This is a genomic window from Streptomyces ortus (assembly GCF_026341275.1).
Lineage (GTDB): Bacteria > Actinomycetota > Actinomycetes > Streptomycetales > Streptomycetaceae > Streptomyces > Streptomyces ortus.
In genome coordinates this window covers 2,710,886-2,939,874 of the sequence record NZ_JAIFZO010000002.1, presented here as the reverse complement: position 1 = coordinate 2,939,874, position 228,989 = coordinate 2,710,886, and the positions used below count along the sequence as shown (strand labels likewise).

The following is a 228,989-nucleotide window of genomic DNA, read 5'->3' as shown; positions in this document are numbered from 1 at the left end:
CCGTGCCCATGCCGGTACCGCCCGCACTTTTCGTGCCCATGTCGGTACCGCCCGCACTTCCCCTGCTCATGCCAGTACCACCCGTCGGTCGGCCACCGCGTACAGCACGTCCGCGAGGGCGTTGGCGATGACGACGAAGAAGCCGACCACCAGGACCATTCCGACGACCACGGGGAGGTCGACGACATCGACGGCATGGACCAGTTCCCTCCCGATGCCGGGAAGCCCGAAGAGCGTCTCGGTGAGGACCGCGCCGCCGACGGCCGATCCGACGTTGTTGGCGTTCAGGGCGATGACCGGAGCGAGAGCTCCGCGCAACGCGTGCCGTCCGATGACCGACCGTTCGCCGACGCCGTACGCGCGGAAGGTCCTGATGTGGTCCTCGGCCAGGGTCTCCAGCATCGACGACCTGGTCAGCCGGGCGAACGCGGCGGCCTCGATCAGCGCGAGGGAGATCCAGGGCAGCAACAGGTTCCACGCCCACTGTTCGGGGTCGTCGGTGAGGTTCACGTACTGCGGGAAGGGCAGCAGTTCCAGTTCGCCGCAGACGACGATCATCAGGACGAGGCCGATGACGAAGACGGGTGTGGCCACGCCGACAAGCGTGACGCCGGTCAGCACCCGCTCGGTGAGCCGTCCGCGCCGCCACGCGGAGAGCACGCCGGTGCCGACGCCGAGGATCAGCCAGATCACCATCGACCCGAACACGAGCGACAGGCTGACCGGCAGCTTCGTGAGGATCAGCTCGGTGACCTGCTGGTCGCTCTGGTACGACAGCCCGAGGCAGGGCGCCGGGCAGTGCTGTACCGCGGTGCCGGTGGAGTAGTCCTGGCCGGCGACGAGCCCTTCCAGGAAGTGCCAGTAGCGCACGTACAGCGGGTCGTCGAGGCGCAGTTGGTCCGCTACCTGCTGGACCTGGGCGGGCGAGCAGCGCGGACCGCAGGTGATCTGGGCGACGTTGCCGGGGGTGACGTAGAAGACGACGTAGATGATCACCGAGATGGCGAACAGGGTGATCAGGACGCCGACGACCCGACGCAGGACAAATCCGGTGAAGCCACTCATGAGCCACCACCCCTGTCTGCCGTGTCTCGCGTGCCGTGCCTGCCTGCCCTGTCTGCCGTGCCTGCCGTGCCTGCCCTGCCCGCCCTGTTCGCTTTGGCCGCTTTGGCCGCTTTGGCCGCCCTGTTCACTTTGGCCGCCCTGGCCTCACGTCGGCGGCCCGTCCCGACCGTCAGCCGTGAGGCCGCGCGCGGGTCGAGGGCCGTGCGCACCCCGTCGCCGAGGACTGTCAGCGCGAGAACGGTCACGAAGAGCGCGCCCGCCGGCAGCAGTAGGTACTGCGGCGCGGCCTGGTACCAGACGTCGGCGGCGGTGAGCATCTGCCCCCACGACGGTGTCGGCGGCTGCACGCCGACACCGAGGAAGGACAGGGCCGCCTCGACGCTGATGTTGGAGGGGATGAGGATCGCGGCGTACGTGATGACGGGCGCCGCGAGTCCCGGCAGCAGCTCGCGCCGGGCGATCCGCCAGGTGCCCCAGCCACTGAGCCGGGCGGCGGCGACGTGGTCCAGCCCCTTGACGGTGAGGGTCTGCGCGCGGACGATCTTCGCGATGTTGCCCCAGGCGATCAGTCCGATGACGCCCGCGACCAGGACGGGCCGCGGGAAACCCGACGGCACGATCGCGAGCAGCGCGAGGGACATGATCATCAGCGGCAGGGCGACGATGATGTCGGTGAACCGGCTCAGCAGCTGGTCGACCCAGCGGGTGCCGAGCGCCGCCGCGACACCGACCAGCACCCCGAGGGCGATCTGCACGACGGTCGCGGCCAGCGCGACACCCAGCGAGACGCGGGCGCCGTGGACCAGCCGTGCGAACAGGTCGCGGCCGGTCTGCGGCTCGACGCCGAGCCAGTGGTCACCGCTCATGCCCCCGAACGGTCCGACCGGTACACCACCGCGTGCGGAATCGATCAGATCCGGGTGGTACGTGGTCGGATCCTGACCCTCGATCGCGGTGAGCAGCGGCGCGGCGAGCGCGACCAGGACGAGCAGGGCGACGACGGCCGCCGCGACGAGGGCGGCGCGCCGTGCGCGCAGCCGCCGCCAGAACTGACGGGCCCCCGATGCCCCCGGCACAACGGAGAGGTCCGTCGCGCCGGGGGCCTGGGAGGCGAGGAGTATGTCGCTCACGGCGCTACTTCACCGAGACCTGCGAGATGTCCAGCACCCCGGTCCAGTCGCTGATCACGATGTTCTTGACGTCCTTGCCGTACAGCCGCTTGTAGACCGGGTGGAACAGCGGCACGGTCAGCGCCCGTTCGCCGATCTTCTTGTCGAGCGCGCCCCAGCGGGTGGCGGCCTCGTCGAGGTCGGTCAGCTTGTTGATCGCGTCGATCTCGGTGTTGACGGACTTGTCGTCGAGGAAGCCGGTGTTGAAGTTGGCGCCGTCCTCGACGATCTGCCGGCCGTCGAAGATCGGGGCCAGGAAGGGACCGCCCGAGGGCCAGTCGGCACCCCAGTGCGCCAGGAAGAAGCCGGGCTCGGTCCTGGCGTTGTGGATCTTGTCCTTGTAGTCGTTGTCCTCCAGGCCCTGGAGCTTGACGGTGATCCCGGCCTTCTTCAGGGCGTCCTGGATCGCGGTGGCGATCTCGGGGCTGGTCTCGAAGTCCTTGGCGTTGGAGTGGGTGAGTGTCACGGTCAGGCCCTTCGCGTGCCCGGCCTCCTTCAGCAGTTCCCTCGCCTTGTCCGCGTTGCCGGACTTCCCCGCCGGGAAGTGGTCGTAGGCGGTGTGGCCGAAGGACTTCTGGTCCGGCAGGTACGTCGTCGCGGCCTCGGCCAGCGAGGACCCGCCCGCCGCGTTGATCACGGAGGCGCGGTCGATGGCGTACGAGATCGCCTGGCGAACCTTCGGGTCGTCGAACGGCTTCACCTTCGGGTTGAAGGCGATGTAGTTCGTGTAGCCGAAGTGCCCGGTGCCGACCCGCGCGGCCAGTTCCTTGTCGCCGCTGACCTTGGCGAGTTCGGCGGGTCCGAGGTTCGTGTCGGTGGTCACGGCGGCGGCGTCCGCGCCCTGGGAGGAGGACAGCCGCTGGTTGATGACGGACGGGTCGAGCCCGGAGCGTACGTCGATCGTGTCGGGGTAGGCCTTGCGCTCGGCGTCCGTCGACGCGGACCAGTGCGTGTTGCGCTCCAGGGTCAGCCGCTCGCCGTCGTTCTCGTTCCTGACGACCTTGTACGGGCCGGACGAGACCGGGTGATCCTCGTACTTCGTACCGGTGTCCTTGGCCTTCGGGACGGGCGCGAACTGCGTCTGCGTGGCGAGGTACGGGAACTCGCCCTCGGGCTTGTTCAGACGGAAGACGATGGTCCGCTCGTCGGGCGTCTCGATGGAGTCGAGGCCCTTCTTGTCCTTGTAGGGGCCCTGATAGTCGGCCCCGCCGATCAGCCAGTCCCGCAGGTAGGGCGCGCCGCCGGAGAGTTCGGCCGCGAAGGAGCGCTCGATGCCGTACTTGATGTCGGCCGAGGTGATCACGCTGCCGTCCTCGTACCTGAGGCCCTTCTTCAGCGTGTACGTCCACACGGTCGCGTTCTTACTGGGTCGGCCGGTGTCCGTGGCGAGGTCGGGGACGACCTCGGCGCCCTCGGCCCCGTCCTCGCGGTTGCGCGTGGTGAGCGTACGGAAGACGAGCGAGGGGACGTTGCCGCCGCCGGAGGTGTAGAGGCGGGCGGGGTCGAAGTCCTGCTGGGGGTCGGAATTCAGGACCGTGAGGGTGCCGCCCTTGGCCGGCTTCGCGTCCGCGCCGCCGGATGTGGCCTTGGCATCGTTGTCCTCCGGCCCGCAGGCGACTGCACCCGCTGCCACGGCCAGGCTGACGGATACGGCGGCCAGACGGCGCGCTGTGACGGACGATTGGCGCATGGGAGGAAACCCCTCGGGAGAATTCGGCGAATACCGCGCGCGAACAGGGCGCGGCAGAAGGAAGTGATCGCGGAAATCGCCCCGAGGGCACGCCGGCACGAGAGCACAGCAATACGAGGGCACTCTTGAAAACACCAGGCACCGTGATTCCGGTGCCGGACGAGACAGGAAAAGAACGCCGACGCGCGCGCCAGGGGCGAGGGTCAGCGACAGTGAATGTCGGCCACGCAGAGCGCGGTCACGCCGAACAGCGCCAGCTCAAGGGCTGCGCGTACGGAGATGTGACGAGGCGACATGCGAGAAAATATGAACGAACTTCTCCCGCCTGTCAATGTGAGCCGCCCCTCTCCCGGCCACCGTCTCTCCGCGCCCGCTCAACTCGACGGGAAGGGCCAGGGGTTGGGCAGGCACTTGATCCCGTCGTGGTTCAGGAACTTGGTCTGCTGCTGCATGACGGGCGCGAGCCCGCCGTCGACACTGCAGCTCACATGCCCGTACCCGAGCCGGTGCCCCACCTCGTGATTGATCAGCATCTGCCGGTACGAGTACATCTTGTCGCCGAATGTCTCGGAGCCCTGGGCCCAGCGATACGCGTTGATCATCACGCGGTCGGTGGCGGCCGAGTCGCAGGAGACGTTGTCCACGGTGGTGTCGAGTCCCGACTTGGCGCACCAGAACGCGGTGGTGCCGGGACTGGCGAGCGTGATGACGAAGTCGGGCTTTCCGGAGGAAATGCGTTCGAAGGTACGGCCGCCGCCGTGCGCCCAACTCCGCTTGTCGTTCAGGGTTTTCTGCACGGCCTGCGCGAAGAGCTTTCCGTCGAGCCCGAGGGACTTCTCCACGTCGACGCGGTAGGTGAATTTCTGCCCGGGTCCCGGCGCCTTGTCGAAGCCGGTGATCGCGTCGAATTTCCCGCCGCCCTTGAGTTTGGCGTCCAGGGGGTATTTCGCCGTCATCTGCTGGGCGTACGTCAGCGTCGCCGCGCTCGGTTTGGTGGAGGGCGCGGGCCGTTTGTCGGTGCGTGACGCCGAGTCCTTGGCCTGCCGGTCGGCGCCGCCGGCCGCCTGCGGGCCCGCGTCGTCGTCCCTGCCGCCGTCGGCGACCTGGCCCGCCACGACGACGGCCAGCACGGTGGTGACGGCCGCGGCGGCGATGCCGGTGAAGGTGCGGCCCTTGCCGCCGTTGCCTCCCTTGCCTCCCTTGGCCTTGTCCGGCCCGGTGTCCGGCGTCTTCGGCCCCCGGGGCGGCGGCGTCCTGTGCTCGACCTCCGCGTCCGGGTCGGTGACGGGGGCGAAGGGGTCCGCGCGCAGCGCAGCCGCGGCGGGTGTGGCGGTGCGCGGCGCGAACTGGTCGTCGCCACCGCCCGCACCGCCCGCGCCGCCCACGCCGCTCTCGCCGAACGCGTCGACGTATGCCTGGCGCGGGCCGCTCGCGCCCGCGGCGCCCGGCCCGTACCGCTGCCCGGGGATCGGCGCGCCCTGGCCCGGGCCGCGCGGAGGCCCTTGCGGGGACGCCTGCGGTCCCCCGGCTCCGTACGTTCCCTGTGTTCCGGGCGTTCCCTGTGTTCCGGGCGTTCCCGGCGTTCCGCGCGTTCCCTGTGTTCCGTACCCGGTGGTCGTCCGGGGCGCGCCCCAGCCGCCGCCCGCCTCACGCTGCTCGGGGTGACCGCCGCGGACCGGGGGCGTGCCGTGGGTCGGGGGGCCGCCGGCGTTGCGCGGCGCGCCCTGCGCCGGACCGCCACCGGGCAACCGCGGGAAGCCGTGGGCGGGAGTGCCGTCCGGCAGCCGGGGAAATCCATGGGCAGGGGTGCCGTCGGGGAGCCGCGGGAACCCGTGCGCGGGAGTGCCGTCCGGCAGCCGCGGGCCTCCGCGGCCGGGCGGGCCTACGGGGCCCTGCCGGCTTCCGGGTTGCTGCTGGTTTCCGGGGCCCTGTGGAGTCCATCCTTCGGGCAGGCGGGGCACCCCCCGAGCGGGTGCCCCGGCCGTGGGTGGAGGTGTGGACTGCGGTCCGCCCGGCGGCCGTCGGCGTCCCGCCGCCGCTCCGGTGGTTCCCGTCTCCGGCCGGGCAGCCGGAACAGCGGGAGGGTCGGCGGTGTCGCCCTTGGGGGCGGGCCCGCGCCGGCTGTGACGTCCCACGTCCCGCTTCAGCTCCTCGCGCCGGTAGCACCGATAGCGCCGCTGTCGGTCAACTTGCCTGTGTCCGCGAGGAGTTCGCGGAAGGCCGTGGCCATGGTCTCCGGGTACTCCATCATCGCCACATGTCCCGCGTCAGGCAACGTCAGCAACCGCGAGTCCCTGAACGCACGCGCCGCGCGCTGAGCCATACGGTACGAGACGAGCTGGTCGCGGCCCCCGTAGACGAGCAGTGTAGGCGCGAGCACCCGCTCGGCCTGGCGCCACAGTCCGTGCTGGCCACCCAGCGTGTACGCGTTCACGATGCCTCGCGCCGAGCGCGCCATGACGTCCCAGAAGTACGGAAGGGCGAGCCGCCGCTCCATCTCCTCGACCGCGTTGCGAAATCCTTCCGGCGTCACCATGCCCGGATCCCCGTAACAGAGCGCGGTGACCCCCCGCACCCGCTGCTCGGCGGTCCATCCCTTGGTGAAGCTGGTGAACAGGGCCGCCACCCCGGGCAGGGCGAGCAGCGCCGTCGGGACCGCGCTGCGCTGCACCCGCAGTTCCGGAAGCGCGGGCGAGACGAGCGTGAGCGTGCGGACGAGATCGGGGCGTACGGCGGCCACGCGCGTCGAGACCGCGCCGCCCAGCGAGTTCCCGAAGAGGTGGACGGGTCCCCGCTCGGCCGCGTCGAGATAGCGGATGACCGCGCGGGCGTGTCCGGTCACCGAGTAGTCGCCGTCGTCCGGCGGCGGCGAGTCGCCGAAGCCCGGCAGATCGATGGCCTCGCTGTCCACGAGGCCGTCCAGGAGCGGCATGAGCGCGGACCAGTTCTGCGAGGAACCGCCGAGCCCGTGCACGTACAGCGCGGGCGGCAGTCCCTCGACGGCCGGCGGCCTCGAACGGACCGTCAGCGTGATCCCGGGGAGCCCGACCGTGCGCAGCCGCTCCCCCGCCGCCACCCTGACGGAACTGACCTTCGGCGCGACGGAGGTGGCCAGCACTGACGGCAGTTCGGTCGAAGACATGCGGCAATGTTACGAGACGATCACGCGCTGGATCATGTGTTCGCCGTCACAGGAATGGGCCCCGGCCCGGCCGGATCGCGTAGCGGCCCCATTCCGGGTCTCATAGGCTTCGTGAACGAGGGCACTCGTACCGGCGCAAGAACGCACACGCACCGCTCGGGAAGAGGACTCATGACTGTCGACCCCACCGACCTCACCGACCCCACCGACCCCACCGACCCCGAGGCTTTCGAGGACACGGACGACACCGGCGCGACCGAGGTCGACGTGGAGGCCCCCGAGGCCGATGCCGCCGAACAGCGGACGGATCTCGCACCCCGGCGGGACGACCCGCTGACGGACGCGGACCCGGACAGCGCCAGCGAGGCGGACCTCGCCGAACAGGCGAGAGTCGTGGAACTGGACGAGGACGACTATCGGTGAATCCGTCCCGGTACCGGTACCGGGATCGGGATCGGGATCGGGATCGGGATCGGGATCAGCGGCCCCGCGGGAATCCCGCGGGAATCCCGCGGAAACCCGTTGGCCCGCCATGACCCGCTATGGCGCGATCTGCACGGTTCACGGGCGTCCGGTCCGTGAAATTCTCCGCTCGCACCGCGCACACCACGGTTACCGAAAAGTACGATGGCCGCGCGGCGCTCACCGCATGTGGACGATTTTGGGAGGCGGCGTGACAGCCATCGAGCAGACAGAGGCGGCACGCCCGCGGGGCACACGCCTGCCGCGCCGTGCCCGACGCAACCAGCTCCTCGGCGCCGCCCAGGAAGTGTTCGTTGCGCAGGGATATCACTCGGCCGCGATGGACGACATCGCCGAACGCGCGGGCGTCAGCAAGCCGGTGCTCTACCAGCACTTCCCCGGCAAGCTGGACCTCTACCTCGCCCTGCTGGACCAGCACTGCGAGTCCCTGCTGCTCGCGGTACGGACAGCGCTGGCGTCCACCTCGGACAACAGCCTGCGCGTACGGGCCACCATGGACGCCTACTTCGCGTACGTGGAGGACGAGGGCGGCGCCTTCCGGCTGGTCTTCGAGTCGGACCTGACGAACGAGCCCGCGGTGCGCGAGCGGGTCGACAAGGTCACGTTCGAGTGCGCGGAGGCGATCTGCGAGGTGATCGCGGAGGACACCGGTCTGTCCAAGGCCGAGTCCATGCTGCTCGCGTCGGGGCTCGGCGGACTCGCCCAGGTGGTGGCCCGCTCGTGGCTGCACAGCGACCGCAGCGTGCCCCGCGAGCAGGCGGTGCAGCTGCTGACGTCGCTGGCGTGGCGGGGCATCGCCGGTTTCCCCCTGCACGGCGTCGAGCAACACTGACCGGGGCCGGTCCCGCGCACGCGCGTCGGTGGCGACCGCCACTTTGTTCCCACGAGGTGTTCGCTCCTGGCGTTCTCGGGCGGAGCGTGCGCGTCCCCTCACCGGGCTAATGTGTGCTGCGTACGGCGCGGAGATACGCGCACATCAGTGACCGTCGGAGGGACATAGCCGTGGAGGTCAAGATCGGCGTGCAGCACGCGCCCCGCGAGATCGTTCTGGAGAGCGGTCAGACCCCGGAAGAGGTCGAGCGCGCGGTGTCCGAGGCGCTGGCAGGCAAGTCGCAGCTGCTCAGCCTGGTGGACGACCACGGCCGCAAGGTCCTGGTACCGGCGGACCGCCTCGCCTACGTGGAGCTCGGCGAGCCGACGGCCCGCAAGGTGGGCTTCAGCGCGCTGTAGGGCGTAGGACGCAGGGCGCGCCGCAGAGCGTGGAAGAGGGGTCCGGAGGCCGTCGGCCACCGGGCCCCTTCGCCATGCGCGCCCTGTTCCGCGTCCACCGCGTCACCTGTCTGCGGCTCACCCCTACCTCCCGTCCGCGCTTCACAGATGGAGCACAACTCATCCACACGGGAGGGTTGCATTCCGCAGGTCACGGGTATGACGGGCTACGACCGAAGTGCACACAGCCGTGCGGAAGGGACCCCCTCATGTTCTTGGAAGCGCTCGGCTCGGCCATCCTCGGTCTGGCACTGGCCCTGGCGGCGGCGTACCGCCTGCCGCACCGCCTGCCGGTCCGCAGGATCGTCGTCCCGACGGGCGTCGCGGGCGGCCTTTTCGGAGCCTTTCTGACCCACACCGCGCTGGGTTCCGTCGGCTTCCTGCCGGTGATGCTGGGCGCGGCAGCCGTGGCCGCGGCCTCCGTCTCCCTGCTCCTACGCCCCGCGGGAAGACTCCGCCACCACCACTCGGCAACGGTCTGAAACCCGACGACTAACGACCGCGGGGAAGGGCGCACAGGCGCCTCGGTCAGGCCCCCGAAGGGGCGCGGGGAACGGCGCAAAGCTCTTACCGCCCGCACGTAAAAATCAAGGGCCCCAGGCAGGCCCCCCAAGGGGCGCGGGGAACTGCGCATCACCCCACAACCCGCACCCGCTCACCCAGACGCCCCCAGCCCCTCAACCCGCGCGGGGAACGGCGCACAGCCCTTACCGCCCGCCAGACGACCCCAGGGCCGGGGCCCCACGCAGGGGCCCTCAAGGGGCGCGGGGAACGGCGCACAAGGTCCCACGGGCAGCCGGACGAACACCAAGAGCCTCGCAGGCCCGAAGGGGCGCGGGGAACGGCGCAATCCGGCCCCGCCGGCCCGCAGCCCCGCATCACCCCCGCCCCGGAAGGGGCAACCGCTCAGGCGGCCAACCCCAGCGCCGCCATCCTCTTCGTGTGCGCTTCCGTGATCCGGGAGAACATCCGCCCCACCTCCGCGAGGTCGAACCCGTCCGCGACCCCGCCGACGAGCATCGTCGACAACGCGTCCCGGTCCGCGACCACCCGCTGGGACTGCGACAGCGCCTCCCCCATCAACCGCCGCGCCCACAGGGCGAGCCGCCCACCCACGCGCGGATCCGCGTCGATGGCGGCCCGCACCTTCTCGATGGCGAACGACGCATGCCCCGTGTCGTCCAGAACGGCCAGCACGAGCTGCCGCGTATCGGCGTCGAGCCGCGCCGCGACCTCCCGGTAGAAGTCACTGGCGATCGAGTCGCCGACGTACGCCTTCACGAGCCCTTCCAGCCAGTCCGACGGCGCGGTCTGCTTGTGGAACCCGTCGAGCGCGGCGACGAACGGCTCCATCGCCTGCGTCGGCTCCGCCCCGATCTCGGTCAGCCGGGCCCGCAACTGCTCGAAGTGGTGGAACTCGGCCGAGGCCATCTTCGCCAGCTCCGCCTTGTCCCCGAGCGTCGGCGCCAGTTTGGCGTCCTCCGCGAGCCGCTCGAACGCCGCCAGCTCCCCGTACGCGAGCGCGCCGATCAGGTCCACGACCGCGGCACGGTACTGGGGGTCCACGGAAGCCTGGGCCCAGTCCTGGGCGGCGACTCCGGTGGGTTCGGCGGGTGCGTCGGAAGATTTGGCTGGCGTCGTCATGAAGCGCACAATAGCCCGCTCGCCGCACGGCGTAAGGCCCTGGTCAATCAGTGTGACACCGGCTACGTGACCAAATCGGCCATCGCATATGCGCGGATCCGGGGTATGGTGGTAATGCGCTCGCTGAGTTGATCTACGTGACTCGGCGGATCCGCACGAATGAGGATGCCCGGTCGGTGGCCCGATCGGCTCCGACCCGACAGCCCTCCCAGCCCGTACGGCTCCATGCGTACGGCATCCGGAGGGAGACCCTCAGCGGTACGAACGCTTGAGCGTCGGCAGTGGTCCCATGCCACCCCGGCCGCTGGTCAATAGCGGCCGACGTCCCCGGCACGGTCCCCGACACGACCCCCGCGCTCGCCTCGCACCGCGTACACAGAAGAGGCAGCACCCTGACTACTTTCCGAGACCTCGGGATCCTTCCCGAGACTGCCGAGGCCCTTGAGGCCGTCGGCATCACGAAGCCCTTTCCCATCCAGGAGATGACGCTCCCCGTCGCCCTCGCGGGCAACGACGTCATCGGCCAGGCCAAGACCGGCACCGGCAAGACGCTGGGTTTCGGCCTCCCGCTCCTCGAGCGCGTGACCGTCCCCGCGGACGTCGAGGCGGGCCGGGCCCAGCCCGAGCAGCTCACCGACGCCCCGCAGGCCCTGGTCGTCGTCCCGACGCGCGAGCTCTGCACCCAGGTCACGAACGACCTGCTGACGGCCGGCAAGGTCCGTAACGTCCGCGTTCTCGCCATCTACGGCGGCCGGGCGTACGAGCCTCAGGTCGAGGCCCTGAAGAAGGGCATCGACGTCGTCGTCGGCACCCCGGGCCGGCTCCTCGACCTCGCGGGCCAGAAGAAGCTCAACCTCAAGCACGTGCGCGCCCTCGTCCTCGACGAGGCCGACGAGATGCTCGACCTGGGCTTCCTGCCCGACGTCGAGAAGATCATGAACATGCTGCCGGTACGCCGCCAGACGATGCTGTTCTCGGCCACCATGCCGGGCGCGGTCATCGGCCTCGCGCGCCGCTACATGTCGCAGCCCACACACATCCGCGCCTCCGAGCCGGACGACGTCGGCGCGACGGTCGCGAACACCAAGCAGCACATCTACCGCGCGCACAACATGGACAAGCCCGAGCTGGTCTCGCGGATACTGCAGGCCGACGGCCGTGGTCTCGCGATGGTCTTCTGCCGCACCAAGCGCACCGCGGCGGACCTCGCCGACCAGCTGCAGCAGCGCGGGTTCGCCTCCGGCGCGGTCCACGGCGACCTCGGCCAGGGCGCGCGCGAGCAGGCGCTGCGCGCGTTCCGCAACGGCAAGGTGGACGTGCTCGTCTGCACCGACGTGGCCGCGCGCGGCATCGACGTCGAGGGCGTCACGCACGTCATCAACTACCAGTCCCCCGAGGACGAGAAGACGTACCTGCACCGCATCGGCCGTACGGGCCGCGCGGGTGCCAAGGGCATCGCGATCACCCTCGTCGACTGGGACGACATCCCGCGCTGGCAGCTCATCAACAAGGCGCTGAACCTCGGCTTCAACGACCCGCCGGAGACGTACTCCACGTCCCCGCACCTCTTCGAGGAGCTGAAGATCCCGGCCGGCACCAAGGGTGTCCTGCCGCGTTCCGAGCGCACCCGTGCCGGTCTGTCGGCCGAGGTCGTCGAGGACCTCGGCGAGACCGGTGGGCGTGGCGCCCGCGGTGGCCGCGGTGGCCGCCCCGCGGCGGGTCCGGCCCCTGCCGCCGAGCGCGACCGGGACCGGGACCGCAGTCGCGACCGGGATCGTGATCGTGATCGTTCGGAGCGGACCCCGCGCCGCCGTCGCCGTACGCGCAACGGCGCGGCGCTCGACGCCGTGGAGTCGCAGAACACGGCGCAGACGGCAGTGCCGTCCGCACCGGAGACCGTGGCCGACAGCACCGAGCCGGGCCAGGCGACGGAGTCGCGCAGCGCGCGCCGGCGTCGCCGTACGCGTGCCGGTGCCGGGTCGGAGGCAGCCGCGAGCGCGGTCGCCACGGCCGAGGGCGCGGCCGTCGAGGTCCCGGAGCAGGCCGTCGTACCGGCTGCCGCACCGGACGTCGCGCCCGTCGCCGAGCCGGTGGCGGACACCGAGGCCAAGCCGCGCCGCCGTCGCACACGTCGTACGGCGGAGGCCGTGCAGCCCGAGGCCGCCGTCGTCGAGGAGGCCCCCGTGGCCGAGCCGACCGTCGTGCCCGACGCAGCCGAGGCCGCCGAAGCCGTGGTGACCAAGCCCCGCCGCCGCACCCGCAAGACCGCGGTCGCCGAGCCGGCCGTCACCCCCGTGGAAGCCGTCGCCGACCCGGTCGAGGTCGTCGAGGCCAAGCCGCGGCGCACCCGTAAGGCCACGGCCGCCAAGACCACGGCCGCCGCCGAGACGGCCCTGGACACGGCGGAGGCCGCTGAGGCCAAGCCGCGCCGCAGGACCCGTAAGGCGGCGGTGGCCACCGAGTCCGCCGAGGTCACCGCGGTCGCCGAGACCGGTATCCCGGCGCAGGCGACCGAGGAGCCCGAGGCCAAGCCGCGCCGCCGCACCCGCAAGGCCGCCGCGACCGCGACCGCTGCCGAGACCGCCGAGGCGGCTCCCGTCGCCCCGGCCGCCGCTCCGGTGGCCCCGGCGGAAGAGGCACCCGTCGCGGAGGCCAAGCCGCGCCGCCGTACGCGCAAGGCCGCTGCCGCCGCCGAGACCGCGGTGGACACCGCCGAGGGCACGACGGCCGAGGCACCGGCGGCCACGGTGACCAAGCCGCGCCGCACCCGCAAGGCCGTCGCGACCGTGGAAGCGGCTGCCGCACCCGCGGAGGCGGCGGAGAGCGCCGTGGACACGGCCGAGGCGACCGGGACGAAGCCCCGCCGCCGCACCCGCAAGGCCGCGGTCGCGGAGGCCGACATCCCGGCCCAGGCCACCGAGGCCGTGGCGGACACCGCCGAGGCTCCGGTCAAGCCGCGCCGCACACGCAAGACGGCGGCCAAGACAGCCGCCAAGGCGCCCGCCCCGGTGTCGGTGGCGGAGTCGGCCGAGGCCGAGGCCGCACCCGTGGCCGAGGCCAAGCCGCGCCGCCGTACGCGCAAGGCCGCTGCCGCCGCCGAGCCCACGGAGGGCTGAGTTCCGCATCCGACGGCACTCGACGGCCCGGTTCCCCTCGCGGGGGCCGGGCCGTCGGCGTTCCTCGGCACGCCCGGCGGCGGTCCGCGGCACGCGGGAATCCCGACGGGGTCGCGCACGCCCGGTGCCACCGCCCACTGTGCCGACCGCTGTGCCGCCCGGTATGCCGCCCGTGGGGTTGCCCGGATAGCCTCCTTCTCATGAGCAGGCCCTTCACCTTCGTCCCGCCCTCCGGGGCCCGCGCGTATCGCCTCGGCACCGCGCGCGGGGAGTTCGCCGTGATCGACGCGGGCAGCCCCGTGAAGGGAACCGTGCTGCTGCTGCCGGGGTTCACGGGGAGCAAGGAGGACTTCATCTCGCTGCACGAGCCGCTGGCGGCGGCCGGATACCGGACCGTCGCGGTGGACGGCCGGGGCCAGTACGAGTCACCGGGCCCGCGCGAGGACGAATCCCCTTACGCACAGGGCGAGTTGGCGCAGGACGTGCTCGCACAGCTCGACGCGCTCACCTCCAGCTCGGGTGGCTCCGGCAGCCGCGGCGACCGTTTCCACCTGCTGGGCCATTCGTTCGGCGGACAGGTCGCCCGCGCGGCCGTCCTGCTGGACCCGGCCCGCTTCCGGTCCCTCACCCTGGTGTCCTCCGGACCCGCGGAGATCTCCCCCAGCCAGCAGCAGCGGGTGAAGCTGCTGCGGGACGCGCTGACCGTGATGGACATGGCGCAGGTGTGGGAGGCGATCCGGGCGCTCGACCCGCCGGAGGATGCCGAGGGCGAGCTGGACGCCGGCCTGGACGACCAGCGGGACCTCAGGCGACGCTGGCTGGCCAACAGCCCGGCTCAGCTCGCCGCGGCGGGGCGGCAGCTGTGCGAGGAGCCCGACCGCGTGGCCGAGCTGGCGGCCCTGCGCCTGCCCGTGCACGTCCTGTCGGGCGAGAGCGACGACACCTGGCCGGTCCCGCTCCTCGACGACATGGCCGTACGCCTGGAGGCGCACCGCACGATCGTCCACGGAGCCGAGCACTCCCCCAACACGGACCGCCCGGCGGAGACGGCCGAGGCCCTGATCGCGTTCTGGGACGGGCTGGACCAGTAGGGCCCGTCGGGGCCCTGTAGTGAGCGCGGGGAACCGCGCCCCCTGACCCCCCGCGTGCCCGCCCTCCGCACGCCCGCCCCCACGGAGGCGTCAGTACTGCCCCTGCACGTGCTCCCAGAACCCGTCCCGCAGCGCCCGCCGCAGATCGGCCTGCCCGCGCAGCGAGTACTGCAACAGCCCCTCGGACTCCACGAGCAGCTCCTGGTCGACCGGCCCCGGCAGATACGGATGGCCGGGAAGCAGCTCCGCCAGCGCTTCCCGCCCCCGTGCGGCCAGCCACTTCGCGGCGATCTGCGCCCCCACGAACCGCACGTCCTCCCGGCTGGGCCGGGCCGCCGCCGAGGTCTCGTACGAGGTGGGGGTGCGCCGGGCCACGTACGGCTTGAAGAAGTCCAGGTCGAACGTGCGCTGGCTGTCGACCTCCCAGAGCAGCGGCTCCGCCTGGTTGCGGCCCTCGGGGGCCTCGATGCCCCAGAGGTGGACCCGGGCCCCGTATCCCTGGGCCGCCTCGACGGCCGAGACCAGGTCCTCGTCGCCCCCGATGAGGGCCGCGTCGCTGATGGCGCGGTGCCGGGCCAGTGACTCCAGGTCGGAACGGATCAGGGAGTCGACACCCTTCTGCTGGTTGTTGGCGTTGAGGTTGCCGAGCCGAACCTTGACGTCGGGCAGCTCGGCGATGGACTGCTGCTCGGCGGTGTGGATGCGGCGCCGCGCCCCGTCGTACCAGTAGACGCGCAGCAGCCTGCTGTCCGCGAAGATCGTGCGGGCCCGGTCGATGAGCGCGTCGATGAGTCCCTCGGCGTCCAGCTCGAAGGCCCGGCGGTCCTCAGTGCCCGCCACGAGCCGGCCCGCCGCCGCGTACAGGTACCCGGCGTCGACGAAGATCGCGTGGGTCGACGGCGTCTTCGCCACCTCGGCCAGCATGCGCTGGAGCAGCTCGTTCGAGCGGTCGATGCGCGCGCCGAGGTCGGCGAGATCGGTGGGGTCGTCGGCTGCCGCGAAGTCGTCATTCATATGCGCCTCATTGTCGCAGGACGTCACTGTGCGTACTCACGTGGTCCCGATACTCACAGGTAATTAGTCGTTCGAAAGTTTTCTTTAGCGTAGGGAATGTTCGTAACAAACATCCCGTTGACTCCAGTGGGAACGCGGGACACAGATGGTCCGCGCACCCACTCCAACCAGTAGTTCTCCTCCAGGAGGATGACCAGACGAAGGGAGAAGCCCTTGCGCTTCGAAATCATGCGACTCGACGACGTCGACGGCACGCCCGTGGACAGCACCGTCGTGGACGCCGCCTCCGTCAACCGGATCGTTCAGCAGGCCGCCGCCATCGGGCAGCGCCTCTGGATCCGCCCGGCCGACACCTCGGCCTCATAACAGCGGTTGTTCGACAGTCTGCACAGACAGTCTTCGAAACCCCCGTCCGGCACGATGCCGGGCGGGGGTTTCGCGTTCGGTCACGACTCCGCCGCACTTCAGCCCACGATCGAGCCGCACTTCAGCTGTTCTGGACGACCTGGGTGACGCCGTTGATGATCTGCTGCACCGCGATGGCGGAGAGCATCATGCCCGCCAGGCGTGTCACGAGCACGACACCGCCGTCCTTGATGACCCGGATGATCAGCAACGAGTACCGCATCACGACCCACAGCACGACGTGGATGGCGAGGATCGCCGTCCACACGGACACCTGGGTCGCCACGCTGTCGGCCTTCTGCACGGCGAGGATGACGGACACGATCGCGCCGGGGCCGGCCAGCAGCGGCATGCCGAGGGGTACGAGGGCGACGTTGACGTCCTTGGTCTGCTGGGGTTCGTCGTTCTTGCCCGTGAGCAGGTCGAGCGCGATGAGCAGGAGCAGCAGGCCGCCGGCGATCATCAGGGCGGGGACCGACACGTGCAGGTAGTCCAGGATCTGGTGCCCGAGCAGGCCGAAGACGGTGATGACGCCGCCGGCGACGCAGACGGCCTGGAAGGCCATGCGCCTCTGCACCTTGGCGGGGCGGCCGGAGGTCAGCGCGAGGAAGATCGGGGTGATCCCCGGGGGATCCATGATGACGAAGAGCGTGAGGAAGAGGGAGCCGAAGACGGCGAGGTCGAACATGAGCAGTATGGCCTTGCTGGGGTGTTGAGGGTGGGTGGGGTGAACGAGAGACTGCGCCGTTCCCCGCGCCCCCAGGGGCGAAGAGACAGCGCCGTTCCACGCGCCCCCGACGAAAAGACTGCGCCGTTCCCCGCGCCCCTGGGAGGAGGACAGCGGGTCGGTGTACAGCGGGTCGGGGTTACGTGGGGGTCGGGCCGCCCGTGCCCGGTACGGGGAACGCGCCCGTCGCGCGGCGGGTGATCTCGGCGTAGATCTCGGGGTCCGTCGTGTACTCGCCGAGTTCGCACGCCTTGCGGTGGCCGTGGTAGTCGCTCGAACCGGTCGTCAGCAGCCCCAGCTCGGCCGCGAGTCCGCGCAACCTGGCCCGGGTGGCCGCGTCGTGGTCCATGTGGTCGACCTCTATGCCGTCGAGCCCGGCCGCCGCCAGCTCGGCGATCGCGGACTCCGGTACGGTCCGGCCCCGCTTGGCGGCGGCGGGGTGGGCGAAGACGGTCACGCCGCCCGCGGCCTTGACCAGCCGGATCATCTCGAAGGGGTCGGACTCGTGCTTCTGGATGTGCGCCCGGCCGCCGTCGGCGAGCCACTCGCTCGTGAACGCGTCCGAGACGGTCTCCACCACGCCCAGCTCGACCAGGGCGGTGGCGATGTGCGGGCGGCCCACGGAGCCGCCGGAGGCGATCCGCTCCACGTGCTCCCAGGTGATGGGCACGCCCAGTTCGCGCAGGCTGCCGATCATCGCCTGGGCGCGGGGCACCCGGTCGTCACGTACCAGTTCGCGCTCGCGCAGCAGGTCCGGCTCGTCGGGGTCGAAGAGGTACGCCAGCATGTGCAGGCCGACACCGTCGAGGCGGCAGGACAGCTCGGCACCGGTCACGAGCGTCAGCCCGGCGGGCACAGCTGCGATGGCCTCCGCGTAGCCGCGGGTGGTGTCGTGGTCGGTCAGCGCGACGACGTCGAGACCGGCCGCGGCGGCGTTGCGGACCAGATCGGCCGGGGTGTCCGTACCGTCGGAGGCCTTGGAGTGGCAGTGCAGATCGATGCGCACGAACGGACTCCAGACCAGGACAGGACGAGGGACCCCTCAAGGATAACGGCCCCGGAATCCACCCCCCGTCACACCCACACCCCAGGGTCACCCCCTACACCCCCTCACCTCACCCCCCAGTGACCGGCGGAGCCTACGGTTCCAGAATCCGTGGTGACAGCGCCCCGCACGGCAGAAGGTCCGCCTCCGCGCCGGCGTCACGCAGATCCGTCAGCACCAGGTCGTCGTACATCAACATCCCCGACTGCTCCGGCCACACGACCGCCCACAGCCACAGCCCGAGCGCCTCACCCGCGAAGACGGCCCGGTCGCCGGGCACTCCGGGGACGTGCCAGAGCGGCGTCGGCCGTCCCGCGGCCAGCACCTTCGCGTGAGGGGGCTTGTCGACGTTCATGTACGGGCCCGGGTCGAGCCCCTCGATGCCCGCGTACCGCGCGCCCAGCCCCACGCCCAGTTCCTCCGCGACGAGGATCAGCTCCCCGAATCCGCCGAGCGGTCCCGGCCCCGAGCAGGCGACCGCCGTCGCGCGACCACCGCTGCGGTCGTCACCGGCGAACGCCGCACCGGTGAAGAGCCAGCCGACAGGCAGCGGCCACGGCATCCACACCGGCACGCGCGCACGGTGGACGACCACGCCGAGGGCTTCGACACTGGGCGGGATCACGGGCTGCAGCGGATGCACGATGCCGTGGACATCGCACTGCCAGGAGTCGGCAAAGAGGCCGGGAGCCCTGACCCGGCCACCACACTTCGGGCAACTGGGTTCGCCCCTCATAAGGCACAACGGTCCTCCCCGTCCTTCGTCGCGTCAAGGACGATCACCCGTCCGCCGCGCGCCCGTCACCTCCTCGCCGCGACCGACCGCCGGCCATCATTAGATGTAGCTTGCACTCATTAGCCGATCTAACTTATTATGTGTATACGCCAACCATCTACGGCCGTTCCTACATCCATCCCTACGGCCGTCCCTACGTCCGCCTCTCCGACCATCTCTCCGCGAGCGGCAAACAGCGTGAAGGAGCGCACATGAACAGCAGCACGGGAGGCCCCGCCGAAGGGGACACCTTCGACGCGGGGGCCACGAGCCTCCTGCGTCAGCCGAAGGCGGTCTGGGCGACCGCCGGGGCATCCGTCGTCGCCTTCATGGGCATCGGCCTCGTCGACCCGATCCTGCCGTCCATCGCCAAGGGCCTGGACGCCACCGCCGGCCAGGTCTCCCTGCTCTTCACCTCGTACTTCCTGATCACCGCGCTCGCGATGCTGGTCACGGGCTTCGTCTCCAGCCGTATCGGCGGCCGTCGCACCCTGCTGCTCGGCCTCGCGCTGGTCGTGGTCTTCGCCGGTCTGTCCGGCACCTCCGGCTCGGTCGGCGAACTCGTCGGCTTCCGGGCCGGCTGGGGGCTCGGCAACGCCCTCTTCGTCTCCACCGCCCTCGCCGTCATCGTCGGCGCGGCGGCCGGCGGCAGCGCGGCGGCGATCCTCCTGTACGAGTCGGCCCTGGGCCTCGGCATGGCCTGCGGGCCCCTGCTGGGCGCGCTGCTCGGTGACGCCAGCTGGCGCTACCCGTTCTTCGGCACCGCGGTCCTGATGGCGATCGGGTTCCTGTGCATCACGGCGTTCCTGAAGGAGCAGCCGAAGCCCGCGCGCAGGACAGGGCTGCTCGACCCGATCAAGGCCCTGGGCCACGGCGGCCTCGCCTCGGTGGCGGGCTCGGCGTTCTTCTACAACTACACGTTCTTCACCGTGCTGGCCTTCACGCCGTTCGTGCTGAACATGAGCCCGTACAGCAGCGGCGCGGTGTTCTTCGCCTGGGGTGTGCTGCTCGCGGTGTTCTCGGTGCTCGTGGCACCGCGCCTGCAGGCCCGGTACGGCTCGCTGAAGGTGCTCGGCGGCTCACTGCTGCTGCTCGCGGCCGACGTGCTCGTCCTCGGCTACGGCAGCCACACCACCGCCGTGGTCTGCACGATCCTCTCGGGTGCCTTCATCGGCGTGAACAACACCGTCTACACGGAGCTGGCCCTCGGCGTGTCGGACGCGCCGCGCCCGGTGGCGAGCGCCGGCTACAACTTCGTCCGCTGGTTCGCCGCGGCGGCGGCGCCGTTCTTCGCGCCGAGGATCGAGGAGTGGACCGACATCCACATCCCGTTCGTGGTCGCGGCGGTCACCGCGGCGCTGGGCGCGCTCGTGGTCCTCGTACGCCGGGACGCCCTGACGCACGAGGCGGAGGAACTGGAGGAACGGCACGCGGCGGAGGACGGTGTCACCGTCTTCGCCAACTGACGGCGAGGACGGAAGGGGCGGGCGAGAGCGGGCGGAGTGCGCGGAGGACGGGGTCGTTCGCGGTGTGACTTTGCCAACTCGGCGACTTCGCGCGCCTGTTGGAGATCAGTCCAGGGACACGGACTTGCGCACGGGATCGCGCAGGTCCGTTCCGCTTGTCAGCCACCGCTCCTGGAGCGCCCCCGCGCCATGGACCCGCTTCCACGCGGCCTCGTTCGGCGTCATGGGCAGCAGCGGCAGAAAACGTACGGGATCCAGGGGCGCGCCGAGTTCGAGATCTTCGACCAGGCCGCCCGGCTCGGCGACCAGGACGGAGGTGAAGGGGGCTCCCGGCCACAGCGGATCGCCCACGTCGAGCGAGGCGCCCGGCGCCACGACCAGGCCCTCGACCTGCGGGGACGCGGCCAGTACGGCGAGGGGGCGGAGCACCTTGTCGGTGTCGGCGCCGCCGGCCCGTACCGACAGGACGAGCTCGGCGCGAGGGCCCGCGACCGGGTCGGCGACGGCCGCCGTGGGGTCCGCCATCGGCTGGGCGGACATGCCGAGCGTCGCGTACCTGACGATCCCGGTGGGGGCCGCGGAGGAGGTGTCCAGGTCCGTGAAACGCAGCACCTCGATGCGGTCCGTACCCAGGAAGGTCACCGCGGCGCGCGCGTCCGGTTCGCCCAGCGCGGTACGCAGACGGGCTTCCACCAGAGCAAGAACATCAACCATGCGCCGAGCATAGAACTCGTCAGCAGCGGGCAAAGCGACGGCTTGACACTTCAGTCGGCTGATACTCTTGGCCGCTGGCCGGGGCAGCACGCAGAAGCGTCGCTCTCACGTCCCGGCCCACGTCTCGACGCATGAGACTCCCCTACGGGGGATGGACCTCCCCTACGGGGGACCGGCCGGAGGAGGTGGGGCTCCATGGATCGAAGTCGACCAGGCAGTACCACCCGCTCTTCCGGCTGCTGAGCTCCTTTCAGCTTCCCGAGCTCACGCTCTGCCGACCGCCACCTCTCGCGCTCGCGTCGTTTCCCGCGCTCACGTCATGGCCGGTCCGGTACACAACGGAAGAGCACTTCGTTTTCCCTGATCTGTCTGAATTTTTCTGATCTGTATCAGTAGCGAAGCCGCCACCGTGACGGTGCGGTGCTCCCCGCTTTGTGGACGTGCCAAACATCCGCAGTCAGGACGTCCCCATTCCGGGCAGTTCCAGCCGTCGTCGGCGGCCTTCGTTCGCGAAGGAGCCACCCATGTCGATGATCCACAACCTGCGCGCCGCGGTCCGCCCCTCGCTCCGCAAGGACGGCGGTACGTACGACACCACCCGTTCCGCCGCGGAGAGTTCGGCCGTCGTGGACTGCGCGGTCTACCGCGACGGCGTCCGCCTCCCGTCGGACGACAGCCTCACGCCGCGCATGGCGATCCGTCAGGTGCGGCGCGACGGAGGGTTCGCGTGGATCGGCCTGCACGAGCCCACCGAGGACGAGTTCTCGGGCGTGGCCGCCGAGTTCGGGCTGCACCCGCTCGCCGTCGAGGACGCCGTCCACGCCCACCAGCGGCCCAAGCTGGAGCGGTACGACGACACGCTGTTCGCCGTCTTCAAGACCATCCACTACGTCGAGCACGACGAACTCACCGCCACCAGCGAGGTCGTGGAGTCCGGCGAGGTGATGTGCTTCACCGGGCGGGACTTCTTCATCACCGTGCGGCACGGCGGGCAGGGCTCCCTGCGGGCGCTGCGGCACCGGCTGCAGGACGACCCGGAACTGCTCGCCAAAGGCCCCTCCGCCGTGCTGCACTCCATCGCCGACCATGTCGTGGACGGCTACATCGCGGTCGCCGACGCCATGCAGGACGACATCGACGACGTGGAGACCGAGGTGTTCTCGCCCGGCCGCAGGGGCGGGGTGTCCCGCGGTGTCGACTCGGCGCGGATCTACCAGCTCAAGCGTGAGGTACTGGAGTTCAAGCGTGCCGTGTCACCGCTGATGCGGCCCATGCAGCTGCTGAGCGAGCGGCCGATGCGGCTGGTCGACCCCGACATCCAGAAGTACTTCCGGGACGTCGCCGACCACCTGGCGCGGGTGCACGAGCAGGTCGTCGCCTTCGACGAGCTGCTCAACTCGATCCTCCAGGCCAACCTCGCGCAGGCGTCCGTCGCGCAGAACGAGGACATGCGCAAGATCACGTCCTGGGCGGCGATCGTGGCCGTGCCGACGATGGTGTGCGGGGTGTACGGCATGAACTTCGAGCACATGCCGGAGCTGCACTGGCGGTACGGATACCCCACGATCATGGGCCTCACGGTGGTGCTCTGCCTGGGCATCCACCGCACGCTCAAGCGCAACGGCTGGCTCTGAGCGCTCCGAGGGGCCTCACGAGGCGACGCTAGGGTGGCCCGCATGACGGATCAGGCTCTTGCCGAACAGGCCCTCGTCGAGGAGGCCACGAAGAAGTCCGGGCTCATCTGGGTGCGCGGGAGCGGTGTCCCGTCGCTCGACCCCCAGGACCAGGACCGGGCCCAGAGCCAGGCCCAGGACCAGAGCCAGGGCCCGGGCCGGGAGGCGCCGACGCGCGCGTTGTGGCACGTGTGGCACGACGGGGCGGTGTACGTGGTCGGCGACGGGCCCGGTGAGCAGCCGCTGCCCGGGCTCGTGGACGGCCGCGAGGCGGTCGTCACGGTCCGCAGCAAGGACAAGGGCGGGCGGCTGGTGTCCTGGACCGCGGCCGTGGCGGAGCTGGCTCCGGGGTCGGAGGAGTGGACGGTCGCCGTCGGCGAGCTGAAGGGGAAGCGGCTGAACGCGCCCGACGGTGAGGCGATGACGGAGCGGTGGGCTCGCGAGTGCCGGGTGGTCCGGCTCGCGCCGACGGGGTCGACCTCGCCTTCGCCCACGGGGTCGTTGGCGGCGGTGCCCGTGCGTACGTCGGCGACCACGCGGTTGCCTGTGCCGGCGGGGTTGCCGCGGCTGCTCTTCCGCCGGCTGCGGCGGAGCGGCTGAGCGCGGAGCGCTGCGCGGGCTTGCGGGGAAGTGAGGGCCGAGTGCCGGGTGCGGGTGTGCCGCGGTGGGCCGCGCAGTTCCCCGCGCCCCTAAAGCCGGGGCTGCGCCCCGAGCTTCAGGCCCTTGGGGGCGCGGGGAACGGCGCAATCGGCGCGCGCATCCCTGCGCCTCTCTCAGGACGTCGGGAGTTGTTGGCCGTAGTCGACCGTGTCCGCCTTGTCCGGGGGCTTCAGGGTGAAGTTCCGGCCCCAGTCCGTGAGGCGGATCGTGCCCGCGTCGCCGGCCCGGACCAGCATCAGCGGATACGGCTTGCCCTCCAGGGAGACGTCGATCCGGCCGCCGGAGCCCTTGTCACCGGTGAGGCGGATCGTGCGCACGCCGTTCAGCTCGTGATGGCCCTCCGTCGCCAGCTCACCCTGCAGGGACAGCAGGCCGTCCAGCAGCACGTCCTTGTCGGTGAACACGCTGAGCTGCTGGTACGCGGGGTCCCCCTTCGGGACCTTCACGTACATGCCGTCCAGCTTCCCCGCCGCGGCCGTGTCCGACGTACCGTCGTCGCTCTTGCCGTCCTGGTGGTTCCAGAAGTCCGCGTCGGCGTTGATGAAGAGGTGCCCGTCGACCCGCAGCAGGCGGAACGTCACACCGTCCGAGGTGACCGACCCCGTACCGCCGTCCTTCTTGAGCTGCATGTCCAGCTTGTAGGTGCGTTTGTTGCTGACCACGGCCCCGGACAGCCGTACCGTCCCCGCGGCCTCCGCGGCCGACTGCGTTCTGCTCTGGATCTTCGCGGGGGGAAGTTTCCCGACCCCGTTCGTCCCCGCGTCCGGATCCTCACCGCCGCACCCCGTCACCCCCGCGCCCGCCACGAAGAGCGCGCACACGGCCCTCGCCAACACGGCCTTACGGGTTCGTCCACGGGGAATCGCAGTCACAGGTGGCGCTGCCTCTCGTGCGGTTGTCCTCAACGGCGTACCGCAGCGTACCGGGGCCCGCTACGCCACTCGGAGTCAGTCCGTCCGCACCCCTCACCAGGGCGTATCCGACCGGGACGGGCTAGCCTGAAGCCCACCCGAGCGGACATGACACTCCATAACGCCCGGTCCGAAGCCCATGCACCCACGCCCGCGTATCGAAGCCCGTACGAAGAAGGAGGCGCCCGAATGGCGGCAGGCGCCCCCAGGATCTTCGTCTCGCATCTCTCCGGCATCGCCGTGTTCGACCCCAACGGCGACCAGGTGGGGCGCGTGCGCGACCTCGTCGCCATGCTGCGCGTGGGCCGGCGGCCCCCGCGGCTGCTCGGCCTCGTCGTCGAACTGTCCACCCGGCGCCGTATCTTCCTGCCCATGACCCGGGTGACGGGCATCGAGTCGGGCCAGGTCATCACCACCGGCGTGCTGAACGTCCGCCGGTTCGAGCAGCGCCCCACCGAGCGGCTCGTTCTCGGCGAGCTCCTCGACCGGCGGGTCACCCTCGTGGAGAGCGGCGAACCGCCCGAGACGGTCACCGTCCTGGACATCGCCATCCAGCAGCTGCCGGCCCGCCGCGACTGGGAGATCGACCGGGTCTTCGTCCGCAAGGGGCGGACCGGCGGCGCGTTCCGGCGGGCCAGGGGCGAGACGCTGACCGTCGAGTGGTCGGCCGTCACCGGGTTCTCCCTGGAGGAGCACGGACAGGGCGCCGAGAACCTGCTCGCCACCTTCGAGCAGCTGCGCCCCGCCGACCTCGCGAACGTCCTGCACCATCTGTCCGCGAAGCGCCGCGCCGAGGTCGCGGCGGCCCTGGACGACGACCGGCTCGCCGACGTCCTGGAGGAGCTTCCGGAGGACGACCAGATCGAGATCCTCGGCAAGCTCAAGGAGGAGCGCGCCGCGGACGTCCTGGAGGCCATGGACCCCGACGACGCGGCCGACCTGCTCGGCGAGCTGCCGGAGGAGGACAAGGAACGGCTGCTCGCGCTGATGCGGCCGGACGACGCGGCGGACGTACGGCGGCTGATGGCGTACGAGGAGCGCACCGCGGGCGGTCTGATGACGACCGAGCCGATCGTGCTGCGGCCCGACGCGACCGTCGCGGACGCCCTCGCCCGGGTTCGCAACGCCGACCTCTCCCCCGCGCTGGCCGCCCAGGTGTACGTGTGCCGCCCGCCGGACGAGACCCCGACCGGCAAGTACCTGGGGACGGTCCACTTCCAGCGGCTGCTGCGCGATCCGCCGTACACGCTGGTGGGTTCGATCATCGACGACGACCTGCGGCCGCTCGACCCGGAGGCCGTGCTGCCCGTCGTGGCCGGCTTCTTCGCGACGTACGACATGGTCGCGGCGCCCGTCGTCGACGAGAGCGGTTCGCTGCTCGGCGCGGTCACCGTGGACGACGTCCTCGACCACATGCTGCCCGGGGACTGGCGGGAGAAGGAGTTCCACCTGGACGAGGAAACCGCCGACGAGCCCGAGACCGATCGCGAGACCGGCCGTGACACCGACCGCGAGACGGACCGCGACGCGGAACACGGTGCCGTCGGCCGTGATGCCGCCGAGGAGGCCCCTGATGGCTCCTGAGCGCGAGGCCCGCGAACGGGCGGCCTCCGGGACGGGCGGCGCCGCGCGGCCCCGGCTGCGGCTCGACCAGCCGCAGCCGCCGCGGCGCAGATTCCTGCCCGAGTACGACCCGGAGGCCTTCGGACGGCTCTCCGAGCGGATCGCGCGGTTCCTGGGCACGGGACGGTTCATCGTCTGGATGACGTTCGTCATCATCCTGTGGGTGGTGTGGAACGTGTCCGCGCCGCCTGACCTGCGCTTCGACAACTACCCGTTCATCTTCCTCACCCTGATGCTCTCCCTGCAGGCCTCGTACGCCGCTCCGCTGATCCTCCTCGCGCAGAACCGGCAGGACGACCGCGACAAGGTCAACCTCGAACAGGACCGCAAGCAGAACGAGCGGTCGATCGCGGACACCGAGTATCTGACCCGGGAGATCGCCGCGCTGCGCGTGGGCCTCGGCGAGGTCGCCACCCGGGACTGGATCCGTTCCGAGCTGGAGGACCTGGTCAAGGAGCTGGAGGAGCGCCGCCGCGACGACCTCGGGGACGGGCGGGTCGACCGGCCCGGCGAGCGGCTCGGCGACCGGTTCGGCGACCGGTTCGGCGACCGGCATGGCGTATTCCCGGCAGAACATCCACGGGGACGTGACGTAGACGACCGGTGACGGGGCTTTCCGGCCCCCGGGCCGGGCGCCGTACCATCGACCCATGGCTACGGAAGACGCGGTGCGTGAAGCACTGTCGACGGTGAACGACCCCGAGATCCAGCGACCCATCACCGAGCTGGGGATGGTCAAATCGGTGGAGATCGGCGCGGACGGTTCGGTCGCGGTCGCGGTGTACCTGACGGTCTCCGGGTGCCCCATGCGCGACACCATCACGAAGAACGTGACCGAGGCGGTCTCGCGCGTCGAGGGCGTCACGCACGTCGACGTCACCCTGGACGTGATGAGCGACGAGCAGCGCAAGGACCTGGCGTCCGCGCTGCGCGGCGGCCAGGCCGAGCGCGAGGTGCCCTTCGCCAAGCCGGGCTCCCTCACGCGCGTGTACGCGGTCGCCTCCGGCAAGGGCGGCGTCGGCAAGTCGTCCGTGACGGTCAACCTCGCGGCGGCGATGGCCGCGGACGGGCTGAAGGTCGGCGTCGTGGACGCCGACATCTACGGCCACTCCGTGCCGCGCATGCTCGGCGCCGAGGGCCGTCCGACCCAGGTCGAGAACATGATCATGCCGCCGTCGGCGAACGGCGTGAAGGTCATCTCGATCGGCATGTTCACCCCCGGCAACGCGCCGGTCGTGTGGCGCGGCCCGATGCTCCACCGCGCGCTGCAGCAGTTCCTCGCGGACGTGTACTGGGGTGACCTGGACGTGCTGCTCCTGGACCTGCCGCCGGGTACGGGCGACATCGCGATCTCGGTCGCGCAGCTCGTCCCGAACGCGGAGATCCTGGTCGTGACGACTCCTCAGCAGGCCGCGGCGGAGGTCGCCGAGCGGGCCGGGTCGATCGCCGTGCAGACCCACCAGAAGATCGTCGGTGTGGTCGAGAACATGGCGGGCATGCCGTGTCCCCACTGCGACGAGATGGTCGACATCTTCGGTACGGGGGGCGGGCAGTCGGTGGCCGACGGGCTGACCCGCACGACGGGGGCCACCGTGCCGGTGCTCGGTTCGATCCCGATCGACGTGCGGCTGCGCGAGGGCGGGGACGACGGGAGGCCGGTCGTCCTGACGGACCCGGACTCGCCGGCGGGCGCGGCGCTGCGCGCGATCGCGGGCAAGCTGGGTGGGCGTCAGCGGGGTCTGTCGGGCATGTCCTTGGGCATCACCCCCCGGAACAAGTTCTAGCCCGTCCAGGACTTCTTCCCGCGCCGTTCCCCGCGCCCCTGAAAGAGGGGCTCCGCCCCGGTCTTTCGGCCTTTAGGGGCGCGGGGAACGGCGCGGGCGACCCCGGCAGGCCCGCACCTCAAGTCCCGGCCGCCTGAAGCCACCCGCAGCTCGTCGCCCGCCGCCTAGGCGTACGTGCTGATGTCCTTGATCATGGCGAAAGCCACCCCGTACGCGCTCATCCCCCGCCCGTACGCCCCCACATGAACCCCTTCCTGCGTGGAGCCCGCGAGGACCCAGCCGAACTCGGATTCTCTGTAGTGGAACGGCGTCGGTACCCCGTCCACGGGAAGGGACAGCGTCGACCAGTCGGGCCCGTCCAGGTCGTCCGCGAGGACCCACGCCGTCTCGGTCTGCTGGTCCAGCCAGTCGTCGCGCAGGGTGTGGTCCATCTGGCCGGGCCAGGTGAAGGACAGCAGCCCCACCCCGGCGAGCCAGGCCGCGGAGGACACCGAGGTGGCCTCCAGCAGCCCCGTACCGTCGGCACTGCGCCGTACGGGGTTGCCCGCGACGGTCACCACGACCGCGAATCGCTCCTTGTCCTCGGTGGACTCACTGCGCACCGACGGTTCGTCACCGTGCCCGATCGAGCCGTGTTCGATGGCTCCGTCGGCCGCGGCGCCGACCTGCATCAGCCAGCGCGGCCCCGTGAAGGCCTCGTCGAGGCCGTACCACGGGAAGGGCGCCAGCAGGTAGCCGTCGACCGTGCGCCGGGCGGAGGGGAGCTGTTGTCCACCCTCCGCTGCCGGCGCCTGCGCGCCTACCCGACTTGTCGTCTCCATCTGCCCGGACGCCTCCTCGCTCTCGTCGGACCGGGTGGCCCGCCCCCCTTCGGGCGTCCGTCCGGTCCGCACAACAACTAGGCAGGATAGTCACAGCTCGGCCGAAGCCCGGAAAACCGGTCGGCACATGGCTCACATACGCACCTGATCCGGCGTATCCCGAACGCATCCCGATCGGACGAAACCCAAGCGGGGTACGGGCGGAGGGACGGCGTTCGACTGAAAGTGAAGCGCGTGGCGGACGGCGGGCGCGCCGCCGGGGGGCCGGTCGTGGCAGAGCGACTCGGCCTCAGGTGGCGTCCGCGTCGAACGGCGGGCGCTCGTCAGGCGCCGACTTCTCGGGCTTCTTCGTCATGTCCACGGTGCCGCCGGTGGAGCCCGCCGACGAGGACGAGGCGGAAGAAGAGGTGGAGGAGGACGACGAGGACGACGAGTCGGAATCGCGGCCGTGCACGGCGTCCGTGACCTCGGCCATCTCCTTCTTCAGGTCGAAGCCGTTACGGATCTCCTTGAGCCCCAGCTCGTCGTTGTCCAGCTGCTTGCGGATGAACGTCTTGGGGTTGAGGTCCTCGAACTCGAAGTCCTTGAACTCCGGTCCCAGCTCCTCGCGGATGTCCGCCTTGGCGCTCTCCGAGAAGTCACGGATCTTACGGATGGTCCGCGTGACGTCCTGGATCATCTTCGGGAGCTTCTCCGGGCCGAAGACGAGCACGGCAAGGACAACGATCGTGACCAGTTCAAGCGGTCCTATGTCATTGAACACCTTGCAGCTCCTTGCGATGTCCTCGGCGCTCGGCAGGTCGTTCCGTGGTCCGGTCCGGGCCGGGTCCACGGTACCCGCCGTTCCTGTCCGACCGGTACTGCCCCGGGGTGTCAGTTCCCGTCGGCCGAGCCGAGGACGAGGGTGATCTTCCGCTCCTTGCCGTCCCGCTCCAGCGTGAGCTCCAGCCGGTCGCCGGGCCGGTGGGACCGCGTCTTGACGATCAGCTCCTCGCCGGAGTGCACCCGCTGCCCGTCGACCTCGGTGATGACGTCGCCGGTCTTGATGCCGGCCCGGGCGCCGGGGCCGCCCCGGGTGACCGCCGAGCCGCCGTCGTTACCCTTGGTGCCGACGCGGGCGCCGTCGCCGGAGTACTCCATGTCGAGCGTCACGCCGATCACCGGATGCGTGGCCCGGCCCGTGTTGATGAGCTCCTCGGCGACGCGCCTGCCCTGGTTGATGGGTATGGCGAAACCGAGGCCGATCGAACCGGACTGGCCGCCCTCCAGGTCGGAGCCGCTGTCGGCGGAGCGGATGGCGCTGTTGATGCCGATGACACGGGCCTTGGAGTCGACCAGGGGGCCGCCGGAGTTGCCGGGGTTTATCGGGGCGTCCGTCTGCAGCGCGTCCACGTACGAGATGTCGCTGCCGTCGCCCTCCTCGCCGCCCGCCGTGATGGGGCGCTCCTTGGCGCTGATGATGCCCGCGGTGACGGTGTTCTCCAGGTCGAAGGGCGCGCCGATGGCCACCACCGGGTCGCCGACCTGGACGTTGTCCGAGTTGCCGAGCGAGAGGGGCTTGAGACCGCTGACGTGGGCGACCTTGACCACGGCGAGGTCGTAGCCGCTGTCGTGACCCACGACCTCGGCCTTGGCGGTCTCGCCGCCGCTGAAGGTGACGGTGATCCCGCCGCTGCCGTCCGCCGGTTCCACGACGTGGTTGTTGGTGAGGATGTGGCCGCGCCGGTCGAGGACGAAGCCCGTGCCGGTGCCTTGCGCCTCCGAGCCGCTGACGTGCAGGGTCACCACGCTGGGCAGCGCGCTGGCCGCGATACCGGCCACGCTGTCCGGGGCCCGCCCCTTGGCCTCCACGCCGGCCTGCGGCAGCTCGACGTCGTCGATGCCTCCGGTCCGCTCCAGATAGGCGCCCACGGCCCCGCCGACGCCTCCGGAGACGAGGGCGAGCAGTGCGGCGCCGAGGACCAGCGCGCGGCCGGTCCGCCTGCGGCGCCTGCCCGGCGCCTCGGCGGCGGCCCCGTGCTGCTGGAAGGGCGCGGCGGCCCAGGGGTCGTAGTTCTGCCAGGGGTTGCCGTTCCCGACGGCGCCGTGCCCGGCCCCGACAGCCGCTCCCTCACCCCCCGCCACCGAGCCGGGCCCTCCCGAGGCACCCGCATGCGGCGCGGACACGGACGAGACGGTCGCGTCCGAACCGAACGCTCGCGGGCCGCCCGCGTCCGGCGCGGAGGATACGGTCGAGGGCTGGCCGGGGACGTGCGAGGCGGGCGCGGGCGGGCCCGCCGCTTGCGAGGCGGCCCCATGCGGGCCGGACGCTTCCGGGGCGGGGGTGTACGAGACGTCCGCAGGCGGCACGGACGCCTGCGGGGCCGACGAGACAGCCCCGTGCGGCGCGGACGCGCCGGAGGCGGCCTGCCCCGGAGCGTCCCGGGCCGCGGCCCGGTCCGGCGTCGTCCCCGGGTGCTGCACCGGTGGCGCCGGCGCCCAGGGGCCCGGGCCACCGTACGGCGGTGTGCTGTAGGGGTCCGGATCGTGCAGGGGCCTGGGCCGCTCACCGGGCGCGGGCGCACTCACGCCGTCGCCCGCACCGACAGCCGTCCCACCCGTACCCGTATCCGTGCTGCTACCCACCGGCTTCTCCAGTTCGAAGTCGCCGTCCATGTCTCCCCCGTGCGACCCGCTCGCGCCGTCCCCCGTGGGAACCGAGTCCGCCGGAGCGGGATCCGGCCCATGGGTCCGTGGCCGGCTCCACCACTTCGGCTTCGTGGGCTTCCCCTCGTCCATGCTCTCCCCACACCTGACCCGCGGCACGGCATGTCGGCGCTCGCCGCGTCGTCTCGACCTCCGCGCCCGGATTCCAGCGGTGGGCGCGGCCCATCCCTGGATTCAACCAGGTTCGCGGGCCGCCGCGCAGAGGGCCGGTTCAGCCCGAGGAGGAAGGAGCGGGTGAGGCGGACGGGTCGAAGGACGGCACGGCCGACAGCACAGACGCCTCGAACTCCGGTCCCGATGACCACGTGGTCAGCGTGACCTTCGGGGTCGGCGCGAACGGACGTATCAGAGGGGACATCGCGGCGGCGCCCACCACCACGGGGGCGGTCAGCGTGCGCATCGAGTGCGAGCCGGTGTTCTGCTCACCGGGCGAGGACAGTCCGGGCGCGGGCGTCGGGACGCCGGGCAGCAGCGGCGCGGACAGCTCGGTCTGCGCGCCCCCTTCGTTGCCGAAGGAACGCTGTCCCTGGGCGACCAGCGGTGCGAGCGAACGGCGGCGCTGCGACTCGGAACTCGTGGCGCCGGTCGTGCTCGTCGTGCGCATCGGGGTCACGTTGCTTCCGTTGCCCGAACTCCCGCGTGCGTCCACGGTGTCGGTCGGTACGCCGGTCGAGACCCCGCCGAGCGCGATCGCGGCGAGCGAGACGGCACCGGCCGCCGCCGCGGCGAAGCGCAGTCCCCGGGAGGCGGAGCGCTCGGCCTCGCGCTTGCCGATGTCATGGATGCGGAAGCCGCGCTCTTCCGAAGGGAGCGTCGTCGCATGGGGGCCGGAGGGCAGGTAGCCGAATGAGTCGGGCGTCATGTCGAAGACTCCGGACGCTCCGAACGCTCCCCGGCCCAGTCGCGAGCTGTCGCCGTCCGAGTCGCCTCCTCCGGGGAGTCCCTGCAGTCTGGCCAGGAAACTCTCGGACGGGGGCGGCGGGGCGACCTCCGCGAACACGTTCTTCAGTCGTCGCTGCTCGTCGGCCTCCGACTTGCACTTCGCGCAGGTGGCGAGGTGGGCCAGGACGCGCTCGCGCGCCTCATGGCCGAGTTCACCGTCCACCAGGGCGGAAAGTCGGTCGCCGAGGTGCTCCTCGGCCAGGGGTCCGTCGGCAGGATTCAGCCGTGATCCACTCACGCGTTCGTGCCCCCTCCTCCCAAAGCGGGCACACCGGTGACCGCGAAACCGCGGCGCTCGGCACGGGCCTCGGGAGAGCGGTGGGCGAGCGCCTTGCGGAGCTGGGAGCGACCGCGGTGGATGCGGCTGCGGACCGTACCGAGCTTGACGCCCAGGGTCGCGGCGATCTCCTCGTACGAAAGTCCCTCGATGTCGCACAGGACGACCGCGGCGCGGAACTCCGGCGCCAGGGTGTCGAGGGCCTGCTGGACGTCCGCGTCGAAGTGCGTGTCGTTGAAGACCTGCTGCGGGGAGGGCTCGCGGCTGGGCAGGCGCTCGGCCGCGTCGTCGCCGAGGGCGTCGAAACGGATGCGCTGCTTGCGGCGGACCATGTCCAGGAAGAGGTTGGTGGTGATGCGGTGGAGCCAGCCCTCGAAGGTGCCGGGCGTGTAGGTCGACAAGGAGCGGAAGACCCGCACGAAGACTTCCTGCGTCAGGTCCTCGGCGTCGTGCTGGTTGCCCGTCAGGCGGTACGCGAGCCGGTACACCCGGCCGCTGTGTGTGCTGACGATCTCCTCCCACGTGGGAGGGGTCCACGCCTGCGAGTCCGCGTCGGACGTGAAGGTCGCGGTCTGAGCGGAGTCAGCGATGCGGGATCGGTCAGCGGTGTTGTTCACGGATTTCGGCTCCCCCGACGATCTGAGCAGGCGCCGGAGCACCCCTCCTCGATCCGCAGGTTCAGCCGCACCTCCCCTGTCGGCTCTGGTGGTGTCCAGCGGAGCCCCTACCATATCCACCTCGCCCGTTAGCTCCGGATAAGCGGTTTTACGAGAAATTGATACGCACACATAAGGCTGCGTCAGCACTTGCCGGCCGTCCCGGTCCATCCGCCACCCCCGTGCAGTTCGCGGCCCTTGTTCCCCACCCTCTCTAAACGCCTGGTCCCATCTGCGGGTTCCCGGCGGCAACGGATACAGTCACGCCCAGGCAACCACGGGGACAGGAGAGGGCCATTACCGGCAACCGGCTGACGAGCTGGGCGTTCGCCGACGCCTTTGTCGCCGAGGACGAGACACTGCACTGGGCCCGGGAGCGGGCCCGGGAGGCAGGCCTGCGCTCGGTGTCGCCCGGCACGGGCGCCGCGCTGCGACTGCTCGCCGCCACCGTGGACGCGAAGGCGGTCGCGGAGATCGGTACCGGAACCGGAGTCTCCGGTATTCATCTGCTGCACGGCATGCGGCCGGACGGCGTACTGACGACGGTGGATCCCGAGCCGGAACATCAGCAGTTCGCGCGTCAGGCCTTCCGCGCGTCCGGCTTCGCCAGCAACCGGGCCCGCTTCATCCCGGGCCGCGCGCTGGACGTCCTGCCCCGGCTCGCGGACGCGGGCTACGACCTCGTCTTCTGCGACGGCGACCGGCTGGAGTGCCTCGACTACCTCGCTGAATCGTTGCGCCTGCTGCGGGTGGGCGGCCTCGTCGTCTTCGAAGGCGTGTTCGCGAACGGGCGCACGGTGGAGTCGGGCCCGCAGCCGACGGAGGTGCTGCGGCTGCGCGAACTGCTGCGCACGATCCGCGAGAGCCAGGAGCTGGTCCCCTCGCTATTGCCGGTGGGCGACGGCCTGCTGTGCGCGGTCAAGCGCTGACCCCGCCCCCGGCCCGCAAGCGCTGACCCCGTCCCCGCCGGCCCGCGAGCCGTGCAGCCCTCCGCGGCCCCAAAGCCCCCGCAGCCCCTGGCATCCCCGGGAAACACCACTGCCCCGGCATCGCGCTGATGCCGGGGCAGTGGAAGGGTATGGTCGCGTTCCGCGTCAGCCGACGACCTTCTTGAGGGCGTCGCCGAGCGCGTCAGCCTCGTCGGGGGTCAGCTCCACAACGAGCCGACCGCCGCCTTCGAGCGGAACGCGCATGACGATGCCCCGCCCCTCCTTTGTCACCTCGAGCGGGCCATCGCCCGTCCGCGGCTTCATGGCCGCCATGCTCGTTCCCCTTCCTGAAACCAGCTCATCGTCGCCGACGGCCCCCTAGAAGGGCACGCGTCCTCTCGTCGGACACGCGTCACCGGCATCGAACACATTGCTTCCAAGCCATTATCCCGCATCTCAGGACCCGATGACCAACATCAGTCGGCATCGCTTACGCAACGCGCTCGATCAAAACCACCCATTTCGGCGGTGTGACTGCGATACTGCGCCACTGCATGGACTTTCGGACACCGGAATTCTTTGACGCAGGTCACATGTACGAACCCCGCCGCCCTCCATGATCTCCGCCATGCTGTCCTCGGTAGCAGTGCGTACCGACGGGTACGACGGATCCGCGACACCTGAGGGGACCATCATGGCCGACACCGTGCTCTACGAGGTGAGCGACGGACTCGCGACGATCACGCTGAACCGCCCCGAGGCGATGAACGCGATGGACACCGCGACCAAGGTGGCCCTCCGCGAGGCGGCGCAGGCGGCAGCGGCGGACGAGTCCGTACGGGCCGTGCTGCTCACCGCCGCCGGCGACCGGGCGTTCTGTGTGGGCCAGGACCTCAAGGAGCATGTCGGCGGACTGCTGGCGGCACGCGAGTCGGGCGCGGGCGAGGGCGTCATGAGCACGGTCCAGGAGCACTACAACCCGATCGTGCGGGCCCTGACGGGCGCGGCGAAGCCGGTGGTGGCGGCCATCAACGGCGTCGCGGCCGGTGCGGGATTCGGATTCGCGCTCGCCGCGGACTACCGCATCGTGGCCGACACGGCCGCGTTCAACACGTCGTTCGCCGGGGTCGCGCTCACCGCCGACTCCGGGATCTCCTGGACGCTCCCCCGGGTCGTCGGGCCTTCCCGCGCCGCCGACCTGCTGCTCTTCCCGCGCAGCATCACGGCGCAGGAGGCGTACGAGCTGGGGATCGCCAATCGGATCGTGCCGTCCGCCGAGCTGGCCGCCGAGGCGGTGAAGGTCGCCCGCGCCCTGGCCGGGGGGCCGACCCTCGCGTACGCCGCGCTCAAGGAGTCCCTCGCGTTCGGGATCACGCACTCCTTGGACGAGACCTTGGAGAAGGAGGACGAGCTGCAGTCGCGGGCCGGGGCGTCCGAGGATCACCTGATCGCCGTACAGGCGTTCGTCAACAAGGAGAAGCCGAAGTACCTGGGGCGGTAGCCGCGGGCCGGGCACGGGACGCGCAGTCCGCCAAGTGGTCGTCGACCAGGCCGCACGCCTGCATCAGCGCGTAGGCCGTGGTGGGGCCCACGAAGCGGATGCCGCGCTTCTTGAGGGTCTTGGACAGGGCGGTCGACTCGTCGGTCACCGCCGGCACGTCGGACAGCGACTTCGGGGCCGGGCGCGTGGCCGGGTCGGGGGCGAAGGACCAGATCAGCTCGTCCAGTTCGCCCGGCGCCCAGTCGGCGAGCACGCGCGCGTTGGCGACCGTCGCCTCGATCTTGGCGCGGTTGCGGATGATCCCCGTATCGGCGAGGAGACGTTCCTTGTCGGCGTCCGTGAAGGCCGCCACGTCGGCGATCCGGAAGGCCGCGAAGGCGGCCCGGAAGCCCTCACGGCGACGCAGGATGGTGATCCACGACAGACCTGACTGGAAGGCCTCCAGGCACAGCCGCTCGTACAGCGCGTCGTCGCCGTGGACCGGGCGGCCCCACTCCTCGTCGTGGTACGCCACGTAGTCGTCCGCGGACAGCGCCCAGGGGCAGCGCAGGGCACCGTCGGCGCCCTTCAGGGCGTCGCTCACCGGTGGTCCTCCTCCGCGGGCTTCTCCAGGGAGGTGACCGGGGAGGCCGTCGCGGACGGAGCCGCGGGAGGGGCCGTGGCCGAGCGGGCGCCGGACAGCGCGGCCTCCAGGTCGGCGATACGGGCGTCCCGCTCGGCCAGTTCGGCGCCGAGGCGGTTCAGGGCGTCGTCCACGTCCACCATGCGGTAGCCGCGCAGGGTCAGCGGGAAGCGCAGTGCCTCCACGTCGCCGCGGTGCACGGGGCGGTCCGGCGGAAGCGGATCCCGCAGGCGCTCCGGCAGCGCGTCGGGGAGGGCGCCGCCGTCACCGCCTCCCACGACGGAGAGGGTCACCGCGCCGACCACGACGACGAGGGCGACGACCAGGAACAGGAACATGAACATCTCTGAGGTCCCCACGCTCTGATGCCGACGCGGGGCGCGTCGGCACGGAAAGTGTCAGGCACCGATCGTGCCATGCGACTCTGACCGTTAGGGTCGCAGGCGGCCCGACAGCGACAACCACGGGGAGAGGTCACAGGGGATGCTCAGGCTGGGCAGGCGCGAGTTCGACGCGCACGAGCCGGTGATCATGGCGATCGTGAACCGGACCCCGGACTCCTTCTACGACCAGGGAGCCACCTTCCGCGACGAGCCGGCGCTCGCGCGCGTGGAGCAGGCGGTGTCCGAGGGAGCCGCCATCATCGACATCGGCGGGGTCAAGGCCGGACCCGGCGAGGAGGTGACCGCCGAGGAGGAGGCACGGCGGACCGTCGGGTTCGTCGCCGAGGTGCGGCGCCGCTTCCCCGACGTGGTCATCAGCGTCGACACCTGGCGGCACGAGGTCGGCGAGGCCGTCTGCGAGGCCGGCGCGGACCTGCTGAACGACGCCTGGGGCGGGGTCGACCCGCGGCTCGCCGAGGTCGCCGGGCGGTACGGGGTGGGGATCGTGTGCACGCACGCGGGCGGTGCGCTGCCTCGTACGCGGCCTCATCGCGTCGCCTACGAGGACGTCATGGCGGACATTCTGCGGGTGACGGTGGGGCTGGCCGAGCGGGCGGTGTCCCTCGGGGTGCCCCGGGAATCCGTGATGATCGATCCCGGGCACGACTTCGGGAAGAACACGCGGCATTCCCTGGAGGCGACGCGGCGGCTCGGGGAGATGGTGTCCACGGGGTGGCCTGTGCTGGTGTCGTTGTCCAACAAGGACTTCGTGGGCGAGACGCTCGACCGGCCGGTCAAGGAGCGGGTGGTGGGGACGCTTGCGACGACCGCGGTGTCGGCGTGGTTGGGGGCGCGGGTGTATCGGGTGCATGAGGTTGCGGAGACGCGGCAGGTGCTCGACATGGTGGCGTCGATCGCGGGCCACCGTCCGCCGACGGTGGCCCGGCGGGGGCTGGCGTAGGGGGTTCCTCGCCCCCCTATCGCGCTTCGCGCTCGTCCTCAAACGCCGGACGGCCTGAAGTGATTCAGCCCGTCCGGCGTTTGAGGACCGGGGGTTCGGGGGCAGCGCCCCCGAGGCAGGAACCGCAGCCCCTCCTACCTCCCCGCTTCCTTTGACACCAGTGCCACCGCCTCGTCCACGTCGTCCGTGAGGTGGAACAGGAGGAGGTCCTTCTCCGAGGCCTTGCCCTGGGCGATCAGGGTGTTCTTGAGCCAGTCGACCAGCCCGCCCCAGTACTCCGTACCGAAGAGCACGATCGGGAAGCGGGTGACCTTCTGGGTCTGTACGAGGGTGAGCGCCTCGAAGAGCTCGTCGAGCGTGCCGAGCCCGCCCGGCAGCACCACGAACCCCTGCGCGTACTTGACGAACATCATCTTGCGGACGAAGAAGTACCGGAAGTTGAGACCGATGTCGACGTACTCGTTGAGCCCCTGCTCGAAGGGCAGCTCGATGCCGAGGCCGACGGAGATGCCCTTCGCCTCGCAGGCGCCCTTGTTGGCGGCCTCCATGGCCCCGGGCCCGCCACCGGTGATCACCGCGAAGCCCGCCTCGACCAGACCGCGGCCGAGCGCGACCCCGGTCGCGTACTCGGGAGAGTCCGCCGGGGTGCGCGCCGAGCCGAAGACGCTGATGGCGGGCGGGAGTTCGGCGAGCGTTCCGAAACCCTCGATGAACTCCGACTGGATGCGCAGCACGCGCCAGGGATCGGTGTGGACCCAGTCCGTCGGAGCGCGCTCGTCCAGCAGCCGCTGGTCCGTCGTGCTCGCCTGCACCTGCCCCCGCCTGCGCAGCACGGGGCCCAGCTGCTGCTCCTCCGGTGGCTGCTTGCTGCCCTCGGGGTTGCCGGTAGCCATGTCCGCTCCCTCCGCTTGCCGATCGTTCCACCTCAGCGTAGATCTACGCGGGTGACGGAGGGGGGACGCCGGCATGTCCGCCGTGGATCAGGCTGGCGGTCGGAGCGTCGGTCAGGCCGTGAGCCAGGCCCTCAGCCGCTCCTCCCCCGCCAGGATCTTGCCGGTTTCGACACGTTCGTCACGCTTGTGAGCCAAGTGCGGGTTGCCGGGGCCGTAGTTGACCGCCGGGATGCCGAGCGCGCTGAAGCGGGAGACGTCCGTCCAGCCGTACTTGGGCTGCGGGGTGCCTCCGACCGCCTCGATGAAGGCCGCCGCGGCCGGATGCGAGAGGCCGGGCAGCGCCGCCCCGCTGTGGTCGTCGACGACGAACTCGGCCACGCCGCAGTCGGCGAAGACCTCGCGGACGTGGGCCAGGGCCTCCTCCTCGCTGCGGTCGGGCGCGTAACGGAAGTTGACGCTCACCACGCACTCGTCGGGGATCACGTTGCCGGCCACGCCGCCCGAGATGCCGACGGCGTTCAGGCCCTCGCGGTATTCGAGGCCGTCGATGACCGGGTAGCGCGGCTCGTAGGAGGCGAGGCGGGCCAGGATCGGGGAGGCCGCGTGGATGGCGTTCGAGCCCATCCAGCCGCGCGCCGAGTGCGCCCGCTCCCCCGTGGTCCTCAGCAGCACCCGCAGGGTCCCCTGGCAGCCGCCCTCGACCTGCCCGTCGGAGGGCTCCAGGAGGACCGCGAAGTCGCCTTCAAGCCACTCAGGGTGCGCCTCGGCCACGTGCTTGAGGCCGTTCAGGTCGGCGGCGACCTCTTCGTTGTCGTAGAAGATGAAGGTGAGGTCGCGGTTGGGGTCCGGGACGGTGGCGGCGATCCGCAGCTGGACCGCGACGCCCGCCTTCATGTCGCAGGTGCCGCAGCCCCAGAGCACGCCGTCCTCGTCCAGGCGCGACGGCACGTTGTCCGCGATGGGCACGGTGTCGATGTGCCCGGCCAGGATCACCCGCTCGGCCCGGCCCAGATTCGTCCGCGCGACGACGTTGTTGCCGTACCGGTCGACCGTGAGGTGCGGCAGCGCGCGCAGGGCGGTCTCGACGGCGTCCGCGAGGGGCTTCTCCGTGCCGCTCTCCGACGGGAAGTCGACGAGCCGCGCGGTGAGCCGGGCGGCGTCCAGCGTGAGGTCAAGTGGGGTGTCGGCCATGCCGTCGACCCTAACGCGCCCGGTCCGCGCGGCCTCCCGGAAGGCCTGTCCCCGGGCTCACGGATCTCCGGAACCTCACACGGCCCCGACGGTACTCTCCAGTACCTTGTACGCGTGCCTGAGCCGTCCCCCACCTCCGTCGCTCCCGTACGCCGTGGCCGCTTCCTCCGTCTCGGATCGGCGCTCGTCGTCCTGCTCGGCGTCGCGGCCTATCTCACCGTGCAGTACCTGACCGGCGGGTCCGGAGTGCCCAAGTGCACGGTCGTCCCGGCCAAGGGCGACGGCAGATCGTACGAGTTCACGGCGGAGCAGGCGGTGAACGCGGCGACGATCTCGGCGGTCGGCCTCAATCGCGGGATGCCCGAGCGGGCCGTCACGATCGCCCTCGCGACGGCCCTCCAGGAGTCCGCCCTGCGCAACCTCGGCCACGGCGACCGGGATTCGCTGGGTCTCTTCCAGCAGCGGCCCTCGCAGGGCTGGGGCACCGAGCGGGAGATCCTGGATCCGGCGTACGCGGCGGGCGAGTTCTACGAGCATCTGGACAAGGTGCCCGACTACGCGCGGCTGCCGCTCACCGTCGCCGCGCAGCGCGTCCAGCGCAGCGGCTACCCGGAGGCGTACGCGAAGCACGAGCCGGACGCGACGCTCCTCGCGGCGGCCCTGACCGGTCGCGCCGCCGCCACGCTGACCTGCGAGGGCCGCCCGGACACCCGGCCCGGCGGCCCGGAGTCGGTACGCACCGCGCTGGTACGGGACTTCGGGCGCGGGGTCTTCGCGGAGGCGGGTGCCGCGGTGGCCGCGAGCCCTTCGGCCGACCCGGCGACCGGGCCTTCGAGCGGGTCTTCGGGCGATCCTTCGGGCGGCCCCTCGTCCACACCGTCGGCTTCGTCCGTGCCGTCCGCCGCGGTGAGCGGGTCCGGCGGCGGGCGCACCGTGATCGTGCCCGTGCCGGAGAGGGCGGCCACCGGGGGCGGGCAGCGGCAGCGGGGGTGGGCCCTCGCGCACTGGGCCGTCGCCAACTCGTCCGCGCTGCACGTCGAGCGGGTCTCGTACGCGGGCCGGGTGTGGACGGCCGGCAGTACCCGCAGCGAGTGGCGCACCGAGGATCCGGTCGCCCGGAACGCCGCGGACGAGGTTCGAATCGTCACCGGGCAGTAGTACGGACCCTCACCCGTTGGTGGCACTCCCGGCGTGCCAGGTCGACAGGTCACCGCAGTTTTCTGCGGCTCTTTCGCGCGCTTGTCCCGCACCTGCCGCGTGGGCGCCGAATCCCTTGTCAGCAAAGGGCTGTGGGGATTCGGCCGGCTTTCCGGCGAGGCCTTCTTTGCCCGGGTTTCTCCGCAGCCGATAATGCGACGCATTACCAACTCTTTACGTCGGGCCACCGCAACCTTCGCGGGCTTCGAGCGGTAGTCACTGCGTCCGAGCCCGGAACGATCAACATCCGGACACGGTCGAAGATTTCATCGTTCTCTCCCCGTCAAAGGAGCACCATGTCCCTCCCCCTGACCCGTCGGATCGCCCGTGTCGCGCTGCTCATCGCAGCGGGAGCGGCGCCCGTGGTCGGTGCGGCCGGCTCCGCGAGCGCGGCCGCACTGCCGGCCACCCCCGACCTCGGTGGCCTGAGCGCGCTGGACAACGCGGGCACCACCGTCGACGGTGCCACGCAGAACGCCACCGGGGCGGCCGGCGAAACGGGCAGCAAGGCCGTGAAGAAGGCCGTGCCGGCCGCGGGCAAGACGAGCGGCAAGGCCGTGAAGACCGCGACGCCCGCCGCGCAGAAGACCGCTGGGGACGTCGCCGGGACCACGGGTGACGTGCTCGGTGACACCGCGGGGTCGGCGGCCGGTGGCGGGCTGCCGACCGACGCGGTCTCGAAGGGCGGGCTGCCGACCGAGGGGCTGCCGCTGCAGGGGCTGCCGCTCGGCTGATCGGCCTGTCGCCGGCTCGGCCCGCGCGGGGAAGGGGCTCAGGGGATTCCCCTGGGCCCCTTCCCCTTTGCGCGTTCACCCGCTTCGGCGGTCGGTGGATCGGTGAACGGGTGGGTTGTCGGGTGCGGGTGCGCCGTGGCTGGGTGCGCAGTTCCCCGCGCCCCTGAACGGCGGCCCTCCGGGCGCCGATGAACACCACCCGGCCGCCGACCGGCGGACACTCGTCGGCCTGCGCCGCCGGCCGGGCCGCCCAGCCGCGTGCGTCGTCCCCCGGCGGCTGACGTCGAGCCACGGGTGGCGTCGAGCCGCTCGTGTCCTTACCCGCCGAGGGCGTCAAGCCGCTCGTGTCGTCACCCGCCGGAGCCGGGGGATGCCACGCCGTGCGCGCCCTCAGGCCGTGCACGGCGTCAAGCCGTGCGCGGCGCCAGGGCGTGTGTGGCGTCAAGCCGCGTGTGGTGTCAGGGCGTGGACGGCGCCACGCCATGCGCGGCGTCAAGCCATGCGCGCCGTCAGGCCATGCGTGGTGTCAGCCGGTTGTCAGGCGGGATGTTGCTGCTTGGATTCGTTCGTCCGTGGCTGTCAGGGCCACTCGGACGAAGCGGTCGCCCGCCGGGCCGTAGAAGTCGCCCGGGGCCACCAGGATGCCGAGGGCGGCCAGGTGGGCCACCGTGTCCCAGCAGGACTCGTCGCGGGTCGCCCAGAGGTACAGGCTCGCCTCGCTGTGCTCGATGCGGAAGCCGTGGCGGACCAGGGCGTCGCGCAGGGCCTCGCGGCGGGCCGCGTACCGCGCGCGCTGCTCCTGGACGTGGGTGTCGTCCGAGAGCGCGGCCACCGTGGCGGCCTGCGTGGGCGCGGACGTCATCATGCCGCCGTGCTTGCGGATCTGGAGCAGGTCGCCCAGGACCGCGGGGTCACCGGCGAGGAACGCCGACCGGTAGCCCGCGAGGTTCGACCGCTTCGACAGCGAGTGGACCGCGACGATCCCCTCGTACGAGCCGCCGCACACCTCGGGGTGCAGGACCGAGACGGGGTCGGCCTCCCAGCCCAGTTCGAGGTAGCACTCGTCGGAGAAGACGAGGATGCCGTGCTCGCGCGCCCAGGCGACGATCCGGGTGAGCTCCCGCTGCGAGAGCACCCGGCCCGTGGGGTTCGACGGGGAGTTGAGCCACAGCAGTTTCAGGCCGGTGGGGTCCAGGTCCGTCCCCGCGGCGGCAGCCGCGAACGTCTCCGTGTCGTACGCGACGTGGTCCGCGCGGGCGAGGCGGGCGCCGACCTCGTACGTCGGGTACGCCAGGCGCGGGTAGGCCACCTTGTCCCCCGGGCCGAGGCCCAGCTGGGTCGGCAGCCAGGCCACCAGTTCCTTGGAACCGACCACCGGCAGGACGTTGCGGTGGGTGAGGTCCCGGGCGCCCAGCCGTCGCGTGCACCAGCCCACCAGCGCGTCCCGCAGCTCCGGCGTGCCCCAGACCGTCGGATAGCCGGGCGAGTCGGCGGCCTCGACCAGAGCTTTCCGGATCAGCTCGGGCACCGGGTCGACCGGGGTGCCGACGGAGAGGTCGACGATGCCGTCCGGGTGAGTGGCGGCCTTCGCCTTGAAGGGCTCCAGCTTGTCCCAGGGGAAGGCGGGAAGCCGGTCGGAGACTGCGGACACGGGTTCTGGCTCACTTTCTGCACGGCACGGCACGGCAGACTCGGCGGTCCCGAGACACGGCGGTCCCGCACGGCGGCGGGCCGTACGGGACCGGAGCGGCGCCCGCGGCTGCTGCCGTGCGGCGCCGCCTGCGCACGGGCCGCCTACTGGTTCTGCGGCGGGAGCGCTGCGACGAAGGGGTGGTCGCGCTCGATGAGTCCCAGCTTGCTGGCACCACCGGGCGAGCCGAGCTCGTCGAAGAACTCGACGTTCGCCTTGTAGTAGTCCTTCCACTCCTCGGGAGTGTCGTCCTCGTAGAAGATCGCCTCGACCGGGCAGACCGGCTCACAGGCACCACAGTCGACGCATTCGTCCGGGTGGATGTACAAGGACCGCTGGCCCTCGTAGATGCAGTCGACCGGGCATTCCTCGATGCACGCCTTGTCCTTGACGTCGACACAAGGCTGCGCGATGACGTAGGTCACGCTGTCGTTCCTCCTCGATAGGGCGCTGGCGAGCCGTCTTCAGGCTCCGCCACCTGGCGCGCGGGAGCGCGGCGTCGTCGATGCCCGCACCTAGTATCTCCGTTCTTGGGCATGATCCGAACAGGAGGGTTGGACTGAGCTGTGGATTTCTCACCACACTTCCGGCTTGAGGTCCGTGTCACCCCCGCTGACGTGGGCAAACGCGTCTCGGTGCGACGGTTGCGCGAAGGGGCCCCCGAGGGTGAGAAGTTCACCGACACGGTCGGTGTTCTCACATCATGGGACGACGGTGTGCTGCTGATCACACGGCGGTCCGGGGAAAGCGTCCGCATTCCGGAAGCGACGCTGGTGGCGGGCAAGGTCGTCCCCTCCGCGCCGGCCCGCAGGCGGGGCCCCGCGGCCTCGTACGAGGAACTCGCGCGGATCGCCGCGCGGGCCTGGCGGCCGGTGGAGCGCGAACGGCTCGGCGGGTGGGAACTGCGGGCCGCGTCCGGCTTCACGCGACGCGCGAACTCGGTCCTGCCCCTGGGCGACCCGGGCGTGCCGCTGGACGAGGCGCTGTCGCGCGTACGGGAGTGGTACGCGGTCCGTGGGCTGCCCGCCTACGTACAGACCGCCACGGGCGCGGAGGGTACGCAGGAGCCGCTGTGCGCGGAGCTGGAGGCGCGGGGGTGGGTGCGTGAGGTGTCCGCGGAGCTGTGGACCGGCGCGCTGGCGCCGGTGGCGGACCTCCCGGATCCCGGCCCGGACCGGACGGTCACGTTGTCGCGCGAGGCGGACGAGGGGTGGCTGGGGCGCTATCAGCGCAAGGGCGTGAGCGAGGTGGCGCTGGAGGTACTGGGCAGCGGTCCCTCGGTGTGGTTCGCGACCGTGCCCGGCGGTGAGCCGGGGGTGCCGGCGGCGATCGGCCGTTGCGTGGTCGACGGCCGGTGGGCCGGGTTCGCCGCGGTGGAGGTGGACCCCGCGCTGCGCCGCCGGGGCCTGGCCACCACGGTGATGACGGCGCTGGCCCGCCGGGCCCTCGCGGAGGGCGCCTCGGCCGGCTGGCTCCAGGTGGAAACGGACAACGCGGGAGCCCGGTCCCTGTACACCCGCCTGGGCTTCACCCCCCACCACACCTACCACCACCACCGCGCACCCCAGCCCCCCGCCGAGGGCACGGGGAACGGCGCGACCAGCCACGACGCCGCCGCACCAGACAGCCGCCCCCCGCGACCAGGCCCCCTCAGGGGCGCGGGGAACTGCGCACCCCACCACAACGCCGCCGCACCCGACAACACGCCGCCACCACCCCCCACCAGGGGCGCGGGGAACTGCGCAACGAACCACGACGCTGCCGCACCCGCCCACCTCACGGCAGCCCCCCGAACCCCCCACCGAGAACCCCGCGGCGCGGACCGGTATCGATCGGCGTGAAAGGGCACGAAGCAGCTATGCGTCCACTCCATCCCCCCGAACCGGCGCGAAGCGCCGAGTGGCGGCGGCGGTTCGGCGAAGAGGCACGAGCCGAACGCCCCGACCTGTCGGCCCTGTGTCTGCTGGTGGGCGCCCAGGCGGACGGCGAGCTGACCGAGGCCGCGATGGACGCCGCCCAGATCGAGCTGGACCGGCTCGCCGGAGAGCTGCCGTTCCGGCCCGGCGGCCCCCGGTCCTGGGCCACCGCGCTCGCCGAACACCTCGGCGGCACCCTCGGCTTCCGCGGTACGCCCGGCGACTACCAGCGTCTGGAGTCGTCCCTGCTGGACAAGGTGCTGAAGCGCCGCCGCGGACTGCCCATCCTGTTGTCCGTGGTGTGGATGGAGGTCGCCAGAAGGGCCGGCGCGCCCGTCTACGGAGTCGCCCTGCCCGGTCACTTCGTCGTCGGCTTCGGACCGCCCGAGCAGCAGGTCCTGGTCGATCCCTTCGACGGTGGCCGCGTACTGACCGGCACCGACGCGGAACTGCTGGTGGCCGGTGCCACCGGCTCCCCCCTCGACCCGTCCATGCTCTCGCCCGCCGATCCGCTCGACGTCGTCCTGCGCATCCTCAACAACGTCCGCGCCTGGGCCGCCGCCCGCCCCGAACGCTCCGACGTGGCCCTGTGGGCGGTCGACTTCTCCCTCCTTCTGCCCTCGCACCCGGCCCGCCTGCGCTACGAGCGCGCCCAGCTCCTCGTGCAGCGCGGCGACTTCCTCACGGGGGCCACCGAACTCGACGCGTACGCGGAGATCGTGGCCGCCGTCGACGAACAGGCGGCGGCCCGCGTACGGAGCCAGGCGCACGCGGCCCGCGCGATGCTCAACTGAGCCCCGGCCGGGGCGGTCCCAGGCCCAGGTGACGGCCCGGTCGGGCAACCGTGCGGCGGGCCCGCGGACAGAGCGAGAGGGCACCCGGTCGTCGCCGGGTGCCCTCTCGTCGGTCGGTCCCGCGGGACCTACGTGGGGTTGGTCTCGATCACGCCCACGCGGTCCGCCGCCGTCTTGCCGACGAGGGCCTGGCGCAGTGCGACCACCACGTCCTGCGGGGTCACGGCGGTCTTCTTGCCGTTGCCCCGGGCGATCGTGACACCGTCGAACGCGCCGCCGTACAGCTCCTTCAGGGCGGGCAGGTCGTAGTAGTCGACCAGCTTGCCCTCGGGGGTCGCCTTGACGCCGAGGAACTTCCACAGGGAGTTCTCGGGGCTGAACTGGACCACCGCGGCACCCGCCTTGACGGTGACGAGTCCGGACATCGCGGGCTGCGCGAACTCCTTCATCATGCGGTCGACCTCGGCCTTGGAGACCTTGGGCTCCTTCGCCGTGGTCGGCACCTTCACGGCGGCCGACTTCCCGGTCTCCACCTGGGTGCGGTACGCGTCCTCGACGGCCTTCGTCGACCGGTCGATGTCGATGCCCTGGCCCGCCTTGCCGTAGACGGGGACGGCCTTGCCCGACTGGAACTTGATCGTGCCCTCGGTCGCCGAACCGGAGCCGCCCGCGGCGCCTTCGAGGGCGGCGGCGAGCTTCTCCTCGTCGACGGGCATGACGGGGGCGACGACCCGCTGGTTGCCGAAGAGCGAGCCGACCACCGAGACGGGGTTGTAGTCGCTGCCCGCGGCGGCCCGTACCGTGGCCTGGGTGTCGAGCTGGAGCCCGGCCTGGTCCGGCTTGAGCGCGACGGTGTCGCCCTCGACGGACAGCTGGAGCGGCTTGGCCGCGCTCGCCTTGAAGGCGTCGTCGAGCTTCTGGACGGCCTCGTCGCGCGTGCCGCCGCCGATGTCCACGCCGAGCACGCTGGTGCCCTTGGGGACGTCGGAGTGGTTCATGAGCAGCCCGGCGCCGTACGCGATGCCGCCCAGGGCCACCACGCCGGTGACCAGGAGCACCAGCTTGTTGCGGCCCTTTTTCTTCTTCTTGGGCCGCGCGGCGGCGGGCGCGGCCGGTGAGACCGGTTCCGGCAGCTTCGGGGGCTGGTGCGGCAGCGGCCCGTCGGTGTGCGCGCCCGGTCCGAACGGCGAGTTCGGGGCGGGGGGCACGACGGGGATGCCGCTGGTGAGGGTGTGCCCGGAGACGTTCTCGCCGGCGCCGCCGTAGCCCGGCGCGCCCGGTTCGGGCGCGGGGACCTGCGGGGTGAGGATCGCGGTGTCGTCGCTCAGGCCGCCGCCGGGGCGGGCGGCCCCCGCGGGGGCACCGGAGAAGGCGGAGCCGCTCTGGGGCCCCTTGCCGCCGGGGAAGCCCGAGGCGTCCGGGCCACCGGGAGCGCCCGGCCCGCCGGGGGCACGGTGACTGCCGGGGCCCGCCTGGCCGCCGGGACCCGCGGGCAGGCCGGGGTTGCCGGGCGCGCCCTGGCCGCCGGGAGCACGGTGGCCGCCGGGGCCCGCGGGGGCGCCGGAGCTGCCGGGGCCGCCGATTGCGCGGTGACCGCCCGGGCCGGCCTGGCCGCCGGGAGCGCCACCAGGGCCACCAGGGCCTTCGGAACCTCCCGGGCCGCCGGGGCCTGCCGGGAAGCCCTGTCCGCCCGGGACGCCGGGTGCCGCCAGGGGCGTGTCGCCGCTGGCCGGTCCGCCGGTCGGGCCCGCGGGGCCGCCCTGACCGTTCTGGCCATTCTGGCCGCCGTCGGAGAAGTACGGGAGTCCGTCGCGGCGCGGTTCGGCGGCGCCGTTGTCGCCCGCCTGGCCGCCCGTCGGGTACGGCGATCCACCGCCCGGCCCGGCGCCCAGCGGCCCCGCCGCCAGCGCCCGGGAGACGTCGAAGGAGCCGGTACCGCCGCCGTGTCCGGGGGCGACGGGTCCGGTGCCGCCCGCGCCGCCGGCGTTGCCGCCGGGCCGTGCGGTGGGCGTACCGGGCGCGCCGGAGGGGCCAACTCCCCCGCCGCCACCCGCTGCCGGGCCCTGGGCGTTCGAACCGGCGGCCATACCCGCACCGTTGGCGTTGCCGCCGCCCGGACCGCCCTTGGGCGCACCGGCCTTGCGGGGGGCGAACCAGTCGCTCCGCTTCTCCTCGGCGCCGCCACCGCCACCGGGCAGGGGATGGGACCCGGTGTCGGAGTCGACGGGCCCGCCCGGAACGGACGCCGGTCCGGCCTCCTGGGCCGGGGACCGGGACGCACCGGTGGCGTCGGAGGACTCCGCGTTGGCCACGGGCTTGCGCACGACGACCGGCGGAATCGGCCGCGATCCGGGGATGTTGATACGGATCCGCGTCGTCAGCGTGGTCTCGGTCTTGGGCTGTTCCGGCCGGTCACCGGCGGTACGCCCCGCGTCGGCGGCGCCGTCGGAAGCCATCGGCGTTCCGTACGGCGGAGTCCCCGACGGGTATGCGGTTCCGCCGCGCCCGTTGGGCCCGGAGGACGGACTGTCAGTTTCACGACTCAAGGCAGGTTCTCCTGGTTGGCTCCACCGCCCGGTGACTCGACCTCGTCCTCGATTCGGGCGGCTCGGCGGCGCGCTCCACCATACTGGCCACTTGTCCCCCTCATTTTGCGGCCGTCGGGGAAACCCACACCGGACTCGCACCCGCGCGCAGTGGCGAAGTGGTACGTCACTTCCCAAGTCGGGCGGCGGCGCCGCCCGGTTGCCGCCCTTGGCCAAGGGTGGCGCACATCACAGCCACAGCCATCCCGCCGAGCAGGAAGAGATAGGAGCCCGCTCCCGCGGCGAAGAGGAAGTCGCCCTCGGGGCGGCTGGCGGTGAGCAGGACGACGGCGATCATCCAGCCGGCCGCGGGGGCGACCGCACCGGCCCGGCCGCCGGTCGCGCGCGATCCGCCGAGGAACAGCCCCGCCGCACCGGCCAGCGCGAGCAGCAGCCCGCCCGGGAACCAGCCCGACTGGACCAGCGCCCCGGCCACCGCGACCACCGCGCCGAGCACGAAGAGGCCCAGGTGGACGACGATCCGCAGGGCCGAGGGCGGGCGCAGGGGCTGGGCGAGCAGGGAGCCCGCGTTCGACCGGTCCGCGTACGAACGGTTCGCGTTCGGCCTGTTCGCCGCGTTCATCGGGGACCGCCCTCGGTGGTTGCTTCCGCGATCTCCGCGAATGTGTTCTCCGCGAACAGCTCCGTGATTCCCGCGAACAGATCGGTCTCCCGGGCCGTCCCGGCACGTTCGCCCCGCACCAACTCGTAGTACTCCACGGTGAAGAGGGGCTGCGCGAGCCGGTTGGAGAGGGCGAACCACGGTTCGGCGACCTCGATCTGGGTGGCGTGCGCCCGCATCGCGGCGGCCTTGGCCGCGGCCTGGGCGGTGCCGTCGATCTCCGTGGTGACCACCGGGTCGTCCACCACACCGGGCACGTCGTCGATCGTGGCGGCGGCGGGGAACGGCAGTTCGTCGAGTACGTCCGTCAGGCGGGAGAAGCCCTCCTCGGCTACGGAACGCGGCACGCGGTTCCAGTAGATCTTCGCGATCGTCCACGGTTCGCCGAGGTCGGTCCGGAAGTCCGGCCCGGCCGCCAGCTCGGCGGCCCGCATGGCCACGCGGTGGGCCTGGATGTGGTCGGGGTGGCCGTATCCGCCGTCCGGGTCGTAGGTGACGAGCACGTGGGGACGTACCTCGCGGATCACGCCGACCAGGTGCGCGGCGGCCTCGTCGACGTCCGCCCGCCAGAAGCAGCGCGGGTTGTCGTTGTCCGGGAGGCCCATCATCCCGGAGTCCTCGTAGCGGCCGGGGCCGCCGAGCGAGCGGGTGTCCCGCACGCCCAGTGCGCGCATCGCCTCGGCGAGCTCCGCCAGGCGGTGCTCGCCGAGGTGCTCGCCCGACAGATGCGCGAGTCCGGGCGGGATGACCTCGCCCAGTTCGCCCCGTGTACAGGTCACGAGGGTGACCTGGGCGCCCGTGGCCGCGTACCTGGCCATGGTGGCGCCGTTGTTGATCGCCTCGTCGTCCGGGTGCGCGTGCACCAGGAGCAGACGCCCGGCGGACAGTTCCGTCATGCCCTCACCCTACGAGGCACACGCCCCCGGACTCGCACTCGCACGGTCACCTGCCCGGCGGTCCGTACGTCACTGGGGTGCCATCGCTCTGCAGTCCCGACAGCGGCCCCGTTCGGGGGCCCGGAAGGCGCGGTCGCAGCCGTCGCAGGTGTGGAGCGGATACCGGCGGGCAGTCGGCGGCTGCGATGTGGACGGATGGATCGGGGCCGGGGGTGGCAACTGGGTGATGAGGCGGTGTGCCAGCAGCGCGGCAGGCCGCCGCACCCCCTCGGAAGGCAGGTCCGAGGTTCGGGAAGGGTCTTCTTCCTTGGTGGTCAGGCCCTCGCACCGGGATTGCCGTCCCGGCGAGGGCCGTCGTATGTCTGCGGTTGTGTCGCGCTGAGCGTAGGGCAGGCAATGGGTGCATATGCGAGCCGAGTTGGCGATGTTCACTTACCCGAGTGAGGGCGCGCCGACGCAGGCGGGAGGGTGGAGTGGGGCTTGGTGGGGTCCTTTCCCTCTCGTGGTTCTTTGGGAAGGGCGCCCCTGTCACCGAAGCCCGTGCGATCGGGTTCCGGTGACGGAGTCAGCTCCGCCCAGACCGTCTTCCGGGGGTGCGGGCCCCGGGTGACGCCCCAGCGGTCGGCGAGCGCCTCCACGAGGACGAGCCCCCGTCCCGACTCGCTGTCGGGGCCGAGGCCCTGCGGGCGCGGCAGCAACTCTCCGCAGGTGTCGGTCACCTCGATACGCAGGGTCCCCGCGCCGTCGGCGAGCGTGAGCCGGAAGTCCCGGCCGTGCACGCGACCGTGCGTGGCCGCGTTGGCGGCGAGCTCGGCGACGAGGTGGCGTGCCGGGTCCAACGGGAGTCCCCATGCGCGCAGTTGTTCCGTGGCGAGCAGTCGGGCGAGGCGGGCTCCCCGAGGCGTGGGGGACAGCTGCACGCTGAAGGTGCGGACGGGGCGGGCGACTCGGGCCTCGGTGGCGGCGGTTTCTTGGATCACGTCACTCAGAGTGGCCCCGATTGCTTACCGTGAACAGTGACGACGTCGATACGTACGGTGACTGTCCGGCGCTTGTCCGGCGCTGTCCGGGCTGTCGAGGCCACGCGTGCGGGTAGGGCGCGTTGAGCAGTGCAGGACCGGCGGAGAGGCGCGCGATGCACGGGGACAGTGGTGAAGGTCGACTCAAGACCGAGGCGGACGAGCCGGGTTGGGAGGTCGACCCGGACGACGACTGGGGCGTGGCGGTCGTCGCGACCGTGGGCCGACAGCTGAAGCTGCGCCGGGAGGCGGTCGGGATGCGGGCCGCCGACTTCGGCATCGCGGTCGGCTACGGCGAGGACATGGTCTACAAGATCGAGGGCGGAAAGCGGATCCCTCAGCCCGAGTATCTGGACAGGGCGGACGAGGTGCTGGGGGCGGGTGGGCTGCTCTCGGCGATGAAGGAGGACGTGAGGAAGGTCCGGTATCCGAAGAAGGTTCGGGATCTGGCCCAGTTGGAGGCCAAGGCGGTCGAGATCGGGGTGTACGAGTGCAACAGCATCAATGGGCTGTTGCAGACACCAGAGCATGCGCGGGTCCTGTTCGAGGCGGCACAACCTCTGTATTCACAGGGCGAGGTGGAACGCATGGTGGCCGCCCGAGTGGCCCGACAGTCGGTCTTCGAACGGGATCCCGCTCCCTCCATCAGCTTCGTGCTCGAAGAAGCGCCGCTGCGGCGCCCACTCGGAGGCACAATGGTGTGGCGGCAGCAGCTCGAACGTCTGCTTGAGATGGCCCGGCTGCGCAACGTCACACTGCAAGTGATGCCGACGCGCTGCGAAGTCCACTCAGGCCTGGACGGCAGGATCGAGCTGCTGAAGTTCGCGGACGGCACAGCGGTGGGACGCTCCGACGGTGCCTTCAGCGGTCGCCCCGTCTCGGAACTGCGGCAGCTACGGATCCTTGAGCTGCGGTATGGCACCATCCGAGCGCAAGCCCTCCCGCCATGGGAGTCGTTGGCCCTCATTGAGCAACTGCTGGGAGAAACATGACCCGCAAGGCACCCGCCGAAGACGCTACAGAACTTGCATGGTTCAAGAGCAGCTACAGCAGCGGAAACGATGGCAACTCCTGCGTCGAACTCGCCATCACCCCAGGCACCATCCATGTCCGCGACTCCAAGGACCTAGGCGGCCCCCGCCTGGCCTTCTCCCCCACCACCTGGTCAGCCTTCGTGCCGTACACATCCGAAGGCTGACCAGGACGGCCGATCGCACAACCGCTGGGAGAAACATGACCCGCAAGGCCCCCGCAGGGGACGCCTCCGAACTGGCATGGTTCAAAAGCAGCTACAGCGGCGGCAACGACGGCGAGTCGTGCGTCGAACTCGCCACCACCCCCGGCACCGTGCACGTCCGCGACTCCAAGGACCTGGACGGCCCCCGGCTGGCCCTCACGCCGGAAGCGTGGGCCCGCTTCGTACCGTACGCGGCCACGGGCTGACCCGGCCGACCGGCCCGGCGCGGAACGCCGGAAGTGGGCCCCGGCCACCCGCGGCCCAGAGCCCACTCCCGAACCGGGGTCAGAACTTGATGTCCCCGATCATGCCCGCGATGTTCGTGGTCAGCTCGTTGATCGTCGGGGCGATCGTCGAACTGGCGAGGTAGAAGCCGAGCAGGACGCAGACGATGGCGTGAGGCGCCTTCAGCCCTGATTTCTTGACCAGGATGAAGACGATGATTGCCAGCAGCACCACCGCCGAAATCGAAAGTGCCACGGCGGCTCACCTCCAAAGGTTCCCAGGGACACGGGGGCCGGGGGTCGGGGGGGAAGGGGGGCAGCAAATACAAACAACAGCCAGCAGGTTGATACCCACACAGCGCTAGTGATCATAACTATTCGTGCGTGCGCATTGATCGGCGCACGGCCGCACAAGGGGGCGCATGGCCAATATGGTCGGAGCATGACGACCGAGCCTCTCTCCTTTCCGCGCCGGCAGGCGCGCACCCTGCGTTTCACGCTGGGCGCGCCCCGCGCGTTCACCGTGGCGCCCGATGGTTCACGTGTGGTGTTCCTGCGGTCCTCGTCCGGCACCGACCGGGCGAACCAGCTGTGGGTTCTCGACGTGGCGAGCGGCGAGGAGCGCCCGGCCGCCGACCCGGGGGCGCTCCTCGGGGGCTCCGGCGAGCGGCTGTCAGCGGCGGAACGGGCCCGGCGCGAGCGCAGCCGCGAGGGTGGCGCGGGCATCGTCGGCTACGCCACGGACGCCGCCGTGGAACTGGCCTCCTTCGCCCTGTCCGGGCGGCTCTTCACCGCCGAGCTGAGGGCAGGCACGGCACGGGAACTGCGGGTGCGCGGACCGGTGATCGACCCCCGCCCGTCCCCCGACGGACGGTTCGTCGCGTACGTCGCCGGGGGCACCCTGCGGGTCGTGGGCGCCGAGGGCGAGGACGACCGGGCACTCGCGGAGCCCGAGGCGGACACGGTCACCTACGGGCTCGCCGAGTTCGTCGCGGCCGAGGAGATGGGCCGCTCGCGGGGCTTCTGGTGGTCCCCGGAATCGGACCGGCTGCTGGTGGCGCGGGCCGACGACGCCCCCGTACGCCGCTGGTGGATCTCGGACCCGGCGCATCCCGAGCGGGAGCCGCAGCGGGTCGCGTATCCGGCGGCGGGCACCGACAACGCGGAGGTGCGGCTATTCGTACTGGGACTCGACGGGGCACGTACGGAGGTTCAGTGGGACCGGGCCCGCTATCCGTATCTGGCGCGAGTGCACTGGTCTGCCGCCGGGGCCCCGCTGCTGCTCGTCCAGGCGCGCGACCAGGCGAGTCAGCTCTATCTGGCCGTCGATCCGGACAGCGGGACGACCCGGATGGTGCACGCGGACGAAGATCCAGTTTGGCTTGATCTTTTCCCTGGTGTGCCGTCCTGGAGCCCGAGCGGACAGCTCGTACGGATCGCCGACGAGGGAGGGGCGCGCGTGCTGGCGGTGGGCGAACGCCCCCTCACGGGGCCGCAGTTGCACGTGCGAGCCGTGCTGGACGTGTCCGACGACGACGTGCTCGTCTCGGCGTCGGCCGGCACGGCCGCGGCCGACCCGGAGATCGGGGAGGTGCACGTCTACCGGGTCAACGACCTCGGCATGGAACGGATCTCCCAGGAGCCCGGCGTGCACTCGGCGGTGCGGGCGGGCGGCGTGACCGTGCTCGTGTCGGCCGTGCCCGACCGGCCCGGAGCGCAGGTCAGGGTGGCGCGCGAAGGGGGTCGCAAGGCGACGGGGAGCGGTCGGGCGGGCGCCCGTCCGGAGCCGGTGACCGTGGCCTCGTACGCCGAGCATCCCCGAATGAGCCCGCGCGTGCACCTCACGGAAGCCGGTGAGCGCCGGGTACCGTGCGCCGTCGTGCTCCCCACGGACTACACCGACGGTCCGCTGCCGGTGCTCATGGATCCCTACGGCGGGCCGCACGGGCAGCGGGTCCTGGCGGCGCACAACGCGTACCTCGCTCCCCAGTGGTTCGCCGATCAGGGCTTCGCCGTGGTCGTGGCGGACGGGCGGGGCATGCCGGGCCGCTCACCGGCCTGGGAGAAGGCGGTCAAGGACGATCTCGCGGCGGTCGTCCTCGACGACCAGATCCACGCGCTGCACGCCCTCGCCGAGCGCTTCCCGCTGGATCTGACCCGGGTGGCGATCCGCGGCTGGTCGTTCGGCGGCTATCTCGCGGGGCTCGCGGCGCTGCGCCGCCCCGACGTCTTCCACGCGGCCGTGGTGGGCGCGCCGGTCACCGACCAGCGGCTGTACGACACCCATTACACGGAGCGGTATCTGGGCGATCCGAACCGGCAGCCCGAGGTGTACGCGGCGAACTCGCTGATCGACGACGACGGTTTGGTGGGGGCGGTCGAACCGGCGCGGCCGATGATGATCGTGCACGGTCTCGCCGACGACAACGTGGTGGTCGCGCACTCCCTGCGGCTGTCCTCCGCGCTGCTGGCCGCGGGCCGTCCGCACGAGGTGCTGCCGCTGTCCGGGGTCACCCACATGACCCCGCAGGAGCAGGTCGCGGAGAACCTGCTGCTGCTCCAGGTGGACTTCCTGAAGCGGTCGCTGGGCCTGCGGTAGCGCTACCGCAGGCTGCGGACGAGCAGGTCGGTCAGCCGCCGGTGGGTGTCCGGTGAGCCGGACACCTGCCCGATGCCGCCCAACTCCAGGTGGACCGCGCCGTGCAGGGCCGTCCAGACGACCTGCGCGGCCTCCCCCGCGTCGGCGAAGCCCCGCGGTGTGCGACGTCCGGCGAGGTCCTGGACCAGCTCGATCAGGACCTCGAACACCGCATGGCCGTACACCGACGCCTCGGAGCCCGTCCGGGCGACCGGTCCGCCGCCGCCGAAGATGAGCGCGTAGCGCTGCGGATGCGCGAGCGCGAAGTGCCGGTATCCGTCGCAGGCCTGCCGGAAGCGCGGTTCGGGGTCCACCGACCGGTCCACGTCGACCGCGTGCCCGAGGTCCTGCAGCGCCCGGACGGCCAGAGCGGCGAGCAGTCCCTCCTTGCTGCCGAACCGGTTGTACACCCCCATGGGCGCCACCCCGGCCTCGCGGGCGACCGCGCGCACGGTGACGCCGTCCAGGCCGTCGCGGTCGAGCACGTCCTGTGCCGCGTCCAGCAGGGCGTCGTGCAGCCGTTCGCTCGCCGTACGGCGCCTGGGCGGCGGTCCTGCTCCGGCACTCATGCGTCCCGCTCCTCCTGTTCGGCCCGCCCGGCGGGCAGGCCTGTATAACATCGTTCTACAACGTGCTTCCCGTGCCCGCCTCGCAGCAACCGGAGTGATCACTGGTGCGATCCGTCTCGTGGACGCGGTCCGATCCCTGGGCGGCCGGCGGCACGCTCGCCGTGGCGGTCGCGCTGGCCGTGGGCGCGCTGTCCGCGGTCGTCGGCGACCACGCCGGTTCGACGACGCTGTGGGTCGTCGTCGCCCTGGGAGCGGCCGGCCTCGGGCTCGCCGTACGGGCGTCGGCCTCCGCCGTGGCCGTCGCCGCCCTGCTGGCCGCCCTGGAGATCCGCGATCCGGCGCCCTGGGGCACCTGGGCGGTCGCCGGCGGGCTGCTGTTCCTGTTCACCCTGCGCCGCCCCCGTTTCGACGCGATCGCCGCCGGCGCCGTGGTCGCGGGCGGCACGATGCTCGCCGCGTACAGCCCGTACGCCCCGGGGCAGGACCACGGCAGCGTCGGGGCGTTCGGCATCGTCACCCTCACCGCCGCCATGGTCGGCGTGGGTCAGTGGGTGCAGGCCCAACGGCGATACGTGATCGCCGAACTGGGCCGGCGCCGCCAGGAGGCCGAACGCAGACGGGAGGAGGTCGCCCGGCACGTGGCGGAGGAACGACTGCGGATCGCCCGCGAACTCCACGACAGCGTGGCCCACCACCTCGCCGTGGTCAGCGTCCACACCAACGTCGCCAAGGCCAATCTCGACCCCTCGCAGCAGGCGTCCAGACGCGCCCTCGACGAGGTACAGGCCGCCACCCGGTCGGTGCTGGAGGAACTGGGAGTCGTCCTGGGCGTCCTGCGTGCGTCGGAGACCGAGATCGCTCCGGCCGCCCCCGTGGACGCCGCCATGCTCGACGAACTCCTGGAGAGCTTCGCGGGCATCGGCCTGAAGGTCACCACCTCGGGCTGGACCACCTGCTCGCCCTGGCGCCGGTCGCCCGGACCGCCGCCCGGCGCCTCCTGCAGGAATCACTCACCAACGCGCGGCGGTACGGCGACGGCGCCGCCACCGTGAGCGTCGAACCGCCGGCCGGCGGATACCTCACGCTGTCGGTCCGCAACCCCTGGGTGCCGCGCGAGACGGAGTCCGCCGGGAGCGGGCTCGGACTCGTGGGCATGGAGGAACGGGTCCACGCGCTCGGTGGCACCTTCCACGCGGGCCCGGACGCGGAGGGATTCCTCGTGACCGCCCAACTCCCGGCCGCCGCGCCGCGAAGAACGAAGGAGACGTCCGGATGAGCGTCGTACGCGTACTCGTCGTAGACGACCAGGTCATGATCCGTTCCGGCATACGCGCGCTCCTGGAGACCGGCTCCGGGGTCGAGGTCGTCGGCGAGGCGGCCGACGGGCACCGGGCCGTCGACATGGCACGGGCCCTCGCGCCGGACGTCATCCTGATGGATCTGCGGATGCCGGTGCTCGACGGCGTCGGAGCGATCGGCCGACTGCGCGCCGACGCCGCCACCGCGGACATCGGGATCCTGGTACTGACCACCTTCGACACCGACCAGGACATCCTGGCCGCCCTCCGGGCCGGGGCCAACGGCTTCCTCGGGAAGTCGGCGGACCACGAGGAACTCCTGCAGGCAGTCGAACGGGTCGCCGCGGGCGGCTCCTCCCTGTCCGCCGTCGCGACGGACACCGTCGTCGGGCACCTGACCCGCACGGCACACCGGGAGCGGCCCCGGGACGCGGCCTCCCCCGAGGATCTGCGCAAGGCCGGGTCCCTGACCTCCCGCGAACGCGAGGTCACCGTTCTGGTCACCCGGGGGCTGACCAACGACGCCATCGCGGAGCGCCTGTTCATCTCGCCGCTCACGGTGAAGACCCATGTGAACCGGGCCATGAGCAAGATGCACGTCAGGGACCGGGCGCAGCTCGTGGTGGCGGCCCTGCGCGCGGGCCTGCGCGACGACGACTGAGCGGGACCACGGGCCCGGAAGTACACCAGCCGCGGTAGATCCACTACCGCGGCTGAGCGACGACCGCGGGGCACCCTCCGGCGGAAGCTGGCACCGGCCGGCCGCACGAGCGGCCCGCGTACCACTTCCCGATCGCTTCGATCGCTTCGATCAGTTCGATCAGTTCGATCAGTTCGATCAGTTCGATCACGCGGATCGTTTCTGATCGCTTCCGCAGGAGTCCCGATGTCCCGATTGTTGTCCAGGATCGGCGCGTTCAGCGCCGCTCACCGGCTCGCCGTCATCGGCGCCTGGATCACGCTGACCGTCGCCCTCACCGTCGTGACGATCAGCGGCGCGACGTTCTCCGACGCCGAGTTCAGCATCTCGGGCGCCGAGTCGACCACCGCGCTCGCCACGATGAAGGAGGCGTTCCCCGAGGCGGATCCCGACGCCGGTGAACTGCTGCTGGTCGTAGAAGCGCCCGACGGCACCTCCCTCACCCGCCCCGACGGCAGGGACCTGGTCACGGACCTCGTCTCGCGCGCCACCGGCGTCCCCGGCGTGAAGTCCGCCGCGGACCCGTACGCGAAGAGCCGTCCCTATGTCTCCGAGGACGGTTCGGTCGCCGTCTCGACGCTCACCGTCGATCTGGAGGCCGACCAGACCGCCGTGGAGGGCGACCTCCGGAAGGCCGCCGAACCGCTGACGGACGAGGGCTACGCCGTCGAGCTGGGCGGCGCCCTCGACGACGGGGCGCCCGAGATCGCCGGTGTCACCGAGATCATCGGCGTCGTGGTCGCCTTCGTCGTCCTGCTGCTGACCTTCGGCTCGCTGGCCGCCGCCGGCGCGAACATGCTGACCGCGCTGAGCGGTGTCGTCGTCGGCGTCCTCGGCATCCTCGCGTGGTCGGCCGCGGGTGAGGGCATCCAGTCCACCACGCTGATCATCGCGGTGATGCTCGGGCTGGCCGTCGGCATCGACTACGCCCTGCTGATCCTCTCGCGGTTCCGTGACGAGCTGCGCCGCGGCGCCGGTGTCGACGCCGCGGTGGCGCGCGCCGCCGGCACGGCAGGAACCTCCGTCGTGGTGGCCGGGACGACCGTGGTCATCGCCCTGACGGGGCTGGCGATCGTACGGATCGCGTTCATCACCGAGATGGGGCTGGGCGCGGCGCTCGCCGTGATCGTGGCCGTGGCCGCCTCGCTCACCGTCGTACCGGCCGTGCTGAAGACGCTCGGCCACCGGGCGCTGCCTCGCGGGGAACGCCCGGGACGCGGCACGGCGTACGAACCACCCGTGGCTCCCGCGGCACCGGCGGCACCCGCGGCTCCCGTGAACGCGGAGAAGGCGGGCGGACGTCGCGGTCGGGGCCTGCTGGGCCGCTGGGCGCGGGTCGTGGTCGACCGGCCCGTCCTCACCCTGCTGGGCAGCACCGTCCTCGTCGCCCTGCTCGCCGTTCCGGCCCTCTCCCTCAAGACGGAACTCGATCCTCCGGGCGGCCCCGACCCGGCCGGCTCCCAGCGCGCGGCCTACACCACGGTGAGCCACGCCTTCGGCGCCGGCGAACAGAACCCCCTGGTGGTGCTCTTCGAGGGCCCCGACGCGGCGGACACCGCGACCGCCACCACGAAGGAGATCACCGCGCTGAGCGGCGTCGCCGACATCAGCCCCGTCCAGCACGGCGAGGACCCGGGCATCGCCTTCCTCGCGGTCACGCCCGAGCGCGGCCCGACCGACCCGCGTACGAAGGACCTGGTGGCCTCGCTGCGTACGGCGATGGACGACGTGCCGGACGCCGAGGTCTCGGTGACCGGTCAGACCGCGGTCGACGTGGACGTCGACGCGGCGCTGTCGTCCGGCCTCGTCGTCTACCTGATCGCCGTGGTCGGACTCTCGCTGCTCCTGCTCACCCTGGTGTTCCGGTCCGTCATGATCCCGCTGCTGGCCACCGTCGGATTCCTCATGTCCCTGGCCGCGGGCCTCGGCGTGACGGTGGCGGTCTTCCAGTGGGGCTGGGCCGGGACTCTGGTCGGTCTCGACGAGGCCCGGCCGCTGGCCAGTCTGACGCCGCTGATCGTGGTGGGCGTACTGTTCGGACTCGCCATGGACTACCAGGTGTTCCTGGTGGCCCGCATGCACGAGGCGCACCGGAACGGACTCCCCACCCGGGCGGCCGTCCTGCGGGGCTTCGGGCAGGCCTCGCCCGTCGTCGTCGCGGCTGCCGCGATCATGGCTTCGGTGTTCGCCGGGTTCGCCTTCAGCGGCGGCGACCAGATGGTCGCGTCCATCGGACTGGCCCTGACCGTCGGGGTCCTGGTGGACGCGCTCGTCGTGCGCATGCTCCTCGTACCGGCGGCTCTGCGGCTCCTCGGCGAGGCGAGCTGGTGGATTCCCCGCGCCCTGGACCGGGTCCTGCCGAACCTCGACACCGAGGGGTCGTCCCTCGGACAGGAGGAGCCGCGGCAGGAACTAGCGGGGTCCGCACGGGTCTAAGGGCTGTCCCGTAACTCCCGGCGGGCGCACGACGACACGGCGACCGGCCGGGGAGACATGGCGCTCCCCGGCCGGTCTACGGCACCCGCACGGCCGTACGGTGTTCAGCGTGCCGCGTCCGTATATCGGTGCCGGGTCGGCCGAGTTGCCTGCGTGTTAACGCGGTTGCCGCGCATTTGTCAGCTTTTTGGCAGCTCCTCCGGCGGTACGACCTGCTTCTCCTCCGCGAAGTGGCAGGCCGAGTCATGGGCGGCGGGACCGGCCTCGTAACGGAACTCCGCCGGTACCGCGAGCAGCGGGACCTCCATCGCGCAGCGTTCCGCGGCCTTCCAGCAGCGGGTGCGGAAGCGGCAGCCGGAGGGGATGTTCGCGGGTGAGGGCACGTCACCGGAGAGGATGATCCGCTCCCGGTGCTCACGGGCCTCCGGGTCCGGCACGGGCACGGCGGACAGCAGCGCCTGGGTGTACGGGTGCGTCGGGTGGTCGTAGATCTCGGCGTCCCGGCCGGTCTCCACGATCCGGCCGAGGTACATCACCCCGACCCGGTCGGAGATGTGCCGCACGATCGACAGGTCGTGCGCGATGAAGACGTAACTCAGGGCGAACTCGCTCTGCAGCCGGTCCATCAGGTTGATGACCTGTGCCTGCACCGACACGTCGAGGGCGGACACGGGCTCGTCGGCGACGATGATCTCGGGGCGCAGGGCGAGGCCGCGCGCGATGCCGATGCGCTGTCGCTGGCCGCCGGAGAACTGGTGCGGATAGCGGTTGATGTACTCCGGGTTGAGCCCCACGACGTCCAGCAGGTCCTGGACCTGCCGTCGCCGGTCGCCCTTGGGCGCGACCTCGGGATGGATCTCGTACGGCTCCCCGATGATGTCGCCGACGGTCATGCGGGGATTGAGCGAGGTGTACGGGTCCTGGAAGACCATCTGGATGTTGCGGCGGACGGCCTTGAGGGCGCGGCCGGACAGCTTGGTGACGTCCTCGCCCTTGTACCTGATCTCGCCCGCGGTCGGCCTCTCCAGGTTGACCAGCATCTTGGCGACGGTCGACTTGCCGCAGCCGGACTCGCCGACGATGCCGAGGGTCTCCCCCGCGCCCAGGTCGAAGTCGACGCCGTCGACGGCCTTCACCGCGCCCACCTGTTTGCGGAAGAGGATTCCCTGGGTGAGCGGGTAGTGCTTGACCAGGCCCCGGACCTGGAGGATCGGCTCGGCGGCCGTAGTGGACTCAGCCATGGAGGCACTCCCTCCAGAAGTGGCAGGCGCTCACGCGGTCCGCGCCCGCCTTGGTCAGGTCGGCCGCCCCGGTCAGGTCGGCCGCCTCGGTCGTCACCTCGTAGAGGGGCGGGACGTCGGTGCGGCAGACGTCCTGGACCATCGGGCAGCGCGGGTTGAAGGCGCAGCCCGGCGGGATGTTCATCAGGTTCGGCGGCAGGCCCTTGATCGCGTACAGCTCCCGGCCCTTCTGGTCGAGCCGCGGGATCGACTCCAACAGGCCCTTGGTGTACGGGTGTGCGGGGGCCTTGTAGATGTCGTGGACCGGGGCCGACTCGACGATGCGGCCCGCGTACATCACGGCGATCCGGTCGGCGACGTCCGCGACCACGCCCAGGTCGTGGGTGATGAGGATGAGGCCCATGTTGAGCTCGCGCCGGAGTTCGGCGAGCAGGTCCATGACCTGGGCCTGGACGGTGACGTCGAGGGCGGTGGTGGGCTCGTCGGCGATGATCAGGGCGGGTTCGAGGGCCAGCGCCATCGCGATCATGATGCGCTGGCGCATACCGCCGGAGAACTGGTGGGGGTAGTCGCCCACGCGGGAGGCGGCGCCCGGGATGCGGACCCGGTCCATCAGCTCGACGGCCCTGGCCTTCGCGTCCTTCCTGGACAGGCCCCGGTGGACGGTGAACATCTCGCCGAGCTGGGCGCCGACGCTGAGCACCGGGTTCAGGGACGACAGCGCGTCCTGGAAGATCATCGCCATCTGGGCGCCGCGGACCTTGCGCCGCTCCTCCTCCTTGAACTTCAGGAGGTCCTGGCCCTTGAAGAGGATCTCGCCCGCGGTGATCTTCCCCGGCGGGGTGTCGAGGATGCCCATCACGGCCTGCGCGGTCACGGACTTGCCGGAGCCGGACTCGCCGAGCACGGCGAGCGTCTCGCCCTCGGCCACGCTGTAGGTGACCCCGTTGACGGCCTTGGCGACGCCGTCCCGGGTCCTGAACTCCACGTGCAGATCGCGCACTTCGAGCAGCACATCGGCCACGTCGGTCACCTCAGCTTCGGGTCGAGGGCGTCGCGCACCGCGTCGCCGAGCATGATGAACGCGAGGACGGTGACGGCCAGCGCACCGGCCGGCCAGAGCAGCGCGTGCGGCGCGGTGCGGATGTACTGGGAGGCCGAGGAGATGTCGATGCCCCAGCTCACCGTGGGCGGCTTCAGCCCGACGCCGAGGAACGAGAGGGTCGCCTCCAGCGAGATGTACGTCCCCAGCGCGATGGTCGCCACGACGATGACCGGGGCGATCGCGTTGGGCGTGATGTGCCGCAGCAGCATCCGGGAGTTGGAGGCGCCGAGCGCGCGGGCGGCCTGCACGTAGTCGTTCTGCTTGGTGGTGATGACGGACCCGCGGGCGATCCGGGAGATCTGCGGCCAGCCGAGCAGCACCATGAAGCCGATCACCGGCCAGATGGTGGAGCTGGTGACGACGGACAGCAGCACCAGACCGCCGAGGACGACGGGGATCGCGAAGAAGATGTCGGTGATCCGGGAGAGGACCGCGTCCCACGCCCCGCCGAAGAACCCGGCGAGTCCGCCGAGCACCGACCCGAGGATCGCCACCCCGAGCGTGGCGCAGACGCCGACGGTGACGGAGACCCGGGCCCCGTACACCGTGCGCGTGTAGACGTCGCAGCCCTGGCCGTTGTAGCCGAAGGGGTGGCCCGGCTGGGAGCCCTCCTGGGACTTGGCGAGGTCGCACTTGAGGGGGTTGCCGGAGGCGATCGCCGAGGGCCACAGGGAGATGACGATCAGGAAGAGGATGACGAGCCCCGAGATGATGAAGACGGGGTTGCGCCGCAGGTCGCGCCAGGCGTCGGACCACAGGGAACGGGGCCGGTCCTGCGGGCCTGAGCCGTCCGGCCCGCCGGGACCCTTCCGCAGGGAGGCGCCCTCTTCCGTCGCGAGGTCCATCGCGCCGCCCATACCGGTCGCGGCGATGGCCCCGTCCTCGGGGGCGCGTCCGCCGCCGGACAGGTGCGGCCCCGGCGGCATGGAGGGCAGGGGCCGCTCCGGCGGCGTCGGCTGCTCAGGCATAGCGGATCCTCGGGTCGAGTACGGCGTACAGGAGGTCGACCAGCAGGTTGGCCACCAGGAAGACGAGGACGAGGACGGTCACGAAGCCGACGACGGTCTGCGTGTTCTGGCGCAGGATGCCCTGGTAGAGCTGGAATCCGACGCCGTGGATGTTGAAGATCCGCTCGGTGACGATCGCGCCGCCCATCAGCGCGCCGATGTCGGTGCCGATGAAGGTGACCACCGGGATGAGGGAGTTGCGCAGCAGATGCCGGGTGACGACCCGGCGCCGGGGCAGGCCCTTGGCGATGGCCGTACGGACGTAGTCGGCGCGCCGGTTCTCGGCGATGGACGTCCGGGTCAGCCGGGTCACATAGGCGAGCGAGACCGACGCGAGCACGAGGCCGGGCACGATCAGTTCGTCGAAGGGTGCCTCGGAGGAGACGGACGGGCTGATCCACCCCCATTTGACGCCGAGCAGCAGTTGCAGCAGCAGACCGGTGACGAAGGTGGGCACCGAGATGACGACGAGGGTGATCAGCAGGACACCGGTGTCGACGGGCCGGCCGCGGCGCAGTCCGGTGACGACACCGAGGGCGATGCCGATGACGACCTCGAAGAGGATGGCGACGATCGTGAGGCGGATGGTGACCGGGAAGGCGGTCGACATCAGCTCGGTGACCGCCTGTCCGTTGAACGCGGTGCCGAAGTCGCCGGTGAAGACGTTGCCCATGTAGGTCGCGTACTGCTGCCACACGGGCTTGTCCAAGCCGAACTCCTTGCGGAGCTGGGTCGCCGTCGCGGGGTCGCACTGGCGGTCTCCGCAGAGGCCCGCGATGGGGTCTCCCATCACGTTCACCATCAGGAAGATCAACAGGGTGGCGCCGATGAAGACCGGGATCATCTGCAGCAGACGCCGGATCACATACCGTCCCATGAGGGCTCCGGAGGTAGGTGGGGGCGCGCGCCTGCTTTCCTGCTGCGGTGCGCGCCCCCGTGGCTCAGCTGACCTTGATCTCGTTGTAGACGGGCAGGCTGAACGGGTTCAGTGCCACGTTCGAGATCCGGTCCGAGTAGCCGGCGCTGCCGTTCTGGTACCAGAGCGGGATGGCGCCCATGTCGTCCCGCAGGACCTCCTCGGCCTGCTGGAACAGGTCGACGGCCTTGGCCTGGTCGGTCTCCGCGTTGGCCTTGTCGACGAGGTCGTCGAACTTCTCGCTGGTCCACTTGCCGTCGTTGGACGAGGCGTTGGTGTAGTACAGCGGCTGCAGGAAGTTCTGGATCAGCGGGTAGTCCATCTGCCAGCCCGCCCGGAAGGGGCCCGACATCTTGGACTGGGTGATCTGGTTGCGGAAGTCGGCGAAGGTGCCGACCGGGTTGCCGACGCAGGCCTTGTCGTTGTCGAGCGCGTTGTTGATGGAGTTGCAGACGGCGTCCACCCACTCCTTGTGGGAGCCGGTGTCCGCGTTGTAGGAGATCTTGACCTGGCCGCCGGGCAGCCCGCCGCCGTCCTCGATCATCTTCTTGGCCTTTGCGGGGTCGTACTCGCAGGCGTCACCGCACAGCCCCTCCTTGAAGCCGCCGTCCTCGCCGAGGACGGGCGAGGTCCAGTCCGTGGCCGGGGTGCGGGTCTTCTGGAAGATGGTCTCGGTGATCTGCTTGCGGTTGATGGCCATCGACAGGCCGGTGCGGACCTTCTCCATCCCCGCCTTGTCCCACTTCTTGTCGTAGAAGGGGAACGCGAGGGTCTGGATGATGCCGGCAGGGGTGTTGATGTACCGATCGCCGAGGTCGCTCTTGGCGTTCTTGAGCTGGGCGGCGGGCACGTCGTCGACGAGGTCGAGGTTGCCGGCCATCAGGTCCGTGTAGGCGGTGTTGTTGTCGGTGTAGACCTTCAGGTCCACGCCGCCGTTCTGCGCCTTGTCGTCGCCCGGGTACTTGTCCCACTTGCGCATCTTCATCGCCGAGCCCTTGGCGTACGAGTCGATCGTGTACGGGCCGTTGCCGACCGGCTTCTTCAGCCAGGCCGCGTGGTCGTCGAAGAACGCCTTGGGCAGCGGCGCGAAGGCGGCGTAGCCGAGGGTGTCGGGGAAGGTCGAGAACTTCTGGTTGAGCTTGATGGTGAAGGTGTTGTCGCCGGTGACCTTGAGCCCGCTCAGGGTCTGCGCGGACTGCTTGCCGCCGTCCTCCGGGTGGACCTTGTCGTAGCCGTCGATGTACCCGAAGAAGTACGCGTTCTTCTGGTTGTTCTTGAGGCTGGCGCCGTAGTTCCAGGCGTCGACGAACGACTTGGCGGTGACCGCCTCGCCGTTGCTGAAGGTCCAGCCGTCCTTGACCGTGACGGTGAAGTTCTGCGAGTCCGAGGTGTCGATCTTCTCGGCCAGCATGTCCTTGGCCTCGCCGGTCTTCGCGTCGTAGCGCTTGAGACCGCGGAAGAGCATGTCGAGGACCTTGCCGCCCTGCACCTCGTTGGTGTTGGCGGGCTCCAGGGGGTTCTGCGGGTCGCCCCACGAGGAGCTGAGGATGCCGGAGCCGTCGCCACCGCCGCCGCCGTCACCCCCGTCCCCGCCTCCCCCGCAGGCCGTCGCGGCGAGGGCTACCGCCGTCGCGCATACGGCCCATCTGGCGTGCGTGGCTCCACGCATGGAGTGCCTCCTCATCGGTGCGCTGCGGCTCCGGCGGAGCCGGTACCTTTGCGCCCAATATCGGCGGGAATCTCACACAGCGCATATTTGGCGACCCACATGGGTGCATGTTGTCTCCGACGGGGGGCGGTGGGGGTGGGCCGCGCCGTTCTCCGCGCCCCTGAAGGCAGGCACTCCGTGCCTTGCCCCACCGGCCGACAGCCGAGATGCGGGCGCGCAGCGAGACGCCCGCCCTGGGGGCACGGGGAACTGCGCGGCCCCCCACCGGCCCGCACGCCGCCTGATCTGCGTTCATGGACTACGCGAGGATGCGCGGGATCGCCGAGGAGCTCATGGCGTACGCCGAGCGTCTGGAGGGAGCGTGGACGGCCGAGATCGGTCCCGCGGGTCCGCTCCTCGCCATGACCAGCCGGTCCAAACGTCACGAGGGCGCGGTCCGCCGCATCCGGAACCAGCTCGATGAACAGCTTCCCGCCACGCACCCCGGCTACATCTGCGCGAACGACCCCGAGATCGAGCACCCGTCCATCGGCCACTACATGATCGTCGACCCTCGCACGGGGACCATCGAGGTGCACTCCGCCCCGTGCAAGGCGCGGTACCTGGACAAGAGGGCGTACATCTTCGGGGACTCGGTGCCGTTCGGTGCCTGGAAGGTGGAGACCGGGGCCTTCCGCCGCTATGGCAAGGCCGGAGACAGCGTGAGCTGACGCGTCAGTCGGACTCCCCCCGCTCCACACAGAACTCGTTCCCCTCCGGGTCCGCCAGGAGGAACCAGCCGCCGCCGTCCGGGCGGGTGTGGTCCGCGATCAGGGTCGCGCCGAGCGCGAGCGCCCGCTCGACCTCCGCGGCCCGCGTGCGGCCCGTCGGCCGCAGGTCGAAGTGGATGCGGTTCTTGGCCGTCTTGCCCTCCGGGACCCGGACGAAGAGCAGCCGCGGACCTCCGTCGGGGTCCGCGATCAGCGCCTCCGGGTCACCCGGCTTGTCGTCGTCGGCCAGCGGCCGGCCCAGCAGTTCGCTCCAGAACAGGCCGAGGTCGTACGGGTCGCCCGTGCAGTCGAACGTGATGCTGTGGATGGCGGGGTTCAACGGTTCCTCCGGGAGTGGTCGGGTTGAACTGCGCTGTCCTCAAAAGCCGGACGGGCTGAAAGATGTCTTTCAGCCCGTCCGGCTCTTGAGGACCGGGGGTTCGGGGGCCGGCCCCCGAGTACCCCGAGTACCTACTCCCCGTCCTTCTCCAGCGCCGTCAGCGCCGGGTCCAGCACGATGTCCTCGTTCCGGGCCTCCGTCGTCGGGTCCTCCGGGAAGTGGCAGGCCGTCAGGTGGTTGGCGCGGTTGCCGGAGATCTGCACGAGCGGCGGCTCGGTCGTCGCGCACTTGTCCTGCGCCTTCCAGCAGCGCGTACGGAAGCGGCAGCCGGACGGCGGGTGGATCGGCGAGGGCACGTCACCGGAGAGCCGGATCCGCTCCCGGTCCTCGGTCTCGTCGTCGAGGGCGACCTCGGGGACGGCCGACAACAGGGCGTGCGTGTACGGGTGACGCGGCCGGTTGTAGATGGAGTCGCGGTCGCCGACCTCCACCACCTTGCCCAGGTACATCACCGCGAGGCGCTGCGAGAAGTGCCGGACGATCGCCAGGTCGTGGGCGATGAAGAGGAAGGCGATGCCCATCTCTTCCTGGACCTTCTGGAGCAGGTTCACGACCTGCGCCTGGATCGACACGTCCAGCGCCGACACCGGCTCGTCCGCCACGATCAGCTTCGGGTTCAGGGACAGCGCGCGGGCCACCCCGATGCGCTGGCGCTGACCGCCGGAGAACTCGTGCGGGAAGCGGTTGTAGTGCTCGGGGTTGAGACCGACCAGCTCCAGCAGCTCACGGACGCGGTTCTCGATGCCGCCCTTCGGGTTGATCCCGTTGACCTCCATCGGCGACTTGATGATGGAGCCGACGGTCTGCCGCGGGTTCAGCGAGGAGTACGGGTCCTGGAAGATCATCTGGATCTCGGACCGTACGGGCGCCAACTGCCGGCGCGTGGCGTGCGTGATGTCCCGGCCCGCGTACGTGACCTTGCCCGCCGTCGGCTCCAGGAGCCGGGTGATGAGCCGGCCGGTCGTGGACTTGCCGCAGCCGGACTCGCCGACCAGGCCGACGCTCTCGCCGACGCCGACGGTCAGGTCGACCCCGTCGACGGCCTGCACGGCTCCGACCTTGCGCTTGATCGGGAAGCCGCCGTAGATCGGGAAGTGCTTCGTCAGGCCCTCGACGGAGAGCAGCGGCTCGGCTGCTCCGTCCACCGGGCCCTGCGGCTTCGGCAGGGTGAGTTTGTCGCTCATGAGTCGTTCTCCCTAGCCCAGCCGGGGCTTGATCTGTTCGATGAAAAAGGTGGACTTCTGCGCGTCGTCCAGGTGACAGGCGGCGCCGCGGCCCGCGGGCAGCTCCGGCCGCTCGCCGGAGCAGCGGTTGCCGCCGACCTCGGACGTGAAGCCGCACCGGGGGTGGAACGGGCAGCCCGACGGCGGGTTCAGCAGGCTGGGCGGGGACCCCGGGATCGGGGTGAGCGCCTGCGCCGTGTCACCGCCGAGTCGCGGCATGGAACTCAGCAGGCCCCAGGTGTACGGGTGCTGCGGGGCGCGCAGCACCTCGCGCACGCTGCCGCGTTCCACGGCCCGGCCCGAGTACATCACCAGCAGGTCGTCGGCCATCTTGGAGATGACGCCGAGGTCGTGGGTGATGAAGATGATCGCCGAGCCGAACTCCTGCTGGAGGTCCTTGAGCAGGTCCAGGATCTGGGCCTGCACGGTCACGTCCAGGGCCGTGGTCGGCTCGTCCGCGATCAGCAGGTCCGGGTTGCAGATCAGCGACATCGCGATCATCGCGCGCTGGCGCATACCGCCGGAGAACTGGTGCGGGTAGTCCTCGAAGCGCATCGCGGGCTGCGGGATGCCGACCTTGTCGAGCATCTCGATGGCGCGCAGCTTCGCCTCCTTCTTGGAGGCGCCGGTGTGCTTCATGAAGGGCTCCGCGATCTGCCGGCCCACCGTGTAGTAAGGCGAGAGCGCGGTCAGCGGGTCCTGGAAGATCATCGCGACCTTGTTGCCGCGGAGCTTCTCCATCTCCTTCTCGGTCGCGGTGACCAGTTCCTTGCCGTCCAGGACGATCTCGCCCTCGACGGTGGCGGTCTTGGGGTTGTGCAGTCCGAGGACGGTCAGGTTGGTGACGGACTTGCCCGAACCCGACTCCCCCACGATGCCGAGCGTCTTGCCCCGCTCGACGTCGAAGGAGAGCCCGTCGACGGCCTTCACGATGCCGTCCTCGGTGGAGAACCGCACCCGCAGGTCGCGGACCGAGAGGAAGGCCTCCGGCCCGCTCGGGGCCCTCTCGCCTTCGGTCTTGGTCAGTGTGGTCACGGTATTTCTCCTAGGCGAGGCGCACGCGCGGGTCGATGTAGGCGTAGGCGAGGTCCACGACGATGTTCAGGATCAGGATGAAGAAGGCGCCGAACAGCATGACGCCCATCGTCAGCGGAAGGTCCTTGGTCAGCGAGCCCTCGACCGCGAGACGCCCGATACCGGCGAGGTCGAAGGTGAACTCCGTGACCACGGCGCCCGACAGGAGCGCGCTGAGGTCCATGCCGATGATCGTGACGATCGGGATGAGCGAACCGCGCCAGGCGTAGCGGAAGAAGACGTAGCTCTGCCGCATGCCCTTGGCCCGCGCGGTCCTGACGTGCTCCTCCTGGAGCTGCTCGATCATCGTCGAGCGTGCCATACGGGTGTACTGGGCGGTGAAGATGGTGGCCATCACGGCCCAGGGGATCAGCATGCCCATGAACCAGCTGCCCGGGTTGTCCGTGAAGGACACGTACTTGGGACTCTCCAGCCAGCCGGTGTTGTAGACGAGGAGGCTGAGGACGATGGGGCCCAGGAAGTAGATCTGGAACGAGCTGAGCACCATCGAGGAGCCGCTGACCACCTTGTCGAGGGCGGTTCCGCGCTTCCAGGCCGCCATCAGACCCGTACCGAGGCCGAAGATCAGGAAGATCACCAGGCCGCCGATGGTCAGCGAGAGTGTCAGCGGGAAGCGGTCCATGATGGAGTCCCACACGAAGTCGCCGCTGTCGAACGAGACACCCAGGCACGGGGCGGCGCAGTGCCCCTGCGGGAAGTCCCGGCCGGACACGATGCCCATCATGAATTCCCAGAACTGGGTGGTGATGGGCTTGTCCAGGCCGAGGTTCTCGCGGATGACCGCGATGTTCTCGGGGGAGCAGTTCTTACCGCAGGACAGCTGCGCGAAGTCCTGGGGGATCGTATAGAACAGGAAGAACGTGAAGGCGCCGATCAGGAACATGATCACGACGGCGCCGCTCAGCCTGCGGATGAGGAACTGAAGCATGGCGGGTGGGTGCTCTCTTCGAAACGCGGCGGCAGGAGGGGGATACCGACCGCGGGGGTGCGCTCCGCCTGGCGCACACCCCCGCGGATCAGCCGATCATGGGTGTTACGGCTTCTTCAGGAACAGGTCGTTGATGTCGATGTAGCTCGACTCCGTGCTGAAGCGGGCGCCACCGATGTTCGAACCGAAGAGCTGCATCTGCTTCGAGTAGTAGACCGGGGCGCTGGGGTTGGTGTCCTCCACGATGCGGTGGTGGGCCTCTTCCCAGGTCTTGGCGGCCTGCTCGGGCTGCTCGGTCACGGCCTTCTTGATGAGGGCGTTGACCTTCGGGTCGTCGATGTGCGAGTAGTTCGGGGCACCGTCGGCGACCAGGTCACCGTCGTAGACGGGCGTGATGACCGTGGACGGCGACGGCCAGTCCTGGCCCCAGCCGGTCATGTACAGGTCGTACGGGTTCTTGAGCTTGCCGACCTGCTCGTAGAAGGTCGCGCGGTCGATCTCCTTGGCCTGGACATCGAAGCCGAGCTTGTTCAGCGCGTCCTTGATGATGACCATCTGGGCCTGGCCGCGGGGGGTGTTGGAGTAGGCGTAGCTGAGCTTGGTGCCCTGCTTGAAGCCCGCCTCCTTCAGGAGCTCCTTGGCCTTCGCCGGGTCGCCGTTGGGCTTCTTCAGCTTGCCGAACGGGTCGTACTTCGGGTCGAAGCCGGGCAGGGTCGGGGCCAGCAGACCACCCGCGACCTCACCGCCGTACCGGCCGCCGTCCGCCTGCACCATGGACTGGTTCGGGATCGCGTAGGTGATCGCGTCCCGGATCTTCTTGTCCTTCATCTTGGCGCTGTCGAGGTTGAAGCTCAGGGCCCAGACGTAGACCTGGTAACCCTGGATGGTGCGCTTCTTCGCGTCGGCGTTGCCGATGACCGTCGACAGCTGCGCCGGGTCCACCGAGTCGGTGAACTGGATGGCGTTCTGGGCCTCGCCCTTGTCGGCGATCAGACGCTTGGTCTGGCTGGCCTGGTCGATGGTGTTGGTGAAGTTGTAGCCGTCGACGTACTGGTGGCGCACCGAGTCCGTCTTCTCGTCCCACTGGTCGTTCTTGACCAGCTTGAGGGACTTGCCGGCCTTGTACTCGGCGATCTTGTACGGGCCGAGGGAGGCGGGGGCCTTGTCGTACTTCTCCTTCGTGTCCTGCTTCTCGGGCACGATGGCGTAGCCGGCCATGGCCAGGGCCTGCGGGAGGTCCGGCTGGGCGGTCTTGAAGTGGAAGACGACCGTTTTGTCGTCCGGGGTCTCCAGGACCGAGTCCGGCAGGTGCTTGCCCTTGTACGGGCCGTCGGGCAGCGCCTTGCGGTAGTCGGAGCCGGAGAGCCAGGTCTGGACGTACGTCGGACCGTCGAAGATCACCTTCGAGTACTGCCGCTCGATGGTGTGCCGGACGTCCTTGGACGTGATGACGTTGCCGTCCTCGTCCTTGACGTCGTCCTTCAGGGTGTACGTCCAGGTCTTGCCGCCCTCGGACGACTTGCCGGAGTCGGTGGCGATGTCTCCGACGACGGTCAGGTTGCCCTTCTCGTCCTCCTGGAAGTTCGTCAGACCGCGGTGGATCAGGTTGGCGAACTGGCCGGCGTCACTGACGTAGATCTGGCCCGGGTCCATGTGGGACAGGTCGGACTGCTGGTAGACGTTGATCGTGCCACCGGTCTTGGCCCCGGCCACCGCTTCGGCCGGACCGTTCGACGCCTGCGCGTCGCCGTAGGCGACAGGCTTCGACTGCGCCTTGGCGTCCTCCTTGGACTTGGAGTCGTCCTTGCCGCTGTCCTTGCCGCTGTCGCTGCAGCCGGTCAGTGCCAGCGATCCCGCCGCGATGGCGACGGTTATCGCACGGACGGTGCGCATTCTTATCGGGTTCATGATGCCGATGACCTACCTGTCGATAGTTGTCCACGAGCGCTGCCTGACGGTCCGGACGAGCCGGAACGGGGGTGGCAGCCCCCCCACCACCAATGGACGTTCAACGTCCGGTCTTGGGGTCGAATGCGTCCCGGACGGAGTCGCCGAGAAGATTGAAGGCGAGCACGAAGATCACCATCGCGATGCCCGGGAAGAACATGAACATCGGGTCCTGCTCGTAGATCCCGGCGCCGATGGCGAACATCCGGCCCCAGTCCGGTGTCGGCTCGACGAAGCCGACACCGACGTAGCTGAGGAACGCGATCGAGAGGATCGCGCTGGGCAGCATGTACGTGCCCTGCACCAGGATCGGCGTGACGATGTTCGGCAGGATCTCCTTGCGCACGATACGCGTCGGAGAGGCGCCCGAGACCTTCGCCGCCTCCACGAACTCCCGCTCCCGCAGGGAGAGCACGGAGCTGCGCACCAGACGGGCCATGCCCATCCAGCCGAGGAACCACATCACCAGGATGATCGCCACCGCACGCAGATAGGTGGGGGTCTCGTCCGTCGGGGAGACGAACATCGCGGTGACCACGGGCATGAAGGCGATGAAGAACAGCTGCTGCGGGAAGGCCAGGAAGAAGTCGGTGACGCGGCCCAGCCAGTAGTCGACCTTGCCGCCGAAGTAGCCGCTGATCATCCCGAGGACGACACCCGTGAGCACGCTGAACACCGTGACGAGCACGGCCATGTAGAGCGAGGTGCGCATGCCGTACAGCAGCATGGTGAACACATCGCGGCCCAGCTTGGGCTCGACACCGAACCAGAAGTCACTGGACATGCCCCCGAAGGAGCCGGTGGGCATGGCGAAGTCGTCGAGCAGGAAGGGGTACTCGGGCTCCTGCGCGTACAGCGTGTAGGGGTCCTTGCCGTACAGGGACGAGATGACCGGGGCGAGGGCGGCGACCGCGAAGAAAAAAATCACCACGCACGCGGAGATGACTCCGGTACGGTCTCGCTTGAAGCGGTGCCACATCAGCTGCCCGGGGGAACGGCCTTCGAGCTGCTCGGCCTCGGCGGGCTCGGCGTTCGACGCGAGCTCGGGGTCCAAGGCAGCCGACGGCCCGGAGCCCTCGGCCTTGGTTGGACTGGTCATCTTTGTTCGTCCCCCGGGGGATGGAGAGTTGAGCGCAGCACAGATACCGGCAGGTTCTGTGGTTTCAGGGAACTTTCACCAAGTGGGTCAACGCGCGTCAAGGGCGGAAGACATAGGGATCTCCCTACCGTCGAAATTTTGAGCAAAAATTGCAGAGAATGACACCTGCACGCGCTTGACAGCTGAGACGACTTTCCGGCGAATCGGTCATCTACTACGAAAATTTCGTTTACGTGTCCGAAACTTGATTGGGCATTGACCGATATGCGAACGCCGCCGCATCCTTTCCGCCGTTGTCCGAACTGAGCCGTTTTTCCGGCATGCGCGTACGCCGAAGGCCCGGCCCCCCGCCGTGCGGAGGACCGGGCACTTCAGAAGGCCCTCAGGGGCCCGGACGAGGCAGGCTCAGCCGTGCTTGGCGCGGCTCGCGGCGCGACCGCGCTCACGGGCGTCCAGGTTGACCTTGCGGATGCGCACGGCCTCCGGGGTCACCTCGACGCACTCGTCGTCGCGGCAGAACTCCAGCGACTGCTCCAGCGAGAGCTTGCGCGGCGGGACGATCGCCTCGAAGGAGTCGGCCGCGGCCGACCGCATGTTGGTGAGCTTCTTCTCCTTGGTGATGTTCACGTCCATGTCGTCGGCGCGCGAGTTCTCACCGACGATCATGCCCTCGTACACCTCGGTGCCGGGCTCGGTGAAGAGCACACCCCGCTCCTGGAGGTTCGTCATCGCGAACGCGGTGACGGCGCCGGAGCGGTCGGCGACCAGCGAACCGTTGTTACGGGTCGTCAGCGTGCCGAACCACGGCTCGTGGCCCTCGTGGATCGAGTGGGCGATACCCGTGCCGCGCGTCCCCGTCAGGAACTCCGTACGGAAGCCGATGAGGCCGCGGGACGGCACGACGAACTCCAGCCGGACCCAGCCCGAGCCGTGGTTCGACATGTTGTCCATGCGGCCCTTGCGGACGCCCATGAGCTGCGTGACCGCGCCCATGTGCTCCTCGGGCACGTCGATCGTCATGCGCTCGACCGGCTCGTGCACCTTGCCGTCGATGACCTGCGTGACCACCTGCGGCTTGCCGATGGTCAGCTCGAAGCCCTCACGGCGCATCTGCTCGACCAGGATGGCCAGCGCCAGCTCACCGCGGCCCTGCACCTCCCAGGCGTCGGGGCGCTCGGTGTCCAGGACCCGCAGCGAGACGTTACCGATCAGCTCGCGGTCCAGGCGGTCCTTGACCTGCCGGGCGGTGACCTTGCGGTCCTTGACCACGGCCTTGGCGTCCGCACCCTTGCCGGTCGCGCCGCGGCCGACCATCGGGGAGGTGTTCGTACCGATGGTCATCGAGATGGCCGGCTCGTCCACCGTGATGAGCGGCAGCGCGATCGGGTTCTCGGGGTCGGCCAGGGTCTCGCCGATCATGATGTCCGGGATACCGGCGACGGCGCAGATGTCACCGGGGCCCGCCTTCTCGGCGGGCTTGCGGGTGAGCGCCTCGGTCATCAGCAGCTCGGTGATGCGGACGTTCGACATGGTGCCGTCACGCTTGATCCACGTGACCGTCTGACCCTTGCGCAGCTCACCCTGCTCGACGCGCAGCAGCGCGATACGGCCCAGGAAGTTGTCCGCGTCCAGGTTGGTGACGTGCGCCTGGAGCGGGGCCTCCTCGTCGTAGGACGGGGCCGGGACGTGCGACAGGATCGTGGAGAAGAACGGCTCCAGGCTGTCGCTGTCGGCCGGGACCGTGCCGTTCTCCGGCTTGGTCAGCGAGGCCACGCCGTCACGGGCGCAGGCGTAGACGATCGGGAACTCGATCTGCTCCTCGTCGGCGTCCAGGTCGAGGAAGAGGTCGTACGCCTCGTTCACGACCTCGTCGATACGCGAGTCGGGGCGGTCCGTCTTGTTGATGCACAGGATGACGGGCAGGCGGGCCTGCAGCGCCTTGCGCAGCACGAAGCGGGTCTGGGGCAGCGGGCCCTCGGAGGCGTCGACCAGGAGGACGACCGCGTCCACCATCGACAGACCGCGCTCGACCTCACCACCGAAGTCGGCGTGGCCGGGGGTGTCGATGATGTTGATGGTGATGACGTCGCCGCCATCCTTCGGGTGGTACTTCACCGCCGTGTTCTTGGCCAGGATCGTGATGCCCTTCTCACGTTCCAGGTCGTTCGAGTCCATCATGCGGTCGTCGAGCGACTCGGCGGCGTGCGCGGCGAAGGCACCGGCCTGCTTGAGCATGGCGTCGACCAGGGTGGTCTTGCCGTGGTCGACGTGGGCGACGATGGCGACGTTGCGGATGTCGTGGCGCGTGGCCATATTGAGGCGCTTCTCCCGGAGTGAGGTGACGGCCAACCGCTGCTGCGCGGGGCCCTGCCGGGCTGAAACGTGCCACGGCCTTACCCCCATGGTACGGGCCCGCCGCCACTGGGGCTTCGCGGGCTGCTTCGGCCGGCTCCCACGGGGCGGGCCGACGGAGGCCTGCCGCGCCCCGCAACGCAGTCGCGAAGGCCACGGCCCCGCGCCCCGTACGGGACCCGGGGGCGCGGCTCACCTGCGGGTTCAGCCCTTTTTGAGGAAACCGATGTCCTCGTAGAGGGGGGTCTGGAAACCGAAGGCTCCCGCGTTGGCCAGACCGTTACGGGCCGCCGTCAGCTGAGGGCGCTGATAGAGGGGGATCGAGCCCGCGGCGGCCCAGATGCGGGCGTCGGCCTTGCGGACCAGGGAGCGGGACTCGTCCGCGTCCAGTTCGGCGATCGCCTGGTCGAAGAGCTGGTCCACCTGGTCGGTCCCGACCCGGGTGAAGTTCTGCTCGACGTTCAGGGAGCCGTCCGCCGCCGGGACCGGCTTGGCGTAGATGGGGCGGGCGTCGGTCGCGGGGAACGCGGACGCGGGCCAGGAGTACAGGGCCAGGTCGTACCGGCCCGAGGCGATGTGGTCCTTGAAGTAGCTGTCGTCGGCGACCTTGGAGATCTCCGTGCGGATGCCGACGCGGTCCAGCATCCGGGCGATCCGCTCCCCGACCGCCCGCAGCGACTGGGATCCGGGGCCCGAGGGAAGCACGAAGCGCAGCGACAGCGGCTTCCCGTTCTTCGCGAGCGGTCCCCCGGCGGCGGGGCCCGGGGCGCGGGTGCCCCTGGGCGCGTACGCTCCCGGCGCGCCGCCCGGCCTGAGCTGCTGCTTCCCGTCCTGGGCGAGGTGCTTCTCCGTCCCGCCCGCCCCGTGCCGCCGCCCGGGCGCGAGGACGGTGGGGCTCTCGTCGGCGGCGGGCTTGTCGTCCGTCCCGCCGACGATGTACGTGCCGTCGTCCCCGGAGCCGTCCGCGTCGTCCGCGTCCCCTAGGCCGCCGGAGCCCTTGGAGCGCTTGGAGTGCTTGGAGTGCTTGCCCTCGGACCCCTTCGAGGCCTCGGCGCCCGCCGCCTTCTTGGACTTCTTCTTGAGGGAGCCGCCCGCCACCCAGCCGGCGTCGGAGAGCAGGGCCTGCGCCTCCCGGGTGTCCTGGCCGCCGAGCGCCCCGCTGCCGTCGGCGTACGCGTGCTGTCCGGCGAGCGCGAGGTGGCTGCCGACCGGCTCGGCGGGCAGGCCCAGCGGCTCCAGGACGGCCTTGGCGAGCTCCTCGCGGTCGAGGGCGCGGGCTACCGCCCTGCGGACCCGTTCGTCGGCGAGCGGGCCCTGGGAGCCGTTCAGGGCGAGCTGGGTGAAGGCCGGTTCGAGGGACTTGCGGACCGTGTAGGCGCGCAGGGCGGACTGCTGGCCGGTGTACTTCGCCACGGCCTTGGCGCGCTTCTTGCGGGCCGTGGTCTCCTTCTCGGCCGCCTCCTCGTCGGAGCCGTGCGCGATCGCCCAGGAACGCAGCGCCCGGCCCGGGGTGAGGGCGGCGGCGGGGCCGTGGGTGAGCGGCGCGCCCTGGCCGGCCTTCGCCTCCCGGTCGGCGGAGGTGACGCGGTGGGCCTCGGAGACGTCGATCTCGGCCAGGTCGAGCCGGCCGCCGGCGAGCGCCGCGGCGCGTTTCTCGCGGGGCACGGCCCGCAGGACCAGCTCGGAGAGCTTGGCGGGCCGCCCCCACCAGCGGGGGTTGCGCTTGAGGGTGACGTCGCCCGACTTGCGGTCGACCGAGTCGACGGCGAAGGGGCCCGCGGTGACCTTGAGCCTGCGGCGGGCGCTGTCGTTGAAGGTGTCCGGGGTGCCCGTGACGTCCTTCGGGTACAGCGGCGAGAACAGCGACCGCCAGTCCGCGTACGGCCTCTTGAAGGTGACCCGCACCTCCAGGTCGTTCTTGCCGCGCTCGATCTTCTCGATACGGTCGTAGCCGGCGTTGCGGGCGGTCCAGTACGCGGTGTCCTTGCCGGACAGGGCGCGCCACTGGGCGGAGAAGTCCGCGGCGCCGATCTCGCGGCCGTCGCTCCAGACGGCCTGCTGGTTGAGCTTGTAGAGCACGACCTGCCGGGGCTCGCGCTCGACGATCTTCGCGCTCTCCAGGTAGTCGGGGTTGCGCTGGGGGCGGCCGTTCGCGTCGAGCCGGTACAGGGAGGGCAGGACGGCTCCGGCGACCCGGGAGGTGGCGGCGTCCGCGTCCGCCTGGAAGGTGTTGAGGGTCTCCGGGACGTTGTCCACGGCCCAGCGCAGGGTGCCGCCGTCGGCGACCCGGCCGCGCTCGGCGGACGCGATGTCCTGGGCGGCGGCGGGCCTGCCCGCCCCGTCCTGCTCGCTGCACCCGGCGAGGGCGGGCACCGCGAGGACGCCCGCCGTGAGGAACGCTACCGAGCGCGTCACCGCGCGCAGTCCGACGCCGTCGTGGGACATGACTGGTACCTCCGGGGGGGGGGCCGCTCCACGGGTGAACACGGGTGGTCTGATCACGTTTGGCGGTATTTGGAGTTGATCAGATCTATGCGGCCACTGAAGAGGAAAGGTTCCGGCACCGGGCGGCGACACGGCGGCGGGCCCGGGGAAGCCCACCCGTGCGGCGCAATGCTCCGGGCCCGCGCGCCGGAGCGGGCTCGACACCCGCACGCCCCCCGAAGGGCTTCTGCCGGATCTTCCCAATCCATGCACGTCCCTTCCCACCAGCCGGTGTGACGCGCGACACTCGCAGGCGCATGAACGTTGCCGCCTTGGACCGATGGGTCCGCGGAAGTGAGGGCAAGTCATGTCCGTGCACGACGAACTGACGTCAGTACAGCGCTGCCTCGACGACCTCGTGCGGTCGGTGAAGCGCCTGGAACAGCGGTTGGACGGTGGCGGCCTGGAGATGCGCAGAGTGCGCACCGACGCCGATCACCTGCGCGAGAGCGTGGCGCTGCTGCGCGCGGTCGCACCCGGTCTCACCAGCCCGAAGCGCCCCGACCTCGTGTCCATCCCCGACACCCCGTACGACACGACCCTGTGGACGGACTCCGACGACGAGGGTCTCGGCGCCCGCGACCGCCACGCACCCTGATCCCCGACCGGAGCTCTCCTTGGCCACTGGTACGGAACCCCAAATGAACAGCGGCGGCGTACGCAACGGTACGCGCGCCGCGATCACCTCCCCGCATCTGCGGACCGACCGCTGGTGGCTGGCGCCCGCCGCGACCGCGGCCGGGCTGCTGGCCTTCGTCGTCTACTCGACGTGGCGGGCCTTCTCGAACAGCGACTACTACGCGGCCCCGTACGTCTCGCCGTTCTACTCCCCGTGTCTGGCGGAGAACTGCGAACCGATGAGGAACGGGCCCAACTGGGAACTCTTCGGCAGCTGGTGGGGCCTGTCCCCCGCCCTGATCGTGCTGATCTTCCCGCTCGGCTTCCGGCTGACCTGCTACTACTACCGCAAGGCCTACTACCGGGGTTTCTGGGCCTCGCCCCCGGCCTGCGCGGTCGCCGAGCCGCACAAGAAGTACACCGGGGAGACCCGCTTCCCGCTGATCCTGCAGAACATCCACCGCTACTTCTTCTACGCGGCGGTACCGGTCGCCGGGATCCTCACGTACGACACGGTCCTCGCCTTCCGGAACGAGGAGTACGAGTGGGGCCACATGGGGCTCGGCACGCTCGTGTTCCTGGTCAACATCACGCTGATCTGGGCGTACACCCTCTCGTGCCACTCCTGCCGGCACATCGTCGGCGGCAAGCTCAAGCACTTCTCCAAGCACCCCGTGCGCTACCGGGCCTGGCAGCTCGTCGGCCGCCTCAACGCCCGGCACATGCAGCTCGCCTGGGCGTCGCTGGTGAGCGTGGCACTCGCCGACTTCTACGTGTATCTGCTCGCGTCCGGTGCCTTCAGTGACCCGACCTTCTTCTAACAGGCAAAGGTGCTTCTGATGTCCGTGGTCGACCGGCAGGAGTGGGACGTCGTCGTGGTCGGTGCCGGAGGGGCCGGCCTGCGGGCGGCGATCGCGGCACGGGAGCGCGGCGCGCGTACGGCCGTCATCTGCAAGTCGCTCTTCGGCAAGGCGCACACCGTGATGGCCGAGGGCGGCATCGCGGCGGCCATGGGCAACGTCAACTCCGGCGACAACTGGCAGGTCCACTTCCGCGACACCCTGCGCGGCGGCAAGTTCCTCAACCAGTGGCGGATGGCCGAGCTGCACGCCCAGGAGGCCCCCGACCGCGTGTGGGAACTGGAGACCTGGGGCGCCCTCTTCGACCGTACGGCGGACGGGCGCATATCCCAGCGCAACTTCGGCGGGCACGAGTACCCCCGGCTCGCGCACGTCGGCGACCGTACGGGCCTGGAGCTGATCCGCACGCTCCAGCAGAAGATCGTGTCGCTCCAGCAGGAGGACTTCAAGGAGACCGGTGACTACGAGTCACGGCTGAAGGTCTTCCAGGAGTGCACGGTCACCCGGATCATGAAGGACGGCGACCGGGTCTCCGGCGCCTTCTGCTACCAGCGGGAGTCCGGGCGCTTCTTCGTCCTGGAGGCGCCCTCGGTGGTCGTCGCCACCGGCGGCATCGGCAAGTCCTTCAAGGTGACGTCGAACTCGTGGGAGTACACGGGCGATGGGCACGCGCTGGCCCTGCTCGCCGGGGCGCCGCTGCTGAACATGGAGTTCGTGCAGTTCCACCCGACGGGCATGGTCTGGCCGCCGTCCGTGAAGGGGATCCTCGTCACGGAGTCGGTGCGCGGGGACGGCGGGGTGCTCAGGAACTCCGAGGGCAAGCGGTTCATGTTCGAGTACATCCCGGACGTGTTCAAGGAGAAGTACGCCCAGTCCGAGGAGGAGGGCGACCGCTGGTACGAGGACCCGGACCACAACCGGCGCCCGCCCGAACTGCTCCCCCGGGACGAGGTGGCGCGGGCCATCAACTCCGAGGTCAAGGCGGGCCGCGGCTCACCCCACGGCGGAGTCTTCCTCGACGTCTCCACCCGGATGCCCGCCGAGGTGATCCGGCGCCGGCTGCCGTCCATGTACCACCAGTTCAAGGAGCTGGCGGACGTCGACATCACCGCCGAGGCGATGGAGGTCGGCCCGACCTGCCACTACGTGATGGGCGGCGTCGCGGTCGACTCGGACACCGCGGCGGCCCGCGGGGTGCCAGGAATGTTCGCGGCCGGTGAGGTCGCGGGCGGGATGCACGGCTCCAACCGGCTCGGCGGGAACTCGCTCTCCGACCTGCTGGTCTTCGGGAGGCGGGCCGGACTGCACGCCGCGGAGTACGCCACCGGGCTCACCGGCCCCGACGGCGGGCGGCCCCTCGTGGACGAGGCCCAGGTCGACGCGGCCGCCGCCGAGGCCCTGCGGCCCTTCTCGGCCGAGGGGCCGGCGCCCGGCGTGGAGGACGCCCGGCCCCCGGAGAACCCGTACACCCTGCACCAGGAGCTCCAGCAGGCGATGAACGACCTCGTCGGCATCATCCGCCGGGAGGCGGAGATGGAGGCCGCCCTGGAGAAACTCGCGGACCTGCGGGTACGGGCCAGGCGCGCCGGGGTCGAGGGGCACCGGCAGTTCAACCCGGGCTGGCACCTCGCGCTCGACCTGCGGAACATGCTGCTCGTCAGCGAGTGCGTGGCCCGGGCCGCGCTGGAGCGCACCGAGTCGCGCGGCGGCCACACCCGCGAGGACCACCCGGCGATGGACCGCGCCTGGCGGCGCGTCAACCTGCTCTGCCGGCTGACCGATCCCACCGGCGGCCTGGCGGCGACGGACCCGGTGCGCGGTCAGATCGACCTGGTCCGGGAGACCACCGAACCCATCCGACCCGACCTGCTCGCTCTCTTCGAGAAGGAAGAGCTGGTCAAGTACCTCGCCGAAGAGGAGCTCTACGAGTGAGCAGCTATGAGGCCCGCTTCAAGGTGTGGCGCGGGGACGTCGAGGGCGGCGGCCTGGAGGACTTCGGGGTCGAGGTGAACGACGGCGAGGTGGTCCTCGACATCATCCACCGTCTGCAGGCGACGCAGGCCCCGGACCTCGCCGTGCGCTGGAACTGCAAGGCGGGCAAGTGCGGTTCGTGTTCGGCGGAGATCAACGGCCGGCCGCGGCTGCTGTGCATGACCCGGATGTCGGTGTTCACCCGGGAGGAGACGATCACCGTCACTCCGCTGCGCGCCTTCCCGGTGATCCGCGACCTCGTCACCGACGTCGGCTTCAACTACACGAAGGCGCGGGAGGTGCCCGCGTTCGTACCGCCGGACAAGCTGGAGCCCGGCGAGTACCGGATGATGCAGGAGGACGTGGACCGGTCGCAGGAGTTCCGCAAGTGCATCGAGTGCTTCCTGTGCCAGGACACCTGCCATGTGGTGCGCGACCACGAGGAGAACAAGGCCGCCTTCGCCGGGCCGCGCTTTTTGATGCGGGTGGCCGAGCTGGACATGCATCCGCTGGACGCGGCGGACGAGAGCGGCCTGGACCGCAAGAAGACCGCCCAGGACGAGCACGGGCTCGGCTACTGCAACATCACCAAGTGCTGCACCGAGGTCTGCCCCGAGGGCATCAAGATCACGGACAACGCGCTGATCCCCCTGAAGGAACGCGCGGTCGACCGCAAGTACGACCCGCTGGTCTGGCTGGGGTCGAAGATCGGCAGGCGTTCCTCGGGAGGGTGAGGCCGGCCGGGCGGTGGCGGGCGGGGGTCAGAACAGGCTCAGCAGGGCCTCCGCCGGGTCCGCGAGGCTCGTTCCGCCGTTGGGCAGGGGCAGTTCGAACCACACCGTCTTGCCCCGGGGCGTGCGGCGCGAGCCCCAGGCGGCGCTGAGCAGCCCCACCAGCTGCAGTCCCCGGCCGCCCTCGTCGGTGTCCCGGGCCCGGCGGCGGCGCGGCTGGACGAGACCGGCGTCCCAGACCTCGCAGACCAGCGTGCGGTCGAGGAGGAGCCGCAGTCTGATCTCGCCCTCGCCGTAGCGCAGGGCGTTGGTGACCAGCTCGCTGACGAGCAGTTCGGCCGTGTCGACGAGCGGTTCCAGGTCCCAGCCGACCAGTTGGTTGCGGGCGAACTCGCGGGCGCGGCCCACACTGCGGGGCTCGCGCGGCAGCGTCCAGTCGCCGACCGACTCGGCGGGCAGTCCCTGGACACGTGCCATCAGCAGGGCGATGTCGTCCTCGCCGTGATGGGTGTCGAGGGTGCTCAGGACGTGGTCGCAGACGTCCTCCAGCGGGGCGGAGGGGTCGGTGAGGGCGCCCACGAAGGCCTGCAGGCCCTCGTCGAGGGGGTGGTCGCGGGATTCGACCAGGCCGTCCGTGTAGAGCGCCAGGAGGGCGCCCTCGGGGAGTTCGACCTCCACCTCCTCGAAGGGCTCGCCGCCGACCCCCAGGGGCATGCCCGGGGGTACGTCGAGCATGAGCGCGCTCTCGCCGGGTTCGACCAGGACCGGCGGGAGGTGGCCGGCGTTGGCGAACGTACAGCGGCGGGTCACGGAGTCGTAGACCGCGTACACACAGGTGGCGAGGTACACCTCGGAGAGGTCGGCGTCCCGGGACTGGCGGGCACCGCGCGTAGATTGCTGGGTGCCGCCGGGGGTGCCGAGTCCCCGGGCGATCTCGTCCAGCGCGGAGAGCACTTCGGCCGGTTCGAGGTCGAGCAGGGCCAGGGTGCGGACGGCCGTGCGGAGTTCGCCCATCGCGACGGCGGCCCGCAGGCCCCGCCCCATGACGTCGCCGACGACCAGCGCCGTGCGGTGCCCGGGCAGTTCGATGACGTCGAACCAGTCGCCGCCGACCTCCGTGGCCGCGTTCCCCGGCAGGTAGCGGCAGGCGATGTCCAGGCCGGAGGCCTCCGGGTCGCCCGGGGGCAGCAGGGAGCGCTGGAGGATCAGGGCGCGTTCGTGCTCGCGGCGGTACAGGCGCGCGTTGTCCATGCAGACGGCGGCCCGCGCGGCCAGTTCGACCGCGAGCGCCCGGTCGCGCTCCCCGAACGGCTCGCTGCCCTTCGTGCGGGAGAACTGGACGATGCCGACGACCGTGTCGTGGGCGACCATCGGCACCGCGAGCGTGGACTGGATCAGCTCGCCCTCCTCGGCGGCGACGAACTGCGGTTTGGCGGTGCGCAGGGCGTCCGCGCAGGCGGAGTTGAACGCGAAGTGGTGGACCGCGCCGACGCGCACGGGCTTGCGGCCTCCCACGAAGGGCGCGTCGGAGACGGCGCTGGCGTAGGCGACGCGGCGCAGTTCGGCACTGCCGTCGGCGAGGCCCGGCGGGGTCTCGTCACCGGCGAGCAGACCTTGGTAGAGGTCGACGGAGGCCAGGTCGCAGAAGCCGGGGACGGCCACGTCGAGGAGTTCGCGGGCCGTGGTCTCCAGATCCAGTGAGTTCCCTATACGCGCTCCCGCCTCGTTCAGGAGGGCGAGATTGCGCCGGGCCTGCGCGGCCTCACGGGCGGCGGCGCGGCGCGCGGTGATGTCCGTGCCCAGCCACGCGACGCCGATCGGCCGGCCCGAACCGCCGTGTACGCGATAGAGGTTGATGGACCAGTGGCGGCGCTCGGTGTTGCCGGGGACGGTGCCCGTGACCAGCATCTCGGTGACGGAGTCGCCCGTCTCCAGGACCCGGCGCAGTATCGCCGAGACGCGATCGGTCTCACCCGGCGGCAGATAGTCCTTGACCGTACGGCCGCGGTGGTCGTCGACGGTGCCGCCGAAGGTCGAGGCGAACCGCTGGTTGGCGCGGCGAATCCGCAGGTCCGGGTCGATCAGGAGGAAACCGAAGGGAGATTGGCCGAATATCGCCTGCGAGGCGGCGAGGTCCGTTTCGATGCTGCGGAGCGTGCGTACGTCCACCACGATGCACACGGCGGCCCGTTCGCCCTCCTCGGTGCGCGTCGGCATGACGTAGACCTCGGCGAGTCCGTCGACGACCCGGCCGCTGCCCCCCGGTTCGGGCAGCCGGAAGGGGACCACCCCGGTCCACTCCCTGCCGTCGAGGACTTCGGCCATTTTCCGCTGGCCGAAGTCGCGCCGGTCCTCGGCCACGAAGGCCTCGATGGGGTCCATGCCCACGGCGCGGTCGGTCGGGATGCCGAAGAGCTGCTCGGCGCGCAGGCTCCACTGGTCGACGAGGCCGTCGGGGCCGATCGAGAACGAGGCGACCTTGATGTAGTCGTAGATCGATCCGGGCGGGCTGCTCTGCCAGACGACCTCGTTGACCGTGTCGCCCGGCGACGCGTCCGGCGTCTGCAACGCTCCGGCCGCCGTCCTGCCCGCCGCGGGCGTGGCGTCATCGCCTGTCGTCGCATCAGCCATCGCGCCGCCCGACGGGTCCTCGGACTCCGTGGCCTTCGCTGGTATCTCGCTCACGCGAACCGTCCCCTCCAGCTCACCGCGCCCGGCACCGGTCACCGACAGCGGCTGCCCGCAGTATCCAGCACTACGGAGCCGCACAACACGGTGTTCACGATCACAGCACGGTCCCGATGCTTTTAGGACCGGCTGCGACAAACACTCCCAGTCTTCTAACCACGTGGCAGCCCGTCGAACCACCCGCTCCGCCCGTCTCTGTACCCGAGACGGGCCGGACCGCACACGGAGCGCGCCGAAAGGGCGAAGATCAGCCGGGGAGAGCCAGCTCGAACCACACCGTCTTGCCCGTTTCGCCTGGTCTGGTGCCCCAGCGGCGCGCGGAGTCCGCCACCAGCCGCAGCCCCCGGCCGGTCTCGTCGTCGGGGTGGGCGGCGCGCTCCCGGGGCGGGTCGGGCAACGGGTCGGAGACCTCCACGAGCAAGGCGTCCGGCGGGCCCGAGGGCCGTACGAGGCGGACGCCGATCGGACCGGTGGCGTACCGCAGGGAGTTGGTGACCAGCTCGCTGACCAGCAGCGCCGTCACATCGCTCAGGGCGTCGAGGCCCCAGGCGAGCAGTTGACCGCGGACCACGGAACGGGCAGTCCTGACGGCGCCGGGCTCCGCCGGGAAGGTCCACTCGGCGACATCGCCCTCGGTGTGCATCACACGGCTCACTTCCAGGCCTGCGGCGGACCATGTCCGATTTCATCGGGTTAATGGGCACATACCCGGTATCCCGGGCGAAGTACCGCGCGCGGGGGCGTGCCGTGGCACGAACGGCGTACTCCGAGTTCACCTCACGCTGCACACGCGCCCCGCGAGGGGGAGCGTCCCACGTACGACGCGCGTATCGCACCCCCTGGGGGCTGCGCCCCGGGGCCCCTGTCGCGCTGACGCGCTTGTCCTCAAACGCCGGACGGGCTGAAGATTGCGAAACGCCGGACGGGCTGAAGATTGCGGCCGGTCCCGCTACATCCCAGCCCGTCCGGCGTCTGAGGACCGGGGGTTCGGGGGCGGAGCCCCTGAGTCAGTGACGGGAACGGGTAGGGGCGGCGGGGGCGAGAAAACCTCCCACACCACCCGCGCGACCTCGGCGACAGCCGGGACGTCCTGGTCCAGCCAGTCGACGTCCCACAGCTCGTCCACCGTCAGCCACCGCAGCTCGTCATGATCCTGAAGGGCCCGAGGCGCGGGCGACCCCGGCAGCAACCCCACGGTCCAGACCCGCAAGACATAGGGCGCCCGCAGGACGTACTCCCCCGGCACCCGCCGGTCCACCTCCGCCGCGACCCCCAGCTCTTCACGAAGCTCCCGGACCAGAGCCCGCTCAGGACTCTCCCCCGGCTCGACCTTCCCCCCGGGAAGCTCCCAGCGCCCGGCCAACTCCACGGGCGCACTGCGACGCGCGGCGAGCAGCCGCCCGTCCCTCAGCACGGCGGCCCCCACCACCACGATCGGTTCGGTCATGCGCGGGAGCCTACGGGAGCGGCGGACATCCTCCCGCGCCGCTCACTCGACTCACCTGACTCATCCGACTCACCGGACTCACCGAACGGCCGTCACCGCGCGCCGTTCTGCGCGATCCGCTCGACCCAGTACAACTGCTTGTGGCCGCGGTGGTCGAGGCTGTCCGCGATCTTCTGCGCCTCGGCCCTGGTCGCGTACCTGCCGACGCGATAGCGATTGCCGTTGTCGTCCTGGCGGACGACAAGCCAGGGAAGTGTGATCGTGCCGTCGTTCATCGCGCCCCTCCACTCCCCGCCCCCGGTTCGCGCCCGACCCCGTTCCATAAGGAAACCGCAATCCGCATATGCCGGAGCCTACGCCTTACCTTCACGCAGCGAATACGGCTTTTCACAAAGAGGTACACACGACGTAAGCAACCGGCCAGCGAGAAGAGGGCGCATCCTCATGGATACGCCCCCTGACACCCGCCGCCACCCCCGCTGTACCGCGCCGACGGCGCGCGGACCGGCCCCGCCCCTGTCCTCAGAACGACCGAATCGCACCGGCGGGCCACCCGTCGGACACCCGACGGACGGTCACCGTCGGGCCCTACTTCACCGGCAGGTGGTACGCGATGCGGTACCGGTCCGCCGGCACGACCACGTCCGCCGTCTCCACCGGCCGGCCCGACGCGTAGTACGTGCGCTGGATGACGAGCACGACATGGCCCGGCACTCCCCCCAGCGCCGACAACTCCTCGGCGAGGCCGGGCCGGGCACCCACCTCCTCCGTGACGTTGTCCACGACCACGTCGATGGCGGCCATGCGCTCGACCACGCCCATGCCGCCGAGAGGGCCCTCCTCGGGGAGCATCACCGGAGTGCGGCCCGTGACGGCGAGGGGCTCCCAGGAGGTGGAGAGCATCATCGCCTCGCCCGCGTCCCGGAAGACGTACTTCGTGCACATCACCCGCTCGCCGGCCTCGATGCCGAGCCGCTCGGCGACGGCGCCGCTCGCTTCCGTCTGCGCGCTGTGCGACTCCCACGTACCGCGGGCGGCCAGGTCGGCCTGCTCCTGACGGAACGGGGTGGAACCGCTGTCCGACCGGTATCCGGAGCGGGCGACACGGCGGGGCACCGGGCGGGCGCGCACATACGTGCCGGATCCGGAGCGGCCCTCGACCAGCCCCTCGGCCATCAGCACCTTGCGGGCCTCCAGGGCGACCGTGTCCGAGACCCCGTACTCCTCGCGGATTCTCGCCTGCGACGGGAGTCTGGTGTGCGGTGGCAGCGATCCGTCGACGATCTTCTTGCGAAGATCGCCGGCGACGCGCAGATACGCCGGCTGCTCACCGAATGTCACTGGCCACTCCCTCAGGTTGTACAGACAGCAACAGGGTGGCAACCGTGGGTTCTACCAGGCAAGCAAAGGCCAGAGAATCACTCGATGTGATGACGTAGGGGGTATGGGGGCTTTACGCAGGCACTTTCTTTCCGCTAGGGCTGGCGTTACGCCTCCGCGCCGCCCCCGCCACCCCCGTCGGCACCGCTGCCGTCGTCGGCGTCACCACCGCCGTCACCACCGTCGTCACCGCCGCCGTCCTCGTACGGGGGCGGCGGGGTCGATTCCAGCCCCAGGGCCTTGCGGGTGGTGACGGTCTTCTTCGCGTCGGTGAGGTCCAGCGCCCGGCCGTAGTGCTCGTAGAAGGTGTCCACGTCGGAGGTCTTCGCCGCGTCGGCCCACTCCTTCTTCGCGGACTCCAGGTGCCCGACGAGCGTGGCGACCGGCTTCTCGGCGTTCGCGGGCCACCGGTGACCGCGCAGCAGGCCGACCTGCCCGGTGAGGGCGTCCGAGACCCGGGTCGCCCAGGCCTTGTGACCGGGCAGGTCGTCCTCGACGTACTCCTCCTCGGGCGCGGAGTCCATCGCCTCGTTCAGGACCTCGGCCGCCTTCAGGTAGGCGACCTGGTGGGTGTCGAGGTTCGTCGCATCCTGGCGCAGGGAGCCGGTCAGGGTGCCCTTCTCGTCCGTGTTGCCGAAAACACAGCTGATCTCGCGGTCCCCGAAGCTCCAACTGTCGCCGGTGGGCGTGAAGTAGTAGATGTCGACGTTGTCCGGGACGGCCCAGGAGTCCATCGCGTAGGCGTACTGGAGCGCGTAGCACTTGTCGTCGGCGGCCTCCGTGACGGCGTCGTCGCCGGGGTAACCGCCGTCCGGCAGCGGGAAGTTCGCGAAGACCTCTCCGTCGTGCTCGCCCTCGCAGGAGACCGTGTCGACGTCGTAGGCCATGCCCTCCAGGGAACCGCCCTGGGTGTCGAAGCACTGGCCCTTCTCCAGGGAGAAGACGGCGCCGCTGCCGCTCGCGTCGCGCGCGCCCTCCTTGAAGCCCTCCCAGAAGCCGGCCGCGCCGCCGGTGGCGAGGGCGAGGGCGAGGATCGCGGTGCCGAGGCCGGACAGGACGATCCCGGCGATCGCCATGCCCTTGCCGCGCTCGCCCTTCCTCTTGATCTGCCCCAGCGCCACGAGGCCGAGCACCAGGCCTACCAGGGGGAGGAAGCAGAGGATGCCGAGCACCAGGGCGGAGATGGCGAGGCCGTTGACGGGGGCGGGGGTGTGGTACGGGGGGTAGCCGTGTCCCCAGGGCTGGTAGCCGTACGGGGCGGGGGTCTGCGGCGGGTAGTGCCCCTGGCCCGGGTATGCGCCGTACGGGGCTTGTGGGCCCTGCGGGCCCTGCGGGCCTTGCGGCTGCTGTGGCCCGGCGGGCGGGGGTATCTCCACTGGTGCTGTGCTCCTCGTCCGTCCGGGTGGGGCGCCGCGGTCCGCCGATGCGGAAGTCTGTGCGACAAAGCGCATGGTAAGCGGCGTACGGGCGGGGCGAAACAAGCTTTCCCTCGCCCCGCCGCCCCTACCCGTTCCCGTCCACACATGGGGGCTGCGCCCCCTCGCCCCCATCGTCCTCAAACGCCGGACGGGCTGAGGGGGAGCCGGATGAGCTGAGGGGTAGCAGGACGGCCTCAGAGGTAACCGAAGGACTTAGGGGTGGCCGGGCGGGCTCAGAGGTAACCGAAGGACTTAGGGGTGGCCGGGCGGGCTCAGAGGTAACCGAAGGACTTAGGGGTGGCCGGACGGGCTCAGAGGTAGCCGAGGGGCTGGAGGGTCGCGGGTGGGCTGAGGGCTTCAGTCCGCCCGCGGACCTCCAGCCCGTCCGGCGTTTGAGGACGAGCGCGGAGCGCGATCAGGGGGGCGAAGGGGCGCAGCCCCCATGCAGTGGCGGGGGTGGGAGGAGTGGCGTAAGGGTCAGAACTGCAGGCCCCATGCGTTCACGTACCCCGTGTCGCGCGACGCGTTGTCGCTCACCCTCAACGTCCACGTCCCATTGGCCACCTCGGAAGACGCGTTCACCGTGTACGTGGCGTCGATGTTGTCCGTGGAACCCCCCACCCCGTACGCCTTCAGGGTGTAGACACTCCCGTCGGGAGCGACCAGCTGCACCTGAAGGTCACCGATGTACGTGTGCACGATGCTCACCGGCACACTGAGCGCCGCGGGCGCGTTCCCCGCGACCCCGCTCACCACGAGAGGCGAGTTCACCGTGGAGTTGTCCGCGATCGCGTAGTCCGCCGTGTTCTCGAAGTACGAACCGGTCGGCGGCGGCGTCGTACCCCCGCCCCCCACCCGCAGCAGCCGGTTCGGCGACCCGGTGCCGGGCCCGCCGACGACCCCGGTCGTGGCCGCGGCGACCAGCGCGCTCTGCACGGCGGCAGGCGCGGCGGTCGGGTCGTCCGCCAGGTAGAGCGCGGCGGCCCCGGTGACATGCGGCGTCGCCATCGACGTACCGGAGATGGTGTTGGTCGCGCTGTCGCCCGTACCCCAGGCCGAGGTGATGGACGAGCCGGGGGCGAAGAGGTCGAGGGCGGCACCGTAGTTGGAGTAGCTCGCCCTGGCGTCGGTGCTGGTGGTGGCGCCGACCGTGATGGCCTCGCCGACCCGGGCGGGCGAGCGGGTGGAGGCGTTGGTGCTCTCGTTGCCGGCCGCCACGGCGTAGGTGACGCCGGACGCTATGGAGTTGCGTACGGCGGTGTCGATCGCGGTGTCGGCGGTGCCGCCGAGGCTCATGTTGGCGACGGCCGGCTTGACCGCGTGGGACGTCACCCAGTCGATGCCCGCGACGACCTGGGCGGTGGTTCCGGAGCCCGAGTTGTTGAGCACCCGCACACCGACGATCCTCGCCTTCTTGGCGACGCCGTACGCCGTGCCGCCGACCGTACCGGCGACGTGCGTGCCGTGGCCGTGGCCGTCCTGGGCGGTGTTGTCGTTGTCGACGGCGTCGTAGCCGTAGGAGGCCCGGCCGCCGAAGTCGGTGTGGCTGATGCGGACACCGGTGTCGATGATGTACGCGGTGACGCCCTCACCGGCGGTGTCGTCGTAGGTGTAGCTCTGGTTCAGCGGAAGGGCTGCCTGGTCGATGCGGTCCAGCCCCCAGGAGGGCGGGTTGGGCTGGGTCGTCTCGATCGAGAAGACCCGGTTCTGGACGACGGAGGCGACGGCCGGATCGGCGGCGAACCGCTTCGCCTCGGCCGCGCTCGCCTCGACGGCGTACCCGTTCAGCGCCTTGTCGTACGTACGCTCGATGGTGGCGCCGTACTCCTTCGCCAGGGCCCTGCCCTCGGCCGAACCGGCCTTCGCGGCGTCCGCGTGGAGCGTCACGATGTAGCTGTCCGCGATCGAGCCGGGCGCGCCCGCGTACTGGACGGAGCCTTCGGGGCCCGCGGCCTGGGCCGGGGGCGCCGAGACGAGACCGCCGACGAGAGCGGCCGAGCCGATACCGACAGCGATCCCGGCAACTCTTCGCCCTACGTTTCGCCGGGCATGACGCAGCACTGCCATCTGAGGGATCCTCCTCGATCGGTGGTGCACGGATGGTGCACGGATGGTGCGCTGGTGGTGCGGCGATGAGACAGGTGCCGTCGTGCACTCACAAGGTGGTGCGGCTCGCACGGGCGCGCGAGGGGCAGGTTCACGCCGTGGTTCGCTCCGGCTTGTTCAGCACGCCGAACCATGCGAACCATGCGCTCAGCCAGAAACATGGCGGCTCTCACAGGCAATGCACAAGAGCCCTGCACGGAGGCAACGCAACTGCCATATGCCAGCCGTGACGCCCCGTCACCGAATCGGGCATCTAACCTGCGGGAATGACTCCCTTGCCGGATTGCTTCTGCCCGGTGGACGGCACGCGCGTCCCCACGGACTCGCTCGCGTGGTGCTGCCCGGTCTGCCGCGGCCCGCTCGACCTGGACTTCGCGCCGACGCCCGCGCCCCTCAAGTCCCTGACGGGCAGGGTCAACTCACTGTGGCGGTACACGGAGTGCCTGCCGCTGCCGGCCCCCTCGGTGTCCCTGGGCGAGGGCCGCACCCCGCTGGTCCCCCTCCGGGAGGGCGTCACGGCCAAACTGGACTTCCTCATGCCGACGCTCTCCTTCAAGGACCGCGGGGCCGTCATGCTCGCCGAGCTGGCCCTGCGGCTGCGGCCCCGGCGGGTCGTCGCGGACAGCAGCGGCAACGCGGGCACGGCCGTCGCCGCGTACTGCGCCCGGGCCAGGCTGTCGTGCACGGTGTACGTGCCCGAGGGCACGTCCGCGAAGAAGCTGGAGCAGATCGCGGCGCACGGGGCCCGGGTGGAGACGGTCCCGGGCGGCCGTGAGGCGACCGCGTCGGCGGCCCGGGAGGCGGCGGACGAGGAGGGCACGTTCTACGCCTCGCACGTCTTCAACCCGTACTTCCTGCACGGCACGAAGACGTACGTCCACGAGGTGTGGGAGGAGCTGGGCGGACGGCTCCCGGAGGTGCTCGTCGTCCCCGTCGGGAACGGCACGCTCCTGCTCGGCGCGGCACTCGCCGTCGCCGAACTGCACGGGGCGGGCCTGATCGACCGCAGACCCGCGCTGTACGCGGTCCAGTCCGCCGCGGTCGCCCCACTCGCCCGCGCCTGGCACGAGGGGGCGGACGACCTGGTCGGGGTCACCCCGGCGGCCCCCACGTTCGCCGAGGGCATCGCGATCCCGCGCCCGCCGAGGGCCCGCCAGATCCTGCGCGCGGTACGGGAGTCGGGCGGCACGTTCCTCACCGTGACGGAGGACCAGATCCGCCACGCGCAGACCGACCTGGCCTCCCAGGGCCTGTACGTGGAACCCACAGCGGCGGCCTGCTGGGCAGCCACCAGAGAGACCCCCCAGACCCCCCGCACAAAGGTGATCCCCCTATGCGGAGCAAACCGAAAGTAGAACTTCACGGGCGCGCACCAAATCAGCGGCGCGACCCTAATAGGGGCGCGGGGAACGGCGCAGTCTTTTCGCTTTTGGCTGTAAGGCGCGCGGACCTGTCAGGGGCGCGGGGAACGGCGCAATCTTTTCGCCTTTCGCCTCAAGGCGCGCGGCCCCGACCAGGGGCGCGGGAAACGGCGCAATCTTTTCGCCTTTCGCCTCAAGGCGCGCGGCCCCAATGGGGGCGCGGGGAACGGCGCACCCCCTCAAGCGCGCGGCGCACAAGCCAACCTCTCCTGCTCCTCCTCCACAATCCGCCGCGCGATCGCCCCGTCGGAGACATCAACCGCGTCAGGCGAAGCCTCAGCCACCTCACTGCGCCGCGCATACGCGTCGAACAACCGCCCCTTGCTCTCAAGGATCCGCAACAGCCGATCATCCACGCTGTCCGCCGCGAGCAACCGATGCACCTGCACCGACCGCACCTGCCCCATCCGATGTGCCCGCGCGACGGCCTGATGCTCCAGCGTCGGCTTGACCTGCGGCTCGCACAGGATCACTACGGACGCGGCCTGCAGATTGAGCCCGACCCCACCCGCCTCGATCTGGCAGAGCAGCACCGCGTGCCCCTCCGCGGCGGCGAACTCGTCGACGAGCTGCTGCCGACGCACCGCCGGCACACCTCCGGCCAACGGCCCCAGCACCACACCCCCACCCCCACCCCACCGGCGCCCCCGTCTCCCAGGGCTCCCTGCACGGCGGCGAGCACGTCCCGGAAGTACGAGAAGACGACGACCTTCAACTCGTTCGCCGCCGCCTCGGTCACCAGCTCACGCAACCGCTGCAGCTTCGCCGACTTCTCCGCGTGCGCGTACGCCGCTCTGCGCATCGCCATGAAATTCCCCGCGGCGACCGCCTCCCGATAGGCGTCCTCGTCGGCCGCGCTGAACTCCTCCCACTCGTCGACCTGAACCAGCGCGGGCAGTTCGGTCAGCACATCCCGCTGATTGCGCCGCAGATAGGCCGGGGCGACGGAGCGGCGGAAGGTGTGCGGCCCGGCGACGGCGTCGCTGCCCTGGATCCTCGGCACCAGATCGGGCTGCAGATAGCGGACGAGCGTACGGAACTCCTCGACACGGTTCTCCATGGGCGTACCCGTGAGGAACAGCACCCGCTCGCAGCGGTTCGTCCAGCGGGCCACCGCCCGGGAACGACGGGCCTCGGGATTCTTCACGTAGTGGGCCTCGTCGACGACGAGCGCGGCGGGCGCGTCCAGCGGATGCGGTTCGGTCTTCTTCGGGTCCGGCAGGCTGTGCAGCACGTCGAAGGTGGTGACCGCGACCCCACCGCGCTCACGCCACTCGGCGTACGCGTCCAGCCGGTCGGGGCCGTGCACGGGCACCGCGCGCAGGGTGCTGCGGGAGCCGATCTCCCGCGTCCAGTTGATCAGTACGCTCGCCGGGCACACCACCAGGAAGTGCCGGTGCCCGTCGGCGGCGAGGTGCGCGAGGACCGCGATGGCCTGGATCGTCTTGCCGAGCCCCATCTCGTCGCCGAGGACGACCCGCCGCTGGGCCAGCGCGAACCGCGCGCCGAAGGACTGGTAGCCGCGCAGCGAGACCCGGCGGTGGGTGTCGTCGAGTCCCTGAGCGTGCACCCGCTCGGCGACCTCCGCCGGCAGAAACCCCTCGGACGCCTCGACGTCGGGGGCGCTGCCGGCGATCTCGGCGAGCTGGCTGTAGTACTCCGCGGACCGCAGCTCGAAGTCCACCCACGCCCCGGCGTCGGACGAGGACTCCCGCAGCAGATCGGTGGAGGCCTGCGTGAGCAGCATCGGTACGCCCTTGGAGACGGCGTCGGCGACGAGTGCGCGCAGCTCGGCCACCGCCGCCAGCGCGCTTACCCGTCCGGCCCTGCCGAGCAGCGCCATCCGCAGCCGCCCGCCGGCCGGCCGTGCCGCCACCAGGAGCGCCGCGAGCCGCCGCTCCAGCGCCTTGGCCGCGTCCACGGCCCGGCGCAGGTCGGGCCCCGCCTCGACGATCCGCCGCAGCGCGATGACAAGTGCCGTGCTCCGTGGCTCCGGATGATCCACGTCGATCCGTACGGACACGGTCTCTTCCAGGGCGCGGGCGATCTGCCGGGCGGCGGCGAGCGCCTGGTCGGCGGTCTGCGCGCCGACTCCCGGAATCTGCCGCAGCTCGTAGCGGCTCGCCTCGAACACCGGCCGTACGCTGCCGAATCCGGCGCCCTCCAGGGCCCCGAGCCGCAGCCGCCCCTCGGTGACGTCCTTCAGCCGGGAAACCGGGATGCCCTCCAGCTCCTGGGCTACCAGTTCGGCGACGAGCGGCGCCAGGGCGGTCCGTACCTGCTCCACCGCGCGGGCGTGGTCGGCGAGCACGTTCCGGGCGAGCCCGCCCAGCCGTTCGCCCCGCGCGATGACCTCGCGCGCCTTGCGCCCCACCGCCACGGGGCCGCCGACAGCCCTCTCGCCCTCCGCCATGACGCCCCTCATACCCCGCCATACCCCGCAGACCCCGATCGAGCGGTCATCCTCGCACGGGGGTACGACAACGGGCCCGGACCGTGCGGCGCGCGGACCACCCGTGGAGCCACGGTCAACTGCGGTCAGACGTGGTCAGACGCGGTCGGTGTCCGCCGGATCCCCCAGGAGGCGCCCGCACTGTGCCGCGAGCTGCGCCATGCCGTAGGCCCGTGCGCTGCGCAGGGCCTCCCGCAACAGGCTCCGCGCCCGGTCCTCGTTGCCGGGACCGCCGACGCCGCGCAGCGCGCGGGCCTCGGCCAGCCTGAGCCGGGCCAGTTCCGGCTGCGACGAACGGGCCGGTACGGCGCCCTGCCGGAAATGGCCGAGCGCGGCCTGCGGCTCCCCGGCGGCCAGCGCCAGCAGGCCGCGCGCCCGCGCGGTCGAGCCGACCAGCACGGTGGGCCAGCCGGCGAGCGCGATCTGCTGTCCGTCGTGCGGCGCCAACCGCTCGCGCAGTCCCGGCAGCAGCTCCCTCAGCCGATCCTCGTATCCCCCCTGGATGTCCAGGGCCGCGCAGACCTCGGCGAGTACGACGAGGGTGGGCACCGCCCAGCCGGAGGGCGGGAAGCGGCTGAAGGCGACGGTGTCGGCGGCGAAGCCCGCCAGCAGGTCCGCTCCCTCGGCGTGCTGTCCCGTCTCGCAGAGGGCGAGCGCGAGGCCGGCCCGCCAGATGGGGAAGTAGGCGTGCCGTTCGACGTCCTCGGCCAGGTCCGAGGTGAACAGCTCCGCCATCCGGCCCTGTTCGCGCAGCAGCCAGAAGGCCTGGCCGAGCCGGGTCTGGCGCAGGGCGTCGGCGGGTACCGCCAGATCGGTGTGCAGTCCTTCGATGTACTTCGGCGACTCGCCGAGGATCCAGTCCGCCGCCACGTCGAACCTGCCGTGCCACAGGTCGAGCAGGGCGTCCAGGGTGTGCCGCTGCCAGGTGACGAGGACGCTGCGGGTGTCGGCGGCGTACTTGCGGTACTGGCTCGCGGTGGCCAGTGCGCTGTAGACCCTGCCGGTGCGCAGCTGGTCGATGACGAGGGCCATGAGCGCCTCGCCGTGGAAGTAGGGTGAGTCGAGCCGGACGGCGGCGGCGTGCAGTCGCTGGGACAGTGCCAGGGCGTCGGCCGCCGGTGCGAAGTCGTAGCGCGCCCAGCGGCATTCGGTGAGCACTTCGCAGCGCACCTCGTCGTCCCGAACGTCCCTGCCCTCCCGGACGTCTCTGCTGTCCCTGCTGTCCCTGCTGTCCCTGCTGTCCCTGCTGTCCCTGCCGGCCGCCGATAATCGGCTCAGGGTGTCGGCGGCGAGTCCGGCCCCTTCCTCGGGGCCCACCCGGCCGGCGGCGGTGTCCTCGCTGACCGCCATGGCCACCTTCTTGGCCAGGTGCGCGGTGAGGCGCAGCCGCAGGCCCACGGCCTCGGCCCCGCCGTCGGCCTGTAACTCGGCGAGGCTGTTCCTGATCAGATGCAGCAGTTCGTGGTCGACCTGCCCGGGGTCCGACCAGCGGCGGGCCATCCGGATCACGGCCTCGGCCTGGGCCCGGGGATCCTCCGCGGCACCGTGCAGCGCGGCCCGGTAGAGACGGTCGGCCTCCCGCATGTCACCGGTGGTGTGGCTCAGGTCGCCGCGTCTGAGCAGCCGGTCGAACTCCTGGCGCCGCTGGGCACCGGCCCGCGACGCGTGACCTCCGCCGGCCGGCCGGGCCGTCCGTCTGCCGGACCCGGTCCTGGCCGGCCTCGGTAAGGAGTCCGGGCTCGGCGCGGCCAGGTCCGTCAACGCCCCGTTGGCCTCCAGCACCTGGTCGCACAGCTGTGCCAGCTCCACGGACGCTCGTCGCTGACCGGTCTCGACCCGGCTCAGGAAGCTGCGGCTGCAGTGCACCTTGTGGGCCAGTTCGCTGAGCGACAGTCCTGCCGCGACCCGGCGGCGGCGCAGCTCGGCACCCAGGGCGTTGTCCTCGATCGTCATCCCCCCAACAGTCCGCTGCCCGCCCCGTGTTGCCAAAAGCGCGCTGGCAACAGCAGACCACTCCACATCGCCGCGGAAACGTACGAACCTGTCCGTGCGGAGCCTATCGGGAGCGAGGGCTTGGTCACCGGCAGACAGGAGCACTGGCCATCGGCGGCACGAGCGTGCGCGCACGGTGTCGCCCCGGCCCTGTCGAACGGTGCCGGTGACCCGCACAGGTGCGGCCTGCCCGGACGGGCCGCACGAGTTCGTCGCCGACGGGCGCTCTTTGGGGGAAGAGGCCCGTCGGTGACGTCCTGTCCAACCTGGGGCCGCAAGTGGGGGGCAGGGCGCATTCGGTCCGGGGCGCACCGGGGGGGCGCTCCGGACCAGCTCGTATGCCCGGCCCCGGCCGCCGTCTCCACGCGCACGGCTTCGGCCGTACGCGTACGGCGTCATCTCCGGGCGCACAGCCTCGGCTCCACGTGCACGCCGACGGCGATACACGCACGCTGTCGGCTATACGCGTATTCGGGCCTCGCGGGGCCTGCGGAACGCGAAGGCCGCGGCCACTCCGCCCAGCAGTCCGAAGAGATGTCCCTGCCAGCTGACTCCGGTCGCCGTCGGCAGGACGCCCCACAGGATCGAGCCGTACACCGCGCCGACGAGCAGTCCCACGATCACGTCACCGATGCGGCGGTCCACGAAGCCCCGTACCACCAGATAGCCGAAGAGGCCGAACACGACGCCGGACGCGCCCGCGGTCAGGGAGTGGGCGGGCGCGGTGAGCCAGACGCCCAGGCCGCTGACGAGGATCGTCACCGTGACGACGGCGAGGAAGCGGCGGATGCCGGACAGCGCGGCCAGGAAGCCGAGGACGAGCAGCGGCAGGCTGTTCGCCGCGAGATGGTCGAAGCCGAAGTGCAGGAAGGCGGCGGGCACGATGTCACGCAGCTCGCCGAACTCGCGCGGGCTGATGCCGAACGTGTCCAGGGCATGGCCGCTCGCCGCGTCGATGCCTTCGAGCACCCACAGCAGGGCGACCCAGCCGCCGGTCAGCAGGGCCGCGCTCCTTGCCCGCTCACCGCGCGACAGCGGAGCGGGAGGGCCCACGCCCTGCCGTTCGTACGCCATGGAATCCCCCCGACGGTCCTTTGCCGTTCCCCTGCCGGTCCCTGTGTACCGCTCAACGCGCGGCGGGCCCCGCCCGGTTCCCACCGCGGGGGAAAAGGCACGTCCGCCGCCATCGCGGATCTGTCCCCCGTCCGAGCTACGCGCAGGTGTCCACCGGACGGTGACGATTCCCGGCCGCCGGATCCATAGCTTTCTGCACAGCCCGCGGCACTCGGCCGCGGCTCAGGTGTGGGAGTCCTCATGAGGTTCGTCTGGCAGCTCGTGGCCGTCGTCGCGGTCGCCTTCGTCGGTGGTCAGGGGGTCACGGCGGCGGACGGCGAACCGTGGCTCCAACTGGCCATCGGCATACCGGCAGCGGTCCTCGCGGTGTACGTCTACCGGTGGGTGGTGGGGCGGACCGAGCGGCGGCCGGTCACCGAACTGGATCTGGAGCAAGCGCCCGCCGCGCTGGGCCGCGGAACGCTGATCGGCGCCGCGCTGTTCACCGCCGTCATGGTCAACCTCTTCACCTCCGGGTACTACGACGTCGACGGGATCGACTCGCGGTCGGGCGCGATGGGCCTGCTCGGTTTCATGGCCGCCGCCGCGGTGACGGAGGAACTGATGTTCCGCGGCGTCCTGTTCCGTATCGCCGAGGAGCGCATCGGCACCTGGATCGCCCTGGTGCTGACCGGCACGCTCTTCGGCCTGTCCCACCTGCTCAACCCCAACGCCAGTGCGTGGGGCGCCGCCGCCATCGCCATCGAGGCGGGCGGCATGCTCACCGCCGCGTACGTCGCCACCCGCTCGCTGTGGCTGCCCATCGGCCTGCACTTCGGCTGGAACTTCGCCGCGTCCGGCGTCTTCAGTACCGAGGTCTCGGGCAACGACACCCCTCCCGGGCTGCTGGACTCCTCCATGTCGGGCCCGTCCCTGCTCACCGGCGGCGACTTCGGCCCGGAGGGAAGCGTGTACGCGGTGCTGTTCTGCGTGCTGGCGACGATCGTGCTCATGTGGCTCGCCCACCGGCGCGGCCATGTGGTGCCGCGTCGCAGCCGTGCCGGGCGCGTCGAGGCCACCGCTACACTCCCCCGATGATCACTCCCCCGATCATCGGGACCGTCACTCTGCGGCGGGCCCTGAACCGGTGGCCCGCCCTGGTCCGGCGGCGGGCCCCGCAGTGGTGGCGCCATGCCGATGTGACCGTCCGGGACCTTCCGCTCGGGCTGCTGCTGTTCGCCGTCTCGTTCGTACCGGAGTCCCACGGGACGCAGATCGGTGGTCTGCCGACCCGTCCCCTGGACGCCCAGGCCCTTCTGGTCCTCGCCCTCCAGAGCTTCCCGCTCGTCGTGCGCCGCCGCCGGCCGGCCGTCTGCCTCGCCCTGGTGTCGGCGGGGTTCGCCGTCGACCAGCTCCTCGGTTACCACTCGTTCGCGAGCACCGCCCTGCCGATCGCCCTGCTGAGCGCGGGCGCCCACCTGGAACAGCGTCGCCGTACCGTCGCGATCGTCTTCTCCGTGGCGTACGTGCCCCTGGCGGTCGCGTTCGCCCGGCTCGATCCGGGCGAGCCGCCGAGCGAACTCGTGACGTTCTATCTGTCGATGGTCCTGGCATGGGGCCTGGGGTCGTGGCTGCGCTCGACCCGGGTCGCGGACAGCGAACACCGGCTCCGTATCGCCGAGGAGACCCGGACCGCCGAACGCACCCGTATCGCCCGGGAGTTGCACGACGTCGTGACCCATCATGTGACGGCGATGGTCGTGCAGGCGGAGGCCGCGCGCTATCTCACCGCCTCGCCCGAGCGCCTCGACCGGTCCCTGACCGCCGTCACCGACACCGGCCGGCGGGCCATCGCCGATCTGCGGCATCTGCTCGACCTGCTCAACCCCGACCACGGCACCGGTCACGCCGCGGAAGCAAGGACGCCGCCCGTGGGCAGGCTGCTCACGCTCGTGGAACAGACGCGGCTGGCCGGGCAGCCGGTGGAGTTCACCGAGGAGGGCACCCCGGCGGAGTCGACCGGCAGCGCCGATCTCGTGGCCTTCCGGGTCGTGCAGGAGGCCCTGACCAACGCCCTCAAATACGCTCACGGCAGCCGGACCTCGGTTCGGGTACGGCACGCCCAGAAGGAGATCATCGTGGAGGTCACCACGGACGGTTCCGGCTCGGGGGCCGGGTCCCCCGGCGGGAGCGGGCGGGGCCTCGCCGGTCTCCGCGAGCGGGTCGACGTACTGGGCGGCGAATTCAGCGCGGGCCGGGCGACCGCCGGCGGCTTCGTCGTCCGGGCGCGCATACCCGCCGGGAGCCCTTCGTGACCACGCCCGGGACCACCTCCGCGACCGCACCGATCCGGGTCCTGGTCTGCGACGACCAGGTGCTGATCCGCACCGGCCTGGTGACGATCATCGACGCGCAGCCCGACCTGGAGGTGGCGGGCGAGTGCGGGGACGGACAGGCCGCGGTCGACCTCGCCGCCCGGGTGCGCCCGGACGTCGTGGTGATGGACGTCCGCATGCCGGTGCTCGACGGCATCGAGGCCACCCGCCTGCTGGCCGGCGCCGGGGTGCCGCACCCCGTCAAGGTACTCGTGGTGACCACGTTCAACCTGGACGAGTACGTGTACGAGGCGCTGCGCGCGGGCGCGAGCGGTTTCCTGCTCAAGGACGCTCCCCCGGCCCAGCTCCTGCACGGGATCAGGACCGTGGGCGCCGGCGCGGCCCTGCTGGACCCCGAGGTGACCCGCCGCCTCGTGGGCCGTTACGCCGCCCGCATCCGCCCCGCCGACGGCGGCGCCCCGCAGGACATCCCGCTGACGCCGCGTGAGCTGGAGGTGCTGCGCCTGATCGCGAACGGCTTCTCCAACAGCGAGATCGCCGCGACGCTCGTGATCAGTCCGGAAACGGTCAAGACCTTCGTCTCCCGCATCCTGGCGAAGCTCAATCTCCGCGACCGGGTGCAGGCGGTGGTGTACGCGTACCGCCAGGGACTGGTGACCTGACCGGCCTCCGCGGCCCCGCGCCGCTCAGGACGCGGCGGACGTCCCCGCGGACCGAGGCTGGTGGCGGGTGAAGACGCGACCCCGGCGCCTGGCCGTCCGCAGGAACACGACCGTGGGAACGGCGCAGACGAGGATCGCGAAGACGCCGGCCTCCGGGCCGAAGCCGCCGCCGGTGATCGCCTCGGGGCCGGACAGCACACCGTGGAGCAGACCGGCGGGCATGTCGTCGTTGCCGGAGACCGTGACGCCGAAGATGCCGCTCAGGGCGAAGTTCCAGCCGAAGTGCAGGCCGATCGGCATCCACAGGGTGCGGGTGGCCGCGTAACAGGCGCCGAGCATCAGGCCGGCCTCGACGGCGATGGCCAGCGCGCCCCACACGGTGGCGTCGGAGTTGGCCAGGTGCAGGCCGCCGAAGAGCAGGCCCGAGATCACCATCGCGCCCCAGGTGCCGGTGAGTTCCTCGACGAGGCGGAAGACGATGCCGCGGAAGAGGAGTTCCTCGACGACCGCGACCCCGGCCATCATGCCGAGGACGGTCAGGGCACCGCCGACGGCCACCCCGCCCTTCGTGCCGTAGCCGCCGAACAGGGCGATCAGCGCGAGCGTCACGGCGAAGAGTCCGAGGCCGACGGCGACACCGACTCGCAGGCCGGACCCGGCGGCGGCGGTGTCCAGCTCGGTGGCGGGACGCTGTTCGAGGAACCGTACCGCCGCCGCGTAGACCGTGAGGGCGATCAGCACGGATACGGCGCCGACCAGCAGGGACAGCACCGGGTTGTCGCCCGCCGCGCTCCTCATCCTCGCGGCGAGGCCCGTCACCAGGACGAACAGCACCACCAGCACCGCCAGCCGCGCCCCGGCCGGCCACACGCGGCGCGTGGGCTCGAAGCGCGACTGCGTGTACTGGTGCTCGACCCACCGCACGGCCCGCGTGTTCCTGAGAGACATCAGATCTTCCCCTCCTCGACCGGCGGCCCGGCCGCCCCCTCGTCGAGAGGAACGCTATGAGGAGGGGGCACCCCGGAACGTCCCGCCGAGGTGGGCATCGCTTGTCGCTCACGTGGGGGACATCGGGTCGTACGGGCGTCGCGGCCGGCCGTCAGAGCTGGTTCTCACCGCCGTCGACGTAGAGGTTGGCTCCGAGGATGAAGCCGCTCTGCCCGGAGGCGAGGCCCGCTCCTGCGCCGGCCGGTCAGGAACACGTGCGCGCCCTCCGGGAGCACCAGACAGCGAAACGCCCCCTGACCCGCGCGAAGGCGGGCCGGGGGGCGGTGCGAAACGGGCGACGCCGAGGGGGCGACGCACAGGGGGACTAGACGTTGAAGCGGAACTCCACCACGTCGCCGTCCTGCATCACGTAGTCCTTGCCCTCCATGCGGGCCTTGCCCTTGGCTCGGGACTCCGCGATCGAGCCCATCTCCACCAGGTCCTCGAAGGAGATGACCTCCGCCTTGATGAAGCCCTTCTGGAAGTCGGTGTGGATGACCCCGGCGGCCTCGGGGGCGGTCGCGCCCTTCTTGATGGTCCAGGCGCGGGATTCCTTCGGGCCGGCCGTGAGGTAGGTCTGCAGGCCGAGGGTGTTGAAGCCGACGTGCGCGAGCCTGGCCAGACCCGGCTCCTCCACGCCGACCGACTGGAGGAGTTCCATGGCCTCGTCGTCGTCGAGCTCCGCGAGGTCCGACTCCAGCTTGGCGTTGAGGAAGATCGCCTCGGCCGGGGCGACCAGGGCGCTCTGCTCGGCCTTGAACGCGTCGTCGGTCAGTTCGTCCTCGTCGACGTTGAAGACGTACAGGAACGGCTTGACCGTGAGCAGGTGCAGGTCGTGGAGCAGTGCCTCCTGGTCCGAGCCCTGGGTGATGCCCGCCGCGAACAGCGTCTGACCCGCGTCCAGGATCTCCTTCGCCGCCTCGATCGCGGTCACCTTCGCCACGACGTCCTTCTTGATCCGCGACTCCCGCTGGAGGCGCGGCAGGACCTTCTCGATGGTCTGCAGGTCCGCGAGGATCAGCTCGGTGTTGATCGTCTCGATGTCGTCCTTCGGCGAGACCTTGCCGTCCACGTGCACGACGTTCTCGTCCTTGAAGGCGCGGATGACCTGGCAGATCGCGTCCGACTCGCGGATGTTCGCGAGGAACTTGTTGCCCAGGCCCTCGCCCTCGCTCGCACCGCGCACGATGCCCGCGATGTCGACGAAGTCCACGGTGGCGGGCAGGATCTTCTGCGAACCGAAGATCTCCGCCAGCTTGGCCAGCCGGGCGTCGGGGACACCGACCACGCCCACGTTCGGCTCGATCGTGGCGAACGGGTAGTTGGCCGCCAGCACGTCGTTCTTGGTCAGGGCGTTGAAAAGGGTCGACTTGCCGACATTCGGCAGACCGACGATTCCGATCGTGAGCGACACGTTGCGACTTCCCGTACGTGAGGGTGTGGGGCGAGGACTGGGCCAGGAGGGTGCTCGGGCCGATCCACCAGTCTACGGCGTGCCGCGCCTCGCACCGGCGACGTATCGAACGCTTGGCCAAGGTCGGCCAAAGCGCGTGTCTAGGGGGGCATTCCGCACATAACCCGACCTAAGTTGGACCAGTGGAGCAACACAGGACGCGTCCTCCCCAGTCACAGCCGTCGCGAGGCGGCTCGTCCCTTCCCCCGCAGGCCGGGCGGGGCGGTGCCCGTACGGCCCGGCAGGCCGGGGCCGGTGTCCCGCGTACCGCGATGTCCGTCTCACCGCTCGTGCAGGCGGTACGCCGGTTTCCCAACCCCCGGCTCACCGGGCTGGGCAGCGGGCTGTTCTGCGCCGCGTCGATGTTCGCGCTGGCCTGTCTGATCCAGTTGCTGTTCGGGGCGTCGCTCGTCGTCTACGGAGTGCTGTTCCTGCCGGTCTGCGTACTGACCGCGGTGTGGGTACGGCGGGCCGACCTCGTCACCGCGGTCGTCGCCGTGCCGATCGCCTTCGCCGTCGGCCTCCTGCCCATCGCCGACAGCGAGGGCGGCTTCGGCGGCCGGCTGATGGGCCTCGTCACCGCCCTCGCGATGCACGCGGGGTGGTTGTACGGGGGGACCCTGGTGGCCGGGGTCATCGTGACCGTGCGCAAGGCGCGGATGATGACGCGGAAGGCCGCGCAGCGGCGGCGGGCGGTCTGACTGCCCGCGTGGAGATCTCACTGCCCAGCTGGGCGGAGGTTCCGAATCTGCGGGCCGGTGAGGGCTGGCCGCGCAGTTCCCCGCGCCCCTGGATGGGGCGGGCTGCGCGGGTGGGGAGGGTCCGGCGGTCAGGCCCTTTGCGCCGCCCGCATCGCCGCGCCCACGATTCCCGCGTTGTTCTGCAGCTGGGCCGGCACGATCTCCGCCTTGATGCCCTCGATCAGCGGCAGGAACTTCTGCGACTTGCGGCTGACTCCGCCGCCGATGATGAACAGCTCGGGCGAGAAGAGCATCTCCACATGGGCGAGGTACTTCTGGACGCGGTGCGCCCAGTGCTCCCAGGAGAGGTCGTGGTCCTCCTTGGCCTTCGTGGAGGCGTGCTTCTCCGCGTCGTGGCCGTTCAGTTCGAGGTGGCCCAGCTCCGTGTTCGGGACGAGGGCGCCGTCCACGAAGAGGGCGCTGCCGATCCCCGTACCGAACGTGAGGAGGAAGACCGTGCCCTTGCGGCCCTTGCCCGCGCCGAACTGCATCTCGGCGACGCCCGCCGCGTCCGCGTCGTTCAGGACGGTCACCGGCAGGCCGCCCAGCCGGTCGCCGAGCAGGGCGCGCGCGTCGGTGTCGATCCAGTCCTTGTCCACGTTGGCCGCCGTGCGGATCGTGGAACCGCCGGTGACCACGCCCGGGAAGGTGATGCCGACCGGGCCGGTCCAGCCGAAGTGACCGACGACCTCCTTCACCCCGTCCGCCACCGCGTCGGGTGTCGACGGCTGCGGCGTGAGCACCTTGTAGCGCTCCTCCGCCAGGTCGCCCTTGTCCAGGTCCACGGGAGCGCCCTTGATCCCTGAACCACCGATGTCCACGCCGAAGATCTGCATGGCTCTACGTTACGTCGTGGGACGGACAGTCACTCGCCCGAGGGGGTGGTTCCGGTGCGCTGCGCCACCAGGGCCGCCGCCTCCGCGCGCAGGTCACGGCGCAGCTCCTTGGGCAGCGAGAACGTGATGGACTCCTCGGCCGCCTTGACGAGTTCGACGTCCTCGTAACCGTGGGTGGTGAGGTACTCCAGGACCTGCTCGACGAGGATCTCCGGCACCGAGGCCCCGGAGGTGACGCCTACCGTGGAGACGCCCTCGAACCAGCTGTCGTCGATCTCGTCGGCGAAGTCCACGAGGTACGCCTCCCGCGCGCCCGCGAGCTTGGCGACCTCGACGAGCCGTACGGAGTTGGACGAGTTGCGCGAGCCGACGACGATGACGAGGTCGGCCTGCTCGCCCATCTGCTTCACCGCGAGCTGGCGGTTCTGCGTGGCGTAGCAGATGTCGTCGCTCGGCGGGGAGATGAGCTGCGGGAACTTCTCCTTGAGCGCGTCCACCGTCTCCATGGTCTCGTCGACCGACAGCGTCGTCTGGGAGAGCCAGACGACCCGGGAGGGGTCGCGGACCTCGACCTTCGCCACGTCTTTGGGGCCGTCGACCAGCGTGATGTGGTCGGGTGCCTCTCCGGACGTGCCGATGACCTCCTCGTGGCCCTCGTGGCCGATGAGGAGGATGTCGTAGTCGTCGTCCGCGAACCGGACGGCTTCCTTGTGGACCTTGGTGACCAGCGGACACGTCGCGTCGATGGTGGCGAGCTTGCCCGCCGCGGCCTCGTCGTGGACGACCGGGGCGACGCCGTGCGCCGAGAACATGACGATGGACCCCTCGGGGACCTCCGCCGTCCGCTCGACGAAGATCGCGCCCTTCTTCTCCAGGGTCTGCACGACGTACTTGTTGTGGACGATCTCGTGGCGGACGTAGATCGGGGCCCCGTACTGCTCCAGGGCCTTCTCGACGGCGATCACGGCACGGTCGACGCCCGCGCAGTAGCCCCGGGGGGCGGCGAGCAGGACACGGCGGCCAGTCGAAGCAGTCATGCGTCCCATCGTAAGGGTGCGCCCGACAGGTCGGAGATCACGTCCGCGGGGAGACTGGCCGGGGGCGGGGAGCTGAAAGGGGGCGCAGGCGGCACGACTTTTCGGGAGGCATGGATGTCCGGTACGGATTCACCGGCCCGCGCGGCCGACGGCGGACAGGGCCTGCGGCGCAGTCTCGGCTTCCGCGACCTGGTCGTGTACGGGCTGCTGTTCATCGCCCCCATGGCACCGGTCGGTGTCTACGGGACCCTCGACGCCAGGTCGCACGGGGCGGTCGCGCTGGTCTATCTGGTCGCCACGGTCGCGATGGCGTTCACCGCGTTCAGTTACGCGCAGATGGTGCGGGTCGTCCCGCAGGCGGGTTCGGTGTTCGCCTACGCGCGCGTGGGGCTCGGAAAGGAGGCCGGGTTCGTCGCCGGGTGGATGGCGATGCTGGACTACCTGCTCATCCCGGCGGTGGCGTACCTCTTCTCCGGGATCGCGATGAACTCGCTGGTCCCGGGCGTCTCACGGTGGGTGTGGACGGCGCTCGCGGTCGCCGTGACGACCCTGCTGAACCTGTGGGGCGTACGGGTCGCGGCGCGCGTCGGTTTCCTGGTGCTCGCGATGGAGATCGTGGTCCTCCTCGTCTTCTTCGTGTCGGCGGTCGTCGTCCTCGCGCGCGACGGGGCGCAGCGGGGGTGGCTGTCGCCGTTGTCCGGAGACGGCTCCCAGGGGGCGTTCGCGCTGTCCGCGGTCCTCGGAGCGGTGTCGATCGCGGTGCTTTCGTATCTCGGCTTCGACGCGATCGCCTCCTTCGCGGAGGAGGTCACCGGCGGCTCGGAGAAGGTCGCCAGGGCGGTGCTGTTCTGTCTCGCGCTCGCCGGGGTGCTGTTCATCGCGCAGACGTACCTCGTCGCGCTGCTGGAGCCGATGTCGTCGGCGCGGCTCGCCGACGATCCGGTCAGGCAGGGGTCCGCCTTCTACGACGCCGTGGACGCCTCGGTCGGCACGTGGCTGCACGACCTGGTGGCCGTCAGCAAGGCGATCGGGGCGGCGTTCGCGGCGCTGGCCGGGCAGGCGGCGGCCGGGCGGCTGCTGTTCGCGATGTCCCGGGAGCGGCGGCTGCCGCGGGCGCTGTCGAGGACGGACTCCGGGGTGCCGCGGGCGGCGCTGCTCTGCGCGGCCGTCATCACGCTGGTGGCCGCGGTGTGGGCGGCGCGGCGCGCCGACGGGATGGACCGGCTGGTGTCGGTGGTCGACGTGGGCGCGCTGACCGCGTTCACGCTGCTGCACGCGAGCGTGGTGGGGTGGTTCGCCGTGCGGCGGCGTGGGGTGGTGGTGTGGTGGCGGCACGTGGTGGTGCCCGTGGTGGGGGCGGGGATCACGATGCTGGTGATCTTCGAGGCGTCGGGGGTGGCGCAGGTGGTGGGGGGCGTGTGGTTCTTGGTGGGGATGGGTGTGCTGGTCGCTCAGCGGGTGTCCGCGTCCGGCTGAGCCGGCCTTTTTCCTCGCCCCCGCCGCCCCTACCCGTCCCGTCCCCGGGGCTGCGCCCCTTGCCCCCTTCGAATGGGTGCGGCCCCGCTGAGGTTGCCCGCGCCGTTCCCCGCGCCCCTCGGGGGAGGGGCTACGCTCCGTCCCACCCGGGCACGAGTCCCCGGACGTGTCAGAGGGTGCCGTTACGCTCGGGATATGGCTCTCAATACGTCCGCCGACGCCCCCCTCCCCGTCGGCGAGGTGTCGCGGCTCATCGGGGGATGGATCGACCGGCTCGGCGCGGTGTGGGTCGAGGGGCAGATCACCCAGTTGTCGCGCCGCCCGGGCGCCGGCGTCGTCTTCCTGACGCTGCGCGACCCGTCGCACGACATCTCCGTGGGCGTGACCTGCTACCGGAAGGTGTTCGACGCCGTCGCCGACGTGGTGAGCGAGGGCGCCCGCGTCGTCGTCCACGCGAAACCCGAGTGGTACGCGCCGCGCGGCCAGCTGTCCCTGCGGGCCGTCGAGATCAAACCGGTCGGCGTCGGCGAACTGCTCGCCCGCCTGGAGCAGTTGAAGAAGTCCCTGGCCGCCGAAGGCCTGTTCGCCGTCGAGCGCAAGAAGCCTCTCCCGTTCCTGCCCCAGCTCGTCGGGCTGGTCACCGGCCGCGCCTCCGCCGCCGAGCGGGACGTCCTGGAGAACGCCCGCCACCGCTGGCCCGCCGTCCGCTTCGAGGTGCGCAATGTCGCCGTACAGGGCGTCCACGCGGTTCCGCAGGTCGTCCAGGCGGTCAAGGACCTGGACGCGCTCGACGACGTCGACGTGATCATCGTGGCGCGCGGCGGCGGCAGCGTGGAGGACCTGCTCCCCTTCTCGGACGAGCAGCTCGTCCGGGCGGTCGCGGCCTGCCGTACGCCGGTCGTGTCGGCCATCGGTCACGAGCCCGACAACCCGCTCCTGGACCACGTGGCCGACCTGCGCGCCTCCACCCCCACGGACGCCGCCAAGAAGGTCGTACCGGACGTCGGGGAGGAGTACGAGCGGGTCCAGTTCCTGCGGGACCGTGCCCGCCGGTGCGTCGGCTCCTTCATCGAGCGCGAGGAGCGGGGGCTCGCTCAGGCGCTGGCCCGCCCCTCGATAGAGGATCCGCACCGGATGGTGGACGAGCGCGCCGACCACGTCGCCGCGCTCCTGGACCGCGGTCGCCGCACGCTCGGCCATCTCCTGGACCGGGCCGACTCGGAACTGACCCACACCCACGCGCGCGTGGTGGCGCTCTCCCCCGCCGCGACCCTGAAGCGGGGGTACGCGGTCCTGCAGACGTCCGACGGCCACGCCGTCCGGTCCCCGGACGAGGTGACGGCGGACGAGAGCCTGCGGGCGCGGGTCGCCGAGGGCGAGTTCACGGTACGAGTCGATGTCTGAGGCAGACCCTAGGGTGGACGCATGACCAGCAGGACCGGCACGGCCGGCACGACGGACGAGGCGCTCGGGTACGAGCAGGCGCGGGACGAGCTCATCGAGGTCGTACGCCGACTGGAGACGGGCGGCACGACGCTTGAGGAGTCGCTCGCCCTGTGGGAGCGCGGCGAGGAGCTGGCCAAGGTGTGCCGGCGATGGCTGGACGGCGCCCGCGCCCGCCTTGACGCGGCCCTGGCGGAGGAGGAGCGGGGCGAGTCGGCGGCGGACGCCGGTTCCAGCTCCTCCGGCTCCGGCTCCGGCTCCGAGTAGGGGCTCATGCGGGCCGACGCCGGTTCCCGGCGGGCGTCGGTTCCCGGCGGGCGTCTGCGTGTGCCGCCTCGCGAAGTAATTGGTCTGGCCATGGATATGTGAAGCGGATCACGCTGGTCCATTTTTGGTTGAAACTTAAACCTAATCGGCGTAACGTCGTGAACGTCAGCCGATCCCCCGGGATCCGACGCACGTACCGAGAAGGTTTTGCTTCATGTCTCTCGTCCTTGACCCCGCCGCCCAGGACCTGCTGTTCCGCGAGGCCCGCACCGCCAACGCCTTCACCGACGAGCCGGTGACCGACGAGCAGGTGCAGGCGATCTACGACCTGGTCAAGTACGGCCCGACCGCCTTCAACCAGTCGCCGCTGCGCATCACCCTGGTCCGCTCCCCCGAGGCCCGCGAGCGCCTGGTGCGGCACATGGCCGAGGGCAACCAGCCGAAGACGGCCTCCGCCCCGCTCGTCGCGATCCTCTCCGCGGACAACGAGTTCCACGAGGAGCTGCCGGCCCTTCTCCCGCACTTCCCGCAGGCCAAGGACCTCTTCTTCGCCGAGCGCCCGGCCCGTGAGGGTGCCGCCGCGCTCAACGCCGCGCTGCAGGCCGCGTACTTCATCATCGGCGTCCGTGCCGCCGGCCTGGCGGCCGGTCCGATGACGGGCTTCGACTTCGCGGGCGTCCAGAAGGAGTTCCTCGACGGCGACCACACCCCGCTGATGGTGGTCAACATCGGCCGGCCCGCCGAGGACGCCTGGTTCCCGCGCTCCCCGCGCCTTGAGGCCGACCAGGTCATCACGACCGTCTGAGAGCGGCAGGACAGGACACATGCGAGAGGCCCCCAGCATCGCTGGGGGCCTCTCGCATGCGTCCTGTCCGGGTCTGCTCATGACGTTCCGAGCGACTCCGCCATCTTCGTCAGCCCGGCGAACGATGCCGTTCCGGTGACCACGGTCGTGGAGTTCTTCTCCCAGAGCACGAGGGCGTCGTACTTCGCGCCCTTGTAGCGCTTCCAGGACTTCTCGCCGATGCGCTGGGTGACGTTCGTCTCCTCGGCGCCCTGCGTGGCGTCGCCGATGAACGTGACCGGCTTCTGAGTGGACTGCTCGATCGCCACGTACTCCCCGTCGGGGTCGTGGAACCCGAGGTGCCACGCGTCGAAGTCGTCTCCGCGGAACCGCACCGAGGTCGCCTTCCACTCCTTGGACAGCCCCTCGGGCGCCGCCACCGGATACGGGGCCGCACGCCGTGCCGTGAGGAGCTCCACGCGGTAGTCGACCCGTTCGAGAGGGGGCTCCGAGTCGTCCTTCGGGATGAAGACGTAGATGAAGCCCGCGACGATGCCGATCAGGCCCAGGGACAGCACCATGTCCCGGACCGACTGCTTGCCATTTCTGCCTGCCACTCCCCCATCGTCGCAGGTGTACTGCCCCGCTCATCCGTGGGGCCCCCTGCTCATTTTGTCGGACTGAGGATAGAGTCGGCCCCAACCCTCATCCGGCCGTCGCCGTATCAGAAAGGTGCGCTCCGATGACCGAGCATCACTTGCCGTCCGAACTAGAGGTCCCCTCCGAGGCCCCCGACCGCAACCTCGCCCTTGAGCTCGTCCGGGTCACCGAGGCCGCCGCGATGGCCGCAGGCCGCTGGGTCGGCCGCGGCGACAAGAACGGCGCCGACGGCGCGGCCGTCCGGGCCATGCGGACCCTCGTCTCCACCGTCTCGATGAACGGCGTCGTCGTCATCGGGGAGGGCGAGAAGGACGAGGCCCCGATGCTCTTCAACGGGGAGAACGTCGGCGACGGGACGGGTCCCGCGTGCGACATCGCCGTCGACCCGATCGACGGGACGACCCTCGCCGCGGCGGGCATGACCAACGCGATCGCCGTGCTGGCCGCCGCCGACCGCGGCACGATGTTCGACCCGTCCGCGGTGTTCTACATGGACAAGCTGGTCACCGGGCCCGAGGCCGCCGACTTCGTCGACATCAACGCCCCGGTGTCGGTGAACATCCGCCGGGTCGCCAAGGCCAAGCGCGTCACGCCCGAGGACGTCACGGTCGTCATCCTCGACCGGCCGCGGCACGACGGCATCATCAAGGAGATCCGGGAGACCGGCGCGCGCATCAAGCTCATCTCCGACGGTGACGTCGCCGGCTCGATCCTGGCGCTGCGCGAGGGCACGGGCATCGACCTGCTGCTCGGCATCGGCGGTACGCCCGAGGGCATCATCTCGGCCTGCGCGGTGAAGTGCCTCGGCGGCACGATCCAGGGGAAGTTGTGGCCCAAGGACGACGAGGAGCGGGCTCGGGCCGTGGACGCGGGGCATGACCTGGACCGGGTGCTGCTCACGGATGACCTGGTGTCCGGGGAGAACGTCTTCTTCGTGGCGACGGGGATCACCGACGGGGAGTTGCTGCGGGGGGTTCGGTATCGGTCCGAGACCGCGACCACCGACTCGATCGTGATGCGGTCCAAGTCGGGGACGGTTCGGCAGATCAGCTCTGAGCACAGGCTTGCGAAGTTGCGGGCCTATAGCGCAATCGACTTCGACCGGGCGAAGTAGGTTTCACTCGGGGCGCGAGGGGGTGGTTGCGCCGTTCCCCGCGCCCCTCGAGAGCAGGCCGTGGACAGGTGCGGGTCCGCCGGGGCTGAGCGCGCAGTTCCCCGCGCCCCCTGTGGGGGCCGCCCGCCGATATCTGCGGGTCGGTCGTTGTCGAGCGCGCAGTTCCCCGCGCCCCTGAAAGACAACTGCCGCCCCGCCGGGGCTTAGTGCGCAGTTCCCCGCGCCCCTTAGAGGGCTGGGGTGGGGCGTCCCGGCGCGGTGGGGGTCAGCCCGCTGCGGCTATGGGGCCTGGGGTTCGGGCCGTTTTTTGGAGGTCCAGGTCGCGGCGGCGGCGTCGGGCCAGGACCACGCGGCGCTCGGCGGCGGTGAGGCCGCCCCAGACGCCGTACGGCTCGGGTTGCAGCAGTGCGTGCTCCCGGCACTCGATCATCACCGGACAGCGCGCGCAGACCCGCTTCGCCGCCTCCTCGCGGGACAGCCGGGCCGCGGTGGGTTCCTTCGAGGGTGCGAAGAACAGCCCGGCCTCGTCGCGGCGGCACACGGCCTCCGTGTGCCAGGGGGCGTCCTGGTCCCTCTCGCGCACCGGCACCGGCTGGGGCGGAACGGCAGCGACCTGCAGGGACTGACGCGGCGGATGCAGCACGGTCTACTCCTGACGACGGCTTCGCGAGCGAGAGACGATGCAGCAAGGCCTACCCGCTGTGCGCGCGCCTATGCACTCAGTTCCCGACGCGGGAGATCCCGTACGGCACCGGGCCCGCCGCCGGGCCCCGCCCTGGACCGTGCGCTTCCGGTCTCCGTGGATTCGCGACCGTCAATGTCCGAGATGTTTGCGCAACTTGGCGTTCACCTTCTCGGTGACCCGGTCGAGGATGTCCTCGACCAGCTTGCCCCGCCTGGCTTTCGCCTCGATGCTCCCCAGCACCGCCAGCCCGTCCACGTACACCACGGGGGCGTCCTGCTCGCCGGAGTCCAGCGTGTCCACCTCGAAGCTGCCGAGGACCCCGCCGCCGCTGCCGCGCAACGACACGTTCTCCGGAACGCGCACGTCGACGCTGCCGAACACCGATATCGCCTTGATCACGACCTGCTGGTGTTCGAAGATCGCCTCGCTGAGGTCTATCTCCACGCTGCCGAAGATCGCGTACGCGTGCGTGCGGCGGCCCACGCGCCAGCGGCCCTTGCGTACCGCGGCGCTGAACACCGCCACCACGTTCTCGTCGGCGACCGGGGGGATCGCGCCCGGGGCGGGCCGGCTGGGGGCCGCCGCGAACGCGGCCGACGGGCGGGGGCGGTGGGCCGCGGGCAGGTCCCGGACCAGCGGTTCCAGTTCGCCCACGGTCTTCGCGCGGAAGACCTCCTCGACGCGCTCCGCGTGCTCCTCCGCGGTGAGGCGTCCTTCGGCGTGGGCGTCGCGCAGGATGTCCGCTGTCCGGTCGCGGTCCGCGTCGGACGCGCGGAGGTCGGTGTGCTTCCGAAGGTCGGGCTCGGTGTGCTTCTGAAGGTCCACGGCAGCAGCGTACCCAAACGCGATAGATCGCGACTAGAGGGTGTGGACGACGGGTGTGGACGACGAACTGAGCCTTACCTCACACGCCCGGTGTCCGAGGCAGGTTCTACGCTGGTGGGCGCGCCGCCAACGGAGGCCGGCCGTTGCTGTCTGTCGATGAAGGATTTGGCGAGATGCCTGAGTTCGCGTACACCGATCTGCTCCCCCAGGGAGAGGACACCACCCCCTACCGGCTGGTGACCTCCGAGGGTGTGTCCACCTTCGAGGCCGACGGGCGCACCTTCCTCAAGGTGGAGCCGGAGGCGCTGCGCACGCTCGCGGCCGAGGCGATCCACGACATCCAGCACTATCTGCGGCCCGCGCACCTCGCCCAGCTGCGGCGCATCATCGACGACCCGGAGGCGTCGAGCAACGACAAGTTCGTCGCGCTCGACCTCCTGAAGAACGCGAACATCGCGGCCGCCGGCGTGCTGCCCATGTGCCAGGACACCGGCACGGCGATCGTGATGGGCAAGCGCGGCCAGAACGTCCTCACGGAGGGCGGTGACGAGGCGGCGCTGTCCCACGGCATCTACGACGCGTACCTGAACCTGAACCTGCGCTACTCGCAGATGGCCCCGCTGACCATGTGGGACGAGAAGAACACCGGCTCGAACCTCCCCGCCCAGATCGAGCTGTACGCGGCCGACGGCGGCGCCTACAAGTTCCTCTTCATGGCCAAGGGCGGCGGCTCGGCCAACAAGTCGTTCCTCTACCAGGAGACGAAGGCCGTCCTGAACGAGTCCTCCATGATGAAGTTCCTGGAGGAGAAGATCCGCTCGCTCGGCACGGCCGCCTGCCCGCCGTACCACCTCGCGATCGTGGTCGGCGGTACGAGCGCCGAGTACGCCCTGAAGACCGCGAAGTACGCGTCCGCGCACTACCTGGACGAGATTCCGGCCGAGGGTTCCGAGCTCGGGCACGGCTTCCGGGACAAGGACCTGGAGCAGAAGGTCTTCGAGCTGACGCAGCGGATCGGGATCGGCGCGCAGTTCGGCGGCAAGTACTTCTGCCACGACGTACGCGTGGTGCGGCTGCCCCGGCACGGCGCGTCCTGCCCGGTCGCCATCGCCGTCTCCTGCTCTGCCGACCGCCAGGCCGTCGCGAAGATCACCGCGGAGGGCGTCTTCCTGGAGCAGCTGGAGACGGACCCGGCGCGGTTCCTGCCCGACACGACGGACGAGCACCTGGACGAGGCCGGTGACGTCGTGCGCATCGACCTGAACCGGCCGATGGACGACATCCTCGCCGAGCTGACGAAGTACCCCGTCAAGACCCGGCTGTCCCTCTCCGGGCCGCTGGTCGTGGCGCGTGACATCGCGCACGCCAAGATCAAGGAGCGGCTGGACGCGGGCGAGGAGATGCCGCAGTACCTGAAGGACCACCCCGTGTACTACGCGGGGCCCGCCAAGACGCCCGAGGGGTACGCGTCCGGGTCGTTCGGGCCGACCACGGCCGGGCGCATGGACTCCTACGTGGAGCAGTTCCAGGCGGCGGGCGGGTCGAAGGTGATGCTGGCGAAGGGGAACCGGTCGCAGCAGGTCACCGACGCGTGCGGGGCGCATGGGGGGTTCTACCTCGGGTCCATCGGGGGGCCTGCCGCGCGGTTGGCGCAGGACTGCATCAAGAAGGTCGAGGTCGTCGAGTACGAGGAGCTCGGCATGGAGGCCGTGTGGAAGATCGAGGTGGAGGACTTTCCGGCGTTCGTCGTGGTCGACGACAAGGGAAATGACTTCTTCAAGGATCCGGCGCCGGCGCCGACGTTCACGTCAATTCCCGTGCGGGGGCGATATACCTGCTATGACCGACTACCGCATCGAACACGACTCCATGGGCGAGGTCCGCGTCCCCGCGGACGCGAAGTGGCGGGCCCAGACCCAGCGCGCCGTCGAGAACTTCCCGATCTCCGGGCAGCATCTGGAGCGCGCCCACATCGAGGCCCTGGCCAGGATCAAGGCCGCCGCGGCCAAGGTGAACGCGGGCCTCGGCGTGCTGGACAAGGACGTCGCGGAGGCCATCCGGGAGGCGGCGGCCGAGGTCGCGGACGGCACGTGGGACGCGCACTTCCCCGTGGACGTCTTCCAGACGGGGTCGGGGACCTCGTCCAACATGAACACCAACGAGGTGCTCGCCACGCTGGCCACCGAACGGCTCGGCCGGGACGTACACCCGAACGACCACGTGAACGCCTCGCAGTCCAGCAACGACGTCTTCCCCTCGTCGATCCACATCGCCGCGACCGCCGCCGTCACCCGTGATCTGATCCCCGCCCTCGAACACCTCGCCGCCGCGCTGTCCCGCAAGTCCGAGGAGTTCGCCGATGTGGTGAAGTCCGGGCGGACCCATCTCATGGACGCCACGCCGGTGACCCTCGGCCAGGAGTTCGGCGGGTACGCGGCCCAGGTGCGGTACGGGATCGAGCGCCTGGAGGCCTCGCTGCCGCGGCTCGCCGAGCTGCCGCTCGGGGGGACGGCCGTCGGGACCGGGATCAACACGCCTCCCGGGTTCTCCGCGGCCGTGATCGCCGAGGTCGCGCGGACCACCGGGCTGCCGCTCACCGAGGCGCGCGACCACTTCGAGGCGCAGGGCGCGCGGGACGGGATCGTCGAGACCAGCGGGCAGCTGCGGACCATCGCCGTGGGGCTCACGAAGATCGCGAACGATCTGCGGTGGATGGCCTCCGGACCGCGTACCGGCCTCGCGGAGATCCGACTGCCCGATCTGCAGCCCGGTTCGTCGATCATGCCCGGCAAGGTGAATCCGGTGCTTCCCGAGGCCGTGCTGATGGTGGCCGCGCAGGTGGTCGGGAACGACGCCACGATCGGCGTCGCCGGCGCCTCCGGCAACTTCGAGTTGAACGTCATGCTGCCGGTCATCGCGAAGAACGTCCTCGAGTCCGTGCGACTGCTCGCCAACGTCTCCCGGCTGCTCGCCGACCGGACCGTGGACGGCATCACGGCCGACCGCGAGCGGGCCCGCGAGTACGCCGAGTCGTCGCCGTCGGTGGTGACCCCGCTGAACAAGTACATCGGGTACGAGGAGGCCGCCAAGGTCGCCAAGAAGGCGCTGGCGGAACGGAGGACCATCCGTGAGGTCGTCCTGGAGTCGGGGTACGTCGAGCGCGGCGACCTCACCCGGGAGCAACTGGACGAGGCCCTGGATGTCCTGCGGATGACGAGGCCGTAACGTCGTCCGGCGAGCAGGCGAACCATGGCGCTTACCGCCGCGTCGTATGCCCTGGGCACCTAATATCTGTTCATGGCAGAGGGTGGAGCGGTGACACACGTGGAAGCGGGCGGTTCGGCGGCGTACTGGAACCCCGGGAGTCAGATCCTGTGGCGTTACCGGGAGAACGCCGGCGATCGCTTCCACATCGCGCGCCCCGTGACCGTCGTACGGGACGACGCCGACCTGCTCGCCGTGTGGCTGGCCCCGGGCACGGAATGCGTGAAGCCCGTCCTCAGGGACGGCACTCCGGTGCACGCGGAGCCGCTGGAGACCCGGTACACCAAGCCGCGGACCGTGCAGCGCGATCGCTGGTTCGGCACGGGCGTCCTGAAACTGGCGCGGCCCGGCGAGCCCTGGTCGGTGTGGCTGTTCTGGGAGCCGGGCTGGCAGTTCAAGAACTGGTACGTCAACCTGGAGGAACCGTTGGCCAGATGGGCCGGCGGGGTCGACTCCGAGGACCACTTCCTGGACATCTCGGTGCACCCGGACCGGACGTGGGGCTGGCGCGACGAGGACGAGTTCGCGCAGGCCCAGCGGGACGGCCTGATGGACGAGCGGCTGGCCGCGCGCGTGGGCGAGGCCGGGCGCGCGGCGGTGGAGATGATCCGCCGCTGGGGCCCGCCGTTCTCGGACGGCTGGCAGCGCTGGCGCCCCGATCCGGCCTGGTCCGTACCGCCTCTGCCCGACGACTGGGATCGCACGCCCGCGCGCGTCTCCACATGAGACCCTTGATGCGCCCCCGTGGTAGAACCGTAGGATCGGCCTCCGCAACGGAAAGCGCAACGGAAAGAACGAACAGTCAGAGTCGGTGCGCGACAACGTCGTTGAGGAGTGGTGGTCGGGTGGCGGGCGAGTGCGCTACGACAACTCCCGCACAGAGCGCTGGGCTTGACCGAACGTCACCGAGGGGCGGCAGGACGTGAGCGTGGGGTACGAGGGTCACAGCGGTACGACCCGGAGCCGGCGAATCAGGCTGTTCCCGCCGGTGTCCGAAGGTCATTCTTCTGAGAGGCTGTCTGATCACGCGGGGATTCCGTTCCTGGGGCACGCATTCCGGGTATCGGGCTCTCTGCGGGACGAACTGCACGCACGGCGCGCAGCACCGGACGGATGGATTCGACACGCGTGACGGAGCACCCCACCTCCCATGAGCGCCGACAGCCAAGCGCTGCCAGGCCCACGGCCCCCGCGGACCCTCGCGGGGCGCTTCTGCGTACCCCGGAGCCGCCCACGGCGGGCGCACCCGGTCTCCCGGCGCAGGGACGGCCTGACGACACCCCCGGTACGCCGGGGGCCGTCGGCACGCCCGTTCCCGACGGCCAGGGCGCGGGTGACCCGCCCGTGACCGCGGACGCGCAGGCCGCGGCCCCGGGCGCGCCCGCCGGTTCCGGGCCCGAGCACTCCCAGCCCTCGGTCACCGAACCGGTCGGCGAACCGGATCCGCACCGGCCGCGGCCCGAGTCCCTGGGCACCGGGTCCGACGCGGCGGGCTCCGTCCACCTGGGCGGCAAGGACCGGCGTACGGGGCAGAGCCCGGCGGCGCCCGGCACGCCCATGCCCATGCGCCGGGACGGCGACCGGCTGCGCTTCGTGGGCGCGGCCACCCGGCGGATCGCCCGCGGCATCGACCTCGACGAGATCGTCATGGGGCTGTGCCGGGCCACCGTGCCGACCTTCTCGGACGCGATCCTCGTCTATCTGCGCGATCCGCTGCCGGTGGGCGACGAACGGCCCACCGGGCCCGTCGTGCTGCGGCTGCGGCGCACGGACCGGATCCCCGAGGACCGCGACACCGAGGGCTTCCTGCTGCCCGCGCTGCAGCCCGAGCCGGACGTCGGCATCACCGCCGAGCTGTGCACCGTACGGCCCGGTGGCGCTCTGAACGAGGTGCTGCGCGGGGTGCGGCCCGTCTTCGCGGACGCGCCCGCCGCCCGGGCGGCGCTGCCCGAGCTGATCGGCGACGACGTGACCGTGCCGAGCGGGCAGCGCGCGATCCTCGCGCCGCTGCGCGGCAGGCGCCGCGTGATCGGTGCCGCGCTGTTCCTGCGCCGCCCAGACCGGCCCGCCTTCGAGACCGACGACCTGCTGGTCGCGGCCCAGCTCGCCACGCACAGCGCGCTCGGCATCGACAAGGCGGTGCTGTACGGGCGCGAGGCGTACATCGCGGACGAGCTGCAGCGCACGATGCTGCCCGAGACGCTGCCCCGGCCGACCGGTGTGCGGCTGGCGTCGAGGTATCTGCCGGCCGCGGAGACCGCGCGGGTCGGCGGCGACTGGTACGACGCGATCCCGCTGCCCGGCAGCCGGGTCGCCCTCGTGGTCGGTGACGTCATGGGCCACTCCATGACCTCGGCGGCGATCATGGGCCAGCTGCGGACGACCGCGCAGACCCTCGCCGGGCTCGACCTGCCGCCGCAGGAGGTCCTGCACCACCTGGACGAACAGGCCCAGCGCCTGGGCACCGACCGCATGGCGACCTGCCTGTACGCGGTCTACGACCCGGTCGCGCACCGCATCACCATCGCCAACGCGGGCCATCCCCCGCCCGTACTGCTGCATCTGGGCGGGCGTGCCGAGGTACTGCGCGTACCGCCGGGTGCTCCGATCGGCGTAGGGGGCGTGGACTTCGAGGCGGTCGAGCTGGACGCGCCCGCGGGCGCCACGCTGCTGCTGTACACCGACGGGCTCGTGGAGTCGCGGCTGCGTGACGTGTGGACCGGGATAGAGCAGCTGCGCGAGCGGATCGCCGCGACCGCGGCGCTGACCGGACCGGACCATCCGCCGCCCCTGGAGGCGCTGTGCGACGAGGTGCTCGACATGCTCGGTCCGGGTGACCGGGACGACGACATCGCGCTGCTCGCCGCCCGCTTCGACGGGATCGCGCCGAGCGACGTCGCGCTGTGGCACCTGGACCCCGAGGACGCGGCGCCGGGCCGGGCTCGCCGACTGGCCCGCAAGGCGCTGTCCCGCTGGGACCTGGAGGAGCTCACGGACTCCGTCGAGCTGCTGGTCAGCGAGGTCGTCACCAACGCCGTGCGGTACGCGTCACGGCCCGTCACGCTGCGGCTGCTCCGTACCGACGTGCTGCGCTGCGAGGTCGGCGACGACATCCCGCAGCTGCCGCGGCTGCGCCAGGCGCGCGCCACGGACGAGGGCGGACGCGGCCTCTACCTGGTGAACAAGCTGGCCCGGCGGTGGGGCGCGACCCGGCTCAGCACGGGAAAGGTCGTCTGGTTCGAGCTGAACCACAGCTGAGGCCCGAGCGGTCAGAGCCTGTGTCGTATCCCCGGTCGGATCAGCGCGCGGCGTCATGGGGATCCCCCTCTGGGGGAGTGCGTGCCAGACGCCGCACGCCCGGTCGGGGATACGACACAGGCTCTCAGCTTGTTCTTTATGGTCCGAGTCGGTTTCGTTCAGTGATGCTTGCTGATCGCTTCACGGTTTTGCCCACGTCGTAGTGGGCGGTGGGTCGCCGGTTCTTCGAGCCAGCTGGCCGTCCGGGACCGGGTGTTGAGGGTTTGGGCGCACGGGCCGGACAGAGCAGGTGCGGGCGGAGGTTCCTGAACCCCCGGCGAACTCGGGCCGGGGTGAGCCGGCCGGGCTCGGCCGGTTTCTCCCACGGCCGTCTCAGGTCGGTGGCCGCCTGGCGGAGGAGACGGAGCTGAGTGTGGGCCGCGATGACGATCCAGGTCCAGCGTTCGCCGGCCTCGGGGGTGCGGAGTTTCGGCCGGGTCCAGCCCAGGGTCTGCTTCATCAGTCGGAACGTGTGCTCCAGGTCGAAGCGCCTCAGGAACGTCTGCCAGCGGACATCGACGTCCTCGCCGCTCACGGCGGTGGCCGACGACCACAGCCAGAGGGGCAGCGGGTCCTGGCCCCCGGGCAGGCGGTCGACCTGGAGATGGATCAGCGTGCCTTCGATGACGGGGAGTTCGCCGGTGTGGTCGATCCACGCGGAGCGGGTGGTCAGGCGGGGGTGGATGTGGTCCCAGGCCATCGCGCGGGCAGTGCCGTACCGGTCGGTGACCTGCACGGTTGTCGCGTCGGGCTCGCCCCAGGTCTCCGGCTTGGCGAAGCGGAACTCCCCGCCGTGCTTGGGCGGGTGGCCGCCGCGGGGGTGGGCCAGGTAGTACTCCTCACGGGAGGGCGCCGGGCGGCGCATGACCCGGTCCGTGCGCATCCGCCCGAGGACCTCGACCGGGAGACCGCCGAGGAGGTGGGCCATGCGCGGGGCGTCGTAGCCCGCGTCGAAGACGATGAGGATGTCGCGGTCGCCGACGTGCCAGCGGCCCATCTCGATCAGGTCCGTGACCACCCGGCGGAGCTGGGCGGCGGTGACCTCGGCGACGTCGTCGGCGGGTCCGAGGCGGACGGCGTCCAGGAACTGGCACCAAGACGTCCGGCCCGATTCGAGGGCGGCGACGAAGGAGTACGGCCAGCCGGGGATGAATTGGTCCGAGGACCGGCCGCTGCGGCCGTAGACGTGGCAGAACAGACGATCCGCGCTGGTCGGGGCGTCGGGACGGAGCCAGTTGCTCACGTCGACGGCGAGGACAAGGCGCCCGTCGGCGGCCTGCGGCATGGGCAGGCCAGCCAGTACCTGCCGCAGCCGGGGCACGTCGATGGTCCCGTTGTTCAGCGCGTCGTACATCGCGCCGTGACCCCGCCGGTGCTCGGCCACCAGCGTCAGGTCCACCGGCGTTCTCACCGGTCCGTCCGCGCACAGCAACGCGTCGGTGAGGTCGAACAGTTCGTCCCCGCGTGCGGTCAGGCAGGCGAATAGATCGTCCCGGTAGCGTGACGCCACCAGGAACGGCTCTCCCTCTACATCTTGATGCAGCAAACCCACCCCGCGGCCTTCGCCTGTCCTGCGTCTCTGCGCCGGAGTTCAGCATCAAGCGACGGCCGCCGTGCTGTCGCGCAGTTCCGGTTTTGCGATCAAGTTCGAGGAAGCGTTCGAGCGGTCGAGTCCGCGACCTGGGTATAGAGGCGCTACTCGGCCCGCCACCAGCCCTGTCCGACGTGCCAGTCCCTCACCCAGTGCAGGAAATCGCCCCCCGGTTGATCGGACGGGCGGTCGGAATAGGGTGCGGCGCATCCGTCTCTGAGCCACCACACCCGGCCGCGTTGCGGCCCGGTCACGACCAGCGTCCAGTACTCACCGGGTCTGTCGCTGCCCAGCAGCACCGAGCCGTGCTGGTAGGTCTGGTGCAGCAGAGACGAGTGGCGGGTGTGGTCGTAGTAGTCGTACTCCCACTGCCACTCCTCCTCAAGAGGGAAGGGCTGGCCGGGCACGCGTACGGCGGCGCCATCGAACGGCTCCGGGCTCATCCAGCAGTCCGCTTCCCAGACGGCCCAGCTGTCCGGTTTCTCTCCCAGGGGCAGCAGACCACCTTCGTCAGGCGGACCATCGTCGGTACCGTTCGCGATCTCGGTCACGAAAGTGCGATACGGCTCCGGCAACACCACCCCGTGCCTTCGCTCCCACGCCCGAAGCTCGTCCCTGTCCAAAGGGCGGTGACGGACCTCTGCCGGAAAAGCTTCACGCAGGACGGCTATCGCACCCGAAATCGCATCTTCCACGCCCTACAGGTATCACCCGGCACTGACACTCTGGCCTCGGACCACTGCACGCAGCAGGTTAAAAGACAAGCTCAGTTCTGCGCCTGTGGGTCGTCCGGGTCCGGGGGCAGTTCTATGCCGCCCGGTGACGACGGGGCGCTGGTCGTCGGAGTGGGTTCCTCTTCCGACGGGGTCTCCTCGGGGGAGGATTCCGGGGGTGAGGTGCTCGTCGGCGGTTTCGTGGTCGGGTCCTCGGTGGACGGTTCCGCGGACGGGGTCGTCGGCGTGGCGGTGACCGTCGGCGTCGGGGTCGGCTTGACGGCCGCGCCCTGCTTCGTGTCCAGGTCGAACTTGGTCACGTCACCCATCGCGTCGAAGGTGTACGCCGCCCAGATCTGCGCGGGATAGCCACCGCCGTTGACGCGGCCCTTGCCGGGCAGCAGGCCGGTGGCTCCCTGCATCGTCACCTGCGCGTGGGACTTCGCGTCCTCGCCGAACATCCCGACCGAGGTGACGAGGTCGGGCGTGTAGCCCGTGAACCACGCCGACCGGTTGAAGTCGGACGTACCCGTCTTGCCCGCGACCTGCTGGCCGTTGCGGGCCGGGTTCTCCCGTACCGACGTCCTGGCCGTACCGTCGTCGACCACGCCCGTCAGCACCGAGGTGACGGTGTCGGCGGCCTCGCGGCTGATGACCTGCTCGCCGATCGCGTCCGGGAACTTGACCGCGCGGTCCTTGTGCTCGACCGACTTGACCAGGGCCGGGGTGACCTTCCTGCCGTGGTTGTCGAGGGTCGCGTAGACGCCGGCCATCTCCAGCGGGCTCGCGCCCATCGTGCCGAGGGTCTGGGCGGGCACCGACTTGACGCCCTCGACGTCCATGCCCAGCTCCCCCGCGGTCTTGATGACCTCGTCCATGCCGACGTCGACGCCCATCTGGGCGAAGACGGAGTTGATGGACTTGTTCATCGCGGTCTGGACGTCGACGTCGCCGTAGTCGACGTCGTCCTCGTTCGGCGGGGAGAAGCCGACCTTCCTGCCGTTGTCCAGGACGGGACGCTTGCTGGTGCCGTCGTAGATCGTGTTCGCCGTGATCGGATCGTCGTCCTGGGTGGTGGCGTCCTGGTCGACGGCCGCGGCCAGGATGACGGGCTTGAAGGTGGAGGCGGGCTGGTAGTCGCGGCGCGTCGCGTTGTTGGTGAAGTGCTTGACGTAGTCCACACCGCCGTACATCGCGAGGACCCGGCCCGTCTTCGGGTCGACGGAGGCGGCGCCGGCCTGGATGTCGGCGTCCACGTCCCGCTTCTTCCCGTCGAGCTTGCTGGTCAGCTTGGCCTTGACGGCCTTCTCCAACTGGGCCTGCTTCTTCCTGTCGATGTTCAGCGTGATGGTCCAGCCGCCCGCCTTGACCATCGTCGCGGCCTCGTCCATGTCGGAGGCGGTGCCCTGCTCGACGAGCTGCTTCTCCAGCGTCGTGTTGGCGGCCTCCACCAGGTAACCCGCCTGGCCCTCCAGGCCGGGGGCGCCCTTGGGGTCCTTCGGCACGGGGAACGTCATGTCGTCGCGCTCGGCGGAGTCCAGCCAGCCCTCCTCGACCATGTTGTCGAGGACGTAGTTCCAGCGGTTCTTGACGAGCTTCTTGCTGGTGTCGCTCGCCACCGCCCAGTCGTACTGGCTCGGGGCCTGGAGCAGCGCCGCGAGATACGCGCTCTGCGCGACGTCGAGCTTGTCCGCGTCGACCCGGTAGTACGCCTGCGCCGCGGCCTGGATGCCCCAGGCGTTGCGGCCGTAGTAGCTGGTGTTGATGTACCCGGCGAGGATGTCGTCCTTGGACTGCTGGCGGTCCACCTTCAGCGAGATGACCAGTTCCTTCAGCTTGCGCGTGACGGTCTGGTCCTGCGTGAGGTAGTAGTTCTTGACGTACTGCTGGGTGATCGTCGAACCGCCCTGCTTGCCCTTGCCGGACAGGGTGTTGAGCAGACCGCGGGCCGTGCCCCGCAGGTCGACGCCGGAGTCCTTGTAGAAGGACTTGTTCTCGGCGGCGACGAAGGTCATCCGGACGCCCTTGGACACCTCTTCCAGGTCGACCAGTTCGCGGTTGACCTCGCCGTCGCGGGCGAGGGTGTCGCCGTTGGCGTACTTGTAGACGTTGCTCTGCTGCACCGCCGCCGCGTTCCCCTTGGGAACGTCGATCATCAGATAGAGCCCTACGAAGGCGGCCATCCCGAGCAGACAGAGGCCGAAGAACGTACCGAGGATCTTCTTCCAGGTGAAGAACCGGCGTATACCGCTCTTGCCGGTCCTGCCCTCCGCCTTGGACGAGCGTTTCGGCGCGCCGCGGTGTCCACCGCGCTGCCGCGCTCGTCTCTCATCCGCTCGTCCCATGGATACGTCCGCTCCGCTTCCGTCTCTCGTGGCTCACAGGTTCGTCGCTCGGGTCAGCTCAGCAAACTAACACCGCAGCTATGGACAAACGCCTGTCGATCCGGCCTTTTACGGACGTGAGAATCAGCACCCACTCCCTAGGAACCGACGAATCACGGGAGTGGAAGGTTGCTGTGACGGGTAAAGTGATATCACTTAGATAGACCGAAGCGGGTGTCCGTACGGCGTGCGAACGACGTGCGAACGGCACCGGCAGCTCCATGAAACGGGGGAACACCCATGTCCACGCACGACTCCCCGGGCCCCGCCCAGGACATCGCCGACGTACCCGAGATGCCCGCTCCGCGCGTACGGGAGGTCTCCGCGCACAGCATCGGCGGCGGGCTCGCACTGCTGCTCGGGCTCCTCGGACTGCTGCTGGGCGCCGCGCTGATCGTCTCCGCCACCGCGGTGGACGCCACGGGCGGCAAGGCCGTGCTCATCGTGGCCGGCGTCCTGATCGGCCTCGCGGCCTTCATCGCCATGTGCGGCCTGAACATGGTGGCGCCCGGCGAGGCCCGCGTCGTCCAGCTCTTCGGCCGCTACCGCGGCACGATCCGCGAGGACGGTCTGCGCTGGGTGAATCCGCTCACCTCGCGCACGAAGATCTCGACGCGGGTACGCAACCACGAGACCGCCGTCCTCAAGGTGAACGACGCCTACGGCAACCCGATCGAGCTCGCCGCCGTCGTGGTGTGGCGGGTCGAGGACACCGCGCAGGCGAGCTTCGAGGTGGACGACTTCCTGGAGTTCGTCGCCACCCAGACCGAGGCGGCCGTGCGGCACATCGCCATCGAGTACCCGTACGACGCCCATGACGAGGAGGGCCTGTCGCTGCGGGGCAACGCGGAGGAGATCACCGAGAAGCTCGCGGTCGAGCTGCGGGCGCGGGTGGACGCGGCGGGCGTGCAGATCATCGAGTCCCGCTTCACGCATCTCGCGTACGCGCCCGAGATCGCCTCGGCGATGCTCCAGCGGCAGCAGGCGGGCGCGGTCGTGGCCGCGCGGCGGCAGATCGTGGACGGGGCGGTCGGCATGGTCGAGGCCGCGCTCGCCCGGATCTCCGAGCGGGACATCGTGGAGCTGGACTCCGAGCGGAAGGCGGCGATGGTGTCGAACCTGATGGTGGTGCTGTGCGGGGACCGGGCGCCGCAGCCCGTCCTGAACACGGGGTCCCTCTACCAGTGAGTCCGGCTCCGGAGGGGGATCCCGCGACTCCCCCCACTCCCCCTCGGCGACGGCCGCAGCAGCAGCGCAAGCAGGTGCTGCTGAGGCTGGATCCGCTGGTGTACGAGGCGTTGGCGCGGTGGGCCGGGGACGAGCTGCGCTCGGCCAACGCGCAGATCGAGTTCCTGCTGCGGCGGGCACTGGGAGAGGCGGGGCGCCTGCCCGGCGGGGCGGGACCGATGCCTCGCCGGGGACGCCCGCCCCTCTCCGAGGAGGGGGAGGAGTAGCGCGGACCGGGGGGAAACCTGCCCCGTTCCCCGTTCCCCGCGCCCCGCCAGGGGAACGGGGAACGGGGAACGGGGAACGGCGCAGTCTTTTGCGTGGTGCCGGACCCTCCGCGGGCAGTCGCAGAACCGTGACAATCGGGTTCGACCTGCGGTGACACCGCCTCCCGGCACGGTGCGAGTGGGGGTCTGCACCGTGCGTATACACGGTGTGTATACGCACTGTGTAGAGTGCTCCGCATGTCCATCGGTCACACGCTCCTAGGACTCCTGGAGTCCGGGCCCCGTCACGGTTACGACCTGAAGCGGGCCTTCGACGAGAAGTTCGGTCACGACCGGCCGCTCCACTACGGCCAGGTCTATTCGACGATGTCCCGGCTGCTGAAGAACGGCCTCGTCGAGGTCAACGGGATAGAGGCGGGCGAGGGCCCCGAGCGCAAGCGGTACGCGATCACCGAGGCCGGCGTCACCGACGTCCAGCGCTGGCTCGCGACCCCGGAGAAGCCCGAGCCCTACCTCCAGTCGACCCTCTACACGAAGGTCGTCCTCGCTCTCCTGACCCACCGCGACGCGTCCGGGATCCTCGACACCCAGCGCTCGGAACACCTGCGCATGATGCGCATCCTCACCGACCGCAAACGCCGGGGCGACCTCGCCGACCAGCTGATCTGCGACCACGCCCTCTTCCACCTCGAAGCCGACCTGCGGTGGCTCGAACTCACCGCGGCCCGCCTGGACAAACTCGCAGAGACGGTGACCCGATGACCCCCGCAGGCTCCCTGCTCGTGGCCCACGACCTGCACAAGGCGTACGGCCCCACCCACGCCCTCGACGGCGCCGAGTTCTCCATCCACCCCGGCGAGGTCGTCGCCGTGATGGGCCCTTCCGGCTCCGGCAAGTCGACCCTCCTGCACTGCCTCGCCGGCATCGTGACCCCCGACTCGGGCTCCATCATCTACAACGGCAGCGAAATGGCGACGATGAACGACTCCCAGCGCAGCGCGCTGCGGCGCTCGCAGTTCGGGTTCGTCTTCCAGTTCGGCCAGCTGGTGCCGGAACTGACCTGCGTGGAGAACGTGGCCCTGCCGCTGCGGCTGAACGGCACCTCCCGCAAGGAGGCCGAGCGCACCGCGCTGGCCTGGATGGAGCGCCTGGAGGTCGACGACCTCGCGGGCAAGCGGCCCGGCGAGGTCTCCGGCGGCCAGGGCCAGCGCGTGGCCGTGGCCCGCTCCCTGGTCACCGGCCCGCGGGTGCTGTTCGCGGACGAACCCACCGGCGCCCTCGACTCGCTCAACGGCGAGCGCGTGATGGAACTGCTCACCGACGCCGCCCGGTCCGCCAACGCCGCCGTCGTCCTCGTCACGCACGAGACCCGGGTCGCGGCCTACTCGGACCGCGAGATCGTCGTACGCGACGGCAAGTCCCGGGACATGGAGCGTGCGATATGAGCGGCCACCCCTCGACCACCGCCGCCCCGCCCGGGGCTCCCCCACAGCCGCCCGCCCGGGACGATCCCAGCCACCACACCCCCATGCTGCGGCAGTGGTCCCGCGACCTCGCCATGGGCATCAAGTTCGCCTTCACCGGCGGGCGCGAGGGCTGGATACGGGTCCTGCTCACCGGTGCCGGCGTCGGGCTCGGCGTGGCGCTGCTGCTGCTCACCACGGCCGTCCCGAGCGCGCTGCAGGCACGGTCCGACCGCGAGTACTCGCGGATGGACCTGCGGATGAGCGGTGTCGAACCGGCCAAGTCCGACAAGACGGTGCTCGTCGCCAACGTCGACACCGAGTTCCACGGCCTGGACGTACGGGGCCGCCAGCTGGAGCCGGAGGGCCCGCGGGCGCCGCTGCCGCCCGGCATCAAGGAGTTCCCCGCGCCGGGCGAGATGATCGTGTCGCCCGCCCTGAAGGAACTGCTGGGCTCCAAGGACGCCGAGCTGCTGCGCGAACGGCTGCCGTACCGCGTCACGGGAACCATCGGTGAGAGCGGCCTGATCGGTTCGGCCGAACTCGCCTACTACGCGGGCGGCCGGAACCTGACCGCGTTCGACGAGGGCTCCAACATCACGCGCCTCGACACCTTCGGTGCGGAGAAGGCCCCCTCGGAGGGGATGAACGACCCGGTCCTTCTCCTGCTCGTCCTCACGGTCTTCGTGGTGCTGCTGACGCCGGTCGGTGTCTTCATCGCCGCCGCCGTACGCTTCGGCGGCGAGCGGCGCGACCGCAGGCTCGCCGCTCTGCGGCTGGTCGGCGCCGACGGCCGGATGACCCGCCGGATCGCCGCGGGCGAGGCACTCGCCGGTGCCGCCCTCGGGCTGGCCTTCGGCATCGGCTTCTTCCTGATCGGCCGCCAGGTCGCCGGCAGCCTGGAACTCTTCGGGATCAGCGTCTTCCCCAGCTATCTCAACCCGACGCCCGCACTCGCCGCCCTGATCGCCGTCGCGGTCCCGGCCGCCGCGGTGGCGGTGACCCTGCTCGCTCTGCGCGGCGTGGTCATCGAGCCGCTCGGCGTGGTGCGCACGGCCAGGCCCGCCCGGCGCCGGCTGTGGTGGCGGCTGCTGCTGCCGCTGGCCGGCCTCGGCCTGCTCGCCCCGATGATCGGCAAGGGCAACAACAACGGCGGCTTCAACGAGTACATGGTGACCAGTGGCGTCATCCTGCTCCTCGTCGGCATCACCGCACTGCTCCCCTGGGTCGTGGAGGCCGTCGTGGCCCGCCTGAACTCGGGCCCGGTCTCCTGGCAACTTGCCGTACGTCGACTGCAGTTGAGCAGTGGCACCGCGGCCCGCATGGTCAACGGCATCGCCGTGGCGGTGGCCGGCGCGATCGCCCTGCAGATGCTGTTCACCGGCGTCCAGAGCGACTACACGCAGTCCACGGGCGAGGATCTGTCGCGCGCCCAGATGGAGGTCTCCGTACCGAAGTCCGTCTCGCTCGCCGACACCCGGACCCAGCTCGCGGAGACCCGCGGTGTGCGCGAGGCCACCGCGATGTCCGACCTCACGCTGAGCGAGAGGGCGAAGAACCCCGAGGCGTCCTACGAGGTCACGGTCGGTGACTGCGCCGCGCTGCGCGAGGTGGCGAAGCTGTCCTCGTGCCGGGAGGGCGACGTGTTCACCATCGAGGGCATCGAGCGCGGCTCGCAGACCCCCGAGTTCGCGAAACCCGGCCGCGAACTCGTCATCGACCCCTCCTACGACGGCGTCAAGGGCGCGGAGGTGGCCTGGACCGTACCGCGCGACATCAGGAAGGTCGCCCCGCGCAAGGATCCGACGGGCTGGGAGCGGGGCGGGTTCCTGTTCACCACGCGCGCGTTGCCCGCCGCCGCGGTCGCGGCGAGCAGCGGCAGGGTCTACCTCAAGCTCGACACGTCGGTCCCGGACGGGCAGGAGCTCGTACGCAACACCGCGGCGAGGATCAGCCCGCTCACGGCGCCCATGTCGTACTCCGCGACGGAACGCTCGGACCGCTTCGACTCCATCCGCACCGGGCTGTTCGTCGGCGCGGCCTGTGTCCTCGCGCTGATCGGGGCGAGCCTGCTGGTCTCGCAGCTGGAGCAGTTGCGCGAGCGCAGGAAACTGCTCTCGGCGCTGGTCGCCTTCGGCACGCGGCGCCGCACGCTGAGCCTGTCGGTCCTGTGGCAGACCGCGGTCCCCGTCGCGCTGGGCCTCGGCCTCGCCCTGGTGGTGGGCCTCACCCTGGGCGCGGTCCTCCTCAAGATGACGAGCACCGCGGTGACGGTGGACTGGCTGAGCGTCCTCGCGATGACGGGCATAGGCGCGGCGGTCGTCCTGGCGGTAACGGCCCTCAGCATCCCCCCGCTACTCCGCCTGATGCGCCCGGACGGCCTCCGCACGGAGTAGCCCTCGGGGCGCGGGGAACGGCGCGAGGGTCAGGCCGTTGGCGGTACGGGTGTGGTGATACCCGTACCGGCAACGGCCTCAGCGTTTCCCTGCTCCATGTTCCATCCACCCTGTGCCACGATCATCCGCGTCCACCCCATGGGAAAGGCCGGTGAGTGACCCATGTCCCTCGACGCGCTGAAGTCCGCGATTCCGGAGTACGCCAAGGACCTGCGGCTGAACCTCGGTTCGGTCATCGGCGACTCCGGCCTTCCGCAGCAGCAGCTGTGGGGCACGGTGCTCGCGTGCGCCATCGCCTCGCGGTCGCCGCGGGTGCTGCGGGAGCTGGAGGAGGAGGCGAACGCGAAGCTGTCGCCCGAGGCGTACACGGCGGCGAAGTCCGCGGCGGCGAAGATGGCGTTGAACAACGTCTTCTTCCGCACGCGGCATCTGCTCTCCGATCCGGCGTACGGGACGTTGCGGGCCGGGCTGCGGATGAACGTCCTCGGTGACCCGGGGGTGGCGAAGGTCGACTTCGAGCTGTGGTCGTTGGCCGTCTCCGCGATCAACGGGTGCGGGGATTGTCTTGACTCGCACGAGCGGGTGCTCCGCGGGGCGGGGGTCGGCCGGGAGACCATTCAGGAGGCGTTCAAGATCGCGGCGGTGGTGCAGGCGGTGGGGGTGACGCTGGACTCCGAGGAGATCCTGGCGGAGTAGCTCCGCGGCTTCTCCCCGCCCCCGCCGCCCCTACCCTCCCCGTCACGTACTCGGGGGCGCTGCCCCCGAACCCCCGGTCGGGAACGGGTAGGGGCGGCGGGGGCGAGGAACGTCCTACGCCGGCGGTGGCGTGTCCTCCGGAGGTGGGGGCGGGGACGCGGCCACCGCCGTTGCCCCGCGGGGCGCCGGCGAGTGCCGCAGCGCCGTCTCACGCGAGTGCGACCGCAAGTACCCCACCACCGTGTTGGCGACCGCGACGAGCGGCACGGCGACCACCGCACCGCCGATCCCCGCCACCATCCCACCCGCCGCCACCGACAGGACGACGGCCAGCGGATGCACCCGCACCGCCCGCCCGAGGATGAACGGCTGCAGGATGTGCCCCTCGATCTGCTGGACGGCCAGCACCACGGCCAGGGTCATGACCGCCGTGAAGACGCCCTGTGTGACGAGGGCGACGACCACCGCGAGCGCGCCGGAGATGACCGCGCCGACCAGCGGGATGAACGCGCCGAGGAAGATGAAGACGGCGAGCGGAACGGCCATCGGGACGTCGAGGAAGAAGATGCCGAGCCCGATGAAGATGGCGTCGATCAGAGCCACTATCACCGTGCCGCGGACATACGCGGTGAGCGTGCGCCAGGCCCGCGGTCCCGCTCCCGCGACCCCCGGACGCGCCGCCGCCGGGACGAGCTTGAGCGTCCACTCCCAGATGCGCTTGCCGTCGTAGAGGAGGAAGAGCGTCGAGAACATCGTGAGGAGGATGCCGGTGAGCGCCTCGACGATGACGGTGACGCCTTCGAGGCCCGCGGACGTGATCTCCTCGGTGTTCGCCCCGACCGCCTCGCGCAGGCTCTTGGCGATGTCCTTGATCTGGTCCTCGGTGACATGGAACGGGCTCTTCAGCAGCCAGCGCTGCAGCTCGTCGATGCCGTCCTGGATCTGGTCGGCGAGGTTGTCGATGTTCTCCAGGACCTGCCAGACCACGAACCACCCGACCAGCCCCATGATGACGAAGCCGAGGATCGCGGTGAGCGCGGTGGCGAGGCCGCGCGGAACCCCGTATCTGCGCAGCCGGGCGACCGTGGGCTGGAGCAGGGCGGTGATCAGCAGCGCGGCGACGAAGGCCAGGACGACCAGTTGTACGGTGCTGATGACGCGCATCAGCACCCATACGGTGCCCGCGAGGACGAGCAGCCGCCAGCCGGCCTCGGCGGCGACCCGCATCCCCCACGGAACCGCGGTGGCGGGATCGGGGCGGACATGGACGACCGGGCCGTCGGGGGACGCCCCGGCGAGGGACGGGGACGAGGCGTCCGTACCGACCGCGTCGTCCTTGTCGAGCTCGTCTTCCTTCTCCGCTGCCGCGCGTCGCGCGTCCAGCCGTTCTCCCACTTCGGTGAGTCCGGCACCGATCCGGCCGAACCACCCTGGTACTCGCGACATGAACCGTCCTCTTCCCCCGTTGCTCCCCACCACTCCTCCCTGGAGTCCCTGGAGACGTCGGCACCGACCGTACATGGCAGAAGCCCCTCACCGTAGGACGGTGAAGGGCTCCGCGAGGTTGAGCCGACGGCTCAGTAGTAGTTGTTGGCCTGCCAGAAGTCCCAGGCCCCGCACGGGCTGCCGTAACGGCCGTCCATGTAGCTCAGGCCCCACTTGATCTGCGTCGCCGGGTTGGTCGCCCAGTCGGCACCGGCCGAGGACATCTTCGAACCCGGCAGGGCCTGCATCAGGCCGTACGCATCGGAGGTGGGGTTGTCGGCCTGGTAGTTCCAGCTGGACTCGTGGTCGACGATCCGGCTGAAGCAGGCGAACTGGTCCGCCGGGACGAGCTGGCGGGCCATCTCCTGGACCTCGGCGGCGGTGTACGACGCCTTCACGGTGAAGCTGGAGGCGTCGCGCGTGGCGGAGCGGCTGGCGACCTTCTCGGCCTCCTTGCGCTCCTTCGCCTCCTTCTCGGCCTTCTCCGCGGCTTCCGCGGCCTTCTGCTTGGCGACCGCGTCCTTGGCCGCCTGCTTGCGCGCGGCTGCCTCGGCGTCCTTCTTGGCTGTCGCGTCAGCCGCGATGGCCTGGGAGTCGGCCTGCTGAGTCAGAGAGGCGGTCTGCACCTGCGCCTGCGCGCCCGCGGGTATGTCCGCGAGGAGCGTGGCGCCGCTCGCCGTTGCCTCGGCGTCATCGCTCGCCGATGCGGTGCTGCCCGAGGCAACACCCGTAACAGCGCCGACAGCGGTGACTGCGGTGGCCGAGGCCACTGCGAGCCCACGGACCGAAATCCGGCTCACACGGTTTCCTTCCAGCATCGACCGCTACAGGTGACCCTCGCGGACGCAATCTTGCCCCTTGACACTGGCCTCCCAACTGCGGGGTCACGGGAGGCACGGGCCCGATGGGCAACTCCCCTGCGGGGAGCGCCGCTTGGTGCGCGGGCGGCATACGACGGCGTTATGGAGTTCTGAGGTTTTTGCTGTGCTGTGCCGCTGGGGGTACAGGTGTGTCGTATGCGGGGCCTGACAGGAGTGAGACTCTGCCGTACCCCGGCGCCGGGAGGCAATTCTGTGCTGAGTGTGAAAGCTCACACCTCGTTTGCCTCAGAAGTTTTTCGGAAACGAGCGCGCACGACGACGCCGCCCGGCTAGGCTCTTCGCCTTTGCCGGACGGCGCCAACTGCCGTGCGGCCACCATCCGTCGGACAGACGGGACGGGTGGTGGCAGGTGGGATCAGATCTGCCCGTCCTCCAGCATTTCGGTCACAAGGGCGGCAATCTGGGACCGCTCGGAGCGGGTGAGGGTGACGTGCGCGAAGAGCGGATGCCCCTTCAGTTTCTCGACGACGGCCACCACTCCGTCGTACCGCCCGACCCTGAGGTTGTCCCGCTGGGCCACGTCATGGGTCAGGATGACCCGTGAATTCGAGCCGATTCGGGACAGAACGGTCAACAGGACGTTCCGTTCCAGGGATTGTGCCTCGTCCACGATCACGAACGCGTCGTGCAGGGAACGGCCGCGGATGTGCGTGAGCGGCAGGACCTCCAGCATGCCGCGCGCGGTGATCTCCTCGATGACCTCGCGGCTGGTGACCGCGGACAGCGTGTCGAAGACCGCCTGCGCCCAGGGGCCCATCTTCTCGGACTCGGAACCGGGCAGATAGCCCAGCTCCTGCCCGCCGACCGCGTACAGCGGCCGGAAGACCATCACCTTCTGGTGCTGGCGCCGTTCGAGCACGGCCTCCAGGCCCGCGCACAGGGCGAGCGCCGACTTCCCGGTGCCGGCCCGCCCGCCCATCGACACGATCCCGATGTCCGGGTCGAGCAGCAGATCCAGCGCGATGCGCTGCTCCGCGCTGCGGCCCTTGATGCCGAAGGCCTCCCGGTCACCGCGTACGAGCCGGACGTTGCCCTCGGCCGTCACACGTCCCAGCGCCTTGCCGCGCTCGGACTGGATCATCAGACCCGTGTGGACGGGGAAGTCGGACGCCTCGGGGACGTACAGGCTCTCCTGGTCGAAGAGGAGGTCCACCTGCTCGCCGGAGAGCGTCAGTTCGGACATTCCGGTCCAGCCGGACGAGCCCGTGATGGCTAGTTCCGCCCGGTACTCCTCGGCGAGGAGCCCGACCGAGGAGGCCTTGATCCGCAGCGGGAGGTCCTTCGACACGACCGTGACGTCGAAACCCTCCGCCTGCAGATTGCGGGCGACCGCGAGAATGCGGGAGTCGTTGTCCCCGAGGCGATAGCCGCTCGGCAGCACGCTGGGGTCCGAGTGATTGAGCTCGACACGGACCGTCCCGCCCAACTCCCCCGTGGGGATGGGGGCGTCGAGGCGGCCGTATTTCACCCGGAACTCGTCGAGCAGACGCAGGGCCTGCCGGGCGAAGTAGCCCAGTTCGGGATGGTGCCGCTTGGCCTCCAATTCCGTGACCACGACGATCGGCAGCACTACTTCGTGCTCGTCGAAGCGGTTCATGGCGTGCGGGTCGGCCAGCAGGACGCTGGTGTCGAGAACATAGGTGCGCCGGTCTGGCATACGGCGCTTTGTGCTGGTCACCACGGAAGGACGTACCCCCTCGGATGAGGTCGGGGAGCGACGGAGGAGAGGTGGACCGGTTTTCGGCACCGATGCACGGGCCGTGAACCGGCCCTCCGCCTCGTCCGTACTGACCGCACGGTCGCGCTGGTGCAAAGGGCCTCCCGGGCGGACGGCCCCGTGCCGTCCGCTGAGATCCGACACCCGTGGTTCGGGCGTCGACCTGGAGGCTTTATGCCCTCGAACGAGCCATGCCATGCCAGCACACAGGACGGCGCCCTGGTGAACTCCTCATTACTTCCACCCCAAAGGACCAGTCCCCGGTCCCGCGGCGGCCCCCGGCGGCGGGGCCGCCCGGTCCCTCATCCGCCGTAGCGCCGGTGGCGGGCCGCGTAGTCGCGCAGGGCGCGCAGGAAGTCGACCTTGCGGAAGGCCGGCCAGAAGACCTCGCAGAAGTAGTACTCCGAGTGGGCCGTCTGCCAGAGCATGAATCCGGACAGCCGCTGCTCGCCGCTCGTGCGGATCACGAGGTCGGGGTCGGGCTGGTCGCTGGTGTAGAGGTGCTTGCCGATCATGTCGACGCTGACGTCCTCGGCGAGCTTCTCCAGCGAGGTGCCCTTGTCGGCGTGGTCGAGGATCATCGAGCGCACGGCGTCGGCGATCTCCTGCCGGCCGCCGTAGCCGATCGCGACGTTGACCAGTATTCCGTCGACGTGCGCGGTGGACTCCTCGGCCTCCTTCAGGACGCTCTGCATCCGCGAGGGCAGGATGTCGGGCGTGCCGACATGGTGCACGCGCCAGCGGCCGTCGGCGGCGAGGGAACTCACGACGTTCTCGATGATGCCGAGCAGCGGTACGAGTTCTTCCTCCGGGCGGTCGAAGTTGTCCGTGGACAACAGCCAGAGGGTGACGACCTCGACGTCGGTCTCGGAGCACCAGCCGAGGAATTCCTCGATCTTGTGCGCTCCGGCCCGGTGCCCCTGGGCGGCGGTGCTGCCGGCGGCCTTCGCCCAGCGCCGGTTGCCGTCCATGATGACCCCGATGTGCTTGGGCACCTGGTCGTGGTCAAGGTGGCCTTCCACCCTGCGTGCATAGAACCTGACCAGCAAGCGGCGCAGGTTGTCGCGCAGGTTCACGTTTTCGTCAGCCCCTCCGTGCAGATGGCAGTCCCCGAGGGCGACACCCTACCCCCGCCGGAGCGCCCTTCCCCCTAGGGGTACAAGGCCTCCCGGCCGGTGGGCGGGCCCTGCGCGGACCGGGCGTGGACCGAGGGTGGACCCGACACGGGCCGGTGTGCGGGACGGAAGCGAGGGCGTCCGGTTCGGCACGTCTGCGACTGCCGGGCATACGCCCGGCGCATGTCGGGGCAGAAAAAACGGGCCGGTCCGTGGGGGGGAGACGGACCGGCCCGAGGGGGGGTTTCCACCATAACCCTTCGTAAGTGATGTCGCGCGCATCGGCGTGCCACAACTACTCTCCGGAGTCGTCCGACAACGCCTGAGTGGGAGCGGAATCGTTCATTCAGTGGCAGATCATGGCCGATTCCCAGCGAATTCAAAGGAGATCGGGGAGAATTCGAAGAGAACCAGAGGGTTCGCACGAGGATATGGGGCATTGGACCATCCGCCTCGGACGTACGCCCCAAGAGTGACGTGGCCGGGGCCGACGACCGCCTCCACCCCGGAAATCAAGGGGAGTGGCGGGCACCGCGCAGCCCCCTCCGCCGCGCGATGCCGAACCGCGCAGCTTTGCTGACGCGAATTGCCTTGGTCCGAACTTACGGGACCCCGGAGAGCGGAATGAGCCAATCGGCATAACGATGTGGAAACTCTGTGTACGTTTCAGGGATTTTTGCGGCGGCCTCCGCCTGGCCCGGGAAGCGGCCGGTCCTTTTCGCGGGCCAGGCGGGTAGGGGCTACTCGCGCCAGGCACTCTCCCGGAGCAGGCGCAGGCCGTTGAGTCCGACCAGGATCGTGGAGCCCTCGTGGCCCGCGACGCCGAGAGGCAGCGGCAGGTGGCCCGCCAGGTCCCAGACGACGAGGACGCCGATGAACGCCCCCGCCAGACACAGGTTCTGGACGACCAGCCGGCGGGCGCGGCGGGAGAGCGCGACCGCCTTGGGGACGGCGGTGAGGTCGTCGTGGACCAGTACGGCGTCCGCGGTCTCCAGGGCCAGGTCCGAACCGGCCCGGCCCATCGCGATGCCGGTGTGGGCGGCGGCCAGGGCAGGGGCGTCGTTCACCCCGTCGCCGACGAACAGCACCCGGCCGCCCAGGTCCCGTACCGCTTCGGCCTTCTCGTGCGGGAGGAGGCCGGCGCGTACGCCGTCGGCGGGGATGCCGGTCCGCTCGGCGACGGAGTGGGCGGCCCGGGGGCTGTCGCCGGTGAGGAGGACGGGCGGGGCGGCGGTGAGGCGGTTCAGCGCGGTGACGGCCCCGGGGGCGCCGGGGCGGATCCGGTCGGCGAGGAGCAGCCAGCCCGCGCGTACGCCGTCCACGCGCACCACGACCGCCGTGCCGTCGGTGTCGGGGGCCGCCGCTCCCCCGCCGAGACGCTCGGGCGAACCGACCGTCACCTCGCGTCCGGCCACGGTCGCGGTGACCCCGTACCCGGGCGCGGACCGGAAGTCGTACGCCTCCTCATGCGTCGCGGTGCGCGGAAGATCCTGCGCGGCGGCCACGATCGCGCGGGCCAGCGGGTGTTCGCTGCGGTGTTCGGCACGGGCCGCGAGGGAGAGCAACTCGTGCTCCGGGAAGCCGGGTCCGGGCTCCGGGAGGATCTTGGTGAGGTGGGGGGTGCCCTCGGTGAGCGTGCCGGTCTTGTCGTAGGCGATCCGGTCGGTTCGGCCGAGGCGTTCCATGACGACGGCGGACTTGATGAGCACGCCATGGCGGCCCGCGTTGGCGATGGCCGACAGGAGCGGCGGCATCGTCGCCAGGACCACCGCGCACGGCGAGGCGACGATCATGAAGGTCATCGCGCGCAGGAGCGCTCCGGTGAGGTCCGCGCCGAAGGCGAGCGGGACCGCGAAGACGAGGACGGTCGCGGCCACCATGCCGAGCGCGTAGCGGTGTTCGATCCGCTCGACGAAGAGCTGCGTCGGCGCCTTCGTGCGGGACGCCTCCTCGACGAGGGCGACGACCCGCGCGATGACCGTGTCGGAGGGGTCGCGTTCGACGCGGACGCGCAGAGCTCCGGTGCCGTTCAGGGTCCCGGCGAAGACCTCGTCGCCGACCGCCTTCGGTACGGGCAGGGGTTCGCCGGTGATGGTCGCCTGGTCGAGGTCGCTCGCGCCGTCGAGGACGCGGCCGTCGGCCCCGACGCGCTCACCGGGGCGTACGAGGATCACGTCGCCGATGGCGAGAGCACCCGCCTCGACGGTCTCCTCCGCCTCTCCCGGCGTGCCGCTCACGGGGCGCAGCCGGGTGGCCGTCGGGGGTGCCAGACCGAGGAGGCCGCGGACGCTGTCCTCGGTGCGGGCGGTGGCCAGGGCCTCCATCGCGCCCGAGGTGGCGAAGATGACGATGAGCAGCGCGCCGTCCATGATCTGGCCGATCGAGGCCGCGCCGAGCGCCGCGACGATCATCAGCAGGTCGACGTCGAGGGTCTTCGCGCGGAGCGCCCTGAGCCCTTCGAGCGCGGGCTCCCAGCCGCCGGCCAGGTAGGCGGCGGCGTACAGCGGGCCCCACAGCCAGGCGGTCGCGCCGAGCAGCTGGCAGGGGAGCGCGAGCAGGAAGGCCGCCGTGGAGACGGCGGCCCAACGGGCTTCGGGCAGGGCGAGGAGACGGGTGTCGGCGGGCTGCACGGGCGCCACCATACAGGAACACATGAATACATCTTCATTTGTGCCGATGGATTCGGGCAGTCGGGGCGGGCGCCTCGCTACGATGGCGGCATGGGGCATGGAGTCGATGCGAAGAGCAGCGTCCGCGACCGTCTGGACGCCGTCGGCGCCGCGGACGTCGCGGCGACGCTCCAGGCCCTGGCCACGCCGTCCCGGCTGCGCATCCTGGCGCGCCTGCGGGAGGGCCCGTGCGCGGTCGGCGAACTCGCCGAGGCGGCGGACCTGGAACAGTCGGCGTGCTCCCACCAGTTGCGGCTGCTGCGGAACCTGGGGCTCGTCGCCGGGGAGCGGCGCGGACGGTCGATCGTGTACGCGCTGTACGACCACCATGTGGCGGAGCTGCTGGAGCAGGCGCTGCACCACGTGGAGCATCTGCGGCTGGGACTGCGGGACGAGGCGTGACCGCCTGAAGTCGGGGCGGGCGGCGGCGCCGGCGGGCGGGTAGGGGGCGGCGGTCAGGCGGCCGGCGATCAGGCGTCAGGCGTCAGGCGTCAGGCGTCAGGCGTCAGGCGGCGAAGGTTGGCGGCGGTGAGACAGCAGGCGGGCGGCAGCTGGCAGTCAGGCAGCGGACGGGCGGCAGCCAGGGGGCGGCGGCCGACGGTCAGGCGGCGGGTGGGCGGCGGCCGTCAGGCGGCGGGTGGGCGGCGGGCCTCGATGAGGTGGCGGGTGCTGTGGGCGACGAACGGGCCCCGCGCCTCGATCCGCTCGTGCAGGCGCACGAGTCGGGCCCGGTACCGGTCGACGGTGAAGCCGGGCACCATCCACACCACCTTCCGCAGGAAGTGCACGACGGCCCCGATGTCGTGGAACTCCATCCGCAACCGCGCCGTCCGCAGGTCGACGATCCGCAGGCCGGCGGCCTCGGCGGCGGCGCGCTCGCGGTCGGGATGGCGGTCGCCGCACGCGGCTGCCGGCTGCGGGCCGAGGAAGTACTCGATGATCTCGAAGGCGCTGCCGGGGCCCACGTGCTGGGCGAAGTACGTGCCACCCGGCCGGAGGACGCGGGCGATCTCCGTCCAGTGCGGCGTCACCGGGTGCCGGCTCACGACGAGGTCGAAGGCGTGGTCGCCGAACGGCAGCGGGGCGTCCTCCGGCGCGGCGACGACGACCGCGCCGAGCGGATGGAGCAGGGCGGTGGCCTTGGCGACGTTCGGGGCCCAGCCCTCGGTGGCGACGGTGAGCCTCGGCAGCTTCCGCGCGGAGGCCAGCACTTCGCCGCCGCCGGTCTGGATGTCGAGAGCGGCGTCCGCGTGGGCCAGCCGCTCCGCCATGGCTCGCGCGTAGCCCCAGGCGGGACGTTCCTCGGTGGCCCGCCCCTCGAACCACGAGAAGTCCCACCCGTCGGTGGGGACGGCCTCGGCCTCGGCGACGAGCTCAGGGAAGGACCTCATCGGGCGATGGTGGCAGGAGGGGCGTGCGGGGCGCGACGGATTTACTGCCGGGCTACCCCGGAGCGGGGGCCGGGGCCGCGTCGAGTACGAGGAGGGTGTGGACGTCGTCGCCGTGCCGGACCGTGCCCGCGGGGCGGAAGCCGTGCCGTTCCAGGAGGCGGACCGAGGCGGTGTTCCCGGGGAAGGGGTCGGCGTACAGGGGGCGGACTCCCTCCTCGCGGAGGAAGAGGCCGAGGGCCTCGGTGCCGATGCCCCTGCCCCAGTAGGGGCGGCCGAGCCAGTAGCCGGTGAAGCGCCGGTCCTCGCGCGTGGCCTCGTCCGCCTCCCACCAGGCGACGATGTTGCCGGCCGGGGCGTCGTCCACGTCGACCGTCCGGGCGCGGACGGTGGGGTCGCCGAGGATGCGGGTCCTCCAGTGCGTCATGAAGCGCTCGCGGGACCGGGCGGGGAACCGTGACCGCCGGGTCGCCTCGGGGTCCTGCTCGTACGCGAAGAAGGCCGGCAGGTCGGTGTCCCGTACAGGACGCAGCCGTACGCGTGCGGTGGTCGGGGCGGGCTGTGCGTGCGCGTCGTCGCTCATGCCGGGGCAGTCTGGCACCGGCCACTGACAATCGGGACGGCGGACTTCCGGACTCAGGGGACGAGGGGGCGTACCTCCTCGGCGGTGAAGCGGACGAAGCCCTCGGGGTCCGGCTCGTCGGCGGTGGGCTGGAGGATGACGGTGTCGGCGCCGGCGTCCGTGAGGCGCCGCACCGCCTTGGCGACGTCGGCGGCGTCCCCGGCGACACCCAGGTCCGGTACCGACGCCACGCCCTCGGCACGCTGCTCGGCCTGGAGGCGGGCGGCGGCATCGGGCCCGGTGGCGGTGAGGAGGTAGACGACGACGGTGTGCGGGGTGTCGGCGCCGGTACGGGAGGCCGACGCGCGCCCCTCGTCGATGAGCCGGCGGGCTTCCCGCACCCCCTCGGGCGAGGTGTTGGCGGTGAGGATGGTGCCGTCCGCGGCTTCCCCCGAGAGCTTGAGGGAACGGGGCCCGGTGGCACCGGCGAGGATCGGCACCGGCGCCGGCGGAGGCCAGTCGAGGGCGACGGCGTCGAGCTTCACGTACCGGCCCTCGGTGGAGACGCGTTCGCCGGCGAGCAGTGCGCGCAGGGCCGTGAGGTACTCGCGCAGGAGCGTCATCGGCGACTCGGCGCGGGCCCCGACCTGGCCCATCCAGTCCTGCACGCCGTGTCCGACGCCGAGGACGGGCCGCCCCGGGAAGAGCCGGTGCAGGGTGGCGGCCTCCATGGCGGTGACGGCCACGTTGCGCAGCGGCACGGGGAGGAGGCCGACGCCCACGCGGAGCCGGTCGGTCCACGCGAGGGCCGCGGCCGCCGCGGAGATGCCGCCTTCGAGGAAGCAGTCCTCCCAGAGCCAGAGCTCCTCCAGCCCGGCGTCGTCCGCGGCACGGGCCAGGTCACGCAGTCGCTCCGGGGGCAGTTGAGGCCGAAAGACAGCACCGAGTGTGGTCATGCGTTGTTCCTGCCCCGGTCGGGACGGCCTTCAACCCGTTCACCGGATCACTCCGAAGGTGCCCTCGCCGTGGACGGCGACGATGAGCCGGCGCTCCCCCAGCACCTGGCCGGCGCGACGCGCCCTCACCCCTCCTTCGGGAACGTGACCTCCACTCGGCGGTTCTTGCGGCGGCCCTGTTCCGAGGTGTTGTCGGCGATCGGGTAGTCCTCGCTGTAGCCGCGGACCACGAAGGTGACGTTCAGTCCGCCGAGGTTCGAGGCCAGTTCCTCGTGGACGACCTCCGCCCGCCGCTTGGAGAGGGTGAGGCCGTGGGCGTACGAGCCGAGGTTGTCCGTGAAGCCGAAGACGCGGACGTTCGTGGCGTTCTGGGACTTGATCTCGGTCGCGATCGCCGCGATGCGGGCGCTGGCCTCCGGGTTGAGCTTCGAGCTGTCCTTCGGGAAGAGGACCTCCGCCTGGAGCGCGAACGTCACGTTCTCGTTCGTGTCCTCGCGCCGTTCCTCCCCGCCGAGGTCCTCGACGACCGACTTGATGTCGAGCACCCGCGCGGCGGCGAGCGTGGCGCCGTCGGCCAGCTTCAGTCCCGGGCTGTTCGCGTCGACCTCGGGGGGCTGGGACGTGGTGACGCTGCCGGGCGGCTCGCTCGGGTCCTCGTCGTCGGCGTGGGCCGAGGTCAGCGGCGTCATGAAGACGAGGGTCGTGAGGGCGGTGAGGGTGATCGACGCGGTGCGGAGGGTGAGGGGCATGGTCATTCGCCCTCGGAGATCTCTACGGAGGCGGGGGGCATCGACCCGACCTGGAAGGAGACCTTGGTGGTGTCTTCGGGTGGGGCGGGGAACTGGGCGTACCACTCGGCCGTTTCCCCCGACTTCACGCCGCCGACAAAGCGCGTGCAGAGGCACCGGCCTTCAGTGTCGCGGAGGATGAGGTATTTCTTCTTACCCGTCTGGTCGACCAGGCTCGCGCCGGCGACGGAGGAGGCGTTCTGTCGCAACTCGTTCTCGTCGCCGCGCCAGTCCGCGGCCACGAACAGCCTTGAACCGTTGTTGGTGACAGTGCCGGACACGGTCAGGAAGCCTCCCTCGTCACGCACTGCCGACGTGATGGCGAGCGAGATGTCCCCCTGCTTAGACTCCGCGAGCACCTGGTTCTCCGCCGGTGCCTTCGACTCCTCGTCCTTGCCGCCGTCGTTGCTCCTGCCGGACGCTGACGATGACGTGGCCTTGTCGGGCTTGTCGTCGTCCCCACTTCCCCCGCAGCCGGCCACCGTGAGGACCAGCCCAGTCGTGATCGCCACGGCGGTCAGTACCGTGCGGCCCTTCTTGGTGCGCCGAATGTTCATCGGTACGGCTTCCTTTCACTCGGCCAGTTGCACAGAGAACAGCACGGACGCGTCGGGAAGGTCGTCCAAATCGAAATCTTCGGGGTCGATTTCCACAGGTTCGCCGTCACAATCCAGTTCGACGACGTCTTTCGGATCGTCGGGTACGTCGAAGTCGCAGCGAGGCTTGATGACGGCTGCGGCATCGGCGTTCGCCTGCATGCCCTCCGTGCCCGGAATGATGGAGTCCCCGACCGTGTAGTTGGTCTGGATCTCCACCTGGTATCCGGGGTAACCGGCCGCCGTATAAATGCCGAATCCCGTTACGGTCGCGTCGTTCTCGGCGGCCAGTTCACCGGCCGCGGCCGCGGCACCGGCGCCGTCGAATCCATCACCGTCCAGCCAGTCCAGCCAGTCGTCCTCCGTGCCGATGGCTCCCCCCAGGCCTTCGATCAGCTCGTCCCTGGAGTCCTGTGCCGCAGCCAACGCGGCGGCGTCCGCCGCGGACTGTGCTCCGTTCCGGGCGGACGCCGCCTGGGCGAACGCGAAGAAGGCGAACGCGGCGAACAGCAGAATCCCCGTAAGCCAGATGGAGATGGGGAGTGTCGACCCTCGGTCACTGCGGAAGCCGGGTCGGGTCAGCCACCTCCGACGACATCCGCGACCGCGTCGCCGATCGCTCCTGAGATCTGTCCGTCCAGGCCGAGCCCGTCGATCAGCGTGAAGATTCCGGCGATGAGGATCATCAGGCCTGCGTACTCGACGAACCCCGCCCCCGCGTCCCGGTCCCGGCCGTGCATCCGGGCGGAGACGGTCCGCGCCCAGGCCGTCAACGCCTGCTCCACGCCCACTGCCGCCCTCAGCTTCCAGTTCATCACCATCACGTCCCCTTCCCTCCCGCCCAAAACCACTACCGTCCCGCGCACCGTACGTGAGAATCCGCCTACTGCGGGTGGGTCCAGGGGCCCAACTTCTTCCGGTCGGAGTCAACGGTTCCCCCCCCCGTGGGCCGTACCCAGCCAGCAGGCGATCGCTTCGCTGCGCGAGGAACTGTGCAGCTTCGCGAAGATGCGGTTGATGTGATTCTTCACCGTCTTCTCGCTGATGAAGCACGTGGCGGCGATCTGCTGGTTGCTCATGCCGGCCGCGATGAGATCCATGACCTCCACCTCCCGTGAACTCAGGTCGTGGTACAGGCGGTTGTGGCCGCGGCGGTGGAGTCCCGTCGCGTAGGCGGGGCGAGCCCTCCACGACTGTGCCACAACCGATTGCAGCTGCGAAGTGCTTTGGTTCGGTTCGTACGAAGCACCGAGCGAATCCGAGACAGCGACGGCCGACGCGGTGAAGGCCGGCAGCCCGTCACGCAGGTTGCGTACCGCTGTGATCAGTTCGTCCGCGGTGAACTCGCCGTGCACCAGATAGCCGGCCGCGCCCCGGCGCAACGCCCCGGCCACCACCTCGGGTTCACGGCTGTACGTCAGCATCATCACCGGAGCGAGCCGGGCCAGCGGGGGAAGGGCGGTCAGGCCGTCGGTGCCGGGCATCCGTACGTCCAGGAGGATCACGTCCGGGCGGTGGCGGGTCGCGGCGGTGATCGCCTCCTCGCCGTTCGACGCCTGGGTCACGACCCGGATGTCGGGGTGGGCGTTCAGCAGGGCCGTGAGACCGGCCCGGACCACCGGATTGTCGTCGGCCACCAGCACGCGCAGGAGCGGGCCGGGAAGTGCCTGGTCAGGCATGTGCGGCCTCCTCTTGAGGAGAGTGTGCGGGAGGTTCGGGGACGGTGGAGGCGAGGGGGACGGTCAGTGTGACCTCCGTGCCTCCGGGTGCGGTGCTGTGCAGCCGGAGCTCCGCGGCCACCGACGCCGCCCGTTCCAGCATGCCGAGCAGGCCGAAATGGCCGGTATTCGCCAGGGCGTCCACGTCGTCCAGGGATACGGCCGTGCCCGCGCCGTCGTCCCGCACCGTCAGGCGCAGGGCGGACCGCGAGCACTCCAGCGTCACTCGTACGTGCGTCGCGTTCGCGTGACGGTGGGCGTTCTCCAGCGCCTCCGAGGCGATCGCCAGGAGTTGGCGGGGCGCAGATGGGGGGAGGGTGGGTGTCGGGGTGGCCAGGGCCAGGGTCGGGGTCGGGGTCGGCAGGTGGGTGAAGGTGGCCTCTATGCCCGTACGGGCGGTGAAGTCCCCGACCCTCGATGCCAGTTCCGTCACCACGTCCGTCGGCGGGGTGGACATCGCCGTGTGAGCCCGCAGGTCAGACAGGAGTTCTCTGGATTCCGTCGCCGCCCGGCGTGCCGCTCCCGCCACCGCGGTCGCCTGGGACTTGAGGGTCCGGGAGTCCGTCCCGCTGTCCGCCGCCACGGCCAGCGCCTCCGCCGACAGGGCGAGGCCGTGCAGGGTCTTCGCCACGGAGTCGTGCATCTCCCTGGCCAGGCGGGCGCGTTCGGACTCGACGGCCTCCGCCACCGCCAGGCGGGAGTTCGCCTCCGCGAGGGCCTGGCCTGCCGTGCCGAAGCGGAACATCAGGTTGCGCAGGGTGACCCCGATGACGCCCGCCGCGACGCAGAAACCCGCGATCAGGAGCGTGCTCGCGCCGGCGCCCGGACGGTGTTCCCACGCCCTGAACACAGTGAGCAGGACGACGAGCTGCAGTCCCGTGAAGACTCCGGAGCCGCGCCAGCCGTACAGCAGGCCCGACAGGAGCGGGGTGCAGACCGCCGCGTACGCGAGGGGGGACGCGGGGGACGCCGTCAGCAGGAGTACCGCGCCGGAGAACAGGTCCACCGCCATCAGGGTCGGGTGGGCCAGGAGCTGGGGGGCGCATCTGTCCCAGTCCCTGAGCATGGCGTACGAGCCCATCACGCCGAGGACCGCGGCGGTGAGGACGGCGTGGCGGGGGAAGCCGTCTGTGGCGTTCGCCGTCGCGAAGGGGGCGCCAATCGCGATCAGGGCCAGGCGGATCGCGAAGGCCTGCCGGCAGAGGGCCTGCAGGGCGTTGAGCTGGAGGCGGATGCTGCCGGGCGCTGCCGCGTCGTCGGCGAAGTAGCCGGTGCCGCCGGTGAGGAGGGGGGTTCGCCGGGTACGCATGCGGGCGCGGGTGCGGGTATGGATGCGGGTGCCTCGGGGCTGGGCCCGCCCATGGCGACGTGCCCGGCGCAGCGCCGTCCCGCGCACGCGTGTCCAACCGGCCGCCATCTCAGCGTCCCAGGATCGAGCCGAAGTTCGTGCCGGAGCCCAGGAACATGCCGGTGGCGATCAGGATCATCGTGGCCGGGAGCATGAAGACCAGCGTGACCATCGTCGCCTTGGGGATCGTCTTCGCCGCCCGGCGGCGGGAGTTCTGCGCGTCGGTGCGGCGCATGTCGGTGGCGAGCTGGATCAGGGTGTCCGCGATCGGGGAGCCCAGCTCCTCGCCCTGCTGGAGCGCCGAGACGAACTGGGCGACCTGCTCGGAGGAGTTGCGCCTGCGCAGCTCGTCGAAGGCCTGGCGGCGGCTGACGCCCATGTCCATCTGGCGCAGGGTGATGCGCAGCTCGTCCGCCCAGGGGCCCTCGTAGTGGTCCGCGACCCGCTCCAGGGCCTGGCGGAAGCCGAGGCCCGCCGAGACCACGACCGCCAGGACGTCCAGGAAGTCGGGCAGGGTGCGGTCGATGACCTCCTTGCGGTCGCGGATCGCCTGCCAGATCAGCGCGTCGGCGGCCAGCAGGCCGAACGCCAGGGCCAGCAGGGCGAAGAGGGGCCGGCCGTTGGAGAAAAAGATCAGGAAGAGCAGGGCGCCGAAGATCCCGTACACGGCGCGGCGGGCCGCGTAGCGGTTCAGGGTCAGGCCGCCGGGGTTGCCCGCCATGTCGATGCGGCGGCGTTTGGCGTCGACGCGGCGGGGGCCCATCAGGCGCAGGACGAGCGGGGCGAAGCGCATGCCGAGGCGGTCGACCGCCGAGTCCGCCTTGGAGACGCGGGTGCCACCGACCTCCAGCGCGAGGGCCATGTCGCCGGGGAGCTTGGCCTCGGCGCGGTACATGCGGATGCCGAGGAGGAAGCCTCCGACGGCCAGTCCCATCAGCGCGGCGAGCAGCAGAGCGGTCATCCTGGTCCCCTCCTCGTCCGTCCACTCCTCATCCTTCGTCCCCTCCTCATACTTCGATCTTGCCGAGGCGGCGGATCACGAAGAAGCCGATCGTGTAGAGGCCCATGGCGATCAGCACCAGGGTCTGGCCCAGTGGGGAGCCGGTCACCTTGGCCAGGGCGCCCTCGTTCGAGGAGTTGATGAGGACGAGGGAGCCGAGGCCGAGGAGGGGCACGGTGAATGCCGTCGCGTTGACCTCGGAGAGCATCGTGCGGACCTCGCGGCGGGTCTCCTTGCGGTCCTCCAGGGTCTTGGTGAGGTTGCGCAGGGAGTTGACGACCGTGCCGCCCGCCTTGTTGGACAGGACCAGGGTGGTGACGAGGACGACGAGTTCGCGTGACGGGAGGCGTTCGGCCAGTTCACCGAGGGCGTCGTCGACCGAGCGGCCCAGGGTCAGCTGGTCCGCGACCCGGGCCAGCTCCTCCCCCGCCGGTGCCTCCAGTTCCTCCGCCGCCATCGCCAGGGCGGTGCGCAGGGCGAGGCCCGCCGCCGCCGCGTTGGCCAGCAGGCGGGCCACGTCCGGGAGCTGGTTGATGAAGGCCTCGATGCGTTTCTGGCGCTGCCAGTTGAGGAAGATCGCGGCGCTCCAGACGCCGACCACGCCCGCGATGGGGCCGAAGAAGGGGGCCAGGGCCGCCGCCGCGATCAGCCACAGCGCGACGACCACGGCGGCGACGTACGTGAAGAACTCCCCCGCCGTCAGATCCAGTCCCGTCGCCGACAGGCGCAGGTGGATCGTGCGGCCGAGGCGGGTGCGGCGCAGCCTGCGGTCGACGGCGGCGAAGCGGCGGGCGCGGCCGGCGGCGGTGCGCAGGGGGCCGCCGCCGGAGAGGCGGTCGACGAGGGCCTGGCGCTGGGCGCGGCCGGACGCGTACGTGTGCACGCCCGCGACGGCCAGCGTGCCGCACAGCATGGTGGCGCCGAGGGCGAGCGGGACCGCGTTGTTCACGGCTCGCTCCTCTCGGCCGGGGCTGCGACGGCGGTGACGGTGACGGCTGCGGGGGTTCCGGGGGCTGCGGTGGATGTCATCCGATCGCCTGCCGGGTGTTGAGGACGTCGATCGCCTCCGCCACCCCGAAGGCGGGCGGCAGCGGCTCGTTGGCGACGTACAGCTTCTCCGCGACCGAGCGGGGCAGCGGGAGGTGTTCGAAGTGGCCGTGGACGACCCGGTCGGGGCCGGTGGGGCGCGGGACGAACCGGGTGACGGGCACGATGCGGAACTGTTCGCGGCCGTGCGAGACCAGCAGCGCGATCTCGGTGACCTTGCGGGAGCCGTCGGCGTGCCGGGTGAGCTGGACGACGACGTCGACCGCGGAGTTGATCTGGTCCTTGAGCGCCTCGAACGGGATCTGCACCTCGGACATCGAGCCGAGGGTCTGCAGCCGCATCAGGGCGTCCTCGGCGGAGTTCGAGTGGACGGTCGCGAGGGAGCCGTCGTGGCCCGTCGACATGGCCTGGAGCATGTCGAGCGTCTCGCCGCCGCGGACCTCACCGACGATGATGCGGTCGGGGCGCATGCGCAGGGAGTTGCGGACCAGGTCGCGGATGGTGATCTGGCCCTTGCCCTCCACGTTCGGGGGACGTGATTCCAGGCGGATCACATGCTCCTGCTGGAGCTGCAGTTCCGCGGAGTCCTCGATGGTGATGATGCGCTCGTGGGACGGGACGAGTCCGGAGAGCGCGTTCAGGAGCGTGGTCTTGCCCGAGCCCGTACCGCCGCTGACGATGACGTTGAAGCGGGCGCGGACGAACGCCGCGAGCAGCATCAGCATCTGCTCGTCGAGCGAGCCGAGGCCGATGAGTTCGGGGAGCGTGTACGCGCGGGGGAAGCGGCGGATGGTGAGGGTGGGGCCGGTGAGGGCGAGCGGCGGGATGATGACGTTGACGCGCTCTCCGGTGGGGAGGCGGGCGTCGACCATCGGGTTCGACTCGTCCACGCGGCGGTTGACGGTGGAGACGATGCGCTCGATGGTCTGCATCAGCTGCTCGTTCGAGGCGAAGCGGAGCGGGAGCTGTTCCACGCGTCCGGCGCGTTCCACGAAGATGGAGTCCGGGCCGTTGACCATGATCTCGGTGATCGACGCGTCGGCGAGGAGGGGTTCGAGGACGCCCAGGCCCAGGGCCTCGTCCACGACCCTGCGGATCAGCTGGGAGCGCTCGGTGGTCGACAGAACCGGGCCCTCGCGGCTGATGATGTGCCCGAGGACGCGCTCCAGGCGGATGCGCCGTTCGGCGGCCGCGAGGCTCGACATCTCCGCGAGATCGATCTCCTCCAGCAGCTTGGCACGGTAGACGGCGACGAGGTGTCCGTCCTCGCGGCCGGCGCCGCCCTCTTCGGGGGCGGCGATACGGGCTCGCAGGCTCATGTCTTCAACTCCTCTCGGTCGGCGGGCAACTCGGTCGGTCGTGCGGTCAGTCGTCGGTGGGCATCGTGGCGTGGCGTTCCACCGTCACACTCGGCAGGAGGGGGATGACGGCGGGAACCTGGAGCGTGACCGTCGCGGTCGTGAGGTCGTCGCCCTCGTCGGCCGACACGCTCGGATTGAGCCAGCCGCTCACCGACGCCGTCCCCGCGGCTCCCCCGTCGTCGCCCTGCGAGGCGGCCCGTGCAGCGGCCCGCGCCGCCGAACCGGCCTGGTTGATGCCGTACCCGATCAGGCCGAGCTGGATGGCGGCCATCCCGACGAGCAGCAGGATCGGCAGGAATCCGGCGAACTCCAGCATGGAGACGCCCCGGTCGTCCCGGCCGCCCCGGTCCCGTAACCGCCGTCGCAGACGCTGCGCGAGACGCTTCATCAGTCGTCCCCCTCCAACGCGGCCCCGGCCGTGCCCTCGACCGTCCAGCCCGCGTCGAAGCCCGGGAAGAACAGCGGCACCTGGGCGGTGACCGTCGCCTTCATGACCGGTCCCGCCACGGTGCAGTCGATGCCGGCGCCGTCCCAGGCACCGGGCAGGTGCTCCCCTCCGGCGGAGCTGCAGGCGCCGCCGACATCCCCGTCGATCGCGTACGCGGCGGTCGCGGCCCGTGCCGCCTCGTCCGCCGCGTTCCCGGCGAGGGAGTAGGTGTAGCCGTACAGCGCGCACTGCCACAGGATCGTCATCACGACCAGCAGGATCGGGAACATGCCGGCGAATTCGAGGGTGACCGCGCCCCGGTCGCCGCCCTTGCGGCGCAGGGAGAGGGAGCCCCTGTCCTTGTCCGGGGAGGTCTTGCGGCGCCGGCCGCCACCGCCGCCCGCGGGCTGCTCGGCCATCAGGCCCAGCTCGCCCGCCAGCGCCCACAGGGCCTGCTTGACCGTCGAGCGGGCGTCCAGGTCCTGCATACGGCCCGCGTCCACGACGGACTGGAGTTCCTTGAAGGCGGCGGGGACCGTGGTGCGGACGACCTTGGTGCCGGTGACGCGTTCGACCAGGGACGGCTGTATCTCCGTACCGCGGGCGAAGCGGTTGACGACCGAGCGGGTCTCCTCGGCCTTGCGGATCTGGAGGCGGTCCCACATGCGGACCATGCGTTTGGCGGCGCGGACGGCGACGACGTCGGGGGTGACCAGGAGCAGGGCCTGGTCGGCGAGTTCGACGGCGGCGGCGTTCGCGGCGTTCAGCTGGGCGCCGCAGTCGACGATCACGAGGTCGTAGCGGGCGCGCAGGGCGGCCAGCACCTGCCGGGCGACCCGGTCGGTGATCTCCTCGCCGCGTTCGCCCTCGGCGGGGGCCAGGAGCAGGCCGAGCCCGGTGTCGTGGGCGTAGACGGCGTCCTGGAGGACACGCGGGTTGATGTCGCTGATCGCGGCGAGGTCGGCGATGGAACGGCGGAACTGCACGTCCAGGTACGAGGCCACGTCGCCGGACTGGAGGTCCAGGTCGAGCAGGGCGACCGAGCGGCCCGAGGCCTGGGCGGCCAGCGCGAGCTGGACGGCGGTGACGGTCGCGCCGACGCCGCCCTTCGCGCCGGTCACCGTGACGATCGAGCCGCCCGGTCCCGTGTACAGCTCGGGGGTGGCGCTGCCCAGGTGGCGGCGCATGCCGGTGGACCAGGCGGCGGCGGCCTGGACGCGTTCGGCGAGGGCGTCGTAGCCGAGCGGCAGGCCGATGATGCCGCGCGCGCCGGAGTCCATGGCGGCGGTCAGGACGCCGGTGCTGGCGTCGGCGGTGATGAGGACGACGCCGACGGCCGGGAAGCGCATGACCACGTCGCGGATGACGTCGAGCGCGGGGACCGGGCCGATCCGCTCGTGGACCAGCACGACCTCGGGCAGCTCGTCGAGGGACTCGGCGGCCAGCCGGGCCAGGGTGTCCAGCAGGGCCGTGGTGTCCGGGACCGGCGCGGCGGGTTCGGCGTCGGCGAGCTGGCTCAGGAGGGTGCTGAGGGCGCGGGCCGAGTCGATGTCGCCGACGGCGGGCAGGATGCGGATGGTCATCGGCGGGTCCCCGCGTGGGACGCCTTCGTGAGGGCTGCGCGCATCACGGCCTCCTACTTGTCCTCGTCGAGGGTGTACGAGCGGTCGCCGGGGGCGACGGTGGCGTCGGCGCCGCCCGCGATCAGGGCGAGGCGGACGTGTTCGGCGAACGACTCGGCGTACGCGACGCGCTGGGCGTCGGCGGTGTCGAGGGCGAACGTGATGGGAACGGCCTCGCTCGCGGTGCGGCGGCGGTCGTTGCTGGACTGGCCGGGTTCGAGCGCGGTCAGTTTGCCGACGTCGATGACGCGGGCGTTCTGCACGATGACCTTCGACTGGTCCTTGCCGTTGTCGCTCTCGTCCTTGAACGTGGCGTAGATGTTGACCCGCGAGCCCGGGTTGATCTTGCCCGCCACCCCGGTCGCCGCGTCGATCAGGATCGCGATCTCCTGCTGCCCTGCCTGGAGGGCGGGCCGGTCGACGATCATGTCCGTCTGGAGCAGCGAGCCCTTCTTCAGCTGCGTGACGGCGATCTTGCCGCGGACCTGCGAGAGGCGGGTGACCGCGGTGGACGACAGCCACCGCTCGGGCATCGAGACCTTCTCGAACTGGTCGGCCGACAGCTCCTTGTAGGGCGCGATGTCATCCTTCAGGCGGTATGCCGCGACCTCGGGGCCGACCTTCGAGTTCACGTCGCGGATCACCGAGAGCACTCCGGCGAAGGCGCCCACGGCGCACAGGACCGAGAGGACCAGCAGGATGACGCCGCGGCGCTGGCGCGAGTTCACTACATCTCACCTCGTGGGGACAATGCCGAGTTCAAGGGGTGTGCACGGGTGGTGCTGGGCTTGTGCTGCGGGGCATCGGGCGTTGTTCAGGTGTGCGGGCCGGACACGCGGGGCTCACGTAACCCCTCGGGGCAGGGCGCGTACCGAAGAGGCTGCCCGCGCGGCGGCCTTCGGAAGCTCGTTCGACGAGGGTGGCGGCAACGGCGCGCCACAGAAACCGCAGCGGTCCCCGATGAGTTCGAGACCGCACCAGTGGCATTCCTCGCGCCGTACGGACGACACCAGTTGGTAGAGCACGGACACGTCGTAGAGGCCCGCGGCGAACTCGGCGACCTTGCCCGTCCCCCACCAGCGGGCCGACTCGGCGGGCAGCGGCACGGTCGCGACCCCCTGTACGTGCCAGGCGGGGGCGAGCGTCCCGGTGAGCCAGTCGGTGGGCAGCTGCCCGGCCGCGACCAGCATCCGCGTCCCGAACTCGGGCCCGGTGAGCTCCCCCTGCCCGACGCGCACCAGCTGGGGCCGGGGCGTGGCCAGTACGGCGAACTGGGCGCCCGGCACCCAGGACTTGGCGTGCGAGGTGAGCGAGACCGGGATCCGGTCGAGCCTTGCGACCGAGTTCAGCAGGGCGCCCGAGTAGATGTAGTGGGCGAGCAGCCGCGCGGAGGAGGCGAGCACGCCGGGGCTGAAGTCGCAGACGGAGAGCTGGCGCAGCTGCTGGGCGAGCAGGGCGAGGCCGAGCGGCGGCAGGTCGAGGGCGAGCAGGGCGATGCGGTCGCTCTCCAGGACGGAGCGCACCGCGTGCAGGCGCCGGATCACGCCGGACGGCGCGGAGGACGGGTGGAGCGCGATCACGTAGCCGTGCTGCTCGATGAGCGCGTGCATGGCCGTGAGGGAGGCTTCGAGGTTGTCGAGGGGCTGGACGACGGCGGGCGGGGTCTGCCGGTCGTGCGGCGGGAGCACCAGGTCGGAACTGGTGACGGCTATCGCGGTCGGCACGCTGCACACCACCCCGTTCACTGGGACGAGGTGGTCAACCGCGTCCCAGATCGCCCCTGTATCGCCTGAATGTCGTCGTGAATGTCGCCATCGATCCCTCACGGACGGACACAACTTGCCACTGTGGCGTCCTTCCGCAACTGCACCTTATCCACGGCATGCGCCGCTCAACACCGGATCCTTGAGATCATTTCACGCAACGTGCGACTTGATCCACACAGAGTGATCCGCACGCACGCCAACTCCGTCGCGCCGTCGGGGCGTTGGCCTCGCTGAAGGTCTTGACAACCGCATTGGTCTGGACCAGTTTGGGGAGGCGACGGTGGCCACCGTGTCAGGGCCTGTGCAACAGGGCCTGCGTTCCCTCCCGCTCCCCCACTCCCCCACCGGAGGTCCCAGTGGACCGCGTATCAGGCATGCCCAGACGCAGACGGACCTGGGCCGGCGCCCTCGCCGCCGTACTCGCCGCGTCCGCCCTCTCCCTGGCCGGCGCCGGCCAGGCCTCGGCCGCGGACGTCAACAACACGAAGAACGCCGGCTACGAGTCGGGGCTCTCCAACTGGACCTGCTCGGCGGCCAGCGGCGCCACCGTCTCCTCCCCCGTGCACGGCGGTGCGGCGGCCCTGAAGGCCACCCCGGCCGGGCAGGACAACGCCCGCTGCAGCCAGACCGTGGCGGTGAAGGCCAACTCGACGTACACGCTGAGCGCCTGGGTGCAGGGCGGGTACGCGTACCTCGGCGCGAGCGGCACGGGCACGACGGACGTGTCGACGTGGACGCCGGACTCCTCGTCCTGGAAGCAGCTGACGACGTCCTTCACGACGGGCGCGAACACCACGTCCGTGACGGTCTACACCCACGGCTGGTACGGACAGGCGGCCTACTTCGCCGACGACGTGTCCGTGTTCGGACCCGACGGGGGCGGCGGCGGTGACCCCGACCCGGTGGTCCCCGCGACCCCGGCCGGCCTGAACGTGGCCTCCACGACCTCCTCCTCGGTCTCGCTGGCCTGGAACGCGGTGTCGGGCGCGAGCGGCTACAACGTCTACCGCAGCGGTACGAAGGTCGCGGCGGTGACCGGCACCTCGGCGACCGTCACCGGGCTGGCCGCCTCCACCGCCTACTCCTTCCAGGTCACCGCGACCAACACGGCCGGTGAGTCGGCGAAGTCGACCGCGGTCACCGGGACCACGAAGGCGTCCTCGGGCAACGGGGGCAACCTGCCCAAGCACGCCGTGACCGGTTACTGGCAGAACTTCAACAACGGCGCGGCCGTTCAGAAGATCTCCGACGTCCCGTCCCAGTACGACATCATCGCGGTGTCCTTCGCGGACGCCACGTCGACGCCGGGCGCCGTGACCTTCAACCTCGACTCGGCCGGGCTCGGCGGCTACACCGTCGACCAGTTCAAGGCCGACGTCCAGGCCAAGAAGGCCGCGGGCAAGAAGGTGATCATCTCGATCGGCGGCGAGCGCGGCACGGTCGCGGTGAACGACTCCGCCTCGGCGACGAACTTCGCCAACTCCGTCTACTCGCTGATGCAGACGTACGGCTTCGACGGCGTCGACATCGACCTGGAGAACGGTCTCAACGCCACGTACATGACGCAGGCGCTGCGGTCGTTGTCCTCGAAGGCCGGATCTTCGCTGATCATCACGATGGCGCCGCAGACCATCGACATGCAGTCCACGTCGAACACGTACTTCCAGACGGCCCTGAACATCAAGGACATCCTCACGGTCGTCAACATGCAGTACTACAACAGCGGTTCGATGCTCGGCTGCGACGGCAAGGTGTACTCGCAGGGCTCGGTGGACTTCCTGACCGCCCTCGCCTGCATCCAGCTGGAGGGCGGCCTCGCGCCGTCCCAGGTCGGGCTCGGCGTGCCGGCGTCGACGCGGGGCGCGGGCAGCGGGTATGTCGCGCCGTCCATCGTGAACAACGCCCTGGACTGCCTGGCCAAGGGCACGAACTGCGGTTCCTTCAAGCCGAGCAGGACCTATCCGGACCTGCGCGGTGCGATGACCTGGTCCACGAACTGGGATGCCACGGCGGGCAATGCGTGGTCGAACGCGGTGGGGCCGCACGTGCACGGGCTGCCGTAGGGCTGCCGTAGGGCTGCCGTAGGGCTGCCGGATTCGTTTTGTTTTGCGCCGCACCGGTGTGTTCGCCGGTGCGGCGTTTTTTTGTGGTTTTTGTTTTGTGGTTTTTTCTAAAAGAAGTCTTTCCAGGGTTGGTCCCAGATCTGCTTCACGCACAGGACCACGAAGAGCAGGCCCGCGATCGTCAGCATGGCGTTGCTCAGGAGTCCGTTGCGCCACTCGGGGGGCGTGCGGGAGGAGTTGAGGAGCCAGACCAGGGTGAGGGCCAGGAAGGGGAGGAAGGCCGCGCCCAGGACCCCGTACAGGATGATCAGGCGGAAGGGCTGGCCCTGGAAGAGCAGGACCATGGGCGGGAAGGTCAGCCAGAGGAGGTACGCGCGGAACGGCCAGGACCTCTCGTGGGCGCCTGACGCCACCTCCTCGGCGGAGGCGGGGGTCGTGGTGTCGCGGGTCGCGTTGGCTTTCGCGGTTCTTGCCGCCGCCCTGTCCTTGCGGAAGCGTTCCACGAAGTCCGCGAACATCAGGCTCACGCCGTGCCAGACGCCGATGAGCGAGGTGAAGGACGTGGCGAAGAAGCCGATGAGGAAGAACTTGGCGGTCGCCGTGCCGTACTCGTCCTCCAGGATGTCGCCGAGCTGGATCAGGCCCTTGTCCCCGCTCGCGATCGCGACGTTGGAGGAGTGCAGGAGCTCCGCCCCCACGAAGAGCATGGCGATGACGAAGATGCCCGTGGTGATGTAGGCGACGCGGTTGTCGAGCCGCATCACCTTCATCCAGCCCGTGTTCGTCCAGCCCTTCGCGTTGACCCAGTAGCCGTACGCGGCGAGCGTGATCGTGCCGCCGACGCCGCCGATCAGGCCGAGCGTGTTGAGGATCGAGTCCTTCTCGTCGGGCAGGACCGGCAGCAGGCCCGCGAAGGCCTCACCCAGGTGGGGGGTGACGCGGATCGCCAGATAGACCGTGACGACGAACATGACGCCCACCAGGACCGTCATGACCTTCTCGAAGACCGCGTACTTGTTGAACCAGACGAAGACCAGGCCCACCAGGCCGGTCAGGATCGCCCACCACTTGAGGTCCATGACGTCCGGGAACAGCGCCTGCAGGGGCAGGCCCGACGAGGACATGGCCGCCGCCCCGTAGACGAAGCCCCAGATCACGACGTACACGACGAAGAACCAGGACGTCCAGCGGCCCAGGCTCGCCCAGCCGTCGAAGAGCGTCCGGCCGGTGGACAGGTGCCAGCGGCCCGCCGCCTCGGCGAGGGAGATCTTGACCAGGCAGCCGATCACGGCCGCCCACAGGAGGGTGTAGCCGAAGTTCGAGCCCGCGATCAGGGTGGCGACGAGGTCCCCCGCGCCCACGCCGGTCGCGGCCACCACGATGCCGGGGCCGATGTACTTCCAACTGGATTTACGGGAGGACGGCCCTGATTCCGTTCCCGCCGTGTTTCCCGGGGGGCCCGCCGTGCTGCCCGAGCCCTTGGTGTCCGCGTGTCCCGAGGTGTCCGCCATGCCGATCAAGAAAGCGTAAAGAGGTGCGCGGCACAAGAGGGCGTGCGCCGATCGGCACCCGATCCACCCTTGACCAGAACATGCCATGGCTCCACGATGAGCGCCACACCGCACAGCTCCCTGCTCCAATCCCCACATTTCCGGTGATCCCGGATTTCCTGGAGAAAACAGGAGAACACATGCGACTACTGACCAAGGACGGCAGACGCGGACGGCGCTCCGCCGCTCTCGCCACGCTCCTCGCGCTGGCTCTCGCGGCGCCCGTCGCCGCCATGACCGACGCGGGAGCCGCCCCCGGCAAGGCGACCGCTTCCGACACGGACGACATCCGCCAGTACGAGATCCATGTGCACGGCAGCACCTCCGCCGTTCGTACGGCGATCGCGCGCACCGGGGTGTCGATCGACGAGGCCGACGAGGAGACCGTCGTCGTCTCGGGCCGCGCCTCCCAGGCGAAGGAACTGCGGCGGCTGGGGTACGAGGTCACCTCCCTCGGTGCCGCGCCCGACCGGTCGAGCGCCGCGGACGTCGGTGTCCTCGACTTCCCCTCCGCCGACTCGCGGTACCACAACTACGCCGAGATGAACACGGAGATCAACCAGCGGCTGGCCGCGTATCCGAGCATCATGAGCAAGCGCGTGATCGGGAAGTCGTACCAGGGCCGGGACATCATCGCCATCAAGATCAGCGACAACGTCGCCACCGACGAGTCCGAGCCCGAGGTGCTGTTCACCCACCACCAGCACGCGCGCGAGCACCTCACCGTGGAGATGGCGCTCTACCTGCTGCGGGAGCTGGGGGCCGGATACGGGTCGGACTCCCGCGTCACGAACATGGTGAACAACCGGGAGATCTGGATCGTGCCGGATCTCAACCCGGACGGCGGCGAGTACGACATCGCCACCGGGGCATATCGGTCCTGGCGGAAGAATCGGCAGCCCAACAGTGGTAGTTCGGCGGTCGGGACCGACCTCAACCGCAACTGGAACTATCGGTGGGGATGCTGTGGCGGGTCGTCCGGGTCCACCTCCTCCGAGACCTACCGGGGCGCCTCGGCCGAGTCCGCGCCCGAGGTGAAGGTCGTCGCCGACTTCGTCCGCAGCCGGGTCGTCGGCGGCGCCCAGCAGATCAAGGCGGGCGTGGACTTCCACACGTACAGCCAGCTGGTGCTGTGGCCCTTCGGGTACACCACCGCGGACACCGCGACCGGGATGACGTTGGACGACCGCAACGCGTTCGCCGCGGTCGGGCAGAAGATGGCCGCCAGTAACGGCTATACGCCGGAGCAGTCGAGCGACCTCTACATCACGGACGGGTCGATCGACGACTATCTGTGGGGCAGCCAGAAGATCTTCAGCTACACCTTCGAGATGTATCCGTCGTCCAGTGGCGGGGGCGGGTTCTATCCGCCCGACGAGGTCATCGAGCGGGAGACCTCGCGGAACCGGGACGCCGTGCTGCAGTTGCTGGAGAACGCCGACTGCATGTACCGGTCCATCGGGAAGGAATCGCAGTACTGCGGTTAGGCGGCTAGACGGCTAGTTGAGGAGGGGTGGTGGGCCCGCGCGTCCGGGGGTGGGCGCGCGGGCCCTTGCGCTTTCAGGAGGCGCTTTTGTTGGGTTTGGGGTCCTGCGGCTTGGGGTCCTGCGCGTCGGGTTCGTCAGCTTTGGGTTCCTCGGCCTTCGTTTCGTCGGCTTCGGTTCCGTCTGCTTGGGATTCGTCCTCGAAGTACGCGTCCAGGACCTTGTCCAGGTCCGTCTCCCACGTCTTGAAGTCCGAGCGTGACTTCGCCTCGATCTCCAGGAAGTACCAGCGGCGGTCGGGCGTGTGCACCGTGAGGGTGAAACGCTTCCCGAAGCGCGGGGACTCCGTCTCGACCGCGCCGATCTCGTCCCAGCGGAACTCGGCCTCCTGGTCGTCCAGGGTCAGCCGTACGCCACGGTGGTCGGCGACGACCTTCGCGCGGCGGTCGGAGGCCTCGAAGACCGGGGCGCCGTCCGGGGCCGGGGCCGGGGCGGGGGTCGCGTCGGGCTCGTCGGGCTTTGCCGCTTCGGTCGGCCTCTCCGTGGTGGAGGGTTCCTGTTCCTCCTTCGTCAGCTTCGTCGCCGAGTCGTCGGACGTCGTCCCGGAGGAGGCGGCGTCCGACGACTTCGGCTTCGCGGCGGGCTCGGCGGGGCGCGGGCCCGTGATGCCGGGCACGGCCGCCGGGTCGACCGCGGCACCTTGCAGGGGCTGGATGTTGGGTCCTATGCGCTGCTCCACAGCGGGCAGTATGGTCGACGATCCTGTGCCAGGAACAGTCGGGCTCCGGTTCGTCCCGCTACATCGTTATATGAAGACGCTCAGTGCCGCCGCCATCACGAAGCCCGCCACCGACAGCACCGTCTCCAGGACCGTCCACGACTTGAGGGTGTCCCGCTCGGAGATGCCGAAGTACTTGGCGACGATCCAGAAGCCGCCGTCGTTGACGTGCGAGGCGAAGATCGAACCGGCCGAGATCGCCATGATGACCAGGGCCAGGTGTGCCTGGGAGAGGTCCTGGCCCTCGACCAGCGGGACCACGATGCCCGCCGTGGTGACGATGGCCACCGTCGCCGAGCCCTGGGCCACGCGCAGGACGACCGAGATCAGGTAGGCCAGCACGATGACCGGCAGGCCCACGTCGTTGAAGGTGTCCGCGAGCGCGTCCGCGATGCCGGAGCCCTTGAGCACCGCGCCGAAGACACCGCCCGCTCCCACCACCAGCAGGATGTTGCCGACCGGCTTGAGGGATGAGGTCGACACCGTCTCCAGGGACTTGCGGGACCAGCCCCGCTTGATGCCCAGCAGGTAGTACGCCATCAGCAGCGCGATCGTCAGCGCCACGAAGGGGTGGCCGAAGAACTCGATGACCGAGCGGAAGGTCGAGGGGTCGAGCGCGATCGAGGAGAACGTCGCGGCCAGGATCAGCAGCAGGGGTGTGCCGATGATCAGGAAGACCGTGGGGAGGGGGACCGGCTCTTCCGCGTAGTCCTCGGCGTGCGGGGTCGTCGCGACGGTGGCGGGGCCGCCCTTGTGCGTACCCGTGGTGTCGGCGGTTGTCGTGGAGCGGGCCGCCGCCCGGCGTGCCGCGCGTTCCTCGGCCACCGCGGCCTTCGCTTCGTCCGCCGCCTCCAGCATGTCCTGCGGTACGGGGACGAAGAGGCGCTTGCCGATCCAGGCCGCGTACGCCCAGGCCGCGAGGACGGCCGGGATGCCTACGACGATGCCCATCAGGATGACCCAGCCGAGGTCCACCTTGAAGAGGCCGGCGGCTGCCACCGGGCCCGGGTGCGGGGGCAGGAACGCGTGCGTCATCGACAGGCCCGCGAGCAGCGGCATGCAGTAGAGCAGGATCGACTTGCCCGAGCGCTTCGCGGCGGCGTAGACGATCGGCGCCAGGACGAAGATGCCCACGTCGAAGAAGACCGGGATACCGAAGATCAGGCCGGTCAGGCCCATGGCGAGCGGGGCTCGCTTCTCGCCGAAGAGGTTCAGGAGGCGGGTGGAGAGCGCCTCGGCTCCGCCCGACACCTCCAGGATCGCGCCCAGCATCGTGCCGAGGCCGATGATGATCGCCACGTGGCCGAGGATGCCGCCCATGCCCGACTCGATCATCGAGACGGACGTGGATCTCTGGACCGTGCCGAAGAGTTCCGTGACCGAGAGGCCCGCGGAGAGGCCTACGGCTATGGAGACCGCCAGCAGCGCTACGAACGGCTGGAGTCTGACCTTGATGATCAGGACCAGCAGAAGGACGATGCCGAGGGCCGCGACGGTCAGGAGTCCTGCCGTGCCGTCGAGGAGGAGGAGCAGGCCTCCTGTGTGGGGTGGGGTTTCCGGGGCTGGTGGGGCTGCTGCGAGGAGCGGTGTCAGCGGGTGGGCCTCTTCTTCGGGGCAGGGTGTGGGGCGGAGGGCGGGGCGGAGGGCGGGGCGGGGGTGGGGCATGAATTTGGGCAGGGGTATCGCCGTACGTCGTGCGGGGTTATGAGGGGAGAGAAGGCCCTACGCCGTCAGTACCGCCAAGGCGTCGATTTCGATCAGGAGGCCTGCGGGGAGGCCCACGTACACCGTGGTGCGGGCCGCCGGGGGTGCGGTGAGGTTCTGCTCCTCGAAGTACGCGTTGTAGATCGCGTTCATCTCGGCGAAGTGGTCCACGTCCGTGAGGTAGACGCGGATCATCATCGCGTCGTCCCAGGAGGCGCCGCCCTCTTCGAGAATGGCCTTGACGTTGGCGAGCGTCTGCAGCGTCTGCTCGCGCAGGGTCGGCCCCGCGGGCGTCGGCGGCTGGCCCTCGACGGCGGGCAGGAAGCCGACCTGGCCCGCGACCTGGAGGATGTTCCCCTTCCTGACGCCGTGCGAGAACTTGGCCGGCGGGGTGGTGTGGGTCTTCGGGGTGAGGGCGGTCTTGTCCGTCATGAGCTTTCCTTCGGATCCTTGCCTGAGTATTCGGCGCTGATGGTCTCCGCGGTGCGGCGTACCAGGGGGAGCAGTGTGAGGAGTTCGTCCGCGGTGACCACCACGTTCGGGGCGGAGACGGACATCGCTGCGACTACGCGTCCGTCGGTGCCGCGGATGGGGGCGGCCACGCAGTTGATGGACTCCTCGTGGCCTCCGAGGTCGGTGGCCCAGCCCTGTTCTTTGACCTTGTCCAGTTCCCGCAGGAAGGCGGGGGCGCTGGGAGTCGAACGGGCCGTGTACATGGGGTAGTCGAGCTTGTCCGCGAGGGCGCGGCGCTCGGGGTCGGGGAGGTCGGCGAGGAGGAGCTTGGCTACGGCTGCGACGGTGATGGCTACGGGTTTGCCGATGCGGGAGTACATGCGGACCGGGTAGCGGCTGTCGACCTTGTCGATGTACAGCACCTCGTTGTCCTCGTGCACGGCGAGGTGGACCGTGTGGCCGATATTCTCGTTGAGGCGTACGAGGTGGGGGTGGGCGATCTCGCGGACGTCGAGGTTCTCCACGGCTTCCTGGGCGAGCGCGAAGAGGCGGGCGCCCAGGCGGTAGCGCTGGTCGGACTGGCGGTAGACCAGGCCGTGTTCGTGGAGGGTGCGCAGGAGGCGCAGGGCGGTGGACTTGTGGACGTCCAGGCGGTCTGCGACCTGTCCTAGGTCGGCGGGGCCCTCGGCGAGCAGCGGCAGGATGCTCAGCGCTCGGTCGACTGTCTGGCTCATGGGGTCGGTACCTCCTCCTGGGCCCGGTCTGCGGTGTTCGTCCAGCCGGGGCCGAGTCGAAGTCTCCCCCACGCGGTGTCGTCCAGGGCGGCGAGGCGGTCGGCGTGGGCGCGGGAGGGGGGTGCGGCCAGGTCGCCGGGGGTGGTGAGGGCTGCTGCGGCCATGAGGTGGCCGTGGCGGAGGCGGTGTTTTGGGGGGAGGCCGCGGAGGGTCGCCGAGAGGAAGCCGGCGGCGAAGGCGTCGCCTGCTCCCACTGGGGCGACTACGTCCACGGTGAGGGCGGGTGCTGTTGTCACGGTGTCGCCCTCGCGGAGTGGGTGGGGCGGGGGCGCGCCGGGGGGTGTCCGTCCTCGGTCCGGTGCGGAATCGGGGGCTTGGGAGGCGAGGGCGGTCGACGCACCGGCGCCTGCGGGCGAACACCCCCCGGCACGCCCCCTCACGAAGACCGTGGCGCCGCGGCTGCCGTTCTTGATCACCAGGAGTTCGGGTTCCGGGAGCGCCTCGCGGATGGCTGTCGGGCCTCCCGTGATGCCCCAGGCCTCCTCTGCCTCGTCCTCGCCCACGAAGACCAGGTCCGCGTTGCGGGCCAGGGTGAGGAGGGTGTCGCCCGCCGCGGTGGTGTTCGGCCAGAGAGTCTCGCGGTAGTTCACGTCGAAGGAGATCAAGGGGCGGGGGTGGGGCGCCGTGAGGGATTTCATGAGGTTCAGGCAGGTGGTGGAGAGGGCTGCCGTGATGCCGGTGAGGTGGAGGATGTTCGCCACTTGGAGGGCCTGGACGTCGATGGTGGCGGGCGACATCGCCGAGGCCGCCGAGCCCGTGCGGTAGTACGCCACCTCGTGGGCGTCGGTGGATCTGTCGCCGGCCGTGCGGAAGTAGATGCCTGTGGGGCGGGAGGGGTCGCGTTGTACGGCGGAGGTGTCCACGCCGTAGGACGCGATCGTCTCCAGGAGGTGGTCGCCGAAGCCGTCCGCGCCGACCCTGCTGACCCATCGCGTGGTGTGGCCCGCGGCTGCCAGTACGCACGCCACGTTGGATTCCGCGCCGCCGATCGCGCGCTCGAAGGACGGTACGTCGGCGAGGCGGCCCGGGCGTGAGGGCAGGAACGTGACCATGGACTCGCCGAGGGTGACGACCTCCACTGCGGCCGGAGGGCGCTGGGCGTCGTCGCGTTCGGGCGGTCCGGTGCGGGTCACGGTGGTGGGGGCTCCTGTCTCTGCCGTGGGTCCGGGCGGCTCCGTTGACCCGGCGTTGGCCGAGATGTTAGACAGCAGTAAGCGTGATACGCAATGGTCGTTGCAGAGAATGCAATGGCCTTGATGAGGGAGGCTTGGCCTATGGCCGCCGACTCTGGTGTGGAACTTCTTGCCGCGCTCGCCGATGAGCGGGTCGATCACCGGTTCAAGGGCCTGCCGCCCGATGCCGAGGGGCTGACCGTCGGCGAGCTGGCCGCCCAGCGCCGCAATCTGTTCGAGGGCGGGTTCACGACGCCGCTGCTCTCCCTGTCCGCCGAGCGGCTTGAGCACAATCTGCGGCTCATGGAGACCTATGCGGAGCGTCATGGTCTTGTCTTCGCTCCGCACGGCAAGACGTCCATGGCTCCTCAGCTTTTCCGGCGGCAGATCGACCATGGGGCCTGGGGGATCACTCTTGCCGTCCCGCATCAGGTGCGGGTGGCCCGCGCCTTCGGCGTCCAGCGGGTCTTCCTCGCCAATGAGCTGGTCGATGCTGCTGCGCTTGCTTGGATCAGCGGTCAGCTGGCCGCCGATCCGTCGTTTCGGTTTGTCTGTTACGTCGACTCCGTGCGGGGCGTTGAACTGATGGACGCCGCGCTGCGGGGTCTCTCCTCGCGGCCGGTGGATGTCGTCGTCGAGCTTGCGGCGGGTCAGGGTGCTCGGACCGGGGTGCGGACCGAGGCCGAGTGCGCGGTCGTCGCCGACGCCGTGGCCGGGGTCGAGACGCTTCGGTTGGTCGGGGTCGCCGGGTACGAGGGTGAGGTGCCGGACGCCGACCCTGAGCGGGTGCGGGCCTGGTTGCGGCGGCTCACCGCGCTGGCCGTGGACTTCGACAGGGCGGGGCGGTTCGCGGGGGCGGGGCTGGACGGGATCGTGGTGAGCGCGGGGGGCAGTGCCTGGTTCGACGCGGTGGCCGATGTGTTCGCCGAGTTGCCCGAACTGTCGCTGCCCGCCCTGAAGTTGCTGCGCTCGGGCGCCTACGTCTCGCACGACGACGGGCACTACCGGGAAGTGACGCCGTTCGTCCGGGTGCCTGAGGAAGGTGCTCTGCAGCCCGCCTTCCGGCTCTGGGCCCAGGTCGTCTCCCGGCCCTCGCCCGAACAGGCCTTCGCCAACGCCGGCAAGCGCGATGCCGCCTACGACCTGGATCTGCCCGTCGTGCAGGTCGTGCGGGGGGAAGGGGAGGGTGGTGAGCGGTCGGCCGATGGCGTCACTGTCGTCTCTCTGTCCGACCAGCACGCATGGATCCGGACCGACGCGGGCGCCGTGCTGGAGGTCGGCGACTGGGTGGGGATGGGGCTCTCGCATCCCTGCACGTCTTTCGACAAGTGGCAGCTGATCCCCGTGGTGGAGCAGGACGGCACCGTCGTCGACTACGTCCGCACCTATTTCTAGGAGCTCGCCATGCTCGATCTCGTCATCCGTGACGTGGACGTCGTCGACGGCAGCGGGGGTCCGTCCTTCCGGGCCGACGTGGGGATCGAGGGCGGCCGGATCACGACCGTGGTGCAGGAGGCCGCTGCCGCCGGGTGTCTGCGGCCCGTTGCCCGGCGGGTGCTGGATGCCGAAGGGCTCGTCCTGGCTCCGGGGTTCATCGACATGCATGCCCACAGCGACCTCGCCCTGCTGCGCGATCCCGACCACAGCGCCAAGGTGGCCCAGGGGGTCACGCTGGAGGTCATCGGGCAGGACGGGCTGTCGTACGCCCCCGTGGACGACCGCACGCTCGCCGAGGTACGCCGCGCGATCACCGGCTGGAACGGGAGCGGGGACGACATCGACTTCAGCTGGCGGTCCGTGGGTGAGTACCTGGATCGTCTGGATCACGGGTTCGGGGGTGAGGGGATCGCCGTCAACGCCGCCTATCTGATCCCCCAGGGCGCTGTGCGGATGCTCGCCGTCGGGTGGGACGACCGGGAGGCGACGCCCGAAGAACTGCGGCGGATGCGGCAGTTGGTCGCCGACGGGATGCGGGAGGGCGCGGTCGGCATGTCGTCCGGGCTCACGTACACCCCCGGTATGTACGCCAAGGACGCCGAGCTGACCGAGCTGTGCCGGGTCGTCGCCGAGTACGGCGGCTACTACTGCCCGCATCATCGGTCGTACGGCGCCGGCGCCCTGGACGCGTACCGGGAGATGGTGGAGCTGACGCGTGAGGCCGGGTGCTCACTTCATCTCGCGCACGCCACCATGAATTTCGGCGTCAACAAGGGAAAGGCGCCGGACCTGCTCGCGTTGTTGGACGCCGCGCTCGCCGGCGGGGCCGACATCAGTCTTGATACGTATCCGTATACGCCTGGGTGTACGACTCTTGTGGCGATGCTGCCCAGTTGGGCGAGTGAGGGCGGGCCTGAGGCCACCATGGCCCGGCTGAGGGATGAGGGGGAGGGTGGGGCGGCCGAGCGGATTCGGCACCACATGGAGGTGGTGGGGTCGGACGGGTGCCACGGCGTGCCCATCGAATGGGACACGATTGAGATTTCGGGTGTCGCCGATCCGGCGCTCGGGGCCTATGTGGGGCGGACGGTTCAGGAGTCGGCGGACGCGCGCGGCGAGGCGCCGTGGACGACGGCGCGTCGGTTGTTGCTCGACGACGGTCTCGGGTCGACGATCCTGCAGCACGTGGGGCATGAGGAGAACGTGCGGGCGATCATGCGGCATCGCGTGCACACCGGTGGCTCGGACGGCATTCTGCGGGGTGACAAGCCGCATCCGCGGGCGTACGGCACCTTCCCGCAGTACCTCGGGCGGTACGTGCGCGAGTTGGGTGTCCTGAGCCTTGAGGAGTGCGTCGCCCATCTGACGTCGCGGCCGGCGGCGCGGCTGCGGCTCGCCGACCGTGGGCTGGTGCGGGAGGGGTACCGGGCGGATCTGGTGCTCTTCGATCCGCAGACCGTTGCCGCGGGTTCGACCTTCGACGCGCCTCGTACGCTGCCGGTCGGCATCCCGCATGTCCTGATCGACGGCCGGTTCGTGGTGGAGGACGGGCGGCGGACGGGTGCGCTGGCGGGACGGGCGGTCCGCCGGACCACCGGCTGACCGCCCGCCACCTGGCCTGTCAGAGCTGTTACGGCTTGTTACGGCTTGTTACGGCTTGGGGAGGGTGCAGCCGGTCGCGTTCAGGTCCAGCTTGCTGTCGAGGCCGAAGCAGGCGGGTATCTGGTAGGTCTCCTGGGCGTAGTTGATGCCCTCGCGAACGGTGACGGTGCCGTTCGCGTCCACCTCGCACGGGTTGTTGTCGGTGCAGCGTCCGCCGTCCTCGTTGCCGGTGTTGTTGACGGCTACGACGTTGCCGGTGGCGTTGTCGACCACGGGTGAGCCCGAGGTGCCGCCGATGGTCTGGCAGGCGGAGGTGTAGCGGACCGAGTCCTTCCAGGTCCAGGCGCCCTCCTTGAGGCGGTAGGCGAAGCCGTCGACGTTGCAGGCGTACGTGCGCTTCCAGTAGCCGGAGACGACGGTGATCGCGGTGCCGGCGACCGGGTGCGTGTCGTTGAGGGTCAGCGGGCTGATGCCGTACGAGGACTTGATCGCCCCGTAGGTGGTGGTGAGCTGGTAGAGCGAGACGTCCGTGTCGGTCATGGTGGCGTACGTGATCTTGCTGGCGCGCAGGGTCGCGACGCGGGTTCCGGCGGAGTTCAGCAGGCCGAAGGTGCGGGTGGAGGCCCGGTTGACGATGACCTCGCCGGCCGCGGGGAAACCGGTCTCCAGGCAGTGGCCGTTCGACATCACCAGCGCCGGGTCGTCGTCCTCGGAGTCGGGGAAGCGCACGACGGAGCCGGAGCAGTTGCTGAGCGATACGGTGCCGGCGAAGGTGACGGCCTGGATGGCCGTGGGGGCGGTCTTCGTTTCTGTGGCGGCCACCGCCGGCGCTGCCAGGCCCGTCCCCGTGATCATCAGGGCGCCGAGCGCGGCAAGGAGAGGCTTTTTCATGTGGGGGTCCCCTCGTGTGACGTGAGCGGCCGGAGGTCTTCCGGCCACTTCCCGTTTTTGTCATGCGCATTCTGAGGGCCCACCCCCACCCCGACAAGGCCCCATTTCCAGCCGCGAGGGGGCGGCGGTGGCGACTTCGGTGCCGGTGGTGCCGGGGCTCGCAGATGTGCGGCTCGGCCGGGGCCGGCCGCGCAGTTCCCCGCGCTCCTGGAGGGGCCCCGTCAGGGGCGCGGGGAACTGCGCGGGTGCTCTTCCCACCCGCGCCCATATGACGCACCCCCAGACAGGGGACCCGCCCCGAGACGGATGTCTCACGTGGCGGAAAGACGGCGCGACAACCCCTACCCGCCCGTAAGCTCACGAACATGCAGGTGATCCAGTCGACCAAGCTCGCCAACGTCTGTTACGAGATCCGGGGCCCGGTCCTTGAGGAGGCGATGCGGCTGGAAGCAGCCGGCCACCGCATCCTCAAGCTGAACACCGGAAACCCCGCGGCGTTCGGCTTCGAGTGCCCGCCGGAGATCCTGGAGGACATCCTCCGCAACGTGTCGTCGGCGCACGGCTACGGAGACGCGAAAGGCCTCCTCGCGGCCCGCCGCGCCGTGGTCATGCACAACCAGACCCTCGGCATAGAGACGGACGTCGAGCACGTCTTCATCGGCAACGGCGTGTCCGAGCTGATCGTGATGGCGATGCAGGGCCTGCTGGACGACGGCGACGAGGTCCTCGTACCGGCGCCGGACTACCCCCTGTGGACCGCCGCGGTCTCCCTCTCCGGCGGCACCGCCGTGCACTACCGCTGTGACGAGCAGTCCGACTGGATGCCCGATCTCGCCGACGTGGAGCGGAAGGTCACCGACCGCACCAAGGCGATCGTGATCATCAACCCGAACAACCCGACGGGCGCGGTCTACGACGAGGCGATGCTGCGCGGGCTCACCGACATCGCCCGCCGCCACAACCTGCTGGTCTGCTCGGACGAGATCTACGACAAGATCCTCTACGACGAGGCCGTGCACACCCCGACCGCCAAGGTCGCCCCCGACCTGCTCACCCTCACCTTCAACGGGATGTCGAAGGCGTACCGCGTGGCCGGGTACCGGGTGGGCTGGATGGCGATCTCCGGGCCGCGGGCGCACGCCGACTCGTACATCGAGGGGCTGACGATCCTCGCCAACATGCGGCTCTGCGCGAACATGCCCGGTCAGCACGGTGTGGTCGCCGCACTGAGTGGCCGGCAGACCATCAACGACCTCGTCCTGCCGGGCGGGCGGCTGCGCGAGCAGCGGGACGTGGCGCACCGGCTGCTGACCCAGATCCCGGGCGTGACCTGCGTGAAGCCCAAGGGCGCGCTCTACCTCTTCCCGCGTCTCGATCCGAAGGTCTACAAGATCAAGGACGACCGGCGGATGGTCCTGGACCTGTTGCGCTCCGAGAAGATCATGGTCGTGCAGGGGACGGGCTTCAACTGGCCGGAACCCGACCACTTCCGGGTCGTCACCCTGCCGACCGCGAGGGACCTGACGGACGCGGTGACCCGGATCGGGAACTTCCTGGAGGGGTACGGGCAGCGCTGACGCCTGGTCACTGTGTGTGGTGGCGCGGCTTCATCTTAGGAGTCTGCTCAACTTTAGACGAAATCCAAGCTAGGATGGCTTCCTGTCAGAGCACAGGAGGCCATCTCCCATGTACGAACCGATCCGCACCAAGTCGGTCCACACGATGGCCGGCACCGCCGACTTTCCCCATCGGTCGCGCGAGGAGGAGCTGGACATCCAGCTCGCCGGTCATTTCGCGGCACTGCTCGCGGTCACGGACGAGCTCCGCGGGCTCGAACCGTCCGCGTCCGCCGAGCTCGAAGCCGCCGCGGAGCGGCTGGCCGAGCAGGTGACGCGGTTGCGCGGGGGGCGCCCGCCCGTTCGTGCGGCTGTCGCGTCCGCCGACGGTGAGGGGCTGGGGACGCTGTCCGTCGGGTTGCATCAGCGGGCGCACGCGCTGGCGGGGCGCGCGCTTGTCGTCGCCGCGTCGCGGGCCGATACGGCGGGGGCGATCCTCGCCGCCGAGCGTATGGATGTGCATGCGGCGGCCGTGGCCGCTGCCACTGCGGAGCCGGCGCTCACCCCACGCTGAGCCGAGGGCTCACGCCCTCCCCTGGTCGGCCCCGGTCCGCGCGCACCCGCAGCGACGCGCGGACCGGGTGCCATGCACGTGGAAGGGCCGCCCCTCAAGGGTGCGGCCCTTCTTCGCGCCCCCACACAGCCTCCACCACCTCCTACGTACGACCCGCCCGGGGCTGACCGCGCAGTTCCCCGCGCCCCTAAAGAACGGGCTGCGCCCCGCCACCCTTCAGCCCGTCCGGCGTTTGAGGACGCGGGGGTTCGGGGGCCGGCCCCGGAAAGGAAGGAAAGGGTCCGGTTGCGTACTGGGATGCGGTCGTCACCCCCTGTTCATGCGATGCGGCGGGGAACGTCGGATTCCGGGAGCACGCTCCGGATGTGAGACGAATCATCGCCATCGTCCTGGCGGTATTCCTGATCGGCGGAGTGGCAGCAGCCGTCGTAGCGGGCCGCGAAGACCAGGACAGCAGCACGGCAACGAAGACCGTGCAGGGAGTGATCGGGTCGGAGAAGGCGGAGTTCTTCGCCGACCCGGATGTGGTGAAGGCCCTGGCTGCCAGGGGCTACACCGTGGAGACGGAGACCTCCGGGTCCTGGGCCATGGAGGGACTCGACCTCAAGGGGTACGACTTCGCATTCCCCTCCAGCCAGGCGCCCGCCGCGGAACTGGCCTCGAAGTACCACGTACGGCAGCCCCTCCCCCGCCCCTTCTACTCGCCCCTCGTGGTCGTGGCGCACCGCACCGCCGCCGAGGTGCTGGCGGACAACGGACTCGCGGTCCTCGGTGACAAGGGCGGGGGCGAGGGAGGGGGCGAGGAAGGGGGCGACGACACAGGCAACGGCACCCTCAGCATGAAGGCCTACCTCAAGGCCGCCCAGGGCAACCGGACCTGGCAGCAGCTCAAGGGGACCCAGGACCACGGCGAACTGACCGGCACGCTCTTCATCTCCACCACCGACCCCACCAGTTCGAACTCAGGCGCGCTATACCTCGCCGCCGCCTCCTACGTCGCGGACGGCGGCCGGGTCGCCGACGGCACCGCCGCCGTCGACCGCACCGCACCCCTGATGCGCAAGCTGATCAGCGTCCAGGGCTCCCAGCAGACCAGCACGGACGCCGCCTTCCGCGACTTCGTCAGCGGCGTCGGCAACCCGCTGGTCCTGGTGTACGAGTCCCAGGTCGCCGCCCTCCTTGCCGGTGACCAGGGTGGCGGCGAGAAGGGCGACGACGATCTGGTCGTTCTCTATCCGGACACCACCGCCAACAGCGACCACACGGTCGTCCCCCTCACGGCGGAGGGCCGTGCCCTCGGTGAACTGCTGGGCACCGACAAGGAGTTGCGCAGGCTCGCGGTGCGGCACGGGTTCCGCCCCCAGGGCGCGGCCGACGAGTTCACGGCGGCCACCGACGCCCACACCACCTACCTCAACCAGACGCTGACCGGCGTCCGGCAGGTGCCCGTGCCCGCCTCCAAGGTGCTGCACGAGATGGCACGTCGGGCCCGGGACCAGGACTAGCGGGGAACAGCACATGAGCAGCAATGAGAAGTCCGACGAGAAGCGCCACGAGAACGGCAACGACTACCTCTTTACTCTTACGCCTCCCGAAGCCGTCGCGGCCGTGCCGAAGGAGAAGGCCGGCGGGCTCGTGCCGGTCGACGAGTCCGTCCGTACGGACATGGCGCGCAAGGCCGCCGAGTACGTCGAGGGGCTGGCCGTGCTCGACGCCCGCTCCCCCGCGTTCGCCGGGAAGATCGGTGAGATCGTGGCGCTCGGCTCCGGGGAGATACGCGGGGCCGCCGCCCAGTCGAACCGCATGCTGGAGCGCACGATCCGCGCCCTGCCCGCGAACGGCGAGGACGCCCGGTCCCGGGTCTCGTCCTCGCTGGTCGAACTGCGGCGCACCGTGGAGGACCTGGACCCGCGCGACCTGCCCGGCGGCAGAGCCCGCAAGCTGCTGTCCCGGCTGCCGGGCGGCAACAAGGTCCGCGACCACGTGGCCGCATACGCCTCCGCGCAGGGCACGCTGAACAAGATCGTGGGCTCGTTGCGCGGCGGCCAGGACGAACTGCGGCGCGACAACGCCGCCCTGCAGACCGAACGCGTCCGCCTCTGGGACTCGATGGGCAAGCTCCAGGAGTACGTCGTCCTGACCGAGGCGCTGGACTCTGCGGTCGAAGAGCACATCAGTGGGGTGGAGGCGCGGGATCCGGCCCAGGCGGACACGTTGCGCGCCGACGTCCTCTTCCCCGTACGGCAGAAGCACCAGGACCTGCTCACCCAGCTCGCCGTGTGCGCGCAGGGATACCTGGCGATGGACGTCGTACGCCGCAACAACGAGGAGCTGATCAAGGGCGTCGACCGCGCGGCCACCACCACGGTCTCCGCGCTGCGCATCTCGGTCATGCTCGCCTCCGCACTCGACAACCAGCGCAAGGTCGTCGAGCAGGTCGACGCGCTGCGCGGCACGACGGAGGACCTCATCCGCGGCAACGCCGAGATGCTCGCTACCCAGAGCGGCGAGATCCAGCGCATCGCCGCCGACCCGGCCGTGGGGGCGGAGACGCTGCGCTCGGCCTTCCAACAGATCTACCAGACCCTTGACACCATCGACACGTACAAGGCCCGGGCCACGGAGACGATGGCGGCGACGGTGGAGTCCCTGACCTCCGAACTCCAGCACGCCACCGCGTACTTGGAGCGGAGCCGCGCCCAGGGCGCCCTGGAGGGAGGTCTCACGTGAACCGTCCTGCAAACCGTCCGCCCCGGTCCGTGCCCACCCGCCGGGCCGCAGTAACCGTCGCGCTGGTACTGGCGACCGCCGGATGTACGTCTGCCGTGGAGGGGACGGGTGCTCCGGAGAACAAGCCCGCGCCCGGCATCCTCCGCATCCTCGCCTCCAGCGAGCTGTCCGACATGCGCCCCGTTCTCGACCAGGTCCACAAGGACACCGGCATCAAGGTCCGCCCCACCTACATCGGCACCCTCGACGCCGTCGAATTGCTGGCGAAGGGGAAGGCGGCGGGCGCCTACGACGCCGTCTGGCTGTCCAGCAACGACTACCTCCGCCTCGACCCCGCCGCCGCGCGGCAGGTCGTGTCCCAGACCCCGGTGATGTCCAGCCCGCTGGCCGTCGGGGTGAAGGACGCCACCGTACGGAGGCTGGGGTGGGAGCCCGAGGACGTCACCTGGGCCGATATCGAGAAGGCCGTGCGCGACGACGGGCTGACCTACGGCATGACCGACCCCTCCCGTTCCCACTCGGGGTTCTCCACCCTCGTATCCGTGGCCTCGGGTCTCTCGCACGCCCAGTCCGCGCTGACGGATGACGACGTGAGGGAGGCGACACCCCGGCTGACGGAGTTCTTCAAGGGGCAGAGGCTGACGTCGGGGTCGTCGGGCTGGCTGGCCGAGGCGTACGACCGGCGCGGTGACGTCGACGCGCTGCTCAACTACGAGTCGGTGCTGGAGTCGCGGAGGGATCTGACGGTGATCCGGCCGCGGGACGGCGTCGTCACCGCCGACTATCCGCTCTCCTCCCTGGCGTCCACGAGCCGGGAGGTCCGTGAGGACGTCGGACGGCTCACCGAGGCCTTGCGTACCCCGGCGGCCCAGCGGCTGATCACCGAGCGGACGCTGCGCCGGCCCGTCGTGCCCTCCGTGCCGCCCGCGGCGGGGCTCGACACCACCCGGCGGCGCGAACTGCCGTTCCCGGGCAGCCGTTCCGTCGCCGACGGGCTCCTCGACTCGTACGAGAACAAGCTGCGACGGCCCTCGCGGACCGTGTACGTGCTCGACACCTCGGGCTCGATGGGTGAGGACGGGCGGCTCGGGCGGCTGAAGAAGGCGCTCACCGATCTCACCGGCGACTTCCGCGAGCGCGAGGAGGTGACGCTGATGCCGTTCGGCTCGGCCGTCAAGAGCGTACGCACGCATGTGGTGCGGCCCGAGGATCCGCGCTCGGGGCTCGACGCGATCCGCCGTGACACACGGGCGCTCAGCGCGGCGGGTGACACCGCGATCTACACGTCGTTGCGGAAGGCCTACGAGCAGTTGGAGGCCGACACCGACACGTTCACGTCGGTCGTGCTGATGACGGACGGGGAGAACACGACGGGCGCCGGGCCTGCGGAGTTCGACCGGTTCTACGGGCGGCTGTCCGCGGACGAGCGGCGGATTCCCGTCTTCCCGATCCTGTTCGGCGACTCCGACCGCGGCGAGCTGGAACACATCGCCGAGCTGACCGGCGGCCGTCTCTTCGACGCGCGGCGGGGCTCGCTGGACGGCGCCTTCAAGGAGATCCGTGGATACCAGTGAGCGTGGCAGGGCCGGCGGGCTTCTCGGGTTTCTGGAGTCCCGTAAGAATCTCGCGGGGAGCGCCTGCGGGATCGTCGGGCTCGGGCTGACCTTCGCGGGAGTCGCGGGGGTGTACTGGCCCGTCGTCGTCGTGGGGTTGTACGGCGCGGGCGCGCTGATCGCCCCGCCGGAACGGCCGCCGCTGCCGGACTTCCCGGATCCGTCCGCGCAGTTGGACGGTATACGTGCCGACTTCGGGGCGTTGCGGGCCTACCTCGCCGGTGTCGAGCTGCCGCCCGCCGCCGCCGGGCGGCTGACCGAGCTGACCGAGCTGTTGGCCGCGCTGCTCGATCCCGGGTGGGTCGCCGAGGTCCTCGCGCGGGACCCGGAGGGGGTGCACGCGCTGTCCCGGGCCGTGCGGACGGATGTGCCGGAGGCCGTCGACACGTTCGTACGGACGCGGTGGTGGACGCGGTTGGCGCCCGGTACGGAGGCGCCCGAGCGGCATCTTGAGCGGCAGCTCGCGCTGCTGCACGAGGAGGCGGAAGCCCTGGCCGCCGGGCTGCGCGAGACGGAGGCCCGGCGTCAGGAGTCCCACACCCGCTATCTGGAGGACCGGGCGTAGGCCGGGGCCCTGCGGAGAGTGGACTCAGCGCGCGCCGAACTCGGTGAGTGCCCGGGCCACGATCGTCTCCAGTTGCTCATGGTGTGCGCCCCGCCAGTACGCCCGCCCGCACTCCGCGCACTTCGCGAACACGTCGTACGACCGTCGCGTACCCCCTTGGAGCTGCTCGGCGACCTCGTCCTTCGAGGCCTCTGCCAGCAGTCCGTTGCATGCGGTGCAGCGGGTCCAGGGGTGCAGGGCGGGGGCGAAACGGCTCAGTACGTCCCGTAGTTGTTCATCCGGTCGCGTGCTGTGGACGAACGCTCCGGACCACAGTTCCCGGCGTCTCAGCAGGCCGCGGTCCCGGCTGAGCAGCACCCGGCGTTCGGCCGCGGAGCGGGCCGCGAGCGCGGGATCGCCGATGTCCGGCGACTCGTACGCGGCGTCGACACCGAGCAGCCGCAGCCTGCGCGCCAGCGTGCCCAGGTGGACGTCGAGCAGGAACCGCAGCGGAGCGCCCGGCACCGGCTGAGGGCGCTCGACCGCGCGTACCTCGACGGAGTCGGCCGCCGCGGGAAGATGCGAGACGGTCACCGGGTGGCCGTTCACCACGAGTTCCCCGACCTCGGTCAGCGGGACGCCCAGCGACTCGACGACGTGGCCCAGCGTGGAGGAGCCGTCGGTGGCGACCGGCGTGGCCCCCGACCGGCGTCCGTGCGGGACGAACACCCGCAGTCCGGGGGCGAATTCGAGCTGGATCTCCGGTCCGTTCACCGGGTCAGGATGACATGCGGGGCGGGCCCGTGGCCTCAGGGTTTTCCCGGAGCGAGCCCTCGTTCCAGGATGTCCAGGGCCCGGTCGACCAGGACGCCGAGGTCGTCCTCGTGTCCGTGCTCGGCCCAGTACAGGGACACCTCCGTCAGACCGCTCATCAGAGACATCGCGAGGACGCGCACCTCGAAGCCGTCCGGTGTCCGGCCGGTGCGCTCGCCGATGGTCCGGCAGAGCAGTCGGCCGGTGTCGGCCATGCTCTCCGTCATCCGGGTGCGCACGGCGGGCACTTCGACCATCAGCCTGGTCCGCAGCCGGGCCGCCTCGGGGTCCTCCGGGGCGCCGAGGGCGATGCCCGCCCTGAGCACGTGCCGGAGGGAGTCGCGCCAGGGTTCGCCGGCCGGGCGGGCGCGCAGCTCCGCCACCAGGAGCGGCGCGTAGTCGTCCGGGAGGAGGATGTCCTCCTTGGCCGGGAAGTAGCGCAGGACCGTGGAAGGCGACACCTCGGCCCGCTCGGCGATCCGCTCGATCGTCGTCGCGTCGTACCCCTGCTCGCGGATCAGCCGGTACGTCGCCTCACGGATGGCCGTGCGTGTCCTGATTTTCTTGCGCTCCCGCAGTCCCGGCCCGGGGCGGGCCGCTGGGGCGTCGGGAGGCGGTGTACGTGCGGCCGTCATGGCGGTCATTGTCGGGCATCCGCCGGTGGCGGGGCCATGTCCGGGACGGCCGCCGCGGAGCGCCGGCCCGGCTATCCGTACCGGTAGGCCACCATCGAGATGCCGATGTAGTGCGCGATGAACGCCGCGAGCGTGAGTGAGTGGAAGACCTCGTGGAAGCCGAACCAGCGCGGTGAGGGGTTGGGGCGCTTGAGCGCGTAGATCACTCCGCCGGCGCTGTAGAGGAGGCCGCCCACGATTACCAGGACCAGGACGGCGACGCCGCCGGCCCGCATGAAGTCGGGGAGGAAGAAGACGGCGGCCCAGCCCATCGCGATGTAGCAGGGCGTGTAGAGCCAGCGCGGCGCGCCGATCCAGAAGACCCGGAAGGCGATGCCCGCGAGCGCCGCGCCCCAGATGCCCCACAGCAGCCACTTCCCCTTGCTCTCCGGAAGCAGCAGCATCGTCAGCGGGGTGTAGGAGCCCGCGATGATCAGGAAGATGTTCGCGTGGTCGAGTCTGCGCAGCACGCCGTCCATGCGCGGGCTCCACGTGCCGCGGTGGTAGATGGCGCTGACCCCGAACAGCAGGCAGGCCGTCAGGACGAAGACCGCGCAGGCCGCGCGGGCGCGGGTCGAGCCGGCGAGGGCCGTCAGGACCAGGCCGGAGACGAGGACCGCCGGGAACATTCCGGCGTGCAGCCAGCCGCGAAGTCTTGGTTTGACGGGGTGCGGCAGGGAGAGCGCTTCGGCGACACGGTCGACGACCGGCGATTCCGCAGAGGCGTCAGGGCTGGGCGCAGTCATGCCATACATCGTACCTACGGAACCGTAAGTTACGTATCAGTCGGCCGCCGGAAGCACGACAAGTGGCGATGCTCACTCCGCTCAGGTGTGAGGCCCTCTGGACATATGCGCGCACGCGTCGGATGATCAAATGAGTGCGGTCGGCACCGGATGAGCGCCAGGAAGATCGATATCCACCGAAAAGATCGATTGAGGGCAGTGAGAATCGGTGACGATCGGTGAGTATCGATCACGTGAAGCATCCGGGTCGCAGCCCCCACGGGGCACAAAAAACAAAAACCCCTCATCTAGGAGCGATCGTGGCGCGCGACATCGCGGCTCCCTCGTCCGACACCGTCCCCACCAACCATCAGGAACTGATCTCGTGGGTCAACGAGATCGCCGAACTGACGCAGCCGGACAGTGTGGTCTGGTGTGACGGCTCAGAGGCCGAATACGAGCGACTGAGCGAGGAGCTCGTCCGCAAGGGCACCTTCAAGAAGCTCGACCCGATCAAGCGCCCGAACTCCTACTACGCCGCCTCCGACCCGACCGATGTCGCCCGGGTCGAGGACCGGACGTTCATCTGCTCCGAGGACGAGGCGGACGCGGGCCCGACCAACCACTGGAAGGACCCCGCCGAGATGCGGGAGGTCTTCCAGGGCAAGGAGGGCAACGGAGGGATCTTCCGCGGCTCGATGCGCGGCCGGACGATGTACGTCGTCCCGTTCTGCATGGGCCCCCTCGGCTCCGACCTCTCCGCCATCGGGGTCGAGATCACCGACTCCGCGTACGTCGCCGTGTCCATGCGCACCATGACCCGGATGGGCCGCCCGGTCCTCGACGAACTCGGCTCCGACGGTTTCTTCGTGCGTGCTGTGCACACGCTCGGGGCGCCGCTGGAGGAGGGCGAGGCGGACGTCCCGTGGCCGTGCAACTCCACGAAGTACATCTCGCACTTCCCGGAGACCCGCGAGATCTGGTCGTACGGCTCCGGGTACGGCGGCAACGCGCTGCTCGGCAAGAAGTGCTACGCACTGCGCATCGCCTCCGTCATGGCCCGTGACGAGGGCTGGCTCGCCGAGCACATGCTCATCCTGAAGCTCACGCCTCCGCAGGGAGAGTCGAAGTACGTCGCCGCCGCGTTCCCCAGTGCCTGCGGCAAGACGAACCTCGCGATGCTGGAGCCGACGGTGCGCGGCTGGACCGTCGAGACCATCGGCGACGACATCGCGTGGATGCGCTTCGGCGAGGACGGGCGGCTGTACGCCATCAACCCCGAGGCCGGTTTCTTCGGCGTCGCGCCCGGCACCGGTGAGCACACCAACGCCAACGCGATGAAGACGCTGTGGGGCAACTCCGTCTTCACCAACGTCGCCCTCACCGACGACAACGACGTGTGGTGGGAGGGTATGACCGAGGAGACGCCCGCCCATCTGACGGACTGGAAGGGCAACGACTGGACGCCCGAGTCAGGCGTCCCGGCGGCGCACCCGAACGCCCGGTTCACCACGCCCGCCGCGCAGTGCCCGATCATCGCGCCCGAGTGGGAGGACCCGCGGGGCGTGCCGATCTCGGCGATCCTCTTCGGTGGCCGCCGGGCCACGGCCGTGCCGCTGGTGACGGAGTCCTTCGACTGGAACCACGGTGTCTTCCTCGGGGCGAACGTCGCCTCCGAGAAGACCGCCGCCGCCGAGGGCAAGGTCGGTGAGCTGCGCCGCGACCCGTTCGCGATGCTGCCGTTCTGCGGTTACAACATGGGCGACTACATGGGCCACTGGGTCGATGTCGCCAAGGGCAAGGACCAGGCGAAGCTGCCGAAGATCTACTACGTCAACTGGTTCCGCAAGAACGACGAGGGCAAGTTCGTCTGGCCCGGCTTCGGCGAGAACAGCCGGGTCCTGAAGTGGATCGTGGACCGCCTCGACGGGCGGGCCGAGGGCGTCGAGACGCCGATCGGGGTGCTGCCCGCGAAGGGCGCGCTCGACACGGAGGGTCTCGAACTCTCCGAGTCCGACCTCGACTTCCTGCTCACGGTCGACAAGGAGGTCTGGCGCGAGGAGGCCGCGCTGGTGCCGGAGCACCTGAACACGTTCGGTGAGCACACGCCGGTGGAGCTGTGGGACGAGTACCGGGCCTTGGTCAAGCGTCTGGGCTGACGCCCACCGTTGTTCTCAAGCGCCGGACGGGCTGAGTGATCAGCCGTCCGGCGCTTGAGGTATGTGGCCGGGTGCGGGCGCGTCGTGGCTGGGGTGCGCAGTTCCCCGCGCCCCTAAAGGCAAAAGGTTGCGCCGTTGCCCGCGCCCCTAAAGGCAAAAGGTTGCGCCGTTCCCCGCGCCCCTGGAAGATCAGGGCTGCCTGGCGTCTCCCTTTCCGCACGCCGTGCCGTCCCCGTTGCGGTCCAGGCGTAGAGGGTCGTCGTTGCCGTTGATCTTCAGGGGGCCGTAGTCGTTGGACTTCAGCCAGGTGCAGCGGGACGCTGTCGTCCCCTTGACCGTCTTCGGGAAGACCGTCGGGACGCAGACGTTCGCGGAGCCGTAGTGGCGGTCGCAGCCCGCGACGGTCGGGCTCACCTTCGCCGACGCGCGCTTCTTGCCGGGCGCGACGACCTTCCCTTCGAGGGAGTCCGCGAAGGAGTGGACGTGGCCCGAGGGGGCCGCCGCCGCGGACGGGCCCTGGAGGTGGACCCACTTCGCCACCGACGGCACCCCGTTCGCGTCGACCGCGAAGAGCATGTACCAGCCGGGCGGGGCGAGGTTCGGGTTGCTCGTCACGTTCAGGTCGACGTTGTTCCCGTCGACGGAGAGCGGCAGGTCCACGAAGCGCTGGTTCGGGTCGGAGGAGTGCGTCACCGCGGCCGGGCGGATCAGTTCGGCCCTGGCGATGGACCGGTCGACCGTGATGCGCTGCGTGTCGCCGTACGTCCACTCGGTGTCGATCAGTGAAGTGATCGCCGGGCGCGGGCCCTTGAGCAGGTACGGCGGGGTGTAGACGGACACGTTGTGGTTCCAGCTGCCGTTGCCCGGGTTGTCGCCGGTCGCCATCACCCGGCCGTCCGGGAGCAGGAACGCCGACGAGTGGTAGCCGCGGGCCTCGGGGTCGGCGGCCACCGGGTCGAAGGTGTTCGTCGCCGGGTCGTAGAGCGACGACTCGTACACCGGGTTGGCGCGGTTGTGCAGGGCGCCGCCGGTCTCCAGGACCTTCCCGTCGGGCAGCAGCACGGCGGAGACGTACATCTTGCCCTGGGCGCCGGTCTGCGCGACCTTGCCGTTGCCGAGGTCGACGGTGCCCTGCGGGAGCGGCGGCCCGGCGGCGTACACGGGGTTCGCGGACTTGAGGTCGATGAGGTCGGTCAGCCGGTTCGCGTCGGGGTTGGAGTCGATGTTGCCGCCGCCGATGGTGAGGACCTTCTGGTCCTGGGCCGGGGGCAGCAGCACGCTGGCCGACTGGTCGCGTTCGTCCTTGCGCTGCAGGCCGGGCACCTGCGTGGTGGTGTTGGCGTCGTAGTCGTAGATCGCCGAGCCCGTGCCGGGGATGTTGTTGCCGAAGGTGTGGCTGCCCGTGTAGAAGAGGCGGCCGTCCTGCATCAGGACCATCGTCGGGTACAGCCCCCAGTACGACCAGGTCTGGTTGACCTGCCACAGCGGCAGCCACTTGTTCTCGGCGTCCGACCAGCGCTCGGCCGTCACGGAGCCGGTGGAGTCCTCCTTCAGCCCGCCGAAGGAGAGCACGTCACCGTTGCCGAGGATCGTCGCCGACGGATACCAGTGCCCGTCGTTCATGTCGTTGGTCCTGCTGTACGTCTCGGTGACCGGGTCGAAGAGGTACGAGTCCTTGTAGCCCTGGTAGCCGATCGTGCCGTCGGCGGACGGATAGCCGTTGTTGCCGCTCATGACGAGGACCCGGCCGTCGTCGAGCTGCACATGGCCCGCGCAGAACATGTCCTTGGGCGTGGGGATCTGCTTGTAGGTGCCGGTCTGCGGGTTGTAGACCGCGCTGGTGAACGTGCCCGCCTCGAACATCTCCTCGCTGTTGCCCGAGCCGGCGATCAGCAGCACCTTGCCGTTGTTGAGGACGACCGAGTGCATGGAGCGGACCGGGTTCTGCGTGGGCAGCACGTCCCAGCGGCCGTTGGCGCACTGCTCGGCCGTGCCCGTGCACACCGGGTCGGGTACCGGGTCGGCGACCTGGTCCATCGTGTAGTCGTCGGTGGTCGCGGAGCCGGTGCCGTAGACGGAGACACCCCAGCTGATCCGGTCGGTGCCCGCGGGGACCTCGGGGGTACGGACCGTCGCCTCGGACCAGTTCGCGCTGATCGGGAGCGTCTTGAGGTCGGTCCAGTACTGCCAGCCGGCGGTGGTGTCGTGCCGGAAGAGCGTGAGGGAGGTGTCCGGGGTCGTCGACTTGTACCAGAGCCCGAGGTCGTACTGCCTGCCGACGCTCACCACGGGCGCGCACTCGGCGGACTCGGTGATCAGCGCCTTGCGGTCGCCCTCGGTACGGCGGGTCAGCTCGACCTTCATGGCCTTGGAACCGGTGTGGGCACCGCCCACGGTGGAGAAGGTGAAGTCGTTGTCGCCCCAGCCGGACCTCTCCCAGCAGTACGGCATGCCGTCGCCGCCCGTGCCCGCGGTCTCGAAGCCGGGGTTCTTCACGAGGTTGGCGGCGGAGGCGGGCTGGGGGACGGAGAGGAGCAGCCCCGAGGTGAGGGCTCCGACGGCGAGCAGGGTGGTGGTACGGCGTCTGTGCCGTACGGGTCGTCCGAACATCAGCTGGATCTCCTTGGGGTGCGGCTCCTTGGGATGCGGCTCCTCGTACGGCGGTTCTTGCCCGCCGCCATGCCGTAGACCAGAGCCTCCGTGCCCGCGAACCGCAGCACGAAGGTCGTCACCAGGGCGAGGGCCGTGGCGGTGAGCGCGCTCAGGCCGAACTGCCCCACGAGCAGCGCGATCAGCGGGATGCGCAGCACCAGGTCGGCGTTGGCGAGCAGCGCGAACCGGCCGGCCCTGTCCCACCAGGGCCGGTGCTGCCGCCGGTCCCGGAAGCAGAGGTGCTCGATGAGCAGGAAGTTCCAGGCGACCCCGAACTGGTTGGCGACGATCTCGGCGGGCAGATAGTGCGTCCCGGCGGCCGTCAGGGCCCACAGGCCCAGGAGGTTGGGCAGGAAACCCGTCGCGCCGATCAGCCCGAAGACCACCATCCGGGCCACCGGCGAGGCCGTGCGCAGTCCGGCGAGGTGCCGCAGGAAGCGGACGCCCTCCCGCGCACTCGACTTGGACTCCCCCGCGAACCGGTCCTGGAAGACGAACGGCACCTCGGTGACCTGGCGCGGCCTGGCCCGTACGGCCATTTCGAGCAGGATCTTGTAGCCGAGCGGCTTCAGGACGTCCGCGGTGACCGCGCTGCGGCGGATCGCGAAGAAGCCGCTCATCGGGTCGCTGATGCCGCGCAGCCGGTGCGGGAACAGCGTTTTCGTCAGCCAGGTGGCGCCGCGCGAGACGGCGACGCGGTAGCCGCCCGCCAGTCCCTCGCGGCTGCCGCCCTTGATGTAGCGGGAGGCGACGACCAGTCCGGCGGGGGCGCGTTCGCCCGCGGCCACCAACTCGGGGACCAGGGACGGTGGATGCTGCAGGTCGCCGTCCATGACGACGACCCAGTCGGAGGTCGCCGCCCGCAGGCCCTCGACGACGGCCCCGCCGAGCCCGCCGACGGGGCTCTCCCGGTGCAGCAAGGTCACCGGGTACGGGCAGTCGCGGGCGGCCTCGCGGATCACCTCGGGGGTGTCGTCGGTGGAGTCGTCCACGAAGACGACTTCGCAGGGCAGCCGCGCGGGCACGGAGGCGGTGATCTGCCGCAGCAGCTCACGGACGTTCGCGGACTCGTTGAAGGTGGGCACGACGATGGTGACCGCGCCGGGCTCGGGGAGCGGGGAGGCCGCGCGCAGGGCCGGGTCGCCCAACTCCCCCGGCACGATGTGCCCGTCGACGGACTCGTACGTCATCGGTCGCCGCCTTCCGTGGCGGCGGCGCCCGCGGAGTCGGCCGCGTCCGCGGTACCCGCGGTGCTCCGTCTGCTGGCCCTGCTCTCCTTGCCGCCGTTCTCGATCCGCCGGATCTCGATGCGGTCCGGGCCCTCGCCGAAGGTGGCGACCGGTGCCGAGTGCCTCATCGCCTGCCTGACGTTGGGCAGGTCGACGGCGTCGCGCCGCACGGTCGGCGAGGCGACGACGTAGTCGAGGTCGCGCCAGCCGCGCGGCATCGTCCTCGTCACGGCGGGGTCGAGGTCCGCCTTGTAGAACCAGATGACGCCGAGGCCGGGCTGGTAGCCGGCGTGCACGAGGTCGAGCCAGAGCGCGTCGTCGACCAGGACACGGGTGTCCCGGGGGTTGTCGACCTCGGTGGCCAGCCACTGGGAGGCGGCCCGGTAGGGGGCGTTGGCGTCGGTGGTCGCGGCGGTGCGGGCGCCGTCGTACCAGGGCGGCACGACGTACACGGCCGAGACCGCCACCAGCAGCGCGGCGACCGCGTACCGCCCTCGGGTGACGTACGTGCTCTCGTCGGTGGTGCGCCATCTGCGCAGCACGCCGTGGGCGACGCTCGCGGTGCCTCCGGCGAGGACCAGCGCGAGGAACGGCAGGGCCTGGATGACGTACATCGCGGGCAGGTAGCCGTTCGGGCGCAGGGCGACCAGGGCGAGGACGGCGACGGTGAGGGCGGGTCCCGCGAGGGCGCGGGCGGTGACCGACCAGCGCCAGGTGACCAGGAGGAGCAGGGCTCCGGCCAGGCCGCCCAGCGGCAGGACGCGGTCGTAGTAGAGCCAGGACCGCAGGACCTCGTTCGAGCCGGAGCCCTCGTCGAGGATGAAGCCCGAACCGGGCCTGGTCAGCTGGTACCGGAGGCCGTCCCAGAGCGAGACGTGTCCGGCGCCGGGGAACAGCTCGCCCTTGAGGAGGGCGAAGAGCGGGTACGACATGCCGATCAGGACGCAGGCCGTGACGGCTCCGGTGAGGGCGAACTTGCGGGTGTCGCGGTGGCTGTGGCGCCACATGGTGACGAGCACGGCGGGCAGGACGAAGATCATGGTCTCTTTGGTGAGCACCGCCGCCGCGGCGGCGAGTCCCGCCCCGAAGTGGTGCCAGAGATGGCGGCTCGGGGAGGCGGCGAGGCAGAACGCGAGCAGCGTCCACATCACCGCGATGTTGTCGAGGAAGATCTCGCGCTGCAGGACGACGGAGAGCGGTGAGAGGCCGAACAGCAGGAGCGCGAGGGCGGCGGCCCAGCGCGGCAGGGACAGGCGGCGGGCCAGTACGTAGACGAGGACCGCGCTCACCGCGCTGACCAGGAGCATCACGATCCGCATCGAGCCGACGGTCATCGACTCGGGGCTGAGCAGGGACGGTATCCAGGTCAGTGCGGCTATCTGTATCCAGCCGAGGGGCGGGTGGTCGTACCAGTACGTGTAGTGCGCCAGGCCGTCGCCCTGCTGGACGGACCAGGCCTGGGCGAGGTAGGTGCCCTCGTCGTCGCTGAGAGTCGGGTAGTCGGCGATGTTCCAGCCCTGCACGGTCATGACGGCCACGAGGAGTACGCCGCACAGGATGAGGTCGGTCTTCGAACGGCGCAGCCGGGACGGGGCTGTTCGAGGGGCCGAGCCGGTGGTGGGGACAGGTGTGCGCTGCGCGGGGACCTTGGGTGCGGTCACCGCGGGGAGGGTGGAGGTCACGCGGGGACGTCCTCTCGGGACCCGCGGGACGCTGCCGCGGCTTCGGTGGCGGTAGCGGTGTCGGCGCCCTTGCCGAAGTCGTGGCCGGTGTCGGTGAGGTGTGCGCCGACGTGGCTGGTCAGTTCCCAGTCGTCGCGGCCCCGCTGCTCGCGCCAGACGGCCCGGACGGCCGCTCCGGCGAGGAGCACCTGGTAGAAGGGGCCGCCGACGACGAGCTTGAGGTAGTGGACGAAGCGGACGCGCAGCCCGTACTGCCTGCCGAAGTCGTGCAGTCCGACCAGTTCGAAGACGAAGGTGACGAACGCGGTGACGGCCGGCAGGAAGGTGATGAAGGCGATGCCGACGGGGACGTCGAGGAAGAGCGCCACGGCCACGTTGAGCGGGATGATCACGCCGGAGATCGCCTGGAGGTACGGCGTCATCAGGGTGTAGCGGGCGAGCAGGCGCTGGCCGAAGCCGGGGAGCTGCTTCCAGTCCTTCTTGCGGTAGACCTGGAGGAATCCCTGGTTCCACCGGGTGCGCTGCTTCAGGAGCGACATCAGGCTGCCGGGTGTCTCCTCCTTGGTCACCATGTCGGAGTCGTACGCGACGACAACCTTCTTGCCGGTGCTGGAGAGCCGTACTCCCAGGTCACAGTCCTCGGCGAGGCAGTCGGGGTCCCAGCCGTCGGCCTCCCGCAGGACGTCGGTGCGGACGAAGACGGTGTTGCCGCCCAGCGGGATGAAACCTTTCTGCGCATGGAGGTGGAGCCGCGAGCGGAACCAGAAGAAGTACTCCAGGCAGTTGCGCAGGCTGTACCAGCTGGAGTGGAAGTTGATGAGCTGGACGCCGCCCTGCACGACGTCCGCGCCGGTGGTGCGGAAGGCGTGGTCGACGTGCGCGAGCAGCTCCGGGTGGACCTGGTCCTCCGCGTCGAAGACTCCGACGACCTCGCCGCGGCAGTGCGGCAGCGCCGTGTTCATGGCCTTCGGCTTGTTCTTCTTCTCGTGGGTGTCGACGACCACACGGACGCGCGGGTCGCGGGCCTCGGCGCGCCGGGCCACCTCGGTGGTGTCCGGGTCGTCGTGGCCGACGATCACGATGACCTCGAAGTCGGTGTGGCTGGATTCCAGCAGGCGCCGGACGGTGTGGTCGAGGACGGCCTGTTCGTGTCTCGCGGGCAGCAGCAGCGAGAAGGACACGTGCTCGCCCCCGTCCGGACTGCTGAACCGGGTGGAGGCGAGCACCTCGGGCGTGCGCCACGCGTGCATCTGCCACCACAGGGTGAAAGCAGCCATCCAGAAAAGGGCGAGCGAAACGACAGCGATGAAGACAGACGCCAGCAAAAGATCCCCCCAGGATCCCCAGAACCCCCTGTCACGACAGCGAGTCACTCCTGTCGTGTCCGGGACAGAGACTATGGGGATTCTGTGAAGTCCGGGAGGTGTTCTGATAAATAGCGTGTTTCGGAATGCTCGGTCGACTAGTAGGACGTATCCGAACACCTGCGCACATCGAACCTCGGCATGCCTGGTGTTTCCCCTGCTCAGCGCCCCAGCGCCGCCCGGAGGCGGTCGACGTCGGTCGTCGGGGCGTCACAGGTGAAGTTACGGCAGACATACGCGGTCGGTTCATTGTCGACAAGTGACCGGTGGGCGAGCAGGGGCAGTTCGTCACTGTCCGCAGTGCCCACGGCGACGACCGCGCCGGGTGCGGTGGCGAGCAGGGCGGCGCGGTGCAGCTCCCGGGTGGCCGGATTGTCACGTGGTCCGACGACGGCCACCTCGCGCGGGCCGTCCAACTGGGCCTCGGCGGTGGCCAGTCCCCAGCCGATGAACCGCGGAGCGCGCGGCCCGAGCGCCTTGACCACGCCCAGCGCCCGCTCGGCGGCGCTCCGATGGGGCTCCGAGCCGGTCTGGGCGGCGTAGCTCAGCAGGGCGCCGGCCGCCGCGCTCCAGCCGGAGGGCGTGGCGTTGTCGGTCGGGTCCTGCGGGCGCCGGATGAGCTTCTCGGCGTCGGCCGCGGTGTCGTACAGGGCTCCCGACTTCTCGTCGGTGAACTGCGTCAGGACGTGGTCGAGCAGGAAGCCGGCGAACTCCAGCCAGACGCCCTCGCCGGTGACCGAGGCCAGCGCGAGGAAGCCCTCCGCGACGTCCGCGTAGTCCTCCAGCACCCCCGCGTGCGCGCCGACACGCCCGTCCTTGCTGGTACGGGCGAGCCGCGCGTGCTCGTCCAGATGGAGCCGGACGAGGAGGTCGGCCGCCGCGACCGCCGCGTCGACGAGGTCGGGGCGGTCGAAGTACGCGCCGGTCTCGGCCAGTGCGGCGATCGCGAGCCCGTTCCAGGCGGCGACGACCTTGTCGTCCCGGCCGGGCGCGGGACGACCGTCGCGCGCCTCCTTCATGCGGGCCTTGACGGACTCGATCCGGGCTGCGTCGAAGACCCGCTCGCTCTGCGGCAGTTGCAGCACGGAGGCGCCCTCCTCGAAGGTGCCCTCCTCGGTCACGCCGAAGTAGTCGGCGGCGAGGCGCGCGTCCTCGTCGCCCAGCACGTCCCGCAGTTGCCGCGGCGTCCACGCGTAGTACGCGCCCTCGACGTGCTTGCCCGTGCCGTCGTCGCTGTCGGCGTCGAGCGCGGAGGCGAAACCGCCCTCGTTCGTGCGCAGTTCGCGGACCATGAAGTCGGCGGTCTCCAGGGCGACCCGGCGGGCGAGATCGCTCCCCGTGGTCCGCCACAGGTGCGCGTACACGCGGCACAGCAGCGCGTTGTCGTAGAGCATCTTCTCGAAATGCGGCACGACCCACTCACGGTCGACGGAGTAGCGGGCGAAGCCGCCGCCGAGCTGGTCGTAGATACCGCCGCGGGCCATGTGCTCACAGGTGTCGGCGGCCATCTGGAGCGCGCCCTCGGACCCGGTGCGGGCGTGGTGGCGCAGCAGGAACTCGACCGCCATGGACGGCGGGAACTTGGGTGCCCCGCCGAAGCCGCCGTGGGTGGCGTCGTAGTCGCGGGTGAGCCCGAGCAGCGCCTGCGCGAGCTCGCCCTCGCCGGGTACCTGGGCGTCGCCGTAGCCGATCTCGCGGCCGGCGAGGTCGCGCACGATCTTCCGGGCGACCTCGCCGACCTCGTCCCGCCGGTCGGTCCACGCACCGCGCACGCCTTCGAGGACCTGCCGGAACGAGGGGCTGCCGTGCCGGGGCGCGGGCGGGAAGTAGGTACCGAAGTAGAACGGTTCGGCGTCGGGCGTCAGGAAGACGGTCATGGGCCAGCCGCCCTGCCCGGTCGCCGCCTGCACGGCCTCCATGTACACGGCGTCGACGTCGGGCCGCTCCTCACGGTCGACCTTGACGTTCACGAAGTGCGCGTTGAGGTAGTCGGCGGTCTGCTCGTCCTCGAACGACTCGTGCGCCATGACGTGGCACCAGTGGCAGCTGCTGTAGCCGACGCTCAGCAGCACCGGTTTACCCGTCCGGCGCGCCTCCTCGAAGGCCTCGGCCGACCAGGGCCACCAGTCGACGGGGTTGTCGGCATGCTGCAGGAGGTAGGGGGACGTCTCGTGGGCCAGTCGGTTCGCCATGCCTCCATCCTGCCGCAGGGACCGGGTGGCGGTGGGGACCGGTGGGGGCGCGCGGCAGGCGTGCACCGGGAGCGGTTGCGGATCGCCCGGGCGCGTCGCGGATCACCGGCGTGGCCCCCGGATCATCCGGTTCCTCCGGGGGTAGGTACTGGGTTCGGGGCGCCCGGGGCGGGCGTGCGCATGCCAGGGAACCCGTCCGTGGGTCCCTCGCCATCCCCGTTCATCCGCAGGACACTTGACCAGGAAAGCCGTTGTCGGCGGAGGGGGACGCGAGATGCGGGACGGCCATCGGGTGGAGGCCGAGCGGTTGTTGGTGCGGGCCGTGGAGGAGGAGGTTCGGCGCTCGGGCGGGCGGGCCGACGGGAGCGTACTGCTGTCGCGGGCGCGGGCCTCGCTGGACAGCATGGCGCAGACGGCCGCCGAGGAGTACGAGGCCTACACGAAGGCGACGGACGAGGCCGAGGCGGGCCGCCTGACCTTCGGGCAGCGCTACGCGCGCGAGGGCGCCGGAACCCCCCTGCTGGTGGCGGCCGTCGCCGCCCTCGCGGCCGTCGTCGCGGACCTGGCACTCGGCACCACAGGGGGCGCGGCACTGGCCGCGGGCGCGGTCGTCGGGGTCGCGGGCGCCGCGACCACGGTGGCGAAGGTGACGGCCTCCCATCTGCCGGCCGCGAGCCGCCGGGCGGGAGCCCTCGGCCAGCCCGGCGGCTCCGAACAGCTGCGCCTGACCTGGCTGACCGCCCTGGAGGTCCGCGGGATCCGCCCCTTCTTCGACCAGCAGCGCGTGTTCAACGCCGCCACCGGGGCGAAGAAGGGCGCGCCCCAGTTGCGGCGTACGGACAAGAGCGCGGCAGCCCGGCGGCGGAGCGTCCTGGAACAGTCGTTCGGGCAACTCCCCGAGCCGGTGGGGTCGTTCGCGGGCCGTCGACAGGAGGTGCAGCGGATCGCGCAGTGGGTGCACGCGGCCCGCGCGAGCACCGAGACCCGGCCGACGGTGGTCGTCCTGCACGGCTCGCCGGGTTCCGGCCGCAGCACCCTCGCCGTCCGCGCGGCGCACGAGTTGAGGGACCAGTTCCGCGGCGCGTGCGTGGTGGACCTGCGCGGTGACAGCGCGGAGGAGTCGCCGCTGAGCACCCGCGACGCGCTGCTGCACCTGCTGAACCGCCTCGGCGCCCCCCGCGAACAGCTCCTGTTCCGTGAGCGTTCCTCGCAGGACCAGCAGGTCAGGCGGCTCGCCGAGCTGTATCACCAGCATCTGACCGGCCTGCCGGTGACGATCGTGCTGGACGACGCGAGCGACCTGGAGCAGGTCCGCACGCTCGTGCCGGAGCGTTCCGACAGCCTGGTCGTCGTCACCGCCCGCAAACCCCTGGACCTGCCCGCCGACCTGCCCGCCTGGGTGCACCAGCTCGCGGTGGAGCCACTGGCCGCGCCGGGCGCCGAGGAGCTGCTGAAGGCTTCCGCGCAGGACGACTCCGCCCCGTACGACGCCGAAGCCGCGGACGAGATCAGGGAGTTGTGCGGCGGACTGCCTCTGGCGCTGCGCGTCGCCGGCTCGTCCCTGGGCCCGCGCACGCCACGCCGGCTCGCCACCGACCTGGCGGCGTACGGACCGGTCGAGCCGGTCGAACGGGTGCTGTGGCTGCGCTACACCGACCAGCCGGACCCGACGAGGCGGCTGCTGCGGCGGCTCGCCCTGGCGGGCCGCGCCTCGCTGGGGGCCGCCGCGGCGGCGGCCCTGCTCGCGACGGACGAGCCCGAGGCGACCCGCCGGCTGGAAGCCCTGTCCCGCGCGGGTCTGATCGACCACGTCCGCGGCAGCCGCTACCGCCTGCACGACCTCGTACGCGCCTTCGCGCAGGCCCGCCTCCTCGACGAGGAGGACCCGGCCGAGCGCACGGCCGCGCAGGAACGTCTCATCGTGAACTACGGCGAGCTGGCCGACTCGGTGATCCGCCTGGTCGACGGCAAGACGTCCACGCGCGCGGACACGTCCTTCCAGTCGAGCGCGGTCGGGCCGCACGGGTTCACCTCGCTGGACGCGGCCCTGCGCTGGCTGGACGACGAGTCGAGCTTCATCACGGCGGCCCTGCGGCACGCGGAGGGCGTGAACCAGGAGGCGGTGCTCAACCTCCTGGGCGCCCTGTGCGACTACTGCCTGCTGCGCGGCGACCTCTACCGGCTGGGCGAGATCAGCGAGTTGACGCAGGCCGTCGACCAAGGGTTGCTGGTGCGCTCGGTCCAGTGGCGCACGGGCATCGCGGCCCGTCAGCTCGGCGAACTCGACAAGGCCCGTACGACGCTGACGTCGGTGGTCGACCTCTACTTCGAGGCCCACCACGACGCGGGCGCGGCCCGGGCGCTGTGTTCGCTCGGCATCACCCTCCACCACCAGGGCAACCTCACCGAGGCCGCCCTGAAGCTCCAGGAGGCCCTCGATCTGCAGGCCTCCCCCGCCCTCGCGGCGGACCGTGCCTGGACGATGCACGCGCTGGCGGCCGTGGAGCGCGACCGGGCGAGGCTGCGCGAGGCGCTCGACCTCCTCACGCGCGCCCTGGACCTGCACCGCGAGGGCGAGTCCGTGCACGGCGAGGCGTGGGCGCACTACCAGCTCGGCCAACTGGGCCTGCGGATGGGCGACGTACCGCGCGCCGAGTCCGAACTGCGCGCCGCCCTCGACCTGTACGGGCGTACCCGCGACGCCCGTGGCGAGGCCTGGGCGCTGACGCAGCTGGCCCGGGCCCGGCTGGTCGACGGCGATCCGTCGGCCGCCGTGGACGGTCTGCGCCAGGCGGCCTCCCGCCACCGCGAGAACGAGGACTCGCGGGGCGAGGCGTGGACGGTGTACTACCTGGGCCAGTCGCTGGAGGAGACGGGCAACCTCGACCAGGCGGTCCGTGAACTGGAGCGGTCCCGCACGATGTTCTCGCGCATCCGCGACGTCTACGGTCTGGCCTGCGCCCGCCACCACTCGGCCCGGGTGACCCGCGACCAGCGCGCCGCGCAGACCGGCTCGCTGCGCAACTCCGGCTTCGCCCGGCAGCTCCTGGTGGACGCGCGCGCCGACTTCCAGCGGATCGGCGTCGCCCACGGGGAGGCGTGGACCTGCCTGGAGCTGGCGGTGGTGGAGGCGGGCAACGCGCGTACGCAGTCGGCGCTGGGGCTGTGCGACGAGGCGGCGGCGCTCTTCGCGTCCTACGGCGACCGCCGCGGCGAGGACTGGGCCCGTTTCCTGCGCTGCACGCTCCTGCCGTACGCCTCCCCCGGCGGCGTCGAGGTGGGCACCGCCGTGGCCCAGGAGGAGCTGTCCCAGCTCTCCCGCACCGGCCATCCGTCCCGGGACGGAAAACTGGGCGACTACATCGAGGCGTACCAGCTCCTCCTGGAGCGCGGAGCCGACCTGGAGGCCGGCTGGCAGGCCTGGCGCCTGGGAATGGTCCCGAACCGGCATGCGCGGGAGGTCATGGGGGTGGCGGTCTCGGCGGAGCGGGCGTGAGAGCGCCGCTCGCCGGCGGGCCTTCCGGGTACGGCTGATCCGGCGATGCCTCCGGACAACACCGGATCAGGGCATCACCGGATCGGGCATCACCGGATCGGGCGTCACCGGATCAGGTGCCGGACGCGGTCGCGGTGGTCGCCGTCGCGTCCGGGGTTCAGCCCTTCGCGGGCGAAGCCGTCCCTCCGGAACCGCTGCCGGAGCCGGTCGCTCCGGAGGTCGCCTTCGCGGCGGATTCCGCCTTCGGGTCGGCGTCCTCCTCGAAGTCGACCCTCGTCAGCTGCCGGTTCATCGATTTCATCAGGCCCCATACCGCCACGGCCATCACCGCGAAGACGATGAAACCGAGAACACCGGGGGTGACCTTGTTCTCGTCGACCTCCTTGGCGAGGGGGACGAGGTGCGTCAGTGCCAGGCTTGCGCTCATATCAGGCATTGTCGCGGATGCCCGCGAAGAGGTCGTCCTCGGGGAGGGATGTGTCGACGAGGGACTTCGCCAGCTCGTACTCCTCCGTCGGCCAGACCTCCCTCTGGAGCTCCATCGGGACGCGGAACCAGCCGCCGTCGGGGTCGATCTGCGTGGCGTGCGCGATGAGGGCCTTGTCGCGGATCTCGAAGAAGTCCGCGCACGGCACATGCGTGGTCAGGGTGCGCTCGGCGCGCTCGAACTCGTCCCACCGCTTGAGCCAGTCCCCGTACGGCGACTCCATGCCCCGGTCGAGCAGGGCGTGGTGCAGGGCCTCGGTGCGCGGGCGGTTGAAGCCCTGGTTGTAGTAGAGCTTCTGCGCCTGGAAGGCCGGGCCGAACTCCGACTCCGGGTACTTCTCGGTGTCGGCCGCGCCCTCGAACGCCACCATCGAGATCTTGTGGGTCATGATGTGGTCCGGGTGCGGATAGCCGCCGTTCTCGTCGTAGGTGGTGATCACCTGCGGCCGGAACGAACGGATCTTGCGGACCAGCTCGCCGGCGGCCTTGTCGACGTCCTCCAGGGCGAAGCAGCCCTCGGGCAGCGGCGGCAGCGGGTCGCCCTCGGGCAGGCCCGAGTCGACGAAGCCCAGCCATTCCTGCTTGACGCCGAGGATCTCGCGGGCCTCGTCCATCTCCTTCTTGCGCACCTCGTGGATGTGCTCCTCGACGTACTTGTCGCCCTGCAGCTTGGGGTTGAGGATGGAGCCGCGCTCCCCGCCCGTGCAGGTCACGACCAGCACGTCCACCCCCTCGGACACGTACTTCGCCATGGTGGCCGCGCCCTTCGACGACTCGTCGTCGGGGTGGGCGTGCACGGCCATCAGTCGCAGCTGGTCAGTCAAGACTCAATCCTCAGTAAGTCGGCGCCCCACGGTGTAACGGCGCAATCCAAAGGGGTCGTCCCGTAGGGACGTCGATGAGGGGTGGCGGTCGGGTGACGGGTGGGAACTTCTATAGTGACCGAATCGGCGGGCGAAAAATTCCTGGCCCCGGCTCCGCGCACCCGCCCCGGAGAGGACGATCATGAGTACGGTGCAGCTGCCCGAGGGCCGGTACGGTCGCTCCGCGGACGAGCGCGCCGACCGCAAACTCAAGATCATCGGTTCTGTGCTGGGAGTGGCCCTGCTCGCGCTGATCGGCTATTTCGCCTTCCACTACGTGGCGGGCAACAAGATCAGTGCGGAGGTCATCAGTTTCGACGCCTCGGATTCCGCCGTGAAGGTGCATCTCGAGGTCCGCAAGGATTCGGGTGTGACGGGGTACTGCACGATCCGGTCCCAGGCCGAGGACGGCGCCGAGGTCGGCCGCGCGGACTTCCGGTTCGACCAGGACGCGACCCGTGTCGACAAGGTCCTCACGCTGCGCACGACGGCTCCCGGTACGACCGCGGAACTCCTCGGCTGCCACGCGGACTGAGCCGCGGACCGTGCGGCGCACGGTGCACCCCGGACCACTCCCGACACCGGCGGATGTCCCTCCCGGCACTTCCGCGCTGACCTGCGTGGACGTAATTCTGATGGGTTATGTCCTCCCCCTTCGGCCCGTGAATTGTTAGGCTCGTGGTTTCGCCCACCCGAGAAGGAACATTCTTCTGGGTAGGGCGATGCTTTGTATTCCCAGTACCTACGAGGAGCACCTGTGACCCAGACCAGCGAGAACGTCACCTGGCTGACCCAGGAGGCGTACAACCAGCTCAAGGCCGAGCTGGAGCACCTGTCTGGTCCTGCGCGCACGGAGATCACGGCCAAGATCGCGGCCGCGCGCGAGGAGGGCGATCTGCGTGAGAACGGTGGCTACCACGCGGCCAAGGAGGAGCAGGGCAAGCAGGAGCTCCGGGTGCGCCAGCTGACGCAGCTCCTGGAGAACGCGAAGGTGGGCGAGGCTCCGGCGGCGGACGGCGCGGTGGCGCCCGGCATGGTCGTCACCATCGCCTTCGACGGCGACGAGGACGACACCCTCACGTTCCTGCTCGCCTCCCGCGAATACGCGAGCTCCGACATCGAGACGTACTCGCCGCAGTCCCCGCTGGGCTCCGGCGTGAACGGCAAGAGGATCGGCGAGGACGCCCAGTACGAACTGCCGAACGGCAAGCTCGCCTCGGTGAAGGTCCTCGAAGCCAAGCCGTACGCCGCGTAACCCCGTCCCCGGCGTCGCCCCGGCGAGCCCCCGGCGCCTGCGCGCCGGGGGCTTCTCCGTGCCCGGGCGCCGGGCTCCCCCGTGTCTGCTCGGCGTGCCCGCTCAGCTGTCCGCCTTGCGGTACTTGCGGACCGCAAGGGTGCGGAAGAGCACGACGATCAGCACCGACCAGATGACCGAGGCCCAGACGGGATGCTGCATGGGCCAGGCGCTGGACTCCACGACCCCCGGGTTGCCGAACAGCACACGGCACGCCTGCACCGTCGCGCTGAACGGGTTCCACTCGGCGATGTGCCGCAGCCAGGGAGTCATCTGGCTGGAGTCCACGAAGGCGTTCGAGATGAACGTCACCGGGAACAGCCAGATGATCCCGCCCGAGGTCGCCGCCTCGGGGGTGCGCACGGACAGGCCGATCAGCGCTCCGATCCAGGTGAAGGCGTATCCCAGGAGGAGCAGCAGGCCGAAGGCGCCCAGGACCCTGGCGGCGTTGGTCGGCTCCGCGGAACCGGTGCGCCAGCCCACGAGCAGCGCGACGACCGCGAGGACGAGCAGGGTGATGGCGGTCTGCACCAGGTCGGCGACGGTCCGGCCGGTCAGCACCGCGCCGCGGGCCATCGGCAGGGAGCGGAAGCGGTCGACGAGCCCCTTCTGCATGTCGTCCGCGATCCCGGCGGCCGAGCCCGCCGTGGCGAACGTGACGGTCTGCGCGAAGATGCCCGCCATCAGGAAGTTCTTGTAGACGTCCGCGTCGGTGGTGCTCCCGATCTGCATCGAGCCGCCGAAGACGTACGTGAACATGACCACGAACATCACCGGCTGGATGATCCCGAAGAGGATCATCTCGGGGATCCGGGTCATGCGGATCAGATTGCGTTTGGCGACGACCAGGGAGTCCCGGACGGACTGCCCGAGGGAGCCTCCCGGGGCCACGGTCCGCACGGCATCGGTGACGGCGCTCACTTGGCGGCCTCCTTCTTGCGCTTGGATCCCTTGGATCCCTTGAGTGCCTCGGTGTCCGTGCCTTCGCCGCTCTCCGCGTCCTTCTGCTCGGCGAGGTGGCCGGTCAGGGAGAGGAACACGTCGTCGAGCGTGGGGCGGCGCAGACCGATGTCGTCGATCTCGATGCCCCGGGCGTCCAGCTCACGGATGACCTCCGCGAGGAGCTTCGCGCCGCCGGAGACGGGCACGGTGAGGCGGCGGGTGTGGTCCTCGACGGTGGTCTCGCCCTTGCCGAAGCCCCGCAGGACCTCGGTGGCGGTCGCGATGTGCTCGCGGTCGTGCACCACGACCTCCACTCGCTCGCCGCCGGTACGGGCCTTGAGCTGGTCGGAGGTGCCGCGGGCGATGACCTTGCCGTGGTCGACGACGCAGATGTCGTGCGCGAGGTGGTCGGCCTCTTCGAGGTACTGGGTGGTCAGCAGCAGCGTCGTACCGCCGGAGACCAGTTGCTTGATGACCTCCCACAACTGCTGGCGGTTGCGCGGGTCGAGGCCGGTCGTCGGTTCGTCCATGAACATGACCGGCGGTGAGACGACGAGCGCCGCGGCGAGGTCGAGCCGGCGGCGCATACCGCCGGAGTAGGTCTTCGCCGTGCGGTCGGCGGCCTCGGTGAGGTTGAACTGCTCCAGCAGTTCGACCGCGCGGGCTTTCGCCTGCTTGGCCCTCATCTGGTAGAGCTGGCCGACCATGTGGAGGTTCTCACGGCCCGTCAGATATTCGTCGACCGCGGCGAACTGACCGGACAGACCGATCGAGCGCCGTACCTCGTTCGGGTGTTTGAGTACGTCGATGCCGGCGACGACCGCTGTGCCGCTGTCGGGCCGGAGCAGCGTGGTGAGGCAGCGGACGGCGGTGGTCTTTCCCGCGCCGTTCGGCCCGAGGAGGCCGAGGACCGTCCCCTCCGGGACATCGAGATCGACGCCGTCCAGAGCCCTTACGTCGCCGAAGGTCTTCACCAGGCCTTCGGCGTAGATGGCGCCTGGCATGTGAGTCTCCCAAGTGGGTGGGGGTCCAGTGAAAGGTGATGAGCGGGCGGCTATTTTCGCCTGCTTTGCGCCACCGGGCGAGCGAATTTCGCACCCCGCCCGAGCGGATGGTGACGAGAGACACACCATAACGCGATGTATCGCGTTTCCTCAAGCGGTTTTCCCGGTCAGGTTCTCCGTGCGGTCTGCGTGCGGTTTCCGTGCGTTCTCCCCGTCGCGCGCCTCCTCGCCCGACCTCAGTCGATGACCGTGTAGCCCGCCCGCCGCAGGGCCGAGTTCACCTCGGCACAGTGCTTCGGCCCCTTCGTCTCCAGGTGCAGTTCGACCTCCACCTCCGTGAGCCCGAGCCGCGGGTCGGTCCGTACGTGACTCACATCGAGGACGTTAGCGTCCACCACTGACAACACCCCGAGAAGCGTGGCCAGGGCCCCGGGCCGGTCCGTCAGCCGCAGCGTGACCGCGAGGTAGCGGCCGTTCGCGGCCATACCGTGCCGCAGGATGCGCTGCATCAGCAGCGGATCGACGTTCCCGCCGGACAGCACCGCGACGACCGGGCCCTCGAAGGTGTCCGGCTCGCTCATGATCGCCGCGACCGGACTCGCGCCGGCCGGCTCGACGACCAGCTTGGCCCGTTCGAGGCAGAGCAGCAGCGCGCTGGACAGCGCGTCCTCGGAGACCGTGCGGATCTCGTCCACCAGGTCGGCGATGATCCCGAACGGCACGTCCCCCGGCCGCCCGACCTTGATCCCGTCGGCCATCGTCGCCGGGTTCTCGACCGACACCGGCCGCCCGGCCGCCAGCGAGGGCGGGTACGCGGCGGCGCCCGCCGCCTGCACCCCCACGATCCGCACGTCCGGCCGCAGCGCCTTCACCGCGACCGCGACACCCGCGGCGAGCCCGCCACCGCCGATCCCCACGACGATCGTGCGCACCTCGGGGCACTGCTCAAGGATCTCCAGGCCCACCGTGCCCTGCCCGGCGATGATGTCGGGGTGGTCGAAGGGGTGGATGAAGACGGCGCCCGTCCCGGCCGCGTACTCCTGTGCGGCGGCCAGCGTCTCGTCCACCACCGTGCCGTGCGTACGCACCTCGGCTCCGTAGTGCGTCGTCGCCGCGACCTTCGGCAGCGGGGCGCCCGAGGGCATGAAGACGGTGGAGTGCACACCGAGCAGCGAGGAGGCCAGGGCGACGCCCTGGGCGTGGTTGCCCGCGCTGGCGGCGACCACTCCGGCCGCCCGTTCCTCGGGGAGGAGCCCGGCGATCCGCACGTACGCGCCGCGCAGTTTGAACGAACCGGTGCGCTGGAGGTTCTCGCACTTGAGGTGTACCGGCGCCCCCACCAGGCCGGACAGGTGCCTGCTGCCCTCCATGGCGGTCGTCCGCGCGACTCCGGAGAGCATCTTCTGGGCGCCGCGCACATCGTCGAGGGTCACCGGCGGCAAGGGGTGGGCCGTGCGATAGCTCATGGGCACCACTCTCGCAGTTGATACCGCGCCGCAGCGGGCGTGACCAACGTCCGAGACCGGGTTTCCTCAGCGCCGGTACGGCCCGCCCCCCGTCCGCGTACTCTGTCCCCCAACCCAGCCCCACGCATGAATAGAGCCCCCGGCCATGCCCACAACACCTGAAATGTCGATGGACATGACGACCGTCGGTGACACCGGTCTTCTGGAAACACTGCAGCACGAGGTCGCGGTGTTCGCCCGCCGTGCCGAACAGACCCGGCTCGGCGGGGTCGGACAGGTGCGCAACTCGATGGACCGCGCCGCGTACCTGCTGCTCAACCGCCTCGACAAGGAGGGGCCGATGGGCGTCAAGGCGCTCGCCGCGAGCATGGGCATCGACTCCTCGACGGTCACCCGGCAGGTGGCCCCGCTGGTCGACACCGGGCTCGTCAAGCGCACCTCCCACCCGGAGGACGGGCGTGCCGTGGTGCTCCAGCTGTCGCCGCGCGGACTCTCCCGTCTGGACGAAGTCCGTTCCTCCAGGCGCCAGTTGATGGCGGAGCTGACGCAGGAGTGGTCGCCGGAGGAGCGCGACGCCTTCTGCGCGCTGCTCACCCGCTTCAATGTCGCGCTCTCCACCCGCATGGCCGCGTCGCCGTCCGCGGAGGCACCGGCACCCTCCTGACCTGCCGCCCGCCGCCCCTGCCGCGCGGGGCCGCACCGAGCCGCCGCGACCGATCCGGCCGTACCGTCTCGTGCCGCCCTCTTGACCGGGGCCCGCGCCTGGCCTCATATGAAGTCGGGCCCCGAGGTACGCGGCTGTTCACGGCGTACGTCTCCAGGGCCCCGGTTTTCCCACGGGGAGGCGCGGTGCGAAAGCGGCAGGCGTCCCGGAACGCCCGCCGTGCCCGGGAGTTCGAGGCGTTCGTCGCGGGCGCGGCAGGGCGGTTGCTGCATGCCGCCACACTGCTCACCGCGGAGCCCCCGGACGACAACCCGCGCGCGCGGCGCCTGCTCACCGCGACCCTCGCCCACACGTACGCCGTCTGGGACCGCCTGCGCGGCGAGGACCCGTACGACCGGACCCGGCAGCAGCTGGCCGTGCGCTTCGCACGCGGGGCCTGGCACCAGTACGGCGGCCTCGGCCGGACGTACCTACGTGGCCGCCCCGCCCCCGACAGCGCCCTGCGCCACCTCACCCCGCAGGAACGGCTGATCCTCGTCCTGCGCATGTACGAGGGCGTCGCCGAGGAGCAGGCCGCCGCGCTGCTGGGACTGCCCACGGAACGCGTACGGGCGATCTGCGCCCGTGCCATGGCCACCCTGCTGCATCCGCCCCGGGAGACCGCCCCACCGATCGCGAAGGTGGTGCCTTCATGAGCCCCGTCAGCCGCAGGGAGGCCGACGTCCGGCGCATCCTTGAGGCACCGCAGCCGTCCGTACCCCCGGAGCTGTACACGGAGGCCGTGCGCAGGGGCGGGCGCATGCTGCGCCGCCGGACGGTCGCCCGGCGGCTGATGTGGCTGGTGCTGTTCGCGGCGACCGTGGCCCTCGTGGTGTGGCTGTCGGTCGCCCAGCCGTGGGTGGAGCCGCCGTCGCAGACGACTCCACCGCTGACCGGCTGGTGAGCGACGCCCTATCCCAGGGCCTGCTTGAGGTCCTCAAGAAGGTCGTCGATGTTCTCGATGCCCACGGACAGGCGTACGAGATCGGCGGGGACCTCCAGGAGGGACCCGGCCACGGACGCGTGCGTCATCCGTCCCGGGTGCTCGATCAGGGACTCGACGCCGCCCAGGGACTCGCCCAGGGTGAACACCTTGGCGCGGTTGCAGACCTCGACGGCCGCCTCCTCGCCGCCCTCGACCTGGAAGGAGACCATGCCGCCGAACGACCGCATCTGCTTGGCGGCGGTCTCGTGACCGGGGTGCTCCGGAAGGCCCGGGTACAGAACACGCGTCACGCGCGCGTGCCGGGTGAGCATCTCGGCGACCCTGGCGGCGTTCTCGCTGTGCCGGTCCATGCGGACGGCGAGCGTCTTGATGCCGCGCAGCACCAGCCAGGCGTCCATCGGGCCGGCGACCGCGCCCATCGCGTTCTGGTGGTAGGCGAGCTCCTCGCCGAGCGCCTGGTCGGCGACCACGAGCGCCCCGCCGACGACGTCGGAGTGGCCGCCCATGTACTTGGTCAGCGAGTGCACGACGACGTCCGCGCCGAGCGCGAGCGGCTGCTGGAGGTAGGGGCTGGCGAAGGTGTTGTCGACGACCAGCTTGGCGCCGGCCTCGCGCGCGACGTGCGAGAGCGCGGCGATGTCGGTGATGCCGAGCAGCGGGTTGGAGGGGGTCTCCACCCACACGGCCTTCGTCGCGGGCGTGATGGCCGCCCGTACGGCCGCGGGGTCGCTGGTGTCGGCGACCGACCACTCCACGCCCCACCGGGAGACGACCTTCGCGAAGAGGCGGAACGTACCGCCGTACGCGTCATTGGGGATGACCACGTGGTCGCCGGGGCTGAGCAGCGTACGCAACAGGCAGTCCTCGGCCGCCAGTCCGGACGCGAACGCGAGCCCGCGGCTGCCGCCCTCCAGGGCCGCGAGGTTCTCCTCCAGCGCGGTCCTCGTCGGGTTGGCGCTGCGGCTGTACTCGTAGCCGCCGCGCAGCCCGCCCACGCCGTCCTGCTTGTAGGTCGAGACCTGGTAGATCGGCGGGACGACCGCGCCGGTGAGGGGATCGGCGGTGTTGCCCGCGTGGATCGCCACGGTTTCGAAGTGCTGACTGATGTGCCTGTCGCTCATGGGCACCGAGGGTAGTGCGCCCGCGGGCATTGTGGCGGCGGGCGTCCGCGGGCCGGCCCCGGGCCGTCGCCCGGGGTCCCGGTGGAACTGCTCCCTCCGGCCCGCCGCGAAGGTTTTCCACAGGATCCGCGGCCCTGGTTGGCCAATTGTCGGACGCGTCTGGTTCGCTTGTGGCATGGAGATTCTCTGGGTCCTGATGGCGCTGCTCTTGATCGGGTTCGCCGTCGGACCGATCATGATGCGCAGGCGTGCCGGTGGTATCCAGCAGGTCGCCCCGGGCGACCCGGACGCCGCCGACCCGGCGAACTACGGCTTCCTGCGTCAGGAGGAGCTGGACATCCGGATGCCGGGCCCCGACGAGGACCTGCTGGAGGTCCTCGACCTGGTGCAGCGCACCCAGGACTACCGCGCCGCGTCACAGCTCCTGGCCGGTACGGAGGCGGAGGGCGAGCGCCGCTGGCAGCGCGTCCAGGCCTTCGCGGGCGCGGCGTCGCTGGAACTGCAGCAGCGCCCCGGCGGGGTGAGCGACAACCCCGGCGGGCAGTGGCTGCGGGTGTGGCGGGCCGAGCAGCCCAAGGACGCGGGCGGCGCGGCGGTGCACGCGGAATTCCTGGTGCAGCAGGCGTGGCGTACGTCGTCACCGGGGACGGACGAGTTCCGGATCATCATGGAGGAGGCGCGGGCGGCCTGCGGTGACGCGGCGCTGCTGGCTCCGGGCGACCCGATCCCGTACATCATCGAGCTCTCCGTGGCCCGGGGGCTCGCCTATTCGCAGCCGGAGTTCGAGAAGCTCTGGCTGAAGATCCTGGACCGGGATCCCGCGCACATGGGGGCGCATCTGGCGGCGCTGCACTACTGGTGCGAGAAGTGGCACGGTTCGCGGGAGACGGCGTACTCGTTCGCGGAGGCGGCGGCGGCGCGCGCTCCCCGGGGCTCCCTGCTCGCCGCCATGCCGCTCTTCGCGGTCTTCGAGCACCTTCCCGAGGTGAATCTCGTCAGCGGCTTCTACCAGAGCGAGGTCGTGACGAAGGCGGTCCACGGCGCGCTCTTCGCGGTCCACGCGGCCCGCCCGGACGACCCGATGCTCGCCCACGTCCGCCATCTGCTGGTCTTCTTCCTGGTCCGCGGCGAGCGCTGGGCGGAGTCGATGAACCAGCTGGTGCACGTCGACGGCCACGTGGGCGCGCTGCCCTGGACCCTGACCTCCGACCCGGCGGCGGACTACGCGGTGTACCGCGCCCTGTCGGTGGCGGGCTACGAGGCGAACGGCGGCAACCCGGCGACGCTGCCGCACTGACCGCGCCCCGGAGACCCGCGAGGGGCACACCCCGGAGATCGGTCTCCGGGGTGTGCCCCTCGGCGGTCAGCCCTGGGTGCGGGCGGGCAGGCGCCATCCCGGGCGCGGGAAGTGGCAGGTGTAGCCGTCCGGGTAACGCTGCAGGTAGTCCTGGTGCTCGGGCTCGGCCTCCCAGAAGGGGCCGACCGGCTCCACCTGGGTGACGACCTCGCCCGGCCACAGACCGGAGGCGTTCACATCGGCGATCGTGTCCTCGGCGATCCGCTTCTGCTCGTCGTCCACGTAGTAGATCGCCGAGCGGTAGCTGAGGCCCAGGTCGTTGCCCTGGCGGTTCTTGGTGCTCGGGTCGTGGATCTGGAAGAAGAACTCCAGGATCGTACGGAAATCGGTCCCCGCGGGGTCGAAGAGGATCTCGATGGCCTCCGCGTGCGTACCGTGGTTGCGGTAGGTCGCGTTCGGCACGTCACCCCCGGTGTAGCCGACCCGGGTCGCCGTCACGCCGGGGAGTCGGCGGATCAGGTCCTCCATCCCCCAGAAGCATCCGCCCGCCAGCACGGCCCTCTGTGTCTGCGCAGCCATTGCGGCCCTCCACCTCTCTGTCGGCTCGGTCAGTCGGGCCGTCCGGTTCTCTCACCACCGGCATCCGTGCCCACCCCCCTCAACGCACGAGGGTTCCGAGCGATTCCGCGGCTCCGCCCCGGTGCGTCACACGGTGGGCTTGTAGAAGGTGTAGGTGGCGGAGTAGGGGACGCTGACCTGGTCGGTCCCGGTGCAGGCGGTGGTGGGGGCGACGCCGCCCTCGGTGCCGAGGCGCTGGATGTAGGAGACGTCGGCGAAGACGCCTGCGCCGCGGGTGGCGGTGGACTTGAGCAGAAGCTCGGGGATGGTGCCGGTCTTGGGCGAGGTGGCGACGACGGAGGCGTTCACGGCGCTGCCGTCCACCGTGGACACCCAGACCGGACCGCGGGAGTGGAGGGCGACCGGACGGTGGTGGCGGTCACCCTTCACCGAGAGGGTGGCGGCGGGCTCCAGCAGCTTCCAGGCGCCGTCGGTGCAGGTGTACGTCTGGACGCCGGTGGCGGCGAAGACGCCGGTGAGCCGGTTGCCGTCCGGGACCTTCAGCGCGTCGGGCACGTCGACGCCGACACGTACGGGCTGCGAGACCGGGGCCTGGCCGGCCGACGCGCCGGACATCGTGCCGGCGGTCACGGCGGCGAGTGCCGCGGTGGTGAGGACAAGTCGCTTGGCGAGCTTCATCGGATGTCTCCAAGGTGATTCCGAACGAACGGGGTCACGGGCGCGCACAGGCACGCACTCATACGCGGACACGTACGCCGACGCGTTCGCGTTCGCGGACGCGAGGACGAACACCGTGCCGCCGTGCGGAAACCATGGCCGGGCCGACGGATCGAGCCGACGGATCGGGCCGAAGAGCTGAGCGCGCGGCACGTGACGGAGCAAGGAGTATCACCGCCCGGCCGCTCCGGCGAGGGCCCGGAGGGCATACCTGCGGTCACGCCGCAGCCGCCCCGGGGACACGCCCCGTGCCCCGCCACCTTCTCAAGTGACCTTCGGGACCGCCGAGTTGGGGTAGACCCAGTAAACGCGGTGGACGATGCGGCCCCGCCTCGCTCACTCCACCTCTATGCCATGGTCCTGGACCAGTTCCATCAGGCCCCCGGTGTAGCCCTTGCCGCCGAGGACGAAGTCCCAGTCGCCGCCCGCCCGTCGGCGGAAGGAGCCGAGTACCAGCGCGGTCTCGCGCGGCCGGCCGTCGGAGACCTCCAGCCGGCCCAGTTCGGACATCTCCGGGTCGAGCAGCCGGATATGGGCGTCGGTGAAGCCGGAGAGGTCGGCGTCCGGGTTGACCTCGGGGTCGACCGCGGCCACGAGGACGAACCGGTCCGCCCGCTCCGGCAGCCCGTCGAAGGACACGCAGATCGCGGCCTTGTCGGGGCCGACGGCGGGCAGGGTGCGCACCGAACCGTCCGGGGTCCGCTGGTTGTTGTAGAAGACGAAGTGGTCGTCGCTGAGGACGCGGTTGCCGGCGCAGACGAGCGCGCACACGTCCAGCGCGACGCTTCCGGTCCACGACATGCCGAGGACGTTGTAGTCGTCGGGCAGCCGCGTCCCGGGATCCTCCGGCGCCTGCCGCGCAGCCGGTGTGGCCGACCGCCCCGACCGGGTGGCCGACCGCCCCTCGCCCCTCGCCGCCGGGTCCCCGTCGCCCAGCCGTCCCCGCAGCCCGTGCCGGTGCAGCAGATCGACGAGCTCGGGGCCCGAGACGAGTTCCAGCGGTTTGCCGTTGGCGAAGGTGTGCGAGCCGGGTCCGAAGCCCGAAGTCGTCACCAGGACACCCTTGTTGGCCCCGGCGTCCTGCACGGTCCCGTACAGGTCGCGTACGGCGGTGGGCGGCACGGTGTTGCGGTACCGCTTGACCTGTACGACGATCTTGCCGCCCCGGATCGGTGCCGGGTCCAGCGCGTCGACGTCCACACCGCCGTCGCCGGAGCGCTGGGTCGTCACCGCCTGCATGCCCATGGCCCGGAAGAGTTCGGCGACGAGGTTCTCGAAGGCGAGCGGATCCATGGCGTACAGGTCGGGTTCCTCGTCGCCGCCGTGCGCGACGACACGGTTGCCGACGTCCTGCGGCCGTCGGCCGGTCCGTACCGGGGTGAGCTGGTCCGGCCGGGCCGAGAGCTGTCCGCGCAGCGCGTCGGACAGGCAGCTGCCCGCCTCCACCTGCGCGAGGTGCAGTTCGCGGAACGACGAGCGGGAGGCCATGACGGTCGCGAGGAAGATCTGGCCGGGCCGGCCCGTGGTCGGGTCATGACCGTCCACGAAGCCGTTCAGGGTCACCGCTTCGAGTGCGTCCAGCTCGTCCGCGGCGAAGAGTTCGTGCAGGACGAGCAGCATGCACTGCGCGAGGACGTCCCGGTACAGTGCCCGCCGCTGACCCACGGGCCGCGGGGTCTCCTTGTCCTGGTCGGTCCCGGCCACGTACCGGACGGACTTGACCTCGGGGACGATGCCGAAGCCGGGCAGCTCCCAGTCCAGCACCAGTTCCCGGGCGGCCGGGTCGTAGGCCGCCGCGACCTGGCGCGGCAGTTCCTCCGGCCAGGCCCGCGAGGCGTAGAGCGCGGCGGAGAAGTACTCGATCACCGCGTCGGGGTCCAGGCGCCGGACGCCCTCGGTCAGCTCGGCGACGTCCGCGTTGTGACGGCGTACGTCGGCCAGCTGGGCGTCGGCCCACTGCTGGTACTGCCGCTGGTAGGCGGCCAGTTGCTGCTGCCGGCGTGCCTCGGCGGTTTGCGCGGCGTGCCAGTCGTGCTCGAAGCGGGCCCGCGCCTCGGCCTGTGCCTGGGCGCGGCGGTTCGCGGTCCAGCCGCTCTGCACCTGGTACCGGTTCGCGTCCGGCATGCGTACGGGCTGGGCGAGCGGCCCCGGGGCGAAGGGCTGGACCTCTTCGGGCCGCAGGAGCGAGGACGCCCTGAAGGCGGGAGTCCGGCAGCCCGCGGCGAGCAGGCCCTGCAACGAGGCGACCTGGGCGTCCAGTTCGTCGGTACGGCGTTGCGCCTCGGCCTGCCGGTACTGGCGGTGGCTCTGGGCCGCTCGCCGCTGGTAGGCGAGGGTCTGCTGTTCGGCTCGCCTCCGCTGCCTGGCTTCGGCGTCCAGCTGACGCTGCTGCTGCCGTTGTACTTCGGCCCACACGCCGACGAAACCAGTAGAGCGACGAGACATGTGCCGCAGGCCCTCCCCAGGACAGTGGCAGCCGAAAAGCACATAGTAGGCGTGCCGGCCGCCTCGCCTACCCCCGCGCTCCGCTTCCGTAGGGCCGGGTGAGGATCTCCAGGCTGTGGCCGTTCGGGTCCTCGAAGTACGTGCCGCGACCGCCGTCGTTCGTGTTGATCTCGTTGACGCGGCGGTGGTACGGGTCCGCCCAGTAGGTGAGCCCCGCGTCCTGGACGCGGCCGAAGATCGTGTCGAAGTCGTCCTCCGAGACCAGGAACGCGTAGTGCTGGGGCGGGATGGACCCGATGGCGTCCATGTAGTCGAGGGTCACCCCGTTCGGGATCCGTACAGGGATGAAGGGACCGTACGCGGGGCTCACCTCAAGGCCCAGGATGTCGGCGAGAAAGCGGGCCGACGTCTTCTTGTCGTGAGCTGCGACGATCGTGTGGTTCAGCTCGACGGTCATCGTGCGGACCTCCTCGGTTCGCCGGCTCGGCACTTCCGTGCTCCCGTACGGGTCCACGCTAGGGCCTGTACGACCGTGCCCCCACCGGGAAATCCCGGTGGGGGCACGGCGGCGCTGCCTTCGGGGGCGCGGGGAACGGCGCGATCTTTCGTCTTCCAGGGACGCCGGGAAGGGCGCCACCAGCCACGACGCACCCCCGGCGGAGCTAGATCGTCGCCGCGTCGATCACGAACCGGTACCGCACATCGCTGGCGAGCACCCGCTCGTACGCCTCGTTGATCTCGGCCGCGGAGATCAGCTCGATCTCCGCACCGAACCCGTGCTCGGCGCAGAAGTCCAGCATCTCCTGGGTCTCGCGGATGCCGCCGATGCTCGATCCGGCGAGGGCCTTGCGGCCGGCGATCACCGAGAACAGGTTCAGGGAGACGGGCTCCTCGGGCGCGCCCACGTTCACGAAGGCGCCGTCCGCGCGGAGCAGGGACAGGAACCTGTCGAGGTCCAGCGGGGCCGAGACCGTCGACAGGATGACGTCGAAGGTGCCGCGCAGTTCCTCGAAGGTCTTCGGGTCGCTGGTCGCGTAGTAGTGGTCGGCGCCCAGCTTCAGGCCGTCGTCCTTCTTGCGCAGCGACTGCGACAGCACGGTCACGTCCGCGCCCAGCGCGTGCGCGATCTTGACGCCCATGTGGCCCAGGCCGCCCATGCCGAGGATCGCGACCTTCTTGCCGGGGCCGACGTTCCAGTGCTTGAGCGGGGAGTACGTGGTGATGCCGGCGCACAGCAGCGGCGCGGCCTCGTCGAGGGCCAGGCCCTCGGGGATACGGACGGTGTACGCCTCGTCGACGACGATGTGCGTCGAGTAGCCCCCGTAGGTGGGCTCGCCGTCCCTGCCGACGGCGTTGTACGTGCCGGTCATGCCCTTGACGCAGTACTGCTCCAGGCCGGCCTTGCAGTTGTCGCACTCACGGCAGGAGTCGACCATGCAGCCGACGCCCACGCGGTCGCCGACGGCGAACTTGGTGACGCCGGAGCCGACCTCGGTGACGACACCGGCGATCTCGTGGCCGGGGACCATCGGGAAGATGGCCTCGCCCCAGCCCTCGCGGGCCTGGTGGATGTCGGAGTGGCAGATACCGGCGAACTTGATCTCGATGAGGACGTCCTGCTCGCCGACCGGGCGACGCTCGATGGTGGTGCGCTCCAGCGGGGCCTTGGCGGCGGGGGCGGCGTATGCGGCGACAGTGGTCATGCGGAGGGTTCTCCTAAGGAGGGGTCTGCGCCCGGCCTGCCTTCCGGCCGGGTACGGCGTCCAGCCTGCCCCGCCTGCCGTCCGTCACCCAGACCACGCTGTTTCGTACGTCCACCGGTCCTACTACTGGTGGGGGCAGGCTCATATGCGTACGACCGGGTGTCACCGTGAATACTTGACGTATGGACGAACAGCCCGCTCCCTCTCATGAGCACTCGCAGGAGCACTCTCAGGGGTCCGCCGGCGAGTCCGGGCAGGAACCGGGGCGCCGGCTGGACCGGCGTGCCGAGCTCAGCGAGTTCCTGCGCACGCGTCGGGCCCGGCTGAAGCCGGAGGACGTGGGGCTGCCGGACTTCGGGCGGCACCGCCGGGTGCCGGGACTGCGGCGCGAGGAGCTGGCGCAGCTGGCGGGGGTGTCCGTGGCGTACTACACCCGTCTTGAGCAGGGCAACGGCCGGAACGTGTCGGCGGAGGTGCTCGACGCGATCGCCCGCGCTCTGCGGCTGACCGGCGCCGAGCACGCGCATCTGACGCATCTCGCGAAGCCCAAGCAGCACAAGAAGAAGGTGTCGGCCCGGCCGCAGCAGGTGCGGGTGGCGATGCGGCAGCTGATCGACACGTTCGACAGTGTGCCCGCGTACGTCGTGGGGCGGCGCTCGGACATCCTCGTGTGGAACCGGATGAGCGCGGCGGTCTTCGGGGACTGGTCCCAGCTGCCGGCGCCGGAGCGGAACTGGGCGCGGATAGTGTTTCTGCTGCCCGAGTACCGCGAGCTGTTCGTGGACTGGGAGCAGAAGGCGTCCGACATGGTGAGTTTCCTGCGGATGGACGCGGGGTGCCATCCGGACGATCCGCGGCTGTCGGCGCTGGTCGGGGAGCTGTCCGTGAAGAGCGAGGAGTTCCGGCGGTTGTGGGCGGCGCATGACGTCAAGGAGAAGAGTCACGGGGTGAAGCGGTTGCACCATCCCCTGGTGGGGGAGCTGACGCTGGCCTTCGAGACGTTCAAGCTGGTCGACGACGAGGAGTTGTCGATGGTGACGTATCACGCGGAGCCGGGGTCCGCCTCTGCCGAGGCGCTCCGTCTGCTGGCCAGCTGGGGCACGGACGCGGTCCGGGCGGGCACGTCGGCGCCGCGGAACTGATCCTCCTCGCCCCCGCCGCCCCTACCCGTCCCGTCACCACCTCAGGGGCTCCGCCCCCGAACCCCCGCTCCTCAAACGCCGGAGAGGCTGAAAAACCTCCAGGGGCGCGGGGAACCGCGCGGCCGGCACCGACGGACCCGCACGATTCAGCCGGGCCAAGCCAAGCAAGGCCGAGCCAGGCCACGGCAACGCACCGCTCAGGCGTCCGAGGCCGGAGGGGTCGGGCCCCACGACCACCGCGGAACCGGCTGCTCCCCCGGCGGCACCGCGTCCGGCCCGGAGAAGTACACCGCCAACCGCGTCCCCCACTCCGCGTAAGCGAGAAACGCGGACCGGAACTCGGCGTCCGAGGGCAGCTCCGCCTCGTCCGCCGCGTCCTGCAGCAGATTCACCCACCGCCGCCGCTGCACCTCGGTGATGCCCTTCCCCAGGTGCTTGGCGACCATGTGCCCGTGCCCTCCCTGCGTCTCGGAGTACACCGGCGGCCCCCCGAAGACCTCCCCGAACCAGGACGCCACATGTGCCGCGTGCTCGGCGGCAAGCCCTTCGAAGACGGGCGCGAGGACGTCGTCCTTGCGGACCTTGTCGTAGAACACCTCGGTGAGACGGGAGAAGGCCTCGGCGCCCCCGGCCCAGGCGTACAGCGTGGGCACGGCCGCCCCCGTCCCCCGTACCGTCGTCGGCTTGTAGTGGCGCGTCTCCTCCACGAACCGGGTGAAGGGACCGATCTCGGCGACGAAGTCGGTGAAGAGCTCGGACTCGCGGAAACCCTCGACGTGGTCCTCGGTGGACGTCCAGGTGATCCGGAGCACGTAGTGCTGGAAGTCCTCCTCGCTGCGCGCCAGCTCGTAGTCGACGCATTGGGGCGCCTCGGCCAGGTGCGCGGCGGCCCGGGTGTAGGCGGCGAGGAACGGCGCCGACTGCTCCTCGGGGATGAGATAGCGGATGTATTCAACGGTGTGCGCGGTCATATCCCCCGCCTACCCGAACGGCCCGCCGGCAGCTCTGCTTCCGGCGGGCCGTTCTCACGCGTTTCCAGACTTCAGGCCTCAGGCCTCAGGCCTCAGGCCTCGGATGGACCGTTCGGTCACTTCCCGTAGTACGCGTTGTAGATCGAGATCGTCGACTTGTTGCCCTTCTTGTCGGCGATCTTGGCGTGGAACGAGATCCCCTTGCCCTTGGCCGGGTTCGTGATCGCGATCTTGCCGTCCTTGACGGTGACCTTCTTCCACGTCTGGCCGTAGTCGTACGACACTTACACCGACAGGGACTTCAGGTTCGAGCCCGCCGCCGAGCCCTGCACGGTCACCGGGACGGAGACCTTCTTGTCCGCCGGAGCCCTGCTGTCCAGGCCCACGGCCGCGTCGAAGCGAACCGAGGAAGCGGGCAGCTTCGCCAGATCGGCCTTCTTGGAGCGGAAGGTCCAGCTGGCGTCGACGCGGGTGGACGCCGCGGCGACCTTGACGGTCCGCTTGACCGAGGTGGTCAGCTTGTACGCGGCGTCACCGGCCGGAACCTTGAAGGTGCCGTCTCCGACCAGCGGGTCGCTGTTCGAGCCGACCTTGGCGCCGTTGCGGTAGAGCGTCGTGGTGACCGCCGAGTAGAGCGACGAACCGGAGTGGGTCTTGCCGTCGGCGAACAGCGGCAGATAGCCGTAGATGCCGTTGCCCTCGCGGTAGAGACCGAAGTCGCCGCCCACGCGCGGGCCGAAGACCGCCGTGTTGAAGGTCTTCTCGTAGCTCTTGCCCGCCGTCAGGGTCTGCGGGGTGCCGAGCGTGTAGTAGGCCTCGACGATCGGCCAGCCCCATTCGTCGACTCCGCCGTGCTGCTCGAATTCGAGGTTCCACTTGACCCCGCCCGCGGTGGACACGTGCACCGTCCGCGTGCCGGGCAGCGTCTGCGGGACGGAGATCGCGGAGGAGCCGGAGCTGCCGGGCAGCGAACCCCAGGCGGTGAGCGCGCCCTTCTTGCCGCTCGACGAGGCGCCCAGACCGGTCTTCACCGTGGCCAGTTCGCTCGCCTTGTAGTGCTTGGTGTAACCGGTGGCGACCTGCTTGACCTTGCCGCCGGCGGTGGTGTCGTACTCCTCGGCGGGCTTGGTCCAGTGACCGTCCCACTGCTGGTACAGGCTGCCGTCCGTGATCTGCGGACCGGCGTGCGCGGAACGGAAGTTGTCGTACGAGTCCAGCCACCAGCCGAAGGAGTAGCTGCTGTCGCCGACGTCCAGCGTGTAGTCCGGGGAGGCGAACTCCGAGGTGGCCGCCGTGTCGGGCACGGTGATGTCCACCGGCTCGGTGGTCCGCGCGTCCACCGTGATCGTGGCGTTCTTGGTGATGCTCAGCTTCGGCTGGGCCACCCAGTCGACGCCCTTGGCGAAGTCCTCCGGGTCGACGAAGAGCGCCGAGTCGAGGACGTAACCGCCCTTGGGGACCCGCACCTTGACGGTGCCGGACTCGTCGTAGGGCGCGTACCACTTCTCCTTGGCGAGCCCGGAGACACCCGCGAGGTTGGCGTTGTAGTCCTTCGTCGGCCTGCCGTCACGGTCGATGAACTTGAACGTGACGTCGTACGACTCCACCTCGCGCTGTACCGCCGCCGCTGTGCGTACGCTCTGGCCGCCGCCGCTCGCCGTCACGTACGCGGAGTAGGCGCCGTCGAGCGTGCCGCCGAGCTTGCTGTCGGCCGTGAGGTCGGCGGAGGCCGTGCCGCCCGCCGGGACGGTCAGCGTCTTGGCACCGAGCGTGAAGAAACCGGCCGGCGCGGCCTGCCCCTTCGGGTCGGTACCCGCGACCGTCAGACTCAGCGTGACATCGCTCTTCCCGAGGTTCCGGTACGTGACCTTCTTGGTGACCGGGGTGTCGTCGGTGTGCGGCCACTGCGCGACGCCGAAACTCACCGACGACGGCTCGGCGACGACACTCTGCTTGATGGCCTTGTCGACCTGGATCCGCCCCGAACCCTGCTGGAACGGCGTGTACTTGCCGCCCTTCGTCGAGCCGGTCAGCGCGCCCTTCAACTCCGCGTACGTCCAGTCGGGGTGCTGCTGCTTGAGGATCGCCGCGGCACCCGCGACATGCGGGGTCGCCATCGACGTCCCCGAGATCGTCACGTAGCCGGGCGGCTTCTCCCCGACCTCCTTGGCTATCACGCTGTCCGGCGCCGAAGCCGCCGTGATGTCCACACCCGGCGCGGTCACATCGGGCTTGATCTGTCCGTCCAGGCCGGGGCCCCGGCTGGAGAACGACGCCAGCTTGTCCGCGTCGTCGACCGCGCCCACGGTCAGCGCCGCCTCCGCGCTGCCCGGCGAGCCGATCGTCTGCTCGCCGAAGTCGCCGTCGTTGCCCGCGGCGATGGCGAAGAGGATGCCCTTCTCCTTGGACAGCTTGTTGACCTGCGCTTCGAGCGGGTCGATGTCCGGAGTGTCCCCACCGCCCAGGCTGAGGTTCACCACATCGGCGCCCTGCTCGGCCGCCCAGTCCATACCCGCCAGGATCCCGGAGTCCTCGCCGTAACCACTGTCGTCGAGCACCTTGCCGTTCAGCAGCCTGGCCCCCGGCGCGACGCCCTTGTACTTCCCGGCCGACTTGACGCCCGTACCGGCCACGATGGACGCCACGTGCGTGCCATGGCCGTACTTGTCGCTCGCGTCGGCGGCAGTGGAGAAGTTCTTCTCGGCGACGACCTGGCCCTTGAGGTCGTCATGGGCCGCGTCGACCCCGGTGTCCAGGACGGCGACCTTGATGCCCTTGCCGTCGAAGCCGGCAGCCCACGCCTTGTCCGCGCCGATCTGCTTGACGGACTTGTCCAGGCTGGCCTTGCGAACCCCGTCGAGCCACACATGCGCGATACCGGAAGCGGTGCTCGCGCCGCCCGTCCGGGTGTCGGTGACCGCCGCCCACAGGTCGCGCGCGTCGCCCTTGGGCGTCAGGACCGCGTCCGCGTTCAACGACGTCAGGGTCCTGCGGACCTTGGTGTCACCGGCCGCACGGACCTCCGCCTTCGCCGCCGACGCCGTACCGCGATAGCCGACGATCAGCTTCAGACCCTGCTTCTGGGCCCTGCGGTTGGCCGACTTGTTGAGCTCGGTGACGTCGAAGAGCCGCCGGTCGAGCTTGCCCTCGGCGATCAGCCGGGCCGCGTCGGCCGGTACGACGAGGGTGTGCCCGTCGGCCTTGCGTATCTGGACGGGTATCCCCTCACGGCCCTTGGCCCGCTCCAGGCCCAGGACACGGCCCTTGGCGTCGACGACCACACGGTCGCCGGTGATCAGGGTGATGCGGTGCTTGGGCGTGGTCTGTACGGCCTGGCCCGCGGCCTGGCCGGTGGCCGTACGGTCGGGCTCCGCCGACGCCGGGCTGGTCATGCCCGCCGCCAGAGCCACGGCAGCCGCCGCGGCGATCGTGCCCGCACACGCTCTTTTCACTTGTCTGCGCAAGTCTCCCCCTGGAGATGAGGTCCGGAATGAACCCCCGTTCATCCGGCCGGGGGACATTCCGTACGCATGCTCGCGCGTAACCCCCCGGAATACTCAGTATGCCGGGGGGTGAACTGGTGCTCAATAGTGTGACCGGAGTCAAGAGTTGGCGTTTTCCCTGACGGTGATCTTTCCCTTCCGGATCGTGGCGACCCGCGGGGCCTTTCTCGCGAGTGCGGAATCGTGCGTCACCATGATGAAAGTGAGCCCGTGCTCCTTCCACATGGTGTCGAGTACGTCCATGATCTCGTCGCGCATCGACTCGTCGAGGTTGCCGGTCGGTTCGTCGGCGAGCAGTACCTTCGGCTGTTTGACCAGGGCACGGGCGATGGCGACGCGCTGCTGCTGGCCGCCGGAGAGTTCGGCGGGCAGATGCCCGGCGCGTTCGGCGAGCCCGACGGACTCCAGGGCGGCGGCGGCCCTTTCCCGGCGTTCCCGCACCTTCACCTTGAGCGGTACGAGGGCGGTCTCCACGTTCTCCTGGGCGGTAAGGGTGGGAATGAGATTGAAGCTCTGGAATACGAATCCGATGTTCTCGCTGCGTACGCCGGTCAGTTTGGTCTCGGACAATCTGGCGAGATCCGTTCCGTCCAGCTCGATACTTCCGGAGGTGGGGCGGTCGAGGCCGCCGAGCATCTGGAGGAGGGTGGATTTGCCGCCGCCGGTGGGGCCCTGGATGACCAGGCGGTCGCCGTCCGCGATGGTCAGGTCGACGCCCGCGAGGGCGTGGACGGTCTCCTTGCCGCGCTTGTACTGCTTGGTGATGCCTCTTAGTTCGTACATGTAGGACTCCTGGGCCGGTTCTTGAAAGTGCGGGCCGACTGGGGCTGGTCGCGCAGTTCCCCGCGCCCCTGGCCGGGGCGCGAGGGTTACTCGACCCGGTGCAGCGCGTCCGCCGGGCGGAGGCGGGACGCGCGCCAGCCGCCGAACGCGCCGGCGATCAGGCCGCCGGCCACCGCGAGGCCCACCGCGATCGCGATCGTGTCGAGGGCGACGGGTGCCGTGAGGGTGACGTCGAGGGCCTTGGAGGCCGCCTGGCGGGCCGGGCCGCCCAGGCCGCCGCCACCGGGGCCGCCACCGCCGCCGGGACCGCCCGCTCCTCCGCCCGTGGAGGCGAGTTCGGCCTGGAGCGTCGGGCTGATCGCGGTGACGGCGTAGGCGCCGCCGAGGCCGAGGGCGATCCCGAGGACGCCGCCGACCAGGCCGTTGACGACCGCCTCGCCGACGACCTGCCGGGTGACGCGGCCGGACTTCCAGCCGAGCGCCTTCAGCGTGCCGAACTCCCGTACGCGACGGGACACGGCGGAGGAGGTGAGCAGCCCCGCGACCAGGAACGCGGCCACGAGCACCGCGATCGACAGCCACTTGCCCACGTTCGAGGCAAGGTCGGAGGCGGTGGACAGGGAGCCGGAGACGGTGTCCGCGAGGTCGGCCGAGGTCGTGACCGTCGTACCGTCGATGTTCTTCTGGATGGTCGACTTGACGGTGTCGATCTGCTGCGAGTCGGACGCCTTGACGTAGATCGTGGTGACCTTGTTCTTGGAGTCGCTGAGCGTCTGCGCCTGCTTGAGCGGGAGGTAGAGGTTGGCCGCCGCGTCACCGCTGTCGGGGGTCGCGATACCGATGACCTTGTACTTGACGCTCTTGACGGTGACGGTGTCGCCGAGGGCGAGCTTCTTCTCCTTGGCGTAGGACTTGTCGGCGACGACGACCTTCGCGTCGGTCTCGGAGGTCTTGAAGGTACGGCCGCTGGTGATCTTCGAGGAGGTCAGCGGGCCGAGGTCGGGCTTGGTGACGTCCGTGCCGTAGACCGAGTAGTTGTTGACGTCGAAGTCGGCGCCGCCGCCCTCGACGCGGCCCTGCGGGGACTGCTGGGCGCCGGGGCCGCCGCCCTGCTGGTTGCCACCGTCGCCCTGCTGCTGGTCCTGGCGGAACTCGCCGCGCTGGAACTGGCCGCTGACCTTGATGACCTGGAGGCTGAGCCCGCCGACGGCGTCCGAGACGCCCTTCTGCGTATCGACCTCGGAGACCGTGCTCGACGCCAGGGTCTGGAAGCCCTGCACCATGACGCGGTCGCTGCTCTGTTCCTCGTCGGAGTCACCGTCCTGGGCGTCGAACTGGAAGCGCGGGCGCTCGCCCGTGCTCGACTGGGCCGCGGCAGCCTTGGTGACCGTCATGTCCGTGCCCAGCCCGTACAGCGACTGGAGGACCTTGCCCTGTGCCTTCTCCATGCCGGACGACACGGAGCTGACCACGATGACCAGGGCGATGCCCAGGGCGAGTCCGGAGGCGACGACGAGCGCCGCCTTTCTGCGGCGGCGCAGTTCGCGCCTCAGATAGGTGAAGAACATGGCCGCACGGTAGGGACGGCGTGTGATGGAGAGATAAGCCCCGCATAAGAGAAGGATGAGAAGGCTGTTCGGGTCCCCGTAAGGCAGAGGGAACGCCGAGGGCGGCTGCTCGCGTACGAGCAGCCGCCCTCGGGACGGAGATGTTCGGGTCGGCGGTCAGGCGGCCGAACCGGCCTTCCACGCCGCCCAGTCCAGGTTCCAGCCGTTGAGGCCGTTGTCCGGGGCGACGGTCTTGTCACCGGTGTTGCGCACGTCCACGACGTCACCGACGATCGAGTGGCTGTAGAACCAACCGCCCGGGGAGTTCGTGTCGTTGGCGCCCTTGGTGTCCGACAGGCCCACGCAGCCGTGGCTGGTGTTGACGCTGCCGAAGATGGACTTGGCGCCCCAGTAGTTGCCGTGGATGAACGTGCCGGAGTTCGACAGGCGCATCGCGTGCGGAACGTCCTTGATGTCGTACTCGCCCTTGCCGTCGTCGTCCGTGAAGCCGACGGTCGCGCCGTTCATCCGGGTCTCCTTGAACTTCTCGGAGATCACCATCTGGCCTTCGTACGTCTTGTTCTCGGGCGAGCCGGCCGAGATCGGGATGGTCCTGATCGTCTTGCCGTCCTGCGTGACCTTCATCGTCTTCGTCTTGGCGTCGACGATCGAGACCTGGTTGCGGCCGATCTTGAAGGTGACCGTCTTCTGCTGGACGCCGTACACGCCGTCGGCGCCCTCGACGCCGTCGAGGTTCAGCTTCAGGGTGACGGTGGAGTTGCCCTTCCAGTACTCCTCGGGGCGGAAGTCCAGGCGCTGGGCGTTGAACCAGTGGCCGACGACTTCCTGGCCGCTCGTGGAGGAGACGGTGATGCCCTTCTGGACGTCCGCCTTGTTCGTGATCGCCTTGTCGAAGTTGATCGAGACCGGCATGCCCACGCCGACGGTGGAGCCGTCCTCGGGCGTGAAGTTGCCGATGAAGCTGTTGGCCGGGGAGACCGTCGTGAACGACGCGTTCTCGTGGGCGGCGCGGCCGGCCGAGTCCTTGGCCGTCGCGGCGATCTTGTAGGCGGTGGCGCGCTCCAGCTGTCCGCTGGGCTTCCAGCTCTTCTTGTCGGCGGATATCTCGCCCTCGACGGCGGCACCGGCCGACGTCTTCATGGTCACATCACTCAGCGTGCCCTTGGTCACAGTGACCGCGGCGGCGTTGTTGATGGAGGCGTTGTCCGAACCGTCCTTGGGCGTGATCTTGATCTGGGCCTCGGACGTCTTCTTCGCCGCGGCCTCGTCGACCTTGGACTGCGAGGAGCCGTCGCCCTCGTCGTCGCCCTTGGGGTTGTCGCCGCCCCCTCCGCTGCACGCAGAGAGCATCAGCACCCCGCCGAGCAGTGCGGACGCGACCGTCAAGCCCTTGCGCCGCTTACTGTCCGTCATCACACGCTTCTCCATCGTTGCCGAATCCCCTGAACCACGAGAGTCCCCGTAACACCAATTAACGCTACGACCGGTTCGTCCCGTTCCACATCCCTCACGGGTGTGGGGCATGCCACGTCGTTCCACGGGGATACGCCTGGTGCGGGTGTCGGTCAGTGCGCTGTGTGAGACGACAGAACCCCGGGTGGCGGTTGCCGCCCGGGGTCACGAATTACCCGGGTGGCGTCAGCCGGTCACCGCATGACCGTCCGAGGCGTCGTCCGAGGCGCCATCATCCTCGTCCAGGTCCCAATCCGGCGAATCGGGGTCGTAGTCGATGTGCTCGCTGCTCCACGAGGCCTGGGCGAGTTCGACCCCGGGCACGTCCGCGACCAGGTCGAACGGGTCGACGAGATACGCGAGAGCCTCGGCCGTGTTGTGCGTCACGGTGCTCTCGGCGTGGGCCCGTTCGTCGCCCGGGATCTCGGAATCCTCGGCCATGCGGCCGAGCGCCGCCTTGGTCAGCGCGTTCTCGTCGTCGACCTCGACGACCAATTCGACGTGCAACCGCACAAAACGTGATGTCTCAGGTGTGCTCATACGTGGGAGCGTACGACTCCTGGCGACCGTGACTTTCCCGTGACCCGCACCTTTCACTAACATCGCCCCACACGGCCAATTCGCCAGCGTCGCAAGGGGATCGATATTCCGTGTCCGCACGTCGATCGTTGCTGACCGCCACCGCCGCGGGGACCCTCCTGGGTGCCCTGTGGTTCGTCCCGTCCGCCAAGGCGACGGACGACATGCCGGCGGAGCACAGAGCACGGACCACGACCACGACGGTGGTCCGCACCGCGGCACACACCTCCACGGACACGTCCGCGGAGGCCGCCACCGAGGAAACCGGCACGGCCGACGACACGACCACCGAGGAGACCCAGACCCGCCTGGCCGACACGGGAAGCTTCGACACGACCCCGTACGTGGCGGGCGGCACGCTGTTCCTGGCCCTGGGGGCGGGGTTCGTCGTGTACTCGGTGCGCAGGGAGCGCATGACGGAGTTCTGAGCCCCGTAAGGGGCGCGGGGGACTGCGCGGCCAACCACGACGAACCCGCGGCCGCCGTACGGCAGATCCCCCACCCCGTCAGGCGTCAGGCGGACCGACGCCCACCACCGGACTGCCCACCGCGCGTACGCGCCGCCGCGGAACCGCCGCGCCCACGCGAGGCCGCCACCGCACCGGACCCGGTGCGGGCACCGCCGCCACCGGACCGCGTACCGGCGGAACGTGTACCGGCGGCAGCCGCGCCGCGGCCACCTCCGCCGCCACCCCGCCGCGCCCGCGGCTTTCCCTGGGAGGGCTGGGGTGTCGTGGGCTCCGGTACGGGGATGACGACCGGGACGCCCGACGGCTCCCGTGCGCCGGTGATCCGGACGAGTTCCTCGTCGCTGGACCTGACGCGGGCCGTGTGCGGGTTGATGCCCGCGTTGGCCATCAGCTGGGTCATGTCCCGCTTCTGCTCCGGCAGGACCAGCGTCACGACGCTGCCGGACTCCCCCGCGCGGGCCGTACGGCCGCCGCGGTGCAGGTAGTCCTTGTGGTCGGTCGGCGGGTCGACGTTCACGACGAGGTCGAGGTCGTCGACGTGGATGCCGCGCGCCGCCACGTTGGTGGCCACGAGGGCGGTCACCTGACCGGTCTTGAACTGGTCGAGCGTGCGGGTGCGCTGCGGCTGGGAGCGTCCGCCGTGCAGGGCCGAGGCGCGTACGCCGCTCGCGAGCAGCCGCTTGGTGAAGCGGTCGGCGGAGCGCTTGGTGTCGACGAAGAGGATCACGCGCCCGTCACGGGCGGCGATCCGCATCGCGACGGCCTTCTTGTCCGTCTCGTCGGCGACGTGCAGCACGTGGTGCTCCATCGTCGTCACCGCGCCCGCGGAGGGGTCGACGGAGTGCACGACGGGGTCCGTGAGGTACATCCGCACGAGCCGGTCGATGTTCTTGTCCAGGGTCGCCGAGAACAGCATGCGCTGGCCGTCCGGCTCGACCTGGTTCAGGAGACCGATGACCTGCGGCATGAAGCCCATGTCGGCCATCTGGTCGGCCTCGTCGAGGACGGTGATCGACACCTGCGCGAGGGTGCAGTCGCCCCGGTCTATCAGGTCCTTGAGGCGCCCCGGCGTGGCGACGAGCACCTCGGCACCGCGCCGCAGCAGCGCGGACTGCTTGCCGATGGAGAGCCCGCCGACGACGGTCGCGAGGCGCAGGTTCACGGCCGTGGCGTACGGCGTGAGCGCGTCGGTGACCTGCTGCGCGAGTTCGCGCGTGGGCACCAGGACGAGCGCGAGCGGCGCCTTGGGCTCGGCGCGGCGGCCCGCGGTGCGGGCGAGCAGCGCGAGGCCGAAGGCGAGGGTCTTGCCCGAGCCGGTGCGGCCCCGGCCGAGGATGTCGCGCCCGGCGAGGGAGTTGGGCAGGGTCGCGCCCTGGATCGGGAAGGGGTCGGTGACACCCTGGGCGCTGAGGGTCTTGCCGAGCGCGGCCGGCATGTCCAGCGCGTCGAAGGACTCGACGGAGGGCAGCGCGGGCGTGAGCGTCTGCGGCAGGGTGAACTCGCGCGGCGGGGCGGCCGGCGCGACGGGCTTCTTGCGTACGTTTCTGCCGCCGCCGTTCGCGGGGGCCGCAGGGCCTCCGCCGCGTGTGCCACGAGAGCCGCGGGAACCCCGGGAATTCACCGGGCGTTGGCCGGCGGGTCGTTCAGGACGTTCGGATCGAGTCATGCTGGATCTGGAATTCCTTCCTGGGCCGCACGGTTCCCCGTGCTGTCACGGATTCCGTGTCATTCACGGATTCCGTGCTCAAGGGCACACGGACAGCACAAGCCGGGGCCCGCACCCGAAGGTGCGGACCCCGGCTCGCGTGATGCGCGTCCCGGAATTAGGCGGGAACGATGTTCTCCGCCTGCGGGCCCTTCTGGCCCTGCGTGACGTCGAAGGAGACCTTCTGGCCTTCCTGCAGCTCACGGAAGCCAGAGGTGGCGATGTTGGAGTAGTGGGCGAAGACGTCGGCGCCGCCGCCGTCCTGCTCGATGAAGCCGAAGCCCTTTTCGCTGTTGAACCACTTCACGGTGCCAGTAGCCATGTCATTTCTCCTTGGATAGGTGTGTGGCTCCCATCCGGAAATGACCGGAAAAACAAAACGCGCCTGAGAGAGAATCCTTTCAGGCGCACAAGTTAATGGGTACCAAAAACGTTTCGCTATGAACCCTAGCACACGAACTGGCGGGGCCGCCGTGACGAACACGACACACGACAGCCCTCACCCATTCGCACCGGATGTCCGTCAGGCCAGCGGGCCCGTCACCGCCTCCACGGCCGCGACCAGGTGGCCGCCGCGCACGAAGGCGTCCGCCGCGGCGAGGTCCGGGGCGAGGAAACGATCCGGCCCGGGGCCGGCCACTCCGGCGGCCCGGACGGCGGCGATGACGGCCCGCGAGGCCGGCGCGGGCGTGAGCCCGGCGCGCAGTTCGACGGCGCGCGTGGCGGCGTACAGCTCGATGGCGACGATCCGGGTCAGGTTGTCGACGGCGGTACGGAGCTTGCGGGCGGCCGACCAGCCCATCGAGACGTGGTCCTCCTGCATGGCGGAGGACGGGATGGAGTCGGCGGAGGCCGGTACGGCGAGCCGCTTCATCTCGCTGACCAGGGCGGCCTGCGTGTACTGGGCGATCATCAGGCCGGAGTCGACGCCGGCGTCGTCCGCGAGGAAGGGCGGCAGGCCGTGCGAGCGGTTCTTGTCGAGGAGCCGGTCGGTGCGGCGTTCGGCGATGGACCCGAGGTCGGCCGCGACGACGGCGAGGAAGTCCAGCACGTACGCGACGGGGGCGCCGTGGAAGTTGCCGTTCGACTCGACGCGCCCGTCGGGCAGGACCACCGGGTTGTCGACGGCGGAGGCCAGCTCACGGTCGGCGACCAGCCGGGCGTGGTCCATGGTGTCGCGCCCGGCGCCCGCGACCTGCGGGGCGCAGCGCACGGAGTACGCGTCCTGGACCCGCGGCGCGTCGTCCTGGTGGTGCCCGGTGAGTTCCGAACCCTTCAGCACGGCCAGCATGTTGGCGGCGCTGGCGCCCTGGCCGGGGTGCGGCCGGACGGCGTGCAGTTCGGGCGCGAGGACCTTGTCGGTCCCGAGGAGCGCCTCCAGGCTGAGGGCGGCGGTGATGTCGGCGGACTTGTAGAGGGTGTCGAGGTCGGCGAGGGCCATGACCAGCATGCCGAGCATGCCGTCGGTGCCGTTGAGGAGGGCCAGCCCCTCCTTCTCGCGCAGTTCGACGGGCTCGATGCCGTGCGCGGCGAGCAGTTCACCGGCCGGGCGGACCACACCGTCCGGACCCTCGGCGTCCCCCTCCCCCATCAGGGTCAGGGCGCAGTGGGAGAGCGGGGCGAGGTCGCCGGAGCAGCCGAGCGAGCCGAACTCGTGGACGACCGGGGTGATCCCGGCGTTGAGGACGTCGGCCATGGTCTGCGCGACGGACGGGCGGACGCCGGTACGGCCGGAGCAGACGGTCTTCAGCCGCAGGAACATCAGGGCCCGTACGACCTCGCGCTCGACGCGCGGCCCCATCCCGGCGGCGTGCGAGCGCACGATGTTGCGCTGCAGCTGGGCCCGCAGTTCCGGGCTGATGTGCCGGGTCGCGAGGGCTCCGAAGCCGGTGGAGACGCCGTAGACGGGCTCGGGTTTGGCGGCCAGCGCCTCGACGATCTCGCGGGCCGCGGCGAGCGCCGCCACCGCCTCACCGGAGAGCTCGACCCGGGCGTCGTCGCGCGCCACGGCCAGCACGTCGGACGCGGTGACCCCGCTCGTCCCCACCACCACAGAGTGCATATCCATATTCAGGAGCGTACGCAGTGAATGCGGTGGTGTCACTAGCGGGTACCGGGTTGGGTCCTTACAGGCCCTTGCATCTGCGTCCCTCCCGAGGCTCCGCGCGCGGCCTACCGCCGACCCCGGAACCGGCGCCGTTCGGCCGCCGCGGGCGGGGGCGTGTCGGCGAGGCGTACGACGGGATCGTCGGGGCCCTCGCGCCCGGCGACGACGGGCTTCGTGGCGCGTACGGCCTTGGCGCGGTACTGGGCCGCGTCGGCGAGGCGGAAGAGGCGGCGGGCCGAGCGGACGGGCCCGAGGGGATCCCCGGTCGAGGCGATCCCGCACGCGACCCCCTCGCCCAGCTCCAGCTCACCGGCGCGGCGGCACAGCTCCTCGGCGACGCGGACCACCTCGTCGGCGGCGGGCCCGACCGCGACCAGGCAGAACTCGTCACCGCCGAGGCGGGCGGCGAGCGTGCCGGGCAGCATCGCGCCGCACAGGGACAGCACCGACCCGAAACGTTCGAGGAGCCGGTCGCCGACGGCATGCCCCCGGGTGTCGTTGACGCGCTTGAGCCCGTTCAGGTCGCACACCACCAGGCTCACGACCACGCCCCGCGCGCGATGGCACTCGATGGCCTCGTCCAGGCGCATGTCCACGGCCCGGCGGTTGGCCAGACCGGTGAGCGCGTCGGTGAAGGCGAGCCGCCGCGCCTCCTCCAGCCGTTCGGTCTGCGCGATCCCGGCGGCGACCACGGAGGCGAGGACGGTCGCGAAGTCGGCGTCGGCCCGGCCGAAGACGGGCGCGCCGACCGACCGGGCGACATACAGCTCGCCCCAGGCGCGCCCGTGCAGCACGATCGGCGCGACGACGCAGCAGCCGCGTCCGCGCCGCCGCAGTGCGGCCACCCTCTGATGGCAGTACTCGGCGCCCCCGATGGCCGGACCGTCCGCCGTCTCGACCCAGGCGTTGGGCTCCCCGCCACCCACCCATCGCTCGTGGAGAAATTCGGTGATCTCGGGAAACTGATGCACCGGATACGTCTCCGACTCCGGGAACTCCTCCTCGCCCGGGGCCCGCTCCCCCGCGTTCACCAGGACCCGCAGCCGCCCCAGTTGCCGCTCCCACACGGACAGCGCGGCGAAACTCCCGCCGAGCGCCCGGCGGGCCCCGTCCGCCGCCGCGCGCCACGACTCCCGCGGGGCGTGCGCGGCGGCCATGCCCTGCGCCAGCGACACCACGGCCCTCAGTCGCACATCGTCACCACCCATTACCCTAGGTTAGATAGGTTTGTACGACTTTGAGAGGTCGACGCGGCGAACAGGGGTTCCGTCGCGGACGGCCCGCTGAGATGATCGCCCCGGAAGTTAACTCACGTTAACCGCTACCCGGGGAGCATGGACATGACGGAGCAGGACTCGACGCGACGGTTCGGGGAGTACGTGGCGGTGCGCCACCACGCCTCGTACGTCGCGGAACTCTCCCTGGACCGGCCCAAGGCCATGAACGCCGTGTCGTCCGCGATGGCCCGCTCGATCGCCGCGGCGTGCGAGGCGCTGGCCGCCGACCCACACGTACGCGTGGTGGTGCTGACCTCGACCCACGAGCGGGCGTTCTGCGTCGGCGCCGACCTCAAGGAGCGCAACTCCCTCACGGACGCCGAGCTGGTCCGTCAGCGCCCTGTCGCGCGGGCCGCCTACACCGGGGTGCTGGAGCTCCCGATGCCCACCGTGGCCGCCGTGCACGGCTTCGCACTGGGCGGCGGTTTCGAGCTGGCCCTGGCCTGCGACCTGATCGTGGCGGACGGCACGGCGGCGGTGGGCCTGCCCGAGGTGTCGGTCGGCGTCATCCCCGGCGGCGGCGGCACGCAGTTGCTGCCGCGTCGGGTGGGGGCGGCGCGGGCCGCCGAGCTGATCTTCTCGGCACGGCGGGTGGGGGCCGCGGAGGCGCGGGAGCTGGGGCTGGTCGACGTGCTGGTCGACGACGGTCAGGACCGCACGGAGGCGCTGGCGCTGGCCGCGCGCATCGCCGGCAACTCGCCCGTGGGGCTCCGTGCCGCCAAGCGCGCGCTGCGGCTCGGCCACGGGCTCGATCTCCGGGCCGGCCTGGAGATCGAGGACGCGGCGTGGCGATCGGTCGCGTTCTCGGGGGACCGGGCGGAGGGGGTGGCGGCATTCAACGAAAAACGCCGCCCGGAGTGGCCCGGGGAGTAGTTTCCTCGCCCCCGCCGCCGCCCGGGTCGGCGACCACGCCCCCAGCCCCGCCGGACGCCCTCTGCGTTCCGATCGTGGGCCTCTGCCTGGACAGCGACACCCCGTAAAGGGCGGCGAGCCCTCAGCCCCGCCGGCTCATCAGCCACGGCTCGACCACGCCGAGCCCACGCACCGCCCGCTGCCACATCGGCTGGAGCCCGAAGCGGTACGCCGGCGGCTCCTCGCCCTCCTTCTCCGCGGCGACGGCCTCCTCGACGGCCACGGCCTCGGAGGCGGGCGCGTCGCCCGTGCGGATCAGCTCCTCCGCGAACGCCCCGTCGACCAGGACCGCGTCCTTGGGAGCTATCGACGTCAGCCGGGAAGCGAGGTTCACGGTCGTACCGAACACATCGCCCATGCGCGTGGTGACCGTGCCGAAGGCGATGCCGACGCGCAGCTCCGGCATCGTCTCGTCGTTGGCCATCGTCTCGATGAGGCGCAGCGCGATCTCGGCGGCGATCCCCGCGTCGTCGGCGGCGTACAGCACCTCGTCGCCCAGGGTCTTGATGAGCCGTCCCCCGTGCGCGGCGACGAGGTCGGCGGCGGTCGTCTCGAAGGCCTCGACGAGTTCGCCGAGCTCCTCCTCCTCCATGCGACGGGTCAGCCGGGTGAAGCCGACGAGGTCCGCGAAGCCGACGGCCAGGCGCCGGTCCACCATCTCCTCGTCGTCCGCGGCCTGCACGACCCGCCCCGTCGCGGCGGCGAGCTGGCGCCGCCAGACGTAGATCAGGAACTCCTCCAGCTCGGGCAGCAGCAGCTCGATCAGGGGGTACGTGACCTCGGTACGCGTCATGCCCGGCTCGGGCGGCTCGGTGAGGCCCTCCAGGAACGAGTCGATCTGCCACTCGGCCAGCCGGGCCGTGGTCTGGCCGGTGGACCGGGCCACCTGGACCGCCATGGCCTCGCTGAGCAGCCCCGCCTCGACGAGACCTGCCAGTCGCCGCAGGGCCAGTACGTCGGCCTCGGTCAGCGCCTTGGCCTGGCCGATGTCGGCGAAGCCCATGGCCCGCCAGAACCGGGAGGCCAGCTCCATGGAGACACCCGCGCTGCGGGCCGCCTGGAAGGGGGTGTAGCGGCGCTCGGCGCCGAGGATGAGCTGTTCGAGCCGGAGCGCGAGCGGATCGTCGTCGGACTCGGCGGCGGGCTGGTCGGTCCTGCCGTCCTGCCCGCCCGTCCGGGCGCTCTGCACGTCTGTGCGGTCGTCCCGCACGTCCGCCCGGCCGTTCTGCACGTCGGTCCGGCCGTCCTGCGCGTCCACTGGGTCCTGTTCCTGTTCCTCTTCCTCCACGCGCGCGTGGAGCCCGGTGCGGTCGACCCGCGCGGGCGCCGTGTCGGCGACAGACCTGGCGGCACGCCCGGGATCCCCGTCGGAGGCGGGGTCACCCGTGCCCGAACCGCTGTCGTCGACCGTCACGCCTGCTGCCCTTTCGATCTGCCGCGGTCAGGTATCGACCGGCCTCAACTCTACGGCAGGTGTGCTGTGGCTCACTCCCGACCGCCGAGGCCGGACGGCCCACGACCCGCTCCGTCCACGTACGTCCGGTGGTCCCCTCCCGGCCCGCTCCCTGTCGTACGGCCCGGCTGCGCCCCTTGCTCACCACCAGCGCGAACAGGCGGCCGGCGCGGAGAACGCGCGGAACGCCCCGCGTACCCCACCGAACGCGTCCGTCACCCGTTTCCAGGTGATCCCACCGGACGCGTCCGTCACTCGTCCCCCGGGGATCCCGCCGGGCGCAGGTGCACGATGTCTCCGGCGCCCACGGGCTGCTGCACCCCTTCCGCGGTGGCCAGTACCAGCCGTCCGTCGCCGTCGAGGGCGACCGCCTCCCCGGCGATCGACCTGTCTCCGGGCAGTTCGGCGCGCACCTCCCGGCCGAGCGTCGCGCAGCCGGCCGCGTAGGTGTCCTGCAGGCCGGACGCGGCGGGATCGCCTCCCACACTCCGCCATTTCTCGAACCACTGTTCGAGTGAGCGGAGGACGGTCCGCAGGATGGTGTCCCGGTCGGTGGTCGCCGCGCCCGCGAGGGCGAGCGATCCGGCGCCCGGCACGGGCAGCTCGTCGGCGCGAAGCGTGACGTTGATGCCGATGCCGACGACGACCGCGTCGGCCCCGGCGCGTTCGGCGAGGATGCCGCCGACCTTGCGTTCCACGCCGTCGACCGTCACCAGCAGGTCGTTGGGCCACTTCAGGGCCGTGTCCACGCCGGCCGACCGGGAGAGGCCCGTCGCCGTCGCGACGCCGGCGAGCAGCGGCAGCCAGCCCCACCGCTCGACGGGGACGCCGGTGGGCTTCAGCAGCACGGAGAAGAAGAGGCCCGAGCGGGCGGGCGCCGTCCACCGCCGGTCGAGGCGCCCCCGTCCGGCGTGCTGTTCCTCGGCGATCAGCACCGCGCCCTCCGCCGCCCTGCCGTCCGCGGCGAGGGCGACGAGGTCGGAGTTGGTGGAGCCGGTACGGGCCACCACCCGCACGTCGGACCAGAGGCCCGCGCGCCCCCCGTCGCGCACGAGCGCTCGGCGCAGCGCCACGGCGTTGAGCGGCGGACGGTCCAGGTCGGACCACGGATTGCTGTGCGCGTCGCTGTTCGCGTCTGAGTCATCTCGCGGCGTCATGCAACCCACCCTAGGTGTGGTAAACGCCGCACTGCCGATCGGTAGGCACGCCACTACGCTACGGATGAGTAGCCGATCCCCCATCTGAGCCCAACCCCCTTCTGAGCACCTCACCCTCACGTCCCCACTGAGCAGGCAGGGAGCCGCATCCCGATGTCCGAGCCGGAACAGCAGCACGAGACCGACATCCACACCACCGCGGGCAAGCTCGCGGATCTGCGGCGCCGCATCGACGAGGCGACGCACGCCGGCTCGGCGCGTGCCGTCGAAAAGCAGCACGCCAAGGGCAAGTTGACGGCTCGTGAGCGGATCGAGCTGCTGCTGGACGAGGGCTCGTTCGTCGAGTTCGACGAGTTCGCCCGGCACCGCTCGACGGACTTCGGCCTGCAGAACAACCGCCCGTACGGGGACGGGGTGGTGACCGGCTACGGCACGGTGGACGGCCGTCCGGTGGCCGTGTTCTCCCAGGACTTCACCGTCTTCGGGGGCGCCCTCGGCGAGGTCTTCGGCCAGAAGATCATGAAGGCGATGGACTTCGCTCTGAAGACCGGCTGTCCGGTCATCGGCATCAACGACTCGGGCGGCGCCCGGATCCAGGAGGGCGTGGCGGCGCTCGGCATGTACGGCGAGATCTTCCGCCGCAACACGCACGCCTCGGGTGTGATCCCGCAGATCAGCCTGGTCGTCGGCCCGTGCGCGGGCGGCGCGGTCTACTCCCCCGCCATCACCGACTTCACGGTGATGGTCGACCAGACCTCGCACATGTTCATCACAGGCCCGGACGTCATCAAGACGGTCACCGGCGAGGACGTCGGCTTCGAGGAGCTGGGCGGCGCGCGCACCCACAACGCGGTGTCGGGCGTGGCCCATCACATGGCGGGCGACGAGAAGGACGCGATCGAGTACGTCAAGTCGCTGCTGTCCTACCTCCCGTCGAACAACCTCAGCGAGCCGCCCGCCTTCCCCGAGGAGGCGGACCTGACCACGACGGACGAGGACCGCGAGCTCGACACGCTGATCCCGGACAGCGCGAACCAGCCGTACGACATGCACACGGTGATCGAACACGTCCTGGACGACGCCGAGTTCTTCGAGACGCAGCCGCTGTTCGCGCCGAACATCCTCACCGGCTTCGGCCGCGTGGAGGGGCACCCGGTGGGCATCGTCGCCAATCAGCCGATGCAGTTCGCGGGCTGCCTGGACATCGACGCGAGCGAGAAGGCGGCCCGCTTCGTGCGCACCTGCGACGCCTTCAACGTCCCCGTCCTCACCTTCGTGGACGTCCCCGGCTTCCTGCCGGGCGTCGACCAGGAGCACACCGGCATCATCCGCCGGGGCGCCAAGCTGATCTACGCCTACGCCGAGGCCACCGTCCCCCTGATCACGGTCATCACCCGCAAGGCCTTCGGCGGCGCGTACGACGTCATGGGCTCCAAGCACCTGGGCGCGGACCTCAACCTGGCCTGGCCGACCGCGCAGATCGCCGTGATGGGCGCCCAGGGCGCGGTGAACATCCTGCACCGCCGCGCCATCGCCGCCACCCCCGAGGCCGAGCAGGAGGCGACACGGGCCCGGCTGATCCAGGAGTACGAGGACGCGCTCCTCAACCCCTACACGGCGGCCGAGCGCGGTTACATCGACGGGGTGATCCTGCCCTCCGACACCCGCTCCCACGTCGTACGCGGCCTGCGGGCGCTGCGCACCAAGCGGGAGTCCCTGCCGCCGAAGAAGCACGGCAACATCCCCCTCTAGTACGCAGTACGCAGCCCGCCCGGCAACGCGGGTAGGACGCCTGGTGAACGCCGGTCGAGAACGGGAGCGGACATGAACATCAAGGTCGTACGGGGCAATCCGACCCCCGAGGAGCTGGCCGCCGCCCTGGCGGTGGTCAGAGCGCGCGCCGCGGCGGTGGAGACACCCCCGCCCGGCGCGACGAGGAACAGGGACGCGTGGTCGGACCCGTCCCGCCTGGCCCAGACGCGCTTGCCGGCCCCGGGCCCCCAGTCCTGGTCCCACACCTTCTGGCCCAGGTAGGGCCCCAGGCGGCCCGCGGTCAAAGAACCTCCGCGACGGCTTCGGCCATCACCCGATATCCCGCGTCATTCGGGTGCAGGTGATCGCCGAAGTCGTAGGCGCCGAGCAGTTCGTCAGGCGCGGCAGGATCGTGGAGCGCCCGGTGGAGGTCGACCACGACGTCGTACTCCCCCGAGCCCCGGACCCACTCGTTGAACGCGTGGCTCACCTTCGCCGCCCGCTCCCCCCAGTGGTCGGACTTCCCGAAGGGCAGCAGCGTCGCCCCGGCCACCCGCAGCCCGCGTTCCCGCGCCTGCCGTATCAACTCCCGGTGTCCCGCGACCAGTTCATCGAGCTCGATCAGCGGCGCGGGCCGGTACGTGGGCTCCGCCGCCGCCTCGCTGAACCCGATGTCGTTGAGCCCGAGCAGCACGACGAGGGTGTCGACGCCGGCCAGGGAGAGCGCATCCCGTGCCAGCCGGTGGACGCCCTTCTCCCCGTACCAGGCCGAGTCGTTGAGCAGCAGGTTGCCGCCGATCCCGGCGTTGAGCACGGGCCGCCCGGTGCGCGCGGCGAGGGCGTCGGACCATCTGCGGTTCGCGCCGGGCGTGGACCCGAACCCGTCGGTGATCGAGTCGCCGAAGAGCGCCACGCCGTCCGTGCGCCCGGCGGAGACGTCGACCGCGGTCAGGAAGTACCAGGACTCGTCGCTCTCGCCGAAGCCCGCGCCGGCGGTGTCCGCCAGGAGGTCGCCCGCGCCCCGGTAACTGGTCGCGAAGGCCTGCGCGTGGAAGGTGGCGGGTCCGGTGACGGCGTCCAGGTGGAGTGTGACGGTCACCGACTCCCCGGCCGCCACGGCCAGCTCGGCCGCGTCGCCGACGATCTCCCCGCGCGCCGGGATCTCGACGGACGCGCCCCCGCCGAAAGCGAGCCGCACCGGCGCGGACCGCAGGGCGGCACCGGCATCGGCACCGAGGGCCGTACGGGCGAGGGTCGCGCCCGCGATCCGCAGTGGCGAGGTCCCGTACACGTTCGAGAGGCGGATACGGACGCGGTCGCCGCCCGCGGTGAGGCGGACGACCTGGCGCAGGGACTGGCGCCAGAAGCCCTCCTGCGACCAGTTGGGGGTGAAGCCG

Annotated in this window: 198 protein-coding genes and 4 pseudogenes (1 of these 202 cut by a window edge); 77 read left to right on the top strand and 125 right to left on the bottom strand. The window is 70.7% G+C overall.

Annotated elements, in window-relative coordinates:
• Positions 1 to 66: 66 nt before the first annotated feature.
• The 6 genes from K3769_RS16220 to K3769_RS16200 all read right to left on the bottom strand — a co-directional run bounded on the left by K3769_RS16220 (position 67) and on the right by K3769_RS16200 (position 7,066).
• Positions 67 to 1,065, bottom strand: coding sequence for an ABC transporter permease (locus K3769_RS16220; protein WP_267027142.1), 999 nt, complete (start codon positions 1,063 to 1,065; stop codon positions 67 to 69).
• Positions 1,062 to 2,195 (bottom strand): ABC transporter permease, encoded by a 1,134-nt coding sequence (locus tag K3769_RS16215; RefSeq protein ID WP_267027141.1) that lies wholly within the window; start codon positions 2,193 to 2,195, stop codon positions 1,062 to 1,064. Before K3769_RS16215 ends, K3769_RS16220 begins: the two co-directional genes overlap by 4 nt.
• 4 nt (positions 2,196 to 2,199) lie before the next feature.
• Positions 2,200 to 3,924, bottom strand: a complete 1,725-nt coding sequence (locus tag K3769_RS16210; RefSeq protein WP_267027140.1) for an ABC transporter substrate-binding protein — start codon at positions 3,922 to 3,924, stop codon at positions 2,200 to 2,202.
• Positions 3,925 to 4,127: 203 nt separating this feature from the next.
• On the bottom strand, positions 4,128 to 4,220 hold the full coding sequence (locus K3769_RS41135) for an Ms4533A family Cys-rich leader peptide (RefSeq protein ID WP_314410954.1): 93 nt from the start codon (positions 4,218 to 4,220) through the stop codon (positions 4,128 to 4,130).
• A 78-nt stretch (positions 4,221 to 4,298) separates the two neighbouring features.
• Positions 4,299 to 6,059, bottom strand: coding sequence for a DUF3152 domain-containing protein (locus K3769_RS16205; protein ID WP_267027139.1), 1,761 nt, complete (start codon positions 6,057 to 6,059; stop codon positions 4,299 to 4,301).
• An 8-nt stretch (positions 6,060 to 6,067) separates the two neighbouring features.
• Entirely contained in the window at positions 6,068 to 7,066 is a 999-nt protein-coding gene (locus K3769_RS16200; protein ID WP_267027138.1) for an alpha/beta fold hydrolase, read from the bottom strand.
• A gap of 171 nt (positions 7,067 to 7,237) precedes the next feature.
• On the opposite strand from K3769_RS16200, the gene K3769_RS16195 reads away from it, so the two are divergent.
• From K3769_RS16195 to K3769_RS16180, 4 genes are all read left to right on the top strand, one after another.
• Positions 7,238 to 7,489 (top strand): Rv3202a family protein, encoded by a 252-nt coding sequence (locus tag K3769_RS16195; protein ID WP_267027137.1) that lies wholly within the window; start codon positions 7,238 to 7,240, stop codon positions 7,487 to 7,489.
• A gap of 250 nt (positions 7,490 to 7,739) precedes the next feature.
• Complete coding sequence (locus K3769_RS16190) at positions 7,740 to 8,381, top strand: TetR/AcrR family transcriptional regulator (RefSeq protein ID WP_267027136.1); 642 nt, start codon at positions 7,740 to 7,742, stop codon at positions 8,379 to 8,381.
• 170 nt (positions 8,382 to 8,551) lie between these two features.
• The gene (locus K3769_RS16185; protein WP_055519750.1) at positions 8,552 to 8,779 is read left to right on the top strand and encodes a DUF3107 domain-containing protein; all 228 of its coding nucleotides are present in this window, start codon (positions 8,552 to 8,554) and stop codon (positions 8,777 to 8,779) included.
• A 248-nt stretch (positions 8,780 to 9,027) separates the two neighbouring features.
• The gene (locus K3769_RS16180; protein ID WP_267027135.1) at positions 9,028 to 9,300 is read left to right on the top strand and encodes a hypothetical protein; all 273 of its coding nucleotides are present in this window, start codon (positions 9,028 to 9,030) and stop codon (positions 9,298 to 9,300) included.
• Between the two features lie 424 nt (positions 9,301 to 9,724).
• Here the strand turns inward: K3769_RS16180 and K3769_RS16175 are convergent, their stop codons facing one another.
• Complete coding sequence (locus tag K3769_RS16175) at positions 9,725 to 10,462, bottom strand: ferritin-like fold-containing protein (protein ID WP_189769179.1); 738 nt, start codon at positions 10,460 to 10,462, stop codon at positions 9,725 to 9,727.
• A gap of 482 nt (positions 10,463 to 10,944) precedes the next feature.
• Between K3769_RS16175 and K3769_RS16170 the strand changes: the two genes are divergently transcribed.
• Positions 10,945 to 13,578 carry a DEAD/DEAH box helicase gene (locus tag K3769_RS16170; RefSeq protein WP_267027134.1) on the top strand — a complete coding sequence of 878 codons (2,634 nt, stop codon included), beginning with the start codon at positions 10,945 to 10,947 and terminating at the stop codon, positions 13,576 to 13,578.
• Between the two features lie 200 nt (positions 13,579 to 13,778).
• The gene (locus K3769_RS16165) at positions 13,779 to 14,669 is read left to right on the top strand and encodes an alpha/beta fold hydrolase (RefSeq protein WP_267027133.1); all 891 of its coding nucleotides are present in this window, start codon (positions 13,779 to 13,781) and stop codon (positions 14,667 to 14,669) included.
• 90 nt (positions 14,670 to 14,759) lie between these two features.
• Here K3769_RS16165 and K3769_RS16160 read toward each other — a convergent pair whose 3' ends face one another.
• Complete coding sequence (locus K3769_RS16160) at positions 14,760 to 15,683, bottom strand: NYN domain-containing protein (RefSeq protein WP_267027132.1); 924 nt, start codon at positions 15,681 to 15,683, stop codon at positions 14,760 to 14,762.
• 213 nt (positions 15,684 to 15,896) lie between these two features.
• Between K3769_RS16160 and K3769_RS16155 the strand changes: the two genes are divergently transcribed.
• Positions 15,897 to 16,049: a DUF8834 family protein gene (locus tag K3769_RS16155; protein ID WP_007384531.1), complete on the top strand. Its 153-nt coding sequence runs from the start codon at positions 15,897 to 15,899 to the stop codon at positions 16,047 to 16,049.
• Positions 16,050 to 16,170: 121 nt separating this feature from the next.
• Here the strand turns inward: K3769_RS16155 and K3769_RS16150 are convergent, their stop codons facing one another.
• The 3 genes from K3769_RS16150 to K3769_RS16140 all read right to left on the bottom strand — a co-directional run bounded on the left by K3769_RS16150 (position 16,171) and on the right by K3769_RS16140 (position 18,596).
• The gene (locus tag K3769_RS16150) at positions 16,171 to 16,776 is read right to left on the bottom strand and encodes a MarC family protein (protein ID WP_267027131.1); all 606 of its coding nucleotides are present in this window, start codon (positions 16,774 to 16,776) and stop codon (positions 16,171 to 16,173) included.
• 178 nt (positions 16,777 to 16,954) lie between these two features.
• Entirely contained in the window at positions 16,955 to 17,821 is an 867-nt protein-coding gene (locus tag K3769_RS16145) for a PHP domain-containing protein (RefSeq protein ID WP_267027130.1), read from the bottom strand.
• A 133-nt stretch (positions 17,822 to 17,954) separates the two neighbouring features.
• Entirely contained in the window at positions 17,955 to 18,596 is a 642-nt protein-coding gene (locus K3769_RS16140) for a DUF6758 family protein (RefSeq protein ID WP_267027129.1), read from the bottom strand.
• Between the two features lie 251 nt (positions 18,597 to 18,847).
• Here K3769_RS16140 and K3769_RS16135 point away from each other — a divergent pair, with 251 nt between their 5' ends.
• The gene (locus K3769_RS16135; protein ID WP_267027128.1) at positions 18,848 to 20,101 is read left to right on the top strand and encodes an MFS transporter; all 1,254 of its coding nucleotides are present in this window, start codon (positions 18,848 to 18,850) and stop codon (positions 20,099 to 20,101) included.
• A 105-nt stretch (positions 20,102 to 20,206) separates the two neighbouring features.
• Here K3769_RS16135 and K3769_RS16130 read toward each other — a convergent pair whose 3' ends face one another.
• Complete coding sequence (locus K3769_RS16130; protein ID WP_267027127.1) at positions 20,207 to 20,815, bottom strand: suppressor of fused domain protein; 609 nt, start codon at positions 20,813 to 20,815, stop codon at positions 20,207 to 20,209.
• 524 nt (positions 20,816 to 21,339) lie between these two features.
• On the opposite strand from K3769_RS16130, the gene K3769_RS16125 reads away from it, so the two are divergent.
• Positions 21,340 to 22,449 carry a magnesium and cobalt transport protein CorA gene (locus K3769_RS16125; protein WP_267027126.1) on the top strand — a complete coding sequence of 370 codons (1,110 nt, stop codon included), beginning with the start codon at positions 21,340 to 21,342 and terminating at the stop codon, positions 22,447 to 22,449.
• Positions 22,450 to 22,491: 42 nt separating this feature from the next.
• A complete protein-coding gene (locus K3769_RS16120; protein WP_267027125.1) occupies positions 22,492 to 23,088 on the top strand; it encodes a hypothetical protein in 597 nt (198 codons plus the stop codon).
• Positions 23,089 to 23,261: 173 nt separating this feature from the next.
• On the opposite strand, the gene K3769_RS16115 is transcribed toward K3769_RS16120, so the two are convergent.
• A complete protein-coding gene (locus K3769_RS16115) occupies positions 23,262 to 24,020 on the bottom strand; it encodes a hypothetical protein (protein ID WP_267027124.1) in 759 nt (252 codons plus the stop codon).
• 228 nt (positions 24,021 to 24,248) lie between these two features.
• Here K3769_RS16115 and K3769_RS16110 point away from each other — a divergent pair, with 228 nt between their 5' ends.
• From K3769_RS16110 to K3769_RS16100, 3 genes are read left to right on the top strand one after another with little or no spacing between them, the layout of a single operon-like run.
• On the top strand, positions 24,249 to 25,643 hold the full coding sequence (locus K3769_RS16110) for a magnesium transporter MgtE N-terminal domain-containing protein (protein ID WP_267027123.1): 1,395 nt from the start codon (positions 24,249 to 24,251) through the stop codon (positions 25,641 to 25,643).
• Positions 25,633 to 26,289, top strand: coding sequence for a DUF1003 domain-containing protein (locus tag K3769_RS16105; protein WP_267027122.1), 657 nt, complete (start codon positions 25,633 to 25,635; stop codon positions 26,287 to 26,289). The genes K3769_RS16110 and K3769_RS16105 overlap by 11 nt, the downstream gene beginning before the upstream one ends.
• Before the next feature lie 43 nt (positions 26,290 to 26,332).
• Complete coding sequence (locus tag K3769_RS16100; RefSeq protein WP_267027121.1) at positions 26,333 to 27,466, top strand: Mrp/NBP35 family ATP-binding protein; 1,134 nt, start codon at positions 26,333 to 26,335, stop codon at positions 27,464 to 27,466.
• 164 nt (positions 27,467 to 27,630) lie between these two features.
• Here the strand turns inward: K3769_RS16100 and K3769_RS16095 are convergent, their stop codons facing one another.
• From K3769_RS16095 to sigE, 5 genes are all read right to left on the bottom strand, one after another.
• On the bottom strand, positions 27,631 to 28,287 hold the full coding sequence (locus K3769_RS16095; protein WP_267027120.1) for a hypothetical protein: 657 nt from the start codon (positions 28,285 to 28,287) through the stop codon (positions 27,631 to 27,633).
• Between the two features lie 289 nt (positions 28,288 to 28,576).
• Positions 28,577 to 29,050, bottom strand: a complete 474-nt coding sequence (locus K3769_RS16090; protein WP_267027119.1) for a sec-independent translocase — start codon at positions 29,048 to 29,050, stop codon at positions 28,577 to 28,579.
• Positions 29,051 to 29,160: 110 nt separating this feature from the next.
• Positions 29,161 to 31,065, bottom strand: coding sequence for a trypsin-like peptidase domain-containing protein (locus K3769_RS16085; protein ID WP_267027118.1), 1,905 nt, complete (start codon positions 31,063 to 31,065; stop codon positions 29,161 to 29,163).
• A gap of 139 nt (positions 31,066 to 31,204) precedes the next feature.
• Positions 31,205 to 32,173: an anti-sigma factor family protein gene (locus K3769_RS16080; protein WP_267027117.1), complete on the bottom strand. Its 969-nt coding sequence runs from the start codon at positions 32,171 to 32,173 to the stop codon at positions 31,205 to 31,207.
• Positions 32,170 to 32,871: an RNA polymerase sigma factor SigE gene (gene sigE / locus K3769_RS16075; protein WP_372514952.1), complete on the bottom strand. Its 702-nt coding sequence runs from the start codon at positions 32,869 to 32,871 to the stop codon at positions 32,170 to 32,172. Before sigE ends, K3769_RS16080 begins: the two co-directional genes overlap by 4 nt.
• Before the next feature lie 227 nt (positions 32,872 to 33,098).
• Between sigE and K3769_RS16070 the strand changes: the two genes are divergently transcribed.
• Positions 33,099 to 33,797: an O-methyltransferase gene (locus tag K3769_RS16070; protein WP_308216474.1), complete on the top strand. Its 699-nt coding sequence runs from the start codon at positions 33,099 to 33,101 to the stop codon at positions 33,795 to 33,797.
• Positions 33,798 to 33,962: 165 nt separating this feature from the next.
• Here K3769_RS16070 and K3769_RS16065 read toward each other — a convergent pair whose 3' ends face one another.
• On the bottom strand, positions 33,963 to 34,130 hold the full coding sequence (locus tag K3769_RS16065) for a DUF3117 domain-containing protein (protein ID WP_003966491.1): 168 nt from the start codon (positions 34,128 to 34,130) through the stop codon (positions 33,963 to 33,965).
• Positions 34,131 to 34,491: 361 nt separating this feature from the next.
• Here K3769_RS16065 and chcB point away from each other — a divergent pair, with 361 nt between their 5' ends.
• A complete protein-coding gene (chcB, locus tag K3769_RS16060) occupies positions 34,492 to 35,298 on the top strand; it encodes a 2-cyclohexenylcarbonyl CoA isomerase (protein ID WP_267027115.1) in 807 nt (268 codons plus the stop codon).
• On the opposite strand, the gene K3769_RS16055 is transcribed toward chcB, so the two are convergent.
• Complete coding sequence (locus K3769_RS16055; protein ID WP_308216350.1) at positions 35,264 to 35,881, bottom strand: DNA-3-methyladenine glycosylase I; 618 nt, start codon at positions 35,879 to 35,881, stop codon at positions 35,264 to 35,266. The two genes, chcB and K3769_RS16055, sit on opposite strands and share 35 nt — an antisense overlap.
• Positions 35,878 to 36,264: a DivIVA domain-containing protein gene (locus tag K3769_RS16050; RefSeq protein ID WP_267027114.1), complete on the bottom strand. Its 387-nt coding sequence runs from the start codon at positions 36,262 to 36,264 to the stop codon at positions 35,878 to 35,880. Before K3769_RS16050 ends, K3769_RS16055 begins: the two co-directional genes overlap by 4 nt.
• 139 nt (positions 36,265 to 36,403) lie before the next feature.
• Here K3769_RS16050 and folP point away from each other — a divergent pair, with 139 nt between their 5' ends.
• A complete protein-coding gene (gene folP, locus K3769_RS16045) occupies positions 36,404 to 37,264 on the top strand; it encodes a dihydropteroate synthase (RefSeq protein ID WP_267027113.1) in 861 nt (286 codons plus the stop codon).
• A gap of 134 nt (positions 37,265 to 37,398) precedes the next feature.
• On the opposite strand, the gene K3769_RS16040 is transcribed toward folP, so the two are convergent.
• A complete protein-coding gene (locus K3769_RS16040) occupies positions 37,399 to 38,157 on the bottom strand; it encodes an LOG family protein (protein WP_267027112.1) in 759 nt (252 codons plus the stop codon).
• Positions 38,158 to 38,268: 111 nt separating this feature from the next.
• The gene (gene dapE, locus K3769_RS16035) at positions 38,269 to 39,348 is read right to left on the bottom strand and encodes a succinyl-diaminopimelate desuccinylase (protein WP_267027111.1); all 1,080 of its coding nucleotides are present in this window, start codon (positions 39,346 to 39,348) and stop codon (positions 38,269 to 38,271) included.
• 114 nt (positions 39,349 to 39,462) lie between these two features.
• Here dapE and K3769_RS16030 point away from each other — a divergent pair, with 114 nt between their 5' ends.
• Together K3769_RS16030 and K3769_RS16025 are read left to right on the top strand one after the other, a co-directional pair.
• A complete protein-coding gene (locus K3769_RS16030; protein WP_267027110.1) occupies positions 39,463 to 40,506 on the top strand; it encodes a VldE C-terminal domain-containing protein in 1,044 nt (347 codons plus the stop codon).
• A gap of 335 nt (positions 40,507 to 40,841) precedes the next feature.
• A complete protein-coding gene (locus K3769_RS16025) occupies positions 40,842 to 41,279 on the top strand; it encodes an ATP-binding protein (RefSeq protein WP_267027109.1) in 438 nt (145 codons plus the stop codon).
• A 526-nt stretch (positions 41,280 to 41,805) separates the two neighbouring features.
• On the opposite strand, the gene K3769_RS16020 is transcribed toward K3769_RS16025, so the two are convergent.
• Both K3769_RS16020 and fdxA read right to left on the bottom strand, forming a co-directional pair.
• Entirely contained in the window at positions 41,806 to 42,930 is a 1,125-nt protein-coding gene (locus K3769_RS16020; RefSeq protein WP_267027108.1) for a bifunctional succinyldiaminopimelate transaminase/glutamate-prephenate aminotransferase, read from the bottom strand.
• A 143-nt stretch (positions 42,931 to 43,073) separates the two neighbouring features.
• On the bottom strand, positions 43,074 to 43,394 hold the full coding sequence (fdxA, locus tag K3769_RS16015; RefSeq protein ID WP_003973842.1) for a ferredoxin: 321 nt from the start codon (positions 43,392 to 43,394) through the stop codon (positions 43,074 to 43,076).
• A 141-nt stretch (positions 43,395 to 43,535) separates the two neighbouring features.
• On the opposite strand from fdxA, the pseudogene K3769_RS16010 reads away from it, so the two are divergent.
• A pseudogene (locus tag K3769_RS16010) lies at positions 43,536 to 44,534 on the top strand (GNAT family N-acetyltransferase); the annotation flags it as partial.
• A gap of 293 nt (positions 44,535 to 44,827) precedes the next feature.
• On the top strand, positions 44,828 to 45,679 hold the full coding sequence (locus K3769_RS16005; protein WP_267027107.1) for a transglutaminase-like domain-containing protein: 852 nt from the start codon (positions 44,828 to 44,830) through the stop codon (positions 45,677 to 45,679).
• 128 nt (positions 45,680 to 45,807) lie between these two features.
• Here K3769_RS16005 and K3769_RS16000 read toward each other — a convergent pair whose 3' ends face one another.
• The 4 genes from K3769_RS16000 to K3769_RS15980 form a co-directional block, all read right to left on the bottom strand.
• Positions 45,808 to 48,225, bottom strand: a complete 2,418-nt coding sequence (locus tag K3769_RS16000; RefSeq protein WP_267027106.1) for a hypothetical protein — start codon at positions 48,223 to 48,225, stop codon at positions 45,808 to 45,810.
• Positions 48,226 to 48,391: 166 nt separating this feature from the next.
• Positions 48,392 to 48,847, bottom strand: coding sequence for a DUF6113 family protein (locus tag K3769_RS15995; RefSeq protein WP_267027105.1), 456 nt, complete (start codon positions 48,845 to 48,847; stop codon positions 48,392 to 48,394).
• Complete coding sequence (gene mshB, locus K3769_RS15990; RefSeq protein ID WP_267027104.1) at positions 48,844 to 49,782, bottom strand: N-acetyl-1-D-myo-inositol-2-amino-2-deoxy-alpha-D-glucopyranoside deacetylase; 939 nt, start codon at positions 49,780 to 49,782, stop codon at positions 48,844 to 48,846. The genes K3769_RS15995 and mshB overlap by 4 nt, the downstream gene beginning before the upstream one ends.
• A 428-nt stretch (positions 49,783 to 50,210) precedes the next feature.
• On the bottom strand, positions 50,211 to 50,762 hold the full coding sequence (locus K3769_RS15980; protein WP_267027103.1) for an ATP-binding protein: 552 nt from the start codon (positions 50,760 to 50,762) through the stop codon (positions 50,211 to 50,213).
• 155 nt (positions 50,763 to 50,917) lie between these two features.
• Here K3769_RS15980 and K3769_RS15975 point away from each other — a divergent pair, with 155 nt between their 5' ends.
• Genes K3769_RS15975 through K3769_RS15965 form a run of 3 tightly spaced genes read left to right on the top strand, consistent with a single transcriptional unit; the run spans position 50,918 to position 52,244 of the window.
• Positions 50,918 to 51,793, top strand: a complete 876-nt coding sequence (locus K3769_RS15975; RefSeq protein ID WP_267027102.1) for a helix-turn-helix domain-containing protein — start codon at positions 50,918 to 50,920, stop codon at positions 51,791 to 51,793.
• Positions 51,790 to 51,999 (top strand): DUF397 domain-containing protein, encoded by a 210-nt coding sequence (locus tag K3769_RS15970; protein WP_267027101.1) that lies wholly within the window; start codon positions 51,790 to 51,792, stop codon positions 51,997 to 51,999. Before K3769_RS15975 ends, K3769_RS15970 begins: the two co-directional genes overlap by 4 nt.
• A 35-nt stretch (positions 52,000 to 52,034) precedes the next feature.
• Complete coding sequence (locus K3769_RS15965) at positions 52,035 to 52,244, top strand: DUF397 domain-containing protein (protein ID WP_267027100.1); 210 nt, start codon at positions 52,035 to 52,037, stop codon at positions 52,242 to 52,244.
• Positions 52,245 to 52,323: 79 nt separating this feature from the next.
• Here K3769_RS15965 and K3769_RS15960 read toward each other — a convergent pair whose 3' ends face one another.
• Positions 52,324 to 52,518 carry a hypothetical protein gene (locus K3769_RS15960; protein ID WP_107020199.1) on the bottom strand — a complete coding sequence of 65 codons (195 nt, stop codon included), beginning with the start codon at positions 52,516 to 52,518 and terminating at the stop codon, positions 52,324 to 52,326.
• A 186-nt stretch (positions 52,519 to 52,704) separates the two neighbouring features.
• Here K3769_RS15960 and K3769_RS15955 point away from each other — a divergent pair, with 186 nt between their 5' ends.
• Positions 52,705 to 54,861, top strand: a complete 2,157-nt coding sequence (locus K3769_RS15955) for a S9 family peptidase (protein ID WP_267027099.1) — start codon at positions 52,705 to 52,707, stop codon at positions 54,859 to 54,861.
• 2 nt (positions 54,862 to 54,863) lie between these two features.
• Here K3769_RS15955 and K3769_RS15950 read toward each other — a convergent pair whose 3' ends face one another.
• Entirely contained in the window at positions 54,864 to 55,469 is a 606-nt protein-coding gene (locus K3769_RS15950; RefSeq protein ID WP_267027098.1) for a TetR/AcrR family transcriptional regulator, read from the bottom strand.
• A gap of 104 nt (positions 55,470 to 55,573) precedes the next feature.
• Here K3769_RS15950 and K3769_RS40900 point away from each other — a divergent pair, with 104 nt between their 5' ends.
• Genes K3769_RS40900 through K3769_RS15935 form a run of 3 tightly spaced genes read left to right on the top strand, consistent with a single transcriptional unit; the run spans position 55,574 to position 57,428 of the window.
• On the top strand, positions 55,574 to 56,521 hold the full coding sequence (locus K3769_RS40900; RefSeq protein WP_267027097.1) for a sensor histidine kinase: 948 nt from the start codon (positions 55,574 to 55,576) through the stop codon (positions 56,519 to 56,521).
• Positions 56,518 to 56,745, top strand: coding sequence for an ATP-binding protein (locus tag K3769_RS15940; protein WP_267027096.1), 228 nt, complete (start codon positions 56,518 to 56,520; stop codon positions 56,743 to 56,745). The genes K3769_RS40900 and K3769_RS15940 overlap by 4 nt, the downstream gene beginning before the upstream one ends.
• On the top strand, positions 56,742 to 57,428 hold the full coding sequence (locus K3769_RS15935) for a response regulator (RefSeq protein ID WP_267027095.1): 687 nt from the start codon (positions 56,742 to 56,744) through the stop codon (positions 57,426 to 57,428). The genes K3769_RS15940 and K3769_RS15935 overlap by 4 nt, the downstream gene beginning before the upstream one ends.
• Positions 57,429 to 57,471: 43 nt before the next feature.
• Here the strand turns inward: K3769_RS15935 and K3769_RS15930 are convergent, their stop codons facing one another.
• Positions 57,472 to 57,618, bottom strand: a complete 147-nt coding sequence (locus K3769_RS15930) for a hypothetical protein (protein WP_267027094.1) — start codon at positions 57,616 to 57,618, stop codon at positions 57,472 to 57,474.
• Between the two features lie 35 nt (positions 57,619 to 57,653).
• On the opposite strand from K3769_RS15930, the gene K3769_RS15925 reads away from it, so the two are divergent.
• The gene (locus tag K3769_RS15925) at positions 57,654 to 59,903 is read left to right on the top strand and encodes an MMPL family transporter (RefSeq protein WP_267027093.1); all 2,250 of its coding nucleotides are present in this window, start codon (positions 57,654 to 57,656) and stop codon (positions 59,901 to 59,903) included.
• A 179-nt stretch (positions 59,904 to 60,082) separates the two neighbouring features.
• On the opposite strand, the gene K3769_RS15920 is transcribed toward K3769_RS15925, so the two are convergent.
• From K3769_RS15920 to K3769_RS15900, 5 genes are all read right to left on the bottom strand, one after another.
• On the bottom strand, positions 60,083 to 61,144 hold the full coding sequence (locus K3769_RS15920) for an ABC transporter ATP-binding protein (protein ID WP_267027092.1): 1,062 nt from the start codon (positions 61,142 to 61,144) through the stop codon (positions 60,083 to 60,085).
• Positions 61,137 to 62,159, bottom strand: coding sequence for an ABC transporter ATP-binding protein (locus K3769_RS15915; protein ID WP_267031396.1), 1,023 nt, complete (start codon positions 62,157 to 62,159; stop codon positions 61,137 to 61,139). The genes K3769_RS15920 and K3769_RS15915 overlap by 8 nt, the downstream gene beginning before the upstream one ends.
• A 14-nt stretch (positions 62,160 to 62,173) precedes the next feature.
• Complete coding sequence (locus K3769_RS15910; RefSeq protein ID WP_267031395.1) at positions 62,174 to 63,175, bottom strand: ABC transporter permease; 1,002 nt, start codon at positions 63,173 to 63,175, stop codon at positions 62,174 to 62,176.
• 34 nt (positions 63,176 to 63,209) lie between these two features.
• A complete protein-coding gene (locus tag K3769_RS15905) occupies positions 63,210 to 64,133 on the bottom strand; it encodes an ABC transporter permease (protein ID WP_267027091.1) in 924 nt (307 codons plus the stop codon).
• A gap of 64 nt (positions 64,134 to 64,197) precedes the next feature.
• Positions 64,198 to 65,841, bottom strand: coding sequence for a peptide ABC transporter substrate-binding protein (locus K3769_RS15900; protein WP_267027090.1), 1,644 nt, complete (start codon positions 65,839 to 65,841; stop codon positions 64,198 to 64,200).
• Between the two features lie 293 nt (positions 65,842 to 66,134).
• Here K3769_RS15900 and K3769_RS15895 point away from each other — a divergent pair, with 293 nt between their 5' ends.
• The gene (locus K3769_RS15895; RefSeq protein ID WP_267027089.1) at positions 66,135 to 66,551 is read left to right on the top strand and encodes a Uma2 family endonuclease; all 417 of its coding nucleotides are present in this window, start codon (positions 66,135 to 66,137) and stop codon (positions 66,549 to 66,551) included.
• Positions 66,552 to 66,555: 4 nt separating this feature from the next.
• On the opposite strand, the gene K3769_RS15890 is transcribed toward K3769_RS15895, so the two are convergent.
• The 8 genes from K3769_RS15890 to K3769_RS15855 form a co-directional block, all read right to left on the bottom strand.
• On the bottom strand, positions 66,556 to 66,930 hold the full coding sequence (locus K3769_RS15890; protein ID WP_267027088.1) for a VOC family protein: 375 nt from the start codon (positions 66,928 to 66,930) through the stop codon (positions 66,556 to 66,558).
• A gap of 131 nt (positions 66,931 to 67,061) precedes the next feature.
• Positions 67,062 to 68,174: an ABC transporter ATP-binding protein gene (locus K3769_RS15885; protein ID WP_267027087.1), complete on the bottom strand. Its 1,113-nt coding sequence runs from the start codon at positions 68,172 to 68,174 to the stop codon at positions 67,062 to 67,064.
• 12 nt (positions 68,175 to 68,186) lie between these two features.
• Positions 68,187 to 69,248 (bottom strand): ABC transporter ATP-binding protein, encoded by a 1,062-nt coding sequence (locus K3769_RS15880; RefSeq protein WP_267027086.1) that lies wholly within the window; start codon positions 69,246 to 69,248, stop codon positions 68,187 to 68,189.
• Positions 69,249 to 69,258: 10 nt separating this feature from the next.
• Complete coding sequence (locus K3769_RS15875) at positions 69,259 to 70,236, bottom strand: ABC transporter permease (protein ID WP_267027085.1); 978 nt, start codon at positions 70,234 to 70,236, stop codon at positions 69,259 to 69,261.
• A 105-nt stretch (positions 70,237 to 70,341) separates the two neighbouring features.
• Positions 70,342 to 72,144, bottom strand: a complete 1,803-nt coding sequence (locus K3769_RS15870) for an ABC transporter substrate-binding protein (RefSeq protein ID WP_267027084.1) — start codon at positions 72,142 to 72,144, stop codon at positions 70,342 to 70,344.
• Between the two features lie 100 nt (positions 72,145 to 72,244).
• Positions 72,245 to 73,282, bottom strand: a complete 1,038-nt coding sequence (locus tag K3769_RS15865) for an ABC transporter permease (RefSeq protein ID WP_267027083.1) — start codon at positions 73,280 to 73,282, stop codon at positions 72,245 to 72,247.
• 405 nt (positions 73,283 to 73,687) lie between these two features.
• The gene (typA, locus tag K3769_RS15860; RefSeq protein WP_267027082.1) at positions 73,688 to 75,595 is read right to left on the bottom strand and encodes a translational GTPase TypA; all 1,908 of its coding nucleotides are present in this window, start codon (positions 75,593 to 75,595) and stop codon (positions 73,688 to 73,690) included.
• A gap of 243 nt (positions 75,596 to 75,838) precedes the next feature.
• Positions 75,839 to 78,079: an ABC transporter family substrate-binding protein gene (locus K3769_RS15855; RefSeq protein ID WP_267027081.1), complete on the bottom strand. Its 2,241-nt coding sequence runs from the start codon at positions 78,077 to 78,079 to the stop codon at positions 75,839 to 75,841.
• A 346-nt stretch (positions 78,080 to 78,425) separates the two neighbouring features.
• Between K3769_RS15855 and K3769_RS15850 the strand changes: the two genes are divergently transcribed.
• From K3769_RS15850 to K3769_RS15835, 4 genes are read left to right on the top strand one after another with little or no spacing between them, the layout of a single operon-like run.
• Positions 78,426 to 78,716: an Rv0250c family protein gene (locus K3769_RS15850; protein ID WP_267027080.1), complete on the top strand. Its 291-nt coding sequence runs from the start codon at positions 78,426 to 78,428 to the stop codon at positions 78,714 to 78,716.
• A gap of 19 nt (positions 78,717 to 78,735) precedes the next feature.
• Positions 78,736 to 79,557: a succinate dehydrogenase subunit SdhC gene (gene sdhC / locus K3769_RS15845; RefSeq protein ID WP_372514951.1), complete on the top strand. Its 822-nt coding sequence runs from the start codon at positions 78,736 to 78,738 to the stop codon at positions 79,555 to 79,557.
• Positions 79,558 to 79,575: 18 nt separating this feature from the next.
• The gene (locus K3769_RS15840; RefSeq protein ID WP_267027078.1) at positions 79,576 to 81,528 is read left to right on the top strand and encodes a fumarate reductase/succinate dehydrogenase flavoprotein subunit; all 1,953 of its coding nucleotides are present in this window, start codon (positions 79,576 to 79,578) and stop codon (positions 81,526 to 81,528) included.
• Complete coding sequence (locus K3769_RS15835; protein ID WP_267027077.1) at positions 81,525 to 82,301, top strand: succinate dehydrogenase/fumarate reductase iron-sulfur subunit; 777 nt, start codon at positions 81,525 to 81,527, stop codon at positions 82,299 to 82,301. Before K3769_RS15840 ends, K3769_RS15835 begins: the two co-directional genes overlap by 4 nt.
• Positions 82,302 to 82,328: 27 nt before the next feature.
• Here K3769_RS15835 and K3769_RS15830 read toward each other — a convergent pair whose 3' ends face one another.
• From K3769_RS15830 to K3769_RS15800, 7 genes are all read right to left on the bottom strand, one after another.
• The gene (locus tag K3769_RS15830) at positions 82,329 to 84,983 is read right to left on the bottom strand and encodes a SpoIIE family protein phosphatase (protein WP_267027076.1); all 2,655 of its coding nucleotides are present in this window, start codon (positions 84,981 to 84,983) and stop codon (positions 82,329 to 82,331) included.
• A gap of 250 nt (positions 84,984 to 85,233) precedes the next feature.
• A complete protein-coding gene (locus K3769_RS15825; protein ID WP_267027075.1) occupies positions 85,234 to 85,629 on the bottom strand; it encodes an ATP-binding protein in 396 nt (131 codons plus the stop codon).
• A 306-nt stretch (positions 85,630 to 85,935) separates the two neighbouring features.
• Positions 85,936 to 86,433, bottom strand: coding sequence for a (deoxy)nucleoside triphosphate pyrophosphohydrolase (locus K3769_RS15820; RefSeq protein ID WP_267027074.1), 498 nt, complete (start codon positions 86,431 to 86,433; stop codon positions 85,936 to 85,938).
• A 92-nt stretch (positions 86,434 to 86,525) separates the two neighbouring features.
• Positions 86,526 to 86,708 (bottom strand): SPOR domain-containing protein, encoded by a 183-nt coding sequence (locus K3769_RS15815; RefSeq protein ID WP_267027073.1) that lies wholly within the window; start codon positions 86,706 to 86,708, stop codon positions 86,526 to 86,528.
• 313 nt (positions 86,709 to 87,021) lie between these two features.
• Positions 87,022 to 87,774, bottom strand: a complete 753-nt coding sequence (locus K3769_RS15810) for a GntR family transcriptional regulator (RefSeq protein ID WP_267027072.1) — start codon at positions 87,772 to 87,774, stop codon at positions 87,022 to 87,024.
• Between the two features lie 146 nt (positions 87,775 to 87,920).
• The gene (locus tag K3769_RS15805; RefSeq protein WP_267027071.1) at positions 87,921 to 89,189 is read right to left on the bottom strand and encodes a DUF4190 domain-containing protein; all 1,269 of its coding nucleotides are present in this window, start codon (positions 89,187 to 89,189) and stop codon (positions 87,921 to 87,923) included.
• A 519-nt stretch (positions 89,190 to 89,708) separates the two neighbouring features.
• Entirely contained in the window at positions 89,709 to 91,298 is a 1,590-nt protein-coding gene (locus K3769_RS15800; RefSeq protein WP_267027070.1) for a S8 family peptidase, read from the bottom strand.
• 305 nt (positions 91,299 to 91,603) lie between these two features.
• Between K3769_RS15800 and K3769_RS15795 the strand changes: the two genes are divergently transcribed.
• Positions 91,604 to 92,692, top strand: coding sequence for a threonine synthase (locus K3769_RS15795; protein ID WP_267027069.1), 1,089 nt, complete (start codon positions 91,604 to 91,606; stop codon positions 92,690 to 92,692).
• A 245-nt stretch (positions 92,693 to 92,937) separates the two neighbouring features.
• On the opposite strand, the pseudogene K3769_RS15790 reads toward K3769_RS15795, so the two are convergent.
• From K3769_RS15790 to K3769_RS15780, 3 genes and pseudogenes are all read right to left on the bottom strand, one after another.
• Positions 92,938 to 95,171 (bottom strand): annotated as a pseudogene (locus tag K3769_RS15790) (DEAD/DEAH box helicase).
• A 135-nt stretch (positions 95,172 to 95,306) separates the two neighbouring features.
• Positions 95,307 to 97,163, bottom strand: a complete 1,857-nt coding sequence (locus K3769_RS15785) for a helix-turn-helix domain-containing protein (RefSeq protein WP_267027068.1) — start codon at positions 97,161 to 97,163, stop codon at positions 95,307 to 95,309.
• Positions 97,164 to 97,661: 498 nt separating this feature from the next.
• The gene (locus K3769_RS15780) at positions 97,662 to 98,276 is read right to left on the bottom strand and encodes a rhomboid family intramembrane serine protease (RefSeq protein ID WP_267027067.1); all 615 of its coding nucleotides are present in this window, start codon (positions 98,274 to 98,276) and stop codon (positions 97,662 to 97,664) included.
• Between the two features lie 240 nt (positions 98,277 to 98,516).
• Between K3769_RS15780 and K3769_RS15775 the strand changes: the two genes are divergently transcribed.
• From K3769_RS15775 to K3769_RS15765, 3 genes are read left to right on the top strand one after another with little or no spacing between them, the layout of a single operon-like run.
• Entirely contained in the window at positions 98,517 to 99,353 is an 837-nt protein-coding gene (locus K3769_RS15775; protein ID WP_267027066.1) for a CPBP family intramembrane glutamic endopeptidase, read from the top strand.
• A complete protein-coding gene (locus K3769_RS15770) occupies positions 99,350 to 100,570 on the top strand; it encodes a sensor histidine kinase (RefSeq protein WP_267027065.1) in 1,221 nt (406 codons plus the stop codon). Before K3769_RS15775 ends, K3769_RS15770 begins: the two co-directional genes overlap by 4 nt.
• Positions 100,567 to 101,253, top strand: a complete 687-nt coding sequence (locus tag K3769_RS15765; RefSeq protein WP_267027064.1) for a response regulator — start codon at positions 100,567 to 100,569, stop codon at positions 101,251 to 101,253. Before K3769_RS15770 ends, K3769_RS15765 begins: the two co-directional genes overlap by 4 nt.
• A gap of 24 nt (positions 101,254 to 101,277) precedes the next feature.
• Here the strand turns inward: K3769_RS15765 and K3769_RS15760 are convergent, their stop codons facing one another.
• Both K3769_RS15760 and ychF read right to left on the bottom strand, forming a co-directional pair.
• Complete coding sequence (locus tag K3769_RS15760; RefSeq protein ID WP_267027063.1) at positions 101,278 to 102,201, bottom strand: CPBP family intramembrane glutamic endopeptidase; 924 nt, start codon at positions 102,199 to 102,201, stop codon at positions 101,278 to 101,280.
• A 364-nt stretch (positions 102,202 to 102,565) separates the two neighbouring features.
• Complete coding sequence (ychF, locus tag K3769_RS15755; protein WP_267027062.1) at positions 102,566 to 103,654, bottom strand: redox-regulated ATPase YchF; 1,089 nt, start codon at positions 103,652 to 103,654, stop codon at positions 102,566 to 102,568.
• 182 nt (positions 103,655 to 103,836) lie between these two features.
• Between ychF and K3769_RS15750 the strand changes: the two genes are divergently transcribed.
• Positions 103,837 to 104,394: a DUF6542 domain-containing protein gene (locus K3769_RS15750; RefSeq protein WP_267027061.1), complete on the top strand. Its 558-nt coding sequence runs from the start codon at positions 103,837 to 103,839 to the stop codon at positions 104,392 to 104,394.
• Between the two features lie 128 nt (positions 104,395 to 104,522).
• Here the strand turns inward: K3769_RS15750 and ppgK are convergent, their stop codons facing one another.
• The gene (ppgK, locus tag K3769_RS15745) at positions 104,523 to 105,269 is read right to left on the bottom strand and encodes a polyphosphate--glucose phosphotransferase (protein WP_267027060.1); all 747 of its coding nucleotides are present in this window, start codon (positions 105,267 to 105,269) and stop codon (positions 104,523 to 104,525) included.
• Positions 105,270 to 105,298: 29 nt separating this feature from the next.
• The gene (locus K3769_RS15740) at positions 105,299 to 106,315 is read right to left on the bottom strand and encodes a 4-hydroxy-3-methylbut-2-enyl diphosphate reductase (protein WP_267027059.1); all 1,017 of its coding nucleotides are present in this window, start codon (positions 106,313 to 106,315) and stop codon (positions 105,299 to 105,301) included.
• A 105-nt stretch (positions 106,316 to 106,420) separates the two neighbouring features.
• Here K3769_RS15740 and K3769_RS15735 point away from each other — a divergent pair, with 105 nt between their 5' ends.
• From K3769_RS15735 to K3769_RS15720, 4 genes are all read left to right on the top strand, one after another.
• Positions 106,421 to 107,782, top strand: coding sequence for an APC family permease (locus K3769_RS15735; protein WP_267027058.1), 1,362 nt, complete (start codon positions 106,421 to 106,423; stop codon positions 107,780 to 107,782).
• A gap of 195 nt (positions 107,783 to 107,977) precedes the next feature.
• Entirely contained in the window at positions 107,978 to 109,186 is a 1,209-nt protein-coding gene (gene xseA / locus K3769_RS15730; RefSeq protein ID WP_267027057.1) for an exodeoxyribonuclease VII large subunit, read from the top strand.
• A gap of 21 nt (positions 109,187 to 109,207) precedes the next feature.
• The gene (locus K3769_RS15725) at positions 109,208 to 109,492 is read left to right on the top strand and encodes an exodeoxyribonuclease VII small subunit (RefSeq protein WP_267027056.1); all 285 of its coding nucleotides are present in this window, start codon (positions 109,208 to 109,210) and stop codon (positions 109,490 to 109,492) included.
• Between the two features lie 214 nt (positions 109,493 to 109,706).
• On the top strand, positions 109,707 to 110,297 hold the full coding sequence (locus tag K3769_RS15720) for a malonic semialdehyde reductase (RefSeq protein ID WP_267027055.1): 591 nt from the start codon (positions 109,707 to 109,709) through the stop codon (positions 110,295 to 110,297).
• A 77-nt stretch (positions 110,298 to 110,374) separates the two neighbouring features.
• Here the strand turns inward: K3769_RS15720 and K3769_RS15715 are convergent, their stop codons facing one another.
• Positions 110,375 to 110,893 carry a DUF4245 domain-containing protein gene (locus K3769_RS15715; RefSeq protein ID WP_267027054.1) on the bottom strand — a complete coding sequence of 173 codons (519 nt, stop codon included), beginning with the start codon at positions 110,891 to 110,893 and terminating at the stop codon, positions 110,375 to 110,377.
• 125 nt (positions 110,894 to 111,018) lie between these two features.
• On the opposite strand from K3769_RS15715, the gene glpX reads away from it, so the two are divergent.
• Positions 111,019 to 112,050, top strand: a complete 1,032-nt coding sequence (glpX, locus tag K3769_RS15710) for a class II fructose-bisphosphatase (protein ID WP_267027053.1) — start codon at positions 111,019 to 111,021, stop codon at positions 112,048 to 112,050.
• Positions 112,051 to 112,315: 265 nt separating this feature from the next.
• On the opposite strand, the gene K3769_RS15705 is transcribed toward glpX, so the two are convergent.
• Positions 112,316 to 112,693 carry a WhiB family transcriptional regulator gene (locus K3769_RS15705; protein ID WP_267027052.1) on the bottom strand — a complete coding sequence of 126 codons (378 nt, stop codon included), beginning with the start codon at positions 112,691 to 112,693 and terminating at the stop codon, positions 112,316 to 112,318.
• A gap of 171 nt (positions 112,694 to 112,864) precedes the next feature.
• Positions 112,865 to 113,560, bottom strand: a complete 696-nt coding sequence (locus tag K3769_RS15700; RefSeq protein ID WP_267027051.1) for a DUF1707 SHOCT-like domain-containing protein — start codon at positions 113,558 to 113,560, stop codon at positions 112,865 to 112,867.
• A gap of 173 nt (positions 113,561 to 113,733) precedes the next feature.
• Here K3769_RS15700 and K3769_RS15695 point away from each other — a divergent pair.
• From K3769_RS15695 to K3769_RS15680, 4 genes and pseudogenes are all read left to right on the top strand, one after another.
• Positions 113,734 to 115,386, top strand: a pseudogene (locus K3769_RS15695) (fumarate hydratase); the annotation flags it as partial.
• Between the two features lie 13 nt (positions 115,387 to 115,399).
• Positions 115,400 to 116,785, top strand: coding sequence for a class II fumarate hydratase (locus K3769_RS15690; protein ID WP_267027050.1), 1,386 nt, complete (start codon positions 115,400 to 115,402; stop codon positions 116,783 to 116,785).
• Between the two features lie 72 nt (positions 116,786 to 116,857).
• On the top strand, positions 116,858 to 117,550 hold the full coding sequence (gene fomD, locus K3769_RS15685; protein ID WP_267027049.1) for a cytidylyl-2-hydroxypropylphosphonate hydrolase: 693 nt from the start codon (positions 116,858 to 116,860) through the stop codon (positions 117,548 to 117,550).
• 387 nt (positions 117,551 to 117,937) lie between these two features.
• A complete protein-coding gene (locus tag K3769_RS15680; RefSeq protein ID WP_267027048.1) occupies positions 117,938 to 120,082 on the top strand; it encodes an ATP-binding SpoIIE family protein phosphatase in 2,145 nt (714 codons plus the stop codon).
• Positions 120,083 to 120,218: 136 nt separating this feature from the next.
• Here K3769_RS15680 and K3769_RS15675 read toward each other — a convergent pair whose 3' ends face one another.
• From K3769_RS15675 to K3769_RS15665, 3 genes are all read right to left on the bottom strand, one after another.
• On the bottom strand, positions 120,219 to 121,667 hold the full coding sequence (locus tag K3769_RS15675) for an NF041680 family putative transposase (RefSeq protein ID WP_282566186.1): 1,449 nt from the start codon (positions 121,665 to 121,667) through the stop codon (positions 120,219 to 120,221).
• 149 nt (positions 121,668 to 121,816) lie between these two features.
• Positions 121,817 to 122,407 carry an SMI1/KNR4 family protein gene (locus tag K3769_RS15670; protein ID WP_267027046.1) on the bottom strand — a complete coding sequence of 197 codons (591 nt, stop codon included), beginning with the start codon at positions 122,405 to 122,407 and terminating at the stop codon, positions 121,817 to 121,819.
• Between the two features lie 71 nt (positions 122,408 to 122,478).
• The gene (locus K3769_RS15665; protein ID WP_267027045.1) at positions 122,479 to 124,770 is read right to left on the bottom strand and encodes a transglycosylase domain-containing protein; all 2,292 of its coding nucleotides are present in this window, start codon (positions 124,768 to 124,770) and stop codon (positions 122,479 to 122,481) included.
• Between the two features lie 279 nt (positions 124,771 to 125,049).
• On the opposite strand from K3769_RS15665, the gene K3769_RS15660 reads away from it, so the two are divergent.
• From K3769_RS15660 to K3769_RS15635, 6 genes are all read left to right on the top strand, one after another.
• Positions 125,050 to 125,997, top strand: coding sequence for an SPFH domain-containing protein (locus K3769_RS15660; RefSeq protein ID WP_267027044.1), 948 nt, complete (start codon positions 125,050 to 125,052; stop codon positions 125,995 to 125,997).
• Complete coding sequence (locus K3769_RS15655; protein ID WP_267027043.1) at positions 125,994 to 126,263, top strand: type II toxin-antitoxin system antitoxin; 270 nt, start codon at positions 125,994 to 125,996, stop codon at positions 126,261 to 126,263. The genes K3769_RS15660 and K3769_RS15655 overlap by 4 nt, the downstream gene beginning before the upstream one ends.
• 237 nt (positions 126,264 to 126,500) lie before the next feature.
• Positions 126,501 to 127,025, top strand: coding sequence for a PadR family transcriptional regulator (locus tag K3769_RS15650; RefSeq protein ID WP_267027042.1), 525 nt, complete (start codon positions 126,501 to 126,503; stop codon positions 127,023 to 127,025).
• Positions 127,022 to 127,708: an ABC transporter ATP-binding protein gene (locus tag K3769_RS15645; RefSeq protein ID WP_267027041.1), complete on the top strand. Its 687-nt coding sequence runs from the start codon at positions 127,022 to 127,024 to the stop codon at positions 127,706 to 127,708. Before K3769_RS15650 ends, K3769_RS15645 begins: the two co-directional genes overlap by 4 nt.
• An 83-nt stretch (positions 127,709 to 127,791) precedes the next feature.
• A complete protein-coding gene (locus K3769_RS15640; protein WP_267031394.1) occupies positions 127,792 to 130,122 on the top strand; it encodes an ABC transporter permease in 2,331 nt (776 codons plus the stop codon).
• Positions 130,123 to 130,284: 162 nt separating this feature from the next.
• A complete protein-coding gene (locus K3769_RS15635) occupies positions 130,285 to 130,818 on the top strand; it encodes an alkyl hydroperoxide reductase (protein WP_267027040.1) in 534 nt (177 codons plus the stop codon).
• Between the two features lie 114 nt (positions 130,819 to 130,932).
• On the opposite strand, the gene K3769_RS15630 is transcribed toward K3769_RS15635, so the two are convergent.
• The 5 genes from K3769_RS15630 to K3769_RS15610 all read right to left on the bottom strand — a co-directional run bounded on the left by K3769_RS15630 (position 130,933) and on the right by K3769_RS15610 (position 138,670).
• Positions 130,933 to 132,264, bottom strand: a complete 1,332-nt coding sequence (locus tag K3769_RS15630) for an AI-2E family transporter (protein ID WP_267027039.1) — start codon at positions 132,262 to 132,264, stop codon at positions 130,933 to 130,935.
• A 131-nt stretch (positions 132,265 to 132,395) separates the two neighbouring features.
• Positions 132,396 to 133,103 carry an aggregation-promoting factor C-terminal-like domain-containing protein gene (locus K3769_RS15625; RefSeq protein ID WP_267027038.1) on the bottom strand — a complete coding sequence of 236 codons (708 nt, stop codon included), beginning with the start codon at positions 133,101 to 133,103 and terminating at the stop codon, positions 132,396 to 132,398.
• A 436-nt stretch (positions 133,104 to 133,539) separates the two neighbouring features.
• On the bottom strand, positions 133,540 to 134,865 hold the full coding sequence (phoH2, locus tag K3769_RS15620; protein WP_107020261.1) for an RNA 5'-3' helicase PhoH2: 1,326 nt from the start codon (positions 134,863 to 134,865) through the stop codon (positions 133,540 to 133,542).
• Between the two features lie 338 nt (positions 134,866 to 135,203).
• Positions 135,204 to 135,977 (bottom strand): isoprenyl transferase, encoded by a 774-nt coding sequence (locus K3769_RS15615; protein WP_267027037.1) that lies wholly within the window; start codon positions 135,975 to 135,977, stop codon positions 135,204 to 135,206.
• 779 nt (positions 135,978 to 136,756) lie between these two features.
• A complete protein-coding gene (locus K3769_RS15610; protein ID WP_267027036.1) occupies positions 136,757 to 138,670 on the bottom strand; it encodes a heavy metal translocating P-type ATPase in 1,914 nt (637 codons plus the stop codon).
• Positions 138,671 to 138,736: 66 nt separating this feature from the next.
• Here K3769_RS15610 and K3769_RS15605 point away from each other — a divergent pair, with 66 nt between their 5' ends.
• Entirely contained in the window at positions 138,737 to 139,087 is a 351-nt protein-coding gene (locus K3769_RS15605) for an ArsR/SmtB family transcription factor (protein WP_267027035.1), read from the top strand.
• A gap of 224 nt (positions 139,088 to 139,311) precedes the next feature.
• On the opposite strand, the gene K3769_RS15600 is transcribed toward K3769_RS15605, so the two are convergent.
• The 16 genes from K3769_RS15600 to K3769_RS15525 all read right to left on the bottom strand — a co-directional run bounded on the left by K3769_RS15600 (position 139,312) and on the right by K3769_RS15525 (position 153,222).
• Positions 139,312 to 140,076, bottom strand: coding sequence for a class I SAM-dependent methyltransferase (locus K3769_RS15600; protein WP_267027034.1), 765 nt, complete (start codon positions 140,074 to 140,076; stop codon positions 139,312 to 139,314).
• Positions 140,077 to 140,128: 52 nt separating this feature from the next.
• Positions 140,129 to 140,656: a GNAT family N-acetyltransferase gene (locus tag K3769_RS15595; RefSeq protein ID WP_267027033.1), complete on the bottom strand. Its 528-nt coding sequence runs from the start codon at positions 140,654 to 140,656 to the stop codon at positions 140,129 to 140,131.
• Positions 140,657 to 140,709: 53 nt separating this feature from the next.
• Positions 140,710 to 141,591 (bottom strand): LLM class flavin-dependent oxidoreductase, encoded by an 882-nt coding sequence (locus K3769_RS15590; protein WP_267027032.1) that lies wholly within the window; start codon positions 141,589 to 141,591, stop codon positions 140,710 to 140,712.
• A 125-nt stretch (positions 141,592 to 141,716) separates the two neighbouring features.
• Positions 141,717 to 142,346 (bottom strand): OmpA family protein, encoded by a 630-nt coding sequence (locus K3769_RS15585; protein WP_372514949.1) that lies wholly within the window; start codon positions 142,344 to 142,346, stop codon positions 141,717 to 141,719.
• Positions 142,343 to 142,936 (bottom strand): hypothetical protein, encoded by a 594-nt coding sequence (locus K3769_RS15580; RefSeq protein WP_267027030.1) that lies wholly within the window; start codon positions 142,934 to 142,936, stop codon positions 142,343 to 142,345. The genes K3769_RS15585 and K3769_RS15580 overlap by 4 nt, the downstream gene beginning before the upstream one ends.
• 15 nt (positions 142,937 to 142,951) lie before the next feature.
• Positions 142,952 to 143,557, bottom strand: a complete 606-nt coding sequence (locus tag K3769_RS15575) for a pilus assembly protein TadG-related protein (RefSeq protein ID WP_267031393.1) — start codon at positions 143,555 to 143,557, stop codon at positions 142,952 to 142,954.
• On the bottom strand, positions 143,554 to 143,790 hold the full coding sequence (locus K3769_RS15570) for a hypothetical protein (RefSeq protein WP_267031760.1): 237 nt from the start codon (positions 143,788 to 143,790) through the stop codon (positions 143,554 to 143,556). The genes K3769_RS15575 and K3769_RS15570 overlap by 4 nt, the downstream gene beginning before the upstream one ends.
• Before the next feature lie 111 nt (positions 143,791 to 143,901).
• Positions 143,902 to 144,654, bottom strand: a complete 753-nt coding sequence (locus K3769_RS15565; RefSeq protein ID WP_267027029.1) for a response regulator — start codon at positions 144,652 to 144,654, stop codon at positions 143,902 to 143,904.
• Positions 144,647 to 146,002, bottom strand: a complete 1,356-nt coding sequence (locus K3769_RS15560) for a sensor histidine kinase (protein WP_267027028.1) — start codon at positions 146,000 to 146,002, stop codon at positions 144,647 to 144,649. The genes K3769_RS15565 and K3769_RS15560 overlap by 8 nt, the downstream gene beginning before the upstream one ends.
• Before the next feature lie 109 nt (positions 146,003 to 146,111).
• A complete protein-coding gene (locus K3769_RS15555; protein WP_267027027.1) occupies positions 146,112 to 147,002 on the bottom strand; it encodes a DUF5936 domain-containing protein in 891 nt (296 codons plus the stop codon).
• 46 nt (positions 147,003 to 147,048) lie between these two features.
• Positions 147,049 to 147,954 carry a type II secretion system F family protein gene (locus K3769_RS15550; RefSeq protein WP_267031392.1) on the bottom strand — a complete coding sequence of 302 codons (906 nt, stop codon included), beginning with the start codon at positions 147,952 to 147,954 and terminating at the stop codon, positions 147,049 to 147,051.
• A 112-nt stretch (positions 147,955 to 148,066) separates the two neighbouring features.
• Positions 148,067 to 149,407 (bottom strand): TadA family conjugal transfer-associated ATPase, encoded by a 1,341-nt coding sequence (locus tag K3769_RS15545; protein ID WP_248777596.1) that lies wholly within the window; start codon positions 149,405 to 149,407, stop codon positions 148,067 to 148,069.
• A 46-nt stretch (positions 149,408 to 149,453) separates the two neighbouring features.
• The gene (locus K3769_RS15540; protein ID WP_267027026.1) at positions 149,454 to 149,837 is read right to left on the bottom strand and encodes a TadE/TadG family type IV pilus assembly protein; all 384 of its coding nucleotides are present in this window, start codon (positions 149,835 to 149,837) and stop codon (positions 149,454 to 149,456) included.
• A complete protein-coding gene (locus tag K3769_RS15535; RefSeq protein WP_267027025.1) occupies positions 149,837 to 151,459 on the bottom strand; it encodes a CpaE/TadZ family protein in 1,623 nt (540 codons plus the stop codon). The genes K3769_RS15540 and K3769_RS15535 overlap by 1 nt, the downstream gene beginning before the upstream one ends.
• Before the next feature lie 53 nt (positions 151,460 to 151,512).
• Positions 151,513 to 152,226, bottom strand: a complete 714-nt coding sequence (gene cpaB, locus K3769_RS15530) for a Flp pilus assembly protein CpaB (protein ID WP_267027024.1) — start codon at positions 152,224 to 152,226, stop codon at positions 151,513 to 151,515.
• A gap of 114 nt (positions 152,227 to 152,340) precedes the next feature.
• Positions 152,341 to 153,222 (bottom strand): zinc ribbon domain-containing protein, encoded by an 882-nt coding sequence (locus tag K3769_RS15525; RefSeq protein ID WP_267027023.1) that lies wholly within the window; start codon positions 153,220 to 153,222, stop codon positions 152,341 to 152,343.
• Positions 153,223 to 153,638: 416 nt separating this feature from the next.
• Here K3769_RS15525 and K3769_RS15520 point away from each other — a divergent pair, with 416 nt between their 5' ends.
• Positions 153,639 to 155,327, top strand: a complete 1,689-nt coding sequence (locus tag K3769_RS15520; protein WP_267027022.1) for a chitinase — start codon at positions 153,639 to 153,641, stop codon at positions 155,325 to 155,327.
• Between the two features lie 107 nt (positions 155,328 to 155,434).
• Here K3769_RS15520 and K3769_RS15515 read toward each other — a convergent pair whose 3' ends face one another.
• On the bottom strand, positions 155,435 to 156,838 hold the full coding sequence (locus K3769_RS15515; protein ID WP_267027021.1) for an Nramp family divalent metal transporter: 1,404 nt from the start codon (positions 156,836 to 156,838) through the stop codon (positions 155,435 to 155,437).
• Between the two features lie 179 nt (positions 156,839 to 157,017).
• Here K3769_RS15515 and K3769_RS15510 point away from each other — a divergent pair, with 179 nt between their 5' ends.
• On the top strand, positions 157,018 to 158,364 hold the full coding sequence (locus K3769_RS15510) for a M14 family metallopeptidase (RefSeq protein WP_267027020.1): 1,347 nt from the start codon (positions 157,018 to 157,020) through the stop codon (positions 158,362 to 158,364).
• A gap of 73 nt (positions 158,365 to 158,437) precedes the next feature.
• Here K3769_RS15510 and K3769_RS15505 read toward each other — a convergent pair whose 3' ends face one another.
• From K3769_RS15505 to K3769_RS15485, 5 genes are all read right to left on the bottom strand, one after another.
• The gene (locus K3769_RS15505; RefSeq protein ID WP_267027019.1) at positions 158,438 to 159,100 is read right to left on the bottom strand and encodes a hypothetical protein; all 663 of its coding nucleotides are present in this window, start codon (positions 159,098 to 159,100) and stop codon (positions 158,438 to 158,440) included.
• A 66-nt stretch (positions 159,101 to 159,166) separates the two neighbouring features.
• On the bottom strand, positions 159,167 to 160,804 hold the full coding sequence (locus tag K3769_RS15500) for a GntP family permease (RefSeq protein WP_267027018.1): 1,638 nt from the start codon (positions 160,802 to 160,804) through the stop codon (positions 159,167 to 159,169).
• A 57-nt stretch (positions 160,805 to 160,861) separates the two neighbouring features.
• Complete coding sequence (locus tag K3769_RS15495; RefSeq protein WP_267027017.1) at positions 160,862 to 161,275, bottom strand: RidA family protein; 414 nt, start codon at positions 161,273 to 161,275, stop codon at positions 160,862 to 160,864.
• Entirely contained in the window at positions 161,272 to 162,030 is a 759-nt protein-coding gene (locus tag K3769_RS15490) for an IclR family transcriptional regulator (RefSeq protein ID WP_267027016.1), read from the bottom strand. Before K3769_RS15490 ends, K3769_RS15495 begins: the two co-directional genes overlap by 4 nt.
• A complete protein-coding gene (locus K3769_RS15485) occupies positions 162,027 to 163,142 on the bottom strand; it encodes a sugar kinase (protein WP_372515151.1) in 1,116 nt (371 codons plus the stop codon). Before K3769_RS15485 ends, K3769_RS15490 begins: the two co-directional genes overlap by 4 nt.
• 222 nt (positions 163,143 to 163,364) lie before the next feature.
• Between K3769_RS15485 and K3769_RS15480 the strand changes: the two genes are divergently transcribed.
• Both K3769_RS15480 and K3769_RS15475 read left to right on the top strand, forming a co-directional pair.
• Positions 163,365 to 164,657, top strand: a complete 1,293-nt coding sequence (locus tag K3769_RS15480; protein WP_267027014.1) for an amino acid deaminase — start codon at positions 163,365 to 163,367, stop codon at positions 164,655 to 164,657.
• Between the two features lie 9 nt (positions 164,658 to 164,666).
• Entirely contained in the window at positions 164,667 to 166,301 is a 1,635-nt protein-coding gene (locus K3769_RS15475; RefSeq protein ID WP_267027013.1) for an N-acyl-D-amino-acid deacylase family protein, read from the top strand.
• A gap of 48 nt (positions 166,302 to 166,349) precedes the next feature.
• Here the strand turns inward: K3769_RS15475 and K3769_RS15470 are convergent, their stop codons facing one another.
• On the bottom strand, positions 166,350 to 167,192 hold the full coding sequence (locus K3769_RS15470) for a S1 family peptidase (RefSeq protein ID WP_267027012.1): 843 nt from the start codon (positions 167,190 to 167,192) through the stop codon (positions 166,350 to 166,352).
• A gap of 365 nt (positions 167,193 to 167,557) precedes the next feature.
• Here K3769_RS15470 and K3769_RS15465 point away from each other — a divergent pair, with 365 nt between their 5' ends.
• From K3769_RS15465 to K3769_RS15440, 6 genes are all read left to right on the top strand, one after another.
• Positions 167,558 to 168,769, top strand: a complete 1,212-nt coding sequence (locus K3769_RS15465; protein ID WP_267027011.1) for a pyridoxal phosphate-dependent aminotransferase — start codon at positions 167,558 to 167,560, stop codon at positions 168,767 to 168,769.
• 109 nt (positions 168,770 to 168,878) lie between these two features.
• Positions 168,879 to 169,322, top strand: coding sequence for an SCO4983 family protein (locus K3769_RS15460; RefSeq protein WP_267027010.1), 444 nt, complete (start codon positions 168,879 to 168,881; stop codon positions 169,320 to 169,322).
• A gap of 365 nt (positions 169,323 to 169,687) precedes the next feature.
• A complete protein-coding gene (locus K3769_RS15455) occupies positions 169,688 to 170,827 on the top strand; it encodes a substrate-binding domain-containing protein (protein ID WP_267027009.1) in 1,140 nt (379 codons plus the stop codon).
• Positions 170,828 to 170,840: 13 nt separating this feature from the next.
• Positions 170,841 to 172,052, top strand: coding sequence for a toxic anion resistance protein (locus K3769_RS15450; protein ID WP_267027008.1), 1,212 nt, complete (start codon positions 170,841 to 170,843; stop codon positions 172,050 to 172,052).
• A 29-nt stretch (positions 172,053 to 172,081) separates the two neighbouring features.
• Entirely contained in the window at positions 172,082 to 173,626 is a 1,545-nt protein-coding gene (locus K3769_RS15445) for a vWA domain-containing protein (RefSeq protein ID WP_372515150.1), read from the top strand.
• On the top strand, positions 173,613 to 174,230 hold the full coding sequence (locus K3769_RS15440; protein WP_267027006.1) for a hypothetical protein: 618 nt from the start codon (positions 173,613 to 173,615) through the stop codon (positions 174,228 to 174,230). Before K3769_RS15445 ends, K3769_RS15440 begins: the two co-directional genes overlap by 14 nt.
• 24 nt (positions 174,231 to 174,254) lie before the next feature.
• Here K3769_RS15440 and K3769_RS15435 read toward each other — a convergent pair whose 3' ends face one another.
• The 3 genes from K3769_RS15435 to trhA form a co-directional block, all read right to left on the bottom strand.
• On the bottom strand, positions 174,255 to 174,983 hold the full coding sequence (locus tag K3769_RS15435; RefSeq protein WP_267027005.1) for a Mut7-C RNAse domain-containing protein: 729 nt from the start codon (positions 174,981 to 174,983) through the stop codon (positions 174,255 to 174,257).
• A 35-nt stretch (positions 174,984 to 175,018) separates the two neighbouring features.
• A complete protein-coding gene (locus K3769_RS15430; protein WP_267027004.1) occupies positions 175,019 to 175,657 on the bottom strand; it encodes a TetR/AcrR family transcriptional regulator in 639 nt (212 codons plus the stop codon).
• Positions 175,658 to 175,728: 71 nt separating this feature from the next.
• A complete protein-coding gene (trhA, locus tag K3769_RS15425) occupies positions 175,729 to 176,442 on the bottom strand; it encodes a PAQR family membrane homeostasis protein TrhA (RefSeq protein ID WP_267027003.1) in 714 nt (237 codons plus the stop codon).
• Between the two features lie 299 nt (positions 176,443 to 176,741).
• On the opposite strand from trhA, the gene K3769_RS15420 reads away from it, so the two are divergent.
• Complete coding sequence (locus K3769_RS15420; RefSeq protein WP_267027002.1) at positions 176,742 to 178,580, top strand: phosphoenolpyruvate carboxykinase (GTP); 1,839 nt, start codon at positions 176,742 to 176,744, stop codon at positions 178,578 to 178,580.
• Positions 178,581 to 178,769: 189 nt separating this feature from the next.
• On the opposite strand, the gene K3769_RS15415 is transcribed toward K3769_RS15420, so the two are convergent.
• The 5 genes from K3769_RS15415 to K3769_RS15395 form a co-directional block, all read right to left on the bottom strand.
• Positions 178,770 to 181,190: a galactose oxidase early set domain-containing protein gene (locus K3769_RS15415; RefSeq protein ID WP_267027001.1), complete on the bottom strand. Its 2,421-nt coding sequence runs from the start codon at positions 181,188 to 181,190 to the stop codon at positions 178,770 to 178,772.
• Positions 181,190 to 182,422 carry a glycosyltransferase gene (locus tag K3769_RS15410; RefSeq protein ID WP_267027000.1) on the bottom strand — a complete coding sequence of 411 codons (1,233 nt, stop codon included), beginning with the start codon at positions 182,420 to 182,422 and terminating at the stop codon, positions 181,190 to 181,192. Before K3769_RS15410 ends, K3769_RS15415 begins: the two co-directional genes overlap by 1 nt.
• Positions 182,419 to 184,143 carry an ArnT family glycosyltransferase gene (locus tag K3769_RS15405; RefSeq protein WP_267026999.1) on the bottom strand — a complete coding sequence of 575 codons (1,725 nt, stop codon included), beginning with the start codon at positions 184,141 to 184,143 and terminating at the stop codon, positions 182,419 to 182,421. Before K3769_RS15405 ends, K3769_RS15410 begins: the two co-directional genes overlap by 4 nt.
• Entirely contained in the window at positions 184,140 to 185,468 is a 1,329-nt protein-coding gene (locus K3769_RS15400) for a glycosyltransferase (protein WP_267026998.1), read from the bottom strand. Before K3769_RS15400 ends, K3769_RS15405 begins: the two co-directional genes overlap by 4 nt.
• 200 nt (positions 185,469 to 185,668) lie before the next feature.
• Positions 185,669 to 187,699 (bottom strand): thioredoxin domain-containing protein, encoded by a 2,031-nt coding sequence (locus K3769_RS15395; protein WP_267026997.1) that lies wholly within the window; start codon positions 187,697 to 187,699, stop codon positions 185,669 to 185,671.
• 274 nt (positions 187,700 to 187,973) lie between these two features.
• Between K3769_RS15395 and K3769_RS15390 the strand changes: the two genes are divergently transcribed.
• Positions 187,974 to 191,195 (top strand): tetratricopeptide repeat protein, encoded by a 3,222-nt coding sequence (locus K3769_RS15390; protein ID WP_267026996.1) that lies wholly within the window; start codon positions 187,974 to 187,976, stop codon positions 191,193 to 191,195.
• A 157-nt stretch (positions 191,196 to 191,352) separates the two neighbouring features.
• Here the strand turns inward: K3769_RS15390 and K3769_RS15385 are convergent, their stop codons facing one another.
• Positions 191,353 to 191,631, bottom strand: coding sequence for a hypothetical protein (locus K3769_RS15385; protein WP_372514948.1), 279 nt, complete (start codon positions 191,629 to 191,631; stop codon positions 191,353 to 191,355).
• Positions 191,624 to 192,505, bottom strand: a complete 882-nt coding sequence (gene mca / locus K3769_RS15380; protein WP_267026994.1) for a mycothiol conjugate amidase Mca — start codon at positions 192,503 to 192,505, stop codon at positions 191,624 to 191,626. Before mca ends, K3769_RS15385 begins: the two co-directional genes overlap by 8 nt.
• Positions 192,506 to 192,686: 181 nt before the next feature.
• On the opposite strand from mca, the gene K3769_RS15375 reads away from it, so the two are divergent.
• Both K3769_RS15375 and greA read left to right on the top strand, forming a co-directional pair.
• A complete protein-coding gene (locus K3769_RS15375; RefSeq protein WP_267026993.1) occupies positions 192,687 to 193,079 on the top strand; it encodes a DUF4307 domain-containing protein in 393 nt (130 codons plus the stop codon).
• Positions 193,080 to 193,301: 222 nt separating this feature from the next.
• A complete protein-coding gene (gene greA, locus K3769_RS15370) occupies positions 193,302 to 193,799 on the top strand; it encodes a transcription elongation factor GreA (RefSeq protein ID WP_267026992.1) in 498 nt (165 codons plus the stop codon).
• A gap of 102 nt (positions 193,800 to 193,901) precedes the next feature.
• Here greA and K3769_RS15365 read toward each other — a convergent pair whose 3' ends face one another.
• From K3769_RS15365 to ilvA, 3 genes are all read right to left on the bottom strand, one after another.
• Complete coding sequence (locus K3769_RS15365) at positions 193,902 to 194,759, bottom strand: ABC transporter permease (RefSeq protein WP_267026991.1); 858 nt, start codon at positions 194,757 to 194,759, stop codon at positions 193,902 to 193,904.
• Positions 194,756 to 195,784, bottom strand: a complete 1,029-nt coding sequence (locus tag K3769_RS15360; RefSeq protein WP_267026990.1) for an ATP-binding cassette domain-containing protein — start codon at positions 195,782 to 195,784, stop codon at positions 194,756 to 194,758. Before K3769_RS15360 ends, K3769_RS15365 begins: the two co-directional genes overlap by 4 nt.
• A gap of 236 nt (positions 195,785 to 196,020) precedes the next feature.
• The gene (ilvA, locus tag K3769_RS15355) at positions 196,021 to 197,250 is read right to left on the bottom strand and encodes a threonine ammonia-lyase (RefSeq protein ID WP_267026989.1); all 1,230 of its coding nucleotides are present in this window, start codon (positions 197,248 to 197,250) and stop codon (positions 196,021 to 196,023) included.
• Positions 197,251 to 197,413: 163 nt separating this feature from the next.
• On the opposite strand from ilvA, the gene K3769_RS15350 reads away from it, so the two are divergent.
• The 3 genes from K3769_RS15350 (at position 197,414) to K3769_RS15340 (ending at position 198,857) form a co-directional block, all read left to right on the top strand.
• A complete protein-coding gene (locus K3769_RS15350; RefSeq protein ID WP_267031391.1) occupies positions 197,414 to 197,914 on the top strand; it encodes a MarR family winged helix-turn-helix transcriptional regulator in 501 nt (166 codons plus the stop codon).
• 185 nt (positions 197,915 to 198,099) lie between these two features.
• Positions 198,100 to 198,609 carry a sigma factor-like helix-turn-helix DNA-binding protein gene (locus K3769_RS15345; RefSeq protein ID WP_267026988.1) on the top strand — a complete coding sequence of 170 codons (510 nt, stop codon included), beginning with the start codon at positions 198,100 to 198,102 and terminating at the stop codon, positions 198,607 to 198,609.
• Complete coding sequence (locus K3769_RS15340) at positions 198,606 to 198,857, top strand: hypothetical protein (protein ID WP_267026987.1); 252 nt, start codon at positions 198,606 to 198,608, stop codon at positions 198,855 to 198,857. Before K3769_RS15345 ends, K3769_RS15340 begins: the two co-directional genes overlap by 4 nt.
• Positions 198,858 to 198,865: 8 nt before the next feature.
• Here the strand turns inward: K3769_RS15340 and K3769_RS15335 are convergent, their stop codons facing one another.
• Positions 198,866 to 200,020, bottom strand: a complete 1,155-nt coding sequence (locus K3769_RS15335) for a cystathionine gamma-synthase (protein WP_267026986.1) — start codon at positions 200,018 to 200,020, stop codon at positions 198,866 to 198,868.
• Positions 200,021 to 200,195: 175 nt separating this feature from the next.
• Between K3769_RS15335 and K3769_RS15330 the strand changes: the two genes are divergently transcribed.
• On the top strand, positions 200,196 to 201,317 hold the full coding sequence (locus K3769_RS15330; RefSeq protein ID WP_267026985.1) for a hypothetical protein: 1,122 nt from the start codon (positions 200,196 to 200,198) through the stop codon (positions 201,315 to 201,317).
• A 66-nt stretch (positions 201,318 to 201,383) separates the two neighbouring features.
• Here K3769_RS15330 and msrA read toward each other — a convergent pair whose 3' ends face one another.
• The 5 genes from msrA to K3769_RS15305 all read right to left on the bottom strand — a co-directional run bounded on the left by msrA (position 201,384) and on the right by K3769_RS15305 (position 206,761).
• Positions 201,384 to 201,896, bottom strand: coding sequence for a peptide-methionine (S)-S-oxide reductase MsrA (gene msrA / locus K3769_RS15325; RefSeq protein WP_267026984.1), 513 nt, complete (start codon positions 201,894 to 201,896; stop codon positions 201,384 to 201,386).
• Between the two features lie 126 nt (positions 201,897 to 202,022).
• The gene (locus K3769_RS15320; RefSeq protein WP_267026983.1) at positions 202,023 to 202,574 is read right to left on the bottom strand and encodes a DUF3455 domain-containing protein; all 552 of its coding nucleotides are present in this window, start codon (positions 202,572 to 202,574) and stop codon (positions 202,023 to 202,025) included.
• A 375-nt stretch (positions 202,575 to 202,949) separates the two neighbouring features.
• On the bottom strand, positions 202,950 to 205,058 hold the full coding sequence (locus K3769_RS15315) for a restriction endonuclease (protein WP_267026982.1): 2,109 nt from the start codon (positions 205,056 to 205,058) through the stop codon (positions 202,950 to 202,952).
• 67 nt (positions 205,059 to 205,125) lie between these two features.
• Positions 205,126 to 205,515 (bottom strand): VOC family protein, encoded by a 390-nt coding sequence (locus K3769_RS15310; RefSeq protein WP_267026981.1) that lies wholly within the window; start codon positions 205,513 to 205,515, stop codon positions 205,126 to 205,128.
• Between the two features lie 205 nt (positions 205,516 to 205,720).
• Positions 205,721 to 206,761, bottom strand: a complete 1,041-nt coding sequence (locus K3769_RS15305; protein WP_267026980.1) for an NAD(P)-dependent alcohol dehydrogenase — start codon at positions 206,759 to 206,761, stop codon at positions 205,721 to 205,723.
• 182 nt (positions 206,762 to 206,943) lie between these two features.
• On the opposite strand from K3769_RS15305, the gene K3769_RS15300 reads away from it, so the two are divergent.
• Positions 206,944 to 207,903, top strand: coding sequence for a helix-turn-helix transcriptional regulator (locus K3769_RS15300; protein WP_267026979.1), 960 nt, complete (start codon positions 206,944 to 206,946; stop codon positions 207,901 to 207,903).
• A 197-nt stretch (positions 207,904 to 208,100) separates the two neighbouring features.
• Here the strand turns inward: K3769_RS15300 and K3769_RS15295 are convergent, their stop codons facing one another.
• From K3769_RS15295 to K3769_RS15270, 6 genes and pseudogenes are all read right to left on the bottom strand, one after another.
• Positions 208,101 to 208,874: a group II truncated hemoglobin gene (locus K3769_RS15295; protein ID WP_267026978.1), complete on the bottom strand. Its 774-nt coding sequence runs from the start codon at positions 208,872 to 208,874 to the stop codon at positions 208,101 to 208,103.
• Between the two features lie 116 nt (positions 208,875 to 208,990).
• Positions 208,991 to 212,326: pseudogene (locus K3769_RS15290) on the bottom strand (S8 family peptidase).
• Between the two features lie 150 nt (positions 212,327 to 212,476).
• A complete protein-coding gene (locus K3769_RS15285) occupies positions 212,477 to 213,160 on the bottom strand; it encodes an ABC transporter ATP-binding protein (protein WP_267026977.1) in 684 nt (227 codons plus the stop codon).
• A gap of 86 nt (positions 213,161 to 213,246) precedes the next feature.
• Positions 213,247 to 214,728: an ABC transporter permease gene (locus tag K3769_RS15280; RefSeq protein ID WP_267026976.1), complete on the bottom strand. Its 1,482-nt coding sequence runs from the start codon at positions 214,726 to 214,728 to the stop codon at positions 213,247 to 213,249.
• A 156-nt stretch (positions 214,729 to 214,884) separates the two neighbouring features.
• Positions 214,885 to 216,156, bottom strand: coding sequence for a L,D-transpeptidase (locus tag K3769_RS15275; protein WP_267026975.1), 1,272 nt, complete (start codon positions 216,154 to 216,156; stop codon positions 214,885 to 214,887).
• Positions 216,157 to 216,366: 210 nt separating this feature from the next.
• Complete coding sequence (locus tag K3769_RS15270) at positions 216,367 to 216,720, bottom strand: hypothetical protein (protein ID WP_267026974.1); 354 nt, start codon at positions 216,718 to 216,720, stop codon at positions 216,367 to 216,369.
• Positions 216,721 to 216,830: 110 nt separating this feature from the next.
• On the opposite strand from K3769_RS15270, the gene K3769_RS15265 reads away from it, so the two are divergent.
• Entirely contained in the window at positions 216,831 to 217,187 is a 357-nt protein-coding gene (locus tag K3769_RS15265) for an LAETG motif-containing sortase-dependent surface protein (protein ID WP_267026973.1), read from the top strand.
• An 85-nt stretch (positions 217,188 to 217,272) separates the two neighbouring features.
• Here K3769_RS15265 and K3769_RS15260 read toward each other — a convergent pair whose 3' ends face one another.
• The 4 genes from K3769_RS15260 to K3769_RS15245 all read right to left on the bottom strand — a co-directional run bounded on the left by K3769_RS15260 (position 217,273) and on the right by K3769_RS15245 (position 222,249).
• Complete coding sequence (locus tag K3769_RS15260; RefSeq protein WP_267026972.1) at positions 217,273 to 218,895, bottom strand: DEAD/DEAH box helicase; 1,623 nt, start codon at positions 218,893 to 218,895, stop codon at positions 217,273 to 217,275.
• 157 nt (positions 218,896 to 219,052) lie between these two features.
• Positions 219,053 to 219,256: a cold-shock protein gene (locus tag K3769_RS15255; protein ID WP_003969786.1), complete on the bottom strand. Its 204-nt coding sequence runs from the start codon at positions 219,254 to 219,256 to the stop codon at positions 219,053 to 219,055.
• A gap of 201 nt (positions 219,257 to 219,457) precedes the next feature.
• On the bottom strand, positions 219,458 to 220,996 hold the full coding sequence (gene hutH, locus K3769_RS15250; RefSeq protein WP_267031390.1) for a histidine ammonia-lyase: 1,539 nt from the start codon (positions 220,994 to 220,996) through the stop codon (positions 219,458 to 219,460).
• Positions 220,997 to 221,106: 110 nt separating this feature from the next.
• Complete coding sequence (locus K3769_RS15245; protein WP_267026971.1) at positions 221,107 to 222,249, bottom strand: GGDEF domain-containing protein; 1,143 nt, start codon at positions 222,247 to 222,249, stop codon at positions 221,107 to 221,109.
• A gap of 132 nt (positions 222,250 to 222,381) precedes the next feature.
• Between K3769_RS15245 and K3769_RS15240 the strand changes: the two genes are divergently transcribed.
• Entirely contained in the window at positions 222,382 to 223,191 is an 810-nt protein-coding gene (locus K3769_RS15240) for an enoyl-CoA hydratase/isomerase family protein (RefSeq protein ID WP_267026970.1), read from the top strand.
• 121 nt (positions 223,192 to 223,312) lie between these two features.
• Here K3769_RS15240 and K3769_RS15235 read toward each other — a convergent pair whose 3' ends face one another.
• On the bottom strand, positions 223,313 to 224,419 hold the full coding sequence (locus K3769_RS15235) for an adenylate/guanylate cyclase domain-containing protein (RefSeq protein WP_372515149.1): 1,107 nt from the start codon (positions 224,417 to 224,419) through the stop codon (positions 223,313 to 223,315).
• A gap of 515 nt (positions 224,420 to 224,934) precedes the next feature.
• A complete protein-coding gene (locus K3769_RS15230) occupies positions 224,935 to 225,840 on the bottom strand; it encodes a biotin--[acetyl-CoA-carboxylase] ligase (protein ID WP_267026968.1) in 906 nt (301 codons plus the stop codon).
• Between the two features lie 153 nt (positions 225,841 to 225,993).
• On the opposite strand from K3769_RS15230, the gene K3769_RS15225 reads away from it, so the two are divergent.
• Positions 225,994 to 227,592, top strand: a complete 1,599-nt coding sequence (locus K3769_RS15225; protein WP_267026967.1) for an acyl-CoA carboxylase subunit beta — start codon at positions 225,994 to 225,996, stop codon at positions 227,590 to 227,592.
• 72 nt (positions 227,593 to 227,664) lie between these two features.
• Positions 227,665 to 227,874 (top strand): acyl-CoA carboxylase epsilon subunit, encoded by a 210-nt coding sequence (locus K3769_RS15220; protein WP_267026966.1) that lies wholly within the window; start codon positions 227,665 to 227,667, stop codon positions 227,872 to 227,874.
• 19 nt (positions 227,875 to 227,893) lie between these two features.
• Here K3769_RS15220 and K3769_RS15215 read toward each other — a convergent pair whose 3' ends face one another.
• Positions 227,894 to 228,989: the 3' portion of an SGNH/GDSL hydrolase family protein gene (locus tag K3769_RS15215; RefSeq protein WP_267026965.1), read on the bottom strand. Its footprint extends 44 nt past the window's final position; 1,096 of the gene's 1,140 nt are visible here — the last part of the coding sequence; its start codon lies off the right edge, out of view; the stop codon is at positions 227,894 to 227,896.

Excerpts from the sequence above, each read along its gene's own strand:
- K3769_RS16220 (WP_267027142.1), bottom strand. The coding sequence starts at position 1,065 with ATGAGTGGCTTCACCGGATTTGTCCTGCGTCGGGTCGTCGGCGTCCTG.
- K3769_RS16210 (WP_267027140.1), bottom strand. The coding sequence starts at position 3,924 with ATGCGCCAATCGTCCGTCACAGCGCGCCGTCTGGCCGCCGTATCCGTC.
- K3769_RS41135 (WP_314410954.1), bottom strand. The coding sequence starts at position 4,220 with ATGTCGCCTCGTCACATCTCCGTACGCGCAGCCCTTGAGCTGGCGCTG.
- K3769_RS16200 (WP_267027138.1), bottom strand. The coding sequence starts at position 7,066 with ATGTCTTCGACCGAACTGCCGTCAGTGCTGGCCACCTCCGTCGCGCCG.
- K3769_RS16195 (WP_267027137.1), top strand. The coding sequence starts at position 7,238 with ATGACTGTCGACCCCACCGACCTCACCGACCCCACCGACCCCACCGAC.
- K3769_RS16180 (WP_267027135.1), top strand. The coding sequence starts at position 9,028 with ATGTTCTTGGAAGCGCTCGGCTCGGCCATCCTCGGTCTGGCACTGGCC.
- K3769_RS16175 (WP_189769179.1), bottom strand. The coding sequence starts at position 10,462 with ATGACGACGCCAGCCAAATCTTCCGACGCACCCGCCGAACCCACCGGA.
- K3769_RS16170 (WP_267027134.1), top strand. The coding sequence starts at position 10,945 with ATGACGCTCCCCGTCGCCCTCGCGGGCAACGACGTCATCGGCCAGGCC.
- K3769_RS16165 (WP_267027133.1), top strand. The coding sequence starts at position 13,779 with ATGAGCAGGCCCTTCACCTTCGTCCCGCCCTCCGGGGCCCGCGCGTAT.
- K3769_RS16160 (WP_267027132.1), bottom strand. The coding sequence starts at position 15,683 with ATGAATGACGACTTCGCGGCAGCCGACGACCCCACCGATCTCGCCGAC.
- K3769_RS16150 (WP_267027131.1), bottom strand. The coding sequence starts at position 16,776 with ATGTTCGACCTCGCCGTCTTCGGCTCCCTCTTCCTCACGCTCTTCGTC.
- K3769_RS16140 (WP_267027129.1), bottom strand. The coding sequence starts at position 18,596 with ATGAGGGGCGAACCCAGTTGCCCGAAGTGTGGTGGCCGGGTCAGGGCT.
- K3769_RS16135 (WP_267027128.1), top strand. The coding sequence starts at position 18,848 with ATGAACAGCAGCACGGGAGGCCCCGCCGAAGGGGACACCTTCGACGCG.
- K3769_RS16130 (WP_267027127.1), bottom strand. The coding sequence starts at position 20,815 with ATGGTTGATGTTCTTGCTCTGGTGGAAGCCCGTCTGCGTACCGCGCTG.
- K3769_RS16125 (WP_267027126.1), top strand. The coding sequence starts at position 21,340 with ATGTCGATGATCCACAACCTGCGCGCCGCGGTCCGCCCCTCGCTCCGC.
- K3769_RS16120 (WP_267027125.1), top strand. The coding sequence starts at position 22,492 with ATGACGGATCAGGCTCTTGCCGAACAGGCCCTCGTCGAGGAGGCCACG.
- K3769_RS16110 (WP_267027123.1), top strand. The coding sequence starts at position 24,249 with ATGGCGGCAGGCGCCCCCAGGATCTTCGTCTCGCATCTCTCCGGCATC.
- K3769_RS16105 (WP_267027122.1), top strand. The coding sequence starts at position 25,633 with ATGGCTCCTGAGCGCGAGGCCCGCGAACGGGCGGCCTCCGGGACGGGC.
- K3769_RS16100 (WP_267027121.1), top strand. The coding sequence starts at position 26,333 with ATGGCTACGGAAGACGCGGTGCGTGAAGCACTGTCGACGGTGAACGAC.
- K3769_RS16095 (WP_267027120.1), bottom strand. The coding sequence starts at position 28,287 with ATGGAGACGACAAGTCGGGTAGGCGCGCAGGCGCCGGCAGCGGAGGGT.
- K3769_RS16085 (WP_267027118.1), bottom strand. The coding sequence starts at position 31,065 with ATGGACGAGGGGAAGCCCACGAAGCCGAAGTGGTGGAGCCGGCCACGG.
- K3769_RS16065 (WP_003966491.1), bottom strand. The coding sequence starts at position 34,130 with ATGGCGGCCATGAAGCCGCGGACGGGCGATGGCCCGCTCGAGGTGACA.
- chcB (WP_267027115.1), top strand. The coding sequence starts at position 34,492 with ATGGCCGACACCGTGCTCTACGAGGTGAGCGACGGACTCGCGACGATC.
- K3769_RS16050 (WP_267027114.1), bottom strand. The coding sequence starts at position 36,264 with ATGTTCATGTTCCTGTTCCTGGTCGTCGCCCTCGTCGTCGTGGTCGGC.
- folP (WP_267027113.1), top strand. The coding sequence starts at position 36,404 with ATGCTCAGGCTGGGCAGGCGCGAGTTCGACGCGCACGAGCCGGTGATC.
- K3769_RS16040 (WP_267027112.1), bottom strand. The coding sequence starts at position 38,157 with ATGGCTACCGGCAACCCCGAGGGCAGCAAGCAGCCACCGGAGGAGCAG.
- dapE (WP_267027111.1), bottom strand. The coding sequence starts at position 39,348 with ATGGCCGACACCCCACTTGACCTCACGCTGGACGCCGCCCGGCTCACC.
- K3769_RS16025 (WP_267027109.1), top strand. The coding sequence starts at position 40,842 with ATGTCCCTCCCCCTGACCCGTCGGATCGCCCGTGTCGCGCTGCTCATC.
- K3769_RS16005 (WP_267027107.1), top strand. The coding sequence starts at position 44,828 with ATGCGTCCACTCCATCCCCCCGAACCGGCGCGAAGCGCCGAGTGGCGG.
- K3769_RS15995 (WP_267027105.1), bottom strand. The coding sequence starts at position 48,847 with ATGAACGCGGCGAACAGGCCGAACGCGAACCGTTCGTACGCGGACCGG.
- mshB (WP_267027104.1), bottom strand. The coding sequence starts at position 49,782 with ATGACGGAACTGTCCGCCGGGCGTCTGCTCCTGGTGCACGCGCACCCG.
- K3769_RS15975 (WP_267027102.1), top strand. The coding sequence starts at position 50,918 with ATGCACGGGGACAGTGGTGAAGGTCGACTCAAGACCGAGGCGGACGAG.
- K3769_RS15970 (WP_267027101.1), top strand. The coding sequence starts at position 51,790 with ATGACCCGCAAGGCACCCGCCGAAGACGCTACAGAACTTGCATGGTTC.
- K3769_RS15965 (WP_267027100.1), top strand. The coding sequence starts at position 52,035 with ATGACCCGCAAGGCCCCCGCAGGGGACGCCTCCGAACTGGCATGGTTC.
- K3769_RS15955 (WP_267027099.1), top strand. The coding sequence starts at position 52,705 with ATGACGACCGAGCCTCTCTCCTTTCCGCGCCGGCAGGCGCGCACCCTG.
- K3769_RS15950 (WP_267027098.1), bottom strand. The coding sequence starts at position 55,469 with ATGAGTGCCGGAGCAGGACCGCCGCCCAGGCGCCGTACGGCGAGCGAA.
- K3769_RS15935 (WP_267027095.1), top strand. The coding sequence starts at position 56,742 with ATGAGCGTCGTACGCGTACTCGTCGTAGACGACCAGGTCATGATCCGT.
- K3769_RS15925 (WP_267027093.1), top strand. The coding sequence starts at position 57,654 with ATGTCCCGATTGTTGTCCAGGATCGGCGCGTTCAGCGCCGCTCACCGG.
- K3769_RS15920 (WP_267027092.1), bottom strand. The coding sequence starts at position 61,144 with ATGGCTGAGTCCACTACGGCCGCCGAGCCGATCCTCCAGGTCCGGGGC.
- K3769_RS15910 (WP_267031395.1), bottom strand. The coding sequence starts at position 63,175 with ATGCCGCCGGGGCCGCACCTGTCCGGCGGCGGACGCGCCCCCGAGGAC.
- K3769_RS15905 (WP_267027091.1), bottom strand. The coding sequence starts at position 64,133 with ATGGGACGGTATGTGATCCGGCGTCTGCTGCAGATGATCCCGGTCTTC.
- K3769_RS15900 (WP_267027090.1), bottom strand. The coding sequence starts at position 65,841 with ATGCGTGGAGCCACGCACGCCAGATGGGCCGTATGCGCGACGGCGGTA.
- K3769_RS15895 (WP_267027089.1), top strand. The coding sequence starts at position 66,135 with ATGGACTACGCGAGGATGCGCGGGATCGCCGAGGAGCTCATGGCGTAC.
- K3769_RS15885 (WP_267027087.1), bottom strand. The coding sequence starts at position 68,174 with ATGAGCGACAAACTCACCCTGCCGAAGCCGCAGGGCCCGGTGGACGGA.
- K3769_RS15875 (WP_267027085.1), bottom strand. The coding sequence starts at position 70,236 with ATGCTTCAGTTCCTCATCCGCAGGCTGAGCGGCGCCGTCGTGATCATG.
- K3769_RS15870 (WP_267027084.1), bottom strand. The coding sequence starts at position 72,144 with ATGAACCCGATAAGAATGCGCACCGTCCGTGCGATAACCGTCGCCATC.
- K3769_RS15865 (WP_267027083.1), bottom strand. The coding sequence starts at position 73,282 with ATGACCAGTCCAACCAAGGCCGAGGGCTCCGGGCCGTCGGCTGCCTTG.
- typA (WP_267027082.1), bottom strand. The coding sequence starts at position 75,595 with ATGGCCACGCGCCACGACATCCGCAACGTCGCCATCGTCGCCCACGTC.
- K3769_RS15855 (WP_267027081.1), bottom strand. The coding sequence starts at position 78,079 with ATGTCCCACGACGGCGTCGGACTGCGCGCGGTGACGCGCTCGGTAGCG.
- K3769_RS15850 (WP_267027080.1), top strand. The coding sequence starts at position 78,426 with ATGTCCGTGCACGACGAACTGACGTCAGTACAGCGCTGCCTCGACGAC.
- K3769_RS15840 (WP_267027078.1), top strand. The coding sequence starts at position 79,576 with ATGTCCGTGGTCGACCGGCAGGAGTGGGACGTCGTCGTGGTCGGTGCC.
- K3769_RS15825 (WP_267027075.1), bottom strand. The coding sequence starts at position 85,629 with ATGCACACCGAGGGCGATGTCGCCGAGTGGACCTTCCCGGCGGAGCCC.
- K3769_RS15820 (WP_267027074.1), bottom strand. The coding sequence starts at position 86,433 with ATGACCGAACCGATCGTGGTGGTGGGGGCCGCCGTGCTGAGGGACGGG.
- K3769_RS15815 (WP_267027073.1), bottom strand. The coding sequence starts at position 86,708 with ATGAACGACGGCACGATCACACTTCCCTGGCTTGTCGTCCGCCAGGAC.
- K3769_RS15800 (WP_267027070.1), bottom strand. The coding sequence starts at position 91,298 with ATGGCAGTGCTGCGTCATGCCCGGCGAAACGTAGGGCGAAGAGTTGCC.
- K3769_RS15795 (WP_267027069.1), top strand. The coding sequence starts at position 91,604 with ATGACTCCCTTGCCGGATTGCTTCTGCCCGGTGGACGGCACGCGCGTC.
- K3769_RS15785 (WP_267027068.1), bottom strand. The coding sequence starts at position 97,163 with ATGACGATCGAGGACAACGCCCTGGGTGCCGAGCTGCGCCGCCGCCGG.
- K3769_RS15780 (WP_267027067.1), bottom strand. The coding sequence starts at position 98,276 with ATGGCGTACGAACGGCAGGGCGTGGGCCCTCCCGCTCCGCTGTCGCGC.
- K3769_RS15775 (WP_267027066.1), top strand. The coding sequence starts at position 98,517 with ATGAGGTTCGTCTGGCAGCTCGTGGCCGTCGTCGCGGTCGCCTTCGTC.
- K3769_RS15770 (WP_267027065.1), top strand. The coding sequence starts at position 99,350 with ATGATCACTCCCCCGATCATCGGGACCGTCACTCTGCGGCGGGCCCTG.
- K3769_RS15760 (WP_267027063.1), bottom strand. The coding sequence starts at position 102,201 with ATGTCTCTCAGGAACACGCGGGCCGTGCGGTGGGTCGAGCACCAGTAC.
- ppgK (WP_267027060.1), bottom strand. The coding sequence starts at position 105,269 with ATGCAGATCTTCGGCGTGGACATCGGTGGTTCAGGGATCAAGGGCGCT.
- K3769_RS15740 (WP_267027059.1), bottom strand. The coding sequence starts at position 106,315 with ATGGGACGCATGACTGCTTCGACTGGCCGCCGTGTCCTGCTCGCCGCC.
- K3769_RS15735 (WP_267027058.1), top strand. The coding sequence starts at position 106,421 with ATGTCCGGTACGGATTCACCGGCCCGCGCGGCCGACGGCGGACAGGGC.
- xseA (WP_267027057.1), top strand. The coding sequence starts at position 107,978 with ATGGCTCTCAATACGTCCGCCGACGCCCCCCTCCCCGTCGGCGAGGTG.
- K3769_RS15725 (WP_267027056.1), top strand. The coding sequence starts at position 109,208 with ATGACCAGCAGGACCGGCACGGCCGGCACGACGGACGAGGCGCTCGGG.
- K3769_RS15720 (WP_267027055.1), top strand. The coding sequence starts at position 109,707 with ATGTCTCTCGTCCTTGACCCCGCCGCCCAGGACCTGCTGTTCCGCGAG.
- glpX (WP_267027053.1), top strand. The coding sequence starts at position 111,019 with ATGACCGAGCATCACTTGCCGTCCGAACTAGAGGTCCCCTCCGAGGCC.
- K3769_RS15690 (WP_267027050.1), top strand. The coding sequence starts at position 115,400 with ATGACCGACTACCGCATCGAACACGACTCCATGGGCGAGGTCCGCGTC.
- fomD (WP_267027049.1), top strand. The coding sequence starts at position 116,858 with ATGGCAGAGGGTGGAGCGGTGACACACGTGGAAGCGGGCGGTTCGGCG.
- K3769_RS15680 (WP_267027048.1), top strand. The coding sequence starts at position 117,938 with ATGGATTCGACACGCGTGACGGAGCACCCCACCTCCCATGAGCGCCGA.
- K3769_RS15665 (WP_267027045.1), bottom strand. The coding sequence starts at position 124,770 with ATGGGACGAGCGGATGAGAGACGAGCGCGGCAGCGCGGTGGACACCGC.
- K3769_RS15660 (WP_267027044.1), top strand. The coding sequence starts at position 125,050 with ATGTCCACGCACGACTCCCCGGGCCCCGCCCAGGACATCGCCGACGTA.
- K3769_RS15650 (WP_267027042.1), top strand. The coding sequence starts at position 126,501 with ATGTCCATCGGTCACACGCTCCTAGGACTCCTGGAGTCCGGGCCCCGT.
- K3769_RS15645 (WP_267027041.1), top strand. The coding sequence starts at position 127,022 with ATGACCCCCGCAGGCTCCCTGCTCGTGGCCCACGACCTGCACAAGGCG.
- K3769_RS15640 (WP_267031394.1), top strand. The coding sequence starts at position 127,792 with ATGCTGCGGCAGTGGTCCCGCGACCTCGCCATGGGCATCAAGTTCGCC.
- K3769_RS15635 (WP_267027040.1), top strand. The coding sequence starts at position 130,285 with ATGTCCCTCGACGCGCTGAAGTCCGCGATTCCGGAGTACGCCAAGGAC.
- K3769_RS15630 (WP_267027039.1), bottom strand. The coding sequence starts at position 132,264 with ATGTCGCGAGTACCAGGGTGGTTCGGCCGGATCGGTGCCGGACTCACC.
- K3769_RS15610 (WP_267027036.1), bottom strand. The coding sequence starts at position 138,670 with ATGTGTTCCTGTATGGTGGCGCCCGTGCAGCCCGCCGACACCCGTCTC.
- K3769_RS15605 (WP_267027035.1), top strand. The coding sequence starts at position 138,737 with ATGGGGCATGGAGTCGATGCGAAGAGCAGCGTCCGCGACCGTCTGGAC.
- K3769_RS15600 (WP_267027034.1), bottom strand. The coding sequence starts at position 140,076 with ATGAGGTCCTTCCCTGAGCTCGTCGCCGAGGCCGAGGCCGTCCCCACC.
- K3769_RS15595 (WP_267027033.1), bottom strand. The coding sequence starts at position 140,656 with ATGAGCGACGACGCGCACGCACAGCCCGCCCCGACCACCGCACGCGTA.
- K3769_RS15590 (WP_267027032.1), bottom strand. The coding sequence starts at position 141,591 with ATGACCACACTCGGTGCTGTCTTTCGGCCTCAACTGCCCCCGGAGCGA.
- K3769_RS15585 (WP_372514949.1), bottom strand. The coding sequence starts at position 142,346 with ATGACCATGCCCCTCACCCTCCGCACCGCGTCGATCACCCTCACCGCC.
- K3769_RS15580 (WP_267027030.1), bottom strand. The coding sequence starts at position 142,936 with ATGAACATTCGGCGCACCAAGAAGGGCCGCACGGTACTGACCGCCGTG.
- K3769_RS15570 (WP_267031760.1), bottom strand. The coding sequence starts at position 143,790 with ATGAACTGGAAGCTGAGGGCGGCAGTGGGCGTGGAGCAGGCGTTGACG.
- K3769_RS15565 (WP_267027029.1), bottom strand. The coding sequence starts at position 144,654 with ATGCCTGACCAGGCACTTCCCGGCCCGCTCCTGCGCGTGCTGGTGGCC.
- K3769_RS15560 (WP_267027028.1), bottom strand. The coding sequence starts at position 146,002 with ATGCGTACCCGGCGAACCCCCCTCCTCACCGGCGGCACCGGCTACTTC.
- K3769_RS15555 (WP_267027027.1), bottom strand. The coding sequence starts at position 147,002 with ATGACCGCTCTGCTGCTCGCCGCGCTGATGGGACTGGCCGTCGGAGGC.
- K3769_RS15550 (WP_267031392.1), bottom strand. The coding sequence starts at position 147,954 with ATGCTGTGCGGCACGCTGGCCGTCGCGGGCGTGCACACGTACGCGTCC.
- K3769_RS15545 (WP_248777596.1), bottom strand. The coding sequence starts at position 149,407 with ATGAGCCTGCGAGCCCGTATCGCCGCCCCCGAAGAGGGCGGCGCCGGC.
- K3769_RS15540 (WP_267027026.1), bottom strand. The coding sequence starts at position 149,837 with ATGAAGCGTCTCGCGCAGCGTCTGCGACGGCGGTTACGGGACCGGGGC.
- K3769_RS15535 (WP_267027025.1), bottom strand. The coding sequence starts at position 151,459 with ATGACCATCCGCATCCTGCCCGCCGTCGGCGACATCGACTCGGCCCGC.
- K3769_RS15520 (WP_267027022.1), top strand. The coding sequence starts at position 153,639 with ATGCCCAGACGCAGACGGACCTGGGCCGGCGCCCTCGCCGCCGTACTC.
- K3769_RS15515 (WP_267027021.1), bottom strand. The coding sequence starts at position 156,838 with ATGGCGGACACCTCGGGACACGCGGACACCAAGGGCTCGGGCAGCACG.
- K3769_RS15510 (WP_267027020.1), top strand. The coding sequence starts at position 157,018 with ATGCGACTACTGACCAAGGACGGCAGACGCGGACGGCGCTCCGCCGCT.
- K3769_RS15500 (WP_267027018.1), bottom strand. The coding sequence starts at position 160,804 with ATGCCCCACCCCCGCCCCGCCCTCCGCCCCGCCCTCCGCCCCACACCC.
- K3769_RS15495 (WP_267027017.1), bottom strand. The coding sequence starts at position 161,275 with ATGACGGACAAGACCGCCCTCACCCCGAAGACCCACACCACCCCGCCG.
- K3769_RS15490 (WP_267027016.1), bottom strand. The coding sequence starts at position 162,030 with ATGAGCCAGACAGTCGACCGAGCGCTGAGCATCCTGCCGCTGCTCGCC.
- K3769_RS15485 (WP_372515151.1), bottom strand. The coding sequence starts at position 163,142 with ATGGTCACGTTCCTGCCCTCACGCCCGGGCCGCCTCGCCGACGTACCG.
- K3769_RS15480 (WP_267027014.1), top strand. The coding sequence starts at position 163,365 with ATGGCCGCCGACTCTGGTGTGGAACTTCTTGCCGCGCTCGCCGATGAG.
- K3769_RS15475 (WP_267027013.1), top strand. The coding sequence starts at position 164,667 with ATGCTCGATCTCGTCATCCGTGACGTGGACGTCGTCGACGGCAGCGGG.
- K3769_RS15470 (WP_267027012.1), bottom strand. The coding sequence starts at position 167,192 with ATGAAAAAGCCTCTCCTTGCCGCGCTCGGCGCCCTGATGATCACGGGG.
- K3769_RS15465 (WP_267027011.1), top strand. The coding sequence starts at position 167,558 with ATGCAGGTGATCCAGTCGACCAAGCTCGCCAACGTCTGTTACGAGATC.
- K3769_RS15460 (WP_267027010.1), top strand. The coding sequence starts at position 168,879 with ATGTACGAACCGATCCGCACCAAGTCGGTCCACACGATGGCCGGCACC.
- K3769_RS15450 (WP_267027008.1), top strand. The coding sequence starts at position 170,841 with ATGAGCAGCAATGAGAAGTCCGACGAGAAGCGCCACGAGAACGGCAAC.
- K3769_RS15430 (WP_267027004.1), bottom strand. The coding sequence starts at position 175,657 with ATGACGGCCGCACGTACACCGCCTCCCGACGCCCCAGCGGCCCGCCCC.
- trhA (WP_267027003.1), bottom strand. The coding sequence starts at position 176,442 with ATGACTGCGCCCAGCCCTGACGCCTCTGCGGAATCGCCGGTCGTCGAC.
- K3769_RS15415 (WP_267027001.1), bottom strand. The coding sequence starts at position 181,190 with ATGTTCGGACGACCCGTACGGCACAGACGCCGTACCACCACCCTGCTC.
- K3769_RS15410 (WP_267027000.1), bottom strand. The coding sequence starts at position 182,422 with ATGACGTACGAGTCCGTCGACGGGCACATCGTGCCGGGGGAGTTGGGC.
- K3769_RS15395 (WP_267026997.1), bottom strand. The coding sequence starts at position 187,699 with ATGGCGAACCGACTGGCCCACGAGACGTCCCCCTACCTCCTGCAGCAT.
- K3769_RS15390 (WP_267026996.1), top strand. The coding sequence starts at position 187,974 with ATGCGGGACGGCCATCGGGTGGAGGCCGAGCGGTTGTTGGTGCGGGCC.
- K3769_RS15385 (WP_372514948.1), bottom strand. The coding sequence starts at position 191,631 with ATGCCTGATATGAGCGCAAGCCTGGCACTGACGCACCTCGTCCCCCTC.
- K3769_RS15375 (WP_267026993.1), top strand. The coding sequence starts at position 192,687 with ATGAGTACGGTGCAGCTGCCCGAGGGCCGGTACGGTCGCTCCGCGGAC.
- K3769_RS15360 (WP_267026990.1), bottom strand. The coding sequence starts at position 195,784 with ATGCCAGGCGCCATCTACGCCGAAGGCCTGGTGAAGACCTTCGGCGAC.
- ilvA (WP_267026989.1), bottom strand. The coding sequence starts at position 197,250 with ATGAGCTATCGCACGGCCCACCCCTTGCCGCCGGTGACCCTCGACGAT.
- K3769_RS15350 (WP_267031391.1), top strand. The coding sequence starts at position 197,414 with ATGTCGATGGACATGACGACCGTCGGTGACACCGGTCTTCTGGAAACA.
- K3769_RS15340 (WP_267026987.1), top strand. The coding sequence starts at position 198,606 with ATGAGCCCCGTCAGCCGCAGGGAGGCCGACGTCCGGCGCATCCTTGAG.
- K3769_RS15335 (WP_267026986.1), bottom strand. The coding sequence starts at position 200,020 with ATGAGCGACAGGCACATCAGTCAGCACTTCGAAACCGTGGCGATCCAC.
- K3769_RS15330 (WP_267026985.1), top strand. The coding sequence starts at position 200,196 with ATGGAGATTCTCTGGGTCCTGATGGCGCTGCTCTTGATCGGGTTCGCC.
- msrA (WP_267026984.1), bottom strand. The coding sequence starts at position 201,896 with ATGGCTGCGCAGACACAGAGGGCCGTGCTGGCGGGCGGATGCTTCTGG.
- K3769_RS15320 (WP_267026983.1), bottom strand. The coding sequence starts at position 202,574 with ATGAAGCTCGCCAAGCGACTTGTCCTCACCACCGCGGCACTCGCCGCC.
- K3769_RS15315 (WP_267026982.1), bottom strand. The coding sequence starts at position 205,058 with ATGTCTCGTCGCTCTACTGGTTTCGTCGGCGTGTGGGCCGAAGTACAA.
- K3769_RS15310 (WP_267026981.1), bottom strand. The coding sequence starts at position 205,515 with ATGACCGTCGAGCTGAACCACACGATCGTCGCAGCTCACGACAAGAAG.
- K3769_RS15305 (WP_267026980.1), bottom strand. The coding sequence starts at position 206,761 with ATGACCACTGTCGCCGCATACGCCGCCCCCGCCGCCAAGGCCCCGCTG.
- K3769_RS15300 (WP_267026979.1), top strand. The coding sequence starts at position 206,944 with ATGGACGAACAGCCCGCTCCCTCTCATGAGCACTCGCAGGAGCACTCT.
- K3769_RS15295 (WP_267026978.1), bottom strand. The coding sequence starts at position 208,874 with ATGACCGCGCACACCGTTGAATACATCCGCTATCTCATCCCCGAGGAG.
- K3769_RS15285 (WP_267026977.1), bottom strand. The coding sequence starts at position 213,160 with ATGTACGAACTAAGAGGCATCACCAAGCAGTACAAGCGCGGCAAGGAG.
- K3769_RS15280 (WP_267026976.1), bottom strand. The coding sequence starts at position 214,728 with ATGTTCTTCACCTATCTGAGGCGCGAACTGCGCCGCCGCAGAAAGGCG.
- K3769_RS15275 (WP_267026975.1), bottom strand. The coding sequence starts at position 216,156 with ATGGAGAAGCGTGTGATGACGGACAGTAAGCGGCGCAAGGGCTTGACG.
- K3769_RS15270 (WP_267026974.1), bottom strand. The coding sequence starts at position 216,720 with ATGAGCACACCTGAGACATCACGTTTTGTGCGGTTGCACGTCGAATTG.
- K3769_RS15260 (WP_267026972.1), bottom strand. The coding sequence starts at position 218,895 with ATGACTCGATCCGAACGTCCTGAACGACCCGCCGGCCAACGCCCGGTG.
- K3769_RS15255 (WP_003969786.1), bottom strand. The coding sequence starts at position 219,256 with ATGGCTACTGGCACCGTGAAGTGGTTCAACAGCGAAAAGGGCTTCGGC.
- hutH (WP_267031390.1), bottom strand. The coding sequence starts at position 220,996 with ATGCACTCTGTGGTGGTGGGGACGAGCGGGGTCACCGCGTCCGACGTG.
- K3769_RS15245 (WP_267026971.1), bottom strand. The coding sequence starts at position 222,249 with ATGGGTGGTGACGATGTGCGACTGAGGGCCGTGGTGTCGCTGGCGCAG.
- K3769_RS15240 (WP_267026970.1), top strand. The coding sequence starts at position 222,382 with ATGACGGAGCAGGACTCGACGCGACGGTTCGGGGAGTACGTGGCGGTG.
- K3769_RS15230 (WP_267026968.1), bottom strand. The coding sequence starts at position 225,840 with ATGACGCCGCGAGATGACTCAGACGCGAACAGCGACGCGCACAGCAAT.
- K3769_RS15225 (WP_267026967.1), top strand. The coding sequence starts at position 225,994 with ATGTCCGAGCCGGAACAGCAGCACGAGACCGACATCCACACCACCGCG.
- K3769_RS15220 (WP_267026966.1), top strand. The coding sequence starts at position 227,665 with ATGAACATCAAGGTCGTACGGGGCAATCCGACCCCCGAGGAGCTGGCC.